This is a genomic window from Pseudoalteromonas sp. R3, assembly GCF_004014715.1.
Lineage (GTDB): Bacteria > Pseudomonadota > Gammaproteobacteria > Enterobacterales > Alteromonadaceae > Pseudoalteromonas.
The window spans coordinates 3,743,840-3,974,525 of the sequence record NZ_CP034835.1 but is presented as its reverse complement, the minus strand read 5'-3'; the positions used below and the strand labels follow the sequence as shown (position 1 = coordinate 3,974,525).

The window sequence follows — 230,686 nt, the reverse complement described above, 5'->3', positions numbered from 1 at the left end:
TTTACAGCTTTTAACATAATTAACTAAAGATATATCAAAAAAAGGGCGATCAGCCCTTTTTTTATAGCAGCACTTTTATGTAAAATACGCAATCTTTTTGGTCTATCGTGAAACAGGATACAAAACCGGATGTCTTTTAAACGTATTTTTGCAGCAATTGTGCTGGTGTTTAGTGCGGTTTCAATCGCTTTTACACCTACCGCGCAACAGATAGAGCAGTTTAAGAAATTGCCAAAAAGCCAACAGCAGGCTTTGGCAAAGCAATACGGAATTAATTTATCTGACATTTCTGGTGGAACTTCAACCAACCCAACTCAAATGCAAAATCCCAGCAGCCCAAGCGTTTTTCCAAGAGAGCTTGATGAGGAAGAGCTGGAGCCTCGTGACCCTTTAGAGCCAGTAGTTGAGGAATTAGAACCTTTCGGATATGAGCTATTCTCTGGTGAACCAACCAGCTTTGCACCAACTGAGTTGCAGCTTGTGCCCAATGACTATGTTATAGCCAGCGGTGATACGGTTACGATTAGTTTATACGGAAAAGAATCTGCTACACACATGGTTATGGTAGACCGTGAAGGTCGTCTTAGCATACCTGAGTTTACTCCTGTTAGCGTAGTCGGTTTGACCTATGCAGAATTAAAGCAAGTAATTACTGAGAAAGTTAGAAATGAAGCCATTGGCCTTAGTGCATTTGTTTCAATGGCAGAGTTAAGAAGTATCCAAGTACTGATCGTAGGGGAGGCGTATCGCCCAGGCAGTTACACGCTTTCACCTTTATCCAGCGTGACTAATGCTCTATTCGCAAGTGGTGGTGTTACCAAAATAGCCTCTCTACGTAATATCGAGGTGAAAAGGCAGGGGAACACAATTGCGGTTATGGATTTGTACGATCTCCTGTTAAAAGGGGATAGTAGTGGAGACGTAACGTTACAATCTGGTGATGTGGTTTTTATCCCTTCTGTTGGACCGCAAGTGAAAGTTGAGGGCCAGGTCAAGCGCCCGGCTATTTTTGAGTTAAAAGAAGGGGACACTGCCGGTTCTTTAATTCAAATGTTTGGTGGCTTTAAAGAAGGTGCATTCTTACAGCGTGTTCAGGTCAATAGAGTTCTGAATAATGCCGTTAAATCTGTAATCTCAGTCAATTTCAGTGAAAACCAGATCCAATATGCTCCGCAAGGAGGCGATGAAATAAAAGTTCAGGCTGTTAATGATGAAGTTGTTGATTCTGTCTCTCTGATCGGTGCTGTTGCCAGACCAGGCAACTACCAATGGTTCGAAGGTGCTACGTTGAAGTCTTACATAGCAGATCCAAGATCTGACCTACTTCCGCAAGCAGATTTGGGCTACTCAATCATTGTCAGAGAGAGTAAGCAGTTAGGAAAAATCGAAGTGCTACAGTTCTCGCTGTCCGACGCCCTTAACTCTAAAAGTATTCCATTACAAAAAAATGACGAAGTTTTCATTTTTAGTCGTTTCAACTCACAGGAACAAGAAGAAAGCGCACTGAAAAATCTGGCAATGTCAGCTCAAGAACAAGAGTTGCAGGAGAGTGTCAAGCTTTGGCATCTTTATAAACGACGTCAGTTTGAGAACAAGGTATCCTTCGAACAGGATATACAAGACATCCAGAATAAGTCAGCAGATAACAAAAAAGAGACAGACAAAGATAGTAAAGACGCAGAAAAAGAAGAAAACACAGAAAACCAAGAAATCGAAGAAAAAAGCTATATACCAACGGTTTTTGGTCGGGAGACTCTACTCGCGCCTGTTCTTGCGCAGCTTGAATATCAGTCATCTTCTTCGTCAGAGAGTCAGATTATCGAAGTCTTGGGGCAAGTTCGTTTTCCTGGTATATACCCCATATCAAACGATATGAGTGCGAGCGACGCAATCTCTGCAGCTGGAGGCTTACTAGAGTCTGCATATACTGAGTTTGCAGAAATCTCCCGCGAACAAGGTGATGGGCAAGTTGCACATATCAAAGTTCCTTTAACCTCGGAAGGTATAGAGAGCTCAATTCACAGCCGCGATGTACTCAATATATTGATGAAGCCAAATTGGCAGGTTAGCTATCGCGTCACCCTGAAGGGAGAAGTTGTATTCCCCGGGGAGTACATTGTTAAGCGGGGAGAGACACTGTTTAGCCTTCTGAATCGTGCTGGCGGATTGACCGAGTATGCAGAACCCAGAGCCGCAGTATTTACTCGAGAGGCGATAAAGGAACAAGAGCGTAAGCAATTAGCAAGGCTCTCAGATGAATTGCGTAAGGATATTGCAGCTAAGAGTTTTCAGAAGTCAATTGGAGCTAACTCTTCACTTAGCTACAGTGATGCCAACCGGTTACTTAAAGACCTCGCTAATGTTAAAGCACTGGGTAGACTGATCATCGATTTGCCAAACATCGTTTCACAAGTCGACTCTCTCGTCTTACAAGATGGTGATGCGCTTTATGTCCCAGGTAAACGAGAGTCCATTTCAATCATTGGAGAGGTGAATTACAGCTCTTCTCATTTATTCAAGTCCGGCACATCGATCGAAGAATATATCACCTTGAGTGGTGGGTTGAGAGATCGTGCAGACGCTGAAAAAATATATGTTATTAAAGCTAATGGGGCTGTGTTTATACCCAACAGAAACTCTTGGTTTGCTGTTAACCATGACACAGAGCTTGAGGCAGGTGACACCATTGTTGTTCCAATGGATGCTTCGCATTTGGACAATTTGACGCTCTGGAGTACAGCTACGCAGATATTCTATCAGCTAGGTGTAGGGGTTGCCGCAATAGCTCGACTATAGAGGCATAATCATACTTTTGAGATCTCTTTGTAGATAACATTTTTGTAATTTAAAACTGTAAAAAGTGTGAGTAATTCGAATTCGGTTGGTAACAACTATTGGTATTTAAAGTGAGAACGAACAGTGTCCAGTAAAAAAGTCTTTGAAATATCTGATTTGCCTGGAGAGTTAGACTTAAGAGAAATCTGTATTTCAATATGGAAAGGTAAGGTAGTCGTCTTGCTGTTTTCATTTGTGTTTTTATGCATATTTGCTGTGATAGCTTTTAAAATGCATGACGTATACAAGTCAGAAGCTTTGCTTGCCCCTGTGAGTTCTCAGGATGACAGCGGGCTGGCCTCTCAATTAGGGGGGTTAGCTTCTGTTGCTGGGATTGAACTGAGCACTGGTGGTGGTATAGATAAAACTAGCCTAGCGATTGAGATTTTACAGTCTCGCAAGTTTATTAGTGAGTTCATTGAGAAGCATAATTTATTAGTCGACATAATGGCTGCCAAGTCATGGGATCCCGTCCAGAAAGAGCTTTCATATGACCCTGAAATTTACGATGTAAAGAATCAACAGTGGGTCAGAAAGGTTGACTTACCGCGCACTCCTAAGCCTTCCAGGCAAGAGGCATTTGAGGCATTCCTTGATATGTTGGATGTTCAGTATATTAAGAAAACTGGACTGGTTCGAATTTCTATTGAACACAACTCGCCGCTCTTAGCAAAGGAATGGGTCAATTTAATCATTTCTGAAATTAACATGACAATGAAAGAGCGAGATGTAAATGAAGCAAAGAAAAGCCTTCATTTTCTCAATGAGCAACTAAAGACGGATGATATTACTAGTCTCAGGGCGATCCTATATAAGTTACTGGAAGATGAAACTAAAACAATCATGCTTGCCGAGGTACGAGATGAGTATGTTTTTACCACGATCGATCCTGCGATAATGCCTGAGAAAAAAGAAGGCCCTAAAAGAGCAATGTTATGCATTTTAGGGGCTTTTGTCGGATTACTGTTAGGAATGTTTACTGTTGTATCTGTTTCTGCTTTTAAAGGAAGAAGTGAGTTTGCCTAGTGATCAATCTCTGGTTAATGACGTCTGGTTAGTAAGCTGTGTCAATTCTGCTGTCAGCTATGGAGGTTAAATGTTATACCTGGCTCCTTTAATATCGTCGTTTATATTTTGCGTCATGGCGATTTATATTGCTAAGCCAGTTGCCATTAGAACTGGGCTTGTTGATGTCCCTAACTCAAGAAAGCATCATGATGGCCATATTCCGTTGATAGGCGGTGTTGCAATATATTTTGGTGTTTTAATGTCATCGATGCTGTTTTTCGAATATAGCGTCTACTTTAGTGTATATATAATTTCGGCCTCATTTATCCTTTTTCTTGGAGTGTTGGATGATAAATATGACCTTTCTGTAAGGGTTAGAATTATAGTGCAGCTAGCGATTGCTATTTTTATGATCTTTGGAACAGGAAATCATTTAAGCTCATTTGGTTCTATATTTGGCTTTTTCGAATTTAAGCTTGGATATTTTGGTGTTGTAATTACTGTGTTGGGTGTTATTGGGACAATTAATGCCTTTAATATGGTAGACGGCATAGATGGGTTGGCAGGAGCATTGAGCCTTGTATCTTTTCTTGCCTTGGGAACATTGCTTTGGATTTCAGGCAGTGAGTGGTTTTTATTAGCTATTCTTTTTGTTGCTTCAATTGCCGCGTTTTTAATGTTCAACCTTCGCTGGCCTAGCAAATCAATGAAAAAAGTTTTCATGGGCGACGCTGGTAGCATGCTGATTGGATTTACAATAATTTGGTTGCTAGTGATTGGTATCGAACAAGATGTTAAGTCTTTTAGACCAGTAACAGCGCTTTATATTATCGCTATTCCATTAATGGATATGGTAGCAATAATGTATCGGAGAATTAAAAAAGGTACTTCGCCTTTCAAAGCAGATAGAGATCACTTACATCATATATTTGAAAGGGCTGGTTATAGCAGACGTAGAGCTTTAATTATAATTTCCCTGGCAGCTGCATTTATTGCATTTTTAGGTGGTTTTTTAGAGCTTAGGAATACACCTGAGTGGATAATGTTTTCCATTTTCATAGGTATGTTTTTAGTCTACAATTATGCTCTAGCGCACGTTTGGCGCATATTAAGCTGGCTGAGACGTAAGTGAATAAACACCGACTTTTTATCAAGGTATTATGGCAATTAAAATTTTAACTATTTTTGGAACTCGGCCCGAAGCAATAAAAATGGCTCCTCTTGTAAGCTCGTTAGAGCAGGATCCTCGGTTTGAGTCTAAAGTATGCGTCACTGCACAGCATAGAGAAATGCTTGATCAAGTGTTGGGTTTATTCCAGATTACCCCTGATTTTGATTTAAACTTGATGCAGGCAGGCCAAACCTTGCCAGAACTGACATCTAGAATTCTCCTTGAACTTACACCTGTTTTAAAAGAGTTTCGTCCTGATATTGTTGCTGTGCACGGAGATACGGCAACGACTTTTTCGGCTAGTTTAGCTGCATATTATGAGCAAATCCCGGTGGCACATATTGAGGCGGGTTTACGGACTGGTGATATTTATTCGCCATGGCCTGAAGAAGCGAATCGCCGTCTTACTGGCTGTCTTACTCGTTTGCACTTTGCTCCTACTAGCAAATCAAAAAAGAACCTTTTAGATGAAAACTATCCAGCAGATTGTGTCTATGTAACTGGAAATACAGTTATTGATACATTGTTAGATGTAAAGCGAAAAATCGAAAAGGATCTTTCACTTCAAGAAGAGCTTGGCGGCAAGTTCCCATTTTTAGATAAAACAAAAAAGTTGATTCTTGTTACAGGCCATCGGCGTGAGAACTTTGGTTCGGGCTTCGAAAGTATTTGTAGAGCTCTAGCCGCTATCGCGACTGAGTATCCAGATGTTCAAATCGTCTATCCGGTGCATTTGAACCCGAGTGTACAGGAACCAGTCAATAGAACTTTAAATGGTCTAGACAATGTTTACTTGATTGAACCTCAGGAATACTTGCCTTTCGTTTACCTAATGAATGAGGCGTATTTGATATTAACGGATTCAGGAGGAATTCAAGAGGAGGCGCCAAGCCTGGGTAAACCAGTTCTGGTGATGAGAGATACGACTGAGAGACCTGAAGCTGTTGAAGCTGGCACTGTTGAGTTGGTAGGTACCGATTTTGATAGAATTACCGGAGCAGTTTCGAAGTTACTCAATGATACTAACGCATACAAAGATATGAGCTTAGCACATAACCCTTATGGTGATGGCACAGCGAGCAAGCAAATTTGTGATGTGTTAGCAACTTTAAAGAAGATCTAAGTTAGGAGCCAGTATGTCGTTTGAAACTGTTTCTGTCATCGGATTAGGCTATATTGGGTTGCCCACAGCCGCAATGTTCGCATCAAAAAGAAAAAAAGTAATCGGAGTGGATATCAACCAGAAGGCGGTAGATACCATTAATCGTGGTGAGATCCATATTGTTGAACCTGAGTTAGATATTTTGGTTCATGCATCCGTGACGCAAGGGTATTTCCGTGCGTCAACCACAGCTGAACCTGCAGACGCTTTTCTGATAGCTGTCCCTACTCCTTTCAAAGCCGGTGGCTCAGTTATACCGGAGCCTGATCTTGGGTATATTGAAGCAGCAGCTAAGTCTATCGCGCCGGTACTTGAAAAAGGTAACCTTGTAGTTTTAGAGTCAACTTCTCCAGTTGGTGCAACGGAGCAATTGGCGGCTTGGCTTGCTGAGTTGAGGCCAGAGCTTACTTTTCCACAGAGCTCAGGTAGCGATGCTGATATCAAAATTGCATATTGTCCAGAGCGTGTTTTGCCAGGCCACGTTGTGCGAGAACTCGTAGAAAACGACAGAGTGATTGGTGGTATGTCTCCTGAAAGCTCTGCCGCGGCAATCGAGCTCTACAAAACGTTTGTCGAGGGAGAATGCATCATCACAGATAGTCGTACTGCAGAAATGGCCAAATTGACAGAAAACAGTAGCCGTGATGTGCAAATTGCCTTTGCAAATGAACTGTCTTTAATCTGTGATGAAATAGATGTCGATGTTTGGGAGCTAATCAAGCTTGCTAACCGTCATCCGCGAGTAAACATTTTACAGCCAGGTCCAGGTGTTGGTGGGCACTGTATTGCTGTTGATCCTTGGTTTATTATTTCGAAATCACCGGATGCTGCTAAGCTAATACACACGGCTAGGAAGGTAAATGATTCAAAGCCTTTGTGGGTAGTCGACAAAGTAAACCAAGCTGTCGGTGAGTTTTTACAACGACATCCCGAACGTAATGCAAAATCTGTGACTATAGGGTGTTACGGACTGGCATTCAAACCTGACATAGATGACTTGAGAGAAAGTCCAGCAATGCAGATTGTACAAAAGGTGAGAGAAGTTCATGCTGGAAAAATTCTAGTCGTAGAACCTAATGTCGAGTCTGTCCCTACGCAATTGGGAGAAGTAGAACTAGTAGAGCTGGAGGACGCTGTATCTACATGCGACATTCACCTATTGTTAGTTGATCATAAAGAGTTTAAGTCTACTGTAATAGACAAGAGTAAGGTTGTAATCGATACGAAAGGGGTTTGGCTGTGAAGATTATTGTGACAGGTGGAGCCGGATTCATCGGTTCAGCGGTGATTAGACATATCATCGAAAACACAAATGACTCCGTTGTTAATATTGACAAGTTAACCTATGCTGGAAACCTTGAGTCACTGGCTTCTGTCGATACAAATGAACGCTATCAGTTTGAGCAAGTTGATATTTGTGACAGACAGGCGCTTACTCGTGTCTTCGAGGAGACTAAACCAGATGCTATCATGCACCTGGCTGCTGAGTCTCATGTAGATCGTTCAATCGACGATTCAGCGGAGTTTATACAGACCAATCTAGTCGGTACTTTCACCTTACTGGAAGTTGCCAGGCAATACTGGAACACTTTACCAGCACAAGAAAAATCAAGGTTTAAATTTCATCACGTCTCTACCGATGAAGTTTATGGTGATTTAGAAGGGACAGAGGACTTGTTTACAGAGTCGACTCCTTATGCACCTAGCAGTCCTTATTCTGCGAGTAAAGCTGGCTCAGACCACCTAGTTAGAGCTTGGGGAAGAACTTATGGTTTACCAATTTTGCTGACCAACTGTAGTAACAATTACGGACCATATCATTTCCCGGAAAAGTTGATCCCACATGTCATTTTAAATGCACTTCATGGTAAACCGTTACCTGTCTATGGCGATGGTACTCAAGTGCGTGACTGGCTCTATGTTGAAGATCATGCAAGAGCATTGTATACGGTTCTTCTCAATGGTATAGACGGCGAAACTTACAATATTGGCGGTCATAACGAAAGAAAGAACATAGATGTTGTTAAAGTGATCTGTCAGCTACTTGAGGAGCTGGCTCCCAAAAAGCCGGAAAATGTGGCAAGGTACGAAGATCTTATTACATTTGTTAAGGATCGCCCCGGTCACGATGTACGCTATGCAATAGATGCGAGTAAGATTGAGAAAGAGCTAGGGTGGGCCCCTCTCGAGACATTCGAATCAGGCATTCGTAAAACAGTAGAGTGGTATTTAAACAACACAACCTGGTGGCAGCATGTGCTTGACGGTAGTTATCAACAAAGCAAAGGTGTTGAAGATAAATGATTAAGCGTAAAGGTATAATATTGGCTGGCGGAACAGGCTCTCGTCTGTTTCCGATTACTCACGGTATTTCAAAGCAGCTGTTGCCTGTTTATGACAAGCCAATGATTTATTATCCACTCTCTGTGCTGATGCTTGCTGGGATCAAAGAAGTCTTGATCATTACCACACCAGAAGATCTAGAAAGCTTTAAGCGTCTTTTAGGTGACGGTAGTTGTTTCGGAATAGAACTGAGCTATGCCGTGCAACCTAAACCAGAAGGGCTTGCACAGGCTTTTATCATCGGGGAAGAGTTTATTGGCAATGACCCTGTATGCCTAGTGCTTGGCGACAACATTTTTTATGGCCAAGGTTTTACTCCAAAGTTGCATGCAGCGATGTCCCACCAGACAGGCGCTACAGTGTTTGGATATCAAGTGAAGGATCCTAACCGTTTTGGTGTTGTCGAATTTGATAAAGATCGTAATGTGGTGTCAATCGAAGAGAAACCGAGTGTAGCGAAGTCAAACTTCGCGGTCACCGGACTGTATTTCTATGACTCCAATGTTGTAGAGATGGCTAAAAAAGTTAAGCCTTCTGATCGAGGTGAGCTTGAGATAACGACGCTCAACCAAATGTACCTAGAGAAAGGTGAACTCAATGTTGAGCTGTTAGGGCGAGGGTTTGCATGGCTCGATACTGGTACGCATGACAGCCTGCTAGAGGCGGCTCAGTTTGTTGAAACAATCGAAAAACGCCAGGGGTTTAAGATTGCCTGTCTCGAGGAGATTGCATTTTACAATAAGTGGCTGAGCAAAGAACAGATACAGGGCATCGCAGAAAAGTATGGTAAGAACTCTTATGGAGATTATTTGAAGGAAATATCAAATAAATGAAACACCTTCATCTAATGAAGAGCGAAAAGTTTGTACCAGCAGTAATTGAAACGATTAATGATGCTTTTCCGCAAGGAGAGCATCATTTCTTGGTTTTTGAGGGGAGTAAGGATAAAAACTACCCAGCGAATGTTACTCAACTCAGCTCGAGAAACCTAAAACAACTCATCGCAACAGTAAAACATGCTCAAAGGGCCGATAGAGTTTATTTTCATGGTCTATTTGTGCATATTCTGGTTGTGCTGTTTTCACTTATGACAGGCGTGCTTAGAAAGTCTGTCTGGATACTGTGGGGAAATGACCTGTATGCTTATAACGAGAGGAAACTCTCTATTGCGAAAAGATGTTATGAGTATTTTCGTAGCAGGCTAATTAAAAACATCTCGACCATAGCCACGTCTATGGACGGAGAATTTGCACTAGCGAGACAGTGGTATCAAACTCGAGCCCGGCATTATAAGGGGTTTACCTATCCAAGTGTTACAGTTAAGCCTGATTCAATTGCTGTCACAACAAATCCTTCGTCAAGCAATGCAAAAGTTAGAATCTTAGTTGGAAATTCGGCTACCGCCGTTAATAACCATGCTGAGGTGTTGCGTCGCATCAAAGAGCAAGTAACGTTTGACTTTGAAGTTATCTGTCCTCTCAATTACGGAGATTCTGCCTATGGAGATGAGGTGGAGTCTTTGGGGGGAAAGTTATTTGGTGACAGGTTTACCGCATTAAGAAAAATGTTGCCCCTGGACGAATACAATGCACTTCTAGCTTCGATAGATGTTGCTATATTTGATATGAACAGACAGCAAGCGATGGGCAATATCATACAGCTACTTGCTATGGGTAAGGTCGTATGCATGCGCGAAGGCACTTCAAGCTACAACCACTTAACTCAACTTGGAATTAAAATATACTCTAAAGAAAAAGTTTTAAGCAGCCCAGTACTGCCCAATGTTGAAGAAAATGTCGCTATTGTTAGAACCGAATATAGCCAAGCACAGTTACTTAAAAATTTGAACGGTTTATTTTCTGATGAGTGAAAAAATAATGATCTTAGGAGCTGGTGTTTATCAGGTTCCTCTTATCAAAAAGGCAAAAGAGTTAAACTTTACTACCATAGTTGTATCTCCTAATGGTAACTATCCAGGGCTACTGATCGCGGACGAGTGTGTGTTTTGTGATATTAAGGATGAGGTCGAGGTATTAAAGCATGCAAAGCAACATGGTATATCAGGTATAGTTACGACGGGGAGCGATGTGGGCGTGCCTACCATTGGCTACGTTGCAGAGCACTTGGGGTTGAGTGGTATTGGCTATGAAAATGCCAAGGCGTGTACGAACAAAGTAAGTATGAAGCGAAAGCTACTGGATGCTAACGTCAACACAGCCAAGTTTGCTGTTATAGAATCAAAAGCTGACATGCATCAAGCCTTAGAGTCCTTCACATACCCAGTTATGGTCAAAGCGCCAAACCTGTCTGGCAGTCGGGGTATTACTAAAGTATACAGCGTCGATGAGGCGGTGAGTGCCTATGAATTGGCCACAGAAATCAGTAAAAGCAATGAAATTATTGTTGAAGAGTTTCTCGAAGGCGAAGAGGTGGGGGCTGAAGTCATCATCGATCGCAGTGGCAATGCGAAAGTCATTATTCACGATAGAATAAACTTCAGTGGGAAAACCGACGTGCCAATCGGTCATGCCATTCCATCGCAATGCAGTGATATTGTGAAAAAGAACATTGAAGCTGAGCTATTGAAGGCCGTTGAAGCTTTGAATATCACATGCACGGTTTCTAATTCTGATATTATGGTTGTTGGTGATCAGGCTTATATCATTGAAATTGGTGGAAGAATGGGGGCGACGTGTATACCAGAGAACATAGCTTCCTTTTACAATGTGGATATGTACGAGCTGATCATTAATTTGTGTTTAGGTAGAGATATAGACATGAGCTTCTCAGGTTCAGGGAAAGCAAATGTATCTAGACTATTAATTAGTGATAAGGCTGGCGTTATTGAAAGTATAGATATGCCTGATATTAGCTCAAAGGAAAACGTTGAGGCATTTCAACTCGACTACGATGTTTCTGATAGTGTGCGCAAGTTCGCGGTAGGTCCCGACAGAATAGGTCATATTGTTGTTAGTGGTTCCTCTATTGCGGATGCTGGATCAGAGCTCGATAGCTTACTTTCTGATATTAATATCGTTATTCGAGGCTAGTTTGTATGAATAAGGTTATATTCGTCGGTGAAGGTAACTCCCTTAAAGCACAGCTTATTATTGAGCTAACCCATCAAAGCTTGAAAAGTGATTACCAACTGATGTTTTTCTCTTCGTGCTCCGAAGGCTGCGCTGTCGCCGCGGCAAATAACTTGGATATCGAATACCATGTTACTGGAAAAGCAATTTGCCCATCGGAAGTTAAATCTTTCACTGCTGATTGTGATGATTATATCTTGGTGCTTCTAGGGTGGCCTTACATAATAAAGTCTAGAGAAATAAATGCGCTAGATGGAAAGTTAATAAATTGTCACGGTTCCTACTTGCCTGACTATAAGGGATCAAGAGCTTATATGCATTATTGGGCAAATATTGAAGAGTATTATGGTATTACGATTCATTATGTTAGTGAACAAGTCGATGCTGGCAATATCTTGGCACAAAATAAGCTTAAGCTCTTCCCTGAAGAAACACCAAAGATTTTGCACTACAGAATGTGTGAGCTAATAGCAAATGAGTTGCCTAAATCATTAGAAATGGTATTTCTCGGAGATAAAGGTAGGCCACAAACTGGCTCCGGGCGGTATTTCTTAAAACAAGATAAAGAGCTATTTCAAAAAATACGCGAACACAATGAAAAGAACCCTTCTGATAAAGTTCTTACACCATATAGATAAATCTCAATTTTGCCTCAATAAGTAAAGGTCCAATCATGAATAATATTCCGTTTAATAACCCGCCTGTTGTTGGCAATGAAATTGACTACATCAAACAAGCTCTAGGAAATAATAAGTTATGCGGTGATGGACCATACACGAAAAAGTGTCAACAATGGTTTGAAAATGCATTTTCTGTAAAGAAAACACTGCTAACACCTTCTTGTACTCACGCGTTAGAACTGAGTGCGATATTGCTTGATATAAAAGAGGGCGATGAAGTGATCATGCCCAGCTATACCTTTGTGTCAACAGCAAATGCTTTTGTTCTGCGAGGCGCTAAAATCGTGTTTGTTGATGTTCGAAAAGACACGATGAATATTGATGAATCTAAGATCGAAGCTGCCATTACAGAAAAGACCAAAGTAATAGTTCCTGTTCACTATGCTGGCGTTGCTTGTGAGATGGATACAATTATGAGTATCGCGCAAAAGTATAAGCTGTTCGTGGTTGAAGATGCCGCACAAGGGGTGATGAGTACTTACAAAGGGAAGCCTTTAGGAACTATTGGCCACTTAGGTGCATTCTCGTTTCATGAAACCAAGAATTATACGAGTGCAGGAGAAGGTGGTTTGTTATTGATCAACGATGAAACTTTGATTGAGCGAGCAGAGATCATTCGTGAAAAAGGCACCGACCGAAGTCAATTTTTACGAGGACAGGTTGATAAATATTCTTGGGTTGACATAGGCAGCAGCTTATTGATGAATGATATTAGCGCTGCTTATCTATTGGCACAGATGGAAGGCGGTAATGCTCAGTTAATTAACCAAGATCGTTTGAATAGTTGGAAACGATATTATGACGGTCTGGCCGAGGTCGAGAGACAAGGGCATGTGGAACTACCATCAATTCCTGAAGAGTGCGAGCATAATGCCCATATGTTTTACGTAAAGCTAGATTCTCTTGAAACTCGGACACAGCTAATTCAGTTTTTACGCGAATCTAATATTCAAACGGCTTTTCACTATGTGCCACTTCATTCTTCGACAGCAGGTAAAGTGTTTTCAAGATTCAGTGGACAAGACGAGTTTACAACTCTAGAGAGTAATAGGCTGCTTAGGTTACCTCTTTGGTACGGCTTGGATGGGCAAGACATTGAGCATGTATGTAATGAAATAAAGAGGTTTTTTCAGGGCTCCTAACAAAAAGTCTTTTGCTTAAGACCTTTCGGTAAGCTTCATGTTGATTTATTTACTCAATGAAGCTTATTGATGGGAGGCATGCTTTCTTGGACGGAAAGTACCACGGTAAGATGCGGGGCTATCCAAAAGTGCAAACGGATACAGCAGATTTTTATATTCGGCAACCCCGGATGAAAGCTGTCTCCACAAGAAAATATTTATGGATAGGTTAAGCGCCTATCAGAGCTTTTATTTGCTGGACCTTAATATTGGTATATTAGTTTGAGTTATAATGAGTTTTAAGAAAATTTTACATTTCTCACTTGGACCAGTTTTAACTGCTTTAGTGGGGTTAATTACCTTACCTGTTATGTCTTGGCTGTTCTCTAGTGAAGATATAGGCAGATACGCACTTATACAAGTGTTAGTTTCCTTTTCTCTGCTGTTTTTTACACTTGGATTGGATCAGGCTTATGTTCGTGAGTACCATGATGCCAAAGATAGGTCAGCATTTTTAGTTTCATTTAGCCTCCCCGGGCTTATTCTGCTGCTGGTCGCTAGTGCATTAGTTGGTTTCTATTCCAGCGAGTTTATTGAGTTATGGTTTAACTTTGAATGGTATTTTGCTTATATACTTGTTTGCATCATATTGCTCACTAATTACCTAATAAGATTTTTGCAAATTGAATCCAGAATGAGTGAGCGTGCGCTGTTATACTCGGTTGTTCAGGTTTTACCACGATTTTTATTTTTAGTGAGTGTTGTTGCCGCGAGTCTATACGATTTTAATGATTTTAAGTATATCTTGCTTGGCTTTACGGCATCATATGTTATTACGTTTTCCTTTGTTGCATGGAAAGTTATTCCTTCAATTTCTGCTATCAATTTGAGTAACTTTGACAAAATGCTTGTTCAAAAAGTGCTCTCTTATGCATCACCACTTGTTATCTCCAGTTTGGCGTATTGGGGCTTAGTCTCAATTGATAGGTTGTTACTCAAAGAGTATTCGGGTTTAGGAGAATTAGCAAACTACGCCTTAGCAGTAAACCTTGCTGGTGTCGCAATGATTTTTCAGCAAGTTTTTTCCACTATATGGACCCCGTATGTTTACAAGGTTAATTCATATGGAGGGGACACAAGTGTATTTAATACCTTTGTTAAACTAGTAAGAGATGCTGTGGTCATTATTTTCTCTTTAGTGTTGTTATTCAAGCCCCTAGTTAGTTACTTCCTTCCGGATTCGTATGTAAGTGTTCAATATTTACTTTCAAGTTGTATTGTTGCTCCTCTGATGTATATGCTTTCAGAATGTACAAAGGTCGGAATAGGAATAACAAAGAAAACAAAATATTCAGTCGCATCAGCGATTCTAAGCCTAATTGTTGCACTCGGTTTTAATATACTGCTAATACCTCACTTAGGAGCTCCAGGCGCGGCGATAGCCACCATGAGTGCCTTTATGGTGTTTTATGTGCTTAGGAGTGAGTTTTCAAGAAAAGTCTGGAAGCCGGTTTATCAGAGGAGAGATTACTTTGTGATCAGCGCTTTGTTGGTATGCGCTTCAATTGACGCTTTATTGCAAGAAAAAGCTAAACTATGGGTTGGTTTATCTGCAGTCTGCTTGTTACTCTTCGCACTATCTCGTGTCCGAGTACGAGCCAATCAATATCTCGTTATTTTGAGAAAGCCGAAATGAATCAGGATAATTACGTGACGCACCTATTGCGGATACCTTGCCAATACAGCGCTGTATTGCGTGCTTCTTTAATGCTATTAGTGGCTTGTATTTCGGTGCTTCTTATTGCAAGTGAACCTCTGGCATTGTTGGCGTTTGCGATCTTCATGTCAGGAATTTCTTTTTACTCCAGAGCAGCTGCTATTCTCACGTTGACAGTTACTAGCTTATTGTCGGTTTTTTATTGGTTGTATTTAAGCTATGTTTTGAACTTGGACTTTTACATGTCAAGCAGTTATTGGGCAATAATTAAAGCTGCTTTGGTTTTTCCAATTATTATTGCTATTTTAGCGTGTTCTAACTTTAAATTATCGAGCACAGATACTAGCTATAAGTACTTTTTCTTTTTTGTTTTGATTCTTTTGGCTTCCCTGGTAAAGGGACTGAAAACAGATGCATTTGTCTCAGTGGCTTACTTTGTTAATGTCTACTTCCCTTTCTTACTACAGTTTCTTTTGATTTCATGGTGCTGTAGCTACTTACTCAAAGCAAAGCACTGCGCTCAAGTGAGGTATCATGGAAGCCCACTCTTTAAGCTGATAATTGCCGTCGTCTTATTTATTTCGCTATTCTTTATGTCACTTCAGATAGCATTCGATTTTAGTCTGAATGAAGTCTTTCTGGACATTGGAAAAACGTTGGGGCGGGGAGGGGCAGAAGGGAATAACAGAACGATTCTTTTTGGCATGTTTTTTATGCGTTTTCCAGGGGTGTTTGCTGATCCGATATTAGCCGCTTACTCGTTTTTCTTGTTTTTTTCGTATATTTATTATTTTGTTAAAAATCCAGCTCTGAAGCTGTCTGGTTTAGTTATATGTATCTTGCTTGCCGCAGCAACATTAAGTAAGGCCTTTTTCTTTCTATTGGCATGCTTTTTGGCAATTAATATCTGCTTGAGGCTAAAAGTTTCAGGGACTACTAAATATAGGTTGTCTTTGTTCGCTGTTGGTTGTGCTGTTATAATAATTTCCCTTCGAGCATTGCAAAGTGGCGTGACAGATAGCTCTGCAATTCATGTGCAGGGTTTAGTCCTACCGTTTATCACCTTTGACTCTTGGTTGAACTTCTTCATAGGTCATGACCTGGGTACGGGTGGTAATATGGGCGGCTGGGTAAATCAGGGAGCTGAAAGTTTCGTTGGACTCGTTATGTATAATACCGGGATCCTTGGTCTGTTTTTTCTGGTTATGTTTTGTCTCACTATCTTAAAAAAAGCGGTGTTAAGCAAAACTAGAATCGGTTACTTTTTGTTTGCGACAAGTGCGTCAATTTTGTCCGCTTCTTTTCTACAAGAGAACTCGTTCAACTTGAGTTTCTCTGTTCTTAGAATATGTTGCTATGCTCTAGTGCTATACTTTTTAATTGGGGTTTCTAAATCAAATGAACATTAAGTTACTGGAAGTTTTTGGGTTGCAAGTCCACTGCTTTCCAGACATTAAGAACGCTGTTAGTCATATCATGGGTATGAATATAAAAGACAAAGGCATTATATTGACAGCTCTGAACCCTGAAAAGGTACTTAAAGGCCAGGAATCAAAAGAAATCGGCGATATTTTAAAGAAAAGCGATGTCCTTTATGCTGATGGAATGGGCATAGTGAAAGCTGTAAAGTTAAAGCACGGTGAATCGATTAAGCGTGTGCCGGGGTGCGAGCTTTGGGAAGCATTGGTTGCGGAAGCTGGTAAGACTGGCCTGCCCATTTTTTTTGTGGGTGCCTCCAAAGAAGTAAACCAAGCCACAGCAGAGAAAGCAGCTCAGCTTTATGGGGCGAATATTGTAGGACACGAGGATGGCTTTTTCGATAATGAAGATGCGCTTATTGAGAAAATAAAAGCTTCCAAAGCTGAATTCGTATCAGTGGCCTTAGGATCGCCGAAGCAAGAGCAGTTCATGTTTAAATGTAAGGCCAATGGAGTTAAGGCTGTTATGATGGGAGTCGGCGGAACCTACGATGTTTTTACAGGGCATGTCAAAAGAGCCCCACGTATCTTTTGTAATCTCGGTTTAGAATGGCTTTACCGTTTACTGGCCCAACCAAGCAGAATTGGAAGACAAATCAAATTGCTTAAGTTTATCGCTATGCTGTTTAAACAGAAATAAGTCGCTTTCCATTATCCCTGAGGAAAATTGTATGGGGGGGTTTTGATTTATTGTAAACCGCTGACCATCGCACCTCTCGATTCGATGTCTTCATTCATGTCAGGTTTTACTTTACAGGAATGCTGACATCTAATTCGTATCACAATCTATTGTTATTTTTCAGTATTGAATAAAACACGGTACTTGCGGGTTGATGGAATTCACAGATCCAGTTAAATACCAAAGTCAAGAAGTCCATCTGAGAGGCGATTTGAGCAAGTATGGCTAACAAACCTAAATGGGTTTTCCTGGATTGACCTCGCCTCATTAATATCTACAAAGCATGCTTTCAGCTTGTATCAGCTCCTTATACAAATCTTAAACCCAACCCCCAGCGCTCTGCGTAGTTTCAGTGTCATTCTTTGGTATTGAAATAGTCATAAAATAGTCTTCTAAGCGACTTATCCTTTCTACAGCTCATAGCTATAGCTTGAGTTGCTATTAAAAGAGTAATGATTTGATAAACGAGTTCGAAATTTGTTGCCATCGAACAATTCGATAGGACTATTACACATAATTGATATGTAGGCTTATCTCGGGAGATAGAGTTATAGATGAATATCACGATAGTCGGAACTGGTTACGTTGGCTTATCAATCGCCATGCTGCTTGCACAGCATCATGCCGTTATTGCCCTGGATATATCTCCAGAGCGAGTTGAGCTGTTGAACCGACAGTGCTCTCCAATTGTAGATTCTGAAATCTCAGATTTTCTAGAAAATAAGGCCCTAAACTTTAGGGCAACATTAGACAGAAGTTTGGCGTACAGAGACGCAGATTATGTCGTTGTTGCAACTCCTACCGATTATGATCCTGAAACAAATTACTTTAATACAGAGTCCGTTGAGTTGGTGCTTAGTGATATTTTAGCCTTCAATGACAGTGCGACAATCGTTATCAAATCAACTGTGCCTGTTGGTTTCACCGAGCGGATAAAAGAACAGTTTGATACTGAAAACATAATATTTTCCCCGGAATTTTTACGTGAAGGGAGGGCATTGCAAGATAATTTGCACCCTTCTCGTATCATCGTTGGGGAGCATTCTGAACGTGCTCGTGTATTTGCTGAATTGTTATCAGAGGGCGCACGCAAAGCTCAAATTGATGTTCTGTTCACTAATTCGACCGAGGCAGAAGCCATTAAGCTTTTTTCAAATACCTACCTAGCGATGCGGGTTGCTTATTTCAATGAACTTGACACTTATGCAGAAAAGCATCGATTAGATACCAGGCAAATCATTGAAGGTGTGGGGTTAGACCCCAGGATCGGATTGCATTATAACAACCCATCGTTTGGTTACGGCGGTTACTGTTTGCCTAAAGATACTAAGCAGTTGTTGGCAAACTACAAAGATGTGCCTAATAACCTGATTCGTGCCATAGTCGATGCTAATGACACGCGTAAAGAGTTTATTTCTGAGTCTATTCTTAAGCGTCGCCCAAAAGTTGTTGGAATATATAGATTAATAATGAAAGTTGGCTCAGACAACTTTAGATCTTCCGCTATCCTTGGAGTGATACAGAGAATTAAAAGTGAAGGTGTCGAAGTTGTCATCTATGAACCAGTGTTAAAAGAGCGGGAATTTTTTCAATCAGGAGTGATTAGCTGTTTGGCTGAGTTTAAACGCTTATCGGATGTGATTGTTACGAATCGGATGGTGACAGAGCTGGATGATGTTGTTGATAAGGTTTATACGCGGGATTTGTTTGGTAGTGACTAAAGAGCTAGGCTTAGTCTTGAAATGTGTTTGCAGTTACTTTAGATAGTGACTGGGAGAAAGGAGAAATCTGAACTAGAATCCAGGTCGTGGAGAGCAACATTGACACGATAAGATTGATAGCCTGTTACTGCCTGGTGTCTGATTTATACAAAGCTAGATTCGTGTTGCAAAATCGGTATAATGACGTACTAGGTATTTTGGGTTCCTCCCTTGAGGAGTCGATGCATGGAACGCTACTTTTGCTCTGTTATGTTTCTACTAACGAAGTAAAAAACAGAGAGTGTGATCTAGCTTCCTACCTAACGCATTATTTTGTGAAAAGTACTGACAGGGCTTTGACCATGTTCAGCGTGATTTCATAGAACCCTACATTTGTATAGTTATCGCATTAACAAAAGTGTACACATCCAGCATAGGTTTGCGATAGTCGTCCGTCTGGTGTGTCATAGCAACAAAACTAAGTGATTTAACTATTGTTATTTTTAAAATAATGTATGAATTTGAACTATAAATAATTCTTTATGCCTATTTATTTTTGGTTCAGAGGGTGTAGGTTACAAGCTACGTTGGAAATTGTCTTGGTGGCAGTAAAATGGGGAGACGCCACACTAATGAAGCCTGAATACCAACCTTATCGAAGATATGTACGCAAAGCCCGTTTAAGGGGTATGGTGCAAGAGGTTACCTTGACTGGGTGCCGCTTGTTGGTACTTTGGTTTAGGCTGATTTGTCACTTGCGATTAACATTAGTGCGTGCTTTAATTGCTGCTGCGAAATACTACACCATTAAAACTGAAAGAAAAAAACGATATATTTTGGGAAAAAATAATGGCGCTAAGCTGTAAAACTATCATTGCTTCTACTGTATTTCTTGCAATGACTGGCTGCTCGATCATTCCCGGCGGTCATTTCGAAGGAATCACTTCAAGTGAACAAGCTACTAGCTTGCAGAACGATCTTGAGAAAATAAACATTCATTTGATTGATGCTCAACTCATCAAGGAATCTAAGCTAAATCAGCCTCAGAAGACATTAGGTCCAAGCGGCTCTGTTGTCGGTGTCGATGTATCAGATTTCGAATATCGATTGGGAGTCGGTGATGTGCTTACGATTGGTGTGTGGGACCATCCGGAGTTAACTATCCCCGCAGCAGTTCAAAGAACAGCTGAATTTGACGGCTTCCGTGTTCAGGCAGATGGTACTGTCACCTTTGCATACGCCCCAAAAATACCAGCTGCTGGAAGGACGGTGACTGAACTTCGACAGGACCTTGTCAGCCGGTTAAGCCGTGTCATTGAGGACCCTCAGATCGATGTGAAGGTTGTCGGGTTTAAAAGCCAGAAAGTTTATATCACTGGTGAAGTCAACAAACCCAACGTCCAGCCAATCACCGAGACTCCGCTTACACTTGTCGATGCGATAAATCAAGCCGGAGGCCTAACTGAGCTAGCTGACTGGAAAACTGTGACCTTCATCAGGGGAGAAAAAGTGGAGCGTATTCGCCTGGATGAGTTTTATGGCAAAGGTGATATTTCGCAGAATCGCTTGTTAAAGCATGGCGATATAGTTCATGTTAGCCGGAATGATAAGCAAAACGTCTATGTGCTGGGTGATGTCATTAAAGCTGGAAAGGTTGATATAAACAGATATGGTCTTAACCTGGCTGAAGCCCTCAGCGAAGTGGGTGGTATAAATGAACGTAGCGCCAACGCAAATGGCGTGTTTGTGCTGCGTAAACGCGATTTACAGAAAGATGGCGTAATTGCAGATGTATATCAATTGCACGCAAAGAATATTACGTCGTTAGTACTCGCAGAGCAGTTCGAGCTGGAACCACAAGACATTGTTTATGTAACAAGTGCACCTCTTGCTCGCTGGAATAAAGTTATCAGTCTCTTGCTGCCCTCACTTGCAACGGTGGATGCGCTTCAAGATATCGACAATCAATAGTGTGAAAGTTCATGTTTGATAGTGTTTTAATGGTATGTGCAGGCAATATATGTCGTAGCCCCACTGCCGAATATCTTCTCAAAAGCAAACTTAAAGATCCTTCAATACAGGTATCATCGGCTGGTTTGACAGCGTTGGTGGATAAGCCAGCTGACCCGCTGGCTCAGGAGTTAGCAGCTCAAAATGGTGTTGACATGTCTGCGCATAAAGGGCAGCAAATCAGCACATCGCTGGTCGCTCAAAACAGTGTCATATTAGTGATGGAGCAGCGCCACTTAGAAGATCTTTGCTCCCGATATCCGCAAGCGCGAGGAAAAACATTCCTACTGGGCAAATGGCTAGGAGATAAAGAAATACCAGATCCATACCGTCAAAGTCGAGAAGCTTTCGAGCATGTATACGACTTAATCGATAGCGCGTGTGGCGCTTGGCAGAAGTATTTATAAGGATGAAAGAGTCAATGAACGCTCAATCGAACCTATTGAGTGGAGTGCAACCAAAGCAAACCACGCAACAAGCGCAAGAAATCGATCTAATGGCATTGCTAGGTGCTTTACTCGACCGTAAATTATTCATAGTCGGTGTCACAGTCTTGTTCATGATAATAGGTGTCGCAGTTGCTGTCTTTAGCGCACCCGTTTATCAAGCCACTGCAATGATACAGGTTGAAGAAAAAGGGGGCTCAGTTCCAGGTTTTGACGAGCTGGGAGGAATGTTTGAAAGCACTTCTGCTGCAGTTACTGAAATTGAGTTGCTTAAATCCCGGAGCATTATCGGCGAGGCGGTTGATAGCCTTAAGTTAGATATAGTAGCAGAGCCAAAGCTTTACCCAGTTATCGGTGGCCGTGCGTTTCGCAAATTTACACCCATGCAGCCAGGTGATTTGGCTGAACCGAGTTTTGCGGCATCTAGCTATGCTTGGGGCGGTGAAAAAATTGAGATATTTAAATTCTTAGTTCCGAATAATGCGATTAATCAAGAGTTTACTTTGGTAACACTCGCAAATAATCGATTCAAATTATTAGGTGGCGATGATGATGTTATTCTCGAAGGGAAGGTAGGAGAAGAAGTATCAAATGGTACGTTCACTCTAACACTTAAAACCCTAACTGCCCGTCCTGATACCGAATTTACCTTGGTCAAACGTGATCGTTTAAATACGATAATAGACTTGCAAGCGGCTATTAGTGCAAGCGAAAAAGGCAAAGATTCGGGTATAATTAACTTAAGTTTACAAAACCCAAACCCAGAATATGCTGAAGCAGTGCTCAACAAAGTGGCCAACATATATGTTCGTCGAAATGTAGAGCGTAGCAGTGCGGAAGCTCAGAAGTCCTTAGACTTTTTGGAATATCAGCTGCCACAAGTTAAGAAACAGCTCGAGGCAGCTGAACAGCGCTTTAACGACTACCAGGTAAAACAGAAGTCTGTGGACATTACGTTGGAAACTGAAGGCGTCTTAAAGCAACTAGTCAAGCTGGAGACTCAACTGCAAGAGCTTGAGCTTAAGAAGCTTGAGCTTGGGAGAAAGTTTAAGCAAAGCCATCCAAGCTATCAAGCCGCAGTTGAGCAGATTGAAGCAGTAGAAAATCAAAAGCGACGCTTAGCAGCAGAAGTTAAAGTGTTACCAGAGACACAACAAGAATTGCTACGTTTAACCAGAGATGTAGAAGTCAATAATGAAATCTACACCTTGCTACTAGCCAAAACTCAAGAGCTAGATATTGTGCGTGCAGGCACAGTAGGTAATGTACGTGTTATAGACTTGGCTGAAGTTAACACCTCAAAACCGGTTAAACCTAAAAAAGCGTTAATCGTAGCGATGGCGATTATGCTAGGCGGTATGTTAGCAGTTGCTATTGTATTGATCCAAAAGGCAATTCACAAAGGTATTGAAGATCCGAGTGAAATCGAAGCTCTGGGCCTACCTGTTTATGCAAGCGTACCTTATTCTGAGTACCAAGTTAAACTAACTGGCTTTGCTAAAGCTCGTAAAGGTAAAACTGCTAAAGCGAAATCAATTCTTGCGATGGACAACCCGGCAGACCTTTCTATTGAAGCGTTAAGAAGCCTCCGCACTAGTCTTCATTTTGCAATGATGGAAGCGAAAAATAATGTTATTGCTATTTCGGGACCGAGCCCAGGTGTTGGTAAGTCATTTATTTCGGTTAACCTAGCCACAGTTTTAGCGCAAAGCGATAAAAAAGTGCTTATTATTGATGCCGATATGCGTAAAGGCTACCTGCAGACCCAGTTTGGTATGCAATGGGATAACGGCTTGAGTGATTACCTCTCAGGTCGACTTAACCTAGAGCAAGCAACAAAACAAAGCCAAGTTGAGGGTTTAGATGTAATGACTCGTGGTCAAATACCACCAAACCCGTCAGAGTTACTAATGCATGAAAACTTCTCAAAGCTCGTTGAAGAAGTCAGTGCCAAATACGATTTAGTAATCATAGATACACCACCAATCTTAGCGGTAACAGATCCTGCAATTGTAAGTGGGCATGCAGGTAGTACATTGCTAGTTACTCGCTTTGGTCAAAACCATATAAAGGAATTAGAGTTAACTCGTAACCGTTTTGAACAAAATGGCATTGATGTGAAAGGTGTGGTATTCAACGGTGTAGTTAAAAAAGCAAGTAATGCTTATGGCTACTATGGTTATTACAACTACGAATATAAGTCTGATAAATAATTTATTGTAGGTCGTCATTCATGGCGACAAAGAAAGAGTGGATATAGGTTTTCGTTTACGGCGACAAAAACAGCTCTAGTGTAGATCGTCGTTTACGAAGACAAATTAAATCTGAATCTTCGGTAGCAGCGACTTCACGTCGTGAAACAAAAACTAATTAACATCTTGAACTCGTTTCAAGGCAAATAACATATAAATAAAGGAACACCTGTGAAAGTTCTTACAGTATTCGGTACAAGGCCAGAAGCAATCAAAATGGCACCGCTCGTACATGCGCTTGCAAATGATGAGCGTTTTGAGGCTAAAGTTTGTGTAACAGCTCAGCACAGGGAAATGCTTGATCAAGTACTAGAGCTTTTTAAGATTACGCCTGATTACGATTTGAATTTGATGAAAGCGGGTCAAACTCTTCCTGAAGTTACAAGTCGGATTTTGTTAGAATTAACACCTGTTTTAAAGGAATTCAAACCTGATGTGGTGTTGGTGCATGGCGACACAGCCACTACTTTTGCTGCAAGCCTTGCAGCTTACTATGAACAAATTGCGGTTGGCCATGTTGAAGCAGGTTTGCGTACAGGTAATATCTACTCTCCTTGGCCTGAAGAAGCTAATCGAAAGTTAACTGGTGCTTTAACAAAGTTCCATTTTGCACCAACAGAAACATCAAAACACAATCTACTGGCTGAAAACTACGATGCGAAAAACGTTTTTGTGACAGGCAATACCGTGATTGATGCGCTATTAATGGTTAAGTCGCAAATAGAAATAGATACCGGTTTGTCTTCGACACTTGCTGCACAGTTCCCGTTTTTAGATGATTCAAAGAAACTCATTCTAGTAACGGGTCATCGTCGTGAAAGCTTTGGTGGCGGCTTTGAACGAATTTGTGAAGCATTAGCACAAACAGCTAAAAAACATCCAGAAACACAAATATTGTATCCAGTTCATTTAAATCCCAATGTTCAAGAGCCAGTTAATCGAATTCTAGCTGATGTTGACAACGTCCATTTAATTGAACCTCAACAATACCTACCATTTGTTTACTTAATGAATCGTGCGCATATTATTCTAACTGATTCAGGTGGTATACAAGAAGAAGCGCCAAGCCTTGGTAAGCCTGTTTTAGTTATGCGTGATACAACTGAACGACCGGAGGCAGTTGAAGCAGGAACTGTTAAGCTCGTAGGTACAAATGTAGACTTAATTACTTCATCTCTTACTGAATTGCTTACAAATGAAAGTAGCTATGCGGAGATGAGCCGAGCGCATAACCCTTATGGTGATGGTAATGCATGCTCACGAATTTGTGATATTTTAGCTAAATAACGAACATTTAAAGAATTTAATTTTTGCTTACAGCTTAAGGATTTATAAAAAGGGTTATCATGTCTTTTGAAACGATTTCAGTAATTGGCCTCGGTTACATAGGCCTACCAACAGCAGCAATGTTTGCATCACGTAAGAAAAAAGTAATCGGAATTGATGTAAATCAGCATGCTGTTGATACTATCAATCGCGGTGAGATTCATATTGTTGAACCAGAGCTGGATATGATAGTTCATGCAGCTGTTACAGAAGGGTATTTAAAAGCAACAACTATTCCAGAGCCTGCGGATGCATTTTTAATAGCTGTACCTACCCCCTTTAAAAATAATGACTCAGAGATACCTGAGCCTGATTTGTCTTATATTGAGGCGGCAAGTAAAGCTATTGCACCTGTTTTGAAAAAAGGTGACTTGGTCATTCTTGAGTCAACCTCTCCTGTGGGCGCTACAGAGCAAATGGCTGAGTGGTTAGCAGCAGTACGCCCTGATTTAACTTTCCCACAAATCGCAGGTGATAATGCTGACGTAAATGTGGCGCATTGCCCTGAACGTGTATTACCTGGGCATGTAGTTCGTGAGCTAGTTGAGAACGATCGTGTTATTGGTGGTATGACCGCTAAATGTTCTGCGCGAGCTGTAGAGCTTTACAAAACATTTGTACAAGGCGAATGTGTGATCACTAATGCTCGTACAGCAGAAATGGCAAAGTTAACTGAAAACTCATGTCGTGATGTGCAAATTGCTTTTGCTAATGAGTTATCTATCATTTGCGATAAGCTTGATATCGACGTATGGGAGCTTATATCACTGGCTAACCGTCACCCACGTATTAACATTTTACAACCAGGGCCTGGTGTTGGAGGCCATTGTATAGCAGTAGATCCATGGTTTATTGTTAGTAAAACACCTACACAAGCAAAAATTATACATACTGCCCGTCAAGTCAATGATGGAAAACCTAGCTGGGTGGTGGATAAAGTTAAGCTTGAAATCGCCAACTTTTTGCAAGATAACCCGACTAAAACGGTTCAAGATATCGTTGTTGCTTGTTATGGTCTTGCGTTTAAGCCAGACATAGATGACCTGCGAGAAAGCCCTGCGTTAAATATAACCAAAGCATTATCTGATATGCACGCTGGTAGCGTTTGGGCTGTAGAGCCAAACATATCTAGCCTAGAAAATATATCGTCTACAGTCGAGCTAACTAGTCTGGAAAATGCGCAAGAAAATGCAGACATTCATGTAGTTTTAGTCGATCACAGTCAGTTTAAAGCCTCAAAATTCAAAGCGAAATATTTAGTTGATACAAAAGGGATTTGGTAAGTGAAGAATATTTTATCTCTCATCGGCCGGGAAAAAGAGCTTTTTAAACAAGATATTACAAAATATGAAGCAGAGTTACAGCGCATTGTAACTGAATCCCGTTTTTTGGTCTTAGGTGGAGCAGGTTCCATTGGCCAGGCTGTCACAAAAGAGATCTTTAAGCGTAATCCAGCTAAGTTACATGTTGTAGATATCAGCGAAAATAACATGGTTGAATTAGTTCGCGATATCCGTAGTTCATTCGGCTACATTAATGGCGATTTTCAAACATTTGCGCTTGATATAGGCTCGACCGAGTACGATGCTTTTATTAAAGCTGATGGACAATATGACTTTGTCTTGAATTTGTCTGCGTTAAAGCATGTACGAAGTGAAAAAGATCCGTTTACTCTCATGCGAATGATTGACGTTAATATATTTAACACGGATAAAACAATCCAACAATCAATTGATTCGGGAGTTAAAAAGTATTTCTGTGTCTCGACAGACAAAGCCGCTAATCCTGTCAATATGATGGGAGCGTCAAAGCGTATTATGGAGATGTTCCTTATGCGCCGAAGCAAAGAAATTGATATTTCTACTGCCCGGTTTGCAAATGTGGCGTTTTCTGATGGTTCTCTTTTGCATGGCTTTAACCAGCGCATCGAGAAGCAGCAGCCGATTGTTGCACCTAGCGATATCAAAAGGTACTTTGTCATACCGCAGGAGTCGGGTGAATTATGCTTGATGTCGTGTATTTTTGGCGATAATCGCGATATTTTCTTTCCAAAATTAAGTGAATCGTTACACCTTATTACTTTTGCAGATATTGCTGTTAAGTACCTAGAGCAAAGAGGGTATGAAGCACACTTGTGCGAAAGTGAGGAAGAAGCAAGAGAGCTTGCTAAAACGCTACCTGCAAAAGGTAAGTGGCCATGTCTATTCACTAAAAGTGATACGACGGGTGAAAAAGATTTTGAAGAGTTTTTTACTGATAAAGAAGAGCTAAATATGACTCGTTTTGATAGTCTGGGCATCATTAAAAATGAGCCTGATTATGATCAAGAGCTATTAAGCCTTTTTGAAACACAAGTTGCGAAAATGAAAGCTGATCAGGCTTGGAGTAAAGAGCAAATTGTAGAGCTGTTCTTTGCCATGATCCCTGACTTTGGCCACAAAGAGACAGGCAAGTACCTTGATAGTAAAATGTAGTGGGAAATCAGAATGAATGCACAGTTACTGGTTGAGTTTGTTCGTGATCAATACAAAACTCAAGATTTTATTCCATTACATGCCCCAACCTTTGCTGGCAATGAAAAACCGTATGTAATAGAAACGATCGAAAGTACGTTTGTCTCCAGTGTTGGTAAGTTTGTTAATGAGTTTGAGCTTAAAATGGAAGCTTTTACTGGAACACCCAAGGCGGTAGCAACAGTCAATGGTACTGCTGCCTTGCACACTGCACTTTACATGGCAGGCGTTGAACGTGGTGACCTCGTGATAACGCAGGCGCTGACGTTTGTTGCTACATGCAATGCTCTTTATCATATGGGAGCTGAACCGATTTTTGTAGATGTTTCTCTTAAAAGCTTAGGCTTATGCCCAAAAGCATTAGAGTCTTATCTTGATGAAAATGCGACGCTAACAGAAAACGAGTGTTATCATAAGCATACAGGGCAGCGTATTAAAGCTGTTATTCCCATGCACACCTTTGGTCACCCAGTTGAATTAGATGAACTAGTCTCAATTTGCTCTAAATGGAATCTAGCGCTCATAGAAGATGCGGCTGAAAGCTTAGGCTCTTTTTATAAGGGTAGGCATACAGGTACTTTGGGCGACTATGGGGCCGTTAGCTTTAATGGCAATAAAATCATCACTACAGGTGGTGGTGGCATGGTACTTTGTGGAAGCGAGGAATCTGGCAATCATACCAAGCATGTAACAACAACCGCAAAAGTTCCGCATAAATATGAGTTTTTCCATGATGAGCCTGGTTTTAACTATCGAATGCCAAATATTAATGCCGCATTAGGGTGTGCTCAAATGGAGGTTTTAGAGCAGTATCTAAAATCTAAACGAGCTTTGGCAGAGCAATATGCCTCTTTCTTTGATAATAGTGAGGTTAAATTCGTATTAGAGCCAGATTATGCTCGTTCAAACTACTGGCTTAATTCTATTATATGTGTAGATGAACAGCAGCGAAATGAATTCCTAGAGACAACTAATTCTTTAGGAGTAATGACTAGGCCTGTTTGGCAGCTAATGGATAGATTGCCTATGTTCGAGAAAGCGTTAAAAGGTTCTTTGTCCAATTCGGAATTCATTTCATCACGCTTAATAAACCTTCCTAGCTCTTATATAGCTGATTAGACAGGTGTATTTATGACGATCTATAGCACTAAGGAATACCTTCAAGCTGAGTTAGCCCGTTGTAAGGACGCTGAGTTGTTTGAATATGAATATAACGACAAAAGTCATTATTTCAAGAATGTGTCTTTAAAAAGAAAAATAGGCACTCTTGATGGTGAGACTATATATGATCTAGAGTCAGTGTATGGCTATACTGGGTTAGAAACTAATATAACAGATAGTAACCTCCTTAGTGAGGCTTGGATACGTTATAAAGACTTCTGTAAAAGAGAAAACATCGTTGCTGAATTTTTTAGGCATAACCCCCTTACAGTAAACCAGATGTTTGAAAGTCATATGGATATGTGGATACATGACCGAGATACGGTAAGTGTTCCATTAATTTGCCCTGAAGGACATAGAGCACAATATGCCAAAAGCTTACTGCGAAATATCAAAAAGGCAGAAAAGAATAACTTAGAAACGTTTATTTTACCCCTTCGAGAGTGTGTTGAAGACTTTTATAAACTTTATTTAGAAACTATGAATAAGAATATGGCAGATGAATTTTATATGTTTCCATTTTCTTATTTCGAGGCTCTAGCCAATAGTAATTCTGCCGATGTTTTCATTGCTAAAAATGAAAACGTTATTGTCAATATGTTGCTTATGTTGAGATCTGAAGAGGGGAATGTTTATTACCACCTAGGGGCCACCAAAACAGAATATTATTCGCTTAATGGTAATCCACTTCTTTTTGATAAAGCAATAGAGTATTACTCTAATGAAAAATATAAACAACTCTATTTGGGCGGGGGGACAACAGGGCAAAGTGACGATTCATTATTAAGGTTCAAGAAAAAGTTCTGTATGGATGTAAAGCCATTTTTTATATCAGGGGCTGTTTATAATAATGAACGATACAACTCCTTAGTTAATAGTTTCTTAGCTAATAACAAAGGAAGTATTCCTAAGAAAATGTTTCTGCAATATAGAGCTTAATATGACAAAAAAACTGAAGCTAATGCTGCTTTGTGGGGATGGCGGAGGCGACGCTATTGCTATAATAAAAGCTATCAATGCTAATGTGTTGAAAAACTGTGAAATAACTTGTTTGCTCGCTGAGAGCGAAAACAAGTTATTAAGCTATTTTAAAGCAAGCAATGCACCAAAAAGTATTAAAACTTACAAATCGGGAAGTAAGGCTTCCGCTTTAGATGCATTACAAAAGCAGATTGATGTTGATAAGCCTGATTATGTTTTTCTCGCTGGTTTCAAATTTATATTGCCAGAAAGTTTTCTAACACAAAGTGTAAGGTTTATTAATACGCATCACTCACTTTTACCTGCGTTCAAAGGGCTGTTTAACAAAGAGTTTCTGGTTTCACAAGATATCAGTCTACTAGGTCATACAATTCACTATGTAAGTAAAGAAGTAGATGAAGGTAAACAAATAGCCCAGTTTGCATTTCCAAACTTTGGCATGGAAAATTTTGAAAAAATATTGAAAACCTATAGGTTGGGGCTGATGTGTTAAATTTAACAGTTTTGCAATCGTTGGAATCCAAAGATAGCTATAATAGGCCTATGAAGTTTTCTTACGAACACTTAGTTTTCTCATTACCTATTGATGAAGAAGTGTTGAACTTTGCTATTTCTATACAGGATTAACTTGGCCTTATGCTTGAAAATAAAATTACCAGGTTTAGCATTCAAAATGACAAAAGTTTGCTTGATGCGCTAAAAAAAATGGACGCTTCTAATTGTAAGTTGCTAATAGTTGTTGACTCTGACGGCAAGTACGTAAATTTAATTTCGATTGGTGATATTCAAAGAGGAATCTTGAATGGTGTGTCACTAAGTGAAGCTATTAACAATGTTGAGATAAGCGATAAGGTTGTATCAAAGGAAGGTGATAGCCAGGATATAATCAAGCAGACTATGTTTAAGTTTAGGTTAGAGTTCATGCCTGTAATTAGTGAGCTTAACTCGATCACCAATATCTTAGAGTGGAAAGAACTTTTTGAGAGTAATGTTACCTATAAAAATAAAATAAATTTGCCAGTAGTAATTATGGCAGGAGGAAAAGGGACTCGATTAAAACCCATATCAAATGTTTTCCCAAAGCCCTTAACTCCAATTGGCGAAAAAACTATTATTGAGGAAATTGCAGAGCGTTTCATTGCTCAGGGATGTACTAAGTTTTACATCACAGTTAACTACAAAAAAGAGTTAATTGAGTACTTTTTAAGTAAATCTAAAACTTTTGAGAATGTAAGTGTAACCTTCATTTCTGAGCCTAAGCCATTAGGTACGGGGGGAGCGCTTGCCTTTTTGCAAAGCCATATAAAAGAAACATTTATAGTTACAAACTGTGATATTTTGATAGATCAAGATTTTAGTGAAGTATATGATTATCACAAAAACAATAATAACAACGTAACAATCGTTTCCTCTATTAAAAGTCATAAGATCTCTTACGGGACACTTACAACTGGTGTTGGTGGTGTGCTGCAATCAATGAACGAAAAACCTGAACTAAACTTTCAAATAAATACTGGTGTATATGTTTTAGAGCCAAGTTTTATTGATAGTATTGAGGTAAATAAATTCACCCATATTACTGATGTTATAAATGATGTTAACAATATGGGGGCGAAGGTTGGTGTTTTCCCCATCAGTGAAAGCTCATGGAAAGATATAGGGGAGTGGCCAGAGTATATAAAAACAGTTAAAAGTTTATCGGGTGATTATAATTTCCAGGGCTTGAATTTATAATGGACCGCAAAAAAAATATTCTATTAATATGTGATTTTGAACACACCCTGGTAAAAGAGTTGCACCTTAATTTAAAGAGAGAAGGTCTAAATTGTGATTTATATTGCATCAGAAAGCTTGGTGATACATCAAAGATTAGATACTTACTTTCTTGGTTTAGGTTGTTAATTAGAATCATCTTTTCTTTAAAAGAAGGGGATGTTTTAGCTTTCCACTATGTCTCAAAATATATGGTTTTACTCGATAAGCTAGTGTCTTTTAAGCGGTTAAAAAGAGTCGCTACAGTTTGGGGAGGGGATTTTAATTTGTTAAGCCCGCACCAGAAGGTAGAAAGAGCCAAGTGGTTAGGTTCGTTAGCCGCAGCTAACGTGACAAATCCTCAACTTAAGAATGAAATTGAAGCCCTTGGGGTTGACATAGAAGTTATTAGTTTTGGTTTAGTGATTCTTGACGCCATTGATGAAAATGATGGATTAAATACTAAAGTATCTAAGGAAGGTAAGTTTGTTTGTGTTGTTGGTACGAATGGTTCAGCTAACCAGCAGCATGTGAGCATAGCTAAGCAGCTTTCTAAATTGTCAGAACAAGAAAAAGCTAGCTTTGATTTTATTATACCTATGACATACGGTGTTCAAAGCCAAGCTTATATTGACGAAGTATATACTGCTTTTCAGCAAGCTGGTGTTACTTTTGATATTATCACAGAACGGATGTCTATTGATGAAATTGCTGCTTTAAGAATTAAAACAGATGTTCTTATACAACTGCAGAAGCATGACCAACTGTCTGCCGCTATGCTTGAGTCCTTTTATGCTAAAAATTACATTATAACAGGAAGCTGGCTGCCATATGAGTGTTTAAAAAGTTTTGGTTTGCAATTCTCTTCAATTCAGAGCATTTCCCACATATCAGAAAGCTTGACTCTCTTTCTTGAGGGGCGACAAGAGTGTGATTTAGACCAAAATAGGAATGTAATATCGAAAATGTACACTTGGAAAAGTCAAGCTTCTAAGTGGCGAAATCTATATGTAGGCAAATAAATGTTAGTTCTATTCTGTTTGCTATGTCTGATTATTGCACTAGCTTTTATTTTTTTCATTAAAGGTGAAAACTTTGCACAGAAAATATTAACACCGATTGGTCTTTTTATACTGTTTCATAGTTTTATCTTTTTTGTAATGCCTATGTTGCAGGAACTCTATGGAATAAGCCGGTTTCCATCTTATTTGGTTTCAAATACTGATAGTTATTCGATGTTTCTTTCTGTTGGTTCTGCATTCTTATATTTAATAATATGTACCATTACCGTTTTTATCTTGGGTAAATCAGGATTGGACTATAGTGTTCTTTCGTCCGCTTCACTTGTTAGCAATGATAATACCAAATTAGTTAAAGTGGTTTGCATTGTCTTCATAGCTGTTGGCTCCTTTGTGATGTTCGGTGTAGTGGCGCAATACGTCAATCAGTTTGCTTACTTTATGTATAACAGGATTAACCTGCTTTCTGGTTATGGTTACTTTATTAAGATGCTGGTATTTTCTTTGCCTCTCAGTGTTCTTTTGGTATGTGAATTTGTTAGGCAAAATAAAAAGAACAGCCTGCTGTTATTAATAATTACCTTCAGTCTTGTCTTCATCATATCTTTGTTGCTTGGCTCTAGAGCTCAAGCTTTATTTATGTTGCCGTATGTGCTCATAACATATATTTTATCTCTAAAACTAAAATTAACTATAGATCTTTAGGGAAAAGTCTATTGGCCCTTATTTTAATATTCGGGTTTGCTTCCTCGCTCGCTAAAGTTCGCGATATAATTAAGCAAGATGATGCGGTATTAAGTAAAAGCGCAATTGCTGAAGAAATCGAACTAGGGGAGGTTGTGACAAAAGAATTGCAAGCAAGTTTCGGTCATGCAGAGTTATTAGCGTTTGTGTTGGATAATAGTGATCGTTATGAGTTTGCCCTAGGGCGGACATATGTGGCAGGTTTTGTATCTTTTGTTCCCCGAGTAATTTGGCCTGGCAAACCTTTAGGTGGTGGACCTATGCTTGCAAACATTGTTGCTCCTGGGTCTTATAAGTTAGGTAGTAAAGAGGGGAATTCCTCACTGACGACTGGGGTTGTGATAGAATCGTACCTTAATTTTGGCTTTGTGGGTGTGTTTGTTTTCGCCATTATACATGGCTTCTTGATTTACAAAGTTACTTGTTTTGGACATAGGCTCACTAAAACTACAGATATTGCTCTGTTTCTACTAACTACCAACTTTTTGTCTATGACTATTGTAAACGCTGAGTTTTTAGGTGCCTTTTCAGCATTTATGTTTGTTGCTGTCATTATATATTTCTTTAATAATGTTCGAATTAGGGGGTGATATGGTTGCTTTTATGAGAAAGGTTTTTCGAAGATTGTTTCCAAGACCAGCGCCTTTATACAAAATAGGTAATGTCAAGTTTCATAATACTCTTGTAGATACTCTAACTCCTAACCTAGTAGAAATAGGAGATAATTTTGTATCTGCACCAGGTTCTATAATTTTGTCTCATGACGCTAGTACCTACTTTCACTCAGGAAAATACAGAGTTGGAAAAACAACGATAGGTGACAACGTATTCTTAGGCGCAAATGCGACAGTGATGCCAGGAGTGACTATTGGTGACAATGTAATTGTTGGTGCTGGCAGCGTTGTAACCAAAGACGTTGCTGCGAACGCTGTCGTATGTGGCAATCCCGCGCGGTTTATGTGTACCGTGGCTGAGTATATAGATAAATGCGAAGAAAAAGGCGTTCTGGTGCCTGCACCAAAAGGTTTTAGTGGCATCTTTTCTAATAAACAAATAACTGAACAAGATAGGCAGGAACTTCAATTTATAGCGGAAGAGCACTATAAAAATGGACGTTAAGTTACAAATTTCTGGATTCTTAAAAAGAGGTGGGGCTAGTTTTTTTGCTGGCTCAATATACCACAAGATAGCCACTTTACTTTTGACTATCACCCTAGCTAAATTATTAACAGGCTCTGAATTTGGCGTGTTAAGTGTCCAGTTAGCATTGACAGCGGTATTTATACCCTTGTTGTCTATTTCTGCAGTAGAAACCTTTTGTTACTTTGGTAGTAGAAAGTGTTTTTCAAATAGCAAAAAGGTCGTGTTGCTTAACGGATATATTTTACTAACTCTCTTTGTTATTTTTCTAGCGTTCATTATTACAAATATTGTTAAGGAACTTGCTTCTGATTGGATTGGAGAGATTGAATTTTTTCAAGTATACGCTTTTTGCTTCTTCAGTGTAGCAAATTCTTTATTAATATCATTTTTCAGAGTCTGCAATTTAAACAAGATGTATGGCAGGCTAATGTCTATTCAAGCTACTTTTTTGATAGTCATTACAATCGTACTAGTTCTTCTGGGGTTTGAAGCTTTTGAAGGTTATTTGGCTTCTGCTTTTCTATTTTCTATATTTTTGATTTCTAGATACAAGGATATCTACTTAAAAAAAAGCTTAAGGGGCTTTACATTACCTAGTAAAGAAAACCTGAAGTATTCTGTATCAATCACGGTAGGCGTTTTTGCTTCTTTAGCCATATTCCATATTGACACTATCGCTGTGGATTATTTTATGGGAAGTGAAAGTGCTGGCTATTATCGTTTCATTAGCTTGGTACCAACGGTTTTACTATTCGTACCAAGTACTTATCTTGGCTCGGATTTTAAATTTTTAGTCGGTATATCACAAAAATCTAATGAAATTAAAAAGTATTACAAAAATTACCTGCTTATCTTTATCCCTATTGCTTTAATAATTGCATTGCTACTCCCCTTTGTGATTAAATATTTGTTTTTATTTAGCTTCGATGTGAGTATCTTTGAATACTTTTGGGCTTCTATTTGGTTCTCACTGGCAATCTTATTCACATTCCTAGTACGTACTCCTCTGGGAAATTTTTTTAATGCAATGGGGAAAGCCGGCATAAATGTCAAAATTTCAATTTTAGTATTAGTCATAAACTTTGTATGTAACTGGTTATTTATTCCTCTGTACGGTTTAAGTGGAGCTGCTTTTGCAAGTTTTTTAAGCTTCGCTTGTGGATCTTTAGCTAGTCTTTTCACATTTTATAAGGTTCTGCAATCAAATGTACGAGGTGCTTATGAAGCAAAACAATAAATATTGTATTGTTGCCATAGGTGGCGACTTAAATGTTTATCCATATTTAGCGAAGTTAAACAGTATTCTTGACTCGCTTGGGGATGTAAGTGAAATAACATGGAATCGTGGTGAAGTAGGAAAAGAAAAAAATAGTTTTTTTACTTATAAACCAGAGTCTAAGATAGGTTTGATATTTGGCTACATGCTTTGGATAATTAAGTTAACTTTCCTATTCTGTAATAATAAAGACTTTGATAAGGTTTATTTTTGCTCAAGGTTAGATTGTGCCTTACCAGCATTCTTTGCTAATTTAATTGGCAAAAAAGTCAGGTATGTTTACCTAGATAGGGACGCTTATCATCTGACCTATAATTTTGGATTGCTAACTATGTTAGTAAAAAAGATTGAAATGGCAGTTGCAAAGAAGTCTGTTAAGCATTTCGTTCCTGGACAAAGTCGAGATTTCACCAAGCTAGACAATGTTTGTGTGATTGAGAACACTCCAACTAAAGCATTTTTTGATGAAGCGAAGTCTTTAAGTGTTACCCATCACCGTAATGATAAGTTTGTGATCTACGTTAATGGCTGGCTTGTAAATACTCGCGGTGCGGATACGATTTTAGAGACAGTTAAGTTACTTGACCCAGCCAAGTTCAAGGTTATAGTAGCCGGTCCAAGTGAGTGTGAGGCGATATCTGAGTTGATCTCTCTTGAAATTGTTGAATATCTAGGACAGCTATCAAATGTTCAGGCCTTATCTTATTACTTTATTAGTGATGTCGTTTTGTGTTTTTACGACCCTTCTATTGAGGTTAACAGAAAAGCTGAACCGAATAAATGGTTTGATTGTGCTTTTACTGGTACGCCATTTATAACGAACAAGGGTATCTCGACGTTTGATGCTTTCAAAGGAAAAGGCCCTGTTTATGCTATCGAATATGGCATCTCAAGTGAACTCTTTAATTTATTAAATGAGCTTTGTTCAAGCAGAACAGATTCTAAATGCCGTCCATATTTTGAGGCTTTGAATGTCGATTATTGGGACGTCAAAGTCGAACGAATTATCAAAAAACTGAATTGAAAAAAGGTGGTTTAAGTTGTGTGGAATTAATGGAATTCAAGGTAGTAATGACCTTTCCCTTATCACCAAAATGAATGATGCGATTTCTCATAGGGGTCCAGATGGAAATGGTGTTTTTCAAAACAAAAATACAGCTTTAGGGCATGTACGCCTGTCGATCATTGATTTGTCAGAAGCTAGCTCTCAGCCTATATACTCTGATTGTGGTAATCTTATTCTCGTTTTCAATGGGGAAATATACAACTACAAAGAACTTCGTAAATCAATGCTAGCAAAGGGGTATAACTTCAAGTCTGAGGGCGATGGTGAAGTTATTTTGGCGTTGTGGACCCATCATGGTTTCGATACCTTTTCATTGCTTGATGGAATATTTTCTTTAGCGATATATAACCAAATTACAGGTGACCTTGTTGTTGCTAGAGACCATTTTGGAATAAAACCACTTTACTACTCCTTAAGTGATAGCGGCGTAATTTTTTCTAGCGAGATCAAAGCTATCTTGCAAGACCAAAGCGTATCAAGGGAAATAGATCTTGATTCTGCAGCTTCACACCTTCAATTCCTGTGGTCACCTGGTGAAGCAACGATTCTTAGTGCTATAAAGAAAGTACCTATTGGAAGCTATATCGTATTTAACGGTGGGAGCATAGTTAATGTTGAAAAATACTATTCAATTCCATCTTATTCTGCTTCTTTGGATGAGGCCGGAGCGGAAAAAGCTCTTGATACCGCTCTTGTAAATACAATCAAAAGTCAATTGGTTTCTGATGTTGAAGTAGGTGCTTTCTTATCTGGTGGCTTAGATTCTTCTTTAGTTTGTGCGATTGCTAAATCTGAGAATAAAGACTTTAAAGAAGTTTTTTCAATCGATATTACGTCAGATGATAAAGATGGTTTTACAGACGACTTGCCCTATGCAAAGAGAGTAGCTGAGGAGCTGGGTTTAGATTTAAACTTGGTTTCAGCGTCTTCAACTGATGTTTCTGATCTACCGTCCTGTATTTATTACCTTGATGAACCACAAGCAGATCCTGCTATCATTAACGCGTTCAAAATATGCCAGTTAGCTAACAGTAAAGGTATTAAGGTGCTGCTTTCAGGAGCCGGTGGAGATGATTTTTTCACAGGTTATAGAAGGCACCTTGCCGCTCAGCTGATAGATAAGGCAGAAAAGGTGCCGCAGTTCTTAAAAAGCTTAATCGGCTATAGTTCGAGACTATTTAAAACAAACTCTACCCTTGGAAGACGATTTCATAAACTGTCAAATGCTTTGAATCAAAAAGGTGATGATGCCCTCATTTCGTTATTTTCTTGGATGTCTAAAGAGGACTCACTGAAATTGTTCAAAGAGGAATTGAGAGGCAAGATAGCATTTTCTGGATACGACACGTTAAATTCTAAGCTGGCTAATTCTGCAAGCTCTAATAACGTTGAGAAAGTACTTGACCTTGAAAGAGAGTTTTTCTTAGTTGATCATAACTTTAATTACACCGATAAAATGAGTATGGCAAACGGTGTGGAAGTTAGAGTTCCATTAGTTTCACTGGAGTTAGCAAAAGTAGCTTCACAGATACCAACCAATCAAAAGCTCAAAGGAAAAGAAGGAAAATGGATTTTGAAAAAAGTAGCAGAAAAATGGTTACCCAAATCTGTCATTTATCGAAGTAAAACTGGTTTTGGAGCACCATTAAGAAGTTGGTTGCATGGCCCACTTAAACCTCTCATTGATCATTTATTGTCTGAAGAATCAGTTAGTAAAAGAGGGGTATTCGATTATAGCGAGGTCCAGAAGATTATAAAAGCAGATGCTGAAGGTAGAGGTGATTATGCTTATTCAATATATGCTTTGTTGACGATGGAAATGTGGTTTAGACAATTTATAGATTGTCCAACACCGACCAAGCTAGACATTAATGAATTTTATAATTAGGACAAATTGAGGATTTACTGTGTTACAAGTACTCCAAGACTTAGAAAAAGGCGGAACTTCTATCATCGAAGCACCTGTACCTCAATCAAAATCAGGGCATTTGATTGTTAACACCTCGGCAAGTTTAATTTCTGCTGGAACAGAAAGAATGCTGGTAGAGTTTGGTAAAGCCAGCTACTTAGATAAAGCCAGACAGCAACCCGAAAAAGTAAAAATGGTGCTTGATAAAGTCAAGACTGATGGATTAATGACAACATATGATGCTGTTAAAACAAAGTTAGGCCAACCTTTGCCTCTTGGTTATAGCAACGTCGGGGTCGTTGCCAACGTAGGAAAAGGTGCTGAGCAGTTTAAAGTAGGCGATCGAGTTGTGTCGAATGGTCCTCATGCAGATGTTGTAAGAGTGCCTAAAAACCTATGTGCAAAGATACCTGATAATGTCTCGGATTATGAGGCAAGTTTTACGGTTGTTGGTAGCATTGGTTTACAAGGTATTCGTCTAATTCAACCGACTTTAGGAGAGGCTATCGTTGTAACAGGTGTTGGTCTGATTGGCCTGATGACCGTACAGTTGCTGATAGCGCAAGGATGTAGGGTTCTGGCAATTGACTTCGACGATGCCAAATTAGCACTGGCTAAGCAGTATGGAGCTGAAATTTGCAATCCAGGAAAGGGGCAGGACCCTGTTGCTGCAGGTATGGCGTTTAGTCGTGGTAATGGAGTAGATGGTGTAGTTATCACTGCATCCACTAAATCAAATGATCCAGTAACTCAAGCCGCCAGAATGTGCCGTAAAAGAGGGCGAGTTGTTCTAGTTGGTGTTGTCGGTTTAGAGCTAAATCGTTCTGACTTTTATGAAAAGGAAATTAGCTTTCAAGTTTCCTGTTCTTATGGTCCGGGTAGATATGATGAAGAATATGAAGACAAAGGAAATGACTATCCTTTAGGTTTTGTTCGCTGGACTCAGCAGCGAAACTTTGAAGCAGTACTCGATATGATGTCGAGTGGTAAACTCGTTATCGATGAACTCATTACAAAAGTATTTGAGTTTGAAAACGCTCAAGATGCATATGAACTGCTTACAGTCGATAAATCAGTTTTAGGATTGATACTGAATTACCAATCTGAAGTCGATAAGCGCCATACTAATACCCTACGTTTAGCAGAAGAAGTAGCGAGACCTGTTTCTGCAAACCAACCTTCGGTTGGCTTTATTGGTGCAGGTAATTATGCGTCTAGGACTTTAATACCTTCATTTAAAAAAGCCGGTTGTAGATTACACTCGTTATCTACTTCAGGAGGAGTGAATAGTTCGATCTACGGCAAAAAGTTGGGCTTCGAGAATGCAATTAGCGACACCGACTCTTTGTTTACGAATAATGAAATCAACACTCTGGCTGTTGTAACTCAACATAATTCCCATGCTCACTTTGTGTGCAAAGCCTTAGAAGCTGGTAAGCATGTTTTTGTAGAAAAGCCGCTAGCCTTGACATACGAAGAGCTTGATAACGTAAAAAGTGCGTATGAAGGTTCTGCATCAGCTCTGATGGTTGGCTTTAATCGTCGTTTTTCACCACATGTTCAAAAAATGAAGTCTTTGATTTCTTCTGTAAATAAGCCAAAGACCTTTATTATGACCATGAATGCTGGTGATATCCCCGCAGAGCACTGGGTTCATGATATTGAAAAGGGTGGTGGGAGAATTATCGGCGAGGCATGCCATTATATTGACTTAATGAGGTTTTTAGCTGGATCCGAAATCGTCTCTGTTCAAGCCAGAAGAGTCGGTGAGCAATGTGATGGGAGTATCGTAGAGGATAAGGCTGCTATTATCTTAGGTTTTAAAGATGGTTCTCTAGGTACAATTCATTACTATGCAAATGGCTCTAATAGTTTTCCTAAAGAAAGGATCGAGGCTTTCGTAGATGGGAAAGTTCTTCAACTTGACAACTTCATTAAATTAAAAGGCTTTGGCTGGTCCGGTTTTAATAAAATGAATTTGTGGAAACAAGATAAAGGTCAAGATGAATGTTCTAGATTGTTCTTAGACGCCATCGAGCAAGGTCATGAAATGCCTATTTCTAGCCAAGAGATTTTTGAGGTTGCTAAGGTATCAATTGATATCGCTGAGCAATTGAGGAATCAAGATTAGCATGTTGACTAAGCTTTCTAGATTATTTTGGACGGTGAGATACCTCACCGCCAAACAAGTATATTATCGCCTTTACTACCGTTTTGTGAAGCCGTCCGTGTTAACTTTAGAATCATCGGAAGCGCAATCTGATTTTAATCAGGTTGGTGATTTTGAGTGGGACGGCGTTTGTTATAAAGAACAGTTAATAACCAGCTGTAATGAAGCCACATTCCTTAATAAAAAAGCTAATATTAAGGACAAAGCAATTTGGAATGATACAAAACTAGAAAAGCTTTGGCTTTATAATTTGCATTACTTTGACGACCTCAGTTCTTCGGATGCATATGATAGAGTTGATTTCCACACGTCCCTCGTTAATCGGTGGATCAATGAAAACCCTGCCTGTACAGGAAATGGCTGGGAGCCTTATACTCTTTCATTGAGAATCGTTAATTTCATAAAGTGGGCATCAAAGTTCAAGTATAGAGATAGCCGGTTTTTAGCCAGTTTGCGTCAACAGTCAGAAGCATTAATGCAGCAATGTGAGTATCATATATTAGCTAATCATTTATTCGCTAATGGTAAAGCTCTCACTTTTTCTGGAGTTTATTTCGGCCCTTTGGGCACAAGCTATTTGCAACGAGGCTTAGAGATATTGGATGCTGAGTTTAATGAGCAGTTTTTGAAAGATGGTGCGCATTACGAACTCAGTCCCATGTACCATAGCGTTATGCTGTGGGATGTTTTGGAGTTGATAGAGTTAGCGCTTACTTCTAAGCATGAACAACTTCTCGATAGAGTGGAGAGTTGGAAAAGCATTGCAAAGAAGGGGCTCTGTTGGCTTGAAAGTATGTTACATCAAGATAATGAAATATCCTTTTTTAACGATGCCGCCATCGGAATCGCCCCGAGCCCGGCAAAGTTGTTTGAGTATGCCAAGCAATTGCAAATACCAGTCGAAAGGACAAAGCCTGATGCATACACACTGCATAATGAATCTGGCTTTTCGGTAATAAATGGTTCAACTTATAAAGTTATTATTAATCATGCAGAGATAGGACCATCATATCAGCCTGGTCATGCACATGCAGACTCCTTGAGTTTTGAGCTTTCTTCTATGGGAAAGAGAGTTTTTGTTAACTCTGGCACTTCTATGTATGGAGTTTCAAAGGAGCGAGAAGCTGAAAGGGGAACTTCAAAACATAATACTGTCACCATTGAAAATATAAACTCTTCCGAAGTTTGGAGTGGCTTCAGAGTTGCAAGACGCGCTCGTTCTTTTTGTGAACTCGCAGATAACTCAGCAGATAGGGTTGTGCTTAATCTTAGCCACGATGGTTACGCTAGGATAGACTCTAGCTATATACATACAAGAAAAGTATGTTGTGATAATTCAACTTTAAAATTACCGATCACATACCTGTAAAAAAAGAAGAGGGGGTTTTTGGTCATTATCATTTGCACCCTGATATTATTGTTACTGAGATTAATGGCTTCACTCTTAGTTTGAAGCATAAGAACTCGAGTGATTTCGATATACTAGTTGAGGTGGATAATGCTCAGCTCTCAATAGAAAAGTATGATTATCACCCTGAGTTTGGAGTGTCAGTCACAGGTACTAAACTTGTTTTAAAGAGCACTGATCCCAAAAAACCTTTCTCAATGTTGGTGAAATGGTGAGTAATATGAAACCTAAAATCTGCTTGGTTACTAATTTAGCACTTAATGATGAGCCTACGGTTGAAAATAGGCTCCTCCCGTATATTGATTGTTTAGGGGATAAGAAAGCGGATGTGACGCTGTTTAGTGCTGATTCTGAGCTTAAGCAAGGTATTTGTAAGAAAGTAAAACACACCTCCATATTCTCTGAGCGACAACGACCAAAGTCATTTGTCAAAAGAGCTATTTTTGAGTGGAGAGAATCAAGGCGTATACTCAAAAAGGCATCCGTTGAGGGCTTTGATTTGTACATCGTTACAATACCTTCTATGTTTCTCTTGTTTAACCTTTACTTGCTGAAAGGTAAAAAGGTCTGTTTGGATGTCAGAGATTTAACTTGGGAGTATTTAGATGATGGGAGTTTAGTACAAAGACTCTCTAAATTTTTATTTCGATTCCTTGCCGACGTCAATGTCAAGTATTCTAGTTATCAGATAGTAACAAACGACACTGAATATGAATATATGTCTAAAAGGCGAGGAGAAGTTCTAAAGTACTCAAACGGTGTTACCGAAGAGCAGTTTAAAGAACTCAACAATTTAAGTGCTCCATCTCCAGACTCTGTTTTCACAATAACATATTGCGGAAAAGTTGGTGTAGCACAGAATTTATCAATCTTTATTGAAGCGGCAAGCCTGCTACCTGACTTTAATTTTAAGATTGTTGGTTACGGGCCGCAGACTGAAGAGATGGAAGCTTTAGCTAAAGAAAAGAAGTTAAGTAATGTTGAATTTACAGGCCATGTTAATTGGTCTGAAGTATTAAAACATTATAATACATCTCATGTTCTGTATGCACAGTTAGGACCATTGTTTTCTGGGGCAATGCCTTCTAAGCTCTTCCAGTATTTAGCTACAGGTCGCTATGTTATTTATGGTGGTGAAGGTCAAGCCGCAGAAACACTGAAGCAGTTTAAAATGAGTCGTGTGATACCTTCAAATAATGTTGCCGAATTGGTTGACGCTATTAAATTGGCAAAGTCACAACAGCTTCTTCACTCTGAATCTGAATTCAATAAGTCTTTAATTTCCGAAAGATATGTACGAGAAAAAAATGTAAATCGAGTACTTGAGACTATCTTATGAAAGTAATCATAACAGGCGCTGCAGGCTTTATTGGTGAGCACTTGCGGAAATTTTTATCTGACAATAACTTTGAAATAATTCCTATAGTCAGAAACAAGGCTATACCTGATTGTCAAGATAATAAATGTTTAACATATGAAGAGTTTTATCAGTTAGATAAAAATGACTTACCTGATGTTGAAGCGGTTATTCACCTCGCTGGTGCAGCTCATAAGGCTTTTTCTGATGAAGATGCTAAGCAGGCAAATGAAACACTGACTCAGAGTATTGTTAGCAAGTCAAAATCCTTAGGTGTAAAAAGGTTTGTTTTTATTAGTAGCGTTGGTTTGTATCAGGAGCAACCTGGAAAAATAGATTTAAAAACAACACCTACTAATACTAAAAAAAATACTAACTATTATAAGTTAGAAGCAGAGAGTATTGTTAAAAATGGATTCTCAGATTGTTCTACGGATTATGTAATACTACGATTGCCCCTAGTCTATGGTGAAGGTGTAAAGGCCAACTTTGCTGCTCTGATGAACTTAGTGGGTAAAGGCTTACCGCTGCCATTTAGAGGGATTAACAGTAACAAACGAAGTTTGATCTCTGTCTATAATTTGGTTGATTTGATTAAAGTGTGTATTGGACACCCAAAAGCATCAAATCAAGTCTTTTTAGCCAGCGATGACCATGATCTCTCTACGGCAGAAATGATTGCTCTAATGGCAAAAGTGCAAGGGAAAAAGAATTGTTCGATTTATATACCGGCTCTTTTATTTAAAATGTTTGGCAAGGTTCTGGGTAAGAAGGACATGGTAGATAGGCTTACAGGATCCTTACATGTTGATATTACACATACTAAACATACATTAGAGTGGCAACCTCCTTACTCTGTTGAGCATGGCTTTAGGCTTGCTGCCAAATAATAACTTTTGGAATTTTTATGATACGTTTTCTCGATTTTTGCTTTGCGTTCTTTGGTTTGGTTTTTGCCTTTCCTATACTGGTTATTTTATTTTTAATAGGGTTATTTGATACAGGTTCACCCATTTTTATGCAAGAGCGGGTAGGCCGACATAAAAAGCCTTTCACACTCATTAAGTTTAGAACAATGAAAGTTGATACGGCTTCAGTAGCCAGCCACTTAGCTAGTACTGCCTCTATCACTCCTTTCGGTGGGTTTCTACGCAGGACTAAATTAGATGAATTGCCACAATTATGGAATGTTCTTAAAGGTGAGATGAGCTTAGTTGGCCCACGACCCGGTCTATTTAATCAGCAAGAGTTAACGATTGCTCGTGATGACAAAAAAGTCTTTGATGTGCGACCTGGCATCACAGGGTTGTCTCAGGTCAATGAGATTGATATGTCTACACCTGAGTTATTGGCTAAAACCGACAGGGAGATGATCGATACTATGAGCATGCGTAACTACTTCAAGTATATTTTTATGACAGTTGCAGGGAAGGGCTCAGGGGATCGCGTCAAGTGAGCTGTAAGTTTGAGTTGGTAATAACGTTGGCTATGAGTATTGGCTAACGGTAAGAAGAGCTGGAGGGCAACTGTGTTGGCCCTTTGAGTTTGTTGCGGGAACGAATTAAAAGGCACCGTAATCCAGCACCTAATCCAAACGGGCGTGATGGCTATTAATTGCGGTAGTTAAAGGGGCTTGCGGCCAATAGGAGTCGCGTGGTTTAACAATTCTGCAATGACAGTTTTTGAAAATTTGTGTATATTTAAAGACTATGACTAAATCATTAGTCTAAGTGGTTGAAAATTTATAGCTCAAGGATTTACAGTGGATAGTTGGTTCCGTACTCTTCTTAATGTATCACGTTCAAAAAAGCGGCTGATCACTTTATTTATTGATTCAATTTTTGTTTTTAGTGCTTTTTGGTTGGCGCTGGTCGTGCGGTTGGATAGTTTAGTTCCATTTTTTGAAGTGGGGAACTGGCTACTGCTTTCTCTTGTATTACCAATTAGCATATTTGCTTTTATCAACCTTGGGCTATATCGAGCTGTGCTGCGCTACGTAGGCGCACATGCCATTGGTGCTATTTTGATTGGTGCTATAATTAGTACTGTCGCACTTGTGATGGCTTCCTTTTTCACTCATGTGACTATTCCTCGTACTATGCCTGTCATTTATGCTTGGCTGTTGGTTTTATCAGTTGGTGGCTCACGCATCATGGTACGTGCCATGGTTGGCCGCCTGGCTACTGTTAATAAAACACCTGTTGTTATTTATGGAGCAGGCTCTGCTGGTCGGCAACTCGCTCCTGCTATAGGAGCCGGTGACGAATACTATGTGTCAGCTTTTATTGATGACGATAAAACTAAGCAAGATTCCATACTCCAGGGTATACCTGTTATTGCTTTCGACGGTTTGTATGCATTAATTGAGCGCAAGAGAGTAAAAAAAGTATTACTTGCTATGCCCAGTGAAAGTAGGGCGCGAAGAAAAGAAATATTAGCCCAATTAGAGAGTTTACCCGTTGAAGTTTTGACCATCCCTGGTATGGCTGATGTTGTAGAAGGACGAGCAACATTAGACGAAATCAAAGATGTTGAAATTGAAGACTTGCTTGGTCGAGACCCTGTAGCCCCGAAACAGGCTTTATTGAATGCAACGATCCTGGGTAAATCAGTAATGGTTACTGGGGCAGGCGGGTCTATCGGCTCTGAGTTGTGTCGACAAATTATCAAGCAATCGCCATCTAAGCTGGTGCTCTTCGAGCTGACTGAGTTTGCACTTTATTCAATTGAAAAAGAGTTGAGTGAAATCATTAAAACCAGAGGGTTGAACATTGAGCTGATACCAATTATGGGTTCTGTTCAGCACATTAATCGTCTGGAAACATGTATGATGGCATTTGGTGTGCAAACAGTTTACCACGCTGCAGCATATAAACACGTCCCACTTGTAGAGCATAATGTGGTCGAAGGGGTAAGAAATAACGTTTTTGGTACCTACTACTCTGCAAAGGCTGCTATCAATGCAAAAGTAGAAACGTTCGTTTTGGTAAGCACCGATAAAGCTGTTCGCCCCACTAATGTAATGGGAACGACCAAACGTATGGCCGAACTTTGTTTACAGGGCCTTGCTCAAAATAAGGAAAGAGGGCAGCACAATACACGTTTCTGTATGGTTCGGTTTGGCAATGTATTGGGATCGTCAGGATCGGTTGTGCCTTTATTCCGAAGACAAATTAAAGAAGGGGGCCCAATTACGCTCACTCATCCAGAGATCACCCGCTTCTTTATGACCATACCCGAAGCAGCGCAGCTGGTTATTCAAGCCGGCGCATTGGGCAGAGGTGGAGATGTATTTGTCCTTGATATGGGAGAGTCTGTAAAAATTAAAGACCTCGCAACTAAAATGGTACACTTGTCTGGCCTGGAAGTGAAAAGTGAGGCGAATCCGCATGGAGATATTGAGATTAAATGCACAGGATTGAGGCCCGGTGAAAAACTGTATGAAGAGTTATTGATTGGTGACAATGTTGAGCAGACCTCACATGAAAGGATTATGACAGCCAAAGAAGTAATGTTGCCATTACGAGAGCTAGAAGAGATCTTAAAGACGCTCGATAAAGCGTGCCATGACTTTGATCATCAAGTTATCCGACAATTGCTACTAGAGGCTCCAACTGGGTTTGACCCTACTGACGGCATATGTGACTTAGTGTGGAATGCCAGACAAAAGCTTGACGCTGTGCCAGAGAAAAATATCGTTAATCTTAAATAAGTTCACATACTTAAGACGCTTCATAGTGAAGTTTTTTACAAATAATGTGGACTGCGCAACCCTGGGTAATTGTAACCTGAAAATCTATAGGTCTTGAATATCTGTTTGTAACAGTGAAAGCCTATGAAAATTATCGATTCTGGTGAACATCTCTTGCATAACCGTAATCACCTTAATGATATAGTACGGTGCAAATTTTAATTATAGTAATATCTTAACTGAGCAGAGGACTATGTCTAAACTAACTCCTATTTTAGCAAGTGGCTTGTTGACTTGCTCCTTTATCACCGTTGCAGAAGTGTCTCCCAAGCATTACCAAAATTTCACTGGTTTTACTGGTTTAATCAATACTCCTTCTGCAGAAGTCTTAAACGTGGGCGAGATTGATATTGGCTACAATAACCAGCTTGATTATAGGGGAATCACTTTTGAAGACGGCCATAACTATATTTTTACAGCTGGCTTGTGGCAGGGGCTAGAAGTCAGCGGGCAAATTGCAGCCAGTACTATGCATGATGACATGTTTAGGGCTATAGCATTAGATGACAAGCAGATAAGGGATCTGTCTTTCAACGCCAAGTATCAAATCCCTTTTGTTCCTGAGGACTGGTTTGATTTGGCGATTGGTGGAAAAGATATCGGGGGGGCAGCTAACTATTATGAATCTTATTTTGCTGTGGCCTCAAAAGACTGGCTAGATTTTAGATTTTCGGCTGGTGTAAGCTCCAGTAAAAGCGAAATCGGTATGATGGACGGGGTGTTTGCAGGTATCGAATGGCAGCCACTGGATTGGTTTGCTTTGCAAGTTGAACATGATGCCGAAGCGGTAAATGCTGCTGCTCGCGTAACCGTGCCTAAAGCTTGGTTGTTAGACCTTGGTACTCTGACCCTGACGAGTCGCTTTTATAGCAACACAGATCACAGCGATAAAGATACTTATTATGGCATTAATTTCTCTATGCCTTTATCTGAACAGTCCCGAGCAGGCTATCAGGAAATAAAATCCGCGCCCGATAACGCAGGTGTGTTAGCACATTTGTCTGAGCAAGGAGCACAGTCAGAAAAGTCAGTTCGTGCTCATACTGCAAAGTCGGATGACCTCACCACCAGAGCTCAAAGTCATAGCTCAAGTTCAGCTAAGGAAGTGAATATCAGCGAATTGAACGCTGAGATACGTGCACTTAAACATGCACTTGTTGCTGATGGGTTCGAGAATGTGCAAGTTGGGGTCAATCGTGAGCCTGTCGTTGTCGTGAAATTTGAAAACCCGGTATTCAACCGAAATGATATTGACGCAATAGGGGTTGTGTTGGGCCGAGTTGCACAATATATCAGCGACGATGACGCGCGCTTTACCGTTCAGCTGGGAAAACATGACATTCCCCTGTTATCTTTGTCAGGACAGGTTAGCAATTATCGACGGTTTATTACTGACAACATCTCGCCTGGATTGACTATTCGCCAAGGAATGATGGATGTCCCAGGTGGGGTAGCCTGGATAGGTGATGGTGCAGTTAATAGCCCGTACTTTAAGCCTCGGCTTACGCTTGGGCCTTCATTAAGCTCAACTTATGCAACTGAGCTGGGAGTCTATGATTTCTCGTTAGCGCTCAGAGCTGATTTGGAGATCCCGGTATGGCGAGGTGCAGGTATTAACATCACCGCACAAACGTTGGTTGCTGATACTGAAGATTTTGAAGCTGGTGATATTTTTGAAGCACGCCGTGAACGAAATGGCCTGGAAAGAGCGGTCTTTTATCAGACATTTGATTTACCCTTCGGCTTCTATAACCAAACTCAAATCGGACTCTTCCGAGAATTTTATGAGTATACTGGGTTAATTAATGAAACAGCCTGGGTAAGCCCTTCAGGGCGCCATAAGCTCTACAATACTTACGGTTTCTTCGACTATCGAGATTACAATGAAGACCGTGACTATCATGTTATGGGTTATCAGTACCACTGGGTTGAGCAAGACATCTCATTCCATATCTCAGGAGGAGAATTCTGGCGAAGAGATAAAGGGGTGAAGGTTGAAACCAAGTTTTGGTTTGGTGACAGTTATGTATCGCTATATACCTACGACACAGATGTTCAGGTTGCCGGTATTTCATTTAGTATCCCACTTACGCCAAGAAAAGATATGAATGTATCTAAGTATGGTCAGGTGAAAGGGAATCAGGCATGGCGTCACGGTGTGAGTACACGCATTGGCGATGATCAAAATACATTAGTTTATAAAAAGGGCTATGTGCCGGAAACTTCAATTAGCTTGGACCGCACTTATCTGAATCAGGGGCGTTTGTCTGGCAGCTATGTTTATGCAAACCTTGCAAGACTGCGTGAGGCGTACCTGACATATAAGTAAGCCGACCAACACAGTGCCAGGTTGCTTGTATCAGAAACCTGGCCTGTTCATTAAAAAATCAGTCCTTCTCAGAACACTTTCTCTCCAACTCATACGCTACCGTGATCTATCACAAATAAATTCAGTTTGATGACAAAAATCTTAAATTTATGCTTGAGAATTGTGTCTTTCGCTCCAATACTTAGTAATAGGTAAACAACAAAAGGGAGCGCTTATGAAAATTAACCTTTCAGGCCACCATGTAGATATGACAGAAGCCGTAAAGCAACACGTTGATGAAAAGTTTGCCAAAGTAGCTAACCACTTCCCGTCGCTGTTGTCGATAGATGTCATAGTCAGTAAGGAACACAAGAAATTTTATACTGAGATCAACACCAATTATTCAGGCGCCCGGATATCTGTAAGAGGAGAAGACGATGTCATGTATCCGGCCATCGCTAATGCTGCTAAAAAGTTAGATGCGGCACTAAAACACAGAAAAGGTCAGCTCAAGGCCAACAAACATGAAAAACCTGTGAGTACGACTCCGCCAATCGCCCACGAGATCATTCAGGAAATGAACCTGAATTAGAGATAAAGTAAAAGAAGCCACCTATCGGTGGCTTCATTCATATTGGATATTAAACCGCGCCATCAAATCCCATTTGACGCCACGATTCATAGACAAAAACCGACACTGCGTTTGACAGGTTCATGCTCCTGCTATCCGGTCGCATCGGGATCCGCAGACGTTGTTCCGGCGGAAGGGAGAAAATGAGCTCTTCTGGCAAGCCCCGAGTCTCAGGTCCAAACAGCAAACAATCACCGCTCTGATAGTCAGGTTCGTGGTGGTATCGTGTTCCTTTAGTGGTGCATGCAAAAACTCTATTGGGTTTGCGCGCTTGCAGATATGCATCCAAAGAGGGGTAACGCTTAACTTCGCTGAATTCATGGTAATCCAGACCGGCACGTCTGACGCGTTTGTCGTCCCAGTCAAAACCCAGAGGCTCAATCAGGTGTAACGAAAACCCTGTGTTTGCACACAGGCGAATAATGTTGCCTGTATTAGGGGGAATTTCAGGCTGATACAATACGATGTCTAACATGGATAACCTCAAAATAATGTTGCCTGCAGTATAGCGCATCCGGTGGGGAGGCTAAAAGCCAGGGTGTAACCTTTGTACAGCACAAGGGCACATACCTGGCCAATATTTTAAAGTCGCGTCACTAATTTTTCATTTTCATGACTTACACTATAAGATAAGCCTAAACAGGAGTTTTACGAGGTTGTTGAGGTAATAAGTGTCCCACAATTATGACTTTTTAGTCCGATTTTCCAGTATTTTTACACTCGCAATGGCGGCATTGATGATCACAGCTAAGGCCTGGGCCTGGTTGGCGTCTGGCAGTGCTGCAATGTTGGGGTCGCTGACGGATTCCTTACTGGATGTCAGTGCATCTATGATGAGTTTCTTAGTACTCAGTTATGCGCTTCGCCCTGCAGACGATGATCATCGTTTTGGTCATGGCAAAGCGGAAGCCTTGGCGGGCCTTGGACAGGCTGCATTTATTGCCGGCTCAGCCTGTTTATTAACTTTTCATGGTATTGAGCGTTTGTTTAATCCGGTCGCAATTCAGCATAGCCTGTTGGGTGTATGGGTTAGCTTGTTTGCTGTAGGCTGCACATTGGCTGTCGTTATTGTGCAGCATCATGTGGTTAAGCGGACCCAGTCAATTGCCATTAAAGCCGACTCTTTACATTATAAAGGGGACATTCTACTGAACCTGGCCGTGTTGACGGCGCTGTTGTTGAGCCACTGGCAGGTAGAGCATGCCGATGCTTTGTTTGCGATAGGTGTTGCTGCTTATCTGCTTTACAATTGTTGGGAAATAGCCCGAGAAAGTGCGGATCACTTGATGGATAAAGAGCTGCCTGACGAAGAAAAAACTGAGATCATTCTGCTGGCGTCCAGCCATGAAGAGGTTTATGGAGTACATGATTTGCGCACCCGACAAAGTGGCAAGGTGAAGTTTGTACAGCTGCACCTGGAACTGGACGACCATATTCCATTGGCTCGTGCGCATGAGATCAGTGATGAAGTCGTAGCACATATTAAAGCCGCTTTTGAGTCGGAAATGGATATCCTGATCCATCAGGACCCGGTGTCACTGTCCGTATCACCGACTTCATCCACAATGTAAGTGGCGGTGTTTGGTGAGGGGGGCTGACAGCCAAGGAGCTGTTCGGAAAAAGTATAAAACTGAGCCAGCACCGCACGCCGAATGGTGTCTATTTCACACAGTAGCTCGTGTTTACCTGGATAGGACTGTATCTGACAATGCGTTAGACGTTGTGCAAACTGTTCATGGGCTGTTGGACAGACGATAGTGTCATATTCAGCACTGGCGATACTCAGTGGCAGGTTTATCTGCAATTGCTCGATGTTGCGAGTAAAACTCAGTGCCTGCTGAAGCCAGCGGAAGCTAACACCACCGAGCTGTAACCCCGGGTTGTCCTGGTATAGTTGTCTGAATAATGCGTAACGGTGTGGACACTGGGTCAACTCATTATCTTCGAAGGTTTTTGGCAAGTAGTCAGCCTGACCAATCGCATAACGTTTTCCCAGGCCTAGCAGGCAGGCTGTTGATGCAACACCATGAGCAAACCAGGCAGGGTAAGGGGCGGTATTGATCGCAAACATTGGCGCGCTGAGAAATGCACCGTTAACAGAAGTGGTGAAACGGGATAAATAATCACACGCAATCGCTCCTCCCATAGAGTGTGCCAATATAATCGTATCACCTTGCCACTGTGAGGTTACCACTTCTTGCATAAATGCATCGAGGCAATCGCCATATTGTGTAAAGGTGTCAATATGGCCAATATGTAAATTGGCAAGGAAGCGCCCGGATAGGCCCTGGCCCGGGTGATCAAAGGTGAAAACGGCGATTTGGTTGCGGGCGAGCTCCCACATTAGCTCCTGATATTTATGCGCTGATTCAATGCGGCCATTGACTAGAACAACGGCAAATTTTGCCCGCTCAGGAATATGGCTGGCGTAAAAGAGTGGTCCTAGCCCACTGGAAAATGTGCCTTTGTGGCAACGCTCCCAGTGCGCCCGGATGTGGATAAGGTTTTCTGCTAAGTGTGTGCTTTCGCTATAATACATGGTTGCTTATTGGCAGCGTTACGGTAACACGCAGACCAGAGTGATTACTAAACTGAATATGACCATGATGCACTTTTACAGCGTGCTGCGCAATTGCCAGCCCCAACCCGAACCCACCTGGTTCGGATGTACCTTCTGGGGTACGCGCTTGGGAGGCCCTGAAAAAGGGGATACATAGTTTTTCCAGCATAGCCTCGCTAACACCTGGGCCATCGTCGCTGATCGTGACAGTGAGTTGCTCATCATTGCACAGTATCGACAAACTAACCTGTTTATTGGCGTATTTAATAGCGTTACGTAGAATGTTTTCGAATGCGCGATTTAGTAAGGCTGCATCAACTGTTAATGTCATATCAGGTATTGTTTGCCAATCGACCTGTTTTCCCAATTGCTGACCTTCAAACCTGGCGTCATCAAGAATCGGTTCTAATAGCTCGGCCAATGAAATTGGATGAGGGGTGATCACCAGTTGCTGGGATTCTAGTCGGGACAGTTGCAAAATATCACTCAGCATATGCTCAAGTAAATGTGCTTCTTTTTCAACGCGCTGCAAGTAAGGCAGTAAAGGTGCAGGGGCTTTATCACTGGCAATGCCATTTGCCATCTGTAATCTGGTTAAGGGGGAGCGCAATTCGTGGGAAATATCAGCCAGTAACCGTTTTTGTTGTATCACATGAGCCTGCAGGCGGTTCGCCATTTGGTCAAAATCTTTACCCAACTGTCCTAATTCATCCTGGCGCGAAACGTTAATCCCTGCTCGTGCATCCAGCTTTCCCAGGGCGAGGGAGGCGGCTGCCTGTTGTAGCTGACGCACAGGTTTTAACAATCCGCGTGCAAACCAAAGACTAAATGCAAAACTTGCCAGTACTAACACCGTCAGTTTTGCCCAGTTGGGTAGCATTCGGATCTTTGTCAGAATATGTGGATCGCGGTGGTCCATTAGCTGAAACAACTGATATGTTTCTCCATGCAGCTGAATATCCAGTGGACCGTATGCACGATAGCGCTCGGTATCGACAACCTGTGGTTGCGCACTGGTGGTAAAGTTCAGCAAAGATAAGTCCCACTCCCGAAGTGTGGCGTGGCTCAAAATATTGAGTTGTTCATCGCTGTGACGTAAGTAAATTTTTGGTCCGTGATTGCGATGACGACCTGGTAACAAGGTGCCCAGAGCCTGCTCTGGTCGGCTCTGTACTCGTCGTTCTATGCTACGTTTTAGATGGTGCAGGTTTTTCATCATGGCAGGGCTGATGCGGCGCGTTTCCAGTATGTCTGGTTGTAACAGGCTTATACTCATCAGCACAAATAGCGTGGCGGCAATTGTGCCCCAGAACCACAGAAAGATTTTTATCAGTAAGTACTTCCTCATTTCATGCCTTAAGGAAAATATAGCCAGAACCTCGCAAGGTCTTGATGTAAGTATGTGTACTATGTACTGCGATTTTTTTCCGCACGTTACTGACATGCATATCCACGGACCTGTCATAAGGTGTCAGAGGGCGTCCCAGTACAGTTTGAGACAAGCTCTGTTTAGTCACGGTCTGGCCCGCTGATTTCATAAGCTGGTGGAGCATTTCATACTCTGTGCCGGTCAATGGCAGTGGTGTGCCTTTGATGCTTGCGGTGCGTGAGGATAAATCCAACGCGAGTTCGTGATATTCGAAGCACGGACCTGTTGTGCTATGAAGTAAATGGGCGACACGGCGAGTAATGGCTTTGATCCGTGCCAGTAATTCTCTGTGATTGAATGGTTTTGGAATGTAATCATCGGCACCAAGTTCAAGTCCGAAGATACGGTCAAAATCATCACCTTTGGCGGTCAACATGATCACAGGGGTCATTTTTTTTGCACGCAATGCTTTGAGCACTTCAAAGCCATCCAGCTGGGGTAACATCACATCCAGCAGGATCACATCAAACTCCCGGTCTAACGCCATATCCAGTCCCACAGGGCCGGTATTCGCGGTGTGAACATCAAACCCTTCGTCTTGCAGATAGTCTTGCAGAAGCTCACACAAGCCTCTATCGTCGTCTATTACCAGTACTTTCGCGCTCATACTGTCACTCAATCACTCTTCCCACGCCTATCTTACCTTACTATAGAGGCTAGATGGCTGACTTTACACTTCTTTACTCTCTGGAAATGATACTGAAACTCGGGATGTGTAAGGGCTGCAACAGCTCTTGACAAAACTTTACACGACCTTGACGTTGCTTTGCTCTGGCGTTGCTAAAGTTGAACCTAACTTAACAGGAGACGCTATTATGACGACACACACCAAGATGAAAATTCGCCACACATTTAATGCGTTGTTGCTTGCTTCTATTATGGCTGGCAGCGGCGCGGTTCTGGCTGACACCGACACGGCAGGGGAACAGGCTCAGGCCAGGCACGCGAAGCCAATGAAAGCGATGGGCCATATGCTGTTATCAAAACGTGCTGTGAAGCACCTTGAGCTGACTGAAAGCCAGCAAGCTGAGCTAAAAAGTATTTTCGACGCACAGAAGGAGCAAGTTCAGTCTCTACGTGGTGATAACGACAGAGGTGAGCATCACAGCGCATTTAAGGCACTGATCGAGGCCGAGCAATTTGATAAAGCACAAGCACAGGTGTTACTGGAGCAATTTCAGCCTCAAAAGCGTGACATGATGTTGATCAGACTGGAGACGCAACACAAAGTCTTCCATATTCTGACAGAAGAGCAGCGTGACAAGCTTAAGCAGTTACGCCATAAACGGATGGGGAAAAAACACCATCAGCATCAATCGTCCTGAGCCACTGGACAAAGACACAAAGCCCGAATGATTTATTCGGGCTTTGTCGTTGTATCGATTAGTCTTTAAAGAAACTATCGTCATTTTTGGCCAATAAGGCTTCCAAGTCTTCCACCATATCCCGTGCTGCTTCAGGCGATAAATCCGCACTGTTAAGTGGCGTTGAGATCTTATTGTTCTCTTCTGACCACTCACCTAAATCAATGAGCTGGCAGCGTTTCGAGCAAAAAGGGCGATGTGGGCTTTGTGCCGACCAGACAACGGCGGCCTGGCAGGTAGGACATTTTACAGATACAGGCATAAGCACCTCAGCATAACTATTTTACTCTATTGTACTTTGCAGCAGTCACACAGTCACGGGGGAGCCGGGATTTAGTAGTTGGTAACCCGGTTTACTTCCGCCAGTGAAGTGATCCCATCAGCTGCTTTTTTCAGTCCAGATTGTCTCAGATTCGCAAAGCCCTGTTTGGTAGCCAGTTCAGCGATTTCCAGAGAATTACCGCCATCCATGATAGCGTGAGAGATCTCCGGTGTGATTTTCATCACTTCATAAATGCCCACACGCCCTTTATAGCCATCAGTACAGTGATCGCATCCTTTGGGTGAATAGACTGTCATGTTTTGTATCTGCTCCTCGCTAAAGCCCTGACGTTGCAATTCTTCTGCTGGCAGATCTTCTGGCACTTTACACTTGGGGCAGAGACGCCGGGCCAGGCGCTGTGCAATGATAAGACTGACTGAACTTGCCACGTTATAGGCGGGGACACCCATGTTGAGCAGTCGGGTCAGGGTTTCTGAAGCTGAATTGGTGTGCAGGGTACTCATCACCAGGTGACCTGTTTGTGCAGCTTTGATGGCAATCTCGGCGGTTTCCAGATCCCGGATCTCACCAACCATGACAACATCGGGATCCTGACGCAGGAATGCCCGCAGGGCATTTGCAAAGGTCATATCGGCTTTGGTGTTAATTTGAACCTGATTGATCCCTTCGAGGTTGATTTCCACTGGGTCTTCCGCGGTGCTGATATTTCGCTCTGGTTTATTGAGTATATTCAGACCAGTATACAAAGAAACCGTTTTACCCGAACCGGTTGGGCCGGTCACCAGTATCATCCCTTGTGGTTGCTCTAGGGCATTGAGGTACATGTCTTTTTGGTCAGCCTCATAGCCTAGAGCATCGATCCCCAGTTTCGCGGCGGATGAATCCAGGATCCGCATTACAATCTTTTCGCCCCACATGGTAGGCAGTGTACTGACACGAAAATCAATACTCTTGCGCTCCGAGATTTTCAGTTTAATGCGGCCATCCTGTGGTTTGCGCTTCTCTGCGATATCCAGGTGTGACATAACCTTGATACGAGCTGATAAGCGGCTGGACAGCGCGTGTGGCGGACTGGCCATTTCGTGTAATAAGCCATCAATACGAAAACGCACTCGGTATTTTTTTTCATAAGGTTCGAAGTGGAGATCCGAAGCGCCTTTTTTTATCGCATCCATCAAAATTTTATTGATGTAGACAATAATTGGCGCATCATCTTTCTCTTCGTCCGTGTTTTGTGTTTTTGGTTCGTCTTCGACATCCAGACTGGCGAATTCTTTAAACTCGTCTTCACTGAGGCTCAGGCTACTATTGTCGTCAAAGAGCTGATCAATTTTCTGATCGAGCAGTTTGTAATCTACGACGACAACCTCACACTGTAAACCGGTACTGAACTCAAAGTTTTCAAATGCCCCGTAGTCAGTCGGATCTGACGTGGCAATGAAGAGTTTTCTGTCCTTTTTAACCAGTGGCAGCAGGTGGTGTTGGCGGATCAGTTTTTCCTTTACCAGCTCTTTAGGTACCTGAGTAATATCAAAACCGCTTAGGTCAAAGTAGGGGACTCTGAAAAGGTCCAGACATTGCTCGGCCATTTCCTGACCGCTCATGCCGCTGCACAGACAAATAAGTTCAGCGGTGGAGTGGGCGTCGGCTTGTTTGGCTTTGACCTGCTCAGCAGTCAGTTTGCCAAGGGTAATAAACTTTCTCAGTAATGGCGAGTGATGTTCCATAATGCTCTTAAGACTTCAACGAGTTACACTAAATGTAGCAAAAATGCTTAGATGCGGATAGAGAATTGATGACGATCTGGGCTATGTCAGAGTCTGTTCAACACATATCAAGCATGGTTTGCTGCGGCCTGCTGTAAAAAGGTTTGATGCAATGTGTTCAGTTGTTTGTGCATTGCTTCAATAGGTTGGTCATTGTCGAGAATAAAGTCGGCTTTGTCGCGTTTATCAGCTCTACTCATTTGTGCTTCTATGATGCGTTCAATTTGCTGCCGCTGACTATTGTCCCTTTTGCAGGTTCGCGCAATCTGGACTTCGACAGGGACATCGACGAGCAGTGTTTTGTCACAATATTGCTCAAGTCCGTTTTCAAATAGCAAAGGTGCTGACAAAATCACATAATCGCTCTGGGCGCGGGTTAACTGAGCTAATAGCTGCTCTCTGATCATCGGATGTAATAAGGTGTTGAGCCAGAGTTTTTCTTTTTCATCGCTAAAAATGGTTTCACGCAATGCCTGGCGGTCAAGCGTCCCTTCAGTTGTCAGTATCTGCTCCCCAAAGTGGGTAACAATGGCAGCTAATCCATCGCTACCGGGTTCAACAACTTCTCTGGCAACAATATCTGCATCTACAACGACAATTCCTAATCGATTCAGAAAGTCGGATACCGTTGTTTTACCGGCCCCAATCCCGCCCGTTAAGCCCAAGATCCATTTAGCCATCTAATTAAACTCCTAATAGCGAAAAGTACCAGCGACTGATTTGCTCACCATATAACAAGGTTAGCCAGCCAGCAATAGCGAGGTAAGGGCCAAATGGGATAGGAGTGGCTTTGTCTTTCCCTTGCACGGCAAGCTGAGTAGCACCGATCACGGCACCTACGACACTAGACAACAATACAATCAGCAATAATGACTGCCAGCCCATAAGTGCACCAAATACCGCCAGCAGTTTAAAATCACCAAATCCCATGCCTTCTTTTCCTGTCAGCAGCTTAAAAGCCCAATAAATACTCCACAGGCTCAAATAGCCAACAGCTGCGCCAATGATCGCTTGAGAAGGCGTAATAGTTATACCAAATACGGCGGCCAACAGTGCGAACCAGAGTAAGGGCAAGGTCAGCTGATCGGGTAGTAACATATGGTCAATGTCGATAAAAATCAGTGCGATGAGTACCCAGGTCACAAGTAAGTAAACAACTGCCTGTGGAGTTGCAGAAAAATGCCAGGCCAGCCACACGGAGGCAACTCCAGTGAGTAATTCGATAAGTGGGTAACGTTTGGCAATAGGCGTGCTGCAGTATGCGCATTTACCTTTCAAAAATAACCAGCTGAGCAGGGGAATGTTGTGATGAACTTTAATTTTACTGTTACACTTCGGACAGGTTGAGCCTGGCGTCATCAGGTTAAATGGAGCGGGTTCGGGATGTTCAGGCTCCTGAGATAAAATCACCCTGCATTCTGCCTGCCAACCGCGTTGCATCATGATAGGTAAACGATAGATTACGACGTTTAAAAAGCTGCCGATACATAGGCTAGTCAGAGCGACGGTCAGCAACCAAAACCAGGTTTGCTGCTCCATGAGATGCCAAACTTCTTGCATAATAGTGTCTTTTTTATTGTTAAATGACGGTGCCGAGCTGGAATATAGGCAAATACATAGCAACAATCAAGCCTCCAACCAGTACGCCCAGAATCACCATGATCATTGGCTCAAGTAGTGATGATAATCCATCAACGGCGTCATCTACTTCCTGCTCATAAATACTTGCGACTTTTGCCAGCATGCTGTCGAGTGCGCCGGACTCTTCACCAATGGCCACCATTTGCACGACCATGTCGGGGAAAATTCTGGAGTTACGCATTGCCCAGTTCATCTGATTACCAGAGCTGACTTCGCCTTTGATGTCTAAAATCGCGTTCTTGTAGATAATATTGCCGGATGCGCCGGCTGCAGATTCTAACGCATTAACCAGAGGAACACCTGCGGCAAAGGTGGTGGACAAGGTTCTGGCATAGCGGGCCACTGCCGCTTTTTCAGGATTTCACCAATTGCCGGGATCTGCAGTACCATCCGATCGTTAAAATGGCGCACCGCGGCGCTGCGCTGAAGTGCTTCTTTATAGGCGTAACCAGCTCCACCAAGCCCGATGAGAAATAGCCACCAGTATTCCTGCATAAATTCAGAAATGCCCAATACCATCAGGGTAAAACCGGGTAATTCAGCTCCGAACCCGGTAAAAATTTCTTCAAACTGAGGGACAACGAAAATCAACAAAATTGAGGTCACGATCAGGGCAACTGACAACACCGCTATGGGGTAAAACATGGCTTTTTTGATCTTTGACTTCAGTGCTTCAGCTTTTTCTTTGTATAATGCAACCCGGTCGAAAATACGGTCTAAGGCACCGGACTGTTCGCCCGATTCAACCAGATCACAATATAATTCATCAAAATACTTTGGGTGGCTGCGCAGCGATTTTGCCAGTGGTTGACCAGCTTTGACTTCATCTGCAATGTGGGTGATCAGCTTGCTAACACTTTTGTTCTTTGCCCCGGAAGCAATCATATCAAGTGCCTGCACCAGAGCGACACCTGCGGTCAGCATAGTTGCAATTTGCCGGGTCACAACGGCAATGTCTTTCGGGGTGATTTTTTGCGTGCTGTTCAGACCAAATAATGGCTTAGGTTTGCGTTTAACCTTAGACGGGGTGATACCCTGTTTACGAAGTTGCGCTTTTACTAATGCTACACTGGTTCCGGTAAGTTCGCCTTGCAAGCGTTTGCCACGGGCGCTGACGCCGACCCAGATAAAGGTATCGACCTTGGCAGAATTTTTGTCGGGTTGATTCATATGCGATGAGTCTGCAAGAGGGGACTGCCCCTCTTGCAAAATTTAAGTGCTAACTATTAGTTAGTTGTACAGCTTGCAGGTAACCAGCTCGCTTGTGCATTACCACTTACAGAGCCGTTACATTGCCAGCTGGAAATCTGGAAACCAGCGGTGAAGTCACCGGCTTCAGCTGCTTCACCATCCGCGCCATTGATTGGCGTTAGTGTTACAACCAGACCCGCCATGTCAGCCTGACCTGTGATAGTAATCAGGCCAGCAGCGCTTACAGTAAGGGTAGTTACATACTGAGTGCCGTCGAAGTCGTCGTCACATACAGCTGGGTTGCCACCGATTTGAGCTGTTTCTGTCGCACAGGCTTTAGGCATAGTCGATGCGGCTAAAAGCTCAGATGCTTTAGAGCGGTTGATGTAATCCTGATACGCCGGCAGTGCAACGGCAGCAAGAATACCAATGATTGCGATTACAATCATTAATTCGATAAGGGTAAAACCACCCTGTTGTCTTTGCGTCATGATGTGTCTCCTAAGGGATATTAGACCCGATGCCAGCAACCACTCACACCAGGGGTTTATTAAATCTGTGCTCTCAGAGTTTAGACCCAGTATAGGTCGTTCTTCTTATCGCCAACTTGCTGTAAATCAAAGTAGATTATCATTACTTTGGCCTAGTCAATGGTAATGAATAGTCCTATATAGTCTACTACATTACTATGACAGTTTAGGTCTTTTTTCTGTTCACCCGCGATCATCCGTAGTATCTACACCTTTAAATAACAGCTGTTAATACGGTGCGCTGGCATTGAATCAAGAACACGAATAATTTATGTGCTAATTATTTGTTCGTATTAAAAAGAGTTTTCTTGATCTTGTCAACGAACCGGCTCTGTATTTTCTTACAAAGCCGTTACACCTGTTACTCAAAGCGCATAGATAAGTCTATACTCTGGAGGTGTTTCGTCAATGCGCCGCTGGAAATGTAATCAACACCTGCTTGCGCATACGTCGCCAGTTTATCTAACGTCATATTACCCGACACCTCCAGCTTAGCTCTACCCGCAGTATGTTTAACGGCAATTTGAATGTCCTCAACGGTAAAGTTATCGAGCATAATGATATCGGCACCAGCTTCAAGTGCTTGTTGCAGCTCGTCCAGATTCTCTACCTCGACTTCTACCGGTTTGTCCGGATGGTTATGTCTGGCTTGTGCAACCGCTTTGTCAATTCCACCACAGGCGGCAATGTGGTTTTCTTTGATCAGGAAAGCATCAAACAGCCCGATACGATGGTTTTTGCCGCCCCCACAGGTAACAGCATATTTTTGCAGAGCGCGTAGACCTGGGATTGTTTTACGTGTGTCCAGCAACTGAGTATTCGTGTCAGCCAATGCTGCTACATAGTGTGCCGTAGATGTGGCTGTCCCAGAGAGGGTCTGAACAAAATTCAGTGCAGTGCGTTCCGCTGTCAGAATCGCGCGTGCGCTCCCGAGAGCTTCAAAAATACGTTGATTTGGCTGCAGCTTGTCTCCGTCAGCGACAAGCACTTTTACCTTAACACTGGGATCAACTTGTCTGAACACCTCGAGGATCAGGTCTTTACCGCAAAAAATGCACTCTTCACGTGTGATCACATAGGCTTGTGCCTGCTGTGAAGCTGGGATCAGGGCGGCGGTAATATCGCCATCTGCGGCATTTTGGTTATTCAGGTCTTCATCAAGTGCCAGCTTAACTAGCTGGGCGAGCTGTTCATTTAACATGGGCTATCTTGGCTTTGTGATTCAATAACCTAATTCTACTGCGTTAAGTCCGTTAATGACAACGTCGTTTAACAGGGTCAGGGGAGCTTGCCTTTCTACTCGCCAGATTTGGGTGTCAAAATAACATAGTGAAAGCATGGCAAACTTGCTAAGGTAATAACAATATTGATTAGCTAAGTGGTTCTATTCATGCAGTTAAATTGGCTTGATGGTGCACTTCAACGTCACTCGCCACATTATAATGAGCGTCCGGCAGAGTGTTGGCCTTCACTATTGGTGATCCATTGCATTTCATTGCCTGAAGGTGAATATGGTGGTGATCATATAGACAATTTATTTATGGGGACGCTCGATTGTCAGGCGCACCCTAGTTTTGAATCATTGCGTGGGGTCAGGGTGTCTGCACATTGCTTGATCCGTCGTGATGGCACTATTGTCCAGTATGTCCCGTTTGATAAACGGGCCTGGCATGCAGGTTTATCAGAGTTTGCCGGGCAAGCGAACTGTAATGACTTTAGCATAGGCATTGAGCTGGAGGGCACTGACAGGTCGCCCTATACCGAGGTGCAATACCAGGCGTTGGCTAAACTCACAGTGTGGTTGCAGCACAGGCTTCCTGAGCTGACTAAAGAGCGTATTGTGGGTCATAGTGATATTGCACCAGGCAGAAAGAAGGATCCCGGAGTCGCGTTTGATTGGGATAAATATTTTGCGTTGATAACGAAAGAGTAGCGGACATGATGTTAATTTCTATCATAATTGCTTTAGTGATCGAGCGTTTAGGCGCCCGCTCAGAGCATTGGCAGATTGATTTCTATTTAGGAAAGTATCTGACCTGGAGTAAAAAGCAGCTAAGTGAGAGGGGGATTTTTGGCTCTGATCTCGGTGTAATGATCTGGTTTATTGTGCCTACTGTGCTGATTGCTTTGGTATTTCATTTCTCTGATTTTGTGTTATTCCAGTTAGTGTTGAATGTACTCATATTGCTAGTTTGCTTTGGGTGTGGTCGTTATCGCCGACTGTATAAAGGTTATCTCAATGCATTGACTCGTGGTGATTCCGAAGCCGTTACGCTTTATGCATTGCAGATGGGGCAAGAACGCACGGAAACAGAACGTAATGGCGAAACGTTTGGACAAACCTTAGTCTGGATTAATTTTCAGCACTACTGCGCGGTAATGTTCTGGTTTGTTGCATTGGGTGCGCCGGGTGCCGTGCTTTATGCAACTGCGCGCTCATTGGTCAGTACATTGACTGAACGCCAGGAAGAAGACATGTCGGCACAGGTGGCGCAGGTGCGCAGTACTTTGGGGGCACATATACAACGCTTCTCCAAATTACTATTTTGGCTTGATTGGTTGCCTGCCAGAGTTGCCAGTTTTGGTTATCTGATCATAGGTAACTTTACCCAGGGCACCGGGTGTTGGCTCAAATATTTGCTCGATTTTGAAACTTCAAACCGGCGCGTGGTGAGTGATATTGCATTAGCAGCTGAGCAGATAGAGCAGCAGTTTTTTGGTTGTACTTACGAAGCGACCTGCATGATGCGCCTGGTTAAACGCAACATTCTTTTCTTTTTGGTACTTACTGCCTTACTGACCCTGTTTGGCGGCCTGAGTTAGGCATGTGGTGCATAATACCTGACAGAGTGTCTCTGTCAGGTGCCAGGTTGAGTTGATAACCAGGCTTTTTTGCGCTCTGACATAACATCCAGCTGGTTTTGATCCACGTCCAGAGTAGGCAGGATCTGCTCCGTAACGTCTATCAGATCACAGACTCCGGCGACATTCCACAGTGCTTCTTCGAGTCCCTTTGCTTTATGTATTGCATAATGACTAACATACCTTAGCTCGTTGGCCAGGTAGTCCATATCTGGACGCCCGGTTTTTGATATATACAAATGAAAAACAAACAGTAACTCTTTTTTCAATGCTCGCTTAATGAACAGGAATAAGGGTTCGAACGATTCTCCCGCAGCAACACATTGGCTTTTTAGAGCGTCTTTCAGTTCAGAGGCTTGCGGATCAAAGCGCAGAAATACAGTGTATTGCAGGGGCTTGTCCTGACGTGATTGTTTGCGCAGCCGCTCACTCAGATATTCACCAATGAAGTCGCTGGGTAACAGGCCATGTGTCTGGACATATTCCTGATGGTTATGATTGATCACCTCTGAGAGTAAAATTGTATGGAGTGCTGTAGGGTAGAGCCCCTGGCCTATTGCACCAATCCTAAAATGGGCCGCTGCTTTGTGCAGGTACAGAGGGAACTGGCAAATACTCTTGGTGACCATATTACGCAGAGCATGGGACAGACCGGGGATCCTTGGTGCTTCTTCGCAGGGCTGAAGCTTATTTTTATTGCTTTCAATCAGGATCTTGAAAAACGTAATGGCGGTATGCTGCACATTGCTGAGAATATTCACCTTGAGGTTAATGATGGTTTTTGCTTTATTGACAGCCATCACCTCATATCTGAGTTTCGTCAGGTTATGTTGTTTAGTGATTTTCTGCAGCTCGGGTAGGTCGAGGTGTACAATATCTCCTTTGTGAAGCGTCGTGGCCTCTTCCAGTGCCACTTGTAAGCCCATTACTGAGAAGTCTCGGGTGTAGCCGTGTAAAGCTTGTCCGTCGTCTTGTACCACCGTGGCTGCGGTTTTATATAAATAGCGTTTGTGCGAGCGCAGGTTAACATATTCAAGTGCTACAACTTCGAGCGGGGGCGGGACTTTTGCCTTGCCGTGACCGAACTGCTTGATTAGGTTGACCTGCTCTTTAGGGTATTGCAATGCCTGATAGTAAGCGGTTTGCTGCTCAGTAGTAATATCGCTGAGGGTCATCAGATACTTGACGTTTTCTATCAGCCCCTGTACGCGAGGGGTGGGGCGCTTATTGAGCTTTTCTACATTCTTGCCCGCACTGGATGGCAGCGACAGAGGAATAAAGGCATCTTCATGATGACTTGGCATAAGCTGCACTTTAAAGATCCGCCAGCTGTCTTTTTGACTGCCAAAGCCCATAAACAAATCACGCAATTCCGCAGACTTTTTCAGCTCCCAGTCAAAGGCAGAGTAAAAGTAGATTTTACCGTTTTACCATGCGTGAAGGTGTAGCAGAAAGCTTCTTTTACGGGTTCCGGGCGCTGCAGCAACATATCCAGACGTTGCTGATTAAAAACGCTATAAAGAGAGGAGGTCTTGCGCTCATCCTCAAAATAGTAGTTGATGTGTGCATTGTTTTCATTGGTCAGGACCAAGCTTGGGTAGAGCATGGTGTTGGCCTGGCTGAAAAATACAAACAGGGAATTAACGCGCGGTAAGTAGTATTGTTCATAGCCCTTACACACAACAGCATCCATTGTATTATCCAGGTTGATTTTATAACGTCGTTTGTTGCCATGGATAAAGCTTTGCAGGAAGTCGTCAAAGCCGCTGTTGTTCTCCACAAACGTACGTTTGAGGCGAACATGATTATACTCATTGGATACAGGGTCAACGGCGACGACTTCGTACTGGATGCCGCTTTTCAGGCCCAGCTCAAAATCTTGCTCCAACCCGACCAGTCTGAGCGACACCAGATCCCCTTTATGCAGATGATAGTTTGGTGCCAGCTTAATTTTGGCACCACTGAGCGATATGTCCGAGGTACTGGCATTGGCGAGCCGTTGATTACCAAACTCGACGGTGATCTTGATTGAATAGTTCATCCGCTCTTCGATGCGGCTTTCATAAGAAGCAAAGCGGATATATTGAGTTGCCAGAGAGACGTCCAGTCCGGTGACATCTTCATCTTGCTGCTGGGCAGCCTGTTTCTGCATCACCTTAAAATTGTTGTCGGTGTTCATGACCGCTTCGTATACGGCCAAGGTATAACCGCCATAACGGGCGACTTCCTGTTCGAACACCCGAATAGCAACATCGTCCATAAAATGTTGCTTACCTTCGTATTCATAGGGTTTAACTTGACCTGAAACCTGGCCGCGCAGGTCAATAAAGCGGGCAACGGGTTGCGACAGCCGAGTCATTTCCATTTTCAGCAAGAACTGATCGGGCTTACTGAGTTGCGCCGTTTTTTGCTTGAAGATAAAGTCAAAATTAGGATCGCCTAGATCAATCTTTAATTCATCTATTAAGTCTTGGTATTGTTGTAATTTATCTTCAGCCATAGGTACACATTTTAAATCAGCAGATCTTACCCGGTTATTGTTTTAGCCTTTGCCAAATTTATGTCAGTATTAACGCTTACTGTTGAACTAAGCTTAATTGAGTTTTAATTTAAGCAATAACTATGCCTTGATTTTTATGGGAAAAAAGAAAACCGCATTTGTCTGTAGTGATTGTGGAGCGGAATTTGCTCGATGGCAAGGGCAATGTTCTGAATGTAAAGCCTGGAATACGATTACTGAGTTCAGAGTCCCTTCTGTAAAAGCGGCTCCACGGGCCGGAACTATGGCTGGGTATGCCGGTGTCGTCGAAGCTAAAGTTCAGACGCTGGATGAAGTCAACCTCGAATCTTTGCCAAGATTTACTACTGGATTCAAAGAGTTCGACCGTGTGCTCGGTGGTGGGGTGGTGCCTGGTAGCGCCATTTTGATTGGTGGAGAACCCGGTGCCGGTAAGAGTACTTTGCTGTTGCAGACCATGTGTTTGCTTGCCGAGACTATGTCTACCCTATATGTAACGGGTGAAGAGTCTTTGCAGCAGGTTGCGATGCGGGCCAAACGCCTTGGCCTGCCAACCAACAAACTACGTACCCTGGCCGAAACAAACGTTGAGAGCATTTGCCAGCTGGCATTGCGTGAAAAGCCGGCCATTATGGTCATTGACTCCATTCAGGTGATGCACATGAGTGATGTGCAGTCCGCACCGGGCAGTGTTTCTCAGGTGCGAGAAAGCGCCGCTTACCTGACCCGTTTTGCCAAGCAAAACCAGGTTGCCATTATTATGGTCGGCCATGTGACCAAAGATGGATCTCTGGCTGGACCTAAAGTGCTGGAACATTGTATCGACTGCTCCATTTTGCTTGAAGGCAGTAGCGACAGTCGTTTCAGAACTTTGCGTGGTAACAAGAATCGATTCGGTGCTGTCAATGAGCTTGGGGTCTTTGCAATGACAGGTCAGGGGTTAAAAGAAGTCAGTAACCCTTCTGCTATTTTCCTCAATCGCGGAGAAGAGCAAACTCCAGGTTCTCTGGTGATGGTGATCTGGGAAGGTACTCGGCCATTGCTGGTGGAAGTGCAGGCGCTGGTGGATTACTCCCAACTGGCCAATCCGCGACGCGTGACGGTCGGCCTGGAGCAAAATCGATTGGCAATGCTGTTAGCCGTACTGCATCGTCACGGTGGTTTGCAGGTAGCGGATCAGGATGTGTTTGTGAACGTGGTGGGTGGGGTTAAGGTATCTGAAACCAGTGCTGACCTGGCATTAATAGCGGCGTTGGTGTCCAGCTTTAAAAATCATGCGCTGGAGCGCCAGATGGTGGTGTTCGGCGAAGTTGGCCTTGGTGGAGAGATCCGCCCGGTACCCAGTGGCCAGGAAAGGCTGCGCGAAGCCGCGAAACATGGTTTCAAACGTGCTATTGTACCCATCGCAAATAAACCAAAGGACGCCATTGAGGGCATGGAGGTCGTTGCCGTTGCCAGCCTCAGTGATGCACTTGAAGCCTTGTTTTAAAGGAAACTCACGAAAATGAAAAAATCTACGATCATGCTGGCACTCGGTGGTGTAATGTCAGCCGCTGTTGTTGGTGCGCATATCTATGCTAATCAGCAGGCTGAACTCGTTATTGAGCAGCAGATCACACAATTTGCAGAACAATCTGACATGCTGATCGAGTATCAGGGAACGTCGTACAACTTGTTTACCAATACTGTTAAAGTGCAGTCTCTGGTGGTCAAAGATGCTACTGAGCAACAGGCGCTGTTAAACATCGGTGAATTCAGTTTACAGGGCTATGAAGCAGATAAAATTAGCGACTTTACCGAGGTCAAACTGACCAATGTGACACTAAGCCCGGCCATTGCAGCTGAGCTCGAACAGCAATCTACCGCTTTGGCTGGCACACACTTCGCACTCACATCGTCTATGCGTTACGATGAACACAGTGGCGACAGTCAATTTAAATCGGCGATTGAGGCTGCGGGTGTTGTTGGTCTTGAGTTTAACTTTGATCTTGGCAACAGTGCTGAGCTGATGAGTACGTCACTTGAGATGCAGCAACAGGGAGCAGAGATGACTTTGGAGCAGGAATTGCAAATGCAAAGCAAGCTGCTTTCTGCAATACAATCCCTTGAACCGCAAAAGCTAACCTTTGCAATTGACGGACAGCCAAAGCTGGAACTATTAGTTACAGAACTACTAACCAGTAAAGGACTGACAAAAGAGCAGTTTCAGCAGATGCTGACAATGCAACTTGCTCAGGTGCCGGTTTCTGAAGAAGCCAAGCAGGGGCTCAGTGGTTTTGCGGCTGGTCTAAATGCGCTGGAGGTCAATGTGTCGTTAGATGAGGCGATGGACTTCAACGCATTTTCTCAGCAAGTTCAGTCTCTGGCTGCTGATCCTGAGGCACTTGAAAAGTTCTTAAATCTGAAAATAACAGGCTCTTGAGTCAGGTTGTTAAACAGCAAAAAGCCACCTCTCGGTGGCTTTTTTGCATTAGGGCGTTTGATTAATTATTCAGAGCCAGCATCAGCTCGCGATTTCGCTCCAGCTTAGCCAACATTTGTTGCGCCAGAGGCTTAAAGGTTGTCAGTTCAGCTGCTGGTAATGGCTGTGATTTTGGCAGCTTAACCGTACGCGGATTACGATGTACGCCATTTACCAAGAATTCATAGTGAAGGTGGGCACCAGTAACGCGGCCGGTAGCACCAACGGTACCAATCTTCTGGCCCTGTTTAACCTTCTGACCTTGTTTTACGTGACGCTTATGTAAGTGCAGGTATTTAGTCACATACTGGCTACCGTGCTGAATAAACACATAATTACCATTCAGACGGTTGTAGCCAGATTTTATGACTTTACCATTACCAGCCGACACCACTGGAGTGCCTGTTCTGGCGGCATAGTCAATACCGCGGTGGGCCGATACGCGACCGGTGACCGGATGCAAGCGACGCGGGTTGAAATTAGAGCTTATATATTTGAAATCAACCGGAGCACGCAGGAAAGCTTTTTTCATGCTGCGCCCTTCAGGGGTATAAAAGTCACCGTCAGAGTGGCGAACTGCTGTATAACGCTCTCCCTGGTTGATGAATTCAGCAGCGATAATTTTACCCGTACCAATCTCTTCACCGTCAACAAAGTGCGACTCATATATCAGTGTAAAACGATCGCCTTTGCGAATATCATTGGCGAAGTCGACATCCCAACCGAAGATATGGGCAAAGTTCATGATCTGGCGTTCCGATAAGCCCGCGGTAATCCCCGCAGTCCAAAAACTGGACTTGATCTCACCACCTGCGGATTTTTCGACCGTTTCAATTTCTTTGCTTTCTATGCGTGTAGCGTAATTACCTTCATCGGTCCGGCTTATCAACAGAGTGTCTGTTTTGGACAACACATATTTAAGCTGCAGCAATTCACCTTGCTCATCGCTAGCAAAACTAAGCACCTCACCTGGGTGTATTTTGGTCAGCTTGCGTGTTTCTGCGTTGGTATTGACGAGCTTATGAAGTGTCTGTGCCGAATAGCCGGCACGTTTGAAAATGACAGCCAGACTATCGCCGTTGCGTACCTGGTGGTCTTTGAAGTCGTATTGGGTAGCTTCCGGGACAACCGGTTCCGCTATGTTTGCAGGCGCTTCGCTGAGCTCAGTGAGCTCTGATTGTTGCTCACCGACGTTGAGTGGCAGCTCATATCTTTTGCCAACTTCGAGCGCGCTTTTGTCGTGATCTCGGGAGGCTGTTGCCTTCTCAGATGGGATGAGTGCAATAGCGACCATTGCTGACAGCAAGCCCAGGATCAGCAACTTGTGTTTTTTTGGGAGTTTGTGCACTGCATGTACCATAACGTGCCTTTTCCGCTGTCAAGAATTATTGCAAATAATAGTGCAGCATATACGTAATAATGCGCAAATACCAGTCTTTTATACATTTAAACTGCCCCGAATATAAGCTAAAATCGGGCGATTAACTGATTAAATTGTTGGAGTGAGGTTGGCGTGACAACTGTGGACATAGAAACGGCACTGGCAGAGATAAAGCGTGGTGCTGAAGAGATTCTGATTGAAGAAGATTTAAAGGAAAGACTGAAATCTGGTAAAAAGTTGCGGATCAAAGCCGGATTTGATCCAACAGCGCCAGATCTACACCTGGGCCATACTGTCCTTATCAACAAGCTAAAAACTTTCCAAGACTTAGGTCATGAGGTCATTTTCCTGATCGGTGATTTCACTGGCATGATTGGCGATCCGACTGGTAAAAATGTCACGCGCAAGCCGCTTACACGTGACGATGTTCTGGCTAATGCTGAAACTTATAAAGAGCAAGTATTTAAGATCCTGGATCCAGCTAAAACCACCGTGGCGTTCAATTCCGAGTGGATGGAAAAATTAGGCAGTGCGGGCATGATCAAGCTTGCAGCACGTCAAACGGTTGCCCGTATGCTGGAACGTGATGATTTCAAAAAGCGTTATGCTGGCGGTCAGTCAATTGCCATCCATGAGTTCCTTTACCCTCTGGTTCAGGGGTGGGACTCCGTAGCGCTGGAAGCGGATGTTGAGCTGGGTGGTACCGATCAACGCTTTAACCTGCTGATGGGCAGGGAGTTACAAAAAGAAGAAGGTCAGAAGCCGCAGACCGTGCTGATGATGCCACTGCTTGAAGGTACCGACGGTGTGCAGAAGATGTCTAAGTCTTTGGGTAACTACATTGGTATCACAGATGCACCAAACGATATGTTTGGTAAAGTGATGTCGATTTCTGATGAGCTGATGTGGCGCTACTATGAGTTACTTAGTGCTAAATCTCTGGAAGAGATTGCTGGTCTGAAAGAAGAAGTGGCAGGTGGTCGCAACCCTCGAGACATTAAAATCGAGTTTGCCAAAGAAATGATCGCACGTTTCCACAGCGAAGCGGATGCTGAGGCGGCGCATCAGGACTTTATCAAACGCTTCCAGAAAAATGCATTGCCAGATGATATCCCTGAAGTGACCATTACCATCGCGGAATCGGCGACTTTTATTACCAATGTATTGAAAGAAGCAGGTCTGGTAGCCAGTACTTCAGAAGCCATGCGCATGATCAAACAAGGCGCGGTTAAACTCAATGGTGAAGAGAAAGTCACTGACTCTAAACTGAGTGTGGAAAAAGGCTCAACTGCGATTTATCAGGTTGGTAAACGTAAATTCGCCAAAATCAGCGTTGAATAATCTGACCAGCTGATCAAGCGAATACGAGCATAAAAAAGGCGAACCATCAGGTCGCCTTTTTTAATGAGTCAGAATATTAACGGTCAACCAGCATAAACACAGTGCGCAGAGGAAAAACCAGCGCATGGTCGCCAGTAACTTCAGCATCAGTGCTATGGTCTCGGGTTCAGGCGGGGTATCGCTGCCAATGCGCATATTGTCAAAGCGCTGTTGCTGATAAAAGCGGGGTCCTGCCAGTTGTGTGTTCAGACTCGCCGAGAATAACGTTAAAATCCAGCCTGAGTTACCGGGCCGGTAAAACTGGCCATAATGCCTGAGGTAATGGAGTGTTTTACTCAGGTTTTGTGTCAGTGCCATCATCAGGACTAATGTTCTTACGGGTAACCATTCAAATACCATCAAACACACTTGCAGAGGTTTCATAAACGAAGTATCCGGTTGCATCTTGCTGCGCCATGCCTGATCACACATTAGCATCAGTTTATAGCTCAGGGCCAGTAAAGGTCCACCAATGAGATAGAAGACAATCACCACATAAAAGTGTCTGATCCCCCGCAGTGCCAGACTATCCAGGCAAGCCTTGCAAATGCCCATGGCAGAGAGTTTTTCGACATCTCGTTTGACCATAGCACTTAGCAACTGGCGCGCGGCGGCCTTTTGTTGTTGCTTTACTAAAATGGCAATACGCTTTGCACGGCGCTCATGCTGGATATCAAGACAAAGAAACAGTACCAGGCCGCCAAGCCACTGGGGATAGAAAGATAAATAGCCGAGTGTTGCGAGTAAGATCAAAGTGGTCAGGATTGGCAATACAAATGCGAGACTACCGGATAGCAACTGATAACCTGCTGCTGCTTTTGGTCGGTAGACTTTCTGTGCGAGATTCGCAAACAGCAAGGTCATGAGCACGTTGGGATGATACAGACTGGAGGTTCTGAATCCTATTGCGCTGAGTGTAGCCAGTAGAAATATCAGCAAGCCCGTATGGGCTTGCAATTGGTCAGTTAACACCTTAAAGCGAAACCTGATCCAGCTTAGCCAGCAGAGCAGTAACCAGCTTTGAGGAGTTTACTGAGGCAATTTCCAGATAAGCTTCGAACGACTGCGGCGATTCTTTGCCTGCGATATCAGACAATGAACGGATCACAACAAAAGGGGTGTTTAACACATGGCAAGCTTGCGCGATTGCTGCGCCTTCCATTTCAACGGCAAGCATCTCAGGGAAGTCCTGACGCGTTTTGTCGATACGTACGGGATCGCACATGAAGGAGTCGCCTGTACAGATTAGACCAACTTTAGTCTGAATACCTGTCAATTCACCGACACTTTGCTGAGCGGCATCAACCAGGGCTGCGTGTGCGCTATAGCCTGCTGGCATTTGCGGGACCTGACCCAGTTCATAGCCAAATGCGGTAACGTCTACATCGTGATGTTTCACTTCTGAAGAGATCACCACATCACCGACATTGAGTTCGGGGTCGAAGCCACCGGCAGAGCCTGTGTTGATCACGCAATCAGGCGCATAGTTGTCGATAAGCAAAGTGGTAGCAACGGTCGCTGCGACTTTACCGATACCAGACTGAACCAGCGTGACTTCATGACCACCTAGTTCACCATGGTAAAAGGTAAACCCGCCCTTGGTTGCGGTTTGTGTGTTTTTCATTGCGCCACGCAGGATAGTGACTTCCTGTTCCATGGCGCCAATAATGCCTACTTTCATAGTCTTCTCTTATTTTTTTACTGTGCTGCTCATTATATATCATAAATGGGCGCTGAGAATATGGAGTTAGGTGGGGAAAGGGTTTTGCTGTCAGCCCATATGATGGGCTGACAGCAAATAGGCGTGGCTATATCTCGGCTAACTGAGTGGCTGCGGCCTTGGCCTGAGAGGGCGAGAGTACCGCAGGCTTGTAATTGCGATTGCGCGGCTTGCTTTGTGGTTCTGGCTTTTTACCCAGTTTGAACAGAATTGCAGCACGCACTTCTGCACTTTTATAACCACTTTTGACCTTCATGCGAATGTGCGGTATGCCGGCAGATTCCAGAGCGCCACTGACAAACCAGTCTTTCTGCGCTTTGTGGCCGTTCTTGTTGGCGTTGTTAACCAAATCGACTGCGGCAACAATATTCAGGGTTTCTTTATCAACCAATACGTAATCTAGCTGTTTATTTTGTGCTTTAGTGATGGCTGAACGACGCGCCTTTTTAGACAAGCCAGGTTTGCACTCGATGATCTCAATCAGTTTGACCCGGCTCACAACCTTAAACTTGTCACCCACTGAACGCTCTAACAGCTGCAGGAAAGAGGCCTCTACTGTTGTAAATACAGACTCTTTTCGATTAAACGGATAGGGATTACCACCGGTATCCGTATACTTTGAAATAACAATGGAAGCAATAACGACCAGCGCAAGAATAGATAGTAATGTTAGTTCCATAAATCACTCCACGACAACAATTTGACTTGGTGATTATTAAGCAAAGAGCGTGCCTAAAGTGATTTTTGGTGAAGATAATGATGGGGTTTGCTCGGTAGATTACTGCCACCGAGCTTAAACAGGGCCAAAAGCATCCTTGGGAGTTAGGCGCGATAACCGTTCTTCAGTCCTTTGACTGCATAGGCGACAGCATCATGTGCATGCAGCGACTCATAATGGTTTATTTTTATATAGTAATCCTGGTAGTTTTCCTGCTCAAACAAGGCTTTGAGTTTTCTGGCAGCATCCTCGCAGAACATCAGGTTTTGGCCATTAAGACGGGCAAACTCCTGCTCATCTTCGCGTTTAACCGCTGCCTGAACTGGGGTTTTCAATTCATCTTCCACCAGGTCTACTAACCCCAGAATGTCAAACTCCTGACAGTGCTCATCCAGTTTCACTTTGATGTTGGTCACAGAGCGTTGTGAGTGTGGAGTAGCTAAAATGCCTTCGGTTGTACCTAACCAGGCATGCACACTGGCATGGTCGAGAGACTGACCGGCAAATTTTTGCTCAAAAGCGTTTTGGATCAGCTGACGAGCCAGAGCGGCCGAGCAGGGACAGGTTGACGAATACGTAACATCAAGAGCTAACTCCAGATTAAACAGGCCGTCCTGCAGAGTTGCAGTGATAATAACTGGGTAATTTTTCCACCCTTGTTTCCCACTCAGTAAAGAGGAGCGACGCAAGGGAAGTTCAAAATTGAAGGTCACTTTAGCGCTATGGCTCAGGCCTTCGTGGCTGGTAATAAAACTGTCCAGCACCGCACGAATAGCCCCCGGAGATAGTGTCTGTTCACATGATAACTCATCAAGTGCCAAAAATAGTCGTGACATATGAATGCCTTTGGCATCTTTTCTGTCCAGGCTGACAAACGCGTCTGCTTTGGCAGTCACAGGCGTGTCATTCAACCCTTTGCTGGATAACAATAAAGGCAGCTCGATATTTCCCATTCCTACCCAGTCCAGCTTACCTTCTTGTAAGGCGTCAGCAGAATGTGCAATGTCAGGCATTGAAGTTGGCATTTGAACTCTCTTAATCACGACTATAAGGGGGAGGCATGTTACACCAAAATGTCACAACTTGCCGAGCCTAATGGAAATTATCTGGTAAAAAAATCGCCCAAGTGTGCAAAAATTCATACGCTTAAGTCGACTTTCTAAACATCCACGAAAGACCCTGAATACGGGAGCTGGCGAGGTTATTTTGGTTTGCGCAATGTCGCTTGCGACTTTTGGTCACTCGCTTCTGTGTTTGGGTCAGGTATAATGTAGAAGTTAACTAGGTGATTTTATTATGCTTGACTCTTCATTTGGGACCTGGGCCCGAATTTTATCAAATTTGATTAGGAACTACGGAGACCGTTGGGCGGGTATTGTCGCCTATGCATTTGTGCTGATCGTGTCTCTGGTGTTGGCGTGCATGTTTTATTACGTTGCACTCGGTGAAGTGACATTGGTCAATGTGTTGTCCGTCGTATTGTTTGCAGCCTTAACCTCGCCATTGCTGCTTTCTGTTGCTATCTATGCAATGCGCCAGCTTGATGCCTCAAAGGAGTATCTGGAATCAGCCACGCAGCAGGAAAAGTTGCTCAATCAGACCCTCAAAGACAATATTAACCGGCTCAATAATGAAATTGATGAGCGGAAAATGGCACTGCATGCCAAACACCGGGCGATAGCAGAGTTACGTAAAGAGATTTCGGAGCGCCGTAAAGCTGAGCAAGAACTGGCGCAACAAAGTATGCTACTACGCAGTATCGTGGATTCTTCCCCCGATCTGTTCTATTACCGAGATGAGCGTGGGGTGTTTGCCGGGTGTAACAAGAAATTCGAACAAGTTATTGGCAAAACCAGCAAACAGCTTATCGGGCATACGGTACAACAGGTGTTTGGTGAACAAGATATTCCTGAGGTACTGCAAACCGATGAGCATGTGATTGAGACCCAGCAATCTATCAATGTAGATGTTGAGTATCCGGTAGCCAATGAAAACTGTTGGTTTGAGATGCGTAAGCTGCCCTTCATAAATGACGATGGGCAATATATCGGATTACTGGCTTTCGGACGTGATATTACCAGCCGTAAAGAAGCAGAGCAGGCGCTTGAGACTGCCTACAAAGACAAAGGGAAATTTATTGCCACATTGAGCCATGAGCTTCGTACGCCGCTCAATGGCATTGTCGGACTGACCCGTATGTTGCTCGACACTGAGCTGACCAAGCAACAAAAGAGCTGGTGTAACACCGTTTTTTCCAGTGCGGAAACTTTGGGTAATATCTTCAATGATATTATTGACCTCGACAAGATAGACAGGGAACAGTTGGATATTGCGACAGACAGCATTAATGTCTCGGACTTTATTAATGATGTAGTGAACTTTGCTGGTCTTATTGCAGAGCAAAAGGGTCTTGAGTTCAACATTAAACGTACTGGTCTGCTGGATATCTATGCTTTATTGGATCCAACCCGACTACGCCAGGTGCTGTGGAACCTGATCAATAATGCAGTAAAATTTACGCACCGCGGTAGTGTTACACTTGAATGTCGCCGTGAAAACCGTGAAGACGGTCCATGGCTGTCGATCAGTGTGATCGATACAGGTATGGGGATCCCATCTGATCAGCAGGAACGGATTTTCGATATGTATTATAAAGCGCCGGATGCCAGTGGCAATGATGCCATTGGTTCGGGCATAGGTTTGGCCGTGACAAAAGCCCTGGTGCATGCCATGAAAGGTACAATTCATGTAAGCAGTATGCAAGGAGAGGGAAGCCGCTTTGATGTTGAGCTGCCGTTGGAGTTGTGTGCCGCACCGAATGAGCAAAGCTATGCAGGGCGCAGCCTCTATATTCTGTTGGTGGAAGATGTGCCGCTAAACGCCGAGATAGCGACAAACTTGCTGGAGCAGCGTGGCCATGAAGTTATCTGGGCTGAAACCGGAGAAGATGCTTTGTCCATGGTTGAAACTGAAGACGAACTGGACCTTATCCTGCTAGACATGCAGCTGCCAGATATTAATGGGGATGAAGTAGCAAGGCAGGTTCGCTCCGATAGCCATTTTGATGAACTTCCCATTGTTGCTCTGACTGCCAATGTCCGCAGTGCAGAACAAGAGCTACAGGGAATAAATATCCAGGGGGCGTTGGCCAAACCAATCAATACGACCAAGCTAGATAAAATGCTTGCGGAGCTGTTTGGTATCGAAGCAAATAAAGAGAAGCAATCTTCATCTGAAGCTGAGCCATTGCAACTGAGCGAGCAGGAGCAAGCTTTACTGGATGTGGAAACCATCACCGACTTTGTTTCTTCTATGGGTATTGAGGCGTTTAAGCGCAGTTGTGATTTGTTTACACGACTGAACCCGACTTACTGTAATGAACTTGATGAGGCTAATCAGGGCGGTGATACCGAGACATACGTTTCCGTTGCACATAAATTAAAAGGCGCGGCAGGGTCAGTAGGACTGCAGAACGTCCAGTTACATGCTAAGACAATGGAACTTGAAGGGACGGAAGTAAGCAGTGCACAACGTGCTGAGTGGTTGGTTGAACTGGAAGTAAAAATAAGAGAAGGGCAAACCGCCCTTCACTCATTAATTGCAAAACTCGCTGAAAACTCGTAACGCAAACTTACTGGCTATCGATCTTCCCAATGAAGCGGTAGCCTTCACCATGAATGGTGCTGATCAATTCAGGAGTGTTGTTGTCGGTTTCAAAGTGCTTACGAATGCGACGGATAGTTACGTCAACTGTTCTGTCGTTTGCACGCAACTCTCTGCCCGTCATATGCTTAATTAGTTGCTCACGGCTAAAGATACGACCTGGTGAGTCAAGCATCAGGCGCAGCGCACGGTATTCACCTTTTGGTAAGCGTTTTGACTCACCAGTTGGAGAAGTCAGGCAGCGGCTATTCTCATCCAGTTCCCAGCCATTAAAGGTGATGACACCATTGCTGTCAATGCTGGTCTCTTCCGGGTTTGAGCCGGTGCGAGAGATCAGGTTACGTACGCGAATTGTAAGTTCGCGTGGATTGAAAGGTTTAGTTACATAGTCGTCGGCACCGATCTCGAGACCAAGAATACGGTCGACATCGTTGTCACGGCCGGTTAAGAAAATTAGACCGATGTTTTTCTTCTGGCGTAACTCACGGGCCAGGATAAGGCCATTTTTGCCTGGCAGGTTAATATCCATGATCACACAGTTGACATCATCGTTAGATGTCAATTTTTCATGCATATCATCGCCATCAATGGCTTCAATTACCTTATAACCTTCGGCTTCAAATAAACTAACGAGGTTCAGTCGAGTTACGTCTTCATCCTCAACAATTAGAATGACTGGCGTTTGCATTATTAATTAACCTTTTCGGAATATTGTATTTACAAAATCTTCGGCGTTATATAATAAAACCGAATGTTAACGATTATAGGAGTATATTCAATTGTTAACAAGTAAAATCAGTTAGGATAAAACTTGGAGACGGCAAGCAACCGAGAAAGCACTTTAAAGTTGTGCTGAGTGACTTCTTGCTTGTTTATATACAGCCTTATCTTACTCCCTTCCTGGACCAAGGACGCAATCCCACCCCCTTCCAAAAATTCGATACTTTCGCCCACAGTTACCATACTTAGGGCCATTGTATCGGTCCAAGCGGAGAGTATATCATCTTCCATTGTTTCATCAATGTATGTGATATCACATTGCTGGGAAAGTTCCCGCAACGAGTCAGACTTTTTCACTTCGATTATTTCGATCGGCTTTGAACGTATTTTTAAGGTACGATTACTATATAAAACAGCGCCTGGACCTTTTTTGATATCATAAAAACAAAAACGAGTCGTTTTCTTATTTTTTTGCTCTGGAAAATCAATGAACTTTGCCATTTGATATAAAAAAGCTGAACGGATTTCCTCGGGTGATTTCGCGTAACTAAATGTAGAAAAAAACGTAAGTAGGCACAAAATAAACAGGTACATTAATCTCACTGTGTACCTCCTTTCAGAGGCAGGCTAATCACAAATTGAGTACCTGATTTATAATCTTCTTGTAATGTTATGCTTCCCCCCAGTGCCTGAGTAACCAGGTTATACACCAGATGCATACCCAGACCACTACCACCTTCTCCTCGTCGTGTTGTAACAAATGGATCAAAAATACGCTTCTTAATCGCATTAGGCACACCCACTCCATTATCGCTGTATACAATCGTTAATTGCGGGTCTTCACGGTTCACTTTTATAGCAATTTCGTTATTTTCGTTACTCTCAAAACCGTGCACCAGAGAATTTGAAAACAATTGTTCAAACACCTGTTGTAGTAAGCCAGATTTACTTCTGATTGTGAGATCGGCAGGACAGTCAATATGTATCTGTGGTGCCTTAAGATCCAGCTCAGTGCGCATCGCCCCCATTACTGCATTGAGAAGCTTAGTGATGTTAACGTCTGAATTGATCTCAATATCCTGGCTAACAGCCACTTTCTTAAAGCTGGAAATAAGATCGGCCGCTCTGTTGAGGTTACGATAGATGAGATCTAAATTCTCAATCCCTTCTTTAATGAAGCGTTCCAGCTGCTTAGAGGTCAATGTTTTTTGTTGAAAGGCGATTTCTATATCACTGAGCTTATCGCGTAGCAATGTCGAGCCTGTTACACCCAGACCAATAGGAGTGTTAACTTCATGCGCAACGCCTGCAACCATTTGCCCAAGGGACGCCATTTTTTCATTTTCAACAATTTGATTCTGATACTGGTGCATACGCTCCAGGGTGTTGAGCAGTTCCTGGTTTGCTTCTCTCAGTGCTATCGTTCGCTGGTTTACTTTTTCTTCCAGACTTTGGTTAAGCTGCTTTATTTCCTGCTTGTCAGCTTGGTGGCGTTCAAGCTGGTTTTGCGTCCTGGTAAGCATGATATTGAGGTTGTTCGCCAGAATATTAATTTCTTCTATATCGCTTTTTTCGGCCCGAGTAGCATAGTTATGATTCTTTGAAACGTCCTGTAACAAGAGTGAGAGAGATTCGATAGGTGTGGCGATCCGTTTTTGGATCCCTCGTGCAACAAACATCACCAGCACAAGTACAAACAGGGTCAATGCGATGTCGACCAGAATTTTTCTGTTAATGTATTCGGCCAGGTGCTCAAGGCCGCCACGCAGATAAACATACCCTTCAATATTACCTTCGTACTCGACGGGCAGAATAAGCTCTATGTAGTCTTCAGATATTTTTGGTGTTCTGAGTTCCTCTATCTGATTGACTTTGAGCGGCACGGGAGGTGTTTTACTGGCGTTATAGCTGGTGAAAAAAACGGGCCTGTTCGTTACATCATCGATCGCATAGATGTGAATGTTCTTGACTAAATCTACTTTATCAAACGATTTCAGGCGCTTTTCTTCGGTCTTTCTGTCATCAAATATGAGTGTTACCTGGGCGTTAAACGCAATGATCTCGGCGATCATTTCCAATTTGTTGATGATCAGCTGCTTTTGTTTTTTAACGTCGAGATAAGTCGAAATTGAGATAGACAGGGACAAAGACAGCGCCGTAACTAGCATGACGGCACTGATCAGCACTTTTCTTATACTTGTTTTTGTTGCGTATTTACCCATTGGGAGACCACAAATCCCGCTTGCCTGCTATTCACTCACCTTAGTTTAGCAGTATAGAACACAAAAAAGCTCACATTTTACGAAACGATTCAGCACTTTGCTCTTTTACAGAGATATAAATGAGGTTGGGATGGCGATGAGGTGGGGCGGAAGCCAGTTCAGCATAACTCTGAACTGGCGTTACATCAGCTCAGGGTAGCGCGATAGACAGCAAATTTGGTGTTCTTTATTTGTGTGTCACAATACCCAAAACGTGCTTCTATAAGTGGAGGGTACTTTAAGAAGCTATTAGCAACAATATGTAGCTGAGCGCCTTTTTTCATATGCGAGGTAGCGCCGTTGATAAACCCTTCTGCTATATCATAATCGGTTTTAATACCGGTATGAAAAGGCGGATTACTGATAATGGCATCAAAGCGACCTGTTAATTGTTTAAGGCCATCGCTGAGCACCAGTTCAGCCTCATGACCATTCAAGCGCAAAGTTTGTTCGCAGGCATATAAGGCTAATGCATTGACATCCAGGCAGCTGAAGCGAATTTTTGGAGACTGATTGAGTACAAAGGTGGCAATGATCCCTGCACCACAGCCAAAGTCGAGCATGTTACCGCGGGCGGGCAACTCAAGGTTTTCCAGCAGTAATTTAGTCCCGATATCCAGCTTGCCATGATTAAACACGCCGGGGACACTGACAGCTTCAAACTGTTGCCCAGCAACCGTAACGGTAAAGGTTTGTTGGTAGCTGGCAATGTCAAAATTTGTCGCAGGTTGCAGCTGGGCGAACTCGTACAAAATACAATGCTTGGCACTATCGAGCTTGTAATGTGCTTCGCATTTATCTTGCAGCTGCTTTTCTGCCGACTTAACACCGCCTTTATTTTCTCCAACCACCAGTAAACGGGTCTTTTCAGAGCACAGTGCGCGAATATTGTCGAACATCATTTGTGCTTCTGGCTTAGACTTTGGATAGTAATAAATGATTAGGTCTAAATCATCGAGCGCTGGCAAGGTGTGTGACACATGGCTGTCAATATCTGCGAGCGAATCAGAAGCCAGGTGATTGGCAAAGTCATAACTAAATGCATTGATGTTTGCCTGTGGATTTAATTGCTTCAGCTCAGATAGAAAGCTATCACGCTGATGGTTGATCACCAAAATATGCTGGCCTGTCAGCTCTTCTTCGTTGCGCAGCAGCAATAAGCTGGGGTTGGTTAATTTTTGCATCTAAGATCCAGATTAGACGGGCAGGGCGCCCCGGTAGCAATGACAGGTTAGGCTGTGCGTTCAAACATCAGATCCCATACACCATGACCCAGGCGGTGACCGCGCTGCTCAAATTTAGTCAGGGGGCGGAAATCCGGGCGAGGTACATAGTCGTTGCTGTCTGATTGGTTGGCAAAACCAGGCGCTGACTGCATTACTTCCAGCATATGCTCTGCGTAGTTTTCCCAGTCTGTTGCCATATGGAAAACACCCCCGATACGTAACTTAGTGCGGAGCTTCTCGACAAATTCGGCCTGAACGATACGGCGTTTATGATGGCGTTTTTTGTGCCATGGATCTGGGAAAAACAGCTGAAGTTTTGCCAGGCTAGCGTCTGGAATACAATCTGCCAGTACTTCAACTGCATCATGCTCGAATACACGCAGGTTGGTGACACCTTGCTCATCGGCTTCCATCAGGCAAGCACCGACACCTGGGCGGTGTACCTCAATGCCAATAAAGTTCTGGTCCGGTGCATTTTTCGCCATTTCTACCAGCGATTTGCCCATACCAAAACCAATCTCAACCACAACATCATTGTCGTTGCCAAACACCTCTGCAAAGTCCAGGCGACCCTGAGCATGCTCCAGGCCCATCGTTGCCCAGCATTTTTCAATAGCTGCAGCTTGCCCTTTGGTCAGGCGGCCTTCACGTTTTACAAAGCTACGCACTTTGCGAATGTATTTGCCTTCCTGCTCAGCTTGTTCCAGAGCGGTTTTACTCGATTCGTTCATGGTCTTCATCTTCGGTGTAAAAAATGGGCGCACATTATCGCTATTCACAGCGCCAAGTACAAGAGCTTGACCTTTGAAAAAAGCTTCATACACTGGCGCGTGTATTAGCAAGCAAAAAGCAGAGTCTCGTAATGACAGTAAATAATGAGCAAGCCCAGTGGTTTGCCAAGCAAGTTGTCGACTGGTACCAGTTACACGGGCGTAAAACGCTGCCCTGGCAACTTGAGAAGACCCCATATAAAGTTTGGGTGTCAGAAGTAATGTTACAACAAACTCAGGTTGTGACTGTGATCCCGTATTTTGAACGCTTTATGGCGCGCTTTCCAACCATCATTGATTTAGCAAATGCACCAGAAGATGAGGTGTTACACCACTGGACTGGGCTTGGCTATTACGCCCGTGCAAGAAATCTGCACAAGACCGCAAAAATTGTCCGTGATGAGTATCAGGGGAAGTTTCCTGAAACGCTGGAACAGGTGATGGCGCTACCAGGTATTGGTCGCTCCACGGCGGGGGCTGTGCTCTCTCTATCGTTGGGGCAGCCGCACCCGATTCTGGATGGCAATGTAAAACGTGTACTGGCCCGTTTCTTTATGGTTGAAGGTTGGTATGGCGTTAAGAAGGTTGAAAACCACCTGTGGGCATTGACCGATGCGCTGACACCCAAAGACAGGGTGACAGAATACAATCAGGCAATGATGGATCTGGGGGCCAGTTTATGTAGTCGCAGCAATTTTGATTGTGAGGCTTGCCCTTTGGTCAGTCGTTGTCAGGCGTATCAGCTGGGCAGGGTGAAGGAATTTCCTAACTCTAAGCCAAAAAAAGTGAAGCCCAAGAAAGCTGCATATCATCTGATAATGCGTGCAGAGGATAAAGTATTAATGGAAAAACGGCCAAGCAGTGGCATCTGGGGAGGACTGTTTGGTTTCTTTGAGTTCACAGAGCTTGCAGAACTTGAAGCATTTTTGGCACAACAGGGGATAGTGGGTAATCGTCAAACACTGGCGTCTTTTGTTCATATATTCACGCACTTTGAGTTGACCATTACCCCTGTGGTTATCGACTTAAATCAAATCCCAGATTGTGTGCACGATAACCCATTATTGTGGTACGAGTTAGCACAACCTGCCGAAGTGGGCCTGGCAGCACCGACTAAAAAGTTGGTTAAAGTATTAAAGGCAATGGGGTAAACTTAACCTAAACGAATGCATAAAGGGTAAAGAGATGGCACGTACCGTATTTTGTCAAAAGTTACAAAAAGAAGCTCCTGGACTGGATTTTCAACTGTATCCGGGTGAAGTTGGCGAACGTATCTTCAACAACATCAGTAAAGAAGCGTGGCAGCAATGGCAGCATAAACAAACTATGCTGATCAATGAGAAACATCTAAACATGATGGATCCTGAACACCGCCAGCAACTCGAAGATCAGATGGTGGGCTTTTTGTTTGAAGGTAAAGACGTTGAGATTGAAGGTTATCGCCCAAAAGAAGGGTAATCACCTCAACTAAAAAAGGCTGCCTGAGCAGCCTTTTTTAATGTCTTTTATCAGCTTAATAGCTGCGCTCTACCGCTAGTTTTGCCAATGAAACCAAAGCTGTTTTGTGCTCTGACTCCTCGAGTACACTAAGTTGCTCTATGGCTTTTTGCGACTCAGTCCGGGCGCGCTCCATAGTGTGTTCAAGCGCGCTGGTCTGCTCAAGCGTAGTCAGGATTTCGTTCAGGTTATCGAGGCCATTACCGTTTGCTATGGCATCACGGATCTGTGCAACCTGTTGATCAGTGCCGTGGCGCATCGCATAAATTAACGGCAGGGTTGGTTTGCCTTCGGCTAAGTCATCACCAATGTTTTTTCCAAGTTGCTCAGCATTGGCGCTGTAGTCGAGCACATCATCCACTAACTGAAAAGCTGTGCCCAGATGCATGCCATAAAGTTTCAGGGCGTCTTTGGTGGCCTCTGATTTGTCCAGAATAACTGCGGGTAACATAGTTGCGGCTTCGAACAGTTTAGCCGTTTTACTATAGATTACCTGCATATAGCTTTGCTCTGTCGTGTCCGGATCGTTACAGTTCATCAGCTGTAAAACCTCGCCCTCAGCGATGACATTGGTTGCATCTGCCAGAATTTGCATGACTTCCATATTCTCAAGCCCAACCATCAGCTGAAAAGAACGGGTGTATATAAAGTCACCAACTAGCACGCTTGCCGCATTACCAAATTCGGCATTAGCAGTGGGTTCACCTCGACGCAGAGCTGATTCATCAACGACGTCGTCATGCAGTAAAGTGGCTGTGTGGATAAACTCGATAATGGTCGCCAGTGTAACGTGCTTATCGCCCTGATACCCCAGCGCTTTAGCAACCAAAAGTGCCAGCATAGGGCGGATACGTTTCCCACCACTATTGACTATATATAAGCCAAGTTGATTAACCAGTGCGACGTCAGATTGCATTTGGTCGCCTATAAGTTGATTAACGGCAAGCATGTCTTGCTCAATCAATCTCTGGATCGCTTTGATATCCATAACGCTCCGAGCTAAAGCCTCATTCAGGGATGTTCGAGTCGCAAGTGTACATTAAAAATGCCTGTGACTCGATAACTTGCCTTGATAGAGGTTAAAAAATCGATGCTTTTGTTTGTTTTTTGTTCTTTGTGGTCATTTCCTATCAAAATTCGTGAGTAAGAAAGCAAAAAAGAGCTTGGCTTATCACACCTTTTCGTTAGAATAAATGAAAATATTATTACGCCCTCAAGTTAGCTATTTTTTATTCATTTATTTGCGATCTAGGGCTTGCGCGAAGTAGCGCATTAGCGTAAACTTCGCGCCCTATTGAAGAATATTAAGTTGCGTCGATTTGAGGGCGCACAGACGGAGTTAATTATGTACGCGGTTTTCCAAAGTGGTGGTAAACAGCACCGTGTGACTGAAGGTCAAACAATTCGTCTAGAGAAACTAGACGTTGAGACTGGTGCATCAATTGAATTTGATTCAGTACTTCTTGTAGCTGATGGTGAAAAAATCGAGATCGGTGCGCCGTTCGTAAACGGTGGTAAGATTACAGCTGAAGTTGTATCTCACGGTCGTGGCGAGAAAATTAAGATCGTTAAATTTAGACGTCGTAAGCATTCTCGTAAGCAGATGGGCCACCGTCAGTGGTTCACTGAAGTTAAAATCACTGGCATTAGCGCTTAATTTAGAGGTACAGAAAGATGGCACATAAGAAGGCAGCTGGTAGTACTCGTAACGGTCGCGATTCAGAAAGTAAACGCTTAGGTGTTAAGCGTTTCGGTGGCGAATCAGTACTTGCGGGTAACATCATTGTTCGTCAACGTGGTACTAAGTTCCACGCTGGTACTAACGCAGGTATCGGTAAAGACCACACAATCTTCGCAAAAGCAGACGGTAAAGTTGTTTTTGAGCAGAAAGGTCCTTTAAACCGTAAATACGTTAGCATCATTGCTGAGTAATCGGTAAAAAGAATACTGAAAAACCCCGCTTAGGCGGGGTTTTTTGTTTTTATAGAGCAGAGTCTGAATTTTGCTCTAACCTTATTCCTGTCAAATACGCGCCACAGACCGGTAGTTAGGCATTTGCCCATGCTGATCAAGCCGCTATGAACTTGCTATAATAGCAGGTGCTGAACAACCAGTAAGAGAGTAACCATGAAGTTTGTCGATGAAGTAGAGATCCGCGCGGAAGCCGGAGACGGTGGAAGCGGTGTCGTTTCATTTCGCCGCGAAAAATTTGTACCCGACGGTGGCCCAGATGGCGGCGACGGCGGAGACGGAGGTAGCGTTTACCTTGAGGCAGACGAAAACCTCAATACCCTGATTGATTACCAGTTTGAACGGTTCCACCGTGCTGAGCGGGGACTAATGGTCATGGTCGTAACATGACAGGTAAAAAAGGTGCCGACTTAATCCTGAAAGTACCTGAAGGGACACGAGTGACGGATGTGGATACTCAGGAGTGTCTGGGCGATCTGACAAAACATGGACAAAAGCTACTGGTGGCCAAAGGTGGCTATCACGGGTTAGGTAATACTCGCTTCAAATCGAGCACTAACCGTGCGCCAAGACAAAAAACACTGGGTACACCTGGTGAGGTACGCAATTTAAAGCTTGAGCTTATGCTGCTGGCTGACGTTGGTTTACTGGGCTTGCCAAATGCGGGTAAATCTACCTTTATTCGTAGCGTATCTGCGGCAAAACCTAAAGTAGCAGATTATCCGTTTACTACCCTAGTGCCGAACCTTGGTGTGGTGCGTGCAGAAGCAAATAAATCGTTTGTTATCGCCGATATTCCCGGGTTAATCGAAGGTGCGTCGGATGGTGCCGGCCTGGGTATTCGGTTCCTTAAACACCTTGAGCGTTGTCGCGTGTTATTACACGTTGTGGATGTCATGCCAATTGATGGTACAGATCCGGTAGATAACGCATTTGCAATCATCAATGAGTTGCATCAGTACAGCCCTAAACTTGCCAACAAACCACGTTGGTTGGTGCTGAACAAAATTGACTTGCTTGCAGAAGATGAGCTGGAAGAGGTATGCCAGCGCATTGCCGAAGAGCTGGATGCTGAGCATGTATATCGTATTTCTGCTGCAAACAAGTTCAATACTCAGCAGTTGTGTTACGACATTCAGGGGCTGCTGGATAGCATGCCGCGTGATAAGTTCGAAGAACAAGAGCAAGAAGAAGTCGAATTCAAGTGGGATACCTACCACCGTCAGGCAACTCAGGACAACGATGATGACTGGGATGACTGGGACGAAGACGACTACGATGTGGAAGTCGTCTACGAAAGATAAGTGCAATTCGTATTGGAGTCTAACTAATCGAATTGGTACAAAAAGGGCCTCTGGCCCTTTTTTAGTATAAAAGTATGAGTGGAGTGTATTGTGATAATATCAATGATTGCAGCGATGGCAAACGGACGTATCATTGGCGATGATAACGCTATGCCCTGGCATTTACCGGCTGACTTGAAACATTTTAAAGCCGTCACCTTGAATAAACCTGTGGTGATGGGGCGCAAAACATTCGAATCAATCGGCCGCCCTCTGCCTGGCAGACGAAATATAGTGATCAGCCGCAACCCAAATTATAGCGCTGAAGGCATTGAGGTGGTTTCATCACCACAAGATGCTTTAGCTTTAGTGGACGGAAGTGAAGAAGTAATGATCATTGGAGGTGGAAATATTTATGAACAGTTTCTACCCTTAAGTAATAGGCTCTATTTAACTTATATAGACTTAGAAGTCTCAGGAGACACGCGCTTTCCTGACCATACTCAGGTAGGTGAATGGCACGAAGTAGCAAGCCAAGCTTTTGAGGCAGATGAGAAAAATTTGTATAGTTATAAGTTCGTAACTCTAAATAAAGGAATATAACTTTGTTGCTAACAATTGTATTGGTTGATACAATATTGAGCGTTTGTTCTTACGAAAAAAGTACTAGGTGATTGGTGATGAAAGTAATTCCTTTAGTTATTGGTGTGAGTCTTGGCGTTTCGGCATTAACAGTAAGTTTTGCGAGCAAAGCAAACGATCAGCTAGCAGTTTCTCTGTGCGAGTATATTGCAGCTGATGATAAAAGACGTATCCGTAGTACGCTAAAGAGCTCACGGGTTAAAATCCGTAACGTATACGATTCAATTCAGTGTAATGGTAACAATATGCTGCGCCACGCCATTGCTAGTAATGCAGTAGATGCAGGTGAATTTATCGTCAAGAGCTTGCCAAAAAGTGCTTTGGAAGATGGTGCTGATATCGCATGGGCTGAAAGCAATGGTCACGGTGGTTCAGCTCTGATTGCAGCTATCAAAAAGCGTGCAGGCCTGTAACACATTACAAGCCCACTAGTTTAATTAGAAATGCCCGTAAATGAATAATTTACGGGCATTTTTTATTGATGAAGATTAGTTTCACCCTTGGTTAAATTGCTGTTTCACTGCTATGCTAGTTGAGTGAAATTACCTAGTTACTTGGGTGTTGAATTCTTACTTAACTCATTAAACTCGAATGGATGAACTATGAAAGCTGTTATCCCGGTAGCCGGTCTGGGCACTCGCATGTTGCCCATGACAAAAGCTATCCCAAAGGAAATGCTACCTATTGTCGACAAACCTCTCATTCAATATATCGTTAAAGAATGCGCAGCAGCGGGTATTTCAGAAATCGTACTGGTAACACATTCTTCAAAAAATGCGATTGAAAACCACTTTGATACCAGCTTTGAATTAGAAGCGACACTTGAAATGCGAGTCAAGCGTACCTTACTCGATGAGGTGCGCTCTATATGTCCTGAAACCGTGACCATCATGAGTGTACGTCAAGGTGAAGCAAAAGGTCTGGGGCATGCTGTATTGTGTGCTAAGCCAATTGTGGGTGATGACGACTTTGTGGTGTTACTGCCTGATGTGATCCTGGATGAGTATACGGCTGATCAGAAGAGTGAGAATCTGGCTGCTATGGTACGCCGATTTAAAGACACTAAATTAAGCCAGATTATGCTTGAACCTGTGCCCCGTGAAGACGTAAACAAATATGGTATCGCAGATATTCAGGGAGTAGAGCTCAAACCGGGCGAGAGTGCACCAATCAATCATATGGTTGAAAAGCCTGCAGTCGATAAAGCGCCTTCTAACCTCGCCGTTGTTGGTCGTTACGTATTGTCGCGCAATATTTGGCCTTTACTGGAGCGCACGCCACTGGGGGCCGGTGGCGAGATCCAGTTAACCGATGCCATCGATATGCTTATGGAGAGCGAAAGTGTAGAGGCCTTTCATATGAGCGGCCGTGCGCATGATTGCGGCGACAAAATGGGTTATTTGAAAGCCATCGTAGAATATGCGATGCGTGATGAAAAATTGGGGAAAGAGTTTAGTCAGTTTGTGAAGTCATTATAAGGCTTTGCGTTTCTGTAAACATGAACCCGGTGTGAAACCGGGTTTTTTGTATCTTAATGATTTATTGTCCATGGCGCTCCGTAAAGCGCTGCCAGTGGATGTTGGGGTTAATCACCCTGACCTGAGTGAGGATTTGCTTGAGCTGGTGTGCCTGGGGCTGAGTGAGAACTTGTCCATCATTCTTGAGTCCCAGCAAATAGAGCATGGCTGCCTTGTTACCCTGTTGGATAGCTGATATGTGTACCTGCTGCTCAAAGTTCAGTCTCAGGCTACTGATGGCAGTTTTCATGCCTTGCTGGTCGACATTGGGCAGACCACACTTTTGCAAGTAACCCAGTCGCTCACCTTCTCCGGAAAACCAAATTCTGACTTTTTCACTGAAACGGCCTGATTTAGCAGGTAGATCAAACATCAGCCGGGTGTGGCCTTGTTGCTCTAAAAAGTGCAGGTAGTCCTGTAATCCGGCATGCCAGAGCGCCGGGTGAATTGGTACAAATCGGGGTTGTAGCTTGCCATGAGTCGTAAAAGTGAAACCGCGGACTTGTTCTTGTTTGGTGATATCTGAGAGGGTTAGATTGCCAATCTCGTCACTATAGGCACCTGTGTAGTAAGCCAGCACCGGCAACCAGAAGTGCCAATGCTTCGGCTGCTCACGCTTTTGTTTTTCATCACCATAAATGTAGCCGTTAAACAGGGTATACAATTCCATGTTTGAAAATGCACGGCGGCCTAAATGAGATTTCATAAGATAGCGCTATACCTTGTGCCTAAATAGTTCACACAATTCAAAGGATTACTAAGACTGAATCAGTCTCAGTGTATCGGCTTTTACTGATAAGCAAAAGCCTAATATTAATGTAGTAGCCAGATACTACCCCTTCAGCTGCGACTACGCGTATGATCGGCCAGGTAGGTTAAGCAGGTGATCCGCAGCAAAGAAGCAAGGTTTTTTACTTCGCCCTGACGTTCAAGTACTTCCTGATACAGGGTTGAGACAAATTCAGCTACGCTGAGCTGCTCTGCAGTTGCTATCTCCTGTAACAGGTCCCAGATCTGGCGCTCCAGTGCCAGACTGGTTACGGCCCCCTGGATACGCATCGAACGGCGTATGACCTCATAACTGGCTGGATTGGCCGAGGCATATAATTCACACATAAGAGGACTCCTTGATGGCAAAACTCATTCACAGCATGGTTAGGGTAATGGACTTGCAAAAATCCTTGGCATTTTACCACGATGTATTAGCACTGGGCGAGCGCAGGCGCATTGAGTTTGATGATTTTAGCCTCGTTTACCTGGGTAACCAAGAGGCCGAGTTTGAATTGGAATTGACCTGGAACCATGGTACTGGGGAGCCCTATGAGTTGGGTAACGGCTATGGTCATATTGCTGTGGTGGTGGATGATTTAGCGCCAGTGCATGCAAAGGCACAGGCACTGGGTTATCAGCCTAAAGAGATGAAGTCGTTTTACAACGGCGATACATTGGTAGCACGCTTTTTCTTTATTGCCGATCCCGACGGCTACCAGATTGAAGTGATCGAACGTTCAGAAACGTTTAAGTAAGCCATGGCTAAGCCATGGCAAATTCGCTGCGGTTGGGCAGCCAGCGCTGGATCAGTGGCTCAACGGCTTGTGGATGCTGTTGCAGCAGGGTGAAGGCCAGGCTGCGCACCTGAGGCAGCAGCACTTTGTCCCGGCTCAGATCGGCAATCTTAAGCTCGGCCAGACCAGTCTGGCGAGTACCCAGTACTTCACCGGGGCCGCGGATCTCCAGATCCCGTTCGGCAATCACAAAGCCATCATTACTGTCGCGCAGCACACCCAGGCGCTTTTGCGCCGTTGCTGATAAAGGCGCATGATAAAGCAGCAGGCAATGCGACGCGATATCACCACGGCCAACCCGGCCACGCAACTGGTGTAGCTGTGCCAGCCCCAGGCGTTCCGGGTTTTCTATGATGATCAGGCTGGCATTGGGCACATCCACACCTACTTCAATGACAGTCGTTGCTACCAGTACATGACTTTGCGCCTGCTTAAAGTCCTGCATGATCTGCTGCTTTTCCTGCGCCTTCATACGGCCATGAACCAGGGCTATATTCAGCTCAGGCAGGGCTTTGGTGAGCTGCTCTGCGGTGTCTTCGGCCGCCTGACATTGCAAGGCTTCGGATTCATCAATCAAAGTACAGACCCAGTACACCTGTCGCTGTTGCTCAATACAGGCGCGTCGCACTCGCTCAATCACTTCTTCGCGACGCGTATCAGGAACGGCAACGGTTGTGATGGGGGTGCGCCCTGGTGGCAGTTCATCGATCACTGAGGTTTCCAGATCGGCATAGGCAGTCATTGCCAGTGTCCGTGGGATTGGCGTGGCCGTCATAACCAGCTGATGCGGATAGCAGTCGTTAAACTTACCCTTTTCACGTAACGAGAGGCGCTGATGAACGCCAAAGCGGTGTTGTTCATCAATGATGATAAGGGCCAGATTGCTAAACTGCACCTGCTCCTGAAACAGCGCATGGGTGCCCACGACCATTTGCGCCTGACCTGAGCTGATGCGCTCAAGCACACGTTCACGCTCTTTCCCTTTGGTTTTACCTGCCAGCCAGACGACTTCAATACCCAGCGTCGCAAACCAGTTTTGGAAATTGATGTTGTGCTGCTCGGATAAAATCTCCGTTGGTGCCATCAACGCCACCTGATAGCCTTTGGCAATGGCCGTGAGTGCACTCAGCGCCGCGACCAGGGTTTTACCTGAGCCAACATCGCCTTGCACCAGGCGCATCATAGGGTAGGGTTGTTGCAAATCGCCTTTGATCTCGGCCACCACCCGGCTCTGTGCCGCTGTGGGTTTAAACGGGAGTTGAGCCAGAAATTCGGTTTCTAACAGGTTGTTGGGCGGCAGAGATACGGCCTTGACGGCCTGACCTTGCTGCCTGAGCTGTAGCAGGCTAAGGTTTTGTGCCAGTAATTCTTCAAAGGCCAGGCGTTGTTGTGCCGGGTGCTGACCCAGTTCCAGCTGGTCCAGAGCGACGTTCTGGGGGGGCTGGTGGAGCGTCAGCAGGGCTTCTTTTAAGCTCAGCTGATTGGGCCGGAACTGCTGTGGCAAATGATCGTCAATATCGTATTTGTGCAGCAAAATAACGGCCTGTTCGGCAATGGCACGAATACTGAGTTGCTTAAGCCCTTCCGTTGTCGGATAAACCGGCGTGAGGGTATCTGCGCCTTGGGGTTTATCACTCAGTTCATCGCGAATACTGTATTCGGGGTGGGCCATTTCAAGGCCGACCCGGCCACGGCGTACTTCACCAAAACAGCGCATGATTTTACCGCTTTGCATGGCATTTTTTTGTGCTGCACTGAAGTTGAAAAAGCGCAAGGTAATACGGCCTGTACCATCGTTTATCTGGCACACCAGCATACGGCGCTTGCCAAAGGTGATATTGGCCTGTTCTATTTCACCCTCCACACTCACATGAGTGTGCGGCATCAGTTCGGCGATGCGGTAAGTTCTGGCTCTGTCTTCATAACGCAATGGCAGGTGAAATAGCATATCCTGAACACTGCGGATCCCCAATTTGGCCAGCCGCTCTGCGGCCTTTGGGCCGACTCCCTTGAGGTCGGTGATGGCGTACTGGGCTAAATTGGGGCGAGACATAATTATCCTTTTTGGCTAAATTTCAGAGTGTTCCAGAAAGCCTCGTCGGCGACGATCTCGCCAAACTCATCCAGAGCCGGGTAAGGCAGGCCTTTCTCTACGCAGCGATTGGCAATGATTGGGTGACAGCCTTCAAACAGTAACTTGTGTTTAATCGTCGGGTCGAGCATATCTTTACGCTGATATAATCCCGCTTCTTCACGCTGGCGCTGTGCTTCATACAAGATCAGTGCTGCGGCTACAGAGACATTTAACGACTGCACCATACCTGCCATTGGGATCACGATATGCTGATCGGCATGCTCCAGCGCTCTGTCTGAGATCCCTAAACGTTCCTGTCCAACAATAACGGCAGTCGGTTTAGTATAATCAATTTCGCGAAAATCTACGGCAGTATCACTGAGATTAGTCGCTAGCAGTTGAATACCCGGGTTTTGTGTACGGATCGCGGCAACGGCCTGATCTATGTCGTCGTGCATATGGGTTTCTACCCAGTTTTTACTGCCACCTGAGGTGTTATTGGTCAGGCGTCTTTGTTCCTGCGGCCATACCGCATGAACATGATGGCAGCCGACCGCATCGGCTGTGCGCACTATAGCCGACAGATTGTGGTGTTTGTGGACTTCGTCCAGGCACACAGTTAAATCAGTCTGGCGTTGATCCAAAATGCGCTTAACGCGCTGAAAACGGTTTTCTTCCATCAATTACAGCTCTTAACTACTAAATTGCCGCTATTATAACAAAAAGCGCCTTTCTAAGGCATTACTTCACGCATTATTGGTGCCTGCAAGGAGATCAGGGTCTCGGTTGACTGGATCGCCTCAATGGTCTGGATCTTGTTGATCAGTACATCCTGAAGATGGTCAATAGAACGTGCCATCACTTTGATAAAAATGCTGTAATTACCCGTGGTGTAATAGGCTTCGACAACCTCTTCAAACCCTTCGAGTTGTTCAATGGTGGCCGGGTAATCTCGCGCATGTTTGAGGTTTACACCAATAAAACAGCAGACATCATAACCCAGCTGTTTGGCATTTATGCTGACCCGGGTGCCTACGATAATACCGGCTTGCTTCATCTTTTCGACCCGTACATGAATGGTCCCTGCACTGACGGCAAAGCGTTTGGCCAGTTCAGCATAGGGTGTTCTGGCATTGTCCATTAATGCATGAAGGATAGAACGGTCTAGATTATCGATTTGATAATTTTCCATGGATATTTTGTACACTAATTATTGATTCGGTAATTATTAAAGCGGATTTTTAACGAAAAAAATAGTGTAAAGGTGTTTTTGTTGTGGAGTATTGAATCTTTGCTCGTTTTTGTTGAGGATAGATTTAACGCAGCAAGCCTGCACCGTTATTCAACACCATTGGGAATGAGGAAACCGATATGTTGCAACAGTATCTGCAAACACAACAGCAAATAGCTCGTGCAAAAGCACTTTTTTCACAACAACTGACTGACAAGTTAGGCCTGATTGAAGTCCAGGCACCTATCCTGGCAAAAGTAGGAGACGGGATTCAGGATAACCTCAGCGGCACTGAAAAAGCCGTTAAGGTTAAGGTGAAAACGCTGAGTGACAGCGACTTTGAGGTCGTGCATTCACTGGCAAAGTGGAAGCGTAAAACACTTGGCGATTATGGCTTTGGCGCAGGGCAGGGACTCTATACGCATATGAAGGCGTTACGTCCGGACGAAGACAAGCTGTCACCCATCCACTCGGTGTACGTTGATCAGTGGGACTGGGAACAGGTGATCTGTGCGCAGTCAGAGCGCTCTTTGGATAAACTCAAAGAAACGGTTCAGACCCTGTACAGCGCAATTCGTGAAACCGAGCAGCAACTGGCGTCTGACTACGGGCTGACCCCATTTTTACCGCAGCACATCACTTTTGTGCATAGTGAAGAGCTGCGCCGTATGTATCCGGATTTTACGCCCAAGCAAAGAGAAAAAGCGATTGCTCAGGAGTATGGTGCGGTGTTCCTGATTGGTATTGGCGGCGAGCTGGGGGATGGCAAAATACATGATGTCAGAGCCCCGGACTATGACGACTGGTCAACACCCACCTGCGAGCAATATCAGGGACTCAACGGCGATATTCTGGTTTGGAACCCGGTACTCGAAGATGCCTTTGAGATTTCGTCCATGGGGATCCGGGTGTGTCCGGATAGCCTGCAACGTCAGCTCAGTCTGACTCAGGATGAACAAAGGCTAGAGCAGGACTGGCATCAGAGCCTGCTGGCCGGCGCACTGCCACAGACGATAGGCGGGGGGATTGGTCAGTCTCGTTTGGTGATGCTGTTACTGCAAAAGCAACATATTGGTCAGGTCCAGGTTGGTGTGTGGCCTGAGCAAATTAAAACTGAAGTTTCTGGGTTACTTTAGACGCGATGGCAACACACGGTAAGGGAGCCCGGTTGGGCTCCCTTACATCTTAAATTCAATTTCGATTTTGCCTTCGAGCAGCCTGGCGCTGCATGGTGGATAGCTGCGGGTGGTTTTATACACTTTATCGAAAATGTGTATTTCGACGCCAGAGTGCAGCGAGGTATTAACGACCAGCTGAGTGTTGTCGAGCAAGTCGTGTAAAGTATGATCTAATTCGGACAGCTGATGCTCAAGAGCTTCGGCCTGTTTGCAGTAATGTTCCTGAGTAGCGCCGATTTTAGCCAGCAAGGTTTTTTTCTTTTCTGCATCTTTTACGTGATCGGCTTTTTCGACCGCCTTTTGCAGGTTATTGATCTGTTCATCGGTCTGGCTAAGTTCCTTAAGGCACAGATCGGTTCGTTCGGTGATCTCCATACCACTACGTGCCAGGTAAAGAGCCATGGTTGCCCCCGAGCTGCTACCAACTTCGCCAGCCACCAGCATTTTTGCATCAAAAATGGTACCGCCGATCAGTTTGCCCTTGGGCGACTCATCCAGGCCAACCTGTAACAGGTTGGCAGCTTTAATATCACAGTGATTGCTTTGTTTTTGGATAAAGACATTGTGGCCTTCCAGGTAGGTGTACTGACCGTGAGTGATCTGGACATCACCTTTGGCTATCAGGCGGCAGGTAAGCCCCTGATCGTCGTTGCTGTGATCCAGGTGGCCTATGACCCCACCTTTGACTTCGATATTGCCATCTGAAATCAATTCGCCCGATTCTACAGTGCCCATAACAGTAATATCGCCATGGGCCTTGATCTTCATCCCCGGCTCCACATTGCGGGTGACCAGCACGCTGCCACTGAACTCAATATGGCCGCTACGTACATTTACATCGGCTATGGTAAAGATGTCGTCTACCCGCATACCATTTGGAATATCAGAGGGGCAACCCGCAATGGTGGCCACCAGTTGCAGCGGATTGGTAGGTGATATCTCTGTGCCCTCACCGGCAACAAGCTGAAAGGTGTCGCCAGGTTTTGGGGTAATGCTTTCGCCAGTGACAGTAAAGCCCTCTTTACCAGGTGTTGCCGGACGCTGGGTAACCAGTAAGGTGCCGGGGGCAACACTGGCCAGGGCACCAAAATCTCGCATATCCACGGTGCCATCTTCACGTAACTTGGGCTGTTTGAGGCGTTCTTTCAATGTTTGAACATGGGGAATTAACTTAGCAGGGATACCATTTTCAGGTGGCCGGCCTTGAGCAACAATACCGGTTACTTCAGTACCAGGCATGGATTCAAGTTGTTGTTTGAGTAAATTCTCGAGATAAACCTGTTTATAGCCACGTGTTACGCCAATTTTGACGATGGCGCGTTTGGCATCTTCGAGGCTGATCATCTTGCCACCCTGAGCTGTAGTCAGTTTAGCGATTGCCTGCATTTTGTCTTCGCTGAGCGCAACTTCTATGTGTGCATCTTTTTGCTGGGCTACAATCAGCTGAGCCGCGGGGGTGTCTTGCTTAAAGAAGGCTTTAATGGACTCGTGATCAATTGCGCAGTCCGCATAAGGTGAGCGTTCGAGTGCTTCAACCACAAACGCTGCACTGGGGGGCGACGCTGCTGCGACGTCCATCAATATATTGCCATTTTTGCGAGTTTAAACACAGGCTTATCCTTATTGCTTATCATTTACTACGATAATGAGTACCTCAAATTGCCTTTGTAGACGGCCATAATATAGTCAGGTATTGCTATGTGCGTATGACCAGATTGCTAAATTAATAGTATGCGGTCAAGTGTTTAAGATCAAAGTTAAGGTAATGAAAAATCATTGGGCAGGTATGAAAAAGCCCGCATTAAGCGGGCTTAGTCGTAATACTGATACGTTGAGATATTAGTTAGTTGAAGGCAGCTCCATGATGCCGTCAATCTCAATTTGTACGCCTTTCGGTAACTCTTTGACACCAATGGCTGCACGCGCCGGATAAGGCGTTTTAAAATGCTGGCTCATGATCTCATTTACAGTGGCAAAGTTGCTCAGGTCGGTCAGGAAGATATTTACCTTAACCATATCCTGTAGCTGGCCGCCTGCTTCTTCACATACGGCCGTCAGGTTTTTAAATACCTGCTGTGTTTGCTCTGCAAAGTCTTCAGAGATGACTTCCATTGTTTCAGGCACCAAAGGGATCTGCCCCGAAAGGTAAACCGCCGTACCGACTTTAACTGCCTGACTGTAGGTGCCGATTGCCGCCGGCGCCTGATCGGTTGAAATAATGGCTTTATTCATTGTCTTTCCTTTATCGCTTCCTGGTTACGCGTTGTACATCTGGCATTACCCGGATCCGGCGCATAATATTTGCAACGTGGATCCTGTCTTTAACGGTAACACCCAGATCAATCACGTACAGGTTGCTCTCTTTTTCTTCGGTTGCAATCTCCACAATATTAGCTTGGGTACTTGCAACCACATTGGTTAATTTGGCCAACGCACCCTGGTGGTTGATGATCTCAACCCGCAGTGCTGCGATGTATTCTTTTTCGGGGTTATCTTCCCACTTTACCACAAAGTACTTGGCACGTTCATTTTGCCAGCCTTTGATGTTTTTACATTCCTGGCGATGGACCATCAGGCCCTTACCCTGGCTGACATACGCGGTAATATCATCACCAGGTACAGGTCGGCAGCACTTGGCATAAGTGACCAGCATGCCTTCTGTGCCGATAATTGGTGCCTTCGCTTGTTGTGCCAGGCTTTCAATAGCATCATCAGCTTGTAACAGGCGTTTTGCAACCAACATACTCATGATGTTGCCATTGCCAATTTCCACCAGTAGCTCCAGTACTGTATTGAGTGAGTGCTCTTCCAGTACTCTGTCTATCTGTTCGGTTGGTATGTCATCCAGCTTGTGCTCGCCCAGCGCGGAGTCAAGTAAGCGTCGGCCCAGCAGGATGGACTCTTCCTGATGCTGACTCTTAAGGTAGTTACGCACGCCCAGACGCGCTTTACCCGTTACGATAAAGTTCAGCCAGGTGGCATTGGGGTGTGCGCCCGAGCTGGTAATGATCTCAACGGTCTGGCCGGTATCCAGTGCTTTACTCAGCGGGTAAGGTTTGCGATTGACGCGTGCGCCCACACAGGTATTACCCACGTCGGTGTGTACCGCATAAGCGAAGTCGACGGCCGTTGCACCCATTGGCAGCTCAATAATACGTCCATCCGGCGTAAAGACATAAATCTCTTCCGGGAACAGTTCTGTCTTTACGTTTTCAACAAATTCAAACGACGAGCCGGCACTTTGCTGCAGCTCTAGCAGGCTTTGCATCCACTGTCTGGCACGCTGCTGTGCGGTGTGCCCGGAGCTGTCACCGGCTTTTTTATACATCCAGTGCGCCGCAACCCCTTTGTCGGCCATATGATCCATATCATGGGTACGAATTTGGATCTCCACCGGAATACCATGGGGCCCAACCAAAGAGGTATGCAAAGACTGATAGCCATTGGTTTTGGGTACAGCAATATAGTCTTTAAAACGGGTTTCTATGGGCTTGTACAGGTTGTGTGCCACACCTAACACCCGATAACAGGTATCTATGCTGTTGACGTTGATGCGAAAAGCATAAATATCCATCACCTCGTTGAACAGCAGCTCTTTGTTAAGCATTTTTTTGTAGATACTGTACAGGTGCTTCTCGCGGCCACTGACCGAGGCGTCAATACCAGCTTCTTCCAGGCGCGATTCAATCTCAGACTGGATATTGCTGATCACTTCCTTACGGTTACCGCGTGCTTTCGCAACTTCTGATTTTAGCGCTCTGTGACGCATTGGATATAACGCCGCAAAGCCCAAATCTTCAAGTTCATTCTTGATGTCATGGATACCCAGACGATTCGCAATCGGCGCAAAGATCTCCAGGGTCTCGCGGGCTATCCTGCGGCGTTTTTCCGGGCGCAGGAAGCCAAGCGTACGCATGTTATGGGTACGGTCAGCCAGTTTGATCAAGATAACCCGGATGTCCTGAGTCATGGCCATGATCATCTTGCGGTAGTTTTCGGCCTGAAACTCTTTTTTATCTTTAAAGTCGAGTTTGTCCAGTTTACTGACGCCGGCAACCAGCTCGGCCACCGTATCGCCGAAGATCTCGGCCAGGTCTTTTTGGCTGAAATCGGTGTCTTCGATGACATCATGCATCAATGCCGCCATCAGGGTTTCATGGTCCAGCTTCATACTGGCCAGGATCTGCGTGACTTCAACCGGGTGGGTAATATAAGGCTCGCCGCTGGAGCGGGTCTGCCCTTCATGCGCTTCGCGGGCAACCACGTAGGCTTTTTGCACCAGTTCCACGTCTTCGGGTGGCAGATACTCTGATATTTTTTTCTTTAAGCCTTCAAACAGATACATTCACACTCCAATGTTCCAGCGAAGTTATACCAATTACGCAATAGCATATCCTGAAGAAAGGCTATGACGTTTGATTGGTATTAATAATAAGTTAAGTACTGAATATACGATGAATTGACTTCGAAGCCAATCGACTAACAAATTTATTAGTCTAATAAAGAGGTGGCGACACACAAGCTGTTGGCCCGGGGCGCAGAAACAATAACGCCAGCTAAAAAGCTGGCGTTATCTTATAACAGGTCGCAGTGGATTAGCGATTGCCACCCACAATTGCAGCAACAGCAGCAAGCTCAGCAGCTTCCTGAGTTTGTTGCTCTTCGCGATCGATCATGTCCAGTGAGTCGCTGGTGACCATGCCTTTTTCGATCTCGCGCAATGCGATTACGGTTGGCTTGTCATTTTCAGCATCAACCATAGGGTCTTTACCACCGACTGCAATCTGACGAGCGCGACGCGCTGCAACAAGAATTAGGTCGAAACGGTTACCAATTTTATCTACTGCGTCTTCTACTGTTACGCGAGCCATCGAAGCACTCCAAAAAAATTCAATACATTTAGCAAAGGGCTAGTCTACTAAAAAGCACCGGATTCGCCAAGTATATGGTTAAAAAATATCGGGTCGTTACGGCTTTAAGGTTGTATTGGTCGGTCGCAGACCTAAACTCGATACAGCCAGCCACAGGGATCGCTTATTTTAGCAGCTCAGCGATCAGTGCCTGTTGGTTCTGTTGCTGTTTTTTCAGCTCCAGGCGTGCAGCCACCACAATATGCTCCAATTCGTTCAAAGCGGTATCAAAGTCATCATTGACCAGCAGGTAGTCAAACTCATTATAGTGAGAGCACTCAGATTTGGCCTGCTCCATCCGCGAGGCAATGACTTCCTGAGAATCTTGTCCGCGATTATTCAGACGCTCTTCCAGTGCCTGCTTTGAAGGTGGCAGAATAAAGATGGTTTTTACTTCAGGCATCAGCTCACGCACCTGACGCGCACCTTGCCAGTCAATGTCAAGGAATACATCGATACCCGCAGCCAGCTGTGCTTCGATTGCCTGCTTAGAGGTACCATAGTAGTTGTCGAATACCTGCGCCCACTCAAAAAAATCATTCTGATTGATTAAGGTTTTAAACTCATCGACAGACACAAAATGATAGTGCTCGCCATTATTCTCTCCCGGACGAGGTGCACGGGTTGTATGAGACACCGATACCCGGACCTTATCTTGTCTTTCCAGCAGGGCTTTAATCAAACTTGACTTTCCGGCACCGGAAGGCGCCGAAAGAATAAACAAATTACCGCGATTTTGATGTGGCATACGTCAGACCTATAGGGTTGCAATACAGCGATGTGGGCGTGCGCGCATCGCTGGTTGTCCAAAAGCGTTATTTTAAAGCCATATCGTTTAACTTACCAGCACCGAGGTGCTTAATCCGTGCGTTGCAGCACAAACATCTGATAGCCAAACTCGCCAAGATACTGCTCATAGATGGCAATTTCGCGGGCCATATCCAGCAGTGCTGCTGACTCAGGCTGGTGGCTGAGCTGCTTTTTGACTTCGGTTTTGAGCGGTTCATAATAGTCTGCCCAGGCTTGATGACTCAGTGTAAAGTGCGCTAACACCCGAAAGCCTGCCTGCTCAATTTGCACCAGACGCGCTGCAACGGCCTGCATATCCGGATATTCCTGTTGCCAGAAGGCACTTGCTTGTTCTGAGGGCGTATCCTGTAACCACACCAGATCACTGACCATCAGGCAACCGGCCGGGATCAGAAGCGGGCGCCAGGCATTCAGTGCCGCTTCAAAGCCCATGATATAAGCCGAGCTTTCGGCCCACAGCAGATCAAAACTGCCGGGCGCAAAGGGCAGTGCGGTCATACTGGCGCACAGGGGCGTGACGCGCTTATCGAGTCCCTGTTGTTTTAGTCGCTGCGCCAGACTATCGATTGCCTGCGTCTCATTATCTACCGCCGTGATTTGTGCCTGAGTTTGTGCTGCCAGCAACTCAGTCGCAAAGCCTTTACCACAGCCGATGTCCAGCACGGTTTGAGGAGCAAAGGGAACATAGGTCAACGCTTTATGCGTATCGGTATTGCTGCCCGGTCCCCAGCGTTCTAACTGATGAAAGACCGCCATAAAGTCGGCCATATAAGAATCGTGTTCGTTCATGTCTTTTGATAACCATTTTAAGTACAGGGCCTGCTGTTCATCAAACCCTTGTTGTTCAAGCCAGTGTCGGTGTGCATCGGGTGCCAGCTTATCGGCCTGTGCATGCCAGTCGCGTAGCGATCCACGCCCAAGCAGCGCTGACAACAAGGCATGCGCCTGTTGCTTGTGTGCTATCTCGGCTTCCAGCTCGGCGAGCCTGCGGCTCAGTACCGTACGGTCTAGTTTGGCCTCCAGCGCCTGTTTACATTCACTCAGCGTTAGCCCGCCAGCCTGTAACTGTTGCAGCAGCCGCACCTTTTGCAGATCCTGTTCGCCATATAGCCGATAGCCATTACTGGCGCGACGGCCACAGAGCAGTCCGCGCGTTTCGTAATACAACAAAGTCGAGCGCGACAATCCAAGCTGCGCAGCCAATTCAGAAATCCGATACACCACGTTGGCTCCCTATGTATGCCTGAACGGCACGAAATAAACGCCGTCAGGCTGTAACAAATGAAAACGATAAACTATGAAGTTATAGACAGGTCAACGATTGAGAGCAAAAAAATTGGGAGGTTTAAAGTACCTATTTAAGCGTGTCTGTCTTCGCTTAAATGCAAGAAAATTACCTTGCTGTACATTCGTTGAATGAGCTGATTAAGATCATAAAAGTATTCATAAAGAGCAGGTTGGGTGTTAATTGTGTTTCCAAAATGTTGCGTTTTGTAATTTTGCTTGCTAGTTTAGCGACAATAATAAATAGGGAGATGCATGCGCGTGAAGAACAGTCCTGACAAGCGCAATTACAAAGTGGAGAATTTCAGGCGCTATGTACAGCGCTCAATCCGCCAGTTAAGACATCACAGAGGCTGGTCTCAGCAAGAGCTGGCCAGGCGGCTTGGTGTCGATCAGGCCACCATAAGCAACTACGAATCCGGCAAAACAGATATGAGTTATGCCCAGATGTTCGAGCTATTTCTGGTTTTTGGTAAAGACCTGACTGGTGTACTGAACTTAACCGACCTTGAAGAACAAAGTCCTTCACCCGACGAAAAACCAGAAAAGGAGTAGGTTATGAAAGAAGTATACGCCATCATGGAATATGCCCCACTTGTAGCTATTTTGCTTGGGTTAGTCGTGAGTTGGAAAGTCGCCACAGCCCGTTGGTTTTTATTAGCTTACGGTTTCTTTGAAGTGCTTGATGTCGCCACTTTGCCAATCACTATGCAATGGAATACACACTATTACATTGCTGATGTAATGATCAATGCTATGTTCCTTCTGCCGATCATATTCAGACGTAGCCTTGCTTTGAGGTTATATGCTCTGTCTGGTAGTCGTTATTTCAAGCGAGTTTACAAACTGCAGACGTTATCAGCACAGGAATGTGGGATTATATTGCTTCTCGGCTTAACTTGTGTGGTAAATGTTATAACGTGGTTTGAGGTTTTAGCTTACAAATACTACATACTCGATTCAGCGCCGTTCAAGCTTTATGTGCGAGATAATCTGATGTTGCTGTTTCATTTAATGATTAGTTTTGCTTTGTTTGCGTACTCAATGACGGCAAATTCCAGAGAGGAATTTGTAGAGCGTGAAAAGGCTTATTAGTTAGCTAGTTACTAAAAAGTTAGGCGATATCTTTGGAGCATAACATTTATGATTGTAATCGATGTCATTATGCAGAGGGTAAGCAATCCATCTAAATAACGACAAATGGAGGATGTCAGAAAGTATGAAGCAATTACAAATCGAAAGCCTGAAAAAAGTGTATGGCTCAGGAGTTGGTAGTCCTGATTTGCCAGACAGAGTCCAGGTAGCTCAGCCAGCTCCGAAAAAGAGCTGTGGCGGCTAAAGCCAGCTTAATTGCTAAAACAAAAAGCGCGTTCAGCGCTTTTTTTATGAAGATATACATAATCTTGCTTTAGCCCGTGAATAGCGCTGGACAATCAGCTAATATCCTGTTTTATCAGTTTTTATGCTTTACACTGGGAATTATTACAGCGAGTTATCAAGACTGGTTAGGCTGGTTTCGAAGTCATCCGCTGGGACGCATCAAGTATGCTAACTATCACCAACTTATCTAAACATTTCGACAGTCATTGCGCGCTTAAGCAGGTTTCTTTTTCCGTAGAGCCGGGCACGGTATTAACCATTTTAGGCCCCAATGGCGCTGGCAAAACCACGTTGTTTAAAATACTAGCCGGCTTATCTCACGACTATCATGGCAGCATCTGTTTTGGCCCGGACAAAAAGTTGCAGGCGCATGATATCGGGTTTGTATTTGACTCCTCCAGGGCGTTTTACCCCAAATTGACGGCATTTGAAAACCTTCGCTACTTTGGCGTTTTAAAAGGGTTATCACGGCGGGTTGCAAAAGACACAGCGCAGCAACTTCTTTTGAAGTTTAACTTATCAGACAAAGCCCGGCAGCAGGTGCAACTGCTATCCAGAGGTATGCAACAGCGCCTCGCATTGTGCCTTTCCCTGATCTCCAGCCCTAAAGTTTTGTTGCTTGATGAGCCCACGTTAGGGCTGGATATTGAGAGTCAGAAAGAGTTTGAAGCATGTATTGAACAAGTCAAAGAGACAGGCACTATTGTCCTGATAGCGACACACCAGATGGATACGGCGCAGCGACTCGGTAATTATTCATTGCTGCTTAATAAAGGGGAAGTGGTACGCTTTGGCAAAACACAAACCTTACTGGCTAGCACTAGCGGTGAGCAGTACACCATTACAACGCAGCATACGCTTCCTGAGGTGCTCCCTATGCAGTGTGAGCGATTGTCTGAGCAGTCACTCAGGTTTGACACCGCTGTGAGCAGTCTTAATGATATGCTGACATTGCTCACGCGATTTAACATTGTCACCGTTGAAAGACATCAGGCCAGTCTGGAAGGGTTGATCCGCAGGGAGTTAAACTTATTATGAATTTTATGACTTTACTCGGGCTGGAGCTCCATCGAAAGTGGGTGACTTCAAAGCGATACCCGCTGAACTTTTATGCCAGTATTGTCTTTGCTGCTGTCATTCTCATCCTGGTTATTTCGGGCGCCTCTTATCTGTCTGGCGGGGCATTATCATTGCAGCGGATGGAATCTTTGGTATTGGGGTATTACCTGTGGACACTGACGGTTGGTATTTCATCTACCGCCGCTGAAGAGATTGTTGAGGACGCCAAGCTAGGCACGCTGCCACATATTTTAACGTCAGCGACAACCTTATTTGGTGTATTGCTGGCACGCAAAGTGGTGCTGGTGCTGTATCAGTTGCTGGTTGTGGGTGTTGGGTTTGTATTTATCAATTGGTATTTTGACCTGCCAGTGCGCTTTCATCCGTTGATGCTGCTGGTCTTTTTGCAGGTAGTCGTTGCTGGGTTTGCGGTGTCTTACCTGTTAGGCGCCATCGCCCTGGTAAATAAGCAGATGAGTACCTTTGTAGCTTTTGTTCAGTTGCTCCTGCTCATGGTGTTTTTGGTGCCAATAGAAAGTGAGCTAAGCCTTTATATCCCTGTCAGTGGATCTATGTATTTACTCAGACCTTTGGCCAGTGGCATGCCTGTCGAAGCAAGCCAGATAGTGCTCGCAAGCCTGCCCAGTGTCATTTTATTTATGCTGAGTTCGCTGTTTTTCCACTTTATGTATAAACAGGCCAGGCGCCGGGATGTGGTCACTCAGCTGTAACGGATAAAGCCTGCGCAAAATAGCCCAAGTTTACTGGGCTTTTTGCTCTGCCAGACAGGCCTGCACATCTTCGTTTTGCACGCGCAAATAGATGTCGTCAATCGCAATGGTGGAGTCAAAGTGGATCTCTGCGCTTAAAGTAATGTGGCATCGACTAATGTAGATGCCACAGCGATTAATTCCAGTTGAGCAGAGCGATATTGGCGTTACCTTCGTAACGGAAGGTTAGATTGACTTTGGCACCTGTTTCTCGCATAGAATACAACTGGTCACAGTCTACATATTCGGTGCAGGTAAAGGGTTTACCCAAGAAACGATAGCCTTGTTCTTTGTCATCATACACCAGTGTATCTGGCTGTAAATTTACATCTGACAGAATGTATTCAGTCCCAATATTATCCTCTTTTACCGAGCTAATGGCTTTGAGTTGAACCTTTTTGCTTGAAGCGTCGGCAGGCGCATTATTTACGGCAGACTCTGTCACCTCTAGCTGGTAATGGTGGCCCCATTGATATTCAAACCCTTCAATCAAGCCATAATGCAATGAATAGCTTTCCTCATCAGAGGGTTTGACCCTGAGGCATAGTTGTTGTGCCACTCCAGTACAATGTTGAGCGTAAGCATCAATGTTCCAAACTTGTGTTTTTGTTTCTGCACGCTCATTTGTATTCTGTACTGATGGTGCAGCGCTGGAGTCTGATGAGCCGCAACCTGCGAGATAAAGCACCGCCACGCTGGAGATGAGAGCTTGCCTGCTGAGTAATGTAATTTTTGTCATGTCCATATTCCTTTTTATTTGACTGCACGATGATGTTAACTGTCCCCCGATTGTGTTTCAATTGGTGTCGACAGATTAATCGGGCATATTTAAAAAGGCGCTATTGTGTATGACTTGCAGCAATTATTCAGTCAGTTGAAAAAATTAACCTTAAATAGAAATACTCAACCTGAGCAGGCAGCGACCATTGAAGAGCTCATTAAGTTGAGTCAGGATTATGACGGTCACAAACGAGAAAACGCCGTTTTAAGGTTAGGTATGATGGGCGATCCGGTGGCTATTCCCTGTCTAATTATCCGCGTGAATGATTGGGTGCCTCAAGTTAGAGATGCGGCAGTAAAAGCGTTGAGCAAATTGATGGTAGACGAAAATGTTGAGGCCTTTATTCAGTGCCTTCCTCAAGTATATCATCTACAGGACTGCCATAGAGCCAATCATCAAGATGTTATTCTGCAAGTAGAGACTTTGCTGTTAACAGATACAAACCGAGGCCATTTGTTGGCAGCTGTGCAAAGCGCAAACAGTTATATAGCCAGGCTCTGCTTGAATTTAGTCATTGAACATCAGGTTGTTGATGCCCAAACGCTGTTGCCTATGGCCTTTGCGAGTAAAGATGTCTTAGTCAGAGCTCATGCTTTTCGTTGGTCTAGCGTTCACTATCCGCAAGTGCTGGAGAAGTACTACCTAAGCTTATTAAATGATAAGTTTATGCCAATCCGAAAAGCCTCATTAAAGAACCTACTAATGGCCACTTACAGTGCTCAGGTTGCTGAAAAAGGGCTAGTTGATCGCCATTCGTCGGTACGTGAGCTGGCTGTAAAGCATTGCCTGGCAAAGGGTAATGATGTTGTGGCATTTTACAGGGAGCATCTTACTAAAGGTTCAAGTACTAAGGCGGCTATCTGGGGGCTTGGCTATCTGAAGTGTGTTGATGCACTAGACAAAATAAAATGCTTTTATCAGCATGGCGCACCCTCTCTCAGAAAGCAGGCGCTAAACAGTTTATTGAAATTAGACTCCCACAATAGTAAGGCTTATCTGTTGAACGGGCTAAAAGATCCCTCTCCTTCAGTATGTAAGGAGTCAGCAAGACTGATTGTAAAAACACGGGGCTATCTGAATGCGAAAGCGTTGATGGATATCATTTGTGGCTCAGATCATCCGCATACCGCACGAGCATGTGTCGCGCTGTCTCATCAAATCAATAAGTGGGAAAGAGTGGTATTTTTACTGATGCTAATGTCAAACGAACAGGTCGTTTCTATGTTTGATGAAGGTCAGATTAAATCAGAGCTGGCGAATTGGGGGGATGACTATAACCGTTCTTTTATCCAGCCTACGCAAGCGCAAATTTATGAGATCCGCGTGTTGATGGCGGGAGTGCCCGCAACCAGGTTTAGTGAACATTTCCACAGCTTTGCGCACGTCCTTAAAACTTTGGCTATTCATTAAAAATTCTAAGAATCATTCTGTTATATCTGTACGAGGGGCGGCAGAGGAAATGAAACGCGGGAGTGTTGAATTAAAAGAGAGAGCAACATGGACAGCCACGCCAAACTGGCGTGAAGGCTTTGAGGCCGGTTCGACTTTGAGACTGTCCACAATTGGTCTGTGAATTTATCAGTGGGTGTCAGCTAAAAATCCGTATCGAATGGGCTTATCAAAGTATTCATAAAGGGTTTATTTTGGTGTTAATTTTGTTTCCAAAATGTTGCTTTTGGCGGTTTTGCCTGCTAGGTTAGCTGCAGGAATAAATAGGGAGATGCATGCGAGTGAAAAACAGTCCTGACAAGCGCAGTCACAAAGTGGAGAATTTCAGGCGATATGTGCAGCGCTCAATCCGCTAACTTATGCATTTCGGCTACTCTTTGGTACGAGTGGCTTCATATCTAAAGCATTACTGGACATTCCCTCTCGATATCAGGGTCTCTGATATTTTCTACAATGTAATATCAATTTTAAGGAAAATTATGAAAACAATACTCTATGCTGCAATAGCCAATTTAACACTTTTTACCAATGTGTTATTGGCTGCAGATTATCAGGTCAATGGGCAGTTTAATCAAAGCTTGAATATTGGATACGATTTAGGAAGTGTATGTAGTGGAACCGCAAAAATCACGTCCAATGGACTAGTTGGTAACGGAGTTGAAATCAGCCGATATGGCAACATAGGTAAGAACGATCCCTGTTCTTCATCAAACCCCGCTGGCAATCACAAAAATAGAGTAGAGTTGGCATCAGTTCGCCCCACAATGAATGAGGGCTCCGTTAGATGGGATGCATTCAGTTTTAAAATAGGTAAAGGTACAACAGATGCTGTCGGTCAATATGCAATTATGATGCAGTATTGGACAAACGGTTCAGGCCTCGCTTCGGGTAAAAAGGCTCACATTACTTTGAACAAAGAAGCTGGCAATAAACTGTTTTTAAGGTTTAGTGTCGCAATGAAGTGCAATTACCCCTACAACGGAATCAATCTGGCCGAGCAATTTCAAAATAGCTTGGGCGAACAATTATGTATCGGTCATGGTGAAGAAAGAAAGTGGTACTCTTCCGATAAAATATCAGTTGTTGAGGATGTGTGGTATCGCGTGAGAGTTTACACTGTAGAAGACACACCTCTTTTGATAAAGCGAGGGCAGACCCCTTATGATGCGGATACGTTCGCTACCGGGCGCTTCGCAGCGGCCGTAAAACCTGTTGGTGGCTCCTGGCAGGCATTTGGGTTTGATACACCTATAGGTCACTTCAATTATATTGAGACTTTTTCTCATGAAGTTAATACTGTTGGGCTACCGCTCAACAACCCCAGTGCTTATCCTCCATTTACGTACAGGTTTAAGCACCATTTTAAATTTGGTTGGTACGGAGAGGCGGTAAATGGAAAAGTAGGCAAGCTGACGTTTGATGAGATTTACTCAGTAGATGGGTTTTCTCAGTTACCCAGAGAATATAAGTATTGATCTCGCGACCATTATAATGTGCCGTGTTTACACAACCAGATAGAATGATGTTTATGTGAAAAACCTCGCCATAGAGCGAGGTTTTTAAGAAAATATAAGGGTGAATCACTCAATATTCTGGATCTGCTCGCGCATTTGCTCAATCAGTACCTTAAGTTCAACAGCGGCGTTGGTGATCTCGGTATTGATGGATTTAGACGCCAGGGTGTTAGATTCACGGTTGAATTCTTGCATCATAAAGTCCAGGCGTCGGCCACAGGCACCGCCTTTTTTCAGGATCTTATGGGTTTCTTTAACGTGTGACTTAAGGCGATCGAGCTCTTCTGCCACGTCCTGCTTTTGGGCAAGATAGATAAGTTCCTGCTCCAGGCGGTTATCGTCGATTTCGGCTTTCAGGTCTTCCAGTTTAGCGGTGAGTTTTTCACGCTGCCATTTGGCGACTTCCGGCATATGGCCTTCAACGATGGCAACCTGCTCCAGAATACTGTCCAGGCGGGTGGTGATCATGGTTTCCAGGTTGTTACCTTCACTGGCGCGTGCAGCTTTAAAATCTTCAACCAAGGCATCAAAGCCTTTTAGTAGTTCGCTGTTCACTGTGTCCAGATCCACTTCTTCTGCTTCCATGACGCCTGGCCAACGCAGGATATCGGTAGGGTTGATCTCGCCACCGCTGTGCGACTGCACCCATTTGGCGTTTTCAATTAGCTGCTTGCTCAGGGTTTCGTTGATCGACAGCTGACCTACGTGCGCCGGGTTGGCGGTGAACTTTAAAAATACTTCCACTTTACCGCGCTGTAAGTGTTTGCGCAGGCGCTCGCGAATAACCGGCTCCAGGCCACGGAATTGCTCCGGTGCGCGGATAAAGGTTTCAAGATAGCGTTGGTTTACGGAGCGGATCTCCCACACACCGGTGCCCCAGTCGCCCTTGATCTCTTTACGGGCATAAGCGGTCATACTATGGATCATATAAGTTCCTAATCTAATTTAAGGTTGTGGCGTGTCTGCATGTGGTGACCAAAGGGTCAGCGCTGTCGTTGCTGAACACACACATCGCCATGAACGAAACACCGCCATTATAGCTGAAACATCGGCCAGCTCTAGTGGCTGGGCGTGAATTATTCGCGATCCGCATGGCATAGCGCCTGGGAACCCTTTATAATATCGCGAAACTTTGATCATAGGGGAAGGTGGATGCGTCCAAGCGAAAGAACTGCAAATCAAATCAGACCGGTAACTTTTACACGTAACTATACTATGCATGCCGAGGGCTCGGTGCTGGTAGAGTTCGGCAACACTAAGGTGTTGTGTACTGCTACGGTTGAAGCGGGGGTACCGCGTTTTATGAAAGGCCAGGGCAAAGGCTGGATCACTGCAGAATACGGGATGCTTCCGCGTTCTACTCACACGCGCAATGGCCGTGAAGCGGCAAAAGGTAAGCAGGGCGGCCGTACTATGGAAATCCAACGTTTGATCGCGCGTGCATTGCGTGCCGCGGTTGATTTGAGCGCGCTGGGTGAAAACACCATTACGATCGACTGTGATGTCTTACAGGCCGACGGTGGTACACGTACTGCGTCTATCAGCGGTGCTTGTGTTGCTTTGGTTGATGCACTGACACATATGCGTGCCAAGGGCATGATCAATGCGAACCCGCTGAAGTTTATGATTGCGGCTATCTCTGTGGGCGTTTACAACGGCGAAGCGATTACCGATCTGGAATACCTGGAAGACTCAGAAGCTGAGACCGACATGAACGTGATCATGACCGAAACCGGCAAACTGATTGAAGTACAGGGCACAGCCGAGGGCGAACCTTTCTCATTTGAGGAGCTGGATGAGTTGCTGGCACTGGCTAAGCATTCAATTCGTGAGATCATCGACCTGCAAAAACAGGCCCTGGCATAAGCATTCATAAATAAGAAGGTATCGTATGAAACAGTATCAAAAAGACTTTATTGAATTTGCCCTGCAAAAGCAGGTGCTGAAGTTTGGTGAGTTTACGCTTAAATCTGGCCGTACCAGCCCTTATTTCTTCAATGCGGGCCTGTTTAACACCGGCCGCGACCTGGCGCGTTTAGGACGTTTTTATGCCGCCGCATTGGAAGATGCTGGCATTGCCTACGATGTGCTGTTTGGCCCGGCGTATAAAGGGATCCCAATTGCGACTACCACTGCCGTGGCACTGGCAGATCACTACGACAAAGACGTCCCTTACTGCTTTAACCGTAAAGAGAAAAAGCAGCACGGTGAAGGTGGCAACCTGGTAGGGTCTGAGCTGGCTGGTCGTATCATGCTGGTGGATGATGTGATCACGGCGGGCACGGCTATTCGTGAATCGATGGAAATCATCGCAGCCAATGGTGCTGACCTGGCGGGTGTGCTGATTGCCCTGGATCGTCAGGAAAAAGGCAAAGGTGAGTTGTCTGCCATTCAGGAAGTTGAGCGCGACTTTAATACCGCCGTGGTATCTATCGTGAAACTGGCTGACTTAATTACTTACCTTGAGCAACAAGGTGATATGGCCGAGCACCTGGAAGCGGTTAAAGCGTATCGCGACCAGTACGGTGTTGCTTAATTAAGTAGACCGTTAAAATCGTATTTAAAAACCGGCTTGGGTGATGTACTTAAGCCGGTTTTTTCATGCCTGAAAAAGCGACTTTGTACCAGCTGCAAAAGTGTTTTGTGTGGTTCTGCTCACAAAACCAGCCAAGGTTCAGGCGAGTATGATAACCTAAGCGGGTTAGTCAGCTTATTAGTTAATAAAATCATGCATATTCACATTCTTGGGATCTGTGGCACCTTTATGGGTGGTATTGCGGCGATTGCGAAGTCGCTGGGCCACAAGGTGACGGGATCCGACCAAAACGTTTATCCACCTATGAGCACTCAGCTGGAGTCGCTTGGTATTGAATTAACCCAGGGCTATGATCCGGCCCAGCTGGACCCGGCACCCGATATGGTGGTGATTGGCAATGCCATGAGCCGCGGGAACGCCTGTGTGGAATATGTGCTTGAGCGCGGCTTGCCTTATACCTCAGGCCCCGAATGGCTAAAACATCACGTGTTACAAAACAGCTGGGTACTGGCGGTAGCGGGTACGCATGGTAAAACCACCACCGCCAGTATGCTGGCCTGGTTGCTGGAATATGCAGGATTACGCCCGGGTTTTCTGATTGGTGGCATAGTGCAAAATTTTGGGGTGTCGGCACGCACCAGTGATACCCCGTTTTTTGTCATTGAGGCCGATGAATACGACACAGCGTTTTTTGATAAGCGCAGTAAGTTTGTTCATTACCTGCCGCGCACCCTGATCATGAATAACCTGGAGTTCGATCACGCCGATATTTTTGCTGATCTGGCCGCCATTCAGACCCAGTTCCACCATTTACTTCGTACCTTACCTGCGCAGGGTAAAGCGATTTACCCGGCAACGGATAAACCCCTGTGTGAAGTGATAGACAAAGGCTTCTGGAGCCTGCAAGAAACCCTGGGTGGTGACTGGGATTACCGCCTGTGTAAAGCCGATGGCAGCCAGTTTGAGGTGTTACTGAATAACGAAAGTCAGGGCACGGTGAGCTGGCAGGCCATTGGTGTGCATAACGTGAAAAATGCCCTGATGGCCATTGCGGCTGCCCGTCATGTGGGGATTCCTGTGTCTGTCAGCATTGAGGCGCTTGGTGAATTTATCTCGCCCAAGCGACGCATGGAATTGCTGGGAGAGGTAAACGGTGTGTGTGTATATGACGATTTTGCACATCACCCCACGGCCATTGAAACCACTTTGGCTGGGTTACGCGCCAAAGTGGGCGATGCCCGTATCACCGCGATTCTGGAGCCTCGCTCCAACACCATGAAAATGGGTGTTCATCAGCAAACCCTGATGAGTTCACTGGCGACGGCCGATGAGGTGATGCTGTTTGAGCCGCCCAATTTGAGCTGGTCATTACAAGACGCTGCTAAGCAGGCAGGCTATGACTGTTATCACAACACAGATGACATCGTAGCGGCGGTGGCGGCCAAAGCAAAGCCGGGTGAGCATGTCTTGATCATGAGCAATGGTGGGTTTAATGGGATCCATACCGCAGTGTTAAGTGCACTGCGCGAAAAGAGGTCATAAAGTTATGTCACAATTTAAGTCAGCCATTACGCTGGCATTTAGCGGCGCATCGGGCGCACCTTACGGATTGCGTTTACTCGAAGTGCTGGTAGCGCTGGATTATCAGGTGTATGTGCTGATCTCCAGTGCGGCGCGAGTGGTGCTGGACACCGAATCTAACATCAAGTTATCTGGCAACGAAGACAAAGCCACAGCGCAGCTCAGTGAGCTCTATCAGGCCAGGGCAGGGCAGATCCAGGTGTTTGGCAAAGACAACTGGTTCAGTCCGGTGGCGTCGGGCTCTGCGGCGCCGAAGAAAATGGTGGTCTGTCCGTGCAGCGCGGGCAGTGTGTCGGCCATTGCCATGGGCGCGTCCGATAACCTGTTAGAGCGCGCGGCAGATGTGGTGATCAAAGAGCGCGGTGAACTGATCCTGGTGCCCAGAGAAACACCGTTCAGTGCCATTCATCTGGAGAATATGCTCAAACTGAGCCGCCTGGGGGTCACTATTATGCCTGCGGCGCCCGGGTTTTATCACCAGCCACAAAGCATCGAGGAGCTCGTCGATTTTATGGTGGCGCGTATTTTAGACCACTTAGGTATCGAGCATCAGCTGGCGAAACGCTGGGGCTATGGTGATTGATGCCGCTCGGTTAAACAGCGTATCGGTACAAACAAGTGAAAGCAACAACATGGGGATGTGAGGAAAAACAATAAGATGACAAAGGCATTAAATATATCTGGCCTGCGTAAGGTCTACAGCAACGGCGTTGAAGCCGTGAAAGGGATAGATTTACAGGTGGAGCAGGGCGACTTTTTCGCGTTGCTGGGCCCAAATGGTGCGGGTAAGTCGACTACCATAGGGGTTATTTCATCTTTGGTGAACAAAACGGCGGGTCAGGTTGAAGTATTTGGCCACAGCATAGATACTGACCTGGAAGCAGCCAAATCTCACCTTGGCCTGGTGCCGCAGGAGTTCAACTTTAACCAGTTTGAAACCCTCAATCAGATTTTGGTCAATCAGGCCGGCTATTATGGTGTGCCGCGTGCGCTGGCCCACGAGCGTGCCGAAAAATACCTGAAGCAACTGGGCTTGCTGGATAAAAAAGACAAGCAGGCACGCACCTTATCGGGCGGTATGAAACGCCGGCTAATGATTGCCCGTGCGCTGATGCATGAGCCAAAGCTGTTGATTTTGGATGAACCCACTGCTGGGGTGGATATTGAACTGCGCCGCTCTATGTGGGACTTCCTGCGTGAGATCAACGCGCAGGGGATCACCATTATCCTGACCACCCATTATCTGGAAGAAGCTGAGCTGCTGTGTCGCAATATCGCCATTATCGATCAGGGCAAAATCGTTGAACACACGACCATTAAAGCCTTGCTGGCCAAGCTGGACAAAGAAACCTTTGTGCTGGACCTTAAAGCGCCCATCAACCCAGTAAAACTAGAGGGCTATGAGTATACGCTGACAGATGACCACACACTGGAAGTCGAAGTGGCTAAATCTCAGGGTCTGAACGGGGTATTTACCCAGCTTAATGAGCAGGGCAATACGGTGCTGAGTATGCGAAATAAGGCAAACCGACTGGAAGAGTTGTTTGTCGGGTTACTGGAACAGGGGCGCAGCGAATGAAAATCTTAAACTACGGCGTAGCACTGAAAAGTATCTGGATCAAAGAGTGTATCCGTTTCTTGCGCATTTGGGTGCAAACTTTGGTGCCACCGGCCATCACCATGACCTTGTACTTTGTGATATTTGGTTCTCTGATCGGCTCACGTATTGGTGAAATGGGTGGGTTTAGCTACATGGAATTCATTGTGCCGGGTCTTATTATGATGTCGGTGATCACCAACTCTTACTCCAATGTGGCATCAAGTTTCTATTCCACTAAGTTTCAGAAAAGCATTGAAGAATTGTTAGTGGCCCCAGTGCCTAACTACATTATCGTGCTGGGTTATATGGGTGGCGGCATGGCCCGTGGTATGCTGGTGGGTTTGATAGTCACTTTAGTTAGCCTGCTGTTTGTGGACATTCAAATTCACAATTTGGCGGTGATAGTACTGACAGTATTGCTGACCTCAGCCGTCTTTGCGCTGGGTGGTTTGATCAATGCGGTTTTCGCTAATAGCTTTGATGACATCAGCATCATTCCAACCTTTGTGCTGACGCCCCTCACTTATCTGGGCGGGGTGTTTTATTCCATCACTTTGTTGCCGGAGTTCTGGCAGGGCGTGTCTCAGATAAATCCGATCATCTACATGGTGAATGCCTTCCGCTATGGTTTTCTGGGCGTCTCTGATGTCGATATCACACTGGCCTTTGGCGTGTTGATTGGTTTTATTAGTGTGCTGTTCGCGGTTGCACTGAACCTGATCAAGCGCGGCGTTGGTTTACGTCATTGATCTGAAAGGTGGCAGAGGTTGCTCTGCCACACTACCGCTTACTAAATCGAGCTGACTGAGATAAAATAGCGCCATTATTTTTTCAGACGATGAGCATTGATACGCTGTTATGTCAGACGCAAACTCCAGAAGCATCACCAGTAATCAGGCTGGGCTCCACGAAAAGTTAGACGAAGTGGTCCAGAAACACCTCAACACACCGTTCAAAAAACCCATTGCGGCCCATACTCAACAGGCTTTTGAGCAGGTGAATGAAAAAGTGCAGGCATTCGATGGCCCCATTATTCTGGATTCCTGCTGTGGTGTAGGTGAAAGTACGGCGAATCTGGCAAAACTGCATCCGGATGCTTTAGTCATTGGTATCGACAAGTCGGAACATCGCCTTGAAAAGCACGATATTGAATACAAACAAACAGAGGCTGGGCAGTATATTTTGGTTCAGGCAGATCTGAACGACTTCTGGCGTCTGGCCTGTGAGGCCAACTGGCAGCCAACACACCATTACTTGCTCTATCCCAACCCCTGGCCGAAAGCTAAACACCTGCAAAGGCGCTGGCATGGTGCAGCGGTCTTCCCTTATATCGTTGAGCTGGGTGGCCGGCTGGAGTTACGTAGTAACTGGTCAATTTACGTTGAGGAGTTTGCCCGCAGCCTTGAGTTGGCTGGTAAAGAGGCTGAGGTCAGTGCCTATGAAAGCGATACGGCTATGACGCCGTTTGAACGTAAATACTGGGCTAGTGGGCAGCAAAGCACCCGCCTGATCGCTCAGTTATAAGCGCAGTATCACCGGTGCGCAGCCAGGCAATACCGCACCGGTGTTCGTTCAGGCGCTTGCTTGTAAACCTTTGCTCAGGTTGTCCGAGCTGATGTGGATGTGTGGTCCGGGTGTGCCAATCAGGCTTCCCTCAACCAGCTTCACATTACAATCCAGTAGCTGTTCCAGCTGATATTTACTTTGTACACCGTCGACCAGCAGTGCGATTTGGCGCTCGTGGCAAAGCTTTGCAATGTGCTCAATGTATTCGTGCAGTTCGGTATCTTCACCAAGCTGTTCAATGACACTGGATGTCAGTTTTACGCTGTCTATGGTGAGTTTTAGTACTCTGCTGATGGTCAGCAAGCCGCTGTTACTCGATGCCACCATAATATTCACGCCTTTGCTTTTCAGTACATTGATATACACCCGCATATCGGCAAAGTGCTCAATCACCTCCTGCTCTTCGAGCTCAAAGGTGATTTTGGCCGGTTGCGGATAACGCCGAAGCTGGGCAAAAATAAATTCCATCATTTGCGGGTCGGCCAGGTCCTGCCAGCTCAACTGCATGCTCCACGCATGGTGTGATTTACGAAAATGTGCGGTGCACAACTCCAACATCACTTTGGTCAGTTGTGAGCTCAATCTGGAGTGGCGGATAACGTCTGAAAAGGAGTCAGGCCGCAGGATCAGACCTTGTTCAGTCAGCACTCTGGGGGTGCAGTGGTACTGCTCAACCACTTTACTCTGCGTGCCCATTCGTGGCGTAAAATAAGGCAAAATTCGATGTTGCTCAAACGCACTTTGCACCGTTTTTGCTATGGCAATATGTGACTCCTGAATTGTCTTTATCTGCGTAGGATCCTGGCCATACAAGCACACGCGTTGCTGCTTTTGTTGTGCCTGACGACAGGCAATAAACGCATTTTCCAGTAACAGGCGCTTATTGCCACTGGCGATCCCTGCGGTGACCTGAATGTATAAATGTGGATCCTGCAGGATAGGCGTAGTCGTTGGGAATTCATTAATCAGGCTACTCAGGTAGTGTTCACCCTTATTGGCATCACTGAGCAGCACCAGCTTGGCGGTCGCAAGGCGATAGACTTTAAATGGCACGGTGAACTCACTAAAGTGGGTCATCACTTTACGCATGATTTCGTCGCCAACATCTGTGCCATAAAAGCTGACGATCTCTTCCAGCTCTTTAATTGCGACAATAGCCAGGCTCAGGTGCTGATTTGGGCTTTTGGCCAGATCCTGCTCCAGAGCCAGGCGGTTCGGGAATCCGGTGCGCGCATCGGTAGTAAGTGTTTTCCTCAGTATTAATAAATACATACCGGCAACCAGCAAAGCAATAGCAAAGAAAAAGCAAGCCGTAAACAAGGCTTCTTTAACGCTTTTGGCCAGCTCAGTTTGAATATGTGAGGTTTTAATGTCAGCGCCGGTGAGGTAAACCCGCCCGTCACGTGTCACATAAGGGATAAAAATGGTTTTAAAGTGCCCCCATTTGTCTTGTGAGACTTCGTACAAGGGCTGAGTTGAGCGAAAGGCGCTTTTATTTACTGCGGTGGCTTCTGCATACAAGTCCAGCTTGCGGGTGACTTTGTCCTGTAAAACGTCATTCTGAGTATAGCTGGAGGCGCTGAACCTTACAGAAGGGGCATCGTAAATCATGGCATAGACATATTCTACGCCCAGATGTTGAGCCAGTTGCGACAATTGGGCGCTTTTGTGCCGGTATTCTTCGCTACTGACTTCATTGAGTCTGTCATGATAATCATCGCCCAGTATCAGCTGAGTACTGCGTGCGGCCATCAGTAGCTTTTGATCTATACCTTTTATTATGGTGGAGCGAGTCTGATGATAGGTGTAGAGCACATAAGCCGACAAAGAGGCAACAAAAATCACAAAGCCTATGACTATCCAGGTCAGAGATAGCGCCTTTAGGGCAAAATTCCGTTTATTCATGTCAGTTTCCGTTTGAGTCTTTAAGTCTGATGGCGTGGATTGTTCCTAATACTATCCATTTCTCACATTGCTGACAAAATATTTAACGAATTCGCGCTAGTTTTGAACCCTAATCATTACATGAATCGTACTAAAGGGTTGGGTTGACTCTCTTTACTGTGTCATCAGAGGTTCATCAAAATATCAAGCAGAGTTCATTTTTTTTGACGGCATTGCAGACTTTCCCATCGCTTTACAGTAAAGTTAGTCATTTCGTATCAACTTGGCAAGGTAACTCCCGACATCAGTTACCCACGCATGATTAGGTATTAAAATGGGTCCAAAGCGTTGTGCAGTCGCTTCTGAAGAAAGCTTAATGCGTATCTTTACCGTTCCAGAAGCACCCAGCTCCACGTTAAGTGTGATAGAGCAGGAAATTTCCAGTAATCTGGCTGGCTTTCTGAATGAAAACATCGCCGCAATCGAAAAACCATTGCACGAGATAGAGAAAGACTTTCAGTCGGCAATGATCCCGGAAGAACCGATGTTTGTGTCTGATTATGCTCAGGATATTATGGAGCAACTGGTCGCGCATTCTGTTCATACCGCGTCGCCAAGTTTTATCGGCCATATGACGTCCGCATTGCCGCACTTTGTTCTGCCGCTGTCTAAATTGATGGTGGGGCTTAACCAAAACCTGGTAAAAATAGAAACTTCAAAGGCATTTACGCCATTGGAGCGCCAAGTATTAGGCATGATGCACCATCTGGCCTACGGTGAAAATGACGGCTTTTATGAAAAGTGGATGCACAGTGCCAAGACAGCCCTTGGGGCATTTTGCTCTGGCGGCACCATTGCCAACATTACGGCTTTGTGGATCGCCCGCAACCGTCTGCTGGGCCCGGACGGTGACTTTAAAGGGCTTGCCAGCGAAGGGATCATGGCTGCGATGCTGCATTATGGCTATAAAGGCCTGGCAGTGTTGGTGTCTGAGCGTGGTCATTACTCATTGGGTAAAGCCGCGGATGTACTGGGCATTGGCCGTAGTAACTTTATTGCCGTCAAAACTGATGACAATAACAAAGTGGATGTTAATGCGATGCGTGCAAAGGCGCAGGAGCTGGCTGAAAAAGGCATTAAAGTGATGGCGATTGTCGGGGTAGCGGGTACCACAGAAACGGGTAACATAGACCCGCTGCCCGAAATGGCGGCACTTAGCCAGGAGCTTGGCTGCCATTTCCATGTTGATGCAGCATGGGGTGGTGCAACTTTACTGTCTTCGAACTACCGTCACTTACTTAACGGCATTGAGCAGGCTGATTCCATTACAATAGATGCACATAAACAAATGTACGTGCCTATGGGCGCTGGCATAGTTTTGTTTAAAGACCCCACTGCAACAGATGTGATTGAGCACCATGCAGAATACATTCTGCGTAAGGGCTCAAAAGACTTAGGCAGTCACACACTCGAAGGCAGTCGGCCTGGTATGGCAATGCTGGTGCACGCATGTTTACGCGTGATCGGACGCAAAGGCTACGAGATGTTGATCGATAAAGGGATCGAAAAAGCGCGGTACTTTGCAGAGTTGATCCGTGAAGAAGAAGATTTTGAGTTGGTGTCGGACCCAGAGTTATGTTTGCTGACCTATCGCTATGTACCAAAGCAGATCCGCCAGGCAATTGAGCGTGCAGACGAGCAAGAGCGCATTGACATTTATGCCGCGTTAAACCGCTTTACCGCCAGTATGCAGAAGCGTCAGCGCGAATCGGGGCGTTCATTTGTTTCCCGTACCCGCTTAACGCCGCCTCAGTATCAACATCAGCCTACAGTGGTATTTCGCGTGGTACTGGCCAATCCTTTGACCTCAAAACAGATGTTAAAAGAGATTTTGGCAGAGCAAAAGGGGCTGGCGCAGAGTGATCCTGTATTTAAAAAATATCTTGCAAAATACATGGCCTAGTTTGGTCATCCGGTCTTGATGCATACCCTTTGGGTAAGAAAACAATGCATTTTGTCGCAGGCGAGATATTATTAGAGTATAACAACGGCATGGCATCGCAATAAGACGATGCTCTAATTCATTAGTTTTGCGACTTGGTAGTACCTTTGAACCGATTAACTCAGAGCACGCAAAAACTGCGGCGGATCAGCTCGCAAGAGGTCGATGTTTCCGGCGAACATCAGAGCTTCTTGCGAGATATCATTTTTGAGGCAAAATCCTTGCTTCAGGTCGATCGTGTGTCGGTGTGGCTGTTTGACGACATGCATCAGCCGACCAAGTTACTTAACTACGCCAATACTGACTGGCAGGCGGTGCCGCAGCAGTTGCCAGTGTTGACGATTGAAGATTTCCCTACTTACTTTGCAACCATTATCAGCGGCCAGTCCATTGCTGCGGAGGATGCCTGCACAGATCCTCGTACCTGCGAATTTACCGATATCTACCTTAAGCCTCACAACATTGCGACTATGCTGGATACGGCCATTTTTAAAAATGGCATTGCACTGGGAGTGGTGTGCTGTGAAGGGCTTGCTGATGTTCGCCAGTGGCAGGAGTGGGAAGTGACAATCACGGAAATGGTTGCTGATTGCTGTAGCCGTCGTTTGTTAGTACATGAGTTATATCGGATGCAGCAAAAGCTCACCAAAATGGCGTTTCAGGACATGCTGACGGGCCTGAACAACCGCCGTTTCCTGATGGAGCATGCTAAGCGTGAGATGAGCCGTCATCAGCGCACGGAGCGGCCGATGAGCTTGATCATGATGGACCTGGACAGATTTAAACGCATCAACGACGACTTTGGCCATGATGCCGGTGATAAAGTGCTGCAGAAGTTTGCCCAGTGTTGCCTGGACGTGGTGCGCGTGGAAGACTGTTTTTGTCGCTTAGGGGGCGAAGAGTTTGTGGTCCTGCTACCAGAAACCTCGGTCAGCGATGCACATATGGTGGCCAACCGGTTATGCACAGCCGTGCGGGATATGGAGGTGCGCCAGGAAAACATGCTGATCCACGTTACGGCCAGCTTTGGGGTCGCTGAGGTGAATCCCAGTATGCCATTTAGTCATGCCCTAAAAATGGCTGATCAGGCTGTATATCGCGCTAAGGCTAATGGCCGTGATCAGATCCAGCTCGCCTATTAACTGCTGTGGCTAAGTAGCGCCTTGAGCTTAGCAGGTTTTAGCGGTTTACTCAGGTAGTGGATCTGTGCCTGCTTGGCTTGTAGCTTTAAACTGTCATCTCGGACCGCAGTAATGAGTACGGCCGGGATCTTTGCATCCCAGCACTGTCTTAACTCCTGGATCAGGCTGACACCATTTTCATCATTATCGAGCTGATAATCCATCAGGATAAAATCCGGTGCGGGGTTGCTTGCGGCATATTCCCGGGCTTTATTTGCCCTTTCAAACATCTGATAACTAAACTGCCACTTATCAAGCAAACTGGCCATGGCAGCCAGGTTCTTGGGGTCGTCATCCACTACCACCAGATTGAGCTGTGCTTTACTGGTTGCCTTTTGCTCTAAACTATCTGCTTTTTGTTGGAGCTGCTGATGGTCTCCCAGTGGCACCTCTACACTGAAGCGACTGCCTTTGCCTGGGATGGAGTGTATTTCCAGTGGCATGCTAAGGAGTTCACACAGTCGTTTTACAACGCCCAGCCCCAGACCGACCCCTTTGTTGTCGCCACTTTGAATGCGGTAAAAGTCGTTGAATATTTTTTGTTGTTCGTGTTCTGTGATACCGGGGCCTGTATCCCAGACTTCAATGCGAACACTGTGGCTGCGGCGTCGACAAGCCAGCAGGACGCGACCTTGCTCAGTATATTTGACGGCATTGGACACCAGATTCTGCACGATACGGCGCAGATAGGTAATATCACTGTGGATCACCTGATGGCTGGTCCTAACATGCAGCGCCAGACCTTTTTCCTGACACAAAATGGCATATTCACTGGCCAAGGGCGACATGATCTCATCGATGTCAAAATGGCGAGGTGTGGGTTTCATTGCGCCCTGTTCCAGTTTGGCAATGTCCAGTAGCGCAGACATCAGATGAACAGTCGAATCCAGGCTGGCACCCAGCTTTTCCAGATTACTGCGGTCGTTACCTTCCAGCTTATCCTCATTAATCGCAGCCAGGTAAAGGCGAGCGGCATTCAGCGGCTGCAAGATATCGTGACTGGCCAGTGCAAGAAAGCGGGTTTTACTGTCATTAGCGCGTTCAGCCTCTTTTTTCGCCGCAACCAGGGCTTGCTCCGTTTCCTCCCGGCTGGCAATTTGGGCTTTGAGGTCCTGATTGATCAGACGAACTTCCTGTGTTCTTGCTTCAATGCGGTTTTCGAGATCCATATTGATCTCTTCCAGTGCGTTCTGCGTGTCGATATGGCTGGTGATGTCAGAAAAGCTGGTGACAAAGCCGCCTTCTGGCAGCGGGTTACCCGTCATTTCGAATACCTGGCCGTTACTGCGATGTCGAATAAAGTGGTGCGATGTGCCATTTCTCAAATGCTGCACGCGCTTTTCGACCAGTTTTTCAAGTTCTCCCGGACCACACTCACCTCGCTCAGCGTTAAAGCGGATCACTTCCTCAATGCTCTGGCCTACTTGCAAAAAACCATCCGGGTACTCAAACATTTCATGATAACGGCGGTTCCAGGCAACCAGGTTGAGATCTTTGTCCACCACCGAAATGCCATGGCTGAGGTTTTCCAGTGAGGTGAAAAGCAGGTTTTGATTGAATTGCAATGCCTGGGTGGTTTCATCGAAAAAGTTAACCACTTCTTCAAAGGCAAGTTGTTTACCTGAGGAAACGGCATGTATCAGGGCGCGTGCAGAAGAGGCACCCAAAACCCCCGTGAGTGCCCGCTCACAAAAGGCAATGAAATCTGCGCTTGGATAGGCGTTGCTGTCTTCAATATCGTGATTAATGGCGTAGTGGCTGAGTAACTGCTGACTGCGCTGGATCCCTAAAAAGGTTTGCAGTAGCACGGTAAAGTCATACACCGTCGCTTTGACGTCTTTGTTGAGCCGTTTGGCAGCACTGGCCTGCTCCCAGGGACTGACAAAGGCGGCCGCCTGAATTTTATCTATCAGGCGTTCATACGCCCCCAACGAGAAGCTAATGTAACAGCTGATATTGGCCAGCAGTGCCAGTAAGGTGCCGCGGGTGATGATAGTCTGACGGGTTTCAAAGTCTAGGCTGCTACCGGCTTCGATCACAGGGAACATCAGGAATAACATCCAGCATAAAAACCCCGCCAGCAGACCAGCATAAACGCCGTAAGCATGGCCTTTGCGCCAGTATAGTCCGCCGACAATGGCTGGAAGCAACTGAGTCACCAGAGAAAAGGCCACCAGACCCATATTTGCGAGGGCTTCACCATGGCCAAACCACTGTTGATAGAGAAACGCCAGAACCAAAATAGCGGCAATGATAAAGCGTCGGATCAGCAGGATACGGGTTTTATAGTTGCTGGTAAGGCGATTCTTTTTAAACTTGTGCTTTAGCAGCAGCGGCAGTACGACATCATTAGATAACATGGTACTGAGTGTGAGTGTTGCCACCACTATCATGGCTGTGGCGGCGGATAAGCCCCCGATAAACACAAAGGTGGTGAGCAGCGGATGACCCTGCATCATGGGCAGTGCCAGGACAAAGCTATCTGCGGCCACGGCCTGACCAATACTTGGATGAATGGCAGCGCTTGCGATTGGCAGTATCATCGCTGCTATTAGTATGAGGTACAGTGGGAATGCCCAGCGCGCGGTGCGCAGGTGACGACTATCCTGATTGTCGACCACAGTCACATGGAATTGTCGGGGCAGGCAGACGATGGCGGCGGCTGCCATCAGTGTCTGGCCAATGAAGTTGAAATTGAAAAAATCAAACCCCTGCCAATGTGTAAACAACATCATATCGGCGTTATTGTGTGACAGTAAGGCTTGTACGGCTATGACGGCAACGGCCATCAGTGCCAGTAATTTGATCAAGGATTCAAATGCGACGGCGAGCATTAATCCGGAGCGGTATTCGGTCACATCGACTTTGCGGGTACCAAAAAAGATGGCAAATAGTGCCATCAGTAAAGTCCCTGTCAGGGCCAGCATGCCCCCTGAGATCGGGGTGCCCTGTTGTAACAACAAAAGCTGCTGCTCAGTGCTTTGAGTTGCAGTGCAATATAGGGAATGGTGGCCAGCAAAGCTATCATGGTCACCATAACCGCTGTGGTCTGACGTTTACCATAGCGTGCTGAATGAAGTCGGCGATAGTGGTGATGTTCTGCTTTTTACTGACCAGGATCAGCTTGCGTAAAAAGCCCTGACCAAACATAAAGAGCAGGGCTGGACCAAGCAAAATGGGCAGATAGTGCCAGCTGCTGGTCGCGGCGGTTCCCACTGAGCCATAATAGGTCCAGGATGTACAATAAATACCCAGTGCTAAAGCATAGACAAAAGGATGGTGACTGATCCGTGTTGCAACCGGCGTGGTTTTATCTCCCCAGTTAGCCAACCAGAATAGTAAGCCGATATAGGCGATGGCAACGAGGATCAATGCAGCCGTCATAGTGAGCCCTTGTGTTAATGCTTGTTATTGTCTTTGTGCCTTAAAGTAGCATCACTTGCAGAGAATCCAAAGTGGCATAATCACCTGATTTTAAAAAATTATTCGATTTTTATTGAGTTAATTAGACTAATGTCTTATCTCTCAAATGTCTGTACCTTTAGTGGGTTTGTTCGCCGTGTTAATTATATAACTTGTTGAATTGAATGAGTTTAAGGGTTCTTGAGAAAAGTTTGTGTAACAGTTTACGTAAACGTAACCTCGTCGTTACGACTAAGGTCTCAATTTCATCTTGACGGGCCATTGCTACAGTCAAAGGTCATTAACACCAGCACATCGGCGACAGGTGTGTGAAAGGGGACTTATCATGGCTTTTAAAAGTGAAGAACAAGCAAAAGCATATTGGTCAGAGAATCTAGCCTTAATGTTTAAGCTATTAGTAGTGTGGTTTGTGGTGTCTTTTGGATGCGGCATTCTGCTGGTTGATGTACTCAACGAAGTCCGGTTCTTCGGATTTAAGTTGGGTTTTTGGTTTTCGCAGCAGGGCGCAATTTATACCTTCGTTGCTTTGATTTTTGTCTATGTATTCAAATGGATGCGCTGAACAAAAAATACGGCGGTGGATGAATAAGGAGCGCTATGATGGATGTTCAAACTCTCACCTTTATAATTGTTGGGCTCAGTTTTGCCCTCTACATCGGCATTGCCATCTGGGCCCGTGCCGGTTCAACCAATGAATTCTATGTGGCCGGTGGCGGTGTACCGCCTGTGGCAAACGGCATGGCAACGGCCGCAGACTGGATGAGTGCTGCGTCGTTTATCTCCATGGCGGGGATCATCTCATTCGCCGGTTACGATGGCGGTGTGTATCTGATGGGCTGGACTGGTGGTTACGTGTTGCTGGCACTGTGCCTGGCACCTTATCTGCGTAAGTTTGGTAAATTTACTGTGCCCGATTTTATCGGCGACCGATACTACTCGCAGGTGGCACGGGTTGTGGCTATTCTGTGTGCGATCTTTATCTGTTTCACTTACATCGCCGGACAAATGCGTGGTGTGGGCGTGGTATTCTCTCGCTTTCTCGAAGTCGACATCGAAACCGGTGTGTATATCGGCATGGTTATTGTGTTCTTCTACGCTGTTGGGTGGCATGAAAGGCCATTACTTACACTCAGGTTGCACAATATTGTGTGCTGGTTTTCGCCTACTTAGTGCCTGCTATCTTTTATCTCTTTGATGATGACAGGTCACTTACTGCCGCAAACCGGCTTTGGTGGTACTCTGGCGGATGGCTCAGGAACCTACTTGCTGGACAAACTCGACGGGCTCAGTAACCGAACTCGGCTTTGCGCAATATACCGAAGGCTCCAAGAGTGATTGACGTGTTTGCTATCACTGCGGCGCTGATGGTCGGTACTGCCGGTCTGCCACACGTTATCGTGCGTTTCTTTACTGTACCCAGAGTAAAAGACACCCGTATTTCAGCGGCCTGGACTCTGGTGTTCATCGCCATTGTATACACCACAGCACCGGCAGTTGCGTCATTTGCCCGTGTGAATATGATTGATACACATTAATGGTAAAGATGGCAGCGGTACGGCCTATGCCGAGGCGCCACAGTGGGTGAAAAATTGGGAAAGAACGGGCCTTATCGTATTCAATGATAAGAATGGCGACGGCAAAATGTTCTACTCAGCAGGTAAAATTGATGACCCGGCGAGCCGCAATGAAGTGAAAATTGACCGTGATATCATGGTACTGGCGAACCCGGAAATTGCCGACTTACCAGCCTGGGTGATTGCACTGGTGGCAGCGGGTGTATCGCAGCGGCACTGTCGACAACCGCGGGTTTGCTACTGGTTATCTCGACCTCAGTTTCCCATGACTTAACTCAAACGGACACTCAAGCCGAATATCAGCGATAAACAGGAGCTGCTGGCGGCGCGTCTGTCGGCGATGGTGGCCATTGCAATCTCAGCTTACTTTGGTATTAACCCGCCCGGATTCGTGGCGTCGGTGGTGGCCTTTGCCTTTGGTCTGGCGGCGGCAAGCTTCTTCCCGGCGATCATCATGGGGATCTTCTCCAAACGCATGAATAAAGAAGGTGCCATCAGCGGTATGGTATGTGGTATCGGGTTCACTGCGGCCTACATTATCTACTTTAAGTTTGTCAGTCCGGAACTGAAACACCGGCGAACTGGTTGTTTGGTATTTCGCCTGAGGGGATTGGTATTATTGGTATGTTAGTAAACTTTGGTATTGCTGCCATTGTGATGAAGCTGACTGCTGAGACGCCACTTGAAGTGAAGCAAATGGTCGATGGGATCCGCAATCCTAAAGGGTCTTCTGCAGCACACGCGCATTAATACTCACTCTATCGGATTGCGATTCAATCTGATTGCAAAGAAACCAACTACTTCATGGCGCAAGCTGTGGAGTAGTTGTCATTTTGGGAGGGGCTATGACGGTTCATGTACAGGATGTGCTGGCCTTTGTGCAGCAACAGGCGCATTTGGCCAGCTGGCTCAAAGTGCCACAGAGTACTTTATTGAACATCTGGATATCATCTATGTCAGCGCACAGAATCAGTCACAGTGGTTCAAGAGCGATCTGCCTCAGCTGTATCTGGTACGTTCTGGTCATTTCGATCTGCGCTCCGAGAGCGGAGAACTGATCACCCGGTTAGCCGAAGGGGACTATTTTGGCTACCCTTCGCTGTTAACGGGTGAGCCAATCAGCAATCAACTGGAAGTGGTTCAGGCAGGCTTGGTGTATGTCTTGCCTCAGATGGCGTTTGATTTTCTTCGCCGAGAGTACAAACCTTTTGAGCAGTATTTTGTGCGTGCCCACGCCAAACGCTTATTGTCCAATCATTATAAAGAGTCGACGGCGAGCTGGTCGGAGCGCCGGTTAGTGAGCTGATGAGCCGGGCTGCGGTGACGCTGGAGCCACAGGCCAGTATTCAGGATGCGGCCAAAGTAATGAAAAAGCACCGAGTTTCTTCGATTATGGTGACGCAGAACAAGCAGCTCGCGGGGTTGTGACCGACCGTGATTTGCGTCGTTCTGGTCATTTCGATCTGCGCTCCGAGAGCGGAGAACTGATCACCCGGTTAGCCGAAGGGGACTATTTTGGCTACCCTTCGCTGTTAACGGGTGAGCCAATCAGCAATCAACTGGAAGTGGTTCAGGCAGGCTTGGTGTATGTCTTGCCTCAGATGGCGTTTGATTTTCTTCGCCGAGAGTACAAACCTTTTGAGCAGTATTTTGTGCGTGCCCACGCCAAACGCTTATTGTCCAATCATTATAAAGAGTCGACGGCGAGCTGGTCGGAGCGCCCGGTTAGTGAGCTGATGAGCCGGGCTGCGGTGACGCTGGAGCCACAGGCCAGTATTCAGGATGCGGCCAAAGTAATGAAAAAGCACCGAGTTTCTTCGATTATGGTGACGCAGAACAAGCAGCTCGCGGGGGTTGTGACCGACCGTGATTTGCGTAATCGGGTGTTGGCTGAAGGGCTGGATCCTGCCCTGGCTATTCGTGAGATCATGACGGTCAAACCCAAGTATATTTTTGAGAATAATCGAATTTTTTCGGCACTCCACCTGATGCTGAAGCACAATATTCATCATCTGCCCGTACTCAATGAAGATCGTACTCCTATGGGCATGATCACCAGCACCGATCTTTTACGCCAGCAAAAAAGCGATCCGGTACAGTTGATTGGGCGGATCTATAAAGCGCGCAGCAATGCTGAAGTGAAGCAGTTGGCGAAGGAGATCCCGGATCTGTTGAGTGAATTTGCCAATAAGATCGAAGATATTTCTTTGATTGGGCAACTGCTCAGTGGCTTGAGTGATGCTTTGACTGGCCGTTTAATCGACTTATACGAACAGCAATATGGTACTGCTCCGACCCCGTTTGCCTGGATCTGTTTCGGCTCTCAGGCCCGTGAAGAGCAAACTCTGCATTCCGATCAGGATAATGGCCTGCTGTTGCCTGAGGGGATAACTGATGAGCAAAGAGCGTATTTTTCGCAGCTCGGATCGTTTGTGTGCCAGCAGCTGGATGAATGTGGGATCCGCACTTGCCCGGGTAATATTATGGCGAGCAATCCGGCTTGCCGGGGCACGATCAGTGAGTGGTGCGATCGGTTCACCACCTGGATCCATGCACCGACCCCTCATGCCATGTTGAACTGTAAAATCTACTTTGATCTGCGTTTTATAACCGGATCTGATGTTTTGTTCGGGCAATTTTTACATCATCTGAATGAGAGCCCGAAAAATGAATTGTTTTATGCAGCAATGGCGGCAGATATCAATGTGAATACTGTGCCGATAGGTTTATTTCATCAGTTTAAGCTGCAACAAGACAAACATAAGCACAAATATTTGGATCTGAAAAAGCGCGGTGTTGTGATCATTAACGATATTGTTCGTCTTTACGCGTTACAAGCCGGGATCAGCAAAGCCAATACATTACAGCGATTAAAGGCCCTGAAAGGACGCAAGCTACTCAGTGACGAGGACATTGCCAATTTACAGGACTGTTGGCGATTTTTAACTCAGCTGCGTTTACGCACTCAGATTGACCGAGAAGGTTTACCTGAAAACTGTATCAATCCAGCTCATTTGGGCTCTCTGGAGCGGCATCAACTCAAAGAGGCATTTCAGTTGGTTAAACAAGCCCAGCAGGCATGTGCGTTTAAATTTGCCAGGGGAAGCCTGTGAACTGGTTTACACGGTTGCGAAACTGGCATACCTATCGTCAGTTAAGGTTAACAGAAGCCAATATGGTGGTATTGGATCTTGAATTAACCGGCCTGGACCCGAAACGGGACGAGATTGTCTCGGCTGCCTGGGTGGAGATCCGACAAGGCCGGATTATATTGAACTCCGCGCGGCATGTGCTGAACAAGGAAGTGCATCAGTTGGGCCAAAGTCCAGTGATCCATGGGGTCGATGAACAGGCACTACAGCGGGGAGAGACGTTATACGCTTTATTGCAGCAACTGAGTAACTTACTTGAGCGGCGTATTCTGGTCTGTCATAACGCTTTACTCGACTGGGGCTTCATCAAGCGGGCGTTTGTATACCACGGTATTGAGACGCGACCAAAGTTGCTCCTCGATACCATGCAGATAGAGCGGAACCGACTGCTCAGGCAAGGACAGACACTTGCGGCAGATTGCCTGACTCTGTCTGCCTGCCGGCAACGTTATGGATTACCCCTCGCTTCTGAGCATCATGCACTGAGCGATGCGCTGAGTACGGCTGAACTGTTATTAGCACAGAATAGCCAGTTTGGCGGAGCTCAGGGGGCGTTAGTTAGACAACTGACATAATTATTTTTGCATATCTCTTACACATTTTTGCTTGGTCGATTACAATAGCGCCATCTTAATACGGAAGACTTGGGATTTTTATTCGTGTGCTGCCTACAGAGTTGATGCGCCACAGGATTGCTCCCAATTTTTCACAACGAGGTGGATCTTCAATTTAATGACTATCAAACTGGCAATAAATGGTTTTGGTCGTATTGGTCGCAACATAGTGCGGGCTCTGTATGAATCTGGTCGCCAGCGAGACATTCAAATCGTCGCGATAAACGAACTTGCCGATCCGCAAGGCATTGCCCATTTGCTCAAGTACGATACTTCGCATGGGCGTTTTTCTTTCCCTGTTCACCTTGACGCGCCTTATCTGACGGTCGGCGACGATAAAATCCAGCTATTTAGCGAAGCAGATCCCAGTCACTTGCCCTGGCATGCCCTTGATATTGATGTTGTTTTAGAGTGCACCGGTGTATTTCATTCCCGATTTCATGCTCAGTCACATTTGCGTGCAGGGGCAAAGAAGGTGCTGTTTTCTCATCCCGCTGATGCAGATGTTGACGCGACCATAGTGTTTGGTATCAATGACAAAGAGCTTCGCCCAGAACACACCATAGTATCCAACGGTTCTTGTACAACTAATTGTATTGTCCCTGTCATAAATGTGTTGGATGATGCTTTTGGGATCGGCTCTGGCACTATCACGACGATCCATGCCTCAATGCATGATCAACAGGTGATCGATGCGTATCACCCTGATCTTCGTCGTACCCGTGCGGCGAGCCAGTCGATCATACCAGTGGATACAAAATTGGCACGAGGGATCGAACGGATCCTGCCAAAGTTTCACGGGTGTTTCGAAGCGATTGCAGTCCGGGTGCCGACCATTAATGTCACCGCGATGGATCTGAGTGTTACGCTGAACAGTGATGTGACCATTGAGCAGGTGAATAATGCATTACAACAGGCCGCCGGAGGTCCGTTGCAAGGGATACTGGACTACACTGAGGAGCCGTTGGTCTCGGTGGATTTTAATCATGATCCACATTCCAGTATCATAGATGGTACCCAAACACGCGTCAGCCAGAAGCGGTTGGCGAAATTGTTGGTGTGGTGCGACAACGAGTGGGGCTTTGCAAACCGCATGCTCGATACCGCAACAGCAATGACACAAGTTAATTAAAAACCAAGTATCGTTCTTGAAGGAGATGTCAATGTCAGTCATTAAGATGGCGGATTTAGATTTAAACGGCAAACGCGTTCTGATCCGTGAAGATCTTAACGTACCGGTGAAAGAAGGCAAGGTTACATCAGATGCACGTATCAGAGCGTCTTTACCTACCATCAAACTAGCCCTTGAAAAAGGTGCCAAGGTCATGGTGATGTCTCACCTGGGTCGCCCAACGGAAGGGGAATACGATGCGCAGTATTCATTACAGCCAGTCGTAGATTACCTAAACGATGCGCTTGAGCAAAACGTGCGCCTGGTTGACAACTATCTGGACGGCGTTGATATCGCAGATAATGAAGTTGTGGTGTTTGAAAACGTGCGCTTCAATGTAGGCGAGAAAAAGAACGATGAGGCGCTGTCGAAAAAGTTAGCGGCGCTGTGTGACGTCTATGTAATGGATGCATTTGGTACTGCACACCGTGCACAGGCATCGACACATGGTGTTGGCTTATTTGCAGAAGTAGCTTGTGCAGGTCCGTTATTGGCTGCTGAATTGGATGCGCTGGGCAAAGCCCTTGATAATCCTGCACGTCCTTTGGTTGCCATCGTAGGTGGCTCTAAAGTGTCGACTAAACTGACGGTACTGGATTCATTATCGAAAGTAGTTGATCAGCTGGTTACCGGTGGCGGTATTGCGAATACCTTTATTGCTGCGGCGGGCAACCCGGTTGGTAAGTCTTTGTACGAACCAGACCTGATTGCTGAAGCGAATAAGCTCAGTGAAGCTGCACGTGCAAATGACGGTGACATTCCTGTTCCAACTGATGTGGTTGTTGGTGACGAGTTCTCTGAGTCTGCTGTTGCCGAGATCAAAGATGTAGCGGAAGTACGTGACACTGATATGATCTTTGATATTGGTCCGGAGACTGCAAATACTTTGGCAAAAATCATTGCTAACGCGGGCACTGTGGTCTGGAATGGTCCGGTAGGTGTATTCGAGTTTGATCAGTTTGGCAACGGCACTGAAGCGATTGCAAATGCGATTGCCAAGTCTAACGCTTTCTCAATCGCTGGTGGTGGTGACACATTAGCTGCTATCGACAAGTATGGCGTAGCTGATGAAATTTCATATATCTCGACCGGTGGTGGTGCGTTTTTAGAGTTCCTTGAGGGGAAAAAACTGCCAGCAGTCGCTATGCTTGAACAAAGAGCGAAAGCTTAATCAGGCAAATTGCTGTGGCCTGTGCCACAGCATCATGTTTTCGGGCCGATGTACTGGTCCGGTTTTGGGACTCTCTCACATTTAACTCCCGAAACAAATTGAGTGTGTAGCACTTAACATCTATCCCGTTCAAATCGATGAGCATGAACGCTGAGCCGATAATATCAGCATCACTCATCAACAATTGGAGAAAGCACAATGGCTTTAATCAGTATGCGTCAATTGCTGGATCATGCCGCAGAGCATGGTTACGGCGTTCCTGCCTTTAACGTAAATAACCAAGAGCAAATGCGCGCTATCATGGAAGCGGCAGACAAAACCAACAGTCCGGTAATTGTTCAGGGTTCGGCAGGTGCGCGCAAGTACGCAGGGGCACCGTTTATTCGCCATATGATTTTGGCCGCAGTAGAAGAATGGCCACATATTCCGGTTGTTATGCACCAGGATCACGGTACGTCTCCGGGTGTATGTCAGCGCTCAATCCAGCTTGGCTTTTCATCTGTCATGATGGACGGTTCTTTGCTGGAAGATGGCAAAACCCTTCAAGCTATGAGTACAACGTTGATGTAACACGCCGCACGGTTGATATGGCACACGCATGTGGTGTATCAGTAGAAGGTGAGCTGGGTGTACTGGGTTCATTGGAAACCGGTGAAGCAGGCGAGGAAGATGGTATTGGTGCTGTTGGTAAGCTAACGCACGATCAGCTACTGACTGACCCAGAAGAAGCCGCTGACTTTGTTAAGAAAACGGGTGTTGACGCATTGGCAATCGCCTGTGGTACATCACATGGCGCTTACAAGTTCACACGTCCACCAACAGGCGACATTCTGGCAATCAACCGCATCAAAGAGATCCACGCCCGTATTCCGAATACGCACCTGGTAATGCACGGTTCATCATCAGTTCCTCAGGAGTGGCTGGCGGTTATCAACGAATTTGGCGGTGAGATCCCTGAAACCTATGGTGTACCTGTTGAGCAGATCGTCGAAGGCATAAAGCATGGCGTGCGTAAGGTGAATATTGATACTGACTTACGTTTGGCTGCAACCGGTGCTATCCGTCGTCACCTGGCGCATAACCCGAGCAATTTTGATCCTCGCAAGTATTTAGCGGAAGCAACGAAAGCGATGACAGAGATCTGTGTTGCACGTTATGAAGCATTTGGTACAGCGGGTCAGGCAGGTCGTATCCAGCCTATTTCACTAGACGACATGCACCTGAAGTATCTATCTGGCGAGCTGGCTCCTCAGATCAAATAAATACTAACTATTTAAATTTGGTTAGTAGCAAATGCCGCTGCTCTTCTGAGTGCGGCATTTTTGTATGTGCAGCCGCACAAGATCAAGCCGTTTCATCCACTTCACAGCCTAACAATGCCGCCCTATGATCTTGTTGGGATCACGATTATACCTACCTGTAGGAGCAGAGATCAGATCTTGACTAAGTTGAAGTCTAATCGGGATCCTGAGATCGAGATCTTACTAACTAAAGCCTGGGATCTGCGTTTATCTGGCACTGGAACAGATCTAAAATCAATGAGTTAGTAGGCTGACATGTGCGGTTCTGCAAATTTAGTTGGTAAAAAAATGATCCCAAGAGGATCCGCTTGGTATAAATTTGATCTCAGACATTCTATCTTAGAAAAACTCTGATCCGGCGGTTCATCACTTGATCTCTGAACTAGAGCGTCTAGCTTTAAAGGATACTCTATTTTGCTCACATTCTTTTCATTGGGGTCATAGTATGAAGAAATGCTATATGGCTGCCGTTATCGGCTGCTCGGCGCTAATAGTTTGTGCCCAAACACAAGCTGAAGAACTCAAAGTATACGGACGTGCACATTTGGGTGTGGAAAACAGTGATACAGGCAGTGGATCAGATACTTCTGTAGAAAGCTATGCCTCCAGGATGGGGATCAAAGGGAGTGCGGATATAGACACTGGGATCTCGGCTTTTTACAAGCTGGAGTTCCAGGTCGAGATGTCTGAAAACGACAACGATGGTAAATCAGAAGAGAACATCACGGCACGTTCGCAGTATGTTGGGGTAAAAGGCCGATTTGGGCAGCTCTTGCTGGGTCGGGATGATACGCCAATGAAGAAATCTCAGGGCAAAGTTGACCTGATGAATGATTTCAGTGCGGATATTAAAAGCTTCTTTGTGGGCGAAAATCGCCTCGGGGATACCTTGCAATATACGACACCATCACTCAATCATTTGCAATTCACTGTCAGCTATATTGCAGAAGACAACAGTAAGCAAAATGGCGAAAGCGGACTGTCCATGGCGGCAAGTTACGGCGATAGTAAGTTAAAGAAAACCGCCATCTATGCCAGTGTAGCTCGGGATGAAGAAGTTGCAGGTCAGGACATTACCCGTGTCACGGTTCAGGGCAAAGTGGCTAAGGTTACGTTGGGGGCCAGCTATCAGCAGAGCGAGGCGATTGGTAGTAACGAGACCGTAGACAGTTATATGGCCAGTGCAGCGCTCAAGCTTGATAATGGCTACAAGTTGCTGGCGCAGTACCAAAATTCCGATGGCGCCTCGGGCAAGCTTAAAGATTCCGGTGATGCAGCCTCTATCGGGGTTGAGAAGAGCCTGTCTAAGCAAGCCAGGATGTATTTGTGGTATACCAAGATAGACCTGGACAACAGCTCTGATCAGGATCATATGGCGTTGACGCTGCGTTACGACTTTTAGAGTCTCTTGCTGGCTCTGTATTTAATGAGGCGGAACCAAAAAGCGTTACCAAGCGCCATGTTCTGCTGCGTCTGTGCGTGACACTATGGTCATAATGATAAGGCTGGTACCGGGTCAATGAGCTGTGTTTAGTGGCCTTTATACTGACAAGGTCCCGCCGTAATGTAAACGAACTTAAATGGCCTGTATGTTATGCCTTACGCAACTTTTACAGCGGCAAATTTGTACATGTCGATACGGTTTGTATGAAACAAACCTGCCTAAACAAGCATTTAAATTGTTTATTGTCTGATTTCAAGTGTAATTGCAACGAAACTTACGCTTTTTCAGTGTCATAGCTTTATGAAGGGTTGGCCCTATTTTTTTCCCAATTGTCATCTTTTATCACTTGGTATTTCATAAAACTGTCATACTTAGTCATAATAATGAAACCCACTTCGGTAACGTAAGAGATAAATGGGAATGTCACGTAAAGTACTGGTAGTTGATGACGAAGCGCCGATCAGAGAAATGTTGGTGTTTGTGTTGGAACAAAATGGTTTTCAGGCCATTGAAGCTGAAGACTATGATTCTGCAATTGCAGCTATGGTTGAGCCTTATCCTGATATGGTGTTGTTGGACTGGATGCTGCCAGGGGCAGTGGTATTCAGATCGCCAAAAAGTTTAAACAAAGTGAATACACCAGACAGATTCCTATTATCATGCTAACAGCACGTGGTGAGGAAGAAGATAAGGTCAAAGGATTGGAAGTGGGTGCAGACGACTACGTTACTAAACCTTTCTCTCCGAAAGAACTCATGGCACGGATCAAAGCGGTGATGCGCCGCGTATCGCCAACATCACTGGAAGAAGCCATTGAAGTGCATGGCTTACGCCTTGATCCAATTTCACACCGAGTGACCTCAGCCGGTAACGAGCTGGAAATGGGGCCAACGGAATTCAGATTACTTCACTTCTTTATGACACACCCAGAGCGTGTTTACAGCCGCGAGCAGCTGTTGGATCATGTATGGGGCACTAACGTGTATGTTGAAGATCGTACGGTAGACGTTCACATCCGTCGCCTGCGCAAAGCGATTGCACCACTGGGCCACGATCGCTTGGTACAAACAGTACGTGGTGCGGGTTATCGCTTCTCAAGTAAGCTGTAAAGCATCCGGCGCTATGGTAGGCTAGCCATGGCGCATTCTCTTTAGGATCATTTTGTATGTATAGGGTGATTGATAAACAGGCGTTATTGAAACGCCTGTTTTTGTATTTTCTGCCATTAACCCTGATTGGGATCTTGCTAGGCGCACCGTTTGTCTTACTCTTTATCGGTGCCATGGTACTGTTGATCTGGCATTACCAGCAGCTGTATCGACTGAGTGACTGGTTGATCAATCAGCGCAGCTTTAACCCGCCTGAGGGATCGGGTGCCTGGGAGCAGATCTTTGAAGGGATCTACCAGTTACAACACCGCAATCGCAAAAAGCGCAATGAACTGGCTGAGCTGATCCGACGCTTCCGTGAAGGTGCCGAAGCGGTGCCAGATGCCGTGATAGTGATGCAGCAGGATCTCAGTATTGTCTGGTGTAACCAACTTGCACTTAAAGTACTTGGTCTGCAATGGCCAACGGATCATGGTCAGCGCCTCGATAACCTGATCCGCGATCCTAAGTTCGTAAAATATATGCAGGCCCATGATTTTCATGATCCCCTGGAAATGGAATCCGGGCATGGTGGTGAGCGCGTATTAGAATTTCGGGTTATGCCTTACGCTGAGCAGTTAATGATGGTGGTGCGTGATATCTCCAGGTTGAAACAGCTTGAGCAGATGCGCAAAGACTTTGTTGCCAATGTGTCTCACGAACTGCGTACTCCCCTTACGGTAGTCACCGGATATCTGGAGATGATGGAAGGCGATCAGATGCCGCCTCCGGCAATGTGGAACAAAGCGCATCACACTATGATAGAGCAGTGTAAGCGAATGGATAGTCTGGTTAATCAGCTGCTTTCATTATCTCGTATTGAGGGGCAGCGAAACCAGGACAATGACAAAGCGGTAAATGTGCCAGCTATGCTGACCTTGATTCAGACCGAAGCGAATTCACTGAATCAGGATAAGCATCATGAGATTGAGTTTTGTGTTGATCAGGCATTGGACATCAAAGGGTGTATTGATGAACTACGCAGTGCTTTTTCCAATTTGGTGTTTAATGCAATTCATTACACTAAACCAGGTGGCAAAATCACGGTCAACTGGTATCTCGATGGTGAACGACCACGCTTTTCTGTCATCGATAATGGCGATGGTATTGCGCCTGAGCATATTAACCGACTCACCGAACGATTCTACCGGGTCGATAAGGCACGCAGCCGTAAAACGGGTGGTTCTGGGTTAGGTCTGGCTATCACCAAACACGTCTTGTCTCGCCACGATTCACATCTGGAAATAGACAGTACACTCGGTAAGGGCTCGTGTTTCTCATTTGCCTTCGAAAAAGAAAAACGTATTTTTATGACAAACACTGAAAGTCATAAAAGTGTCATTTGAGAGTAATTTTATTGTCATTTGTTTTCTGCACAATGTGCTCAGAAATTAAATGGGAAGAACATTTGGAGTGACCCCAATGAAATTTAAAAGCTTAGTTGCCGCAATGGGTGTGGCTGTAACAACACTGGTATCTGCTCAAGCTTCTGCACTTGATAAGAATCTACCATCCAGTTATATGGTCGTAACTCAGTATCTGGTACTTACGGTTATTTTAAAAAGAAAGCCCTGTGTAAAGGTGACTTCCGTAACAACGTAAATGAGCAGCCAGGTTCGGCCTCTGTTGTGCAGTCAATCTCTTCATCAGTGAATGCGATTGGTTACTCGGGCATTGGTTATAAGACATCAGGTGTTCGTACGGTACCACTGTCTAAGAAAGGCGATAACTTTGTTGATGCAACTCTGGACAATGTAAATACCCGCTGTCTCGTTTCCTATACCTATACGTGAACAAGCACCCGAACAAGCCGCTTTCTCCAATTGAAGCCGAGTTCCTGAAAATGGTGCTGTCTAAAGAAGGTCAGAAGATCGTAGAGAAAGATGGATATGTACCACTTTCAAGCCAGCTTGCAAGCAAAGAGCTTAAGAAGCTAGGTTTGCTATAAGCATTGCATGGAAAGAAAAAACCGCTCATTGAGCGGTTTTTTTATAACTGTACTTTGGGATTACTTATACAGCGCTTTATTACGCAGCTGCTGAGACAGTTGCTCGGCTTGTGCTTTACACTGATTAAAGGACTCGATGCAACCATCGCTACACACTTGCATAGCCAGAGACTGAGGATTAGCACGTTGCTCACAACTTTGCTCGCATTGATAATTTTGCTGTGCGCACTGATTAAGTTCAGGGGAATTAGTATTGCTACAGCCTGCCAGTAACAAGGCAATTATTGATATCTGTGGTTTCATGAAACAAGTCCTGCAAGAGAGTAATAAAAGTGAGGATCCCAGTTAGGTTCACAAGGTGATACCGGGGATCCTATTCATTGTTATGCTTCAGTTAGGACCTGGATATTGTCGATTAGCCTCACCTGATTCAGGTAAGCAGCAGCCAGGATCACAAACTCACTGTCTTCCAGTGTAGCAGGTTTTAGGCTGTCTCTTTGTGCGATAGAGAAGTAATCAGGCTTCAGGCCAGCCGCTTCAAGAGTCGATTTGGCGGCTTGCTCCAGTGCAGCGAAATCGCGAGCACCTTGTGTCAGTTGCTGAGCTGTGTCATTTAAAGTTTGGTAGAGTATTTTGGCCGTGTCTTTTTCCTGCTCTGACAGGTAGCCATTGCGAGAACTCATCGCTAAACCAGAAATCTCTCTTTGAGTAGGTACTCCGATGATTTCAATGGGCATGGACAAGTCGCGCACCATAGTTTTAATCACCTGAAGCTGTTGATAGTCTTTTTCACCAAAGCAGGCAAAGTCAGGTTGAACCAGATTAAAGAGTTTAGTCACAACTGTGGCTACCCCTCTGAAATGACCGCTGCGGCTGCCGCCGCAATAGCCTTCGGATACACCTGGCACATCGACATAGCTCTGTGTGTCGAGGCCGTTTGGATAGATAGCCTCGACGCTTGGGGTAAAGACGATGTCGGTGTCCAGCTCGGCCAGCCCCTGTTTGTCCTGCGTCAGCGTACGCGGATAGTTATCTAGGTCTTCGTTGGCACCAAATTGCATCGGATTGACGAAAATACTAACCACCACTTTGTCTGCCAGGGTTTTGGCCTTTTCAACCAGTGAAAAATGCCCCTGGTGCAAATTGCCCATAGTCGGCACAAAGGCAATGCTTTGTCCTTGTTGCCGCCAGGCTTTAATTTGGCTACGCAGAGATTTTATTTCTGTAATTGATTGCATTAGTTAAACTCGTGTTCCTGAGAGGGAAATGCACCACTTTTTACATCAGTGCAGAACTTTTCGACCGCTGCTGGCATGTTGCCAGTCTCGGCGAGGAAGTTTTTCGAAAACTTAGGAATATAGCCTGCCGAGATACCGACCAGGTCATGCATCACCAGGATCTGGCCGTCGGTGTCTTTGCCCGCCCCAATACCAATCACTGGGATAGTCAGTGCTTCACTGATACGTTTGGCCAGTGCTGATGGGATACATTCTATGACCAATAACTGTGCACCTGCTTGCTCCAGCGCAATAGCGTCGGCAACCATTTTTTCTGCCTGGGCCTCTTCACGGCCCTGGATCTTGAAACCGCCAAAGACGTTCACCGATTGTGGAGTCAGACCTAAATGACCACACACCGGAATACCTTGTTGCGTCAACAGTCGAATAGAATCAAGTAACCATTCGCCGCCTTCCAGTTTGACCATATTAGCGCCAGAGCGCATTAGCACCGCCGCGTTTTCGCAAGCTTGCGCCGGGTTGGCATAACTCATAAAGGGCATATCGGCCACCACAAACAACTCTTTGCTACCGGCACGAACACAGCGCGTATGGTATGCAATATCCGCTGTGGTCACAGCCAGGGTATCTTCGCCACCTTGCAGCACCATACCCAGAGAATCTCCGACCAGAATAACGTCAACGCCGTTGTCATGGAACAGCTTAGCAAAGCTGGCGTCGTATGCGGTTAGTGCTGTGATTTTGGTTCCTTCACGTTTTTTCTTGGCCAATGTTGAAACGGTTACTTTAGCCATATTTCCCCTTTGTGATCAATTCAAAGCTGGGCGCATCGTGTCGCCCAGGTCTTGCTATGCAATCGATTTAGTCATGCGATATTGGGCGACAGCTGTAAGCCCATTACGTGGCAGTGAAGAGGCAATATTAGCCAGCAACTGTCCATTTGGTAAGGTGAGTTCAGGTGCAATTTCTAACAGTGGAAAGACCACAAACTCACGTTCACACAAGCCATAATGCGGTACGATTAATCGTTGTGTGTCTATCTTTTCATCGTTGTATAGCAGAATATCTAAATCTAATGTACGTGGGCCCCAGCGCTCTGCTTTACGAACCCGGCCATGTTGTAGCTCAATCTTTTGTAGCAGGTCGAGCACTTCTATGGCAGGCAGATCCGTCATCAGTTTGGCAACGGCATTGATATAATCGGGCTGGTCTTGCGGACCCATAGGCTTTGAGGCATAAAAGCTGGATACGCGTGCCAGCGAGAGTGATGAGGATGCATTCAGAGCATCCAGTGCATTGCGTAACTGTGCCTCAGGGGCGTTCAGGTTCGCCCCTAATCCAATATATACGGTGTTCATGATTCTGGGTTTGGTTTTCTACGCGGTTTATTTCTGGGACGACGGCGGCGTCTTTCTGAGCCACCAGAGCGTTGACCCAGCGCTTTCACCATCTCTTTTTGTCCATTGACGTCTTGTTGCAAATAGTCAGTCCACCAGTGTGCCAGCTCCTGCTGCTCGGTTTCGCCACTTTCTACTCGTAAAAGTAAGAAGTCATAACCGGCTTTAAATCTCGGTTGCAGGCTGAGACGGTAAGCGCGCTGACCACCGCGTTTATCGAGACGCTGTTGGATGTGCCAGATATCCCGCGCACCGAGTGTAAAGCGTTTTGGCACGGCAATGTGACGGGCGTTTTCTGCCAGTATCTGACTGATCGCTTGCATAAAGGCGTCATACTCGTTCATGCCCTCAGCTATCAGTGCATTACACCGGTCTCTCAGCGGGAACCATAGCAGTGCAGCATAGATAAAGGCTGGAGTGACTTTTTTATCGGCGTTAATGCGCTCATCCGTATTAGCGAACATTTTTTGGATAAACGTGCTTTCAAACTCGCTGTCTGCATTGTCTAAAATAGCGTCAACGGCCGGGAAAAGTTGTTTAAACAGGCCATACTTTCTGAGCATCAGGAAGTTAGCTTCCGCCTTACCACCTAAAAAGAGCTTCAATGTTTCTTCAAACAAGCGTGCCGGAGGGATATTGCTTAGTAGAGGCGCAAGTTCTTTAATTGGCGCTTCCGTTGGGCCGGCAATGGTCATATCTAGCTTAGTAGCGAAGCGCACGGCACGCAGCATACGTACCGGATCTTCCCGATAGCGGGTTTCAGGGTCGCCGATCAGTTCAATTTTACGCTGCTCAATGGCCGCAATACCGCCCGCAAAGTCACGGATACTAAAGTCGTTAATCGAGTAGTAGAGCGCATTAATCGAAAAATCACGGCGCTGTGCATCTTCTTCAATCGTGCCATAGACATTATCGCGCAGCAGCTGGCCCTGTTCACTAGACTGACTGGTTGGATCCGGGTTGTCTTGTGCCTGGTGGTGTCCACGCATGGTTGCCACTTCTATGATTTCACGGCCAAACACGATATGGGCGAGTCTGAAGCGGCGGCCGATTAGCCGGCAATTACGAAATAGCTTTTTGACTTGCTCAGGTGTCGCATTAGTAACAACATCAAAATCTTTGGGTTCAATGCCTAACAAGATATCACGAATACAACCACCCACCAGATAGGCGTCATAGCCACCATCTTTGAGTCGGTACAAAACTTTGATTGCATTGGGGCTAAATTGTTTGCGCGAGATAGCATGTTCACTGCGTGGTATTAACGCAGGTGTAGCACTACATGTCACGGTTCCTACCGGATCCTTGCCTTTAACTATCTGACGGCAAAGCTTTATAATTTTGGAAATAATAACCACTCTCCTAACGACCCTGAACAATCCAAATTGCGTGCAATAAAGCGTGCATAATGCACCTATATTCACCATACGGCCATAGAACTTGTTTTAGTTTGTATAGTGTAGGCGAATTAACGAGGCCCGCTATCATATACTCAAATGGGGTCAAATTGAAGGAGCGGGGACGTATTCATGATTAAAAATCCGACATTGCATCGACACTAAAGCCAGAAGCGAAATGACGGCACGGGACTCAGGCCGTTAACCCTGTGAAATCATAGTGTCCATTGGTTTGCAGTGAGACCTGAATTTCACGGTGGCGTGGCAAGGTATGCAGTGAAAAATGTTGCACTGCCCAGTGCAAAATATTGCTCACCGAATCACCATGTAACTCAGTGGGAACAGGCAGGCCCAAAAAACCGAGTGCAGCACACAGCGCGGGTTGAGGCTTAGTGTTGTCGATGGCCGGCGCGTGGTTTTGTTTTGACAGCTTAAATCCCGGCTGTGCCACAGCTAAAGACACATGTGCGTACTCTGGTGCCTGGTAGCCAAGCTGTTTAAACAGGCTTATCTGACGGGCTGTTGGTTCAAGTAAGTCGGCACCACGTACGATACGCGTGATTTGTTGCTCAATGTCGTCAACAACCACGACCAACTGATAGGCAAACAGACCATCCCGGCGCTTTACAATGTAGTCTTCCTCGGCCAGTGATGTTGGCAGATTTACTCGCCCCTGCAACAGGTCATCAAATGAGTATACGGGTTGGGTTTGTATTAGCCTGAGGGCATTGCCTTCAGGCGCAATATGGCGGTCCCGACAATGATTGTCATAAAACCCACCACGTTGCTTGAGTGCTTTGCGGGTACAGCTACACGGGTAAGTGAGCCCGGCTTTGTTCAGTTGAGCTAAGATATCTCGATATAACGCATGACGCTGGCTTTGATAGACGACTTCGCCGTCCCAGTGCAAACCATATGCTTCCAGGGTTCTGAGGATTTCATCCGCAGCACCGGTAACAACCCTGGGCGTGTCTATGTCTTCCATTCTTACCAGCCATTGGCCTTGATTAACTTTGGCATCCAGGTAACTGGCAAGGGCGGCTATCAAAGAGCCGAAGTGAAGAGCACCGGAGGGAGAGGGAGCAAATCGACCACGATAGCTCCCAGACAGATAATCGCTATTAAACTGGGGTAGCATAGCTAAGACGAGCGTGTGTTAGCCTCGGCCTTGTTGTTTTTCTTTTATTTCAGCAATTGATTTACAGTCTACACACAGGTCCGCAGTCGGGCGGGCTTCCAGGCGGCGAATGCCAATTTCAATGCCACAAGAATCACAATAACCGAAGTCATCGTCTTCGATCAGTTGTAATGTTTTTTCAATTTTCTTGATTAGCTTGCGTTCACGGTCGCGGGTACGCAGTTCCAATGAGAACTCTTCTTCCTGTGCCGCACGGTCAACTGGATCAGGGAAGTTTGCCGCTTCGTCTTGCATGTGGTTTTTGGTGCGGTCAACTTCGTTACGAAGATCGCTACGCCACGCTTCCAGTAATTTTTTGAAATGCGCACGTTGTGCGTCATTCATATATTCTTCACCCGGCTTTTCCTGATAAGGTTCTAAACCGGCTTGAGCCAACAACCCTAGTTTTTTCTGGTCTGGCATAGCATTCTCCTAAATCCTTAATAAACAACCCCAGCTAACGCCGGCGGCTATAGATAGCAAAATCTTTACCCCTTGGCAAACACTTTTTGCTCGTAAGACCACTCCCGGTTAGAAGGTATGATCGGCATCATAAAACCTCGACTGACGGGGGGCACACTGACATTTGCAGCTATATGGAGGCAAATTTTTCACTTTCAAGCTTAATACTCATTATACTGCACTATTTATGCCGCAAGATCACCGTGGCTATGATGCCTATTCAATTCGCGCTAAAGGGGAGGGCCTCGGTTAGTATGACCTCCCGCGTCGATACTTCGGCCCGGTAGGCGTAAATTTCCACCCCTTGTTGCAAGGCTTCTTCAATCAATGAGGCGTACTTGTTATCAATGTGCGCAGCTGGTTTTACACTATGGATGCCATTGTGCATGACGACAAACAGCAACACAGCACGTTTGCCTTGCTGTCGCATCTGGATCAGTTCTCGCAGATGCTTTTGCCCCCGCACAGTTTGAGCATCGGGAAAATAGCCCTGATCATTTTCCAGTAAAGTCACTGATTTTACTTCAATATAGCAGTCAGGCTTGTTGTCATCCTGGAGTAGGATGTCAATGCGGCTGTTTTCTGTGCCGTATTTTACTTCGCTGCGTTGTGTCTGGTACCCCGTTAATTCCGGAACCCTATCACGTTCTAGGGCTTCAATGGCGACCTTGTTGGCCATTGTTGTATTAACACAGATCAGTGCGCCGTCTTGGTTGGCCGTCAATTCCAGTGAGTGAGGATATTTACGTTTCGGGTTATCACTGGTTGAGTAATAAGCACTGAAGCCGGGATCGGCGCAGCCGGTCATTTTACCAGTGTTTGCACAGTGAACGGTAAATACCTGCTGTGTGTCGTCTTGTAAGTCTACCAAAAAGCGCTTGTAGCGTTTAAGCAGAGTGGCTTTGGCCAGTGGGGCGTGAAACTTCATAGATTAATCGTATTCGTTTGGGGCATTTTGCCCGCTAGTGTACACTGCAAGTTACTAATAAGCGCAAGAGTGAAATCATATATGGCTGACAAATTTATTGTTCGACTGACGGATCAGGCCCCGGCTGCACATTGGGGTGGCAATGCGACTTTATCGTACGATCAGAACGGTGCGCTGGTGCACCTGAGCGAACACGAAACACTGAAGACTATTCAAAAAGCGGGCCGCAGCGTGGCACAGCAAGGGATCCAAGCAGTTGAATTACAGGGGGATGCCTGGTGCACTGAATCTCAGTGGGCATTTTATCAGGGCTTTGTAAGCCCGAAACAACTAGATGGGGTGACCTTCTGTGACAACGCACAGTCAGACCTGGCTGAGCTGCAGGCGCTGAAAACTGCCGCTATCTGGACCCGTCAGATGATTAATGGCACGGCTGAAGATATTTATCCTGAAAGCCTGGCGGGTAAAGCGGCCGAGTTCATTCAGTCTCTAGCGCCTGAACATGTGAGCTATCAAATTATTAAGGGCAACGCGCTACTTGAGCATCAGTGGATTGGGATCCATGAAGTGGGTCGCGGTAGCGAGCGTCCACCTGTGTTACTGGAACTGGACTTTAATCCTACAGGTAACGAAGACGCACCAGTTGCCGCGGCACTGGTAGGTAAAGGGATCACCTTTGACTCGGGCGGTTACTCGATTAAGCCCAGTGAGGGTATGCTGACCATGAAGTGCGACATGGGTGGTGCTGCGACAGTGACCGCAGGTCTGGCAATTGCTATTCAGCGTGGGATCGACAAGCGTATCAAATTGTTCCTGTGTTGTGCTGAAAACTTGATTTCAGGCCATGCGTACAAGCTGGGTGATATTCTGACTTATAAAAATGGCACCACAGTTGAAATCGTCAACACTGACGCAGAGGGACGTCTGGTCCTGGCTGATGGCCTGATGGCTGCTGGCGAAACAGGCGCACCTTTGATCATTGATGCAGCAACACTGACAGGTGCGGCGCTGGTTGCGGTCGGCCAAGAGTACAATGCATTATTTGGCCTGGACAAAGAACTGGTCAATGATGTACAGCAGTTTGCTCAGGAAGAGTTTGAGGCGGCCTGGCCGTTACCACTGGAAAAGTGGCATCAGAATAACTGTCCATCGGCGTATGCAGACACGGCCAACAGCCGCGCGCAAAAAGGCGGTGGTTTTGGTGGCGCCTCTAATGCCGCGGGCTTCCTGTCTCGGTTTGTGCCAAATGAAGGACAGGGCTGGGTGCACATCGACCTGGCAGCGTCATTCCAGAATAATGCCGGCTCACAGTGGGCATCAGGCGCTACAACATTAGGCATGCGTACGGTTGCACGTACCCTGCAAGCGAAAGCCTGATAGCCAGGTTAAGTAGTAGAAAAAGCCCCGTCACGGGGCTTTTTTTATGACAGTAAGGCGGCGGCCAGGCGGACAAAGTCTGACGAGGTCAGAATACCCAGTAGTTTGCCGTTGTCATCCGTCACAGGCATACAGCCATGGCGGTTATCGACAAAAAAACGTACCACTTCTTGCAGACTCTGTTGCGGCTGTACACTGGCAAAGTCGGTAGCCATGACTTCTGCAACCTGCTGTTGCTTTTCTTTGCGCTCCAGTGCGTTGGTGCCATAGGTGGCAATGATCCCCATGACTTTTGCGATCATGATCTTCTGTGTCAGCATACCAACCAGCATGCCATCGTCGTCTATTACAGGGATATGGCGAATGTTCTTTTCGCGCATCAGGTTGTGCGCATCGTTGAGTGTATTGGTTTTACTGACGGCCAGTGGGTCGGGGGTCATTAAATCGGCTACTGTGGTTAACATAAGCACTTCCTTAAGCGAACATAATATCTTGCTTAAGTCTAGCCGACACTGAGTGTCCGTGAATGGTGCCAGATCAATTTTGGCTGATTTTTATTCTGAGGTTTGGGCTGAGTGTTGCACGGCAGCCAGTTGAATGTACTTGTGTTCAACCAGTTGTGACAGCGGAACCAGTTCAATGCCTTCGGTTGCCAGCTCGCCCAATGCTGTGGCAAGAAATACCCGGGTTTGAGGGTAAGGGTGGGCAATGCCGATAGCGTACCCCTGCTGGTGGGCTAACGCTTTGAGCTGATCAAACTGCCTGCGCAACGCATCTGGATGTGTTTGATTGTCTAAAAAGACATGACGGGCGACATTGGCCACGCCATATAAGTTTGCCACATGCTGGGCCTGGCTTAGTTCCGTGGTACGGCTATCAAGAAAGTACAGGCCTCGTTTTTTCAGCAGCTCCATGGTCCATTTCATAGGCTCAACATACTGAGTTAATGCTGACCCCATATGATTATTAACTCCTTTGACCTGGGGTAAGGTTGCCAGCGCATGGCCCAGTGTGGTTTGCAGTTGCCATTTACGCATATCCAGGGTCAGGGCACCAGGCCCAAGGGCCTTGTCTTCTATAGCCTGCATAGGGATGTGGAGCAACAGTTCACGGCGCTTGTGGCTGGCCTGATAAGCAAAGCGTTGTGAAAATGGGGTATGTGGTAAAATGGCGTAACTCAATTGGCCGGGCAAATCCAGCAGTTCTAAATCACGTTCGTGGTATCCGATGTCATCAATGACGATGGCAACCTGGTTGCCATAGCTTGGTGCTGCGCAGAGAAAAAGCACCAGAAAGCATAATGTAAGTAAGCGCACTATCCTGAATTATTGTTGTAAATTATGGTTTTGTAATAGTTGTTCCGCTTCTTGCCAATGTTTATCAAGGTTGGCAATAAAGGTCTGTCTGACCTTTTTTTCACCAGCCATTATAGCGTCTTTGTCGAGTTCTAAAAGTACTTGTTTACTAAAAATGACATCAGGCTGGATCCCTGTACCTTCGATAGACTGCCCCGAAGGGGTAAAATAGCGTGCTGTAGTCAGTTTCAGTGCTGTGGTGCCGTTACCTATGGGAATAAGCGATTGCACAGAGCCTTTGCCGTAGGAGCGGTTACCCAGTATGAGCGCCCGACTATTGTCTTGCAGTGCTCCCGCGAGTATCTCAGCCGCCGATGCTGACTGCTCATTGATAAGCACCAACATGGGAGCGCCGTTGAGTATATCGCCCTGGGCTGCAAAAAATCGTTGGTTTGCATCGTAAAAACGCCCCCGGGTACTGACAATGGTGCCACTTTGCAAAAACAGATCGGAAATGGCAACAGCGCTGTTCAATGTGCCGCCAGGGTTGTCTCTTAAGTCGACAATCAGTCCTTTGAGCGGCTCACCCAGATGACTGTTGAGCATACTGATATGTCGGGCAAAATCATGATAACTATGATTGTTAAAGCTACTTAGCAGGATATAGCCGATGCCACCGGGCAGCAACTGACTGGATACACTACGCAGTGTGATTTCCTGTCGTCTAAGGGCCAGTGTGACTTCTGCATTGGCGCGCTTTACGGTGAGCTGAATCGTTGAGAATTTTGCTTCACGCAGTAATTTTGAGACTTCAGCAATAGACTTTCTTTTTACATCATGCGTATTGATGGCCAGCAGCTTGTCACCGCCTTCAATACCAGCGGCCTCTGCAGGTGAGCCGGGCAGGGTATCCACAATCACAACGCCATCTTCAACTTCCTCTACTTCAATTCCGAGGCCGGTATAGCGACCATTTGCGGCACTGAATAGGGCTTCCAGTTCATGTTCATCGAGGTACTTTGAATAGTCATCTAGCTGGGTGAGTAGCTCGCCAAAATTGTCTTTTTAACATGACTGAGTGGCAAGTCTTCAACATAATAGGTATGGATATGATACAGGATTTCATCAATTTGCTCGCTGGAGAGCTGTCTGGCGCTGAGCGGCGTGCACAATAAACTGAGCATCAGGCCAAGTGCAAACAGCCATTGCCATACGAGGTTTTTATTTGGTTGAACACATGGAGTCATCATATGCTGCTCCTCACTGGGGGGCAGCATCGGTTAGTCAGTTAACTGGATCTGCACCATTTTACTGGATCAACAGCGCTTCCCTTATGCCGTATTTCGAAGTATAGACCAGGATCGGTTTGTCCGCCGCTTTGCCCTACAAGAGCGATGGGCTCACCCGGCATGACCTGATCGCCAACATCTTTAAGCAGGGTTTGGGCATGGCCATACAGGCTCATAAAGCCTTCCCCGTGATCTAATACGATGACCCAGCCGAAACCGTTCAACCAATCGGCATAGACCACCTGACCCGGTGCCACGCTAGTAACGGGATCGCCATTGCTGCCGCGGATCACTACGCCTTTCCAGTTCATACCAACGTGTTTACGCTGGCCAAAACGATGCTTTAAGCGCCCGTTCAGCGGCCAGGCCAGTTTGCCTTTTAAGCGTTGTAGCCCTTGTAGCTGCGCCACATATTGCTCTGGTCTGGCAGCCTGCTCGGAGGCCAGGGCTTCCAGGGTTGTAATGAGGGTTTGTTCATTCTCTTCGAGGTAGGCGATTGCCGCCTTTGCCTGGTTGAGCTTATCGTTGAGTTTTGACAGGTGGGTTCTGCGGGCGTTTTGTGCCAACAATAACTCGTCCTGACGCGCTTTTTGTTGACCTTGTAAAGCTTGCAGTTGTTTCTTTTTACGTTCCAGCTGAGCGCTGTTTTGGGCCAGTTTCTCAAAAACTGACTTAAGCGCTTCGAGCTGAGCAATGCGGGCCTGATTAAAGTAGTCGTAGTAACTGATAGTGCGTTCAAGGGCCGCGGCATGTTGTTGGTTCAGCAGCATTTTGGAATAATCGTGACTGCCAGTCACATACGCACTTTTAAGCTGGGCTGCCAGCAGTCGCTGGAGGCGCTTTTTTTGTTGTTCTAGTTGCTCAGCCTCGCGTTGCAGTGTGTACTGCTGCTGCTTATTTTCGCTGACCCCTTGTTCTGTCAATGCCAGTGCTTTGGCACTTTTGGCTATTTCCAGTTCAAAAGATTGTAAGGTGCTCTGCAGAGCGCGAAAGCTGGCCTGTTGTTGCTGATACGCGGCCTGACTCTTTTTTAGCTCGGCCTGCACCGCGGCCAGGTCGGCTTTGGTGCGGGTTTCGTTCGCCTGCCCGCTCAGGGGCAGGAGTAAACAGACCGAAAGTACAGCAAGCGTACGACGCATAGATTACTTCAGCCGCATGACAGGTGAACCTGTCATTTCCTCAGGCTGAGGCATGCCCAACAGGTGCAACATAGTTGGTGCTACATCGCTCAGTGTTTTGCCTGTTTGTGGTTCTGCATCACGACCAATATAGATAAATGGTACAGGCTCACTGGTGTGTGCGGTGTGGGCCTGACCGGTTTTGCTGTTTACCATTTGCTCTGCGTTACCGTGGTCAGCCGTAATGAGTGCCTCACCGCCAGTTTCCTCAAGAGCTGCAACAACGCGGCCGATACAGGCATCAACAGCTTCACAGGCTTTCACGGCGGCTGCAAAGACACCTGAGTGGCCGACCATATCACCATTTGGGTAGTTACAGATAATCACGTCGTGCTCGCCACTGTGAATCGCTTCCACCAGTTTGTCAGTTAACAGGGCAGAGTTCATTTCCGGTTGCAGGTCGTAGGTGGCCACTTGAGGTGATGGAATTAACTCCCGCTTCTCACCATCAAACAGGTCCTCACGGCCGCCACTAAAGAAAAAGGTGACGTGCGCGTATTTTTCAGTCTCCGAAATACGCAGCTGAGTTTTGCCATGCTTAGCCAGCCACTCGCCCAGCACATTGTTGAGCTTTTGGGGCGCAAAGGCGATGGGTGCTTGAATGTCGGCAGCGTATTCTGTCATCATCACAAACCCGCTCAGTGCAGGGGCCTTTTTCTTCTCGAAGCCAGTAAAATTGGCATCTACAAAGGCACGAGTCATCTGGCGGGCGCGATCGGCACGGAAGTTGAGGAAAATCAGCGTATCGCCATCGTTAATGGCCGCTGCTTCTTGATCTTGAGAGGCAATGACCGTTGCTTTGACGAACTCATCGTTTTCGTCGCGCTCATATGCTGCGTTCAGGGCAGTCACACCATCGGTAAAACGGTATTCAGCTTCGCCACACACCATCAGGTTATAAGCGGCTTCAACACGTTCCCAGCGGTTATCACGGTCCATGGCGTAGTAACGGCCTACGATCGAAGCCAGGCGGCCACAGCCCAATTTTGTAAATAGCGCTTCAATACGTTCAATCGATGCCTGTGCGCTGCGTGGTGGCGTATCACGACCATCGAGGAAAGCATGGAAGTAAACAGCTTTAGCACCACGTTTAGCTGCAAGTGTAATGGCCGCAACAATATGATCTTCGTGACTGTGCACACCACCTGGACTTAATAGGCCCATCAGGTGTACAGCTTTACCAGCAGCAACCGCTTTGTCGATGTTCTCAAGCAGTGCCGGGTTGTGCTCAAACTCGCCATCATCTATGGCTTTGGTTATACGCGTAAAGTCCTGATAGACAATACGACCGGCGCCCAGGTTGACGTGACCGACTTCAGAGTTACCCATCTGCCCGTCCGGTAGTCCCACATCCAGACCTGAACCTGAGATCAGCGTACGTGGACGCGTTTGCCATAGCTCATCCAAAACGGGGGTGTTAGCCGCCAGAATTGCATTGCTCTCGGCGTCTTCGCGGTATCCCCAGCCATCGAGGATCATTAATACCAGAGGTTTTTTCTTTGCAGTCATTTGGGCTCCTGAAACGTGCACGAAATCTGGCCATAGGATACCTTGTTTTATATTAATATTCAGCCCTCTGGGCGTGATTTATCCTCAACCACTTTAAAATTCATATAAGTAACAATCCCAAGTTGAACCCTGCTGATGAGCTCTGGAAGCCGTTAACCAGTTACTGCTCTCAAAGTTAGGCATTATGTCACAGATGTTTGTACCAGCGCCCGTAAGAAAGTATACTCGCGAGCAATTTCATTTTCCTGGTTGGTAAAGACAATATGGAACAATACATCGAGTTTTTAGGTAGAAACCCCATTCTCAGCATTATCTGGCTGGTTTTGGCGGCTATGTTGGTCTCAAGCTGGTTGAAAGGCATGTTTTCCAAGATCCGTCAGATTAATCCTCAGCAGCTTACTATTTTGGTAAACCGTCAGGATGGCCAGGTATTTGATATGCGTGCGGTGAAAGAGTTCAATGGTTCACGTATCGCTGGTAGCGAGCATATGAATGTGGAAAAAGCCAAACAAAATGATTTCGCAGGACTTGAAAAGTTCAAAACTAAGCCCATTATACTGGTGTGTAACACTGGCATGACCGCATCTGGCATTGCCAGCAATATGTACAAAGCTGGCTTTGAGCAAGTGTACGTGTTGTCGGGTGGATTTGGTGCCTGGCAAACTGCTGGCCTGCCAACAGCCTCGGGTAAATAGGAGTAAACATGAGCCAAGTTGTTATTTATACAAAGGATTACTGTCCTTACTGTCATCGCGCAAAAGCGTTGCTGGACAGCAAAGGTGTCACATATACCGAGTATGATATCGGCGCGCAACCCGAGCTGCGTGAAGAGATGATCAGTAAAGCAAATGGTGGCCATACGGTGCCACAGATCTTCATTAAAGAGCAGCACATTGGCGGCTGCGATGACATGATGGCGCTTGAATCTCAAGGTAAGCTGGACGCCTTACTGAGTTAAAATTTATTGCACCCAGGTTACGGGCCCGAGGTGCTACCCCACTTAAAATAAAGACGAACAATTAGGAAGAACAATGACAGAGCAAAACAACGCAGCTGCTGCAGAAGAACAACAAGGTCCACAATTTAACATTCAGCGTATCTACACCAAAGATGTGTCTTTTGAAACGCCAAACTCTCCGGCTATTTTCCAAAAAGAGTGGACGCCTGAAGTGAAGCTGGACATGGATACGCGTTCTGCCAAGCTGGACGAAGGTGTATACGAAGTTGTTTTGGCACTGACTGTAACTGCGTCATTGGGCGAAGAGACCGCATTCCTGTGTGAAATCCAGCAAGCGGGTATCTTCTCAATCGGTGAACTGGAAGAGCTGCAAATGGCACACATGTTAGGTGCATTCTGCCCGAACATTCTGTTCCCGTACGCGCGCGAGGCGGTTGCAAGCCTGGTTAACCGTGGTACTTTCCCACAACTAAACCTGGCGCCAGTTAACTTTGACGCGCTATTTGCTCAGTACATGCAGCAACGTGCCGCGCAAGAGCAACCTGCTGACGCATAAATGATGAATACAGCACTATCAGCTGTGACCGTATTAGGGGCGGGGTCGTATGGCACCGCCCTTGCTATTTGTTTTGCCCGCAACGGTCACCAGGTTACTCTGTGGGGACGTGACAGCACTGCTATCGAGCAGTTAGCCGACTCGCGTCAGAATGCCCGTTATTTACCGGATATTGACTTCCCTGAGTCACTGCAACTGGAAGCCGACCTGACTCAAGCCGTTCAGGCCAGTCAATTGGTTTTAGTGGTAGTACCCAGCCATGCGTTTGCGCAAACGCTGGAAGCGATTAAGCCGCATTTGTTGCCGGGTGCGAAGGTCGCCTGGGCAACGAAAGGATTGGAGCCGGATACCGGCCGATTGCTTCAGGATGTGGCATTGGATGTACTCGGTGAAGAGGTTCCTCTGGCTGTATTGTCTGGACCGACTTTTGCAAAAGAAATGGCCGCAGGGTTACCGACTGCTATTTCAGTGTCGTCGCGTTGCGAAGCGTTTCGCGGTGAACTGGCTAAGTTGCTGCATTGTGGTCGTTCGTTCCGGGTGTACAGCAATGATGACTTTATCGGTATTCAGCTTGGTGGTGCGGTGAAAAATGTGATTGCCATCGGTGCAGGTATGTCTGATGGCTTTGGTTTTGGTGCTAATGCCAGGACTGCATTGATCACCCGTGGGTTAGCTGAGTTATGCCGACTCGGATTGTCTCTTGGCGCACGTTCGGAAACCTTTATGGGTATGGCCGGGCTGGGCGATTTGATTCTGACCTGCACCGATAACCAATCGCGCAACCGGCGTTTTGGTCTGGCGCTGGGCCAGGGGAAAAACGTCGAAGAGGCGATGCAGAGCATCGGTCAGGTGGTGGAAGGGTACCGCAATACTAAAGAAGTATACCTGCTGGCAAAGCGCACAGGCATCGAAATGCCGATCACGGAGCAGATCTATCAGGTGCTGTATCAACAAAAAGACGTCAAAGAAGCAGCCATGGCGCTGCTTGGCAGAGAGCAGAAGTCGGAGTAATCAGGCGTCTGATAATAAAAAAACCGAGCCCGTGAGCTCGGTTTTTTTATGTCTTTGTGAATCGCTCAAGCGATCTGTTTTTCTGCCAGCGTCAGCTCCATAGTGGCTTTGAGCAAACGGTACAGATTGATCGATGCATCGATTTCTTCTTTGCGGTTAGTCAGACTTTCTATGTTCAGTCCCAGCGGGACATCCAGTTGGGCACAGCTACGCAGAATAGAATCCAGATTTTCACGACAAATGCGGATCGATTCACTCAGGGTATTGTCTGCATCCAGCATCCGCCACTTGGTCGCTTCAGGTACTGAGATCCCAAGCCATTCCATAAATTGCAGCGTCTTCTCACCACCACATGGGGTAAAAGTCAGGATCAGTCGCTTGGGCTCAATGCCTTGCTGTTTGCAGGTACGGGCATAGCTGGTGATCAGATCAATGGTCGCCTGAGCATTATAAACAGCCTGAGAAATAAAGAACTCACAGCCCTGAGCGGTTTTTTCAATCAAACGTTCATGCTCATTGCGTTTTGAAGCATGACGCTCTGCAATGGTTACACCGCCTAAAAAAAAGTCTGTCTCATGTGCAGCCAGGGCCTGATAAGCGTCCGGCAGTGGCAAGTTAATTTTACCTTGTGATGAAGGAGAGCCAACCAGAACCAGGTTGTTCAGGCCAAATTCCTGTTTGGTGTTGCTAAGCCACTGATTAAATTCGTTACTGTCTCGTTGTGCCACACTTTTGTAGGTGATCACGTCCAGTTGCGACAATGACTTCACCAGGCGGCTGTATTCGCACGGGTCGACGGTTTCCTTAAACGGAAAAGGGCGTGGTACAGCGGTGCGGCTGCTTTCGTCCTGAATGTCGTAAACGATTACACCGTCGTATTCAATTTCATGCAGGCGATCCAGCAGCTTAGTTGCAATACGTTTAACCTTTTCCTGCTCCGTACCAGATTTGGGCGGAGTCGTACCAATCAAATATACCCCTTGGTTCGGGTCTAAGATTTTCTCTTGTAGTGATAACGCCATGGTCTAGATTCCGGCAAAAATTCAGCTTATAGGATCTAATATAGCAGCCATTTAGACGTCTAGATAGATTTTTTTCTTGAAACAAATTCAATGCTGATGAATTTCTCTCATGGTGTTTTCTCCATGTTTGAGCAAGCTGTTGTTTGCTAGTCGGTTTATTCAGCGCTGTCTAGTTCATATTTCTTTACATAATTTAGGCGAGTAAAGATGAATTAAGGTGGGATTGCGGCATAATTGGGAACTACGAGTCCCAATAAGAGTGGGACCAAGAATAAAAATTGATACAAAATTAAGGGAAGCATATGAAATTTAAACTACTGGCGACGAGCCTGGCTGTGTCACTGGCTCTTGCGGGCTGCACCGCAACACAACAATCGGCTCAGCAAGCGTCAACCAGCATTGAGGCGCAGGCCAGCAATAAAGTGTTTGCACAGGACTATGTGCTTGAAGAGCTGGATAATGGCTTACGTGTGATGGTAGTGAAAACCGACTATCCAGATGTTGTGTCACTGCAAATTCCAGTCTCTGTTGGCTCACGTAACGAAGTTGAATCAGGCAGAACCGGATTTGCTCACTTCTTTGAGCATATGATGTTTAAAGGCTCTGAGAAGTTTCCACAGGACGTCTACGCAGACATTCTGAAGAACTCCGGAGTGGATAACCGTGCTTATACTACGAATGACTACACCAACTATCATTTGAACTTCTCAAAAGAGCACCTGGATAAGGTCCTAGAGATCAAAGCGGATATTTTTCAAAACCTAAGCTATAGTGAGTCACAGTTCCGTACCGAAGCGCTGACAGTCAAAGGCGAATATTTGAAGAACAACGCCAGCCCGATCCGTAAGTTGTTAAGTGCGGTGCGTAAAGAAGCATTTGATAAGCACACCTACAAGCATACTACCATGGGCTTTTTCGAAGATATTGAAGCGATGCCGGATCAAATGGAATATGGTCAGATCTTTTTTGAGCGTTTCTATAAGCCTGAATACGTGTCTATCGTGATTGTGGGGGATGTAGATCCGCAGGAAACCATGGCAATGGTTAAAAAGCACTGGGGTGGCTGGCAGCGTGGTAACTATGTTGCCGATATTCCGGTGGAGCCGAAGCAGCAACAAGCCAGATATGTGCATGAACACTATGACGGTTTGCCAGGCCACTGGTTACTGGTTTCTTATAAAGGAGCAGCCTGGGAACCGGCAAAGAAAGACCGTGCTGCATTGGATCTGCTCTCACAACTTTACTTCTCTGAAAACTCAGAGCTATATCAGGAGCTGGTAGTCGACAAGCAAATTGCCAGCCAGATGTTCACTTATAACCCGGAGACCAAAGATCCGGGTCTGCTTCATGTGTTTGTAAAGGTCAATGAAGAAAGTGACTTAGCTGTGGTACGCGATGCTATCAATCGCACTTATGCTAATGCGCGCACTGAGCTGGTTGACAGCGATAAGCTGGCTGCACTGAAGTCGAACCGCAAATATAGTTTTGCCAACGGCTTGGATTCGTCGCAGGCAATTGCCAGCATGTTGGCGGAGTATATGCATTTCGAGCGCAACCCTGAAGTCATCAACACCTTGTATGCGACCAGTGATTCCATCACGGCTGAAGACATTCGCGATGTTGCCAACCGTTATTTTGTTGACAGTGGCCGCACCACAGTGACTATGTCGGCATTGACTAAAGTCGCTGGGTTTGACAAAGAAGTTAAACTGGATGCCTTAGTGTCGCAGCAAAGCCAACCAAAAGAGCAGAAGTTCACCGTACTAGACAAAACCAATGCTTCTCCTTTGGTTGATGTGAACTTGCTGTTCTATACGGGGGCAGCTGCGGATCCTAAGGGTAAAAAAGGTGTGGCTGCCCTGACTGCAGCGATGATTGCCAATGGTGGTTCACAAGGCAAGTCATACAAAGAAATTCAAAAAGCGCTATACCCTATTGCAGGTAGCTTTGATTATCAAATTGACAAAGAAATGCTGTCACTGCGTGGCCGGGTACACAAAGACAATGCTGCACAATGGTATGCCTTGATCAGTGAACAGTTACTCAATCCAGGCTTTAGAGAAGATGACTTTAAACGTCTGAAAAAAGAGTTGATAGACAACATCAAAGCGGGTCTTAAAGCATCAAATGATGAAGAGCTGGGCAAAGAGGTGCTGTATCATAAATTGTATCCAGGGCCATCCATACGAGAGTTACAATTTGGGCGATTTGTCCGATCTGGAAGCCCTGACTCTGGATGATGTGAAAGCTTTCTACCACAGCCAGTTTACTCAGGCAAAACTGAACGGGGGATCACCGGTGCGCTGGATGAGCAACTTAAAGCACGTATGCTCACTGATCTGGCTAAGCTGCCCAAAGGGGAGGAGTCTCGGCTGACGATCCCGGATGCGCCAGCATTAGAGGGTCGACATGCTACTATCGTTGAGAAGAGCGCGAAATCGACTGCGGTATCGTTTGGTTTCCCAATAGAGACCATCCGCAGCAGCAAAGACTGGACAGCCTTGTGGCTGGTACGCTCTTACTTCGGTGAGCACCGTAATTCAAACGCTTACCTGTTCCAGCGTATTCGTCAGGTACGAGGCATGAACTATGGTGATTATGCTTACATTGAGTATTTCCCGCGCGGTATGTTCCAAAACTAAACCGGATGCCAACCTGGCCGCTCTGAGCAAATTTTCCAGGTGTGGTTACGTCCGCTGCGTTCTAATAACGACGCGCACTTTGCCACTCGTGTTGCTCAGTTTGAGTTAGACAAGCTGATTAAAGAAGGCATGACGAGAGCGATTTCTCTGCTACCCGTAACTTCCTGAGTAACTTTGTGCCTCAGATGGTTGCCAGTCAGGATCGTCAGCTAGGTTATGCGCTGGACAGCCAGTTCTACAATACCGATGAATTTGTGAGCTATGTTCGCGAGCAACTCGCTTCACTGACCGTAGAAGATGTGAATCGAGTGATCCGTGAAAACCTGCAAAGTGACAACATTCACTATGTGTTTGTGACGGGTGATGCGGCTGACATGAAAGCGCGCCTGGTGGATCAGAGTGAGTCACCGATGCATTACAATGCGCAAAAAACCACAAGCACTTATCGATGAAGATAAGCAAATTGCCAACTACAAACTGGCAATCCCGGCTGCTAACATCGAGGTGATGAACGCAGAAGCGATCTTTAAGTAACGCCCCACCAGAGCCCTCTGTCGGGCTCTGAGTTTGCCAGGCGGATCTGGTATCCGCCTGGTTTCCCATCCTCTGTTCGCAATTTCGGGTTATAATTAATAACAAATTGATGCAAGAAGCATTTGACTATCGCTGCTAATTTAACGCGTTGCAGGGTAAGATAGGCAAAGGCCTTGGAATTATTGAAAATAGTGCAGTTTATGAGACACGAGATCTGGCAAAAGCTTCGTCAAGAAGCCACCGAATTAGTTGACCGCGAGCCGCTGCTCGCCAGCCATGTTTATTCAAGTATTTTAAATCATGAATGTCTGGGTGCGGCATTGAGCTTTATTGTGGCAAACAAGCTGGCAGATGCCGTAGTGTCTGCATTCACCATTCGTGAACTATTTGATCAGGCCTTTGTGGATTGTGACCGTATGTTGACCCATGTGGCACATGATAAAAGCGGTTAAAGATCGTGACCCGGCTGCCGATAGCTATCTTAACGTTATTTCAAACCTTAAGGGCTTTCATGCAATACAAGCACACCGACTCGCTCATTGCTTATGGCGACAAGACAGAAAAGAGCTCGCGCGTTTTATCCAGAGCCGTACATCCGAAGTATTTGGTGTTGATATCCATCCTGCTTGTAAAGTCGGCCATGGCATTATGTTTGACCATGCGACTGGTATAGTCATAGGTGAAACTGCAGTAATAGAGAATAACGTCTCTATTTTGCAATCGGTCACCTTAGGGGGAACCGGTAATGAACAAGGCGATCGTCACCCCAAAATACGCGCAGGTGTATTGATCGGCGCGGGTGCGAAAGTACTGGGCAACATTGAAGTGGGTGAAGGCGCGCGAATCGGTGCAGGCTCGGTAGTATTGAAAGCAGTAGATCCACACACCACTGTGGTGGGTGTGCCCGCGAAAGTAGTTGGTAAACCCCCTTGTGCTTGCCCCGCAGAATCTATGGATCAGAACTTTCTGGATGAAGATCTGATAGCCCGCAACGAATCACATACCAGTGCGATGCTCTAGCATCTGACTGAGTAAACAGGCAGTGCTTTATGGATAGCCTGAGCCAAAAGTTTTTATGGATGTGTTTGGGGGCAGCCATAGCTACTCCGTTAACCTGGTGGTTTGCATCTGATGGCCCATTACAGCCTTCCACAGCAATTGTGGCTAACTCTGGCGATGCTACTCAACACCTTGCCTCATTGTCCTCAGGTCAGGCTCAGCTAGCTAGTCCCTCTGAGCCGGCCGGCGGCACCGAGCTGGTAGCGCTGCAGCAGCAAGTACTGCAGTTACAGCAAGAACTTGAGCAAGTTCAAAGCCATACATCATTGCAGCCGGAGCAGCCAGAGCAACAACAACGACCAGGCTCATCGGGCAATATTAACCGTCAGCTGGCTGATATCTTTGAAACCGAATCGCGGGACCCTGTCTGGGCCGATGAGCTGGAATTACAGCTTGGGGACTTTCTGTACACCAGTGACCTCAGTACATACTTTACTTACGCCAGTTATGGCTGCAAACGTCATGTCTGTCAGCTTAGTTTTGTGCCGCGCAGTGAGGATATCGATGCCATGCAGTGGCAACGCCTGAATGACAGTCTCTTTAATAGTCCCTGGATAAAGCAATTTAAGATCAGCTCAGCGCAGCAAACGGCGCAAGGCATGCTGGTGCATTTTAGCACCAAAAGTATGCGTGAGCTGGCCACTGAGTATTAATTACTTTCGCCAACTGGATCGGCTGGTGTGACATCAATGACTTGGGTTTGCAAACGACCATCGTGCAATTCTGTAGTGAGTAAATCGCCTGCCGTTACATCCTGGGTTGATTTCACCACTTTCTCGCCAGATTTAGTAATACTGTAGCCTCGCGACAAAACGGCCAGCGGACTGACACTGTCGAGTCTGGCCGCGAGCAAAGCCAGCTGCTGTGTGTGCTGTTGTTGTGAAGCTTGCATTGTTCGGGTGAGCTTTTCTTTCAGACTGTCCAGGTGTTGATGTGCGTATCGCAATTTTTGCTCTGGATGAAATTGTGCCAAACGGTGTTGTGCCAGCGTAACGCGACTTTGAGCACGGTGCTGCTGGTGGCTCATTGCCCTGTGCAACCGGCTACTCAGTTCATCTACTTTTTGTGCCTGTTGCATTAGCTGCGCCTGCGGATGTTGGAGCAACAGCCGCTGATGTGAATTTTGCAGCTGCTGAGTATGATGGCCAGATAGCGCTGCATTGCACTGCTCAGGCGCTGTTTTTGTTGACCTAACTGGGCCTGAATTTCGGCCCCGTCCGGGCTGACCAGCTCAGCGGCGGCAGAAGGGGTCGGAGCACGTAAGTCGGCGACATAATCGCTGATGGTGGTATCGATTTCATGCCCAACGGCACTGATCACTGGCAGCCGACTGGCGAAGATTGCTCGCGCTACGGTTTCTTCGTTAAAACACCACAGATCTTCCAGTGAGCCACCGCCACGACCAACAATCAGTACATCTACTTCATTACGACGATTCGCCAAGTCAATTTGTGCCCCAATCTGATGATGCGCTTCCTGACCTTGTACTTGAGTCGGGTAGATCACCACCTCCAGCTGTGGGGCTCGTCGTTTGAGGACCGATAAAATGTCTCTGATTGCGGCCCCAGTCGGAGAAGTCACGACGCCCACCCGGTTTATTCGTGCAGGCAGTGGTTGCTTATGCTGGCTACTGAACAAGCCTTCACCGGCAAGGCGTAGTTTGAGTGCATCGAACTGTTGTTTTAGCAGGCCTTCACCTGCCGGTGCCATCTGTTCGACGATCAACTGATAATCACCGCGGGTTCATATACAGACACCCGGGCTTGCACCAGTACCTGCTCACCATTTTGTGGCCGGTAGCGACAGTAGCGGTTGTTGCCTCGCCACATCGCTGCCTTTACCTGGGCTTTATCGTCTTTGAGCGAGAAATACCAGTGCCCGGACGCCGGGGCGACAAAATTGGAGATTTCGCCGTCAGCTGTAAAGAAGCGAACCCCTGTTCCAGCAAACTGCGGATCTCTCGATTCAGGCGCGACACCGAATAAACTTTTTCTTGTTGTGGCAACGACATACTCAGCTCCATAAAAATTTCACGAACACTCTAGCATATTTTTGCTAAATTTTATTTACTCGCATAAGGAACGCTGATAAAATGCGCTCGCAATTCCTTATACTCAGTTTCACTTGAGAGATGCCGCACACATGTTAAGAATTGCAAAAGAAGCCCTTACCTTTGACGACGTACTTTTAGTACCCGCTCATTCGACTGTTCTACCACACACTGCGAACTTAAAAACCCGCCTGACTCGTGGTATTGAACTTAATTTGCCATTAGTTTCTGCCTCTATGGATACAGTCACTGAAGCACGCCTTGCAATTGCACTTGCACAGGAAGGTGGCATCGGATTCATCCACAAGAACATGACCATTGAAGAGCAAGCGCGCAATGTACGTAAAGTAAAAGCGTACGAAGCGGGAATTGTCTCTTTTCCGGTTACCGTCACCGCAGATAAAACCATTGCTGATACGTTAGCATTGGCTGAAGAAAACGGTTTCTCAGGCTTCCCAGTGGTTGGGGAGAACAACCTGTTGGAAGGCATCATCACCAGCCGTGATATGCGCTTCGAAACTAAACTAGACAAGCCTGTTTCATCTGTGATGACACAAAAAGCAGACCTGGTGACAGTAAAAGAAGGCGCATCACGCGAAGAAATCCTGGGTCTGATGCATGAGCACCGCATCGAGAAAATCTTAGTGGTTGATGACGCTTTCAAACTCAAAGGCATGATCACTGTTAAGGATTATCAAAAAGCACAGGAAAAACCAAACGCATGTAAAGACGAGCAAGGTCGTCTTCGCGTAGGTGCAGCTGTAGGTGTAGGCGCAGGTACTGACGAGCGTATCGCTGCGCTGGTTGCTGCGGGTGTTGACGTACTGCTTATCGATACTTCACATGGCCACTCTCAGGGCGTTATTGACAGAGTTAAAGCAACCCGTGAAGCGTACCCGGACTTGCAAATTGTCGCGGGTAACGTGGCGACGGCTGAAGGCGCTGTTGCACTGGCTGACGCGGGTGTGGATGCGGTTAAAGTGGGTATTGGTCCTGGCTCTATCTGTACTACACGTATCGTAACTGGCTGTGGTGTGCCACAAATTACGGCAATTTCAGATGCGGTTGATGGCCTGAAAGGTCGCGACATTCCGGTTATTGCTGACGGCGGTATCCGTTTCTCTGGTGATATCGTTAAAGCTTTGGTTGCTGGTGCATCTTGTGTGATGGTTGGTTCTATGCTGGCAGGTACTGAAGAAGCGCCAGGTGAAGTTGAACTGTATCAGGGCCGTTACTACAAGTCATACCGTGGTATGGGCTCACTGGGTGCGATGAACCAAAAAGAAGGCTCATCGGATCGTTACTTCCAAAAGAGCAATTCTGCTGAAAAACTGGTTCCAGAAGGCATTGAAGGCCGCGTGGCTTACAAAGGTCCAATCGCGACCATCATCCACCAACAAGTGGGCGGGATCCGCAGTGCCATGGGCCTGACAGGATGCGCGACTATTTTAGAGCTGAATACAAAGCCGCAGTTTGTCCGCGTGACCTCTGCAGGTATGGGTGAGTCACACGTCCATGACGTACAGATCACCAAAGAGGCTCCAAACTACCGCATGGGCTAATCCCGGCGGGTAATAAGTGGGCTGGCGGTTGCCGGCCCTTCTTAATTTTAGTGTCTGCTTTTATAAGGTGGATACAAACACAATGCGTTGGGCAGGCAAACTTGCCCGGTCATTTAGGTAAAGTACTTTTACTGTGCTTTACTAGTTTTATCGCTTCCTAACAAACGAGATTATCAATGAGCAAAGACATCCATGATTCCCGTATTTTGATCTTAGATTTTGGTTCTCAATACACTCAATTGATCGCCCGCCGGATCCGTGAGATCGGCGTTTACTGTGAGCTATGGGCCTGGGATGTAACCGAGGAGCAGATCCGCGAATTTAATCCGCAGGGTATCATTCTGTCAGGTGGCCCGGAGTCTACGACTTTAGAAGGCAGCCCGCGCGCGCCTGAATATGTGTTCAATGCCGGTGTGCCTGTACTTGGTATTTGTTACGGCATGCAAACCATGGCGTCACAGCTGGGTGGTAAAGTACACAGCTCAGATAAGAAAGAGTTTGGTTACGCGAAAGTAGAAAAAGTCGGTAACTGTGCCCTGTTTGAAGCGATTGAAGACCACATCGAAGATGGCATTGGCAAACTGGACGTGTGGATGAGTCACGGTGACAAGGTTATCGAAATTCCAGAGCAGTTCATCACTTCTGCAAAAACAGAAACCTGTCCGCATGCAGCCATGTCTTGGGAAGAGAAACGCTTCTACGGCGTGCAGTTCCACCCGGAAGTAACACACACTCAGCAGGGCCTGCGTTTGCTAGAGCGCTTTGCTACTGATATCTGTGGCTGTGAAAAACTGTGGACACCAAGCCAAATCATCGAAGATGCGGTCGCACGTATTAAAGAGCAGGTAGGTGACGACGAAGTGATCCTGGGCCTGTCGGGCGGGGTTGATTCATCTGTAGTTGCTATGCTTATCAACCGCGCTATCGGCGACAAGCTGACGTGTGTATTCGTTGACAATGGCCTGCTACGCCTTAACGAAGGTCAGCAGGTGATGGATATGTTCGGCGATAAGTTTGGCCTGAACATCATTAAAGTGGACGCAGAAGAGCGCTTCCTGAATGCCCTTAAAGGCATTGATGACCCGGAAGACAAGCGTAAAGCAATTGGTCACACCTTCATTGAAGTATTCGACGAAGAAGCGGGCAAGCGCGTTAACGCCAAATGGCTGGCACAAGGCACCATCTATCCGGACGTGATCGAATCTGCGGCATCAGCCACAGGTAAAGCACACGTGATCAAGTCTCATCACAACGTGGGTGGCCTGCCGGAAGACATGGAGCTGGGCCTGGTAGAGCCGCTGCGCGAGCTGTTTAAAGACGAAGTACGTAAGATTGGTCTGGAGTTAGGCCTGCCGTACGACATGCTATACCGTCACCCGTTCCCGGGTCCAGGTCTGGGTGTTCGTGTACTGGGTGAGATCAAGAAAGAATACTGCGATCTGCTGCGTCGTGCCGACGCTATCTTCATTGAAGAGCTGCACAAGGCTGATTTGTACCACAAAGTGTCTCAGGCTTTCACTGTGTTCCTGCCTGTACGCTCAGTAGGGGTGATGGGTGATGCACGTAAGTACGACTGGGTTGTATCACTGCGCTGTGTAGAAACCATCGACTTTATGACAGCGCGCTGGTCACACCTGCCGTATGAGTTCCTGGGCCAGGTTTCAAACCGCATCATAAACGAAATCGACGGTATTTCTCGCGTGGTGTACGACATCTCAGGTAAACCGCCTGCGACGATCGAGTGGGAATAATCACTCACCAGGCACCTGATATAGGTTAAGAAAAGGGCGGATAGGGTAACTATTCGCCCTTTTTGCTGATAAAATCAGCAAACGATCAGAAATGTGATATTTTCTCTTTACCTTTTCAAATTGCTCATTATAATGCGTCGACATTGCAGGGGCGTAGTTCCAATTGGTAGAACAGCGGTCTCCAAAACCGATGGTTGCGGGTTCGAGTCCTGCCGCCCCTGCCACTTCCTTCTCGATTTCTCGATAATTCCCATATTTAATACAATTCAGATTGCAGTCATTACGCGCATATTCTAGAATTCCCAGCATTTAATTTTCTCGGTGTTTTTACATGCATGCAGCTCAGGCTCAGTTACTTGGTGTAATGCCACTTAAACTTAAATCGGCGTTTGACCCCAATCCACAGTCAGCCATGCCAGCCTCCGCGCCTGTTGAACATAAGCCGCTCTCGCTGAATGAGCAGCTGCAACAGGATTTATGCAGAGCCGCTAATGTTGGTGAGTTACGTGTCGTCAAAGGAGATGCTGTAAATTGGGCCTGTAACGGGCAACAAGCTCAGCTGATTGTGCCAGATGCACAGCTGACAGGTGAACAAAAACGCATCTTGTGGCAGCGGATCTGGAGCGCGCAATCATGAATGTTGCTATCGTGTCGGATCATCTGGCCACTTTACCACTACAACAGCTCATGGACATTGAGCAGGCCTGTCATAGTCATCCCTGGAGCGTCAAGACGATGCAGTCGTGTTTGAGTGGCCGCTACTTTAATGCAGCATTGTATCTGGATGAGCGCTTAGTCGGGTTTTATGTGGGCGAGCGCGCTGGACCAGACTTTACATTGATGGATATTTGCATCGCTCCCGCTTTTCAGGGGCAGGGTCTGGCCTGGCAGTTGCTGGCGCATTTCATGACAAGGTGCGAGCAAGACAATGCTGAAAATATCTTTCTGGAAGTACGAGTAAGTAATAACGCAGCCATTGGCTTATACCAGAAGGCGGGCTTCACAGAGATGGGGGTGCGCAAAAATTACTATCCGAGCGCACAAGGCAAAGAAGACGCAGTGTTAATGGGCAAAGTACTGTTTAAGCCTGAACAGGCGGATCATTGAACAGATTATCTTATGCACTGCACAAAATCAGGCATGCTCCTGCTCTAGGGTATATCTGATGGCTTGTGTGAGCGTCAGCATTGCATATTCCCACTTTGTCGGATTGTCTTCGCGCAAACACGTTTCCAGGTCGCCGGCAGCGTTGTGAATATTAGTAAAGCCGAAGCATCCGGCACTGCCTTTCAGGCTGTGCGCTAGTGCTCTCAATGATTCCCACTCCTGAGCGCCAAATAGGTGCTCCAGTTGCGTCAGCTGGTCAGGCAGCTTTTCAACATAGTTGCGGCTTATCTGCAGGTATTTTTCACTTTGTAGCAGCGAGTTCCATTGCGAGCTTTTGTCTTCTTCCAGCTCTAAATACTTAAGTAATACGGCCCCAAGCTTTTCACGGTCTATGGGTTTGGCGAGCGTAGCATCGCAGCCTGCCGCCAGGTAGGTGTCAATATCATGCTTCATGACGTTGGCTGTCAGGGCAATGATAGGACCGTCGTAAGCGGCGTGACGAAGCATTTCAGTGGCTTCCAGGCCCCCATGACCGGCATTTGCATGTCCATCAGGATGAGGTCGTAATCATTCACCAGTGCCATTTCTACGGCTTGTGCGCCATTTTTGGCGATATCCGGTTTGAGTCCCCAGGCCCCTAACAGAAGCGTCAACAGCTCCTGATTATCCGGGTTGTCTTCAGCGAGCAGAATGTCGGCTTCAAGCTGAGTCTGATCAAGTTGTAAGGTGGAGACCACATGATCATGTGTCAGTTGCGCTTCGTCTTCAATCCACGCGAAAGCGTTATCTGAATGATTGGCTGCGATGGTAATGATAAATCGGCTGCCGACACCCTGTGCGCTTTCTACGCTGACATCACCACCGAGCAATTGTGCCAGGTTCTTGGAGATACAAAGCCCCAGACCAGTGCCGCCAAAACGCCGGGTAGTGGTGGAATCAGCCTGTTCAAAGGGTTTGAATACCCGCGACATTTCACCCTGAGACATACCAATGCCGCTGTCTTTTACTTCAAACTCAAACTGGGCGGTATCTGAGCGATAACGGGCACTAATTTCAATGCTGCCCGTTTCGGTAAACTTCACCGCATTCGTGGCGATATTTAGTAAGATCTGCTTGAGTCGGGTTTCATCGCTGAACAGCTGTTGAGGTAGTGGCAAGGCATAGTGCATTGTAAAGTCCAACTGCTTTTGCTCCGCCATGGGGGCAATGATGGACTCAATATCTTTAAGTAAGTGAAGTAACTCGATGGGGTCTTGCTCAACAGCCAGCTTCTCAGCCTCTATCTTAGACAGATCCAGGATATTATTTATAAGCTCAAGCAGGTGTCGTGAGTTACGTAATATGGTATCCAGGTGCAGTGCTGAGTTAGTGGCATTGGGAGAATGCAGCATCTGCTCGGTGAAGCCCATGATAGCGGTCAAAGGCGTACGGATCTCGTGACTCATATTTGCCAGGAAGCGGCTTTTAAGTTGACTGGCCTGCTCTGCTTCTGCAATGGCTACCTCGAGCTGCTGGTTCATCTCTTCGAGTGCCCGGGTGCGGTTTTCAACTTTTTCTTCCAGATGTAATTTGTAGTCCTCCAGCTCCCCCTGGAAATCTCGGATCTGTTTGATCATGTGATTAAAATCTTCAAACAGTATCCCGACTTCATCATCGTCATGTGCAGGTAAGGCAACAGAAAGATCACCATCTCCAACGCGATGACTGGCTTCGCCAAGTAACTCGATGGGGGTTAGCAGCAGGTTTCTCACCACAATAAAAATCAAAATCGGCAGGGTGATCACGGACAGTATGACGATCAGAGCCGTTGTCAGGCTGATTGCTTTACCCGACTGATATAAAATCGTTTTTGGGATGGTAGAAATATAGTAGTAGCCGCCACTGAGTTGTGCGCTGTAAGTCATTCGGCGCAAGTTATCAATGGATGGCAATACCAGAGAATCCAGTTTTCCTTTATCAGCCAAGGTGTTGATCTGATCCATCTCTTCAACGCTCAGAAAGCTCTGATTAAAATGACTGTCTGAGCTGAATAACACCTCGCCGGAGGCGGATACCAGCAAATTTAGCGTGTTGTCATAGGGGGCTTCGAGAATACTGCTGCTGATAATGGAAGGGGCTACCTGAACGATAATATAACCTTCACGCTGAGGGCGGTTGAGATTGAAATCCACTCCATAGATTTGCTGCACAAAATACAGTTGCGTACCGCCATTATGTGACGCCTGCATAAACTGTTGTTGGCGTAAATTGCTTTGCCTGACCTGAGCAAAAAAAGGATAAGACTGAGGTGCCCGGTTGAGATTGCTGGCATAGAAAGCATGACTCTGGCCAAGTTCATCAACCAGGTTAATGCTGAGAATATCCGGATAGGCTTCGGTGTAACTGGCAAACACATCCATGAGTGCCCCCAAGCGCTGGGTTTTTTCCTGACTGGCGACCTCTGGCATACTCAAAAAATCACTGAGTACCGGTGAAGTTGACAGCAGCTTGGTGGTGGACTGATAGATCTCCATGTAGTTGAACATTTTTTGTTGTTGCTGTTCAACAAAGCGACTGACAATGAGTTTTGCCTGCTTTTGAGTAGAACTGGTAACGTTGGTAAGCGTAAAACCGCCAAGCAATAGCAGTGGTAGTATCACCAAAGGAGTGATATACCATAAAAGCCTGATACTCAGCTTACTTGTTTTCATCCGTGTCCAATTCCATCTATCAACGCGGTGGAGAGCCACCTGAGTATGACCACAAACCTGTCCAGTTTAATCTGTTGTTGTGGAGCATGTTACCGATTTTTGCATCAAACGGCTATTGTATCATATAAATTTACTGAACTTTATTTACCCAAATCAGGTGCCCGCGATCCTGTTGCGGGCACGCTGCGATTAACTGTCTGCGCGGCTCATAAACTTAGATTCTGCCGTGTTAATCTTAATTTTATCACCTGTGGAAATATGCTCAGGTACCTGCACAACCAGACCTGTTGTCAGGGTAGCCGGTTTAGTGCGGGCACTGGCTGATGCACCTTTGATAGATGGGGCTGTTTCTTCGATCACCAGCTCAACGCTTGACGGCAGATCCAATGAAACCGGCGTGCCTTCAACAACCACAATCAACAAACCTTTGGTTTCTTCGTTGATGAACAGGACCTGCTCAGCGATTGAGTCTTTGTGGATATGGTAAGGGGTATAGTCCTCTTCATCCATAAACACATATTCTTCGCCATCTATATAAGAAAGCATAGCAGGGCGGCGTGTCAAATCAGCCAGTTGCAGCATTTCTTCCGCTTTAAACGTTTCATCTACTTTACCGCCATTGACGACATCGTACATACGCATGCGGTACAAGCTGCCGCCAGCACGGCCTTGTGGTACTGAGCGCTCAATGTCTCGGACGATCATAACGCGACCATTGTAGTCAATCGCGGCGTGTTTTTTTATTTCACTGGCTTTAGGCATAAAATGCTTCCTGTTAGTCTAAACTGAGCGAGAAGTTAGCATGAAGTCGGTATCTCGCCAAGTATTGTGTTCCCAATCAGCTTGCACTGCACAGGCACTGCGAATAAAGACTAAAGTGAGTAGAGGCTCGACATCGCCTGATAATTAAGCCCAAAGTGCTTATTAAACCAGTTGTTGACATAGTCGTTATGTGGTGCAAGCTTGGCGCAGCGCAGAACATTTTCACCACTGGCAGCGGCCAGTTTATTTTCACAATAGGTTTGCTGCCAGGCTTGATCTAAATCTGCTCTAAACTGGGTCCGTAACTCAGACAACTGCTTATCCAGACGTGAGCTGACATCCAAAAAGCGGGCCTTCTGGGGTGACAAATCGAGATCCGGAAAGTCGGCATAATGGCTTTGCGTGTAATGCACCTGATTATCGTCGACCTTGTGCTCTATATGTTGTCCACCTATGTAACCCAGATACATCATGTCCAGACTAAAGTGCTCGGTAAACTCAGTCACGGGGTACTGATATACTTTTGCAACTTCCACGTCCATGAGCATACCCGGTTCGTTCGGATTGGGCTGTTCTTGCTCTAATGTATAGTGCTTTTGCCGGTTTACCAGTTCAGTCTTGCGGGTGTGTTTGAACGCGGCGTGAACTTTAAGTGTGAACGTTTCTGTACCTTGTGGGTGGTACCACAGACTATCTCTGAAAGCGTCATTTAGCTGAGAGAGAGTTGTTTGCAGGCGCTGCTTTTGGGTGCTGGTATCGTGTACTTGTACTGAAAGTATCGGGTCAATACGGATCTCAGAGTACAGAGCTTTGTCGGTGACGGTATCATCGAGTTGGATTGTTAAGTTCCAGGCCTGACAATATTTCCGATAAAAGCGCTGCAGAAACAGGCGATCCCGGCCTTGAGCGGCTTTGAGCTTGTCACATTGGTGTACGGCGCTTGCCTGTAACTGATCATGATAGTTTGCCAGGGTGTTGCTGAGTCTGGCATTAGCAATTAAAAATGCATAACGCATTTCAAAATATCGAAACTGATCCGGGTAGGCAGAACCAGATAGTTGCTCGGCTTCTTGTTTAAGCCAGGTATTTGCATACCTGAGCTCTTCGCTCTGTGTATCGGCCATGGGGCCGACAGGTTCGATATGCCAGCTGATCTGATTGCGTAATAGCGTTTCAAGTTTGAGTGCAGCACCGGTGTGATTGCCTGCTAAACGCAGCATACGTACATCTATAAGTCCGCGGTCGATGATTTTATTGCGCGCTAAGGTCAGCCCCTGACGTGCTTCCACATCCTGGGGATCTTCAGCCAGTGCTTGTTCATAGAACTCAGCTGACTGATCATACATACCTGCTTCGTATAACTTGTTACCCTTTTGTACTAAGCTTGAACAGCCTGAGAGCATCAGTATACCGGCAATCATGGCTGTAAACAGGTTACGTGTATTCATCGTTCCTTCCTTGTTCACTTGAAAAGTTATACCAATGAGCATCAAAAAAACGCCCATCATGAGGTGAGCAAACCTCAGCGAAAACCCATCAAGTGCTCTGCTGTGATAAATGAGACATCTTTAATGCCGTTAGCGTCAGAGCCAATCCTTAAAATTGATCATATCTTTACGCAAACGATTCCTATATATCATGCGTCATGTCACCAGGATATGACAACTCGTACCTATGATTACTTTTTAGGGCCAAGTACCCGCCGCTCGGCAATGTGTTTTGGCTTAACCGGTGCTTCGCTGAGTACCCAGACTGGACGTGTGACGAACAGGTTATTAGGGTAGACGACCTTGTGTCCATCAACATGACGCAGTACCACATTCATTAGTCCCATTTCTACGATGCAGCCTTCAATAAAGTTTGCACCGTCAATGACTCTGACCCAGTTACCAAGCCGATAATCATTTTGTACAAACATGATCAGAAAAGCTGTGAGGTTGCTGAGTAAAGACCAGGCGGCGAACATCGCTACACCGAGCATCGCGAATAAGGAAGACCCCAATACCAGCAAGCCCCGTAATTCGATGCCCCAGAATACCAGCAACAGACAGAGCAACACCGCACCAACCAGACCTTTTAACAGTAGTTCGGCCCGTTGCTGACGATGCAAGTCAATTTTCCCCCGAGTGATCTTATGTAGCACTTTGATTGCCAACTTTAATAGCAATGGGAACAGAAATATGAAAAGCAGGGTGACGATCAATTTATACTCGGCGAGTAAAAATGTCGCAAGGGTATCTGGCATGTGGTTTGCCCGTTTATGTGCAAATAAAACAGAATAATATCAGGGAAATTTGTCTGGTTAAAAGCGGTTTTTAACCGTAAATAACCATTGCACAGAGTCAATGTTGTCAGGTCCATCGAGTGGCGTGGCAACGTCCAGGTGCAGGACTAAGCCTGAATTCGCACGGCTCGGAGCGAGTCGAAGGCCAAGACCCACATTTTTTAAAAACTGGCCCTGAATTTGATGTGTCAAAGCGTGTTGCTGCTGTGGTGTCAGTATGCGAGAAATGTCAGGATCACTGTGTAAAGGAGATGGCAGGGCACGACCGTCTACTCTGCCAATATCAAAATATGCTGCACCACCCACTTTAAACAGGTGCAGTAAATCGTATTCCCAGTAATAACGTTTTTCAAGATTGAGTAAAATTCTGCGATTGCCCTGCAGGTAGTTACTTGGGTATCCCCTGAGGCCAGTTTCTCCACCTAAAGTGATTTGCTGATCGGCACTGAGGTGTTTGCCATATTGGATTTCCAGTTGTGCATACCAGGATTGCCTGAGGCTGGTATTGAGGTAGTACTGAAGTCGTGAGCTGATAGTTAAGTTTTCGGCCTGACTATCGCGTTTATTCCAGTAGCCATTTAAATTAAAGGCGAAGCGTAGCAAGCTGTCATCAGAAGTAAAATGAGCCTTACTTGCGTTGAATGCCCCAACCCATCGGCTATCATCATCACTGAGCCCGCTGTCTGAATAGCCAATCAGGGCATTGATATTCCATCCTAAATTTAAATCTTCGGTACGGTAGATAGAATCAAAATTACGAACTTTGATATAGGCATCTTCAAACCACTGTGCCTGAATATAGGGGTAACGTACAGTACGGTCTTCTGCTATCGGTAAGGTGGTGGCACGTATCGGGGCAAACTCTTGCTTTTCATCCTGATACCCCAACAGAAGTCGCCGTGTCCAATCGTCGTTAAGTGCGAACGCGCGACCAATATATAGATTGGTTATTTCACTCAGTTGTTCATATTCCGAAATCTCTTCGCCCAGATTGTAAAGAGATTCAATTCTACGATTGCTTAGGTTGCTGATACCATAGCTGTAGGGTGTAGAAATCGAAAAGAATGGATAGGCAACCCCAATATAGTGTACTTTGCCATCATCGTTGTCTGCATACTCTACTCGCCCCTGATAGCGGCTAGAGAGAATTTGAGGGTCGTCATAAACAAACAAATAACCACTGCGATCGGGGTCGGAGATATGTGTCAATGACAAGCGTTTGCCATAGCCCAATAGGTTAGATTCGCGAAAACCGAGCCTGCTCGAATTGTCCCCCCCGCTGCGGCTAAAACTGATGTCGGGCAGCAGTGTCCACAGATCGCGTGTGACGACAGTGACTGCCACTTCACCGTCACAGGTTTGCTCTGCGAATATTCTCGCATCGTAAATATAGGGTTGCTGACGCAGTAACCGTTCTGATTCTCGTAATAGTTTTGGGTCATATTCACTGCCTTTAGTAAAAAGCAGTAGATTACGGATCACGTCCGGTTTGGTGGTGACATGTGCCCGATTTGCAAAACGAAATATCGCGTTGTCTTCTTCTGGCAAAGAGGTATCAAAGACGTTTAGCTGCTTGAGGTCAATGCTAACAACTGAGGCATTTTGCACATCGGGTAGGGAGTCTTCACTGTCTAGCTGACGGTGGAGGTTGTTGTCTTCGGGTGTGTCCCGACGAAGATTGCCACAGCTCTCCAGTGCGCTCAATGGCGTGCTGGCTGCTGCCTCTGCAGAGTGCGCCGCCACTGTTGTGAATATTGTTAGTATAGAAACGCGAACAACCCAACCCATAGACCAGCCTGTTGTGAATAAACGTGCTTTTAATTATGGCCTATGTTAGCCATAGCTGCTCAACTAAGTCTATATTATTGTTGTAAATTTAACCGAAATAATGTAGCCAGATCCGGCAAATGTTCAGTCGCACCAAGGCCTTCCGGCATGATCCAGATGCTATCGCTGTAATGTTCAAAATTAAGGTTATAAGGGTGCCCTGCATAACTAAAACGCCATTGGTGACGGTCTGCGCCCAGGTGAAACTCAAGCAAGGTAATGCCATCCAGGTGTAAGAAAATTTGTCCCCATAGCTCGAATTCATCTGCATCAGGTAAGGAAGCAGGAGTAACGATTATGCAGTCCTGCTCAGGCTGGTGGTTGATGTGGGTTGTCAAGGTTACTCCGGTTAGTGCGTCAGATTAGTCGGTGTCGAGGTAATTTCGGATCAGCTGCATAAAAGGCGCGCCGTACTTGCTCAATTTGGTAAAGCCCACACCGGATACTTTCAGGAATTCACTATCATTCGTCGGGGTAAGCTGCGCCATTTCTGCCAGTGTCTTATCACTGAAGACAACATAAGGCGGCACGTCATCCTGATCAGCAAGTTCTTTGCGCAGGCTACGCAGTTTCGCAAACAGCTTCTTATCGTAATTGAATTGAGCCAGTTTATCCTGGTAAACATGTTTTGCTTCAAGGCGTGGCTGAGCGAGTTGCAGTGCGTATTCTCCACGCAAAACCGAACGCGCTCCTTCGGTGAGCCTGAGTGCGGCGCCCTGAGTGATATCTTGTGCAACTAGCCCATGGTGTATCAGTTGTCTCAGGATACTCAGCCAGTATTCATTGCTGTGTTCTTTGCCAATGCCATAGGTACTTAGTGTGTGGTGCTGGTTGTCCCGGATCCTGGCGGTATTTGCGCCGCGCAGTACATCCACAATGTAGCCGAGTCCAAAGCGCTGCTCAGCCCGGTAAATACAGGATAAAGCTTGCTGAGCAACCAAAGTGCCATCAAAGCGCTTGGGGGGATTCAGGCAGATATCACAGTTACCGCAGGGTTCACGTTGATATTCACTGAAGTAATTGAGCAAAATCTGGCGTCGACAGGTCTGCGCCGAAGCAAAGCTGGCCATAGAGTTGAAACGTTGTTCTTCGACCCTGCGGCGATGCTCGTCTTCAATATCTTCAAAAAAGCGTTTAACCCGGCCAATGTCCGCCGGATCAAAATACATAATGGCTTCTGCTGCCAGACCATCACGTCCTGCACGGCCCGTTTCCTGATAGTAGGCTTCAATGCTTTTGGGAATGTCGTAATGCAAGACATAGCGCACATTTGATTTATTGATGCCCATGCCAAATGCCACCGTTGCAACCACTATCTGAATATCGTCACGGGAAAACGCATTTTGCACGAACTGACGTTGCTCGTTAGTCATGCCAGCATGATATGCCGCAGCGTTAAAGCCGGCCTCGACCAGCTTTTCGGCGATGTCATCAACGCGCTTACGGCTGGAGCAGTAGACAATCCCGCTTTGCCCTTTTTGAGTGCGCAGATAGCGCATCAATTGTGACAGAGGTTTGAACTTTTCTTCTATGGTGTAACGGATATTTGGCCTGTCAAAACTACCAGTGTGGATAAACGGCGTGATCAGGCCGAGTTGCGTGACAATATCGCTGCGGGTTGCCAGATCGGCGGTTGCCGTTAATGCCATCATAGGGACGGTGGCAAAGCGCTGCTTTAACTCATGCAGACGACAGTAATGTGGTCTGAAGTCGTGCCCCCAATGCGATACACAGTGCGCTTCATCAATGGCGAACAAACCCAACTTGAGGTGACTCAGACGCTCAATAAATTCACTCTGGAGAATTTTCTCGGGCGCAACGTACAACAACTTGATTTCACCCTGATGCAGGCGTTGATAGATAGCCTGCTGCTGCGCTCGGTCAATACTGTTATTGACGAACTCTGCAGAGATACCCAGCGCTTTGAGTTGTGCAACCTGATCCTGCATTAAAGAGATAAGCGGAGACACGACAATACAGGTGCCAGGTAGTAACAAAGCGGGTACCTGATAGCACAGGGATTTACCACCTCCGGTGGGCAGTAGTACTAGGCTATCGCGCCCGTCCAGGCACGCCTGAATGACGTCGAGTTGCCCGTCACGAAAGTCACTGTAGCCAAAAACTTCTTTCAGTACGCCGTGCGGTGTGTCGATTGAGTGAGTTGCAAGATTTTCCATCGAGCGCATTTTAGTGGGTTTTACGTCAGAAGTCTTTTGTTTTTGATCACAGGAAAATCATACTGGCAGGTACAGTTTGCGGTATACTGCGCGCTTGGCATCTGTGGTTGCCATCACAAAGCCAATTGTGTTCGTGCTTGGGAGAAATGAATGGGAACGAGTAGTGAAACGAAGCAAGGGTATACCTTTGCCGTTTTAGCGTTTTTGATGTGGGGACTGGCCCCCATCTATTTTAAATCACTGGATCAGGTCGATGCGCTTGAAATTCTGATCCATCGGGTGGTCTGGTCAGTGCTCTTTATTGCGCTGATCATCGCGATTAAGCTGAACTGGCATAAAGTCATTGCGGTACTGCGCCAGCCTAAACTCATGATGATGCTGACGGTTACGGCATTGTTACTCGGTTTTAACTGGGGTCTGTTTATCTGGTCAGTGAATAACGGGCATATGCTGGATGCTAGCCTGGGCTACTATATTAATCCCTTACTGAATGTATTATTAGGCATGCTGTTTTTACAAGAGCGTCTTCGTCCTCGTCAGCAGTTTGCAGTCGGCCTGGCATTCGTTGGGGTAGTGTTACAGTTAGTAAGCTTTGGCTCATTCCCTGTTATTGCGTTTTCATTGGCAGGTTCCTTCGCCATTTATGGTTTGTTGCGTAAGACCATGGCAGTAGAATCATTACCAGGATTATTAATCGAAGCGGTTATTTTGCTCCCCATTGCACTTGGGTACTGGTGGTGGCTGACACCCAGTGAGACAAGCAACATGATGCTGAATGACTGGCTCACCAATCTCTTATTGATTAGTGCGGGCGTAGTGACAACCCTGCCGTTATTGTGCTTCACCGCAGCTGCAAAACGGATCCCCTACTCAACACTGGGTTTCTTTCAGTACATAGGGCCAAGCCTGATGTTTATTTTGGCTGTGGTATTTTATGGTGAAGTGTTCAGCGCAGAGCGGGTATTGACCTTTGCGTTTATCTGGTCAGCTTTGGCGCTATTTAGTTTTGATTCCTACCGAACGGGCAAAGCACAGCGCCGTCTGGCAACATCATAATAGTGCTGGGGCACCGAGTGAGTCGGTGCCCACAATAATTCTGTTAGATGTCGTCGTCTGCTTCCACAGCGACGGCTTCGACTTCTTCTTTATTTGCGCTCACCTTAGAGCGGCCAAACAAAGTATGGAACTTAGTCTTACAGGTCGTCAGCTTGAGGTATTTGGTCCAGGTTTTTTCCATCACATTTTCTGGAGTCCCTAATCCTCCCATAACCTCCACAAAGCGTTGCTGAAATTCATTTTGCGGATGACTGGCTTTAGTGTATAAGCTTTTAAGTAACGCACCATGGTTTTCCAGAATATCAGACTCTTGCAGGGTAAAGTGTCCGCTTCGAGAAAACCCCCGGGGAAAGTTAATATCATCATAGAAGTGTTTTGTTGTAGCAAAAGCTTCTTTCAAGGTCGCTAAATTTTGACTCATGGTGAAATCCTCAGCATTGTTTGGCAGGAGTATGGACCATAGTGTGGAAATAATTAAACGAGTTTTTTTTATCGTAAGGGGGCTATGTGGACATAGATCTATTAAAAACATTTGTCGAAGTCGTAAAGACCCGTCACTTTGGTCGCGCAGCGGAGAATTTATACATCACTCAGTCTGCCGTTAGCTTCCGGATCCGCCAGTTAGAACAAAGCCTTGGCGTTAATTTGTTTATTCGTCAGCGCAATAATATTCAACTGACGGCGCCGGGTGAGCGCTTGTTACCTCATGCCAATATGATCCTGACAGGTATGCAGCGTGCAAAGGTCGATGTGGCACTTGCTAACAACATGCATAAGCAGCTTTCACTGGCGGGGACGCCGAATATCTGGGATGCCTTTTTACAATTCGGCATTAATCATATTGTGACAGCCATGCCTGGGGTCTCTTTGGTGGCTGAAGTCAAGGCACAACAAGAAAGTACACGCCTATTACTGGAGCGGACACTCGATATTGCAGTGCTATTTGACCCACCGAAAGTTGATGAGCTGGTGGTAAAACAAATAAAGCATCTGGCCATCATCCCGGTTAGCACAATGTCACAGACAACGGATGAGGACTTTTTTGATAAGCAATATGTTTATGTAGACTGGGGAACGGCCTTTTCATTGTGGCATGCGAAACAGTTTACTGGCAGCACACCGCCTTATTTCAGAACCAGTACCGGCCGTATTGCGCTGGACCTGATTATGCAGTGCGGAGGTTCAGCATTTATACCCCGAGCATTGGCGGTCGAATCGATAGAGAAAAAGCAGTTGTTTCATATTGAGTCAGTTGAACAAAATGCGCGTGAGATCTATGTTGCCTATCACAAGGATAATGAGCAACTAGAGCAAATAGAGATGATTGCCAGTCTGTTGGCATCTTTACCTGATTAGGTTACAGATTATTGAATTATTTATGATGGCTAGCTGACAGTTTAATGTCACTTTTATTTTGTGTGTAATATTTTTGTCACGTATCGCTGGCAGACTGCGCCTGTCTAAAAAATTACGTGTTGCGATACTTGAGGAAATACACATGAAATTATCCAAATCAGCATTATTTGTTTCTCTTTTCGGTGCTTTGTCTGCGAGCGCTTACGCTGATGTTGATGTATACGGTAAGGCGAATTTGTCTGTACAGAGTTCAGATGAAGGTGAAGGCTCATTCACTGAAGTGAAAAGCAATGCATCACGCTTTGGTTTCAAAGGTTCTGAAAAGCTAGATTCTGGCCTTGAAGTTATCTATAAGCTGGAGTTCCAGGTAGACGTCTCTGATGCGGATTCAAAAGGCGAAGATGACAATATTACGGCACGTAACCAATACGTCGGTCTGAAAGGTAATTTCGGTGAGGTTGTTATTGGCCGTAACGACACTGCATTTAAACAGTCACAAGGCAAACTTGACCTGTTCAACGACCTTGAAGCAGATATTAAGAACCTGTTTAAAGGTGAAAACCGTCTGGGCGATTCAATTTCTTATAAATCAGCAAGCTTTAATGGCTTTAAAGTATTAGGTACATTCATTGCCGAAGACAGCACTGAAGGTGAAAACGGGTTCTCAGCAGCACTGACTTATGGTGATGCAAAATTAAAGAACACTAAATTCTATGCTGCGGTTGCAACTGATAGTGAAGTAAAAGGCTACGACGCAGTACGTTTCTCAGTACAAGGTAAAGTAGCAGACTTTAAACTGGGTGCAATGTACCAGATGCAAGAGAAAGTAGATGGGTCTGACGAAGCTGACGGTTATATGGTAAACGCGGCATATGGTTTCGGTGCGAATACCCTGAAGCTACAATATCAGGTTATCGACTTTGACAAAGGCGATAAGGTAGATGGCATCTCTGTTGGTATTGACCACAAGCTGAGCAAAGCGGCAAAGCTTTACGCCTTCTACTCAAGTGTTGATGAAGACAATGGTGTAGAAGAAGACTACCTGGGCGCAGGTATCGAATACAAGTTCTAAGTCTATACACGACCTAAAACTAGATTGATAAAGGCCAGTCGGACCGCTCTGACTGGCTTTTTTACGTTTTACGGACCTTAAGTCAGGCCGATTTATGTCAAAAAACGCTCGTTTCGTACAATTAGTGTCCGAACGCACTGTTTTTCTCACTTTTCTTCAAAAAAGGGGTTGCGCTGGGTTTCGATTTCCCTATAATGCGCATCCACCGACACGGGGCACACCGCTGAAAAGCAACGAGCCAAGTGAAAGGGAAAGCCAAACGGAAAGCTTAATTAAGAAAAATTAAATTTTCTAGTTGACTTTAAAAGTGAAGCGGTTAATATGGCGCTCCACTTCGCAGCAAGGCTGCGGTAACTAACTAAGGTTAGTTATACTGTTCTTTAAAAATATGAAGCAATCATCTGTGTGGGCACTCGTACAGATTGAGTTCTAACAGCAGATTCTAGTTCGCTAGATGACGCAAACAAATTTAGAGTCTCAATTGAACTGAGTGACCAACAGAATAAACATAGTTTATTCAGCACAGTCAATTCGATACCGACAGGTATCAAAATCAGGATTCAATGAGCACGAAACTTCGGTTTCAAAAAACTTTTAATTGAAGAGTTTGATCATGGCTCAGATTGAACGCTGGCGGCAGGCCTAACACATGCAAGTCGAGCGGTAACATTTCTAGCTTGCTAGAAGATGACGAGCGGCGGACGGGTGAGTAATGCTTGGGAACATGCCTTTAGGTGGGGGACAACCATTGGAAACGATGGCTAATACCGCATAATGTCTACGGACCAAAGGGGGCTTCGGCTCTCGCCTTTAGATTGGCCCAAGTGGGATTAGCTAGTTGGTGAGGTAACGGCTCACCAAGGCGACGATCCCTAGCTGGTTTGAGAGGATGATCAGCCACACTGGAACTGAGACACGGTCCAGACTCCTACGGGAGGCAGCAGTGGGGAATATTGCACAATGGGCGCAAGCCTGATGCAGCCATGCCGCGTGTGTGAAGAAGGCCTTCGGGTTGTAAAGCACTTTCAGTCAGGAGGAAAGGTTAGTAGTTAATACCTGCTAGCTGTGACGTTACTGACAGAAGAAGCACCGGCTAACTCCGTGCCAGCAGCCGCGGTAATACGGAGGGTGCGAGCGTTAATCGGAATTACTGGGCGTAAAGCGTACGCAGGCGGTTGATTAAGCGAGATGTGAAAGCCCCGGGCTTAACCTGGGAACTGCATTTCGAACTGGTCAACTAGAGTGTGATAGAGGGTGGTAGAATTTCAGGTGTAGCGGTGAAATGCGTAGAGATCTGAAGGAATACCGATGGCGAAGGCAGCCACCTGGGTCAACACTGACGCTCATGTACGAAAGCGTGGGGAGCAAACAGGATTAGATACCCTGGTAGTCCACGCCGTAAACGATGTCTACTAGGAGCTGGGGTCTTCGGACAACTTTTCCAAAGCTAACGCATTAAGTAGACCGCCTGGGGAGTACGGCCGCAAGGTTAAAACTCAAATGAATTGACGGGGGCCCGCACAAGCGGTGGAGCATGTGGTTTAATTCGATGCAACGCGAAGAACCTTACCTACACTTGACATACAGAGAACTTACCAGAGATGGTTTGGTGCCTTCGGGAACTCTGATACAGGTGCTGCATGGCTGTCGTCAGCTCGTGTTGTGAGATGTTGGGTTAAGTCCCGCAACGAGCGCAACCCTTATCCTTAGTTGCCAGCGATTCGGTCGGGAACTCTAAGGAGACTGCCGGTGATAAACCGGAGGAAGGTGGGGACGACGTCAAGTCATCATGGCCCTTACGTGTAGGGCTACACACGTGCTACAATGGCATATACAGAGTGCTGCGAACTAGCGATAGTAAGCGAATCACTTAAAGTATGTCGTAGTCCGGATTGGAGTCTGCAACTCGACTCCATGAAGTCGGAATCGCTAGTAATCGCGGATCAGAATGCCGCGGTGAATACGTTCCCGGGCCTTGTACACACCGCCCGTCACACCATGGGAGTGGGTTGCTCCAGAAGTGGATAGCTTAACCTTCGGGAGGGCGTTCACCACGGAGTGATTCATGACTGGGGTGAAGTCGTAACAAGGTAGCCCTAGGGGAACCTGGGGCTGGATCACCTCCTTATCGACTTAGAACTAATTTGTTCGAAGTGTCCACACAGATGATTGTTGCTTGGTGAGCTTGCTTACTGAGTAATATTGCTCTTTAAAAATTTGGAAAGCTGATATTAAATTCTCGGAATGACAATGAAAATTGTTGTTCTATAGAGTTTTCGAAAGAAAAATGCCGATAAATTCGCAAGAATTTATTAGCGTCTACTTTAGTATTACTTAACTTCTGGCGAAGTTAAAACTGTCTTTAGCAGTACAATTCAAAACTATTTTGGGTTGTATGGTTAAGTGACTAAGCGTACACGGTGGATGCCTTGGCAGTTGGAGGCGATGAAGGACGTACTAACTTGCGATAAGCCTAGTCAAGCCAGTAAGAGGCGCTTGAGACTAGGATTTCCGAATGGGGAAACCCGGCCCTTTGGGTCATCGTTAACTGAATACATAGGTTAACGAAGCGAACGCGGAGAACTGAAACATCTAAGTACCCGTAGGAAAAGAAATCAACCGAGATTCCGAAAGTAGCGGCGAGCGAAATCGGATTAGCCCTTAAGCTTTAATGTAGTTAGTGGAACATTCTGGAAAGTATGACGATACAGGGTGACAGTCCCGTACACGACAACTTATTTAAAGTGAAATCGAGTAGGTCGGAGCACGTGAAACTTTGACTGAATATGGGGGGACCATCCTCCAAGGCTAAATACTCCCAACTGACCGATAGTGAACCAGTACCGTGAGGGAAAGGCGAAAAGAACCCCTGTGAGGGGAGTGAAATAGAACCTGAAACCGTGTACGTACAAGCAGTAGGAGCATACTTGTTATGTGACTGCGTACCTTTTGTATAATGGGTCAGCGACTTATATTCTGTAGCAAGGTTAACCATTTAGGGGAGCCGTAGCGAAAGCGAGTCTTAACTGGGCGCTTAAGTTGCAGGGTATAGACCCGAAACCCGGTGATCTAGCCATGGGCAGGTTGAAGGTCAGGTAACACTGACTGGAGGACCGAACCCACTAACGTTGAAAAGTTAGGGGATGACCTGTGGCTAGGAGTGAAAGGCTAATCAAACCGGGAGATAGCTGGTTCTCCCCGAAATCTATTTAGGTAGAGCCTCGGACGAATACTTACGGGGGTAGAGCACTGTTAAGGCTAGGGGGTCATCCCGACTTACCAACCCTTTGCAAACTCCGAATACCGTAAAGTACTATCCGGGAGACACACGGTGGGTGCTAACGTCCATCGTGGAGAGGGAAACAACCCAGACCGTCAGCTAAGGTCCCAAAGTGTATGTTAAGTGGGAAACGATGTGGGAAGGCTAAAACAGCTAGGAGGTTGGCTTAGAAGCAGCCATCCTTTAAAGAAAGCGTAATAGCTCACTAGTCGAGTCGGCCTGCGCGGAAGATGTAACGGGGCTAAACATACCACCGAAGCTACGGCTGCGAACTTAGTTCGCGGGGTAGGGGAGCGTTCTGTAAGTGGCTGAAGGTGTGCCGGGAGGCATGCTGGACATATCAGAAGTGCGAATGCTGACATGAGTAACGATAATGCGGGTGAAAAACCCGCACGCCGGAAGACCAAGGGTTCCTATCCCATGTTAATCAGGGTAGGGTGAGTCGACCCCTAAGGCGAGGCTGAAGAGCGTAGTCGATGGGAAACGGGTTAATATTCCCGTACTTGGTATAAATGCGATGGGGGGACGGAGCAGGCTAGGCAAGCATGGCGTTGGTTGTCCATGTGAAAGGCTGTAGGCTGGTGACTTAGGAAAATCCGGGTCGCTAAGGCTGAGAGTCGAGACGAGCCACTACGGTGGTGAAGTTGTTGATGCCCTACTTCCAGGAAAAGCCTCTAAGCTTCAGTTTATATCGAATCGTACCCTAAACCGACACAGGTGGTCAGGTAGAGAATACTAAGGCGCTTGAGAGAACTCGGGTGAAGGAACTAGGCAAAATTGTACCGTAACTTCGGGAGAAGGTACGCTCTTGTTTGTGAAGGACTTGCTCCGTAAGCAGACGAGAGCCGCAGTGACCAGGTGGCTGGGACTGTTTATTAAAAACACAGCACTGTGCAAAATCGTAAGATGACGTATACGGTGTGACACCTGCCCGGTGCCGGAAGGTTAATTGATGGGGTTAGCTTAGGCGAAGCTCTTGATCGAAGCCCCGGTAAACGGCGGCCGTAACTATAACGGTCCTAAGGTAGCGAAATTCCTTGTCGGGTAAGTTCCGACCTGCACGAATGGTGTAACCATGGCCACGCTGTCTCCACCCGAGACTCAGTGAAATTGAAATCGCAGTGAAGATGCTGTGTACCCGCGGCTAGACGGAAAGACCCCGTGAACCTTTACTACAGCTTGGCACTGAACATTGACCCTACATGTGTAGGATAGGTGGGAGGCTTTGAAGCGCGCACGCTAGTGCACGTGGAGCCGACCTTGAAATACCACCCTTGTAGTGTTGATGTTCTAACTTAGGCCCCTAATCGGGGTTGAGGACAGTGCCTGGTGGGTAGTTTGACTGGGGCGGTCTCCTCCCAAAGAGTAACGGAGGAGCACGAAGGTTGGCTAAGTACGGTCGGACATCGTACGGTTAGTGTAATGGTAGAAGCCAGCTTAACTGCGAGACAGACACGTCGAGCAGGTACGAAAGTAGGTCATAGTGATCCGGTGGTTCTGAATGGAAGGGCCATCGCTCAACGGATAAAAGGTACTCCGGGGATAACAGGCTGATACCGCCCAAGAGTTCATATCGACGGCGGTGTTTGGCACCTCGATGTCGGCTCATCACATCCTGGGGCTGAAGTCGGTCCCAAGGGTATGGCTGTTCGCCATTTAAAGTGGTACGCGAGCTGGGTTTAGAACGTCGTGAGACAGTTCGGTCCCTATCTGCCGTGGGCGTTTGAGAATTGAGAGGGGCTGCTCCTAGTACGAGAGGACCGGAGTGGACGAACCGCTGGTGTTCGGGTTGTCATGCCAATGGCATTGCCCGGTAGCTACGTTCGGAATCGATAACCGCTGAAAGCATCTAAGCGGGAAGCGAGCCTCGAGATGAGTTCTCACTTGGACTTAGAGTCCACTGAAGGGCCGTTGAAGACTACAACGTTGATAGGCGAGATGTGGAAGTGGTGTGAGCCATTGAGCTAACTCGTACTAATTACCCGTGAGGCTTAACCATACAACGCCAAAGTGGTTTTGTTTGTTAGAAGTTAAGAATTAAAGTAGACGAAAGAATTTAATACGCTTTTCCAGATTTTAGTGAGACGTTGATAAACGTCTTGCATACAGAATTTCCTGGTGAAAATAGCATTTTGGAACCACCTGACCCCATGCCGAACTCAGTAGTGAAACGAAATAGCGCCGATGATAGTGTGGGGTTTCCCATGTGAAAGTAGGACATCGCCAGGGCCTTATAAGTAGGTCGATGAAAGACATTCATCCATGAATATCATCGACATTAGTACTTCCATGTACGTCAAACCCGTTGCAGCAATGCAGCGGGTTTTTTGCTATGTGTGATTAAGAAAGTGCTGATGAGCTGTAGCTGTAGATAGAATAGCATCGCCTATTCATCCATGAAGCTGGGTCCCATCGCGCATCTCGATAATTGCTCCTGCATTATTCTACTTCCCCACATCCATGTGGGTCCTTGCGCTCATCTCAATGGGCTGCGAAGCGTTGCTTCGGTCGCAATTCACCCATGAATCTCATCGACATTCGTACTTCCATGTACATCAAACCCGTTGCAGCAATGCAGCGGTTTTTTTGTTATGTGTGATTTAAAAAGCTGTAAATGCTGTAGCTGCTGGAAATTCACACGCTCGTATGACAAATACGCCGGAACAAACGTACTCAGCACCGAGAGAAAGGTTTAAACAGATCCCGCATCGAGTGCGGGATGACAACGGAGTTGTTGGAGGTGTGATAGAGCTGGGTAAACCTGGCGCCGCAGCTGTAAAGCCACACTTTGCGTGTAGCAACTACGTCGGCTCAACCATACTCCTTGCTTTCGAATATGGTGTATAGAGCGATTTCTGACGCAGTGTCATGTATTTCTCCATTCATACAAGCCAACACGATCGTCATCCCGCACTTAAAGCCACACTTTGCGTGTAGCAACCACGTCGGCTCAAACATACTCCTTGCTCTCATGATGTACAGAGCGATTTCTGACGAAGTATCATGTATTTCTCCATTCATACAAGCCCACACTAGCGTCATCCCGCACTTGATGCGGGATCTTCTAACAGGCCACACCGTGAGCATGAGTTGCACTATGACCTGGCAATCATTATCAGATTTTAAATAATAGATGCCCTTTCCGAGAGAGCCGGGTCTTTGCCATAGGCAATTTAAAAAAGCTGTAGTTCGAGCACCTTTTCTTCCGCGAAACTGATGTGACTGTCAATAGGTCAGTACTCACTAAAAGAGTGCATTTCATCTAGCACAAAGGTCGAGCCAAAAGCTCGACTTTACACTTGTTATCAACTTAACTCTTTAATCGCTTCACTAAGCCCGTCTAGGGTCAGTGGAAACATACGGCCAGCCATCAGCTCATCGATCAGGCCAATAGACTGGTAGTAGGGCCAGTGGGCTTTCGGCTGAGGGTTAAGCCAGGCAACTTTATCAAAATGCTGGGTGAGTCTTTGTAACCATACTGAACCGGCCTCCTGATTCCAGTGCTCAACACTGCCACCGGGGTAGGCTATTTCATAGGGGCCCATAGTGGCATCACCAACGAAGATAAGCCGATAATCCCGGCCAAAGCGGTTGATCAGCTGATGGGTATCGAGCAGGGTATTATCCAGCCTGTCGTTATCTTGCCAGACATGTTCGTACACACAGTTATGGAAGTAGAAAAACTCAAGGTGTTTAAACTCGCTGTGTGCAGCGCTGAATAGTTGTTCACAGATCTGGATGTGATCGTCCATCGAGCCGCCAATATCGAACAGCATAATGACGTTGACAGCATTATGCCGCTCAGGGGCCATTTTCACATCCAGCATACCGCCTTGCTTAGCGGTAGCACGTATGGTCTCATTCAGATCGAGTTGATCGCTGGCGCCGCTGCGGGCAAATTTACGTAACTGCTTAAGTGCCAGCTTAATAGTTCGGTTACTGATGTCACTGTCGGCATCGAGGTTGCGATACTGACGTTTATCCCAGACCTTGACCGCTCGGCGGTGGCGACTGCCGTCCTGGCCAATTCTCACACCCTCCGGGTTATAACCATATGCCCCAAAAGGAGAGGTACCGCCAGTCCCTACCCATTTGTTGCCACCGGCATGGCGTTTTTGCTGTTCTGCAAGCCTTTGTTTTAAGGTATCCAGTAACTTGTCGAGCCCGCCGAGTGCTTTGAGTTTGGCTTTTTCTTCTTCACTCAGGTGCTTTTCAAACTCTTTGCGTAACCAGTCCTGCGGCAGGGCGTTTTGCTGCAACTGGCTGAACAGATCTAAAGACTCAACTCCTTCAAAGTAATCGGCAAATGCACGGTCAAACTTATCGAACTGGGTTTCGTCTTTGACAAAGATGGTTTTGGCCAGATGATAAAACCCGTCGATGTCGGCAAAACACACGCCTTTATCGAGTGCATTGAGGCAGTCCAGCAACTCCCGCAGGCTGGCTTTCACCCCATAGCGTCTGAGCGTGAATAAAAAGTCGATCAACATGATCAGCGCTTACCTAAAAAAGCCAGCTTCTCAAGCAAGGTCACATCCTGCTCATTTTTCAGCAGTGCGCCAAACATGGGCATTAATCCACCTTTGTGGCTGCGGTCTTGTAGTGTTTCGGGGTCAATGTCTTCTGCCAGTAGCAGCTTAAGCCAGTCGAGCAGCTCACTGGTGCTGGGCTTTTTCTTCAACCCGGCCACGCTGCGCAGTTCAAAAAACACTTCCAGTGCTTGTTTTACTAAGCGGGGCTTAATTGCCGGGAAGTGGACATCGATGATCGCCTGCATCTCTTCTTTGTCCGGGAAGTCGATATAGTGGAAGAAGCAACGACGCAAAAATGCATCGGGGAGTTCTTTTTCGTTGTTGGAAGTGATGATCACAATAGGGCGAACTTGCGCTTTAACCTGCTCACCGGTTTCGTACACATGAAACTCCATGCGGTCTAACTCAAGCAGCAGATCGTTGGGGAACTCAATGTCTGCCTTATCGATTTCATCGATCAGCAGAACGGGGCGTTTTGCCTGAGTAAAGGCCTGCCATAGCTTGCCCTTAATGATGTAGTTGCCAATATCGTGCACCCGGCATCGCCCAGCTGGCTGTCGCGCAGACGCGATACCGCATCGTACTCGTACAATCCTTGCTGCGCTTTGGTGGTCGATTTGATGTGCCACTGAATAAGCTCTGTATCCAGGCTTTTTGCCAGTTCTTCGGCCAGCAGGGTTTTGCCTGTGCCAGGCTCCCCTTTGATCAGTAATGGCTTTTCCAGGATTACGGCTGCATTCACAGCTTGTTGCAGTGCAGTGCTGGCAATATATGACTCGGTACCTTTGAACATAAACTTCTTAACTCTGGTCTGATGAGTGATAGTATCCCAGTGTGCCACAGCGCGTAAGGGCAGTGCAAATGCTCATCATTCGGCGACACCCAGGTACGCAAACCGTGGGCGCTGCTGGCCATCTACTTCAACCGTTTCACAGAACATGCTAAGTGGCCTGACCCAATGATCAAAGTTGCCATAGAGCGTTTGGTATACCACCATGGCTTCTTCTGTTTCACTGTGCGTGGCAACAAACAGCACCTGATATTTCGGGCCTTTGTAATGTTGATAAATACCGGGTTTGAGTTCTTTGTTCACGGTCATTGCTCCAATTAGGTATAATGTCAGGGTTTTAATTAATAGGTATCAGACATGAATTATATTGCGCTCGATGCGTTCAAGAAAGCCTGGGTGTTCCGCCACCAGGATTTGCCCATTGATGAGGCCGATCTGGCTCGGATCAAGCCGATGACAGAGCAACGTGCGGCGGTGCTGTGGACCACTATGGTTAGTCGAGAGCAGGATCACCCCGACTTTTTTACGCCCCATGACTGGCCAGGAAAAGAAGAAAACTGGCAGGAAAGCCTGGACTGGGAAGGGCCATGGGAAGCCGGTGAAGCAACCCTGCCAAACACCATTTGTGACTTTCTTAACTGGGAAGATAACACCACAGTGTACTTTTGTATGTCGCGGGAGTTGATCATTGAAACTCAGTTCGATGTGTTTAAGCGTACCTGGCAGAATTTTATGTTTTTGGCCGATGGCAGCCTGTTACTGGGTAAGAAGCGTGATACGGCAGTGATGTTCAGCGAATCCGGAGAAGCCAGACTCGGTAAACGACCTAAAAACGTTTAGGGCTTTGGCTACCCACCGCCGGTGGCTTTCATATTCGTGCGCTATATTTAACGGTGTGGTCGTGATATAACCTCTGTGTAAAGGAGGCATTTTGAACAATCAAGGTCACACTAAGCAACAAAGCACGATATGGCAGGATGAAGCAACCCGGCTGGCCTATGCAGAGCTGGCTAATGTGTTCTATGCACGTGAAATCCCCAGCTTGTCTGCTGAGCCCGATCTGGACCGTCTGCAAAGGCGGCTAAGTAGCCTGCCTTATTATGTTGAGCGAGCTGCGACGCATATTGTGCTCGGTGAAGTTCCCCTCGAACTTGATAGCCACAACGGCTGCTGGCTGGCCAAACAACGTAAATGCCCCCAGTGGCACTGTGATGAAGCCAAAACCTTTTATACCGCACATGCCTCTGTTGGTTTGGTAGTGCCTGTTATGGTCATCGACGCTGGTGTTACTTGCGTGTACTTAGATACGCTGGATCAGACTCGCGATGGGCTATGCCATTGTAACCAGTTTGGCTGGTTTGACTGCTCGGGTAATGCATTTGGTGAAGATGGACAGTTAGACTTACCAGCAACGCGCTATTTACTCAAACCAAGTAAAGCGTTAATGACCGCTGCCTGTTGTGGTCACCGCTGGCAATATCATAAAATACTACCGCCCAGAACACTGGGTTTACGAGAAATGTTACTTGCCAGCAGTGTGAACTGGGCAAACGTAAGAAAAAAACAACAACGCAAGTAGTGCACATTGCCAGGTGCAATGCATGATCCTGTAAAGCAATTAAGGTAGCTCGAATGCGATATTTCCAACTTGCATTGCTATGTCTGTGTGCATATACCCAATACAACCTGTGGTTTGGGCACAATGGTCTTGAAGACTTCAGGCGTATCAAAACAGCCGTAGACAAGCATCAGGCTGCCAATGCCGATCTGGCTAAACGCAATAAATTACTCAAAGCGGATATTGAAGATCTGAAGCTTGGGCTCGAAGGGGTAGAAGAGCGTGCTCGCCACGAGCTGGGTATGATCAAACCCAACGAAACCTTTATCCGCGTACTGTCAAAGAAGCACGATGAATAAATCAACTACAATTGCAGCTGTCGTTCCTGCTGCTGGCGTTGGGGCCAGAATGGGACTGAACCATCCTAAGCAATACCTTAAAATTGGCGACAAAACTGTGCTTGAGCACACGCTCACTAAACTGGCTACATTGCCACAGCTAAACCAAATTTACGTGGCAATAAGCGAAACCGACGGTTATTTTAGCGAGTTGTCACTCAGTGGACTGAACGTCAGACGGGTTAATGGTGGTAAAGAGCGTGCCGACTCTGTTCTGAATGTCTTGCTGGCCATGCAGGACACGCCACCGGACTGGGTGCTGGTCCATGATGCGGCCAGACCTTTGGTTGAAGTGAGCGATATCACTAATCTGATGGAGCAATGCTTAACGCATCAGGAAGGCGGTATTTTGGCGAGTAAAGTTAAAGATACCATTAAGCGCGGCACCAGTCACAGCGAAGAAACTGTGCCACGAGAGACCTTATGGCAGGCGCTCACACCCCAGTTTTTTCCATATCAGCAGCTGCTCAATGCGTTGCAGCAGGCACTGCAAAACCAAGTTCAAATCACCGATGAAGCGTCGGCCATCGAGCATGCTGGGCTGCCAGTTCGATTAGTCAGTGGCCGCTCAGACAACATTAAAATTACCACACCGGAAGACTATGCGCTTGCCAGTTTTCTGATGTCACAACAAAGTAAAGAGAGGTCACTATGATTCGCATAGGTCACGGGTTTGATGTTCATAAGTTTGGTGGCGAAGGCCCGCTGACTATTTGTGGTGAGAAGATCCCTTACACACAAGGCTTTATTGCACACTCCGACGGTGATGTTGCTATCCATGCTGTGTGTGATGCTTTGCTCGGTGCACTGGCACTGGGCGATATTGGAAAGCATTTTCCGGATACAGCGGCTGAATTTGAAAATATCGACAGCCGTATCCTGCTGCGTAGGGTCATGGAGCAGGTCAGCGACTTAGGCTATCAGCTCGGTAATCTGGATGTCACCATAGTGGCCCAGGCACCAAAAATGCGCCCGCATATCGATGCCATGCGCGCTAATCTGGCGGCGGATTGCAACGCCGACATTGGCCTGGTTAATGTCAAAGCAACGACCACTGAAAAGTTGGGCTTTGAAGGAAGAAAAGAAGGCATTTCCAGTCATGCTGTGGTGCTACTGACGAAGGTGGCTTAGTGTGAAAACCTGTGTATCTGAGCTCAATTACTTGTATGGTAAACCACAAGCGCGTGCTGAATTTAAATCTCAGCCTGAAGACTTTATGGTTGATGAAATCCTCGACATTGAATTTACCGGGGAAGGGGAGCATGTTTGCCTGCAGATAGTTAAAAAAGGTGAGAACACCGCCTTTATTGCTCGCAAACTGGCTGAATTTGCCGGTGTCGCGCCAAGAGATGTCAGCTACGGTGGACTCAAAGATCGCCATGGTGTCTGTACTCAGTGGTTTAGCGTACCGGTGCCAATCAAGCAGTCACTGGATTTCAGTAAGCTCAACTGTGACAGTCTGTTTGTGCTTAAGCAAGTTCGTCATAACCGAAAGTTACGCACCGGATGTCACAAAGGTAATCGTTTTACCATCACGCTACGTAATGTCAGTGAACCACTGGATCTGTTGTCACGCGTTAACGCGGTGCGTCAGGGCGTGCCCAACTATTTTGGTGAGCAACGCTTTGGTCATGATGGGTATAACCTGGAAATGGCGCAAAGACTGTTTGAAGGAGAGCGGATCCGTGATAAAAAATTACGAGGTCTGGTGATCTCTGCGGCGCGCTCACATATTTTTAATCAGCTGGTCTCTCGGCGGGTTGCTGAGCATGGCCTGGCAAAAACCTGGCATCGTGAAGTGTTTATGCTCAGTGGCAGCAACGCGTTTTTTGAAGAAGACATCAGTGATGAGCTGATAGTTCGGCTGCTTGAAGAGGATATCGTGTTGTCTGCTCCTTTGCTGGGTAAAGGCGAAAAAGGCCTTACCGCACTAGAGGTAGAGTGGCTCAAACCCTTTGCCGACTGGTGGCAGGGACTAGGCTCCTTAGGGCTTAAAAACGAGCGCAGGGCACTTCGGGTGATACCCGGAAATCTGCTGGTAAAGTCCCTGGAGGCAACAACAATTCAGCTTAGTTTTGATTTACCTAAAGGGTGTTATGCCACCGCGATACTGCGTGAGCTGGTGCATCATGAAGATGTCAGCCATCGCAACTACGATAAAAAAGGAAACAACCAAGATGAAGATACTGCTCAGTAACGACGATGGGGTACATGCAAAAGGCATTGAAGTACTCTACAAAGCTTTGTGCGAAATCGCAGAGGTTGTGGTCATTGCGCCCGACCGCAATTGCAGTGGTGCAAGTAATTCTCTGACACTGATAAACCCATTGCGGGCAACAACACTGGATAATGGCTTTGTGAGTGTCAACGGAACACCCACCGACTGTGTGCATCTGGGGGTGAATCAGCTGCTCGATGAAGCGCCGGATCTGGTAGTGGCTGGTATCAATAACGGCGCCAACCTGGGCGACGATACGCTTTATTCGGGCACCGTTGCCGCCGCCACCGAGGGGCGTCATCTTGGCTTACCTGCCATTGCTGTATCACTTTGCTCAAAACGTGAAGCACACTATGAAACTGCGGCGGCTGTTACAGTTAAACTTATCAAAGCACTAAAAAGCCATCCGCTACCCAAAGATCAGATCATCAATATCAATGTGCCAGACATTCCCCTGTCCGACCTAAAAGGCATGCTGGTGACTCGCTTAGGGGCCAGGCATAAAGCCGAAACGATGACTCGGCAGCTGGATCCCTGGAACAGAGACGTTTATTGGTATGGGTCACTGGGTCAGGAGTTGGATGCCGGAGAAGGCACCGATTTTTATGCAGTTAAACAAGGTTATGCAGCCATAACACCACTTAAAGTTGATATGACAGCACATGAAAGCCTGGATTCGCTGTCAAGCTGGATTGCTGCTCAGGAGTAAGTACGTTGCTCAAAAACTATAAACGCAGCGCAGAGGCATTGGTTGCAACACTGGCGCGCCATGGTATTAACGACCCTGAGGTGCTGAATTGCCTGGAGATCACACCCCGACATTTGTTTGTTGACACTGTGTTGCAGCATAAGTCATATGAAAATACGGCGCTGCCGATTGGGCAAGGGCAAACGATTTCTCAGCCTTTGGTCGTTGCGCGAATGACCGAGCTGTTGCGCCAGGCGGGAGTTGCTAAAAAAGTGCTGGAGGTTGGCACTGGCTCTGGATATCAGACGGCCGTGCTGGCTCAGCTGTTTGACGAGGTGTACAGCATTGAGCGGATCAAAGCACTACAATGGCAGGCAAAGCGCCGCTTACATATGCTGGATCTGTATAATGTGGCAATGAAGCATGGTGATGGCTGGCAGGGCTGGGCTTCGAAAGGGCCCTATGAGGGCATCATAGTCACCGCAGCAGCGGCGCAAGTACCTCAGGCGCTGCTTGAGCAACTGTGCGATGGTGGGGTGATGGTGATCCCTGTTGGTGAGCAACATCAGGTTCTTACTATGTACCAAAGACAAGGTCAGCAATTCATTGAAAATAAACTGGCAGAGGTACGTTTCGTTCCTTTAATTCCGGGCGCACTGAGCTAGACTTGACAAAAAAAGCGAGAAAATCCAGTTGAGTATGCTAAAGTGGATGGTCGAATTAACAAGCGGAAAGTAATCAAGGCATGAATCGGACGCGCATCAATACTCTTTTGCTGTTGTGCTATTTTCTGGCCGCATGTACTACGCCACATTCCCCCGCTCCGGTTGTTAATCTCTCCAAAGGTAAGACCAGCTATAAACAAAAAATTCAAATAAAAAATAATCAATATAAGGTTAAAAAAGGTGACACTTTGTTTGCTATTGCTTTTAGTGCAAATAAGGATGTTAGAACTGTTGCCAAAATCAATAAAATTAAGCCTCCCTACACGATTTTCCCTGGTCAGATCATCTCCTTAGACTATCCAAAAAAGACGAATAAAACGTCTAAAAAGCAATCAGCAAAAACCGTAAATTTAACCGATAAAAAACAAAAAAATAACATTTCACCGAAAAAAGAGCTTGATCGTCCCAAGCAACGAGAGTATGTTCAAAAGCAAGCCAGCGAAAAATCCAGTCATACCAAACAGTTGTCAAATAATAAGGTACGATGGCGCTGGCCCGCAGTTGGTAAGGTGACCCGACGCTTTTCTGTCAAAGAAAACGGCTATAAGGGAATTCAGATTTCAAATAAAAAGGGAACATCTGTTAAGGCTGCGGCAAATGGTGTTGTTGTATATGCAGGGAGTGCGTTACGGGGATACGGTAATTTAATCATACTTAAACACACAGATGATTATCTTAGCGCGTACGCCCACAATTCCAAATTGCTAGTAAGAGAGCAGCAGCAAGTTAAAGCTGGGCAAAAAATTGCCGAAATGGGAGATACAGACGCATCATCTGTTGCGTTGCGGTTTGAGATCCGTTACCGCGGACAAGCCGTAAATCCCGGTAGGTTCTTGCCTAAAAATTAGCCTATCGACGTAATGATGGAAAACTGTCACTTATTCGCTTGGGGGATGCTTATGGCTCAAACAGCAAAATTGAATAGTAAAGTAAATCCAGAATTGGACGAGAAGTTTGAAGATGTTTCAGTCGAGGAGCCCAAAACGGAGCTGCTTGAAGATATCGAAAATGATGAAGAACTTTTCGCCAAGGACGACAGCGTTAAGAATTTAGATGCAACCCAATTGTATTTGGGAGAGATTGGCTTTTCGCCGCTGCTGAGTGCTGAAGAAGAAGTGTACTTCGCGCGTAAGGCGTTGAAAGGCTGTGAGGCGTCTCGTAAACGTATGATCGAAAGTAACCTGCGACTGGTAGTAAAAATTGCGCGGCGTTACAACAATCGGGGACTGGCGTTACTTGACCTGATTGAAGAAGGAAACTTAGGCCTGATCCGAGCCGTTGAGAAGTTCGATCCGGAACGAGGTTTTCGCTTTTCTACCTATGCGACCTGGTGGATCCGTCAGACCATTGAGCGGGCCATTATGAACCAGACTCGCACCATTCGCTTACCTATCCATGTGGTCAAAGAGCTCAATGTGTACCTCCGTACAGCACGTGAACTGACTCAAAAGCTGGATCATGAACCGACTGCGGAGGAAATCGCAGAGTCACTCGACAGACCGGTTGAAGATGTCAGTAAGATGTTGCGTCTGAACGAGAAAATTACGTCCGTAGACACGCCTATCGGCGGGGATAATGACAAAGCGTTATTAGACATTATTGCTGACGAGCGTGGTTACGAGCCGGAAAGCGAAGTTCAGAACAAAGACATTAACCGCCATATCGTTGACTGGCTGGGTGAATTGAACCCGAAACAAAGAGAAGTGCTTGCACGTCGTTTTGGTCTGTTAGGGTATGAACCATCGACTTTGGAAGATGTGGGTCGCGAGATCGGACTAACCCGTGAACGTGTTCGCCAAATTCAGGTTGAAGCACTGCGTCGTCTAAAAGACATCTTACAACATGAGGGCTTGAGCACAGACAGCTTGTTTGAACAAATGTAAGTGGAGTAGCAGCGCATGTTACCTTTTCTCCTATATTCCAAGCGCTGAATAGCCACGTTATCGTTGAGTCATTCCGTAGTTTGAATGACTCTCGAATATCCCCCAAAATACATGCATCGACTTTCCTTTGTACTTTCTTGCCCAGTTAGACGATAAATACTCATTTAGAAGTGCATTGTTATATCACGCGAATTAAGTGCTCAGGCTGAGCAATTACGTTATTCACAACCTCCAATATATGGCTCTGCACATCACTTCTCCATGTGCTTTGATAGACCGCAGAACTAGCCATTCATAAATTCATCTCTCAGCCCTGTAAAGCCCGTCATCCCGATCCCTGAGCTGGGAACAATTGCAAATACAACACACCTACCACAGAGAGTAACGAGAGGTGTTTAGCATCTGAGTAACGCCATCTTACGCAGTCGCCAGTGAGTAGATCCCGTGTCGAGCACGGGATGACTGGGAGGGGGCATAGGACAACGGAGCTGGCTTTTAGATGACGGAGTGCATGATGTATTCAATTATTCCGCACTCAAAACCCTGTCATCCCGGCCCCCGAGCCGGGAACCATCCAAATACAACACACCTACCACAGATGGAAACGGGAGGCGTTTTACTCCTGAGTGCTCCACTTTATGCAGCGGCCGGCAACTAGATCCCATGTCGAGCCCGAAATGACTGGATAAGCACATCAAGCGACATAGCGGGCGCTTTAACAATTTCCAATAAAAAAGGGCCAAACCCTAAGGTTTAGCCCTCATTAAAAAGCCTGGGGAAAGTGCTTATTGTGCTTTTGCGTTTAATGTTACGCCAGAGAAAGTTCTGTAAGCGTTAAGACCGAAGTACCAGGTACCTGCTTGTGGGTTAGTGAAAGTACAAGTCTCTGCATTACCACCTTTATAAGGACGGCAATCGTAGCTAGAGCTGGTAGGTGCACTACCTTGCTTAACGAACAGGTCAGCGTCGCCAGTACCACCAGAGATAGTTACTGTCAGGCTGCTCATACCCGCAGGTACGTTTAGTGATTTCTGGATCCAGTTGCCAGTACTTGCAGACAGGTTAGACTCAGTTAACTCAACCGGGCCCGTTGAACCGCCAGCAGTTTCAGCTTTCAGGCTAACACCGCTGTATGCAGAGTAACCGCGCATCATAACGTGGTAAGTACCAGTCGACGGGTTATCAATTGTACATACTTCGTTGTTACCACCTTCGTATGGACGACAGTCGTAAGCTGACTGAGTCGGCTTAGCATTTGCGCGTACGTACAGGTCAGCATCACCAGTACCACCACTCATAGTGAAGGTTACTTTGCTTACGCCACTGCCTACCTCAAAGGTGTAGAAAGTTTCGCTGCCCGTGCCGCCAGAAAGGCTAGTCTTAGCTACGCCATCTTCCAGCTCGTTACCGCCAGTGCCGCCCAGTGCTGCATCTACGGCTGCTGATGCATCAATGATACCTGTACCACAGCTAGTACATGTTGCAGGGAAGCTACGTGTCGTGCTCTTCAGGATGCTCTCTACTTCATCAGGCGTTGCAGAAGGTTTCGCTTGCTTGATAAGTGCCGCTACACCTGCAACGTGAGGTGCCGCCATTGACGTACCTTGTGAGTATGAATAGCTGTCGCTTGAAGGTGTGTTGCTGCCTGAATTATAAGTAGACAGAATACCTTCTGGGTCATTCGCAAAGCTTTGCGCACCACCTGGTGCTGCAACGTCGATGTTTGAACCGTAGTTAGAGTAGTAAGCACGACCACCGTTACGGCCTACAGACGCAACGTTGATGATGCCTGAACAGTTACCTGGGTTGTAGTTTGCAGAGTTATCGTTGTCGTTACCAGCTGCAATAACAATGGTTGTACCGTTAGCACGCGCTGTGTTGATCGCGTTTTGAGTCGTAGAGCTACATGCACCACTGCCACCTAAGCTCATATTAATAACGTCAGCTGGATTAGAGTTAGCAGGCACACCTGATACTGAACCACCTGAAGCCCAGATGATAGCGTCAGCGATATCTGAAGTCAGACCACCACACTTACCAAGTACACGTACAGGTACAACTTTTGCGTCGTAAGCAACACCGGCAACACCTTCACCGTTGTTAGAAACTGCAGCAACCGTACCTGCTACGTGTGTACCGTGCCAGCTTGAGCTGCGTGCGCTGTGCGTGTAACCACACTCGTTTGCGGATACCGCATCACCCGGGTCACGTGCGTCGCTGTCACGACCGCCGCCATCGTTGGCAACAGACAGATCAGAGATCATGTCGTAACCTGGTAGAATGTTTGCGTTCAGGTCAGCGTGTGGACGGTAACCAGTATCAAGAACAGCAACAACTACGCCGTTACCCGTAGCTTTGTCCCATGCTGCTGGTGCGTTGATACCGCCAGCTGCTTCAAAGTAATGCCACTGATCAGAATAACGCGGATCGTTAGGCGTCGCGAAAGGCTGTAACATTTGGTCAATTTCAATGTACTCAATGTTGCCAGTAGCAGACATTTCCATCATCAGGCTTTGTGCTTCAGCTGCACTCAGCTTTTGATCAACACGCATAACGTGGTGGTTGCTTAGCGCCATCTTGCGAACGTACTTAGTTTTCAGTGAAGATTTTTTCTTGCTTTTGAAGTTCTTCACGAAACTTTGTGCACGCGAGTTCATCATAGCTGGTGACATGTCGGCACCAGAAATAGACATAAGCTGATTGCTGTTATCTTTATATTTAATGATGAACTGGGTACCGGCAGTGTTCTGGCTTTGCATTTTCTGGCTCAGTTGAGCAATGTTTGCGTTATTATTGAATGCTTCAACGTTGTTAGCCATTGCATTAGAAGCGGCGAACATGCCTGACATCGCTAGCGCGACAGCGCCGATTTTTAAGTTGCGTGTTGTCATTATTATGATTCCTAGTTTCTTACTTGTTGTTGTTGTTCTGTTTGCGTGTGCAAGCAGATGGTTATCGAAGGTAAAGAACTGGTTAAACTATTTAAAGTGCTGTTTTGTTATTTACACTATTGTTTTTGTTATAAGCGGATGGCTAAATAGTTCAATTATGACAATAATTCTTTGTTTTTATTGCATAATTATTATTTGTTACAGTATGAAGTATGAATTAGTTAGTATTGTAAACGATTGTAAATGGTTAATATTTTATTACTAGTTGTGATAAAATTATGTGCCTTTGTTTGCTAAATAATCGCATTACTCCACCTCCAGGGCATAAGTTGATACAATAAGCGCATAACTTTTTCAGGACACAATATACAATGTTGAACTTTGATGTGGTGATCATCGGCGCGGGCGCGGCTGGCCTGATGTGCGCGGCACAGGCTGGGTATCGGGGGCGCAGTGTCGCGGTGGTCGATATGGGTAAAAAAGCTGGTCGAAAAATACTCATTAGTGGTGGTGGTCGTTGCAATTTTACCAATGAAGGTGCTACGCCACAGAACTATTTATGCGCCAATCCCCATTTTGTGAAGTCCTGCCTGAGCCGTTACACCCAGCACGACTTTATTGAGCTGGTGGACCGCCACGGGCTGGCTTATCACCATAAAACCCTGGGTCAGCTGTTTTGTGATAACAGCGCTCAGGATATCGTCGACATTCTGTTAACCGAATGCGACTGGGCCGGGGTTGAGGTATTTCTGCGTAACGAAGTCATTAAAGTTGAACGCACCGAAGCCGGCGGATATATCGTCACCACCTCTGAGCAGGTGTTTAGTTGTGAATCTCTGGTGGTGGCCGCAGGAGGCCTCACTATGCCCAAACTGGGCGCCACCCCCATTGGCTATAAAATTGCCGAGCAGTTTGGCCTGAAAGTACTGCCGACTATGGCAGCGCTGGTGCCCTTTACTTTGCACGACCACGATAAAGCCCGCTTTGATGGCCTGGCGGGTGTAAGCTTACCCTGCACTGCACAAAGCGAAGATGGCACCCGCTTCAAAGAGAACCTGCTGTTTACCCACCGTGGCCTGTCTGGCCCGCGATTTTGCAGATCTCCTCCTTCTGGCGCGCCGGACAGGGTGTGATTGTTAACCTGCTGCCAGAGACGGATATGCATGCTCAGTTGCACGACTGGCGCCAGGAGCAGGGTAATAAATCTCTGAAAAACCTGCTTAGTACAATATTACCTAAACGCTTTGTTGAGGTATTAATCAACGAGCAAACCGTACCGGAAAAAAATGCCAACCAGCTCAGTCACAGCGAAATCGACACGCTGGCCCACGCCCTACACCACTGGCACATTAAACCCAATGGCACAGAGGGTTACCGCACCGCCGAAGTCACCCTGGGCGGCGTCGACACCGACGAACTCAGCTCCAAAACCTTCGAAGCCAAAAAAGCCCCGGGCCTGTACTTTATCGGCGAAGTCACCGACGTCACCGGCTGGCTCGGCGGCTACAACTTCCAATACGCCTGGAGCTGCGGCTGGGCATGCGGACAGGCGTGTTAGGTGGAGTGTAATAATAAAGTTTGTATACTGCTAAGATGCGTCATCTAATCTTCTGGTTAGGTGACCCATTTAACTATGCCATTACAATCAGGTAAGTTGCTGGAATATGCTGAGGGTAACAACTTTGGCAGTGAACGTGTATACGGAAAAAGAGTATTAGCTTGAGTGCCTAATACCGAAAGGATTATAAAAATGAAAAAAATATCCGCTACGGCCTTGTCATTACTATTGACGGGCTGCTTGTTTGACTCTCATTTTGAAACACCCGCAAGTGCCCAAAAGAAACATGGCTCAGGGTTGGTACAATCGTCAGACCTATCTCAAAATGGTGCTTTGTCTGTCATTGCAAGGCAAGATGAAGTTTGCTTATGGAGTAACATCTCAGACAAAAAAGTATTTCCCTGTATCGCGGAAGGTAATATTGAGTTGACCGGTATCGCTGACAACGCCAGTGTATTTTACATATCCAACAGGCTGTCTGTTAGCCTGTTTTCTGCCAAGTCGGGTAAGCTGTTAGGCGCGTGGACTAGCGGTGAAAATATTATCAGAGATATAGCGATATCCAGCGACGGTGAAACGCTACTGTTAGGTTACAGAAGCGGCATAACGGAAGTAATACATGTCAGAAGTAATCGTAGAGCACAACACACATTACACGACTTAGATGTAAACACCGTGGCGCTGTCAGCCGACGGGCGCACTGCGATGACAGGTTCCAGCGATAAATTCGTTAAATTGTGGGATGTACAAACAGGCAAAGAATTGCAGTCTTATAAATTTTCAACCAGAGTCAACCATGTTTCTCTTAACGCAGATGCGACGATGGCGTTCGTACTGGACTCTGTGAATGCTCGTCAATTTATTGATTTAAAATCACAAGAGCTAAGTTCCTCCTTGTCTACATATAGTAACTTCATAGAGTTTAATCAGTCGGCATTTATTAACAATGATCAGTGGTTACTCACTGCCTCGCCAAATCAAAAAGTGCAGATCTGGCGCGTTGCAGATGGGGATTTAATAGCAAAGTTTATGGCGAATAAAGTCGATGGCCGAGATCGCGCATCAGTATTAAGCATCGCGATGGATGAGTCCAGGCAAATAGTCATCAGTGAAACAAATGATGGGGTTGTGGAAACTTGGCCAATCAAACCTCTACTTTAAGCCCATACGAGGGCAAGTTGTATGCCGTTTAAATTGTTCAAAAAGCTGATTTTCTTGTGACTCAATAAAACCGGACGAGCGGGTTTAGATGGCATTACTAGCACTCGAAAAGAAATGTCTGTGACCAGAAAACGTCGTACTTTTATATTGTAATTCAAAATTGGAAGCCGCCGTCTTGCGATGCCTCTTGCCGTATCAGCAGCACCAACAGCCGCTTGACCTGAGGGGATACTTGTCAGCTTGCTAAACATGAACTGTTTCGTTTTCCCTGCCAAATTAAAATAACTGTTGTTTCTAGTAGTGCTTAATTCGATGCATCAGGCAGCGCAATGTCATTGCTGAGTCGTTATGCCTGGCGTTGCAGTCAGAAAGTTTTACGGAAAATGGGGTTTTGCTTTTGATTGCTGGCACAAATGCGGCCTCGGCGTGATTAAAGTGGTGCTCAAAAAAAGCGGCATTTAGTCTGGCTACGTCCAGGATAGCATTGAATTGAGGCGTGTCTTTCAGGCCATTTTCTAGCCAGTTTTTTAGTACCACAATGTCAGAAAAACTGACGTGATTGAGCGATTCAAACAGCGCTAAATAGCCTTTATTATGTACATTGATAAAGATTTCGCTAAAGTATTCTTCGTCTGCCTGCACATACATAAAAGGTTGTGTTACGGTGATATCTTGCCAGCCAAATACAGTGCCATCCATATTAACAATAGCGGTTACTTCGGGGGTTTTTGCAGCGGTATAAAACGCCGCAGCACCGCCGTAAGAATGACCCAGAATACCTACCTGACCATTGAGTGCATTGAACAACGGGCTTTGCGGGTCGTGATCCATGTGTTGTATTTTAGCCAGGACAAAAAGCTGATCTGCAGACCACATGGGTAAATCAATGCCCAGATCGTCTGATGGAAGCTCTATCGTTTTTATCGCTTTTGAATTGGGCGGCTGATAATGATCCGAGCCAAAACTGTGATTGATGGAAGCGACCAGGTATCCCTGGCTGGCGATGTGTGCAGCCATGATGGTAAACAACTCGGGGTTAAGGTAATAACCGTGGGAAAAAATGATCAGGGGTAAAGCGCCATGTGACAGGTGTATTTCACTCTCTGCGGCAATGTTCCATGTCATTGCGCTCAGCGGAGCGATATAGGTCATATCTGCGTCTTCATCATAAATCAGCCTGTGCGAGCGTGAAAACTGATTGCTTAACAGTGGTAATCTCTGGGTGCTGGCGGTTAGCTTGGTGGGATAAAAAAATCGTACACCAAGTTGCCTGGGCGTGTCTGGTTGTGTCCTGTGGCCGGGACGGTTTAAGTCCTCAAAATGCATGTAATGCGTGCCAACAGGGTGCGCCAACGGCAGGATAAGTCTATTTAAAGTATGGTCGATATTGAGCTGTGCAAATAGTGGCTGTGTATTTAGCAGGCAAAACAGACTGAATAGCAGGTAAATCGATAGTCGTGGCATCAATAGATTTTTCTTGTTTTTATCAGGCGTGTATCACTTTAGGTTATAACACTTTCTGTCATATTTCAGCTCCTTATGGCGCCTTCAACTTATGCAAAATCGAACACTGGTCTACCTGCTCGGCGCTGCATGAGGCGAGGGTTTGCAGGGATTGCTCCAGCAGGGCCAGTTCGCGCTGGGCGCGTTGTACCTGGGCGAGTTGTTCGGCGATGATTTTATCGACCACGGCGCAGGAGGCGTTGGGGTCGGCTTGTACTTCGACCAGGCGTTTGATGTCGTCCAGCGGGATATTGAGTTCGCGGCAGCGGCGGATAAAGATCAGGGTATCTACGTCGCCCGGTTGGTAATGGCGATAGCCGTTGCTGGCGCGTTGCGGCGCTTTGAGCAGGCCAACTTGCTCATAATAGCGAATGGTTTTCGCATTTATCTGAGATTTCGTCGCAAGTTCGCTGATTTTCATATTGACCTTCTAGCCGCTGTAACCTTTAGCATCGGCAGTATCATTTATTCCTGTCCTGAGGGTCAAGTAATTCGTTATGTCTGATACGTTGCGTTCTGCCGGTTTGGTTTTGTCTTTAAGTTGTTTATCACTGGGGATGTCGGTGAGTGTGGCGGCGCCGCTGAGTCCGCTGGCCACTGCCGTGAGTGCTGCGCTGGTTGCGCCTGGGCCTGAGCATGAGTCCCATGCTGAAGAGCAGCATGAAGACGGTCATCATGACGCGCACACTGAAGGTGAGCACCATGATGAGCATGGCCATGAAATGGAAAAAATCGTTATCCAGGCAACGCGCTCTGGCAGGATTGCCGATGAGCAGCCGGTGCGGGTGGAGCTAATCAACCGCGAAGAAATCGAAGAAAAGGCGGCGATGCGCCCGGGCAATATTTCTATGCTGGTGGCAGAAACCGGTGGCGTGCGCATGCAAACTACGTCGCCTGCGCTTGGCAGCGCCAATATTCGATTGCAGGGTTTGTATGGTCGTTATACTCAGCTGCTGGCCGATGGTTTGCCGTTGTATGGTAATCAGGCAGCATCGATTGGCCTGTTACAAATTCCACCAACGGATCTGGGCCGGGTTGAGATCATCAAAGGCTCGGCGTCGTCTTTATATGGTGGCTCGGCACTTGGCGGGGTGATCAACCTGATCTCTCGTAAGCCGGGCGACGAGTTCAAGGGCGAGGTGCTGCTGAACCTGACTACACGCGATGGTCAGGATCTGACGTCTTACATCGAAAGCCCGCTGAGTGATGACCTGAAAGGCTCGCTGACGCTGGGTGCCCATCATCAGAAGTCTGAAGACATAGACAACGATGGCTGGTTCGATTTGGCTGGCTATGAGCGTTACACCGCACGGCCGCGTTTATTCTGGGAAGGTGAGCAGGGCGAATCCTTGTACGTGACGGCTGGTGCCATGACTGAACAGCGCACGGGGGGAACCAAAGATGGCTTTACCATGGCGGATGGTAACCCGTATGTGCAAACGCAGGATTCAGAGCGCCTGGACGGTGGGTTTGTGTATAGTCAGCCGATGTCCGACACGCTGACGCTGCATGCGCGCTCATCGGCCATGGTGCAAAACCATGAGCACGGCTTTGGTCTGGTGCTGGAAGAGGACAAGCACGAAAGCTATTTGTTTGAAACCAGTGTCAGTGGGTACAACGACACCACCGACTGGCTACTGGGCGTGGCCTATCAGTCGGATGTGTTTGAGTCCGAGACGTTTCCGAGCTTTGATTATCGTTATGAAGTACCAGGCTTGTTCGCTCAGTTGGATCACACTTTGAGCGATACGCTGACCGCCTCGGTGAGTGCGCGGGTGGATGACCACAATGAATATGGTACTCAGTTCAGTCCTCGGGTCACCTTGTTGTATCGTCCGGGTGAGCTGACGGTACGCGGCTCCTATGCACAGGGCTACTTTGCGCCAACGCCTTTTGTGGAAGACATTGAAGCGGCAGGTTTATCGCGCTTAGCACCCATCGGTGAATTGCAGGCGGAGGAAGCCGAAACCGCCTCGCTGGATTTTACCTACACCTTTGATTCGGTTGAAACCAGCCTGACCCTGTTTGGCTCGAATGTGGATAACGTGACTGAGCTGGAAGTGGTGCCAACATCGGATGGCACGCCGCCGACCCAGGTACGGCTGACCAATGCACTGGGCGAAAGTCAGATCCGAGGCTCAGAAGTGCTGCTGCGTTATTACTGGCGCGACGTGAAACTGACCGCTAGCTATTTATACCTGGATGCAACCCAAAGCGTGGATGGCCAGACGCGCACAGAGATTGCGCTCACGCCTAAACACTCGGCCGGATTTGTGGCCATGTGGGAGCAACACGGTAACTTCCGCGCCGGGTTTGAGGCCTATTACACCGGGCCGCAGCGCCTCAATGCCAATCCGTTTGTGACGGAGTCCGATCCTTACTGGCACCTGGGTCTAATGGGCGAGATCACCACCGGGCGTTACAGCTGGTTTATCAACTTCGAGAACCTACTGGATGTGAAGCAAACCGATGAGCACCCACTGTTGTTGCCACAGCAGGCAGTGAGTGGCCAGTGGACAACGGATATCTGGTCGCGCAACGATGGCTTTATTGTTAATGCGGGTGTGCGTATTAAGTTTGGTCATTAATCCCGATACGCAGCTGTTTGGGGGCGGTGTCTGTTACTGATAAACCAAGTGGGCTTTTTGGTGGATCCCGTGTCAAGCAAGGGATGATGGATAAGGGCACGGGATGACTGATAAGGGCACGGGATGACTGATAAGGGCACGGGATGACTGATAAGGGCACGGGATGACTGATAAGGGCACGGGATGACTGATAAGGGCACGGGGCGACAGATAAGGGCACGGGGTGACGGAGAAGGGGACTCTAGATGACGGGAAGAGGTCATGGAGTGACAAGGCAAGAGAATGGAAGGTTGAGAAAAGCGCGGTTGCTTTTAGTCAATCAGCACCAGCGCTTGTTCAAAACCAATAAACTGCTCCAGTAATAGCCGCTCCTGATGCACGTCGCTGATTTTCCAGGCGGTGGGCTTCAGGGGGCGCAGCGTGTTAAGCAGATTACCGTCTAAGTCGTAGCGGTTCAGTGTCAGGTTTGTCTGGTCCACGCTATAAATATGCTTATCTTTTATGACCATGGCGCGTCCATTCAGGGCGGTAAGCGCTTTGGCATGGGAGGGGTCTTCACCCAGTGTAAAGCGCTTTACTTTGCCTTGAGCGTCACTGTAATACACCTGTTTGCCTACCTGCCATGCACGGTGTACGCCGTTTATCCCCAATTTTGTCAGCTGGTTAACGGCTAAATCATATAGATACAAACCGCCGGGCACGGGGTCGTTGACCAGTACCAGCAAGTGTCCCGGGTTACTCCACGCTTGTACGGAATGAACTGGCAATGTTGTGCTCAGGCTCTGCTGTCGGCCAGATAAGTCTGAGATATAAAGTTTCCCTCCCTGTGCCCAGAGCAATTGTCTTGCATCAGGTGACCACACAAACCCGCGGATTGGATGCGCTACACTGGCATCGCTCAGCGCATTCGCCTGATCGTTCTGCCAAATCCAGAGTTGATCTGTGCCGTTGCGATTGGACACAAAAGCAATGTGCTGACCGTCGGGTGAAAAGTGTGCCTGCCGCTCCTGTGCCTGTGTGCGCGACAGGCTGGTATAGGGCAGGGCACGGGCGTTTAATTCGTGGCTTATGCCTGCCGCTGCGTCGGCTGACGGGGAGTTATTCAGCAACAGGAGCGCAATGTCGATGTCTTTACCACCGTGAATGGCCGCCAGAGTGTGATCAATTGGGTGTTTGTCTGCAAAGAGAAGGTGGCTGGCCGGAGTCGGGACTGGGTTTACCTCACCACTTAGGCTCAGGTTGTAGAGCTGGCCATTGCTGACTGTCAGTAATGTGTTGCCGTCGGGTGTAAACTGGCCCGCCAGATAAGTGCTTGGGTCCATGTGTGGCAGCAGAGTAACTTGATTGCGGTGTAAGACTTGTGCGTCTTTATCCACAATTGTCAGTATGTGATTGAGCTGTTTGTCCTGGCTTAACAGGGCAAAGCGCTGACTGGGCGCATGATAATCAAAGTGGTACAGAAATTCGTTTTTGGCGGAGTATAGCGTCTTGATAGTCTTAGTTAAGTCGTTGTACTGAACCAGCTGGGTTTGACCCGTTTCGCGTTTTAAGAAGGCGTAAACGTGATTGGGCAGTGCTTTGGGCAAATAGGGTTGAGTATGGTTGCACAGATAACGTGACTCAATGGTTTGTGGCTGACCGAGCGCCTGTGCAAAGTCCAGTGATGCCAGTGCCCAGCAGGACTGGGGGTCGTTATCGCGTTCATGGTTGCAATTCGCTTTGGCGGCAAACACCAGCTCGCGGCCGTCGGGGGTAAAATTTGCTGCACCAAATTGTCCGGGTGCGTCACTGAGTTGATGTTCTTTGCCACTGCTGATGTGTCTGGCCCACAGGTGGTTGGTGCAACTGCCGGCATAGCGGTTAAAGATCAGGTAGTCGCCATCGGGGCTAAAAATAACATGCGATTCATGAGCATCGGTGTGGGTCACTGGGGTAAGGCGAGTGTATTCAGGGCGTCGATTATCGGGCCAGAGCAGATACAATAAAGAAAATAGTAAGAGAGTGCTTACTACTAACAATGGTGCTTTAAAATAAGGGTTTTTAGTTGCTCTGGTTGCCGGTTCAACCGAGGGTTCCGGCCAGCGTGCGGGAGCAATCAGGCGATACCCTATTTTTGGGTGAGTAGCGATAATGGTAGGGTTTTTGGCGTCGTCTCCCAGTACTTTACGCAAGATGGCAATACAGCGTTGCAGGGCGTTGGGTACCACTTCTGCACCTTGCCAGACCTGGTTCATTATCTCCTGATGTGTGACGACTTGCTCGCCGTGCTCACGCTGACGTTGTGCCAGTAGCAGCAACACCTGTAACACTTTTGGTTCTACATGAGTTTGCTGGCCATCCAGGATCACCACAGAGCGCGACAAATCAATTTCATAGCTATTAATAAAGAATCGTGTCTGTGTCATTGTAATCTGCTACCGCCTGAATCCGGCATTGAGTGTACGGTGCAACGTCATCACTGTCGAGGCATACAGCAGCAGACGCAGGCGTGTAATTTGTGACATTGTTTTGCAGCGGACAGCTATGTGATGAGGTATACGTCTGAGCAAAGCCTTTTTGCTGTGTCGCCTTATCCTGACCTTTTTATCAGTTATGCCGCCCATTCCGGCCAGCACTCCCTTTGTCAGCTATGCCGCTTCACTCCGGCCAGTGCTCCCCTGTCATCCCGGCCCCCAAGCCGGGAACCATTCGAAACACGGCTCAGCAGCTAAGGAAAGTAACATGAGGCTGCATGTATCTGAGTGAAATAACCTGGCTGTGTCGCCTCTCCCTGACCAGCGCTCCCTTTGTCAGCTATGCCGCTTCATTCCGGCCAGCCCCCTGTCATCCCGGCCCCCGAGCCGGGAACCATCCAAAACACGGCTCAGCAGCTAAGGAGAGTAATATGAGGCTGTATGTATGTGAGTGAACTCACCTTTTGTGTAGCTGGTGAGTAGATCCCGGCTCGGGGGCCGGGATGACGGAGAAAAGGGCCGGGATGACGGAGAAATAGGCAACGAATATAGGAGAAAGGGGCAACGAATATAGGAGAAAGGGGCAACGAATATAGGAGAAAGGGGCAGGGATGACGGAGAAAGAGGCAACGAATAGCGGAGAAAAGGGGCGGGAAGATGGATTTTGGGAAAACGGTGAATAAAAAATATATCCAATAAATTCATTCGTTTATTTTTTCTCACTAAAAACCCAGACGGTAATTTGCAGCCCTCAGTTATTCATCAGCTTTTCATTAGGGTGGCTTTGTGGCCTTGCTTTGGGTATTTACGTTCAATGGCGCCAAGTAATAACAACAGAGCGCTAAGCCTATGTACTATGACAATAACAAATGCTGTACTTATCCTGCCGGACATTTCTTCAAGCACTTTACCAATGTGGCAGCCCGCCTTGAGCCTGGGTTGATATTTTTGGCCGGGCATCCCGTCGTTCTGGTGTTGATTTATGCCATTACTATGATGGGAATATGTCCATTGTCTCATGCGCAATCGCGCCAAGCTCAGATCATTGAACGTTCGGTTCAGGCTTATGGTGGTGAGCACTTGCTTACTATGCCAGGGCTGATAGTCAATGAACGCTTGTCTCATTATTCGCAGTGGCTCAGTGGTGATGCACGTCAGGGTTCCATGGTTACTTACCTGAGTGAACTGCAAAACGACTATCACATCGATTTTGCGGGTAAGCGTAAGGTCTTTAAGCAGGCGAACTCGAGACGGGTGGGCAGTCATGGCAGCGATGCGCCCGAAGTGATCCATCGTCTGTTTATTAGCGACCAGGGTACAGGCGTGGACCATGCACTCCAGCGTTATCAACCCAGTTCGCGGATCACTTTTGATAATACCACTTTGGGGTTTGAAGCCATGCTGGATACCTTGCTCATTCGTAAGCTGGCGCAGCATAAACAAGCCAGCCAGTGGCTGGGAGAGGCATACATTGCAGGTGTGCCCCATGACGTGATCACAGCCCCCCTGGATAATAACCCGGATACAAAACACACGCTTTATCTGAACCAGCAAAGTGGTTTATTAAGCCGCATGATGACTGAGCAGCAAGGCCATAAGCGCTTTTATGATTTTATGGCGCATCGTACTACACAGGCTGTACGCTGGTCGTCTGAGGTGCTGGTCAGCACGGCAAAGGGGCCACAGTATCACAGCAAATCGCGTACTGTTAAGGTGGCGCGACCTGCCGAGCGCGCCTTTCATATTCCAGCCGGTTATCAGCAAGCTCCTGAGATCAAGCCTTTTGATGTCTCCAAACTGACAGTCCGCACACTGGCAGACGGCGTGTACTTTGTAGGGCAAGACTGGGGATATACATTATTTATTGATGCCGGTGAGTATCTGGTGTCGGCGGGGACCTGGCAGATGAACGAGCAGGCCGGTGCTTGGGCAAAAGCACTGGCAGAATTAAGGCAAAGCAAAGCGCTGGATAAACCCGTGAAGTACCATATTGTCACGCATCATCATATCGACCATCTGAGAGGCCTGGCAGACACGGTAGCGGAACACACCACTTTACTGGTGCATCCGGCAGACAAAAGTGCGGTGATCGACGAACTGGGCGCACAGGTTAAGATTGAGTCAATCCCCGCATCTTACACTTTGGCCGGGGGGAAAATTCGCCTGCTGGATGTGCCCAACAGCCATGCTGCGCACAATCTGGTGGTGTATTTGCCAGGCTCGCAAATCCTGCTGACAGAGGATATGTTCGGCAGCAGCTTTGAGGATGCGCTGCACTCGCCTGCTCGCTGGCCGGATCTCGACACCTATTATCGTCTCGACGCTCTGGTGGACAGGCTCACTCAGCAGGGCATAACAGTCGCTCAGTATGTGTCTTCGCATCATGGCCGAGTGCTGACACAGGCCGACATTGACCGAGCCATGGCAATGCCTCGCACAGAGCGGGCAGTGTTATTGAAACGCTTGTTTGGAACACAATAAGAAAAAGCGGCACACTGCACTGCGCAGTTTGCCGCTTGGTTGTGGCTAACGGGCGCGGTTACTCATATCTGAGTATCAGCGAAGGACGGGTGCTAGCCGCTTTAAAGGCCAGGCAAGCGACGGTCAGCCAGGTAATGGCCAGCACACTCAGTGTGGCTGCCGCGTATACCCAGGTCGCTTGCTCAATACGGTCGTTGAAGTTGTTCAGCCAGATGTTCATGAGCCAGTAACTCACAGGGATCGCCAGTAAAGAGCCTGCGCCTACAATGGTGATGAACTCCCTGGATAAAATCGTCACTATGCTGATCCGTGAGGCGCCCAGCACCTTACGTACGGCCACTTCTTTTTGGCGGCGAATGGTGGCGAACGAGGCCAGTCCTAAGATCCCCATACAGGTCAGCACAATAGACAGCGTACTGAATAATAGCACCAGTTGCTGCATTCTGAACTCGTTGATATGGGCACGCTGATAGTCGTCTTCAATCAGACTGATCTCGACCTCTGGCATGGCCAGTTCATTTTGAATGATCTGCTCAGCCTGACGCATCACCTGCGCTTTATTTACCTCCGGGTGCAGTTTCAAGACCAAAGTGCCAATCGCCACGTTGATATCGCCCGCGGTGAGTAAAACCGGCAGTTGCTGCTGACGAGCTGAGCCGATTTTTATGTCTTTTACAATACCAACAACCGTGGCACGAGCATTTCCAGAGTGTGAACTTAGGGTCTGGCCAAGCAACACGCTGGGGTCGTCGTATCCGGCTTGTTTGGCCAGGCTTTGTGATAGCAACACGGAAAATGAGCGAGTGTTGTCAGCGCTGATTTGGATCCAGTCTCCGGCAAACTGAGGAGAAAAATCACGCCCCGCGACCAGCTCCAGACCCAGCGTCTCAACGGCATGGAAGCCGGTGGCTATGGTGGGCTGTGTGCCCTCAAGTCGCTCACCGTTTGGGAACACCAAAAACAGCTCTGAAGTCATATCATTGGTTAGCAAGGTATCAGACTGAGTGACCTGTGCGACCCCCTGTAATGATTTAAGGAGCCGCAATACATGAGGCTCGGCTTGCTGGTAAATGGCTTCTGCGGGTAGGTTTTTGATGATCAGTCGGTCATTCTTGGCATACCCTACGGGCAGATCATTGATCAAGGCCATTTGTTTGTAGACCACAGCCGCCGCCACAATCAGTGCCACAGACAGTGCACCTTGCAGGCCCAGCGTGAGTTTACGTACCCAGATGGCGGTTTTACCTCGCTGCAGATCGCCACTGAGTACGCGTTTGGCACTGAAAGAGGCAATAAACAGTGCCGGATATAAACCAGAGATCACCCCAATCAATACCACCACGGCCATCACTGCAACCAAAAACACCGGTGAGAAGCTTAAAGACAGGCTGCGCTCCAGCAGCTGATTAGCATAGGGGATCATCATTTCCACCAGAGCCAGTGCAACCAGTGCCGCAATCATGACAATAAATAAAGATTCAGTTAAAAACTGGGTGATAAGCTGAGGTTTACTGGCGCCCAGCGCCTTGCGGACACCCACTTCTTTGGCACGTTTCGCAGCACCGGCAATGTTGAGGTTGATAAAGTTCACACTGGCGATGACCAGCAGCAAAACAGTCAGTGCGATACAAACTTGCATCACCAGGCGCGAGCCCCTTGTTTCATTTCAAATGGCCCACTGCTGTTAAAGTGCAGATCCGACAGGCGGCTTAATTCCAGCGCGCGAAGTTTGCGGCGGCCGGTCGATTGCTCACGCATGGTATCTGTCATTTGCTGTGCCAGCAGTGCGGCATCTGCGCCTTCGCTCAGACGCATATACACATAGCCAATGAACGGCATTTTGGTGGCTTTGGGTAAAGCGGTTAAGGTTTCGAACACAAAGTGGGTGTTGTCCGGCAGATTGTCAAATACGGCGGCTATTTCGTATTGGCCTTGTTCGTAAGACAGGGTTTTTCCTACGGCGTTTTCGCTGCCAAACAGGCGAGTTGCCTCGCTGCGACTGATGGCCAGCAGGCCCGGGCGGCTCAAAGCTCGGTTGAGGTCGCCGTGCAGCACCGTCATAGTAATGAAATCAGGCAGATTAGCCGTGGCCAGGTACACTTTGCTCAGGCGCACCTGTTCACCCGCCACACTGACATCCAGTGCCATTGGCTCGGCTGAGTAGGCCAGATTGTCGGTCGAGACCAGCATCATGATATCCTCAACCTGAGCATGGCTTTGCATATTCAGCGCATTCTGTGAATCTGACGCGGCGATCAGTTGCAGACCCCATGCCCGGTAATCGGTATGAACACGGTAAACACGATCGGCGTTGGGATGTTGCTTGTCAAAAGACAGCTCATACGCGGCGAACAAGGCCACCATAATAGCCGCCGCCAGACCGATACTAAAGCCGGCCAGATTAAGGGCAAAATGACGGGGGTCGTTTTGCATGGCCCTGAGTGTGGTTTTAAAATAATTCACTATCATTGCGGGTACTTCCTTCTTATTCTGGGTATCACGAGGCGGGCTCGTTTAAGCCGCTGGCGAAACACTGTTGGCTTTATCCAGCATGATCTGGCCGTCCAGCAGACGCACCAGACGATCGGCATAGGCGCCTTCTTTTTCCGAGTGGGTAACCACAATGACTGTGGTGCCTTCGCGATTTAGCTCGCGTAGCATGGCCATCACTTCTTCACCGTTTCTGGAGTCGAGGTTACCCGTTGGCTCATCTGCCAGGATCAGTTTGGGGTTGATCACCAGGGCTCTGGCAACCGCCACCCGCTGTTGCTGACCGCCCGATAATTGCTGCGGCAGGTGGTCGGCGCGATGGTCAATAGCAACCCGTTTTAAAATTGCCTCAACCCGTTGTTTGCGCTCTGCTTTAGAGATGCTCTGGTACTGCAATGGCAGCTCAACATTTTCGAATACTGTAAGCTCGTCAATCAGGTTAAAGCTCTGAAATACAAAGCCGATGGAGGCTTTGCGCAGTTCAGCGAGGCGTTTTTCACTGTATCCGGCTATATCTGTACCTGCGAATTCAAAGCCGCCGGAGGTGGGCGAGTCGAGCATACCTAAAATAGACAGCAGGGTTGATTTACCGCAGCCCGAGGGGCCCATAATGGCCAGAAAATCGCCTTCATTAACCTGTAGGTTAATCTCGTTCAGCGCGATGGTTTCTACATCTTCGGTACGAAATACGCGGCTTAGGTTGGTCAGTTTAATCATCTTTGCTTCCTCAATTCTGTCGTTCTTGTTCTGTGCTTTGGGGCTAATTCAGTTGTAATGTCTGTGCTTTATCAAAGTGGCCATAACCAGAGGTGATCACTTGATCGCCCGCTGCCAGTCCTTCTAATACTTCAAAGTAATCGCGGTTTTTCTTGCCCAGCACGATATCTTTGCGCACGGCAGTGTCGCCAGAGACCACATAGACCCAGTTGCCGCCGCTGCTGGTATAAAACGCGCCGCGGTTGATCAACAGGGCATTATTTTTGCTGTCTCCCAGCATCAGCGCGACATCCAGGTTCTGACCTCGTTTGATATCTTTCAGTCCGGCGGGTAGTGCCACTTCTACCTGAAATTGCGCGTTAGTAACCCGGCTGTCGATTTTGCTGACTGCTGCGCTGAGCTGCTCAGTTCCCAGCGATACCTGTACCGCCATACCTGTATGGACCTGGTTCAGATAAAACTCGTCCAGCCGGACTGTGAGTTTGTATTCGTTGGGTATATCTATCTGGCCCAGTCGTGCGCCACGCTCCTTGGACTCACCCATTTCAACATCCAGCTCACTCAGATAGCCAGAAACCGGAGCTTTGATCAGCAGGTTATCGAGGTTATGACGGGCAAATTGCAGGTTCTTTTGTAGCATTTCGGCACTGTCCTCGAGCTGAGCAACCTGTACTTCACGAATGGTGTTTTCCTGCTTCTGGCGCTCCTTGGTCAGCTCCTTGCGCGCTTTGTAATAGGCCAGGTCGTCTCTGATTTCATCGAGTGTGTCCTGCGCCAGTACGCCTTTTTTGGTAAGCTGCACAGACTGTTTGTAGCGTCTTTGCAGATGCTTGATCTGGCGCTCAATTTCCAGCAGGTCGCGGCGCAGATTCAGGCGGCTGGTTTCCATGTTCATTTGTGTGTTGCGTAAAAAGTTAAGCTGCTCGGTCACCTGGGCCTCGCGGCTCATCACATCCAGTTGCAGATTGGTGTTACTCAGACGCACCAGCGGCTGACCTTTTTCCACATGCTCCCCTTGTTCAACCAGCCGTTCTTCGACCCGGCCACCGGCGACGGTATCCAGATAGATGGTGGTTTTTGGCACCACCTGGCCACGCAGGCTCAATGCATCAATAAACGGGCCCTGTTTTACTGTGCTGATGGTCAGGCTATCCAGTGGCACGTTCTGGCTGCGTCCATTCGTGCTTTGTTGAGTAAAGGCATACGCCATGGTTGTTGCTAACACAGCTACAACGATGCCTGCTTTAAAATGCTTTTGTAATCCTGAGCGTTCGATTTTTTTATCCATGTGCAACTCCCGTTGTCAAACTGTGTTGAGCCATGTTGTGTTGGCTGATGCTCTAGACAAATCAATCATCATGCCAAGATTTAAAAATTAATAAATACAGTAACTTAGTGTTCTTCTGTGCTGTGGTGTTGGTCGCAGGTGTCCGCTTATAGAACAGTGTGAGCAGGGCAACTGCCCATAAATGGACACATCCTTGCGAAGTAAGCTAAGCTAATACACCCATAAAAAATAAAACAGGGACAGACAGTGAGTGCAAAACAGCCCGGGGCCATTTTAGTGGTTGACGACAATCCGGATATTCTGATTGCAGCGCGGTTGCTGCTAAAACAACACTATCAGGTGGTTAAAACCACCGACAACCCGTTTGATATCGAAGACATAGTCAAAGACCACGGCATTGAAGTGATCCTGCTGGATATGAATTTTAATCGCGATGCCATCAGTGGTCAGGAAGGGTTTTACTGGTTGAAGAAAATCATCAGTCAGGACCCCAGTATGGTGGTGCTGCTGATGACCGCTTATGGCGACATTCAGCTGGCGGTGGATGCCATTAAGGCCGGGGCCGCAGACTTCATTGCCAAACCCTGGCAAAACGAGCAGCTGTTGGGGGCGGTCGCAGCGGCATTTGCCCACGCCAAAGACAAACAGCAGCTTGGTAAGCTGACCCGCCAGGCACAAGGGCTTAATCAGGCTTTGAGTGAGTCATCCACGGGTCCCGCTTTTGACTTTCTGGGCCAGAGTGCGGCCATGCAGCAGGTGTTCGCCACCATAGACAAAGCAGCTCAGTCTGATGCCAATATATTAATCACCGGGGAAAGTGGTACAGGTAAAGAGTTGGCAGCGCATGCCATCCACCGTGCCAGTTTGCGCGCCGCCCAGCCCATGATCAGCCTAGATATGGGGGCGATTTCCGAAAGCCTGTTCGAAAGTGAGCTGTTTGGTCACAAAAAAGGGGCTTTTACCGATGCCAAAACCGATAAGATTGGACGTTTTGAGCTGGCCTGTGGCGGGTCGCTGTTTCTTGATGAACTGGGTAATTTACCATTAAATCATCAGGCAACGCTGCTGGCGGCGCTGCAAAATCGCTGTATTACGCCGGTGGGTGGCACCAAACCGGTTGAGGTGGATATTCGCCTGATCTGTGCAACCAATGACAACCTGCAACAGGCAGTCAATGAAGGGCGTTTCCGACAGGACTTACTATATCGTATTAATACGGTGGAGATCCGTTTGCCCCCATTGCGTGAGCGCAGCGAGGATATTCCTTTGCTGGTGAACTATTATCTGATGCATTTTGCGCAAAGATATAAGCGCTCGCTGGATATTACACCGCAAGATATGGCCGTTTTATGCGCCTACCATTGGCCCGGTAATGTTCGGGAGCTAGCCCATGCCATTGAACGTGCTGTGATTTTATCCGACGGTGATATGCTGGATGTCAGCTCCGTCGTTGGCCCCACTGCGCAGGCTGTTACACCTGAGGGAAATACTGGCGAGGGGATCTCTGCCAGCTACGACACCTTTGATCTGGAAGTGCTGGAGCAAAGAGCTATCCGCGCTGCCCTGAAACACTATCAGGGTAATGTCAGCCATGCCGCCAAAGCGCTGGGGCTGACGCGGGGGGCCATGTACAGGCGACTGGAAAAATATGGGCTGTAGGGAGCGGCTATGTCTTATCTGAAACGTCATCCGCGCTGGTTACTCGCTTTACAGCTGGGTATGTTATGTATGCTGGCCAGTGTTGCAACCGGGCACTATCTTCAGAGCGGGATCAGTGCAACCTGGTTGTTATTGTTACTGATAATTGCGGTATGTGGTGGTGCGGTGTTTTCCTTGTTTGTGCAGCAGCAAAAGCAAAGCACCGCAGTGATCCGGGCATTGGTCAATGGAGACAGTTCTTTACGGCTGAGCCCCAGCCACCCGTTACATCAGGAATATGACGAGATCCGACATACTTTGCAGGCGGCCCGCTTTAAAGCCGAGCAACAGGCGCAGTTTTTTCAGGCTTTATTACTGCATATTGATTTGGCTGTGCTGGTTTGTGACAGTGAAGGTCAGGTGATTGAGTCTAACCCTGCGGTGTCGCGTTTGCTTGGCAAATCGGTTAGCCAGATGAGTGAGCTTGAGCATCTTGGCGAGCTGATCTTGAGCTGTGATACGCATCTTAAAAGCAGTGCGCCCTGGCAGCACGGTGAGCAGCAGGATACCTTGTCAGTACAGATAAGCGTGGCACAGATCCAGGGGCAGATCCGTAAGGTGATCACCCTGACGTCTATTCACAATGCTTTGATCAACAAAGAGCAGCAGGCCTACAAACGCCTGACTCAGGTGTTGACTCATGAAGTCGCGAATTCCATCACGCCTTTATCGTCGATTGCGCAGTCTTGCCGGGGGTTATTGCCGGAGAATTTGTGTTTTGATGATGAAGATGACAAAGACGATCTGCTTTTGGCGCTGGATACGCTGGCTGCACGTACCGAACATCTTGGTGAATTTATTACTCGTTTCAGAGCAATCAGTAGCTTACCGCGGCCCAGTCTGAATGCCACCGCATTGGCACCGATATTAGAGCGGTTAGTGACATTCCATCAGCGCCAGCTGGAGCAAGCAGGGATCCGCTGTGAGCTTGAGGTCTCAACTCATCTGCTGGTGATGCTGGACGCAGGCCAGGTGGAACAGGTGCTGATCAACCTGTTTACCAATGCAATCCAAGCGATTGAGCAAACTCTGGCATTGCAACCACACAGTATTGAAGCGCCGGTTATTGTGCTCACACTGGCGCAAAACGAGGCGCAGCAAGTTTATGTTGAGATCCAGGATAACGGGCCTGGCGTAGAGCCTCACGTCATTGACATGATGTTTGTGCCTTTCTTTACGACCAAACAACAGGGGTCGGGAATCGGTCTCAGTCTGTCGCGGCAGATCATGGTCAGTCATGGCGGCGATCTTATTTATATCCAAAAGCCTCAGGGGGCGTGCTTTCGCTGTGTGTTTGGGTAATACCCATTTTGCTTCTTTCAGCAAATTGGTGTAACCGGTAGAAAAATAACTGACGCCGCTGTTATTTGCTGCGTCAGTGATGCAGAACTAACGTGAACTGGTAGTCCTGAGTTGATTTTATCTTACAAAAAAGCGGTGAGCGGTGCGCTAGACGTCAAGCGCTTTTAGCTGCTCAACCAGTTCCTTCAGCCACTCCACTTGCTGACCCCGTGCGTGTCGTTTTTGGTAAATTATGTCGAAATTTTTAGCCGTACTCTTGGGGTTCCAGTTTTCATAGTCACAACTGATCGCGTCATCCAGGTGCGCTTGCGCCGCACCGGGGTCGCTGCCAATCACGGCCAGTTCTGCCAGGGTCATATGGTCCCAGAAGTCGCCGCTGCCGGATTCAATTTTTCGCTCTACCGCATAACGGACTACAGGTAAAAGCTGGTCTCGACGGGGATCCGGTGGATCCATGGCTTCCATAAGGGTGACAGCATTGACGCCTGGGTAGGCATCTCGCCAGTCACTGTTAAAGCCATCGAGATAACTATTGATGGCTTTCGTTAAAAAGCGTTTTGCCTGAACGTCTTCGCCGGCACTTTGTGCTGCTTGCCAGCGATCTTTGTATACACGCCCGAGAATTCCAAAGGTTTCACTGGATGGCCCGTAGCGTTTTATCACCGCTTTTAACACCCGCTCTGCTTTGTCGCTGTTGCCATCACGGTTCAGGGCAAAGCCGTATTGTTCTTGCACCATCACTGTTTGTGCCAGCAGCTCTGGCAGATGTTCAATCAGATTTATCATGCAATCCCAGGCTTCTACAGCCCGGTAAGATAACATCAGATCAATCAGTACACCAGGCTCGACCTCGGCCAGATTAGAAAATGTGTGTTGCAATTGCTTAAGCTGCTCTGTGGCCTGTGCTTTGTTACTCAGAGCGCGGGCTTGTGCAAATTGCTCTTTAAGTGATTCACTGTAGCGGGCCTGCTCACGAAAAACGTCTGTTTTACGATGCTGAATATCCGGGTAATCCTGTAGCAGTTGAAACAGCGGACTGTCTTTCACATCTTCGTTCGCCTGCGCCCGGCAGTGTTGCAATTGCTGGGTGAGTGCTGCTTTGTTTCGTGCCGGATTAAGCGGCTTGCCATGGCTATCGAGCTGGTAGGGTAATGCGCGTAAGCTGTTTACATCAAACGGTAAATTGGCACAACTGGTGTCGTCTGATTTTTGCGCAAATAACAAGGTGGTACTGGCACGGCGATGCGCATGGCGGATCCCCAGCTCGTAAAACACATTGGCATTGGCCGTCGTCAGATCGGCCACCGCATAGTCACACAATAGCAGGCGCTCATACATGGCCTTATCTATTACCCCACCGTATTTCTCTTCATCCGCGCGGATCGGCTGCATGCCCGCATCCTCAATGGCTGGCTTGATAAGTTGTTGGTATACCGCGTCAAAATCTACCCAGGTACCTTGCTGGGTCGATTTGATGCCAAATGGCATGAGTACAAAACACAGTGCGTTCGACATAAAGTGCTGTCCTTTTTAAACGGTTAATGTGGTGCGTTTGGCCTGCTTATTTGTTGTTATTGGGGATATTTTTAATGACTTCAAGCAGGGCCTGATTATTGCCAGCTTCTTCCCAGAAATAAACTGGGTGGTCAGTTTGTTGAGTGAAGCCAAGGTGATACCAACACTCATATTGTTCTTGTGTGAATAACTCGTGAGTGATCTCTTCGAGTAATCGTGTGGATTGCTCTTTGATTAGGGAGGGTATGTTCATTGTGTACTATCCTTGTCACTTGGCTTGTTGCGACCCTTACGTAAAAATACTCTATCAAATACCAGTAAATGAGGAGTTGCTATCGATATCCCGACAAGGGCGCCTACGAATCCGGCCAGGAGCGCTTTGTTTATTCGAATAAGGCTGCCCAGGCGCTGAGTCAACCTTAGCCATCTGATCGCACCTGCTATTATTGCGATGGGTAAGATGCTCACTAAGAGTTGCAAGATGAATGGCCAGCCAGGTTGCCATTCTTTCACCCAGTTGAACAGGGTAGGAAAGCTTAGTAATGCTATACACACTACAAATACGAATACGAACATGTACTTTAAGGGCTTGCTCAGATACCAGGCTTTAAAAAGAGTTTGCTGCCAACCTTCAGTTGTTTGAGTAACGTGGGCTCTGGTTCAGATTGGACCATATCTTTGGCAATATAGCTGGCCTTGAAGCGCCAGTTGTTGGGGTTATCTGTGGGGGTTGTGGATTGCTTAAAATGCGCTCGGGTCATGCAATATCCACTGTACATCAGGGCAAAGGCTTCATTGTCGCTAAATGAATCCAGATCGGTTCTCAAACTGGCAATGGCCTGCTGGTAGTCCCTGTTAATGCCATACTCAGTCGTCGGGGTCGGTGTTTGTACTGGTTTGGAATCGTCGGCCTTAATCCAGTCTTTATCTGTGCTACACAGGTCTTGTTTCAGGTGGATATACATCAGGCTATTGAGTTGTCCCGATTGAGTACGGGCTTTTAATTCTCTGTGTTGGGCGGATCTTAGCCGGGCCTGAAGGATTTCACTGGTGCGCATGGTTGTAGCAAAGCGCCCCTGTGAGGGTTGCGCATGTGCTTCCAGCTGGCCGCTAGCATCACTGGTGAGTATGCTGTCACAGTCTTGTTCGAGCAGGCTGGCGGTTCCCTGATTGTCAAACACGCCGCCGTCTACCAGTGTAACCTGCTCTCCCTCGTACAAAGTTTGTAGTTGCAAAGGTGGAAAGAGTCCAGGCACACAGGAAGACGCAGCCACCGCATCGCCTATAGTCACCCGCTGATTGGGATTGGCCGTATCATAATACATGCGTCTTAAACGATAGTTGGTATCGTGCCTTTGGTCTATTACCTCAGGCGGCTCTCCCATCCAGGTAGCGGTAAACTGCCAGTTATGACCTGTATTAACCGTTGTGGCATTGATCACCAGTACCGGTACCTTGGCACTGCGCTGCCAGTTGCCTTGCTGTGGGTGAAAGTCCATGTCCTGTTGCTTCTCAGCAATGCATGGATAAATAGGCAGTTGATCCATATAGGTCGGCAGAGTTTGGTTATTTGCCAATTTGCTATACAGCTCCTGAACATAAAGCTCGCCGATGCGTTTGGTGAGAGAGTAAGTGCCTTTGAATGCCATTTTGAGTAACGACAACGGGTTCCTTAGCGCCCGGGTGCGAATATTACGCTGCACGCCGCGAAGAAAGTCAGTTTCTAACTGTCTTACCAGCTCAATATAGTCCTGCTGGCTGATCTGCTTATCCGGTTTGCTTTCAAGCAATGCCTTGAGCGCCAGATAATAATGCATACCTATGATTGAGCCCCCCGATACACAGGAGATGACTTCGATATGGCGAAGCTGATCTTGTTCAGCCAGTGCGGCCAGCACACCTATATGATAAAGAGATGCTCTAAATCCGCCGCCGGACAGGGCCAGGCCGGTTTTCCCTTGCATAATAGCAGTCACTTGCGGCATAGGCTCAGTAGGAGCATCTGCTGTGACTGGATTAAAAAATAATGCAATCAGATTTAGCTCATGTTGGGAAAGGTCATGAATTTGCTGCTCTGATTGCGCCACAGTGCGGTTTTGCTGTCTGATTATTTTGCCATTTTTACGCAGGTGGAGAAGCCTGGCAAATTGCTTAGCCGCGGATTCCCTTTGCCAACTTTGCATCTCTTCCAGGTTGATGGCTTTTTGCAATTGGGTATAGGCTTTGTCATAGTCTCCCAACCCCAGGTAGGCCTCGGCCAGGGTCACCAAAAACCACCAGTTTTGGGATTGCTCATTATAATCTATGACCGGATAGTCTTGCACTTGCTTACCATCGACCAGGTGGGCAATGATCTCCTTGCGTACTTGAGTTGCCATATCGCTGTCAGAAGCGTGCCGAACGTCCGTCGCAATGGGGCTTTGCGCTATCAATGCCAGTTGGTCCAATACATACGCCAAGTTAATTGCACAATAACCTTTATCCGACCAGCCTTTGGCTGCGCTAAGAAGGTAGCCTCGCTGGTAATAGGCGCGGGCATGTGCTAGCTGGCTTACATCATTGTCTCGTTCAAATATCCGTTTGTGAATGGCGCCGGCAATGCCTAATGTTTCACTGTTATCGCTGCTGTAAGGGGGGTCTATTTCATTCAGTAAATCCCGAGCTTGTTCAAGGCGGATAGAGCGGTTGAGCGTTTTATCTTTATAGGTGGCGATAACCTGTTTCTGGCCCAGCGTAAGTTGTTGCTCTGGCGTGAAAGGGTGTGGTTCAGTCAGGGCATATGAGAGTAGCAGGCGTGCCTGATCAAACAGGTGCTTGTCAGTTAGTTTTTCGTGTAGCCGTTTCAGCGGTTCAAAGCCCGGGAGCTTAGCCTGGCCTTTAAGTATCAGGTCAACGTCTTGTTTCAGCGCAGCGATCTGAGAGTGGGAATCAGGCATTGGTTATTCCTTTTAGTTTTTAAGCCATTGCGACTCATAAACTATACCATACGCGTTGCTTTTAGGGATAAAGCAGCTGCGTTCGCTTTTGAGGATGATAGATGAAAAGCCAGATTATTCTGGCTTTTATTCAGCGGCCTTGATGGGGCATTGCGGTTGGTTTTGATTAAGTGTACACGTACCGCGTTGCCTTTTCGGGCTGTTACGCTGGGCAAAGTACAGTACACTTAATGCAGGTCTGGGCTGAAACTAGTCACCCGGGCAATTGTTGTTACGGATACACTCTTTGTCCATATCGTCTACCCAGACGGTTTTCAATTCACAATTCGCCGGGTCGTCTACCCATTTCACTTCGGTGTAACTGAGATCGGTGATACCAGTCAGCGATAAGTACCCGGAGTAACTCACCCCTCGCTCGTAGTGGTTTCCAATGAAAGTTTGACTGCTACAGTTTCTGCCATTGACGTATTGTCCAATACTGGTATGAATTGAGTCCGAGTGGTTAACCGTGCTGAACAAGGTGCCGCTGTATGTGCATTGATAGGCGATATGGTTAACGGTGACTTTTTTCTTGGGACATACCAGGATCTCAGTCCAGTAGGCACTGGCGGGGGCTGAGTAGGCCAGAACACTGGCAAGAGCAATACTAAGTGCTTTAAGTGATTTCATATGATGTTCCTTCCTATTGTTACTGTAAGGGTGATGTCTCAGCCGATTTATGGTTTTGGATATGTTCGGCGATGACAGGGTCAATATAGCAATGGGAAGTCAGGGAGTGGCCTACCCGCCCGGGGAGGTCGTTTGCGCAGTGGAATAATGGTGTAAAGGCAGAACACCTGGTGCTCTGCCTTATTCGTATTCAGTTTGACATGCTGTATATCACCATACTAAGCCCGAAGCTTAAGCAAATTAGGTCAACACAGCATATCGCTCTGAAATTAGTTTTGATATCGGTTTAACCAATCCAGGATTTTTCGTGCCTTGGTGTAGGTCAGAGTCATATGTTGTTCGTTGTAGCTTGGATAAGCCGCAACTTCATCCCAGTTGTTGGCGCTGCCAGCAAGTGCTGAGTGAGTTGAAACAAATGAGTGCTGTTGTCCCAGAGTCACATAGGAAGTGATTGGGTGTGGTTGATCTTCGATGAGATCAGAGAATACCTGGTAGAAATCAGCATACCCCCCGCCACATTATCGACACTTGGCTGAGTATAGACTTTGAAGTATTTGCTGCCACCCAGATACCATGGGCGGTGCAGTTTAAAGTGTGAGGTCATTTTTGAACTCGGTGCACCCTGCGTTCGGCTTTGCGCGCCGTTAGTGATAGCCAGAGTGGGTACTGTCTGAACGTGCCCTAAGCTTGCCAGTTTGGATAGTAATGCACTTCTGTCACTTGAGCCTGATGGCGTGTTGATAATCAGCTCTTTAAAGGTTTTGGTTTCCAGTCGGTCTTTAATCGCTCGAAGCTTTTTACGTGCAGAGCTGCACTTAGGTATTTCACCACAGGCAACAACGTCGACTTTATCAAGTAAGCGGTTTGTGTTGTCTAATATGGAGCGAGGGAAGTTTGCACCATAGTGGGGAGCATCGAATGAAATAAAGGTCGCAACCTTGTTCAGAGAGCCTGTTTTTTCGATTTCACGCAGTGCAAAACGAGTAACAACCCCACCCATAGACAGGCCAACAAAAGAGGTTGAAGAGATACCGGGTTTAGCGTTAATAATGTCCAGTAATCTTTTCACACCATCAGCATTGAACTCGATACCATTGTCCTGATTTCTGTAGCGATACAAGATCACGTCATAGCCTTGTCTTCTGAGACTACTCATCAGGCCACCCTGGTTTACGTCGTCGTAAAATGCTTGTTTGGTGTAAGCTGAGCCCTCTACATCTACATGGTAGGGCTGAACGACGACGACTGGCTTATCTAGCACATTGTCATTACCCATATAGACATCAGCGGTACCATAGAAATGCCTTGGGTACTCAGTCCATAAGCGGCAGGTGCGCTGCGGTGCGACGACAAATTCTTCAGCTGCGGGTTGAGTGTTTAGGGCCTGTGTTTCATTGCCCATGGTTTCTGGTAAGTCAACACCGCGCGGGTCCTCACCATCCCACCATTCACAAACACGATAAGTTTCAAGAGATTGCACGTACCAGGTGTTACCGTAGCTACTGCTTGTTGTAGCCAGATTTTGGGCAACGCCAGGCTTGAATGGAGTCACCAGGCGTTCAGCGGTTGTTTTGTTGTTACTGTGCTCGCTGCCAAACAGTGAAATGGTATGAGATGCGTCGATTACCAGACCATACTCATCCACCTGCTGACTTTGTGCCAGTGCCGTATGCGCCGAGAAGGCCAGTATGGCCATAGAGAGCGTTTTAATTTTCATTGTTATTTTCCTGTTGTCTTTGTGGTCCTTTTTTAGGAGCTGGTAATGTATTTATTTGTTACTAAAAGATCAACAGCGTGTTTTGTTTCATAATTCTTTACTGTTTTTGTTTTGTAAATTATTGCCTTTTGGTGAGTGTTTACTTAACAAAAGACCAAATTCGTCTGAGTGTGAGTTCAATATCGTGCTGAAATATGTTCTCAAAATAATAAGTGATGTTTTTTACCCATTGGTAAAAAAGGAGATATTTTTAAAGCCATTTGAATTGCTTTGAAACCAGATTACGACACAGTGCGCGTACGGCATTGATTGTAAAAAGGTGAATGAATTAACCATATGTAACCACCAGCAGAGGAGGAAATTAAATAGTGCAATAAACGCACTGATAAAAAATAAGAAAAATTTGCAAACATATACACAGGCTGTGTTTTTAAGGCGCCAGCCCAGTGCAACAGGCGGGGGAAAATAAACAAAAAGGAAAGTACTGACGAATAGCAGCGCGCTGGGCAGCAGGTCCGAGGGGGATTCAAATACCACGCAAAGACTGTTTATAGTTATTTTAACTTTATGATAAATAAAGAGTTGTAAGCTGGTCAATAACTGATGTGCACACTCAGCTCAACCGTTCTGGGTGCAGCAATGGCTGCCTGCTCAGGGTAGAAAATATCTGCCCACGGTACGTATTTTTCGTTCAGTAGATTACGTACGTTGAGATTGAAGCGGGTGTGCTCAAGCTGGTAGGCGGCAAACAGGGTGAGCGTCTCATAGCGTTTGAAGGTAACTGAATTTTGAAAATTGGCGTAACGATCACTGACATGGCGTATACCTCCGCCAATTTCCAGAGGTAATGACAGTACCTGATCCCAGCTAAACCAAGCGTTTGCAACAATTTCAGGCACATTAGGTGGGGTATGGCCGCTGGCATTCACACCAAAATCCGGGTCGACAAAAGACTCATAACTGGCCTTAGTGTAGGCAATATTGCCGCCGATACGAAAATGGGGTGATGGCTGACTGGTGATCGCCAGTTCCAGCCCCCGTGCAACATGGGTCCCTGAGTTACCTACCGTGTCATGAGATGTCAGTAGCAGAATGTTACGGCGAGCTATGTCATACCAGGCTGCGGTCAATTCACTGTGCCAGGCCGGCAGGATGGCTTTCATGCCCACTTCGTACTGGCGTATATCTGTAAAATCAAAGTTTTCACTGGCGTTGACCAGATAAATATTGGATCCGACCGGGTCGTGCCCAGTGCTCCAGTGCGTATACAGGCTGAGTGACTCGTTGAACTGATAGGTCATACCGAGTTGATAGGCAAGTGGGGTGAAGGTACGCTCAAAACTTTCATCGCCAAGAAAAGTCCCTGAGTTGTCATAATTGTCCCTGTCCAATCTGATGTGGTCGCGCCGCAGCCCGCCAAACAGCCGCCAGTTCGGAGTTATAGACAGTGTGTTATTAACATACACGCCCCATTGCTGGATGTCGGTAGGACTGAGGTGTTTGTCTAAAGCGCCGAACTGACCAGCCACAGGCTCAAATAACGAGACGCTGTCTCCTTCAGGAAACCCCCGCTCCCGGCTAAAGTCGGTGACTTTAAACTCAGCGCCAAAGGCTAACTGATGTTGCACCTTGCCAATCTTGTGGCGATAAACCCCTTCGAACTGGTTGCCGTAAAAGGTGTGGTCGTGGAAGACAAAAAAACGGTCTCTGTCGACTAAGCCTGTAGCGGGGTTAAAGACATAGCTTTCCGCGTTCTGCCAGGCACGGTCTGCTTTGAAGTGAAACAAGGTATTGGTCAGCGAGAGCGTGTCAGTTGGCTGCCAGTTTATACTCAGGCGAGACCATAAATGTTCAGAGTCTGAACGACTGTTCTCAACATTATAGTTGAGATAGCGGGTGCGCTGATCCAGCACTCGGCTGTCGTTGGTAGCGACTATGTCGTCCATTGGTTGCTGCGCAAACTGCACAGGAATAAAAGGCGTGCCCCAGTAGGCTGGCAGGTCATCTTCCAGATAATCAAAACTGAGCAACCAGCTCAGCTCAGGGGAAGATTGCCAGAGCAGGGAAGTGGTTGCATTTAAAGAGTGGGAATGCGTTTGTTCCACCCAGCCGTCGGACTGCGCTTTATTAATGTCGACCCGCGCCGCGCTTTGTGCGGAAACGGGAAAGTTAATGCCTATGCCCCATTCTCGGGTATCGAAGCGAGACTGAGAGATAAAGGCTTCCGTGCTGGTGGGGGTGTCCAGTTGTGGTTTTCTGGTTACCATATTGATGACGCCAGACGCCGTTCCCTGACCATATTGCAATGTTGCGGGTCCTTTGATGACATCTATCTGTTGCAAATTAAAGGTGTTGTGTGGCCGCATCGTCATAGAAGCAGGGCCCAGTTTAATACCGTCTCTTAACACCGATACGGAGTCGCGAATAAAGCCTCGCATAGCAAAGCTGGAAGGTTCTGCGGGTGACTCGCCTGATATGACCCCCACCAGATTCTCGACGGCTCCGGTCACTGAGGTCAGGCCGCGTGCACGCATGGTTTTACGCTCAATCACATCTATGCTGAAGGGCAAATGCAGTGCACTCAGGTTGAATGGGTTCGCACTAACAGGAGTGGTTTCCAGATTCAGATCACGCACAGCGGAGCCTGTCAGGTTCACGTTAAGAAGCTCATCCAGGCTCATTTCAAACAGATCGGTGTTTTCAGCAGCCTGTATGCTGGCAGCAAATGGCCATGCACAGAGTAGCAAAAGGGGTTGACTGGCACCACGCAGCTTCATTTTTATCATTCAGAATCATGTTATTAATCTTGTGTTTACTTAGTGTAGTTCAGTATGGCCGACTCGTCCGTAAAGCAGGTTAAGTTGAAGGAAATGAGATTGACTATTGCTAACGGTGTGGTTGAATTTTGACCACACATTCGGATGCTGTTGTCTGAGTGTGTACTCTGTTGGTGCTGGAGTAAGGCACTGACCAACTCAAAAAACACATGTAAGGACAAGCTATGCAACTCAAACTAAAAAAATCACCAGTTAAAAACCTCAGTCACAAAACGCTGGATACGCACAACACTCAGGCTATCGCCGGTGGTAATGGTCCCAGTGCCAGCAACCCCATTGTCTGCCACAGTTACCCGGTGTGCTGGACAAAAACCTACTGCTGGACCGCATAACTGTGCGATACGCCTATGCCTGAGTCATCGACTCGGGCATCGCTTGACTAAGATGTTGCGTATGTAAGGTTAGCCTTAGCGCCAGCCCCGGTGTCATCCTGTGGGCTGTTATCTGGCCTCGCTGAGCACTGACCAGTTGTGCGACCAGCGCAAGTCCAATCCCGGTTCCCTGAGTCGTGCGGGTTAATTCACTGCCGCCCCGATAGAATAACTCAAATAGCTTATCGCATTGTTGTTGCGACACACCGGGACCGTAATCGCGGATCTCCAGTTCTAGTTGGTCGCGATTGTGGTCGTTGCGTTTAAAGGTAATGTCGAGCTGTCTGCGTGCCGGATCGGTGATGCCCTCGGCGGCGAAGAACTTGACGGCGTTTTCGGTAATGTTAATCACCACCTGCGCAAACGCATCCTGATCAACGAATACTGTGGTCTCGTCAGTTAAAGTGGGCCCAATGGCCATATTCAGGGTAAAGGCGTGTTTATTTAACAAGGTTGATGTCTTTGAACGAATAATATCGGCCAGCATGGTGACTGGTACGTATTCAGGATTAACCAGGCTCAGCCCGTTCTGATCTTGGTGATTGAGCCCTATGATGCAGAGCCGGCTACGCGCAATAATGCGGTTAAATATAGTGATCACGCGTTGGGTGAGTTTTTTGCGAAAGCACAGCAGTCCAGCTACTGGGATAACACGATATTTCTGGTGATTGCCGACCATGATGCCAGGGTGGAATCAAGTATGCCGGTGCCGGTTAAGCACTTTCACATTCCCGCATTGATCTTGGGCAAAGACATTACGCCCAAAGTGGACGAGCGCATTGCCAGCAGTTTGGATATGCCCGTGACTCTATTGTCTCTGGCAGGTGTCGATGTTACCTCGCCGATGCTCGGGAACGATCTGAGCAAACCGCTGGCGGGGCAGTTTCTGCGCGCGATGATGCAATTTGGCAATAATTTTGGCTATCTGGATGAACAAGGTTTGGTGGTTTTGCAGCCCGAGCAGGCACCGCATATGTTTGCCTATCAGGGGGTCAATCAACCTTTGCGGCCGATCCCTTCTGTGACCGAGCAAGTGGCACTAGCACAGGCGCATGCGTTGCTGGGGAATTATTTATATGGTCAGCAATTGTACCGGGACCTGGTGGAACCTGCGATTACAAAAGAGTCGATACAACAGTGGCAGTAGAACCGGGTCGGTTCAGAGTGATTCAGCGCGCGTACTTGTGTCGTTCTGGTTGTGTTGAGCGACGGGTGGACACCGTAACAGGGTTGCGGCACAGTAGGGGTTTTATGGTAACTGTAAATACTTATGCTTGCTCATTTTATTACGCGTGTTCACCATGTCGCGATTATTTGCTCAGATTATGCGACATCGAAAGCCTTTTATACTGATATTGTCGGCTGTCGAGTCGTCGCTGAACATTATCAGCCAGGACGTGAGAGTTATAAGCTGGACTTGTCACTGCCCGACGGCACTCAGATAGAATTGTTTCACTTTGCCTCGGCACCTGCGCGGCCCAGTTACCCCGAAGCTCTGGGGTTGCGTCATCTTGCGTTGTCTGTCACTGACATAGAGGCGGCACGCAATGCACTGCTTGCCCAAGGGTTGAGCTGTGAATCTATCCGAGTTGATCCCTATACCCAGCAACGTTTTTGCTTTTTTGCTGATCCGGATGGTTTACCTCTGGAGTTGTATGAAATGCCAGACCAGTGAAATGCGACTGGGTAAGGAGGCGCTGAGTATCAGGTTGTTCCTTTTTTAAAACCGTATGATACCATCGGGATCTCGTCATATCAGGAAGTAATAATATGAAAAAACAAGGTGTATTCTTAGGTCTGTGCTTGCTGGCACTGAGCGGTTGTAAGGTATCTCAGCCGGCGCCGTATGAGAAAGGCAAGGCCCCTGAGGAGCGTCAGGAGTACAATGGAGTTGAGGGCCTGGCTCAGGCACAACGGGATCAGGTTTACCTGATGGATAAAGAGCTCAGAGATAAATGCAATAATGCGAAGGTTGACCTGGCGGTAGCTAAAGGCGATAAAAACGACAAAGAAATTGCCCGACAAACAAACATTATTAAACAAACCTGCCGACAGTAATAAATAAAAGGGCCGCACGGTGATGTGGCCCTTATTGTGAGTAAATTACGGTTTTTTAATCAAACCAGGTTACTGGAATGAAGTTAATCAAACCAGGTTACTGGAAACTCACACTCACTTCGTTCGAACAGATATCACTTGATTGACAGATCTTATAGGTGAAGCCGGTAACCGCTGGGTCACGACCGAAATCACGGAACTGGCCTGAGTTATTGACCGTGCGCAGTAGTGCGCCGTCGCGGTAAATATCGACTTGTTCAGCACTGCTTCCAGACCATGACAATGATACGCGATAGAAACCAAGGCGTGACTTGTTCGTACGTACCACTTCCAGTGCGATATCATCAGAGCTGACAGTCACTTCTTGCGTGGTGCTGTTGCTGTTGCCTTCACTGTCAGTCACAGTGAGGGTAGCAGAGTAAGTACCTGACGCGTTGTAGATATGTGTCGGGCTCGCTTCGCTGCTGCTGTTGCCATCGCCGAAGTCCCATTGCCAGCTGACGATGTCGTTGTTAGCATCGGTACTGCTGTCAGTAAAGGCTACGCTCAGACCTTCTTTCTCGAAGCTGAAACCCGCAACCGGAGGCTGTGCAGAGACTTCACCAAGGCCAGTTAGTGTCAGGGTCCAGTTGTTCAGAGTTCCTGTATCCACACCCGCGTTATCGGACACGTTCAGAGTCCAGTCACCACGCGCTGCTTCGCCATTGAAGGCCGCAGAATTGAAGGTATCAACCAGGTTATCTGCGCTGCCACCTGCACGGTTGTGCAGCGTCACAGAGGTACCCGCCGGAGACGTC

At 46.5% G+C, this 230,686-nt stretch carries 189 protein-coding genes, 1 tRNA gene, 3 rRNA genes and 14 pseudogenes (2 of these 207 cut by a window edge); 126 read left to right on the top strand and 81 right to left on the bottom strand.

Annotated features, from left to right (window positions below; all coding sequences use genetic code 11):
- The 41 genes from ELR70_RS22525 to raiA form a co-directional block, all read left to right on the top strand.
- Positions 1 to 14, top strand: partial view of a DUF481 domain-containing protein gene (locus ELR70_RS22525; protein WP_054014799.1) — the 3' portion only. 787 nt of this gene lie to the left of the window's left edge; the window shows 14 of its 801 coding nt (coding positions 788-801); its start codon lies off the left edge, out of view; it ends in the stop codon at positions 12 to 14.
- 115 nt (positions 15 to 129) lie between these two features.
- Positions 130 to 2,796 carry an SLBB domain-containing protein gene (locus ELR70_RS22520; protein ID WP_054014798.1) on the top strand — a complete coding sequence of 889 codons (2,667 nt, stop codon included), beginning with the start codon at positions 130 to 132 and terminating at the stop codon, positions 2,794 to 2,796.
- A gap of 123 nt (positions 2,797 to 2,919) precedes the next feature.
- Complete coding sequence (locus ELR70_RS22515) at positions 2,920 to 3,861, top strand: Wzz/FepE/Etk N-terminal domain-containing protein (protein ID WP_054014797.1); 942 nt, start codon at positions 2,920 to 2,922, stop codon at positions 3,859 to 3,861.
- Positions 3,862 to 3,931: 70 nt separating this feature from the next.
- Positions 3,932 to 4,975, top strand: a complete 1,044-nt coding sequence (gene wecA, locus ELR70_RS22510; RefSeq protein ID WP_054014796.1) for a UDP-N-acetylglucosamine--undecaprenyl-phosphate N-acetylglucosaminephosphotransferase — start codon at positions 3,932 to 3,934, stop codon at positions 4,973 to 4,975.
- Between the two features lie 28 nt (positions 4,976 to 5,003).
- Positions 5,004 to 6,137 (top strand): UDP-N-acetylglucosamine 2-epimerase (non-hydrolyzing), encoded by a 1,134-nt coding sequence (gene wecB / locus ELR70_RS22505; RefSeq protein ID WP_054014795.1) that lies wholly within the window; start codon positions 5,004 to 5,006, stop codon positions 6,135 to 6,137.
- Positions 6,138 to 6,150: 13 nt separating this feature from the next.
- A complete protein-coding gene (wecC, locus tag ELR70_RS22500; protein WP_054014794.1) occupies positions 6,151 to 7,419 on the top strand; it encodes a UDP-N-acetyl-D-mannosamine dehydrogenase in 1,269 nt (422 codons plus the stop codon).
- Positions 7,416 to 8,480 carry a dTDP-glucose 4,6-dehydratase gene (gene rfbB, locus ELR70_RS22495; protein WP_054014793.1) on the top strand — a complete coding sequence of 355 codons (1,065 nt, stop codon included), beginning with the start codon at positions 7,416 to 7,418 and terminating at the stop codon, positions 8,478 to 8,480. Before wecC (ELR70_RS22500) ends, rfbB begins: the two co-directional genes overlap by 4 nt.
- Positions 8,477 to 9,352: a glucose-1-phosphate thymidylyltransferase RfbA gene (gene rfbA, locus ELR70_RS22490; protein WP_054014792.1), complete on the top strand. Its 876-nt coding sequence runs from the start codon at positions 8,477 to 8,479 to the stop codon at positions 9,350 to 9,352. The genes rfbB and rfbA overlap by 4 nt, the downstream gene beginning before the upstream one ends.
- Positions 9,349 to 10,389, top strand: coding sequence for a TDP-N-acetylfucosamine:lipid II N-acetylfucosaminyltransferase (locus ELR70_RS22485; protein ID WP_054014791.1), 1,041 nt, complete (start codon positions 9,349 to 9,351; stop codon positions 10,387 to 10,389). Before rfbA ends, ELR70_RS22485 begins: the two co-directional genes overlap by 4 nt.
- The gene (locus tag ELR70_RS22480; protein ID WP_054014790.1) at positions 10,382 to 11,569 is read left to right on the top strand and encodes an ATP-grasp domain-containing protein; all 1,188 of its coding nucleotides are present in this window, start codon (positions 10,382 to 10,384) and stop codon (positions 11,567 to 11,569) included. The genes ELR70_RS22485 and ELR70_RS22480 overlap by 8 nt, the downstream gene beginning before the upstream one ends.
- A 5-nt stretch (positions 11,570 to 11,574) precedes the next feature.
- Complete coding sequence (locus ELR70_RS22475) at positions 11,575 to 12,246, top strand: formyltransferase family protein (RefSeq protein WP_054014789.1); 672 nt, start codon at positions 11,575 to 11,577, stop codon at positions 12,244 to 12,246.
- Between the two features lie 35 nt (positions 12,247 to 12,281).
- Positions 12,282 to 13,430, top strand: coding sequence for a dTDP-4-amino-4,6-dideoxygalactose transaminase (rffA, locus tag ELR70_RS22470; RefSeq protein ID WP_054014788.1), 1,149 nt, complete (start codon positions 12,282 to 12,284; stop codon positions 13,428 to 13,430).
- A gap of 271 nt (positions 13,431 to 13,701) precedes the next feature.
- Positions 13,702 to 15,105 (top strand): oligosaccharide flippase family protein, encoded by a 1,404-nt coding sequence (locus ELR70_RS22465; RefSeq protein ID WP_054014787.1) that lies wholly within the window; start codon positions 13,702 to 13,704, stop codon positions 15,103 to 15,105.
- A gap of 14 nt (positions 15,106 to 15,119) precedes the next feature.
- Positions 15,120 to 16,535, top strand: coding sequence for a hypothetical protein (locus ELR70_RS22460; RefSeq protein WP_128064723.1), 1,416 nt, complete (start codon positions 15,120 to 15,122; stop codon positions 16,533 to 16,535).
- Entirely contained in the window at positions 16,525 to 17,244 is a 720-nt protein-coding gene (locus ELR70_RS22455) for a WecB/TagA/CpsF family glycosyltransferase (RefSeq protein WP_054014785.1), read from the top strand. Before ELR70_RS22460 ends, ELR70_RS22455 begins: the two co-directional genes overlap by 11 nt.
- A 593-nt stretch (positions 17,245 to 17,837) precedes the next feature.
- The gene (locus tag ELR70_RS22450; protein WP_054014784.1) at positions 17,838 to 19,004 is read left to right on the top strand and encodes a nucleotide sugar dehydrogenase; all 1,167 of its coding nucleotides are present in this window, start codon (positions 17,838 to 17,840) and stop codon (positions 19,002 to 19,004) included.
- A gap of 828 nt (positions 19,005 to 19,832) precedes the next feature.
- Complete coding sequence (locus ELR70_RS22445; protein ID WP_054014783.1) at positions 19,833 to 20,954, top strand: polysaccharide export protein; 1,122 nt, start codon at positions 19,833 to 19,835, stop codon at positions 20,952 to 20,954.
- Between the two features lie 11 nt (positions 20,955 to 20,965).
- On the top strand, positions 20,966 to 21,400 hold the full coding sequence (locus ELR70_RS22440; RefSeq protein ID WP_054014782.1) for a low molecular weight protein-tyrosine-phosphatase: 435 nt from the start codon (positions 20,966 to 20,968) through the stop codon (positions 21,398 to 21,400).
- Positions 21,401 to 21,414: 14 nt separating this feature from the next.
- Complete coding sequence (locus ELR70_RS22435; RefSeq protein WP_054014781.1) at positions 21,415 to 23,652, top strand: polysaccharide biosynthesis tyrosine autokinase; 2,238 nt, start codon at positions 21,415 to 21,417, stop codon at positions 23,650 to 23,652.
- 210 nt (positions 23,653 to 23,862) lie between these two features.
- Positions 23,863 to 24,978 carry a UDP-N-acetylglucosamine 2-epimerase (non-hydrolyzing) gene (wecB, locus tag ELR70_RS22430; RefSeq protein WP_054014780.1) on the top strand — a complete coding sequence of 372 codons (1,116 nt, stop codon included), beginning with the start codon at positions 23,863 to 23,865 and terminating at the stop codon, positions 24,976 to 24,978.
- Between the two features lie 59 nt (positions 24,979 to 25,037).
- Complete coding sequence (wecC, locus tag ELR70_RS22425) at positions 25,038 to 26,300, top strand: UDP-N-acetyl-D-mannosamine dehydrogenase (protein ID WP_054014779.1); 1,263 nt, start codon at positions 25,038 to 25,040, stop codon at positions 26,298 to 26,300.
- Positions 26,301 to 27,491 carry a UDP-N-acetylglucosamine 4,6-dehydratase gene (locus tag ELR70_RS22420; RefSeq protein WP_054014778.1) on the top strand — a complete coding sequence of 397 codons (1,191 nt, stop codon included), beginning with the start codon at positions 26,301 to 26,303 and terminating at the stop codon, positions 27,489 to 27,491.
- A 12-nt stretch (positions 27,492 to 27,503) separates the two neighbouring features.
- Complete coding sequence (locus ELR70_RS22415; protein ID WP_054014777.1) at positions 27,504 to 28,649, top strand: LegC family aminotransferase; 1,146 nt, start codon at positions 27,504 to 27,506, stop codon at positions 28,647 to 28,649.
- A 12-nt stretch (positions 28,650 to 28,661) separates the two neighbouring features.
- Entirely contained in the window at positions 28,662 to 29,630 is a 969-nt protein-coding gene (locus ELR70_RS22410; RefSeq protein WP_054014776.1) for a hypothetical protein, read from the top strand.
- A 1-nt stretch (position 29,631) separates the two neighbouring features.
- On the top strand, positions 29,632 to 30,165 hold the full coding sequence (locus ELR70_RS22405) for a formyltransferase family protein (protein ID WP_128064722.1): 534 nt from the start codon (positions 29,632 to 29,634) through the stop codon (positions 30,163 to 30,165).
- Between the two features lie 143 nt (positions 30,166 to 30,308).
- On the top strand, positions 30,309 to 31,406 hold the full coding sequence (locus tag ELR70_RS22400; RefSeq protein ID WP_054014774.1) for a sugar phosphate nucleotidyltransferase: 1,098 nt from the start codon (positions 30,309 to 30,311) through the stop codon (positions 31,404 to 31,406).
- Positions 31,406 to 32,446 (top strand): hypothetical protein, encoded by a 1,041-nt coding sequence (locus tag ELR70_RS22395; RefSeq protein WP_054014773.1) that lies wholly within the window; start codon positions 31,406 to 31,408, stop codon positions 32,444 to 32,446. The genes ELR70_RS22400 and ELR70_RS22395 overlap by 1 nt, the downstream gene beginning before the upstream one ends.
- A complete protein-coding gene (locus tag ELR70_RS22390; protein WP_128064721.1) occupies positions 32,447 to 33,148 on the top strand; it encodes a hypothetical protein in 702 nt (233 codons plus the stop codon).
- A gap of 11 nt (positions 33,149 to 33,159) precedes the next feature.
- On the top strand, positions 33,160 to 33,777 hold the full coding sequence (locus ELR70_RS22385) for a hypothetical protein (protein WP_128064720.1): 618 nt from the start codon (positions 33,160 to 33,162) through the stop codon (positions 33,775 to 33,777).
- 1 nt (position 33,778) lies between these two features.
- A complete protein-coding gene (locus ELR70_RS22380) occupies positions 33,779 to 34,306 on the top strand; it encodes an acyltransferase (protein WP_054014771.1) in 528 nt (175 codons plus the stop codon).
- A complete protein-coding gene (locus ELR70_RS22375) occupies positions 34,296 to 35,567 on the top strand; it encodes a polysaccharide biosynthesis C-terminal domain-containing protein (protein WP_054014770.1) in 1,272 nt (423 codons plus the stop codon). Before ELR70_RS22380 ends, ELR70_RS22375 begins: the two co-directional genes overlap by 11 nt.
- Positions 35,551 to 36,630, top strand: coding sequence for a glycosyltransferase family 1 protein (locus tag ELR70_RS22370; RefSeq protein WP_128064719.1), 1,080 nt, complete (start codon positions 35,551 to 35,553; stop codon positions 36,628 to 36,630). Before ELR70_RS22375 ends, ELR70_RS22370 begins: the two co-directional genes overlap by 17 nt.
- Before the next feature lie 16 nt (positions 36,631 to 36,646).
- Entirely contained in the window at positions 36,647 to 38,560 is a 1,914-nt protein-coding gene (gene asnB / locus ELR70_RS22365; protein ID WP_160317360.1) for an asparagine synthase (glutamine-hydrolyzing), read from the top strand.
- Positions 38,561 to 38,579: 19 nt separating this feature from the next.
- Positions 38,580 to 40,712, top strand: coding sequence for a bi-domain-containing oxidoreductase (locus ELR70_RS22360; RefSeq protein WP_054014767.1), 2,133 nt, complete (start codon positions 38,580 to 38,582; stop codon positions 40,710 to 40,712).
- 1 nt (position 40,713) lies between these two features.
- Positions 40,714 to 42,120: a heparinase II/III family protein gene (locus tag ELR70_RS22355; RefSeq protein ID WP_128064718.1), complete on the top strand. Its 1,407-nt coding sequence runs from the start codon at positions 40,714 to 40,716 to the stop codon at positions 42,118 to 42,120.
- 259 nt (positions 42,121 to 42,379) lie between these two features.
- Complete coding sequence (locus ELR70_RS22350; RefSeq protein WP_054014765.1) at positions 42,380 to 43,498, top strand: glycosyltransferase; 1,119 nt, start codon at positions 42,380 to 42,382, stop codon at positions 43,496 to 43,498.
- Positions 43,495 to 44,406, top strand: a complete 912-nt coding sequence (locus tag ELR70_RS22345) for an NAD-dependent epimerase/dehydratase family protein (RefSeq protein WP_054014764.1) — start codon at positions 43,495 to 43,497, stop codon at positions 44,404 to 44,406. Before ELR70_RS22350 ends, ELR70_RS22345 begins: the two co-directional genes overlap by 4 nt.
- A 17-nt stretch (positions 44,407 to 44,423) precedes the next feature.
- Positions 44,424 to 44,972, top strand: a complete 549-nt coding sequence (locus ELR70_RS22340; RefSeq protein WP_054014763.1) for a sugar transferase — start codon at positions 44,424 to 44,426, stop codon at positions 44,970 to 44,972.
- Between the two features lie 306 nt (positions 44,973 to 45,278).
- The gene (locus ELR70_RS22335) at positions 45,279 to 47,228 is read left to right on the top strand and encodes a nucleoside-diphosphate sugar epimerase/dehydratase (RefSeq protein WP_054014762.1); all 1,950 of its coding nucleotides are present in this window, start codon (positions 45,279 to 45,281) and stop codon (positions 47,226 to 47,228) included.
- A gap of 232 nt (positions 47,229 to 47,460) precedes the next feature.
- Positions 47,461 to 49,596, top strand: a complete 2,136-nt coding sequence (locus ELR70_RS22330) for a YjbH domain-containing protein (RefSeq protein ID WP_054014761.1) — start codon at positions 47,461 to 47,463, stop codon at positions 49,594 to 49,596.
- Positions 49,597 to 49,810: 214 nt separating this feature from the next.
- Positions 49,811 to 50,167, top strand: a complete 357-nt coding sequence (gene raiA / locus ELR70_RS22325; RefSeq protein ID WP_054014760.1) for a ribosome-associated translation inhibitor RaiA — start codon at positions 49,811 to 49,813, stop codon at positions 50,165 to 50,167.
- 49 nt (positions 50,168 to 50,216) lie between these two features.
- Here the strand turns inward: raiA and trmL are convergent, their stop codons facing one another.
- The gene (gene trmL, locus ELR70_RS22320) at positions 50,217 to 50,681 is read right to left on the bottom strand and encodes a tRNA (uridine(34)/cytosine(34)/5-carboxymethylaminomethyluridine(34)-2'-O)-methyltransferase TrmL (RefSeq protein ID WP_054014986.1); all 465 of its coding nucleotides are present in this window, start codon (positions 50,679 to 50,681) and stop codon (positions 50,217 to 50,219) included.
- Positions 50,682 to 50,931: 250 nt separating this feature from the next.
- Between trmL and ELR70_RS22315 the strand changes: the two genes are divergently transcribed.
- Positions 50,932 to 51,777, top strand: coding sequence for a cation diffusion facilitator family transporter (locus tag ELR70_RS22315; RefSeq protein ID WP_082353163.1), 846 nt, complete (start codon positions 50,932 to 50,934; stop codon positions 51,775 to 51,777).
- Here the strand turns inward: ELR70_RS22315 and ELR70_RS22310 are convergent.
- The 3 genes from ELR70_RS22310 to ELR70_RS22300 are packed head-to-tail and all read right to left on the bottom strand — an operon-like array spanning position 51,729 to position 54,802.
- Positions 51,729 to 52,745 carry an alpha/beta hydrolase gene (locus ELR70_RS22310; protein ID WP_054014758.1) on the bottom strand — a complete coding sequence of 339 codons (1,017 nt, stop codon included), beginning with the start codon at positions 52,743 to 52,745 and terminating at the stop codon, positions 51,729 to 51,731. The two genes, ELR70_RS22315 and ELR70_RS22310, sit on opposite strands and share 49 nt — an antisense overlap.
- Positions 52,735 to 54,114: an ATP-binding protein gene (locus ELR70_RS22305; protein ID WP_054014757.1), complete on the bottom strand. Its 1,380-nt coding sequence runs from the start codon at positions 54,112 to 54,114 to the stop codon at positions 52,735 to 52,737. The genes ELR70_RS22310 and ELR70_RS22305 overlap by 11 nt, the downstream gene beginning before the upstream one ends.
- 1 nt (position 54,115) lies before the next feature.
- Positions 54,116 to 54,802 carry a response regulator transcription factor gene (locus ELR70_RS22300; protein ID WP_054014756.1) on the bottom strand — a complete coding sequence of 229 codons (687 nt, stop codon included), beginning with the start codon at positions 54,800 to 54,802 and terminating at the stop codon, positions 54,116 to 54,118.
- A gap of 208 nt (positions 54,803 to 55,010) precedes the next feature.
- Here ELR70_RS22300 and ELR70_RS22295 point away from each other — a divergent pair, with 208 nt between their 5' ends.
- Positions 55,011 to 55,520: a Spy/CpxP family protein refolding chaperone gene (locus ELR70_RS22295; protein WP_054014755.1), complete on the top strand. Its 510-nt coding sequence runs from the start codon at positions 55,011 to 55,013 to the stop codon at positions 55,518 to 55,520.
- A 58-nt stretch (positions 55,521 to 55,578) separates the two neighbouring features.
- Here the strand turns inward: ELR70_RS22295 and yacG are convergent, their stop codons facing one another.
- The 7 genes and pseudogenes from yacG to nadC all read right to left on the bottom strand — a co-directional run bounded on the left by yacG (position 55,579) and on the right by nadC (position 62,171).
- A complete protein-coding gene (gene yacG, locus ELR70_RS22290; RefSeq protein ID WP_054014754.1) occupies positions 55,579 to 55,821 on the bottom strand; it encodes a DNA gyrase inhibitor YacG in 243 nt (80 codons plus the stop codon).
- A 71-nt stretch (positions 55,822 to 55,892) separates the two neighbouring features.
- On the bottom strand, positions 55,893 to 57,569 hold the full coding sequence (gene pilB / locus ELR70_RS22285) for a type IV-A pilus assembly ATPase PilB (RefSeq protein ID WP_054014753.1): 1,677 nt from the start codon (positions 57,567 to 57,569) through the stop codon (positions 55,893 to 55,895).
- A 107-nt stretch (positions 57,570 to 57,676) separates the two neighbouring features.
- Positions 57,677 to 58,288 carry a dephospho-CoA kinase gene (gene coaE / locus ELR70_RS22280; protein WP_054014752.1) on the bottom strand — a complete coding sequence of 204 codons (612 nt, stop codon included), beginning with the start codon at positions 58,286 to 58,288 and terminating at the stop codon, positions 57,677 to 57,679.
- A 4-nt stretch (positions 58,289 to 58,292) separates the two neighbouring features.
- Positions 58,293 to 59,168, bottom strand: a complete 876-nt coding sequence (locus tag ELR70_RS22275; protein WP_054014751.1) for an A24 family peptidase — start codon at positions 59,166 to 59,168, stop codon at positions 58,293 to 58,295.
- 19 nt (positions 59,169 to 59,187) lie between these two features.
- A pseudogene (locus ELR70_RS22270) lies at positions 59,188 to 60,419 on the bottom strand (type II secretion system F family protein).
- 56 nt (positions 60,420 to 60,475) lie between these two features.
- On the bottom strand, positions 60,476 to 60,931 hold the full coding sequence (locus tag ELR70_RS25780) for a prepilin-type N-terminal cleavage/methylation domain-containing protein (protein ID WP_054014749.1): 456 nt from the start codon (positions 60,929 to 60,931) through the stop codon (positions 60,476 to 60,478).
- Positions 60,932 to 61,331: 400 nt separating this feature from the next.
- Entirely contained in the window at positions 61,332 to 62,171 is an 840-nt protein-coding gene (nadC, locus tag ELR70_RS22260) for a carboxylating nicotinate-nucleotide diphosphorylase (protein ID WP_054014748.1), read from the bottom strand.
- Between the two features lie 189 nt (positions 62,172 to 62,360).
- Between nadC and ampD the strand changes: the two genes are divergently transcribed.
- On the top strand, positions 62,361 to 62,903 hold the full coding sequence (gene ampD / locus ELR70_RS22255) for a 1,6-anhydro-N-acetylmuramyl-L-alanine amidase AmpD (RefSeq protein ID WP_054014747.1): 543 nt from the start codon (positions 62,361 to 62,363) through the stop codon (positions 62,901 to 62,903).
- Between the two features lie 5 nt (positions 62,904 to 62,908).
- Positions 62,909 to 63,793 (top strand): beta-lactamase regulator AmpE, encoded by an 885-nt coding sequence (gene ampE, locus ELR70_RS22250; RefSeq protein ID WP_054014746.1) that lies wholly within the window; start codon positions 62,909 to 62,911, stop codon positions 63,791 to 63,793.
- A 35-nt stretch (positions 63,794 to 63,828) separates the two neighbouring features.
- Here ampE and ELR70_RS22245 read toward each other — a convergent pair.
- Positions 63,829 to 66,332 (bottom strand): annotated as a pseudogene (locus tag ELR70_RS22245) (PilZ domain-containing protein).
- A gap of 136 nt (positions 66,333 to 66,468) precedes the next feature.
- Here ELR70_RS22245 and radA point away from each other — a divergent pair.
- Together radA and ELR70_RS22235 are read left to right on the top strand one after the other, a co-directional pair.
- Positions 66,469 to 67,839 (top strand): DNA repair protein RadA, encoded by a 1,371-nt coding sequence (radA, locus tag ELR70_RS22240; RefSeq protein WP_054014744.1) that lies wholly within the window; start codon positions 66,469 to 66,471, stop codon positions 67,837 to 67,839.
- Positions 67,840 to 67,854: 15 nt separating this feature from the next.
- Entirely contained in the window at positions 67,855 to 68,772 is a 918-nt protein-coding gene (locus ELR70_RS22235; RefSeq protein ID WP_054014743.1) for a hypothetical protein, read from the top strand.
- A 61-nt stretch (positions 68,773 to 68,833) separates the two neighbouring features.
- Here the strand turns inward: ELR70_RS22235 and ELR70_RS22230 are convergent, their stop codons facing one another.
- Positions 68,834 to 70,171, bottom strand: coding sequence for a peptidoglycan DD-metalloendopeptidase family protein (locus ELR70_RS22230; RefSeq protein WP_054014742.1), 1,338 nt, complete (start codon positions 70,169 to 70,171; stop codon positions 68,834 to 68,836).
- A 162-nt stretch (positions 70,172 to 70,333) separates the two neighbouring features.
- On the opposite strand from ELR70_RS22230, the gene tyrS reads away from it, so the two are divergent.
- Positions 70,334 to 71,533 carry a tyrosine--tRNA ligase gene (tyrS, locus tag ELR70_RS22225; protein WP_054014985.1) on the top strand — a complete coding sequence of 400 codons (1,200 nt, stop codon included), beginning with the start codon at positions 70,334 to 70,336 and terminating at the stop codon, positions 71,531 to 71,533.
- Between the two features lie 60 nt (positions 71,534 to 71,593).
- Here tyrS and ELR70_RS22220 read toward each other — a convergent pair whose 3' ends face one another.
- The 4 genes from ELR70_RS22220 to folE2 form a co-directional block, all read right to left on the bottom strand.
- A complete protein-coding gene (locus tag ELR70_RS22220) occupies positions 71,594 to 72,544 on the bottom strand; it encodes a cobalamin biosynthesis protein (protein ID WP_054014741.1) in 951 nt (316 codons plus the stop codon).
- 1 nt (position 72,545) lies between these two features.
- Positions 72,546 to 73,253, bottom strand: coding sequence for a 5'-methylthioadenosine/S-adenosylhomocysteine nucleosidase (gene mtnN, locus ELR70_RS22215; RefSeq protein ID WP_054014740.1), 708 nt, complete (start codon positions 73,251 to 73,253; stop codon positions 72,546 to 72,548).
- Positions 73,254 to 73,380: 127 nt separating this feature from the next.
- Positions 73,381 to 73,971 (bottom strand): DUF2726 domain-containing protein, encoded by a 591-nt coding sequence (locus ELR70_RS22210; protein ID WP_054014739.1) that lies wholly within the window; start codon positions 73,969 to 73,971, stop codon positions 73,381 to 73,383.
- A 143-nt stretch (positions 73,972 to 74,114) separates the two neighbouring features.
- A complete protein-coding gene (gene folE2 / locus ELR70_RS22205) occupies positions 74,115 to 75,035 on the bottom strand; it encodes a GTP cyclohydrolase FolE2 (protein WP_054014738.1) in 921 nt (306 codons plus the stop codon).
- 271 nt (positions 75,036 to 75,306) lie between these two features.
- On the opposite strand from folE2, the gene arcB reads away from it, so the two are divergent.
- Positions 75,307 to 77,634 (top strand): aerobic respiration two-component sensor histidine kinase ArcB, encoded by a 2,328-nt coding sequence (gene arcB / locus ELR70_RS22200; RefSeq protein ID WP_054014737.1) that lies wholly within the window; start codon positions 75,307 to 75,309, stop codon positions 77,632 to 77,634.
- Between the two features lie 7 nt (positions 77,635 to 77,641).
- Here arcB and arcA read toward each other — a convergent pair whose 3' ends face one another.
- From arcA to trmB, 5 genes are all read right to left on the bottom strand, one after another.
- The gene (gene arcA / locus ELR70_RS22195; RefSeq protein ID WP_054014736.1) at positions 77,642 to 78,361 is read right to left on the bottom strand and encodes a two-component system response regulator ArcA; all 720 of its coding nucleotides are present in this window, start codon (positions 78,359 to 78,361) and stop codon (positions 77,642 to 77,644) included.
- 107 nt (positions 78,362 to 78,468) lie between these two features.
- The gene (locus ELR70_RS22190) at positions 78,469 to 78,987 is read right to left on the bottom strand and encodes a YfiR family protein (RefSeq protein WP_235577076.1); all 519 of its coding nucleotides are present in this window, start codon (positions 78,985 to 78,987) and stop codon (positions 78,469 to 78,471) included.
- Positions 78,988 to 78,992: 5 nt separating this feature from the next.
- The gene (locus tag ELR70_RS22185; RefSeq protein ID WP_054014734.1) at positions 78,993 to 80,615 is read right to left on the bottom strand and encodes an ATP-binding protein; all 1,623 of its coding nucleotides are present in this window, start codon (positions 80,613 to 80,615) and stop codon (positions 78,993 to 78,995) included.
- A 185-nt stretch (positions 80,616 to 80,800) separates the two neighbouring features.
- Complete coding sequence (locus ELR70_RS22180; RefSeq protein WP_054014733.1) at positions 80,801 to 81,838, bottom strand: methyltransferase; 1,038 nt, start codon at positions 81,836 to 81,838, stop codon at positions 80,801 to 80,803.
- Between the two features lie 47 nt (positions 81,839 to 81,885).
- Positions 81,886 to 82,611 (bottom strand): tRNA (guanosine(46)-N7)-methyltransferase TrmB, encoded by a 726-nt coding sequence (gene trmB / locus ELR70_RS22175; protein WP_054014984.1) that lies wholly within the window; start codon positions 82,609 to 82,611, stop codon positions 81,886 to 81,888.
- A gap of 131 nt (positions 82,612 to 82,742) precedes the next feature.
- On the opposite strand from trmB, the gene mutY reads away from it, so the two are divergent.
- Positions 82,743 to 83,801: an A/G-specific adenine glycosylase gene (mutY, locus tag ELR70_RS22170; RefSeq protein WP_054014732.1), complete on the top strand. Its 1,059-nt coding sequence runs from the start codon at positions 82,743 to 82,745 to the stop codon at positions 83,799 to 83,801.
- A 34-nt stretch (positions 83,802 to 83,835) separates the two neighbouring features.
- Positions 83,836 to 84,108 carry an oxidative damage protection protein gene (locus ELR70_RS22165; protein WP_054014731.1) on the top strand — a complete coding sequence of 91 codons (273 nt, stop codon included), beginning with the start codon at positions 83,836 to 83,838 and terminating at the stop codon, positions 84,106 to 84,108.
- A 55-nt stretch (positions 84,109 to 84,163) separates the two neighbouring features.
- On the opposite strand, the gene ispB is transcribed toward ELR70_RS22165, so the two are convergent.
- Entirely contained in the window at positions 84,164 to 85,135 is a 972-nt protein-coding gene (gene ispB, locus ELR70_RS22160; protein ID WP_054014730.1) for an octaprenyl diphosphate synthase, read from the bottom strand.
- Positions 85,136 to 85,492: 357 nt separating this feature from the next.
- Here ispB and rplU point away from each other — a divergent pair, with 357 nt between their 5' ends.
- From rplU to galU, 6 genes and pseudogenes are all read left to right on the top strand, one after another.
- Positions 85,493 to 85,804: a 50S ribosomal protein L21 gene (gene rplU / locus ELR70_RS22155; protein ID WP_010383520.1), complete on the top strand. Its 312-nt coding sequence runs from the start codon at positions 85,493 to 85,495 to the stop codon at positions 85,802 to 85,804.
- A 17-nt stretch (positions 85,805 to 85,821) separates the two neighbouring features.
- Entirely contained in the window at positions 85,822 to 86,079 is a 258-nt protein-coding gene (gene rpmA / locus ELR70_RS22150) for a 50S ribosomal protein L27 (RefSeq protein WP_010383519.1), read from the top strand.
- Between the two features lie 195 nt (positions 86,080 to 86,274).
- Positions 86,275 to 87,422 (top strand): annotated as a pseudogene (cgtA, locus tag ELR70_RS22145) (Obg family GTPase CgtA).
- A 90-nt stretch (positions 87,423 to 87,512) separates the two neighbouring features.
- Positions 87,513 to 88,004: a type 3 dihydrofolate reductase gene (folA, locus tag ELR70_RS22140; RefSeq protein ID WP_200908198.1), complete on the top strand. Its 492-nt coding sequence runs from the start codon at positions 87,513 to 87,515 to the stop codon at positions 88,002 to 88,004.
- A 77-nt stretch (positions 88,005 to 88,081) separates the two neighbouring features.
- Entirely contained in the window at positions 88,082 to 88,456 is a 375-nt protein-coding gene (locus ELR70_RS22135; protein WP_054014727.1) for a DUF3718 domain-containing protein, read from the top strand.
- A 189-nt stretch (positions 88,457 to 88,645) separates the two neighbouring features.
- Entirely contained in the window at positions 88,646 to 89,521 is an 876-nt protein-coding gene (gene galU, locus ELR70_RS22130; protein WP_054014726.1) for a UTP--glucose-1-phosphate uridylyltransferase GalU, read from the top strand.
- A gap of 61 nt (positions 89,522 to 89,582) precedes the next feature.
- On the opposite strand, the gene ELR70_RS22125 is transcribed toward galU, so the two are convergent.
- Together ELR70_RS22125 and ELR70_RS22120 are read right to left on the bottom strand one after the other, a co-directional pair.
- Positions 89,583 to 90,266: a hypothetical protein gene (locus tag ELR70_RS22125; RefSeq protein ID WP_200908197.1), complete on the bottom strand. Its 684-nt coding sequence runs from the start codon at positions 90,264 to 90,266 to the stop codon at positions 89,583 to 89,585.
- Between the two features lie 134 nt (positions 90,267 to 90,400).
- On the bottom strand, positions 90,401 to 90,676 hold the full coding sequence (locus tag ELR70_RS22120) for a ribbon-helix-helix domain-containing protein (protein ID WP_046006231.1): 276 nt from the start codon (positions 90,674 to 90,676) through the stop codon (positions 90,401 to 90,403).
- A gap of 14 nt (positions 90,677 to 90,690) precedes the next feature.
- On the opposite strand from ELR70_RS22120, the gene ELR70_RS22115 reads away from it, so the two are divergent.
- A complete protein-coding gene (locus tag ELR70_RS22115; RefSeq protein ID WP_054014725.1) occupies positions 90,691 to 91,086 on the top strand; it encodes a VOC family protein in 396 nt (131 codons plus the stop codon).
- A gap of 7 nt (positions 91,087 to 91,093) precedes the next feature.
- Here the strand turns inward: ELR70_RS22115 and recG are convergent, their stop codons facing one another.
- The 3 genes from recG to asnC are packed head-to-tail and all read right to left on the bottom strand — an operon-like array spanning position 91,094 to position 94,391.
- The gene (gene recG, locus ELR70_RS22110; protein WP_054014724.1) at positions 91,094 to 93,178 is read right to left on the bottom strand and encodes an ATP-dependent DNA helicase RecG; all 2,085 of its coding nucleotides are present in this window, start codon (positions 93,176 to 93,178) and stop codon (positions 91,094 to 91,096) included.
- Positions 93,179 to 93,180: 2 nt separating this feature from the next.
- Positions 93,181 to 93,879: a tRNA (guanosine(18)-2'-O)-methyltransferase TrmH gene (trmH, locus tag ELR70_RS22105; protein ID WP_054014723.1), complete on the bottom strand. Its 699-nt coding sequence runs from the start codon at positions 93,877 to 93,879 to the stop codon at positions 93,181 to 93,183.
- Between the two features lie 53 nt (positions 93,880 to 93,932).
- Entirely contained in the window at positions 93,933 to 94,391 is a 459-nt protein-coding gene (asnC, locus tag ELR70_RS22100; protein WP_054014722.1) for a transcriptional regulator AsnC, read from the bottom strand.
- 179 nt (positions 94,392 to 94,570) lie between these two features.
- Between asnC and asnA the strand changes: the two genes are divergently transcribed.
- A complete protein-coding gene (gene asnA / locus ELR70_RS22095) occupies positions 94,571 to 95,566 on the top strand; it encodes an aspartate--ammonia ligase (protein ID WP_054014721.1) in 996 nt (331 codons plus the stop codon).
- 42 nt (positions 95,567 to 95,608) lie between these two features.
- Here asnA and ELR70_RS22090 read toward each other — a convergent pair whose 3' ends face one another.
- The 6 genes from ELR70_RS22090 to ELR70_RS22065 form a co-directional block, all read right to left on the bottom strand.
- Positions 95,609 to 97,186 carry a FapA family protein gene (locus ELR70_RS22090; protein ID WP_128064717.1) on the bottom strand — a complete coding sequence of 526 codons (1,578 nt, stop codon included), beginning with the start codon at positions 97,184 to 97,186 and terminating at the stop codon, positions 95,609 to 95,611.
- A gap of 261 nt (positions 97,187 to 97,447) precedes the next feature.
- Positions 97,448 to 97,840, bottom strand: a complete 393-nt coding sequence (locus ELR70_RS22085) for a RidA family protein (protein WP_010383501.1) — start codon at positions 97,838 to 97,840, stop codon at positions 97,448 to 97,450.
- Positions 97,841 to 97,850: 10 nt separating this feature from the next.
- The gene (gene spoT / locus ELR70_RS22080; RefSeq protein WP_054014720.1) at positions 97,851 to 99,953 is read right to left on the bottom strand and encodes a bifunctional GTP diphosphokinase/guanosine-3',5'-bis pyrophosphate 3'-pyrophosphohydrolase; all 2,103 of its coding nucleotides are present in this window, start codon (positions 99,951 to 99,953) and stop codon (positions 97,851 to 97,853) included.
- 250 nt (positions 99,954 to 100,203) lie between these two features.
- Positions 100,204 to 100,479, bottom strand: coding sequence for a DNA-directed RNA polymerase subunit omega (gene rpoZ / locus ELR70_RS22075; protein WP_054014719.1), 276 nt, complete (start codon positions 100,477 to 100,479; stop codon positions 100,204 to 100,206).
- A 163-nt stretch (positions 100,480 to 100,642) separates the two neighbouring features.
- Positions 100,643 to 101,266 carry a guanylate kinase gene (gene gmk / locus ELR70_RS22070; protein ID WP_054014718.1) on the bottom strand — a complete coding sequence of 208 codons (624 nt, stop codon included), beginning with the start codon at positions 101,264 to 101,266 and terminating at the stop codon, positions 100,643 to 100,645.
- A 110-nt stretch (positions 101,267 to 101,376) separates the two neighbouring features.
- Positions 101,377 to 102,549 carry a MerR family transcriptional regulator gene (locus tag ELR70_RS22065; protein ID WP_054014981.1) on the bottom strand — a complete coding sequence of 391 codons (1,173 nt, stop codon included), beginning with the start codon at positions 102,547 to 102,549 and terminating at the stop codon, positions 101,377 to 101,379.
- 318 nt (positions 102,550 to 102,867) lie between these two features.
- On the opposite strand from ELR70_RS22065, the gene ELR70_RS22060 reads away from it, so the two are divergent.
- From ELR70_RS22060 to ELR70_RS22045, 4 genes are all read left to right on the top strand, one after another.
- Positions 102,868 to 103,167 (top strand): helix-turn-helix transcriptional regulator, encoded by a 300-nt coding sequence (locus ELR70_RS22060; RefSeq protein WP_082353152.1) that lies wholly within the window; start codon positions 102,868 to 102,870, stop codon positions 103,165 to 103,167.
- Between the two features lie 3 nt (positions 103,168 to 103,170).
- On the top strand, positions 103,171 to 103,707 hold the full coding sequence (locus tag ELR70_RS22055) for a hypothetical protein (RefSeq protein ID WP_054014717.1): 537 nt from the start codon (positions 103,171 to 103,173) through the stop codon (positions 103,705 to 103,707).
- Between the two features lie 450 nt (positions 103,708 to 104,157).
- Entirely contained in the window at positions 104,158 to 105,030 is an 873-nt protein-coding gene (locus tag ELR70_RS22050; protein WP_054014716.1) for an ABC transporter ATP-binding protein, read from the top strand.
- Positions 105,027 to 105,782, top strand: a complete 756-nt coding sequence (locus ELR70_RS22045) for a hypothetical protein (RefSeq protein ID WP_054014715.1) — start codon at positions 105,027 to 105,029, stop codon at positions 105,780 to 105,782. Before ELR70_RS22050 ends, ELR70_RS22045 begins: the two co-directional genes overlap by 4 nt.
- Positions 105,783 to 105,957: 175 nt before the next feature.
- Here the strand turns inward: ELR70_RS22045 and ELR70_RS22040 are convergent, their stop codons facing one another.
- Positions 105,958 to 106,560 (bottom strand): DUF4377 domain-containing protein, encoded by a 603-nt coding sequence (locus tag ELR70_RS22040; RefSeq protein WP_054014714.1) that lies wholly within the window; start codon positions 106,558 to 106,560, stop codon positions 105,958 to 105,960.
- 105 nt (positions 106,561 to 106,665) lie between these two features.
- Between ELR70_RS22040 and ELR70_RS22035 the strand changes: the two genes are divergently transcribed.
- Both ELR70_RS22035 and ELR70_RS22030 read left to right on the top strand, forming a co-directional pair.
- Entirely contained in the window at positions 106,666 to 108,012 is a 1,347-nt protein-coding gene (locus tag ELR70_RS22035) for a HEAT repeat domain-containing protein (RefSeq protein ID WP_054014713.1), read from the top strand.
- Between the two features lie 518 nt (positions 108,013 to 108,530).
- The gene (locus ELR70_RS22030; protein ID WP_054014712.1) at positions 108,531 to 109,526 is read left to right on the top strand and encodes a hypothetical protein; all 996 of its coding nucleotides are present in this window, start codon (positions 108,531 to 108,533) and stop codon (positions 109,524 to 109,526) included.
- A gap of 105 nt (positions 109,527 to 109,631) precedes the next feature.
- Here the strand turns inward: ELR70_RS22030 and ELR70_RS22025 are convergent, their stop codons facing one another.
- Positions 109,632 to 110,492: a YicC/YloC family endoribonuclease gene (locus tag ELR70_RS22025; RefSeq protein WP_054014711.1), complete on the bottom strand. Its 861-nt coding sequence runs from the start codon at positions 110,490 to 110,492 to the stop codon at positions 109,632 to 109,634.
- Positions 110,493 to 110,717: 225 nt separating this feature from the next.
- Here ELR70_RS22025 and rph point away from each other — a divergent pair, with 225 nt between their 5' ends.
- The 7 genes from rph (at position 110,718) to ELR70_RS21990 (ending at position 116,806) form a co-directional block, all read left to right on the top strand.
- The gene (gene rph / locus ELR70_RS22020) at positions 110,718 to 111,431 is read left to right on the top strand and encodes a ribonuclease PH (RefSeq protein WP_010383487.1); all 714 of its coding nucleotides are present in this window, start codon (positions 110,718 to 110,720) and stop codon (positions 111,429 to 111,431) included.
- Positions 111,432 to 111,456: 25 nt separating this feature from the next.
- Positions 111,457 to 112,101, top strand: coding sequence for an orotate phosphoribosyltransferase (pyrE, locus tag ELR70_RS22015; protein ID WP_054014710.1), 645 nt, complete (start codon positions 111,457 to 111,459; stop codon positions 112,099 to 112,101).
- A gap of 192 nt (positions 112,102 to 112,293) precedes the next feature.
- On the top strand, positions 112,294 to 113,643 hold the full coding sequence (gene mpl, locus ELR70_RS22010) for a UDP-N-acetylmuramate:L-alanyl-gamma-D-glutamyl-meso-diaminopimelate ligase (protein ID WP_054014979.1): 1,350 nt from the start codon (positions 112,294 to 112,296) through the stop codon (positions 113,641 to 113,643).
- Between the two features lie 4 nt (positions 113,644 to 113,647).
- On the top strand, positions 113,648 to 114,265 hold the full coding sequence (locus ELR70_RS22005) for a flavin prenyltransferase UbiX (RefSeq protein ID WP_054014709.1): 618 nt from the start codon (positions 113,648 to 113,650) through the stop codon (positions 114,263 to 114,265).
- A 75-nt stretch (positions 114,266 to 114,340) separates the two neighbouring features.
- Entirely contained in the window at positions 114,341 to 115,261 is a 921-nt protein-coding gene (locus ELR70_RS22000) for an ABC transporter ATP-binding protein (protein ID WP_054014708.1), read from the top strand.
- 2 nt (positions 115,262 to 115,263) lie between these two features.
- The gene (locus ELR70_RS21995; RefSeq protein ID WP_128064793.1) at positions 115,264 to 116,031 is read left to right on the top strand and encodes an ABC transporter permease; all 768 of its coding nucleotides are present in this window, start codon (positions 115,264 to 115,266) and stop codon (positions 116,029 to 116,031) included.
- Positions 116,032 to 116,140: 109 nt separating this feature from the next.
- Positions 116,141 to 116,806, top strand: a complete 666-nt coding sequence (locus tag ELR70_RS21990) for an SAM-dependent methyltransferase (protein ID WP_054014706.1) — start codon at positions 116,141 to 116,143, stop codon at positions 116,804 to 116,806.
- Between the two features lie 48 nt (positions 116,807 to 116,854).
- Here ELR70_RS21990 and ELR70_RS21985 read toward each other — a convergent pair whose 3' ends face one another.
- Positions 116,855 to 118,753, bottom strand: a complete 1,899-nt coding sequence (locus tag ELR70_RS21985) for a GGDEF domain-containing protein (RefSeq protein WP_054014705.1) — start codon at positions 118,751 to 118,753, stop codon at positions 116,855 to 116,857.
- Between the two features lie 313 nt (positions 118,754 to 119,066).
- Between ELR70_RS21985 and panP the strand changes: the two genes are divergently transcribed.
- Positions 119,067 to 120,695 (top strand): pyridoxal-dependent aspartate 1-decarboxylase PanP, encoded by a 1,629-nt coding sequence (panP, locus tag ELR70_RS21980; RefSeq protein ID WP_054014704.1) that lies wholly within the window; start codon positions 119,067 to 119,069, stop codon positions 120,693 to 120,695.
- A gap of 146 nt (positions 120,696 to 120,841) precedes the next feature.
- A complete protein-coding gene (locus tag ELR70_RS21975) occupies positions 120,842 to 121,876 on the top strand; it encodes a sensor domain-containing diguanylate cyclase (protein ID WP_054014703.1) in 1,035 nt (344 codons plus the stop codon).
- Here ELR70_RS21975 and ELR70_RS21970 read toward each other — a convergent pair.
- Positions 121,873 to 125,299 (bottom strand): annotated as a pseudogene (locus tag ELR70_RS21970) (PAS domain-containing hybrid sensor histidine kinase/response regulator). The gene ELR70_RS21975 and the pseudogene ELR70_RS21970 sit on opposite strands and share 4 nt — an antisense overlap.
- 364 nt (positions 125,300 to 125,663) lie before the next feature.
- Here ELR70_RS21970 and ELR70_RS21965 point away from each other — a divergent pair.
- The 13 genes and pseudogenes from ELR70_RS21965 to ELR70_RS21910 form a co-directional block, all read left to right on the top strand.
- Positions 125,664 to 125,900: a DUF4212 domain-containing protein gene (locus ELR70_RS21965; RefSeq protein WP_128064715.1), complete on the top strand. Its 237-nt coding sequence runs from the start codon at positions 125,664 to 125,666 to the stop codon at positions 125,898 to 125,900.
- A 38-nt stretch (positions 125,901 to 125,938) separates the two neighbouring features.
- A pseudogene (locus tag ELR70_RS21960) lies at positions 125,939 to 127,662 on the top strand (sodium:solute symporter family protein).
- The gene (locus tag ELR70_RS21955; RefSeq protein ID WP_241566348.1) at positions 127,616 to 128,218 is read left to right on the top strand and encodes a cyclic nucleotide-binding domain-containing protein; all 603 of its coding nucleotides are present in this window, start codon (positions 127,616 to 127,618) and stop codon (positions 128,216 to 128,218) included. The pseudogene ELR70_RS21960 and the gene ELR70_RS21955 overlap by 47 nt, the downstream one beginning before the upstream one ends.
- The gene (locus ELR70_RS25595) at positions 128,218 to 128,340 is read left to right on the top strand and encodes a CBS domain-containing protein (RefSeq protein WP_241566347.1); all 123 of its coding nucleotides are present in this window, start codon (positions 128,218 to 128,220) and stop codon (positions 128,338 to 128,340) included. Before ELR70_RS21955 ends, ELR70_RS25595 begins: the two co-directional genes overlap by 1 nt.
- Positions 128,337 to 130,025 carry a DUF294 nucleotidyltransferase-like domain-containing protein gene (locus ELR70_RS21950; protein WP_128064714.1) on the top strand — a complete coding sequence of 563 codons (1,689 nt, stop codon included), beginning with the start codon at positions 128,337 to 128,339 and terminating at the stop codon, positions 130,023 to 130,025. The genes ELR70_RS25595 and ELR70_RS21950 overlap by 4 nt, the downstream gene beginning before the upstream one ends.
- On the top strand, positions 130,022 to 130,639 hold the full coding sequence (locus ELR70_RS21945; protein WP_054014700.1) for a 3'-5' exonuclease: 618 nt from the start codon (positions 130,022 to 130,024) through the stop codon (positions 130,637 to 130,639). Before ELR70_RS21950 ends, ELR70_RS21945 begins: the two co-directional genes overlap by 4 nt.
- Before the next feature lie 157 nt (positions 130,640 to 130,796).
- Entirely contained in the window at positions 130,797 to 131,810 is a 1,014-nt protein-coding gene (epd, locus tag ELR70_RS21940; RefSeq protein WP_054014699.1) for an erythrose-4-phosphate dehydrogenase, read from the top strand.
- Between the two features lie 31 nt (positions 131,811 to 131,841).
- Positions 131,842 to 133,020 (top strand): phosphoglycerate kinase, encoded by a 1,179-nt coding sequence (locus tag ELR70_RS21935; RefSeq protein ID WP_054014698.1) that lies wholly within the window; start codon positions 131,842 to 131,844, stop codon positions 133,018 to 133,020.
- Positions 133,021 to 133,218: 198 nt separating this feature from the next.
- A pseudogene (fba, locus tag ELR70_RS21930) lies at positions 133,219 to 134,282 on the top strand (class II fructose-bisphosphate aldolase).
- Between the two features lie 484 nt (positions 134,283 to 134,766).
- The gene (locus ELR70_RS21925; RefSeq protein ID WP_054014696.1) at positions 134,767 to 135,723 is read left to right on the top strand and encodes a porin; all 957 of its coding nucleotides are present in this window, start codon (positions 134,767 to 134,769) and stop codon (positions 135,721 to 135,723) included.
- Between the two features lie 462 nt (positions 135,724 to 136,185).
- Positions 136,186 to 136,874 (top strand): annotated as a pseudogene (phoB, locus tag ELR70_RS21920) (phosphate regulon transcriptional regulator PhoB).
- Between the two features lie 56 nt (positions 136,875 to 136,930).
- Complete coding sequence (phoR, locus tag ELR70_RS21915) at positions 136,931 to 138,259, top strand: phosphate regulon sensor histidine kinase PhoR (protein WP_054014695.1); 1,329 nt, start codon at positions 136,931 to 136,933, stop codon at positions 138,257 to 138,259.
- Between the two features lie 165 nt (positions 138,260 to 138,424).
- Positions 138,425 to 138,861: pseudogene (locus ELR70_RS21910) on the top strand (substrate-binding domain-containing protein); the annotation flags it as partial.
- 60 nt (positions 138,862 to 138,921) lie between these two features.
- Here ELR70_RS21910 and ELR70_RS21905 read toward each other — a convergent pair.
- The 8 genes from ELR70_RS21905 to sfsA all read right to left on the bottom strand — a co-directional run bounded on the left by ELR70_RS21905 (position 138,922) and on the right by sfsA (position 145,460).
- The gene (locus ELR70_RS21905) at positions 138,922 to 139,164 is read right to left on the bottom strand and encodes a hypothetical protein (protein WP_054014694.1); all 243 of its coding nucleotides are present in this window, start codon (positions 139,162 to 139,164) and stop codon (positions 138,922 to 138,924) included.
- A gap of 80 nt (positions 139,165 to 139,244) precedes the next feature.
- Positions 139,245 to 140,099, bottom strand: a complete 855-nt coding sequence (panC, locus tag ELR70_RS21900) for a pantoate--beta-alanine ligase (protein ID WP_054014693.1) — start codon at positions 140,097 to 140,099, stop codon at positions 139,245 to 139,247.
- Positions 140,099 to 140,893 carry a 3-methyl-2-oxobutanoate hydroxymethyltransferase gene (gene panB / locus ELR70_RS21895; RefSeq protein ID WP_054014692.1) on the bottom strand — a complete coding sequence of 265 codons (795 nt, stop codon included), beginning with the start codon at positions 140,891 to 140,893 and terminating at the stop codon, positions 140,099 to 140,101. The genes panC and panB overlap by 1 nt, the downstream gene beginning before the upstream one ends.
- 54 nt (positions 140,894 to 140,947) lie before the next feature.
- Positions 140,948 to 141,457 carry a 2-amino-4-hydroxy-6-hydroxymethyldihydropteridine diphosphokinase gene (gene folK, locus ELR70_RS21890; protein WP_054014691.1) on the bottom strand — a complete coding sequence of 170 codons (510 nt, stop codon included), beginning with the start codon at positions 141,455 to 141,457 and terminating at the stop codon, positions 140,948 to 140,950.
- Positions 141,454 to 142,785, bottom strand: coding sequence for a polynucleotide adenylyltransferase PcnB (pcnB, locus tag ELR70_RS21885; protein ID WP_082353161.1), 1,332 nt, complete (start codon positions 142,783 to 142,785; stop codon positions 141,454 to 141,456). Before pcnB ends, folK begins: the two co-directional genes overlap by 4 nt.
- Positions 142,786 to 143,086: 301 nt before the next feature.
- Complete coding sequence (gene gluQRS / locus ELR70_RS21880) at positions 143,087 to 144,031, bottom strand: tRNA glutamyl-Q(34) synthetase GluQRS (RefSeq protein WP_054014690.1); 945 nt, start codon at positions 144,029 to 144,031, stop codon at positions 143,087 to 143,089.
- Positions 144,032 to 144,049: 18 nt separating this feature from the next.
- Positions 144,050 to 144,493, bottom strand: coding sequence for an RNA polymerase-binding protein DksA (gene dksA, locus ELR70_RS21875; protein WP_054014689.1), 444 nt, complete (start codon positions 144,491 to 144,493; stop codon positions 144,050 to 144,052).
- Between the two features lie 259 nt (positions 144,494 to 144,752).
- On the bottom strand, positions 144,753 to 145,460 hold the full coding sequence (gene sfsA, locus ELR70_RS21870) for a DNA/RNA nuclease SfsA (RefSeq protein WP_054014688.1): 708 nt from the start codon (positions 145,458 to 145,460) through the stop codon (positions 144,753 to 144,755).
- Positions 145,461 to 145,541: 81 nt separating this feature from the next.
- Between sfsA and pepB the strand changes: the two genes are divergently transcribed.
- Positions 145,542 to 146,837, top strand: coding sequence for an aminopeptidase PepB (gene pepB / locus ELR70_RS21865; RefSeq protein ID WP_054014687.1), 1,296 nt, complete (start codon positions 145,542 to 145,544; stop codon positions 146,835 to 146,837).
- Positions 146,838 to 146,881: 44 nt separating this feature from the next.
- On the opposite strand, the gene ELR70_RS21860 is transcribed toward pepB, so the two are convergent.
- The 6 genes from ELR70_RS21860 to gpmM form a co-directional block, all read right to left on the bottom strand.
- Positions 146,882 to 147,301 carry a CBS domain-containing protein gene (locus tag ELR70_RS21860; protein WP_054014686.1) on the bottom strand — a complete coding sequence of 140 codons (420 nt, stop codon included), beginning with the start codon at positions 147,299 to 147,301 and terminating at the stop codon, positions 146,882 to 146,884.
- A 90-nt stretch (positions 147,302 to 147,391) separates the two neighbouring features.
- On the bottom strand, positions 147,392 to 148,126 hold the full coding sequence (locus ELR70_RS21855) for a divergent polysaccharide deacetylase family protein (protein ID WP_200908196.1): 735 nt from the start codon (positions 148,124 to 148,126) through the stop codon (positions 147,392 to 147,394).
- Between the two features lie 36 nt (positions 148,127 to 148,162).
- On the bottom strand, positions 148,163 to 149,131 hold the full coding sequence (locus ELR70_RS21850) for a S41 family peptidase (RefSeq protein WP_241566394.1): 969 nt from the start codon (positions 149,129 to 149,131) through the stop codon (positions 148,163 to 148,165).
- Positions 149,132 to 149,163: 32 nt separating this feature from the next.
- On the bottom strand, positions 149,164 to 149,382 hold the full coding sequence (locus tag ELR70_RS25590; protein WP_241566346.1) for a hypothetical protein: 219 nt from the start codon (positions 149,380 to 149,382) through the stop codon (positions 149,164 to 149,166).
- Positions 149,383 to 149,420: 38 nt separating this feature from the next.
- Complete coding sequence (locus tag ELR70_RS21845) at positions 149,421 to 150,560, bottom strand: peptidoglycan DD-metalloendopeptidase family protein (protein WP_054014685.1); 1,140 nt, start codon at positions 150,558 to 150,560, stop codon at positions 149,421 to 149,423.
- Positions 150,561 to 150,563: 3 nt separating this feature from the next.
- On the bottom strand, positions 150,564 to 152,108 hold the full coding sequence (gpmM, locus tag ELR70_RS21840; protein WP_054014684.1) for a 2,3-bisphosphoglycerate-independent phosphoglycerate mutase: 1,545 nt from the start codon (positions 152,106 to 152,108) through the stop codon (positions 150,564 to 150,566).
- A gap of 263 nt (positions 152,109 to 152,371) precedes the next feature.
- Between gpmM and ELR70_RS21835 the strand changes: the two genes are divergently transcribed.
- The 4 genes from ELR70_RS21835 to gpsA all read left to right on the top strand — a co-directional run bounded on the left by ELR70_RS21835 (position 152,372) and on the right by gpsA (position 154,633).
- Positions 152,372 to 152,803, top strand: coding sequence for a rhodanese-like domain-containing protein (locus ELR70_RS21835; RefSeq protein ID WP_054014683.1), 432 nt, complete (start codon positions 152,372 to 152,374; stop codon positions 152,801 to 152,803).
- A gap of 8 nt (positions 152,804 to 152,811) precedes the next feature.
- A complete protein-coding gene (gene grxC / locus ELR70_RS21830; RefSeq protein WP_054014682.1) occupies positions 152,812 to 153,066 on the top strand; it encodes a glutaredoxin 3 in 255 nt (84 codons plus the stop codon).
- A 73-nt stretch (positions 153,067 to 153,139) separates the two neighbouring features.
- Positions 153,140 to 153,622: a protein-export chaperone SecB gene (gene secB, locus ELR70_RS21825; protein ID WP_046006181.1), complete on the top strand. Its 483-nt coding sequence runs from the start codon at positions 153,140 to 153,142 to the stop codon at positions 153,620 to 153,622.
- A gap of 3 nt (positions 153,623 to 153,625) precedes the next feature.
- A complete protein-coding gene (gpsA, locus tag ELR70_RS21820; RefSeq protein WP_054014975.1) occupies positions 153,626 to 154,633 on the top strand; it encodes an NAD(P)H-dependent glycerol-3-phosphate dehydrogenase in 1,008 nt (335 codons plus the stop codon).
- Between the two features lie 65 nt (positions 154,634 to 154,698).
- Here the strand turns inward: gpsA and ELR70_RS21815 are convergent, their stop codons facing one another.
- Positions 154,699 to 155,655: a hypothetical protein gene (locus ELR70_RS21815; RefSeq protein ID WP_054014681.1), complete on the bottom strand. Its 957-nt coding sequence runs from the start codon at positions 155,653 to 155,655 to the stop codon at positions 154,699 to 154,701.
- A 302-nt stretch (positions 155,656 to 155,957) separates the two neighbouring features.
- Between ELR70_RS21815 and ELR70_RS21810 the strand changes: the two are divergent.
- From ELR70_RS21810 to ELR70_RS21800, 3 genes and pseudogenes are all read left to right on the top strand, one after another.
- Positions 155,958 to 158,831 (top strand): annotated as a pseudogene (locus ELR70_RS21810) (insulinase family protein).
- 200 nt (positions 158,832 to 159,031) lie between these two features.
- Positions 159,032 to 159,851: pseudogene (cysE, locus tag ELR70_RS21805) on the top strand (serine O-acetyltransferase).
- A 29-nt stretch (positions 159,852 to 159,880) separates the two neighbouring features.
- Positions 159,881 to 160,543, top strand: coding sequence for a hypothetical protein (locus ELR70_RS21800; protein ID WP_054014679.1), 663 nt, complete (start codon positions 159,881 to 159,883; stop codon positions 160,541 to 160,543).
- Here the strand turns inward: ELR70_RS21800 and xseA are convergent.
- Positions 160,540 to 161,901 (bottom strand): annotated as a pseudogene (gene xseA, locus ELR70_RS21795) (exodeoxyribonuclease VII large subunit). The gene ELR70_RS21800 and the pseudogene xseA sit on opposite strands and share 4 nt — an antisense overlap.
- Before the next feature lie 131 nt (positions 161,902 to 162,032).
- Between xseA and guaB the strand changes: the two are divergent.
- The 5 genes from guaB to rimI all read left to right on the top strand — a co-directional run bounded on the left by guaB (position 162,033) and on the right by rimI (position 166,360).
- Positions 162,033 to 163,502: an IMP dehydrogenase gene (gene guaB / locus ELR70_RS21790; RefSeq protein WP_054014677.1), complete on the top strand. Its 1,470-nt coding sequence runs from the start codon at positions 162,033 to 162,035 to the stop codon at positions 163,500 to 163,502.
- Between the two features lie 176 nt (positions 163,503 to 163,678).
- Positions 163,679 to 165,253 (top strand): glutamine-hydrolyzing GMP synthase, encoded by a 1,575-nt coding sequence (gene guaA, locus ELR70_RS21785; protein WP_054014676.1) that lies wholly within the window; start codon positions 163,679 to 163,681, stop codon positions 165,251 to 165,253.
- Positions 165,254 to 165,400: 147 nt separating this feature from the next.
- Positions 165,401 to 165,477, top strand: a tRNA-Trp gene (locus ELR70_RS21780).
- Positions 165,478 to 165,584: 107 nt separating this feature from the next.
- Complete coding sequence (locus ELR70_RS21775) at positions 165,585 to 165,890, top strand: hypothetical protein (RefSeq protein WP_054014675.1); 306 nt, start codon at positions 165,585 to 165,587, stop codon at positions 165,888 to 165,890.
- The gene (rimI, locus tag ELR70_RS21770; protein WP_235577074.1) at positions 165,887 to 166,360 is read left to right on the top strand and encodes a ribosomal protein S18-alanine N-acetyltransferase; all 474 of its coding nucleotides are present in this window, start codon (positions 165,887 to 165,889) and stop codon (positions 166,358 to 166,360) included. Before ELR70_RS21775 ends, rimI begins: the two co-directional genes overlap by 4 nt.
- A gap of 27 nt (positions 166,361 to 166,387) precedes the next feature.
- On the opposite strand, the pseudogene ELR70_RS21765 reads toward rimI, so the two are convergent.
- The 7 genes and pseudogenes from ELR70_RS21765 to recQ form a co-directional block, all read right to left on the bottom strand.
- A pseudogene (locus tag ELR70_RS21765) lies at positions 166,388 to 169,050 on the bottom strand (ATP-binding protein).
- A gap of 189 nt (positions 169,051 to 169,239) precedes the next feature.
- Entirely contained in the window at positions 169,240 to 169,812 is a 573-nt protein-coding gene (gene yeiP / locus ELR70_RS21760) for an elongation factor P-like protein YeiP (RefSeq protein ID WP_054014673.1), read from the bottom strand.
- Between the two features lie 110 nt (positions 169,813 to 169,922).
- Positions 169,923 to 171,260: a tetratricopeptide repeat protein gene (locus ELR70_RS21755; protein WP_054014672.1), complete on the bottom strand. Its 1,338-nt coding sequence runs from the start codon at positions 171,258 to 171,260 to the stop codon at positions 169,923 to 169,925.
- 230 nt (positions 171,261 to 171,490) lie between these two features.
- The gene (locus tag ELR70_RS21750; protein WP_054014671.1) at positions 171,491 to 172,057 is read right to left on the bottom strand and encodes a mechanosensitive ion channel domain-containing protein; all 567 of its coding nucleotides are present in this window, start codon (positions 172,055 to 172,057) and stop codon (positions 171,491 to 171,493) included.
- A gap of 57 nt (positions 172,058 to 172,114) precedes the next feature.
- Positions 172,115 to 173,884 carry a ShlB/FhaC/HecB family hemolysin secretion/activation protein gene (locus ELR70_RS21745; protein WP_160317359.1) on the bottom strand — a complete coding sequence of 590 codons (1,770 nt, stop codon included), beginning with the start codon at positions 173,882 to 173,884 and terminating at the stop codon, positions 172,115 to 172,117.
- A 74-nt stretch (positions 173,885 to 173,958) separates the two neighbouring features.
- Complete coding sequence (locus ELR70_RS21740) at positions 173,959 to 174,249, bottom strand: DUF3630 family protein (protein WP_164881474.1); 291 nt, start codon at positions 174,247 to 174,249, stop codon at positions 173,959 to 173,961.
- A gap of 36 nt (positions 174,250 to 174,285) precedes the next feature.
- A complete protein-coding gene (recQ, locus tag ELR70_RS21735) occupies positions 174,286 to 176,100 on the bottom strand; it encodes a DNA helicase RecQ (protein WP_128064713.1) in 1,815 nt (604 codons plus the stop codon).
- Between the two features lie 150 nt (positions 176,101 to 176,250).
- Between recQ and rarD the strand changes: the two genes are divergently transcribed.
- A complete protein-coding gene (rarD, locus tag ELR70_RS21730; RefSeq protein ID WP_054014668.1) occupies positions 176,251 to 177,156 on the top strand; it encodes an EamA family transporter RarD in 906 nt (301 codons plus the stop codon).
- Positions 177,157 to 177,199: 43 nt separating this feature from the next.
- On the opposite strand, the gene ELR70_RS21725 is transcribed toward rarD, so the two are convergent.
- On the bottom strand, positions 177,200 to 177,577 hold the full coding sequence (locus tag ELR70_RS21725; protein ID WP_054014667.1) for a DUF413 domain-containing protein: 378 nt from the start codon (positions 177,575 to 177,577) through the stop codon (positions 177,200 to 177,202).
- A gap of 86 nt (positions 177,578 to 177,663) precedes the next feature.
- Between ELR70_RS21725 and ELR70_RS21720 the strand changes: the two genes are divergently transcribed.
- The 5 genes from ELR70_RS21720 (at position 177,664) to rrf (ending at position 185,093) form a co-directional block, all read left to right on the top strand.
- Positions 177,664 to 178,512 carry a LysR family transcriptional regulator gene (locus tag ELR70_RS21720; protein WP_054014666.1) on the top strand — a complete coding sequence of 283 codons (849 nt, stop codon included), beginning with the start codon at positions 177,664 to 177,666 and terminating at the stop codon, positions 178,510 to 178,512.
- Between the two features lie 142 nt (positions 178,513 to 178,654).
- On the top strand, positions 178,655 to 179,584 hold the full coding sequence (locus tag ELR70_RS21715) for a porin (RefSeq protein ID WP_054014665.1): 930 nt from the start codon (positions 178,655 to 178,657) through the stop codon (positions 179,582 to 179,584).
- 595 nt (positions 179,585 to 180,179) lie between these two features.
- Positions 180,180 to 181,712: ribosomal RNA gene (locus tag ELR70_RS21705) — 16S ribosomal RNA — on the top strand.
- A gap of 269 nt (positions 181,713 to 181,981) precedes the next feature.
- Positions 181,982 to 184,863: ribosomal RNA gene (locus ELR70_RS21700) — 23S ribosomal RNA — on the top strand.
- 115 nt (positions 184,864 to 184,978) lie between these two features.
- Positions 184,979 to 185,093: ribosomal RNA gene (gene rrf / locus ELR70_RS21695) — 5S ribosomal RNA — on the top strand.
- Together the 16S, 23S and 5S rRNA genes form the textbook arrangement of a ribosomal RNA operon.
- Positions 185,094 to 186,169: 1,076 nt before the next feature.
- Here rrf and ELR70_RS21685 read toward each other — a convergent pair.
- The 3 genes and pseudogenes from ELR70_RS21685 to ELR70_RS21675 all read right to left on the bottom strand — a co-directional run bounded on the left by ELR70_RS21685 (position 186,170) and on the right by ELR70_RS21675 (position 188,495).
- Positions 186,170 to 187,354: a VWA domain-containing protein gene (locus ELR70_RS21685; protein ID WP_054016049.1), complete on the bottom strand. Its 1,185-nt coding sequence runs from the start codon at positions 187,352 to 187,354 to the stop codon at positions 186,170 to 186,172.
- A gap of 2 nt (positions 187,355 to 187,356) precedes the next feature.
- A pseudogene (locus tag ELR70_RS21680) lies at positions 187,357 to 188,189 on the bottom strand (MoxR family ATPase).
- 75 nt (positions 188,190 to 188,264) lie between these two features.
- On the bottom strand, positions 188,265 to 188,495 hold the full coding sequence (locus ELR70_RS21675) for a DUF1653 domain-containing protein (RefSeq protein WP_054016047.1): 231 nt from the start codon (positions 188,493 to 188,495) through the stop codon (positions 188,265 to 188,267).
- A gap of 48 nt (positions 188,496 to 188,543) precedes the next feature.
- Here ELR70_RS21675 and ELR70_RS21670 point away from each other — a divergent pair, with 48 nt between their 5' ends.
- The 10 genes from ELR70_RS21670 (at position 188,544) to rpoS (ending at position 195,656) form a co-directional block, all read left to right on the top strand.
- Entirely contained in the window at positions 188,544 to 189,026 is a 483-nt protein-coding gene (locus ELR70_RS21670; protein ID WP_054016046.1) for a DUF2947 domain-containing protein, read from the top strand.
- Between the two features lie 91 nt (positions 189,027 to 189,117).
- Positions 189,118 to 189,765, top strand: a complete 648-nt coding sequence (locus tag ELR70_RS21665) for a hypothetical protein (protein ID WP_054016045.1) — start codon at positions 189,118 to 189,120, stop codon at positions 189,763 to 189,765.
- A 53-nt stretch (positions 189,766 to 189,818) separates the two neighbouring features.
- Positions 189,819 to 190,103: a cell division protein FtsB gene (gene ftsB, locus ELR70_RS21660; RefSeq protein ID WP_054016044.1), complete on the top strand. Its 285-nt coding sequence runs from the start codon at positions 189,819 to 189,821 to the stop codon at positions 190,101 to 190,103.
- Positions 190,096 to 190,797, top strand: a complete 702-nt coding sequence (ispD, locus tag ELR70_RS21655; RefSeq protein ID WP_054016043.1) for a 2-C-methyl-D-erythritol 4-phosphate cytidylyltransferase — start codon at positions 190,096 to 190,098, stop codon at positions 190,795 to 190,797. Before ftsB ends, ispD begins: the two co-directional genes overlap by 8 nt.
- The gene (ispF, locus tag ELR70_RS21650; protein ID WP_054016042.1) at positions 190,794 to 191,273 is read left to right on the top strand and encodes a 2-C-methyl-D-erythritol 2,4-cyclodiphosphate synthase; all 480 of its coding nucleotides are present in this window, start codon (positions 190,794 to 190,796) and stop codon (positions 191,271 to 191,273) included. Before ispD ends, ispF begins: the two co-directional genes overlap by 4 nt.
- Position 191,274: 1 nt before the next feature.
- Complete coding sequence (locus ELR70_RS21645; RefSeq protein ID WP_054016041.1) at positions 191,275 to 192,339, top strand: tRNA pseudouridine(13) synthase TruD; 1,065 nt, start codon at positions 191,275 to 191,277, stop codon at positions 192,337 to 192,339.
- Complete coding sequence (gene surE / locus ELR70_RS21640; RefSeq protein ID WP_054016040.1) at positions 192,320 to 193,069, top strand: 5'/3'-nucleotidase SurE; 750 nt, start codon at positions 192,320 to 192,322, stop codon at positions 193,067 to 193,069. The genes ELR70_RS21645 and surE overlap by 20 nt, the downstream gene beginning before the upstream one ends.
- Before the next feature lie 5 nt (positions 193,070 to 193,074).
- Positions 193,075 to 193,713: a protein-L-isoaspartate(D-aspartate) O-methyltransferase gene (locus ELR70_RS21635; RefSeq protein WP_054016039.1), complete on the top strand. Its 639-nt coding sequence runs from the start codon at positions 193,075 to 193,077 to the stop codon at positions 193,711 to 193,713.
- Between the two features lie 80 nt (positions 193,714 to 193,793).
- On the top strand, positions 193,794 to 194,621 hold the full coding sequence (locus tag ELR70_RS21630; protein ID WP_054016038.1) for a peptidoglycan DD-metalloendopeptidase family protein: 828 nt from the start codon (positions 193,794 to 193,796) through the stop codon (positions 194,619 to 194,621).
- Positions 194,622 to 194,672: 51 nt separating this feature from the next.
- Positions 194,673 to 195,656 (top strand): RNA polymerase sigma factor RpoS, encoded by a 984-nt coding sequence (rpoS, locus tag ELR70_RS21625; protein WP_054016062.1) that lies wholly within the window; start codon positions 194,673 to 194,675, stop codon positions 195,654 to 195,656.
- Between the two features lie 785 nt (positions 195,657 to 196,441).
- On the opposite strand, the gene ELR70_RS21620 is transcribed toward rpoS, so the two are convergent.
- Positions 196,442 to 198,547 carry a S8 family peptidase gene (locus tag ELR70_RS21620; protein ID WP_054016037.1) on the bottom strand — a complete coding sequence of 702 codons (2,106 nt, stop codon included), beginning with the start codon at positions 198,545 to 198,547 and terminating at the stop codon, positions 196,442 to 196,444.
- Between the two features lie 371 nt (positions 198,548 to 198,918).
- On the opposite strand from ELR70_RS21620, the pseudogene ELR70_RS21615 reads away from it, so the two are divergent.
- Both ELR70_RS21615 and ELR70_RS21610 read left to right on the top strand, forming a co-directional pair.
- A pseudogene (locus tag ELR70_RS21615) lies at positions 198,919 to 200,105 on the top strand (NAD(P)/FAD-dependent oxidoreductase).
- Between the two features lie 192 nt (positions 200,106 to 200,297).
- Positions 200,298 to 201,266 carry a hypothetical protein gene (locus ELR70_RS21610; RefSeq protein WP_054016035.1) on the top strand — a complete coding sequence of 323 codons (969 nt, stop codon included), beginning with the start codon at positions 200,298 to 200,300 and terminating at the stop codon, positions 201,264 to 201,266.
- A 294-nt stretch (positions 201,267 to 201,560) separates the two neighbouring features.
- Here ELR70_RS21610 and ELR70_RS21605 read toward each other — a convergent pair whose 3' ends face one another.
- Positions 201,561 to 202,730: a hypothetical protein gene (locus ELR70_RS21605; RefSeq protein ID WP_054016033.1), complete on the bottom strand. Its 1,170-nt coding sequence runs from the start codon at positions 202,728 to 202,730 to the stop codon at positions 201,561 to 201,563.
- 73 nt (positions 202,731 to 202,803) lie between these two features.
- The gene (locus tag ELR70_RS21600; protein WP_054016032.1) at positions 202,804 to 203,190 is read right to left on the bottom strand and encodes a MerR family transcriptional regulator; all 387 of its coding nucleotides are present in this window, start codon (positions 203,188 to 203,190) and stop codon (positions 202,804 to 202,806) included.
- Positions 203,191 to 203,266: 76 nt separating this feature from the next.
- Between ELR70_RS21600 and ELR70_RS21595 the strand changes: the two genes are divergently transcribed.
- On the top strand, positions 203,267 to 205,357 hold the full coding sequence (locus ELR70_RS21595) for a TonB-dependent receptor (protein WP_054016031.1): 2,091 nt from the start codon (positions 203,267 to 203,269) through the stop codon (positions 205,355 to 205,357).
- Between the two features lie 311 nt (positions 205,358 to 205,668).
- On the opposite strand, the gene ELR70_RS21590 is transcribed toward ELR70_RS21595, so the two are convergent.
- Positions 205,669 to 207,762, bottom strand: coding sequence for a winged helix-turn-helix domain-containing protein (locus ELR70_RS21590; protein WP_054016030.1), 2,094 nt, complete (start codon positions 207,760 to 207,762; stop codon positions 205,669 to 205,671).
- 897 nt (positions 207,763 to 208,659) lie between these two features.
- Here ELR70_RS21590 and ELR70_RS21585 point away from each other — a divergent pair.
- On the top strand, positions 208,660 to 210,291 hold the full coding sequence (locus ELR70_RS21585; RefSeq protein ID WP_054016029.1) for an MBL fold metallo-hydrolase: 1,632 nt from the start codon (positions 208,660 to 208,662) through the stop codon (positions 210,289 to 210,291).
- 58 nt (positions 210,292 to 210,349) lie between these two features.
- On the opposite strand, the gene ELR70_RS21580 is transcribed toward ELR70_RS21585, so the two are convergent.
- The 4 genes from ELR70_RS21580 to ELR70_RS21570 are packed head-to-tail and all read right to left on the bottom strand — an operon-like array spanning position 210,350 to position 214,786.
- Positions 210,350 to 211,930 carry an FtsX-like permease family protein gene (locus ELR70_RS21580; RefSeq protein ID WP_241566393.1) on the bottom strand — a complete coding sequence of 527 codons (1,581 nt, stop codon included), beginning with the start codon at positions 211,928 to 211,930 and terminating at the stop codon, positions 210,350 to 210,352.
- Positions 211,930 to 212,760 (bottom strand): ABC transporter permease, encoded by an 831-nt coding sequence (locus tag ELR70_RS25585; protein WP_241566345.1) that lies wholly within the window; start codon positions 212,758 to 212,760, stop codon positions 211,930 to 211,932. Before ELR70_RS25585 ends, ELR70_RS21580 begins: the two co-directional genes overlap by 1 nt.
- 45 nt (positions 212,761 to 212,805) lie before the next feature.
- Complete coding sequence (locus ELR70_RS21575) at positions 212,806 to 213,498, bottom strand: ABC transporter ATP-binding protein (RefSeq protein WP_054016027.1); 693 nt, start codon at positions 213,496 to 213,498, stop codon at positions 212,806 to 212,808.
- A gap of 43 nt (positions 213,499 to 213,541) precedes the next feature.
- Positions 213,542 to 214,786, bottom strand: coding sequence for an efflux RND transporter periplasmic adaptor subunit (locus ELR70_RS21570; protein WP_054016026.1), 1,245 nt, complete (start codon positions 214,784 to 214,786; stop codon positions 213,542 to 213,544).
- Positions 214,787 to 215,032: 246 nt separating this feature from the next.
- On the opposite strand from ELR70_RS21570, the gene ELR70_RS21565 reads away from it, so the two are divergent.
- Together ELR70_RS21565 and ELR70_RS21560 are read left to right on the top strand one after the other, a co-directional pair.
- Positions 215,033 to 216,445, top strand: coding sequence for a sigma-54 dependent transcriptional regulator (locus ELR70_RS21565; RefSeq protein WP_054016025.1), 1,413 nt, complete (start codon positions 215,033 to 215,035; stop codon positions 216,443 to 216,445).
- A gap of 9 nt (positions 216,446 to 216,454) precedes the next feature.
- On the top strand, positions 216,455 to 217,786 hold the full coding sequence (locus ELR70_RS21560) for an ATP-binding protein (RefSeq protein WP_054016024.1): 1,332 nt from the start codon (positions 216,455 to 216,457) through the stop codon (positions 217,784 to 217,786).
- A 147-nt stretch (positions 217,787 to 217,933) separates the two neighbouring features.
- On the opposite strand, the gene ELR70_RS21555 is transcribed toward ELR70_RS21560, so the two are convergent.
- From ELR70_RS21555 to ELR70_RS21530, 6 genes are all read right to left on the bottom strand, one after another.
- On the bottom strand, positions 217,934 to 219,301 hold the full coding sequence (locus tag ELR70_RS21555; protein ID WP_054016023.1) for a TRAFs-binding domain-containing protein: 1,368 nt from the start codon (positions 219,299 to 219,301) through the stop codon (positions 217,934 to 217,936).
- 46 nt (positions 219,302 to 219,347) lie between these two features.
- On the bottom strand, positions 219,348 to 219,554 hold the full coding sequence (locus tag ELR70_RS21550; RefSeq protein WP_054016022.1) for a hypothetical protein: 207 nt from the start codon (positions 219,552 to 219,554) through the stop codon (positions 219,348 to 219,350).
- 340 nt (positions 219,555 to 219,894) lie between these two features.
- Positions 219,895 to 222,237 carry a patatin-like phospholipase family protein gene (locus tag ELR70_RS21545; protein ID WP_128064710.1) on the bottom strand — a complete coding sequence of 781 codons (2,343 nt, stop codon included), beginning with the start codon at positions 222,235 to 222,237 and terminating at the stop codon, positions 219,895 to 219,897.
- A 249-nt stretch (positions 222,238 to 222,486) separates the two neighbouring features.
- Positions 222,487 to 222,906 (bottom strand): hypothetical protein, encoded by a 420-nt coding sequence (locus tag ELR70_RS21540; protein ID WP_054016020.1) that lies wholly within the window; start codon positions 222,904 to 222,906, stop codon positions 222,487 to 222,489.
- Positions 222,907 to 223,342: 436 nt separating this feature from the next.
- Positions 223,343 to 224,623, bottom strand: coding sequence for a hypothetical protein (locus ELR70_RS21535; RefSeq protein ID WP_128064709.1), 1,281 nt, complete (start codon positions 224,621 to 224,623; stop codon positions 223,343 to 223,345).
- 593 nt (positions 224,624 to 225,216) lie between these two features.
- A complete protein-coding gene (locus ELR70_RS21530; protein WP_082353231.1) occupies positions 225,217 to 227,409 on the bottom strand; it encodes a TonB-dependent receptor in 2,193 nt (730 codons plus the stop codon).
- A 215-nt stretch (positions 227,410 to 227,624) separates the two neighbouring features.
- On the opposite strand from ELR70_RS21530, the gene ELR70_RS24970 reads away from it, so the two are divergent.
- A complete protein-coding gene (locus ELR70_RS24970) occupies positions 227,625 to 227,792 on the top strand; it encodes a hypothetical protein (RefSeq protein WP_160317388.1) in 168 nt (55 codons plus the stop codon).
- A gap of 13 nt (positions 227,793 to 227,805) precedes the next feature.
- Here the strand turns inward: ELR70_RS24970 and ELR70_RS25580 are convergent, their stop codons facing one another.
- Positions 227,806 to 228,432, bottom strand: a complete 627-nt coding sequence (locus ELR70_RS25580; protein ID WP_128064708.1) for an ATP-binding protein — start codon at positions 228,430 to 228,432, stop codon at positions 227,806 to 227,808.
- A 3-nt stretch (positions 228,433 to 228,435) separates the two neighbouring features.
- On the opposite strand from ELR70_RS25580, the gene ELR70_RS21520 reads away from it, so the two are divergent.
- From ELR70_RS21520 to ELR70_RS21510, 3 genes are all read left to right on the top strand, one after another.
- On the top strand, positions 228,436 to 228,978 hold the full coding sequence (locus tag ELR70_RS21520; RefSeq protein WP_235577112.1) for a sulfatase-like hydrolase/transferase: 543 nt from the start codon (positions 228,436 to 228,438) through the stop codon (positions 228,976 to 228,978).
- 123 nt (positions 228,979 to 229,101) lie between these two features.
- Positions 229,102 to 229,506, top strand: coding sequence for a VOC family protein (locus tag ELR70_RS21515; protein ID WP_054016014.1), 405 nt, complete (start codon positions 229,102 to 229,104; stop codon positions 229,504 to 229,506).
- 95 nt (positions 229,507 to 229,601) lie between these two features.
- Positions 229,602 to 229,889, top strand: coding sequence for a hypothetical protein (locus tag ELR70_RS21510; RefSeq protein ID WP_054016013.1), 288 nt, complete (start codon positions 229,602 to 229,604; stop codon positions 229,887 to 229,889).
- Between the two features lie 97 nt (positions 229,890 to 229,986).
- Here the strand turns inward: ELR70_RS21510 and ELR70_RS21505 are convergent, their stop codons facing one another.
- A protein-coding gene (locus ELR70_RS21505; protein WP_054016012.1) for a S8 family serine peptidase crosses the window boundary here: on the bottom strand, positions 229,987 to 230,686 show its final stretch. The gene runs 1,802 nt beyond the window's last position; 700 of the gene's 2,502 nt are visible here — the last part of the coding sequence; the start codon falls outside the window, past its right edge; it ends in the stop codon at positions 229,987 to 229,989.

Bases quoted from the DNA above. Each gene is read 5' to 3' on its own strand.
- ELR70_RS22520 (WP_054014798.1), top strand. From the start codon at position 130: ATGTCTTTTAAACGTATTTTTGCAGCAATTGTGCTGGTGTTTAGTGCG.
- wecA (WP_054014796.1), top strand. From the start codon at position 3,932: ATGTTATACCTGGCTCCTTTAATATCGTCGTTTATATTTTGCGTCATG.
- wecB (WP_054014795.1), top strand. From the start codon at position 5,004: ATGGCAATTAAAATTTTAACTATTTTTGGAACTCGGCCCGAAGCAATA.
- wecC (WP_054014794.1), top strand. From the start codon at position 6,151: ATGTCGTTTGAAACTGTTTCTGTCATCGGATTAGGCTATATTGGGTTG.
- rfbA (WP_054014792.1), top strand. From the start codon at position 8,477: ATGATTAAGCGTAAAGGTATAATATTGGCTGGCGGAACAGGCTCTCGT.
- ELR70_RS22485 (WP_054014791.1), top strand. From the start codon at position 9,349: ATGAAACACCTTCATCTAATGAAGAGCGAAAAGTTTGTACCAGCAGTA.
- ELR70_RS22480 (WP_054014790.1), top strand. From the start codon at position 10,382: ATGAGTGAAAAAATAATGATCTTAGGAGCTGGTGTTTATCAGGTTCCT.
- ELR70_RS22475 (WP_054014789.1), top strand. From the start codon at position 11,575: ATGAATAAGGTTATATTCGTCGGTGAAGGTAACTCCCTTAAAGCACAG.
- rffA (WP_054014788.1), top strand. From the start codon at position 12,282: ATGAATAATATTCCGTTTAATAACCCGCCTGTTGTTGGCAATGAAATT.
- ELR70_RS22465 (WP_054014787.1), top strand. From the start codon at position 13,702: ATGAGTTTTAAGAAAATTTTACATTTCTCACTTGGACCAGTTTTAACT.
- ELR70_RS22455 (WP_054014785.1), top strand. From the start codon at position 16,525: ATGAACATTAAGTTACTGGAAGTTTTTGGGTTGCAAGTCCACTGCTTT.
- ELR70_RS22450 (WP_054014784.1), top strand. From the start codon at position 17,838: ATGAATATCACGATAGTCGGAACTGGTTACGTTGGCTTATCAATCGCC.
- ELR70_RS22445 (WP_054014783.1), top strand. From the start codon at position 19,833: ATGGCGCTAAGCTGTAAAACTATCATTGCTTCTACTGTATTTCTTGCA.
- ELR70_RS22440 (WP_054014782.1), top strand. From the start codon at position 20,966: ATGTTTGATAGTGTTTTAATGGTATGTGCAGGCAATATATGTCGTAGC.
- ELR70_RS22435 (WP_054014781.1), top strand. From the start codon at position 21,415: ATGAACGCTCAATCGAACCTATTGAGTGGAGTGCAACCAAAGCAAACC.
- wecC (WP_054014779.1), top strand. From the start codon at position 25,038: ATGTCTTTTGAAACGATTTCAGTAATTGGCCTCGGTTACATAGGCCTA.
- ELR70_RS22415 (WP_054014777.1), top strand. From the start codon at position 27,504: ATGAATGCACAGTTACTGGTTGAGTTTGTTCGTGATCAATACAAAACT.
- ELR70_RS22410 (WP_054014776.1), top strand. From the start codon at position 28,662: ATGACGATCTATAGCACTAAGGAATACCTTCAAGCTGAGTTAGCCCGT.
- ELR70_RS22405 (WP_128064722.1), top strand. From the start codon at position 29,632: ATGACAAAAAAACTGAAGCTAATGCTGCTTTGTGGGGATGGCGGAGGC.
- ELR70_RS22400 (WP_054014774.1), top strand. From the start codon at position 30,309: ATGCTTGAAAATAAAATTACCAGGTTTAGCATTCAAAATGACAAAAGT.
- ELR70_RS22395 (WP_054014773.1), top strand. From the start codon at position 31,406: ATGGACCGCAAAAAAAATATTCTATTAATATGTGATTTTGAACACACC.
- ELR70_RS22390 (WP_128064721.1), top strand. From the start codon at position 32,447: ATGTTAGTTCTATTCTGTTTGCTATGTCTGATTATTGCACTAGCTTTT.
- ELR70_RS22380 (WP_054014771.1), top strand. From the start codon at position 33,779: ATGGTTGCTTTTATGAGAAAGGTTTTTCGAAGATTGTTTCCAAGACCA.
- ELR70_RS22375 (WP_054014770.1), top strand. From the start codon at position 34,296: ATGGACGTTAAGTTACAAATTTCTGGATTCTTAAAAAGAGGTGGGGCT.
- ELR70_RS22370 (WP_128064719.1), top strand. From the start codon at position 35,551: ATGAAGCAAAACAATAAATATTGTATTGTTGCCATAGGTGGCGACTTA.
- ELR70_RS22355 (WP_128064718.1), top strand. From the start codon at position 40,714: ATGTTGACTAAGCTTTCTAGATTATTTTGGACGGTGAGATACCTCACC.
- ELR70_RS22350 (WP_054014765.1), top strand. From the start codon at position 42,380: ATGAAACCTAAAATCTGCTTGGTTACTAATTTAGCACTTAATGATGAG.
- ELR70_RS22345 (WP_054014764.1), top strand. From the start codon at position 43,495: ATGAAAGTAATCATAACAGGCGCTGCAGGCTTTATTGGTGAGCACTTG.
- ELR70_RS22340 (WP_054014763.1), top strand. From the start codon at position 44,424: ATGATACGTTTTCTCGATTTTTGCTTTGCGTTCTTTGGTTTGGTTTTT.
- ELR70_RS22330 (WP_054014761.1), top strand. From the start codon at position 47,461: ATGTCTAAACTAACTCCTATTTTAGCAAGTGGCTTGTTGACTTGCTCC.
- raiA (WP_054014760.1), top strand. From the start codon at position 49,811: ATGAAAATTAACCTTTCAGGCCACCATGTAGATATGACAGAAGCCGTA.
- trmL (WP_054014986.1), bottom strand. From the start codon at position 50,681: ATGTTAGACATCGTATTGTATCAGCCTGAAATTCCCCCTAATACAGGC.
- ELR70_RS22315 (WP_082353163.1), top strand. From the start codon at position 50,932: ATGGCGGCATTGATGATCACAGCTAAGGCCTGGGCCTGGTTGGCGTCT.
- ELR70_RS22310 (WP_054014758.1), bottom strand. From the start codon at position 52,745: ATGTATTATAGCGAAAGCACACACTTAGCAGAAAACCTTATCCACATC.
- ELR70_RS22305 (WP_054014757.1), bottom strand. From the start codon at position 54,114: ATGAGGAAGTACTTACTGATAAAAATCTTTCTGTGGTTCTGGGGCACA.
- ELR70_RS22300 (WP_054014756.1), bottom strand. From the start codon at position 54,802: ATGAGCGCGAAAGTACTGGTAATAGACGACGATAGAGGCTTGTGTGAG.
- ELR70_RS22295 (WP_054014755.1), top strand. From the start codon at position 55,011: ATGACGACACACACCAAGATGAAAATTCGCCACACATTTAATGCGTTG.
- yacG (WP_054014754.1), bottom strand. From the start codon at position 55,821: ATGCCTGTATCTGTAAAATGTCCTACCTGCCAGGCCGCCGTTGTCTGG.
- pilB (WP_054014753.1), bottom strand. From the start codon at position 57,569: ATGGAACATCACTCGCCATTACTGAGAAAGTTTATTACCCTTGGCAAA.
- coaE (WP_054014752.1), bottom strand. From the start codon at position 58,288: ATGGCTAAATGGATCTTGGGCTTAACGGGCGGGATTGGGGCCGGTAAA.
- ELR70_RS22275 (WP_054014751.1), bottom strand. From the start codon at position 59,168: ATGCAAGAAGTTTGGCATCTCATGGAGCAGCAAACCTGGTTTTGGTTG.
- ELR70_RS25780 (WP_054014749.1), bottom strand. From the start codon at position 60,931: ATGACGCAAAGACAACAGGGTGGTTTTACCCTTATCGAATTAATGATT.
- nadC (WP_054014748.1), bottom strand. From the start codon at position 62,171: ATGTTAAATGAACAGCTCGCCCAGCTAGTTAAGCTGGCACTTGATGAA.
- ampD (WP_054014747.1), top strand. From the start codon at position 62,361: ATGCAGTTAAATTGGCTTGATGGTGCACTTCAACGTCACTCGCCACAT.
- ampE (WP_054014746.1), top strand. From the start codon at position 62,909: ATGATGTTAATTTCTATCATAATTGCTTTAGTGATCGAGCGTTTAGGC.
- radA (WP_054014744.1), top strand. From the start codon at position 66,469: ATGGGAAAAAAGAAAACCGCATTTGTCTGTAGTGATTGTGGAGCGGAA.
- ELR70_RS22235 (WP_054014743.1), top strand. From the start codon at position 67,855: ATGAAAAAATCTACGATCATGCTGGCACTCGGTGGTGTAATGTCAGCC.
- ELR70_RS22230 (WP_054014742.1), bottom strand. From the start codon at position 70,171: ATGGTACATGCAGTGCACAAACTCCCAAAAAAACACAAGTTGCTGATC.
- mtnN (WP_054014740.1), bottom strand. From the start codon at position 73,253: ATGAAAGTAGGCATTATTGGCGCCATGGAACAGGAAGTCACTATCCTG.
- ELR70_RS22210 (WP_054014739.1), bottom strand. From the start codon at position 73,971: ATGGAACTAACATTACTATCTATTCTTGCGCTGGTCGTTATTGCTTCC.
- folE2 (WP_054014738.1), bottom strand. From the start codon at position 75,035: ATGCCAACTTCAATGCCTGACATTGCACATTCTGCTGACGCCTTACAA.
- arcB (WP_054014737.1), top strand. From the start codon at position 75,307: ATGCTTGACTCTTCATTTGGGACCTGGGCCCGAATTTTATCAAATTTG.
- arcA (WP_054014736.1), bottom strand. From the start codon at position 78,361: ATGCAAACGCCAGTCATTCTAATTGTTGAGGATGAAGACGTAACTCGA.
- ELR70_RS22190 (WP_235577076.1), bottom strand. From the start codon at position 78,987: ATGTACCTGTTTATTTTGTGCCTACTTACGTTTTTTTCTACATTTAGT.
- ELR70_RS22185 (WP_054014734.1), bottom strand. From the start codon at position 80,615: ATGGGTAAATACGCAACAAAAACAAGTATAAGAAAAGTGCTGATCAGT.
- ELR70_RS22180 (WP_054014733.1), bottom strand. From the start codon at position 81,838: ATGCAAAAATTAACCAACCCCAGCTTATTGCTGCTGCGCAACGAAGAA.
- trmB (WP_054014984.1), bottom strand. From the start codon at position 82,611: ATGAACGAATCGAGTAAAACCGCTCTGGAACAAGCTGAGCAGGAAGGC.
- mutY (WP_054014732.1), top strand. From the start codon at position 82,743: ATGACAGTAAATAATGAGCAAGCCCAGTGGTTTGCCAAGCAAGTTGTC.
- ELR70_RS22165 (WP_054014731.1), top strand. From the start codon at position 83,836: ATGGCACGTACCGTATTTTGTCAAAAGTTACAAAAAGAAGCTCCTGGA.
- ispB (WP_054014730.1), bottom strand. From the start codon at position 85,135: ATGGATATCAAAGCGATCCAGAGATTGATTGAGCAAGACATGCTTGCC.
- rplU (WP_010383520.1), top strand. From the start codon at position 85,493: ATGTACGCGGTTTTCCAAAGTGGTGGTAAACAGCACCGTGTGACTGAA.
- rpmA (WP_010383519.1), top strand. From the start codon at position 85,822: ATGGCACATAAGAAGGCAGCTGGTAGTACTCGTAACGGTCGCGATTCA.
- ELR70_RS22135 (WP_054014727.1), top strand. From the start codon at position 88,082: ATGAAAGTAATTCCTTTAGTTATTGGTGTGAGTCTTGGCGTTTCGGCA.
- galU (WP_054014726.1), top strand. From the start codon at position 88,646: ATGAAAGCTGTTATCCCGGTAGCCGGTCTGGGCACTCGCATGTTGCCC.
- ELR70_RS22125 (WP_200908197.1), bottom strand. From the start codon at position 90,266: ATGAAATCTCATTTAGGCCGCCGTGCATTTTCAAACATGGAATTGTAT.
- ELR70_RS22120 (WP_046006231.1), bottom strand. From the start codon at position 90,676: ATGTGTGAATTATATGCCTCGGCCAATCCAGCCAGTTATGAGGTCATA.
- ELR70_RS22115 (WP_054014725.1), top strand. From the start codon at position 90,691: ATGGCAAAACTCATTCACAGCATGGTTAGGGTAATGGACTTGCAAAAA.
- recG (WP_054014724.1), bottom strand. From the start codon at position 93,178: ATGTCTCGCCCCAATTTAGCCCAGTACGCCATCACCGACCTCAAGGGA.
- trmH (WP_054014723.1), bottom strand. From the start codon at position 93,879: ATGGAAGAAAACCGTTTTCAGCGCGTTAAGCGCATTTTGGATCAACGC.
- asnC (WP_054014722.1), bottom strand. From the start codon at position 94,391: ATGGAAAATTATCAAATCGATAATCTAGACCGTTCTATCCTTCATGCA.
- asnA (WP_054014721.1), top strand. From the start codon at position 94,571: ATGTTGCAACAGTATCTGCAAACACAACAGCAAATAGCTCGTGCAAAA.
- ELR70_RS22090 (WP_128064717.1), bottom strand. From the start codon at position 97,186: ATGGACGTCGCAGCAGCGTCGCCCCCCAGTGCAGCGTTTGTGGTTGAA.
- ELR70_RS22085 (WP_010383501.1), bottom strand. From the start codon at position 97,840: ATGAATAAAGCCATTATTTCAACCGATCAGGCGCCGGCGGCAATCGGC.
- spoT (WP_054014720.1), bottom strand. From the start codon at position 99,953: ATGTATCTGTTTGAAGGCTTAAAGAAAAAAATATCAGAGTATCTGCCA.
- rpoZ (WP_054014719.1), bottom strand. From the start codon at position 100,479: ATGGCTCGCGTAACAGTAGAAGACGCAGTAGATAAAATTGGTAACCGT.
- gmk (WP_054014718.1), bottom strand. From the start codon at position 101,266: ATGCCACATCAAAATCGCGGTAATTTGTTTATTCTTTCGGCGCCTTCC.
- ELR70_RS22060 (WP_082353152.1), top strand. From the start codon at position 102,868: ATGCGCGTGAAGAACAGTCCTGACAAGCGCAATTACAAAGTGGAGAAT.
- ELR70_RS22055 (WP_054014717.1), top strand. From the start codon at position 103,171: ATGAAAGAAGTATACGCCATCATGGAATATGCCCCACTTGTAGCTATT.
- ELR70_RS22050 (WP_054014716.1), top strand. From the start codon at position 104,158: ATGCTAACTATCACCAACTTATCTAAACATTTCGACAGTCATTGCGCG.
- ELR70_RS22045 (WP_054014715.1), top strand. From the start codon at position 105,027: ATGAATTTTATGACTTTACTCGGGCTGGAGCTCCATCGAAAGTGGGTG.
- ELR70_RS22040 (WP_054014714.1), bottom strand. From the start codon at position 106,560: ATGACAAAAATTACATTACTCAGCAGGCAAGCTCTCATCTCCAGCGTG.
- ELR70_RS22030 (WP_054014712.1), top strand. From the start codon at position 108,531: ATGAAAACAATACTCTATGCTGCAATAGCCAATTTAACACTTTTTACC.
- ELR70_RS22025 (WP_054014711.1), bottom strand. From the start codon at position 110,492: ATGATCCATAGTATGACCGCTTATGCCCGTAAAGAGATCAAGGGCGAC.
- rph (WP_010383487.1), top strand. From the start codon at position 110,718: ATGCGTCCAAGCGAAAGAACTGCAAATCAAATCAGACCGGTAACTTTT.
- pyrE (WP_054014710.1), top strand. From the start codon at position 111,457: ATGAAACAGTATCAAAAAGACTTTATTGAATTTGCCCTGCAAAAGCAG.
- mpl (WP_054014979.1), top strand. From the start codon at position 112,294: ATGCATATTCACATTCTTGGGATCTGTGGCACCTTTATGGGTGGTATT.
- ELR70_RS22005 (WP_054014709.1), top strand. From the start codon at position 113,648: ATGTCACAATTTAAGTCAGCCATTACGCTGGCATTTAGCGGCGCATCG.
- ELR70_RS22000 (WP_054014708.1), top strand. From the start codon at position 114,341: ATGACAAAGGCATTAAATATATCTGGCCTGCGTAAGGTCTACAGCAAC.
- ELR70_RS21990 (WP_054014706.1), top strand. From the start codon at position 116,141: ATGTCAGACGCAAACTCCAGAAGCATCACCAGTAATCAGGCTGGGCTC.
- ELR70_RS21985 (WP_054014705.1), bottom strand. From the start codon at position 118,753: ATGAATAAACGGAATTTTGCCCTAAAGGCGCTATCTCTGACCTGGATA.
- panP (WP_054014704.1), top strand. From the start codon at position 119,067: ATGGGTCCAAAGCGTTGTGCAGTCGCTTCTGAAGAAAGCTTAATGCGT.
- ELR70_RS21965 (WP_128064715.1), top strand. From the start codon at position 125,664: ATGGCTTTTAAAAGTGAAGAACAAGCAAAAGCATATTGGTCAGAGAAT.
- ELR70_RS21955 (WP_241566348.1), top strand. From the start codon at position 127,616: ATGGGATCCGCAATCCTAAAGGGTCTTCTGCAGCACACGCGCATTAAT.
- ELR70_RS25595 (WP_241566347.1), top strand. From the start codon at position 128,218: ATGAGCCGGGCTGCGGTGACGCTGGAGCCACAGGCCAGTATTCAGGAT.
- epd (WP_054014699.1), top strand. From the start codon at position 130,797: ATGACTATCAAACTGGCAATAAATGGTTTTGGTCGTATTGGTCGCAAC.
- ELR70_RS21935 (WP_054014698.1), top strand. From the start codon at position 131,842: ATGTCAGTCATTAAGATGGCGGATTTAGATTTAAACGGCAAACGCGTT.
- ELR70_RS21925 (WP_054014696.1), top strand. From the start codon at position 134,767: ATGAAGAAATGCTATATGGCTGCCGTTATCGGCTGCTCGGCGCTAATA.
- phoR (WP_054014695.1), top strand. From the start codon at position 136,931: ATGTATAGGGTGATTGATAAACAGGCGTTATTGAAACGCCTGTTTTTG.
- ELR70_RS21905 (WP_054014694.1), bottom strand. From the start codon at position 139,164: ATGAAACCACAGATATCAATAATTGCCTTGTTACTGGCAGGCTGTAGC.
- panC (WP_054014693.1), bottom strand. From the start codon at position 140,099: ATGCAATCAATTACAGAAATAAAATCTCTGCGTAGCCAAATTAAAGCC.
- panB (WP_054014692.1), bottom strand. From the start codon at position 140,893: ATGGCTAAAGTAACCGTTTCAACATTGGCCAAGAAAAAACGTGAAGGA.
- folK (WP_054014691.1), bottom strand. From the start codon at position 141,457: ATGAACACCGTATATATTGGATTAGGGGCGAACCTGAACGCCCCTGAG.
- gluQRS (WP_054014690.1), bottom strand. From the start codon at position 144,031: ATGCTACCCCAGTTTAATAGCGATTATCTGTCTGGGAGCTATCGTGGT.
- dksA (WP_054014689.1), bottom strand. From the start codon at position 144,493: ATGCCAGACCAGAAAAAACTAGGGTTGTTGGCTCAAGCCGGTTTAGAA.
- sfsA (WP_054014688.1), bottom strand. From the start codon at position 145,460: ATGAAGTTTCACGCCCCACTGGCCAAAGCCACTCTGCTTAAACGCTAC.
- pepB (WP_054014687.1), top strand. From the start codon at position 145,542: ATGGCTGACAAATTTATTGTTCGACTGACGGATCAGGCCCCGGCTGCA.
- ELR70_RS21860 (WP_054014686.1), bottom strand. From the start codon at position 147,301: ATGTTAACCACAGTAGCCGATTTAATGACCCCCGACCCACTGGCCGTC.
- ELR70_RS25590 (WP_241566346.1), bottom strand. From the start codon at position 149,382: ATGATGACTCCATGTGTTCAACCAAATAAAAACCTCGTATGGCAATGG.
- ELR70_RS21845 (WP_054014685.1), bottom strand. From the start codon at position 150,560: ATGCGTCGTACGCTTGCTGTACTTTCGGTCTGTTTACTCCTGCCCCTG.
- gpmM (WP_054014684.1), bottom strand. From the start codon at position 152,108: ATGACTGCAAAGAAAAAACCTCTGGTATTAATGATCCTCGATGGCTGG.
- ELR70_RS21835 (WP_054014683.1), top strand. From the start codon at position 152,372: ATGGAACAATACATCGAGTTTTTAGGTAGAAACCCCATTCTCAGCATT.
- grxC (WP_054014682.1), top strand. From the start codon at position 152,812: ATGAGCCAAGTTGTTATTTATACAAAGGATTACTGTCCTTACTGTCAT.
- secB (WP_046006181.1), top strand. From the start codon at position 153,140: ATGACAGAGCAAAACAACGCAGCTGCTGCAGAAGAACAACAAGGTCCA.
- gpsA (WP_054014975.1), top strand. From the start codon at position 153,626: ATGAATACAGCACTATCAGCTGTGACCGTATTAGGGGCGGGGTCGTAT.
- ELR70_RS21815 (WP_054014681.1), bottom strand. From the start codon at position 155,655: ATGGCGTTATCACTACAAGAGAAAATCTTAGACCCGAACCAAGGGGTA.
- ELR70_RS21800 (WP_054014679.1), top strand. From the start codon at position 159,881: ATGGATAGCCTGAGCCAAAAGTTTTTATGGATGTGTTTGGGGGCAGCC.
- guaB (WP_054014677.1), top strand. From the start codon at position 162,033: ATGTTAAGAATTGCAAAAGAAGCCCTTACCTTTGACGACGTACTTTTA.
- guaA (WP_054014676.1), top strand. From the start codon at position 163,679: ATGAGCAAAGACATCCATGATTCCCGTATTTTGATCTTAGATTTTGGT.
- ELR70_RS21775 (WP_054014675.1), top strand. From the start codon at position 165,585: ATGCATGCAGCTCAGGCTCAGTTACTTGGTGTAATGCCACTTAAACTT.
- rimI (WP_235577074.1), top strand. From the start codon at position 165,887: ATGAATGTTGCTATCGTGTCGGATCATCTGGCCACTTTACCACTACAA.
- yeiP (WP_054014673.1), bottom strand. From the start codon at position 169,812: ATGCCTAAAGCCAGTGAAATAAAAAAACACGCCGCGATTGACTACAAT.
- ELR70_RS21755 (WP_054014672.1), bottom strand. From the start codon at position 171,260: ATGAATACACGTAACCTGTTTACAGCCATGATTGCCGGTATACTGATG.
- ELR70_RS21750 (WP_054014671.1), bottom strand. From the start codon at position 172,057: ATGCCAGATACCCTTGCGACATTTTTACTCGCCGAGTATAAATTGATC.
- ELR70_RS21745 (WP_160317359.1), bottom strand. From the start codon at position 173,884: ATGGGTTGGGTTGTTCGCGTTTCTATACTAACAATATTCACAACAGTG.
- recQ (WP_128064713.1), bottom strand. From the start codon at position 176,100: ATGGAAAATCTTGCAACTCACTCAATCGACACACCGCACGGCGTACTG.
- rarD (WP_054014668.1), top strand. From the start codon at position 176,251: ATGGGAACGAGTAGTGAAACGAAGCAAGGGTATACCTTTGCCGTTTTA.
- ELR70_RS21725 (WP_054014667.1), bottom strand. From the start codon at position 177,577: ATGAGTCAAAATTTAGCGACCTTGAAAGAAGCTTTTGCTACAACAAAA.
- ELR70_RS21715 (WP_054014665.1), top strand. From the start codon at position 178,655: ATGAAATTATCCAAATCAGCATTATTTGTTTCTCTTTTCGGTGCTTTG.
- ELR70_RS21685 (WP_054016049.1), bottom strand. From the start codon at position 187,354: ATGTTGATCGACTTTTTATTCACGCTCAGACGCTATGGGGTGAAAGCC.
- ELR70_RS21675 (WP_054016047.1), bottom strand. From the start codon at position 188,495: ATGACCGTGAACAAAGAACTCAAACCCGGTATTTATCAACATTACAAA.
- ELR70_RS21670 (WP_054016046.1), top strand. From the start codon at position 188,544: ATGAATTATATTGCGCTCGATGCGTTCAAGAAAGCCTGGGTGTTCCGC.
- ftsB (WP_054016044.1), top strand. From the start codon at position 189,819: ATGCGATATTTCCAACTTGCATTGCTATGTCTGTGTGCATATACCCAA.
- ispD (WP_054016043.1), top strand. From the start codon at position 190,096: ATGAATAAATCAACTACAATTGCAGCTGTCGTTCCTGCTGCTGGCGTT.
- ispF (WP_054016042.1), top strand. From the start codon at position 190,794: ATGATTCGCATAGGTCACGGGTTTGATGTTCATAAGTTTGGTGGCGAA.
- surE (WP_054016040.1), top strand. From the start codon at position 192,320: ATGAAGATACTGCTCAGTAACGACGATGGGGTACATGCAAAAGGCATT.
- ELR70_RS21630 (WP_054016038.1), top strand. From the start codon at position 193,794: ATGAATCGGACGCGCATCAATACTCTTTTGCTGTTGTGCTATTTTCTG.
- rpoS (WP_054016062.1), top strand. From the start codon at position 194,673: ATGGCTCAAACAGCAAAATTGAATAGTAAAGTAAATCCAGAATTGGAC.
- ELR70_RS21620 (WP_054016037.1), bottom strand. From the start codon at position 198,547: ATGACAACACGCAACTTAAAAATCGGCGCTGTCGCGCTAGCGATGTCA.
- ELR70_RS21610 (WP_054016035.1), top strand. From the start codon at position 200,298: ATGAAAAAAATATCCGCTACGGCCTTGTCATTACTATTGACGGGCTGC.
- ELR70_RS21605 (WP_054016033.1), bottom strand. From the start codon at position 202,730: ATGCCACGACTATCGATTTACCTGCTATTCAGTCTGTTTTGCCTGCTA.
- ELR70_RS21600 (WP_054016032.1), bottom strand. From the start codon at position 203,190: ATGAAAATCAGCGAACTTGCGACGAAATCTCAGATAAATGCGAAAACC.
- ELR70_RS21595 (WP_054016031.1), top strand. From the start codon at position 203,267: ATGTCTGATACGTTGCGTTCTGCCGGTTTGGTTTTGTCTTTAAGTTGT.
- ELR70_RS21590 (WP_054016030.1), bottom strand. From the start codon at position 207,762: ATGACACAGACACGATTCTTTATTAATAGCTATGAAATTGATTTGTCG.
- ELR70_RS21585 (WP_054016029.1), top strand. From the start codon at position 208,660: ATGTACTATGACAATAACAAATGCTGTACTTATCCTGCCGGACATTTC.
- ELR70_RS21580 (WP_241566393.1), bottom strand. From the start codon at position 211,930: ATGCAAGTTTGTATCGCACTGACTGTTTTGCTGCTGGTCATCGCCAGT.
- ELR70_RS25585 (WP_241566345.1), bottom strand. From the start codon at position 212,760: ATGATAGTGAATTATTTTAAAACCACACTCAGGGCCATGCAAAACGAC.
- ELR70_RS21575 (WP_054016027.1), bottom strand. From the start codon at position 213,498: ATGATTAAACTGACCAACCTAAGCCGCGTATTTCGTACCGAAGATGTA.
- ELR70_RS21570 (WP_054016026.1), bottom strand. From the start codon at position 214,786: ATGGATAAAAAAATCGAACGCTCAGGATTACAAAAGCATTTTAAAGCA.
- ELR70_RS21560 (WP_054016024.1), top strand. From the start codon at position 216,455: ATGTCTTATCTGAAACGTCATCCGCGCTGGTTACTCGCTTTACAGCTG.
- ELR70_RS21555 (WP_054016023.1), bottom strand. From the start codon at position 219,301: ATGTCGAACGCACTGTGTTTTGTACTCATGCCATTTGGCATCAAATCG.
- ELR70_RS21550 (WP_054016022.1), bottom strand. From the start codon at position 219,554: ATGAACATACCCTCCCTAATCAAAGAGCAATCCACACGATTACTCGAA.
- ELR70_RS21545 (WP_128064710.1), bottom strand. From the start codon at position 222,237: ATGCCTGATTCCCACTCTCAGATCGCTGCGCTGAAACAAGACGTTGAC.
- ELR70_RS21540 (WP_054016020.1), bottom strand. From the start codon at position 222,906: ATGAAATCACTTAAAGCACTTAGTATTGCTCTTGCCAGTGTTCTGGCC.
- ELR70_RS21535 (WP_128064709.1), bottom strand. From the start codon at position 224,623: ATGAAAATTAAAACGCTCTCTATGGCCATACTGGCCTTCTCGGCGCAT.
- ELR70_RS21530 (WP_082353231.1), bottom strand. From the start codon at position 227,409: ATGATAAAAATGAAGCTGCGTGGTGCCAGTCAACCCCTTTTGCTACTC.
- ELR70_RS24970 (WP_160317388.1), top strand. From the start codon at position 227,625: ATGCAACTCAAACTAAAAAAATCACCAGTTAAAAACCTCAGTCACAAA.
- ELR70_RS21515 (WP_054016014.1), top strand. From the start codon at position 229,102: ATGCTTGCTCATTTTATTACGCGTGTTCACCATGTCGCGATTATTTGC.
- ELR70_RS21510 (WP_054016013.1), top strand. From the start codon at position 229,602: ATGAAAAAACAAGGTGTATTCTTAGGTCTGTGCTTGCTGGCACTGAGC.